General features: G+C 49.7%; 195 protein-coding genes, 2 pseudogenes and 3 riboswitches (2 of these 200 cut by a window edge). Of the genes and pseudogenes, 117 read left to right on the forward strand and 80 right to left on the reverse strand.

The annotated features are described in order from the left end of the window. A protein-coding gene (locus tag AC50Y5_RS21510) for an AraC family transcriptional regulator (protein ID WP_056032282.1) crosses the window boundary here: on the forward strand, nucleotides 1-450 show its 3' end. The gene continues 498 nt to the left of window position 1, outside the view; the window shows 450 of its 948 coding nt (coding positions 499-948); its start codon lies off the left edge, out of view; its stop codon occupies nucleotides 448-450. Nucleotides 451-635: 185 nt separating this feature from the next. On the opposite strand, the gene AC50Y5_RS21515 is transcribed toward AC50Y5_RS21510, so the two are convergent. Together AC50Y5_RS21515 and AC50Y5_RS21520 are read right to left on the reverse strand one after the other, a co-directional pair. Further along, the gene (locus tag AC50Y5_RS21515) at nucleotides 636-1,865 is read right to left on the reverse strand and encodes an MFS transporter (protein WP_056032280.1); all 1,230 of its coding nucleotides are present in this window, start codon (nucleotides 1,863-1,865) and stop codon (nucleotides 636-638) included. A 40-nt stretch (nucleotides 1,866-1,905) separates the two neighbouring features. After that, nucleotides 1,906-2,517, reverse strand: a complete 612-nt coding sequence (locus AC50Y5_RS21520; RefSeq protein ID WP_056032277.1) for a TetR/AcrR family transcriptional regulator — start codon at nucleotides 2,515-2,517, stop codon at nucleotides 1,906-1,908. A 208-nt stretch (nucleotides 2,518-2,725) separates the two neighbouring features. Here AC50Y5_RS21520 and AC50Y5_RS21525 point away from each other — a divergent pair, with 208 nt between their 5' ends. Beyond that, complete coding sequence (locus AC50Y5_RS21525; protein ID WP_056032274.1) at nucleotides 2,726-2,938, forward strand: TM2 domain-containing protein; 213 nt, start codon at nucleotides 2,726-2,728, stop codon at nucleotides 2,936-2,938. 97 nt (nucleotides 2,939-3,035) lie between these two features. Here AC50Y5_RS21525 and AC50Y5_RS21530 read toward each other — a convergent pair whose 3' ends face one another. From AC50Y5_RS21530 to AC50Y5_RS21550, 5 genes are all read right to left on the reverse strand, one after another. Beyond that, complete coding sequence (locus AC50Y5_RS21530; RefSeq protein WP_056032272.1) at nucleotides 3,036-3,908, reverse strand: hypothetical protein; 873 nt, start codon at nucleotides 3,906-3,908, stop codon at nucleotides 3,036-3,038. A 218-nt stretch (nucleotides 3,909-4,126) separates the two neighbouring features. After that, nucleotides 4,127-7,153: a DEAD/DEAH box helicase gene (locus tag AC50Y5_RS21535; protein ID WP_056032269.1), complete on the reverse strand. Its 3,027-nt coding sequence runs from the start codon at nucleotides 7,151-7,153 to the stop codon at nucleotides 4,127-4,129. Continuing rightward, nucleotides 7,150-8,382, reverse strand: coding sequence for a hypothetical protein (locus AC50Y5_RS21540; protein WP_056032266.1), 1,233 nt, complete (start codon nucleotides 8,380-8,382; stop codon nucleotides 7,150-7,152). Before AC50Y5_RS21540 ends, AC50Y5_RS21535 begins: the two co-directional genes overlap by 4 nt. A 477-nt stretch (nucleotides 8,383-8,859) precedes the next feature. Next, nucleotides 8,860-9,195: a type II toxin-antitoxin system PemK/MazF family toxin gene (locus AC50Y5_RS21545; RefSeq protein WP_056033054.1), complete on the reverse strand. Its 336-nt coding sequence runs from the start codon at nucleotides 9,193-9,195 to the stop codon at nucleotides 8,860-8,862. Between the two features lie 2 nt (nucleotides 9,196-9,197). Continuing rightward, nucleotides 9,198-9,500, reverse strand: a complete 303-nt coding sequence (locus AC50Y5_RS21550; protein WP_235533080.1) for an AbrB/MazE/SpoVT family DNA-binding domain-containing protein — start codon at nucleotides 9,498-9,500, stop codon at nucleotides 9,198-9,200. A gap of 230 nt (nucleotides 9,501-9,730) precedes the next feature. Here AC50Y5_RS21550 and AC50Y5_RS21555 point away from each other — a divergent pair, with 230 nt between their 5' ends. Together AC50Y5_RS21555 and AC50Y5_RS21560 are read left to right on the forward strand one after the other, a co-directional pair. Continuing rightward, on the forward strand, nucleotides 9,731-11,098 hold the full coding sequence (locus AC50Y5_RS21555; protein WP_494863642.1) for a sensor histidine kinase: 1,368 nt from the start codon (nucleotides 9,731-9,733) through the stop codon (nucleotides 11,096-11,098). A gap of 209 nt (nucleotides 11,099-11,307) precedes the next feature. Next, nucleotides 11,308-12,330, forward strand: coding sequence for an alpha/beta fold hydrolase (locus tag AC50Y5_RS21560; protein WP_494863646.1), 1,023 nt, complete (start codon nucleotides 11,308-11,310; stop codon nucleotides 12,328-12,330). A gap of 15 nt (nucleotides 12,331-12,345) precedes the next feature. On the opposite strand, the gene AC50Y5_RS21565 is transcribed toward AC50Y5_RS21560, so the two are convergent. Then, complete coding sequence (locus tag AC50Y5_RS21565; protein WP_494863882.1) at nucleotides 12,346-12,984, reverse strand: transmembrane-type terpene cyclase; 639 nt, start codon at nucleotides 12,982-12,984, stop codon at nucleotides 12,346-12,348. 153 nt (nucleotides 12,985-13,137) lie between these two features. Between AC50Y5_RS21565 and AC50Y5_RS21570 the strand changes: the two genes are divergently transcribed. The 7 genes from AC50Y5_RS21570 (at nucleotide 13,138) to AC50Y5_RS21600 (ending at nucleotide 23,206) form a co-directional block, all read left to right on the forward strand. Further along, on the forward strand, nucleotides 13,138-13,455 hold the full coding sequence (locus AC50Y5_RS21570; RefSeq protein ID WP_056032253.1) for a thioredoxin family protein: 318 nt from the start codon (nucleotides 13,138-13,140) through the stop codon (nucleotides 13,453-13,455). Between the two features lie 272 nt (nucleotides 13,456-13,727). Further along, nucleotides 13,728-15,233 carry a response regulator gene (locus tag AC50Y5_RS21575; RefSeq protein WP_494863648.1) on the forward strand — a complete coding sequence of 502 codons (1,506 nt, stop codon included), beginning with the start codon at nucleotides 13,728-13,730 and terminating at the stop codon, nucleotides 15,231-15,233. After that, on the forward strand, nucleotides 15,226-16,995 hold the full coding sequence (locus tag AC50Y5_RS21580; protein WP_494863652.1) for a cache domain-containing sensor histidine kinase: 1,770 nt from the start codon (nucleotides 15,226-15,228) through the stop codon (nucleotides 16,993-16,995). The genes AC50Y5_RS21575 and AC50Y5_RS21580 overlap by 8 nt, the downstream gene beginning before the upstream one ends. Nucleotides 16,996-17,087: 92 nt before the next feature. Beyond that, nucleotides 17,088-18,437, forward strand: a complete 1,350-nt coding sequence (locus tag AC50Y5_RS21585) for an ABC transporter substrate-binding protein (protein WP_056032245.1) — start codon at nucleotides 17,088-17,090, stop codon at nucleotides 18,435-18,437. Between the two features lie 103 nt (nucleotides 18,438-18,540). Next, complete coding sequence (locus AC50Y5_RS21590; protein ID WP_494863657.1) at nucleotides 18,541-19,407, forward strand: carbohydrate ABC transporter permease; 867 nt, start codon at nucleotides 18,541-18,543, stop codon at nucleotides 19,405-19,407. Further along, entirely contained in the window at nucleotides 19,404-20,231 is an 828-nt protein-coding gene (locus tag AC50Y5_RS21595) for a carbohydrate ABC transporter permease (protein ID WP_056032237.1), read from the forward strand. Before AC50Y5_RS21590 ends, AC50Y5_RS21595 begins: the two co-directional genes overlap by 4 nt. A gap of 38 nt (nucleotides 20,232-20,269) precedes the next feature. Continuing rightward, nucleotides 20,270-23,206 carry a family 78 glycoside hydrolase catalytic domain gene (locus AC50Y5_RS21600; RefSeq protein ID WP_494863660.1) on the forward strand — a complete coding sequence of 979 codons (2,937 nt, stop codon included), beginning with the start codon at nucleotides 20,270-20,272 and terminating at the stop codon, nucleotides 23,204-23,206. Between the two features lie 161 nt (nucleotides 23,207-23,367). On the opposite strand, the gene AC50Y5_RS21605 is transcribed toward AC50Y5_RS21600, so the two are convergent. Beyond that, nucleotides 23,368-24,405, reverse strand: a complete 1,038-nt coding sequence (locus AC50Y5_RS21605; protein ID WP_494863662.1) for an ROK family protein — start codon at nucleotides 24,403-24,405, stop codon at nucleotides 23,368-23,370. Nucleotides 24,406-24,432: 27 nt separating this feature from the next. After that, nucleotides 24,433-25,650, reverse strand: coding sequence for an MFS transporter (locus AC50Y5_RS21610; RefSeq protein ID WP_494863664.1), 1,218 nt, complete (start codon nucleotides 25,648-25,650; stop codon nucleotides 24,433-24,435). 359 nt (nucleotides 25,651-26,009) lie between these two features. Here AC50Y5_RS21610 and AC50Y5_RS21615 point away from each other — a divergent pair, with 359 nt between their 5' ends. Beyond that, the gene (locus AC50Y5_RS21615; RefSeq protein WP_494863883.1) at nucleotides 26,010-27,176 is read left to right on the forward strand and encodes a serine hydrolase domain-containing protein; all 1,167 of its coding nucleotides are present in this window, start codon (nucleotides 26,010-26,012) and stop codon (nucleotides 27,174-27,176) included. Nucleotides 27,177-27,511: 335 nt separating this feature from the next. Here the strand turns inward: AC50Y5_RS21615 and AC50Y5_RS21620 are convergent, their stop codons facing one another. Together AC50Y5_RS21620 and AC50Y5_RS21625 are read right to left on the reverse strand one after the other, a co-directional pair. Continuing rightward, on the reverse strand, nucleotides 27,512-27,682 hold the full coding sequence (locus AC50Y5_RS21620; RefSeq protein WP_155972888.1) for a hypothetical protein: 171 nt from the start codon (nucleotides 27,680-27,682) through the stop codon (nucleotides 27,512-27,514). Between the two features lie 192 nt (nucleotides 27,683-27,874). Beyond that, entirely contained in the window at nucleotides 27,875-28,327 is a 453-nt protein-coding gene (locus AC50Y5_RS21625) for an Lrp/AsnC family transcriptional regulator (RefSeq protein WP_056032219.1), read from the reverse strand. 208 nt (nucleotides 28,328-28,535) lie between these two features. On the opposite strand from AC50Y5_RS21625, the gene AC50Y5_RS21630 reads away from it, so the two are divergent. After that, a complete protein-coding gene (locus tag AC50Y5_RS21630; RefSeq protein ID WP_494863667.1) occupies nucleotides 28,536-30,068 on the forward strand; it encodes an MFS transporter in 1,533 nt (510 codons plus the stop codon). Between the two features lie 32 nt (nucleotides 30,069-30,100). Here AC50Y5_RS21630 and motB read toward each other — a convergent pair whose 3' ends face one another. Together motB and AC50Y5_RS21640 are read right to left on the reverse strand one after the other, a co-directional pair. Then, nucleotides 30,101-30,853, reverse strand: a complete 753-nt coding sequence (gene motB / locus AC50Y5_RS21635) for a flagellar motor protein MotB (RefSeq protein WP_056032213.1) — start codon at nucleotides 30,851-30,853, stop codon at nucleotides 30,101-30,103. Nucleotides 30,854-30,973: 120 nt separating this feature from the next. Next, the gene (locus tag AC50Y5_RS21640; protein WP_056032211.1) at nucleotides 30,974-31,615 is read right to left on the reverse strand and encodes a TetR/AcrR family transcriptional regulator; all 642 of its coding nucleotides are present in this window, start codon (nucleotides 31,613-31,615) and stop codon (nucleotides 30,974-30,976) included. Between the two features lie 173 nt (nucleotides 31,616-31,788). On the opposite strand from AC50Y5_RS21640, the gene AC50Y5_RS21645 reads away from it, so the two are divergent. Beyond that, on the forward strand, nucleotides 31,789-32,697 hold the full coding sequence (locus AC50Y5_RS21645; RefSeq protein ID WP_056032209.1) for an NAD-dependent epimerase/dehydratase family protein: 909 nt from the start codon (nucleotides 31,789-31,791) through the stop codon (nucleotides 32,695-32,697). A gap of 72 nt (nucleotides 32,698-32,769) precedes the next feature. On the opposite strand, the gene AC50Y5_RS21650 is transcribed toward AC50Y5_RS21645, so the two are convergent. Beyond that, nucleotides 32,770-33,408, reverse strand: a complete 639-nt coding sequence (locus AC50Y5_RS21650) for a class I SAM-dependent methyltransferase (RefSeq protein WP_056032206.1) — start codon at nucleotides 33,406-33,408, stop codon at nucleotides 32,770-32,772. A gap of 153 nt (nucleotides 33,409-33,561) precedes the next feature. On the opposite strand from AC50Y5_RS21650, the gene AC50Y5_RS21655 reads away from it, so the two are divergent. Beyond that, on the forward strand, nucleotides 33,562-34,020 hold the full coding sequence (locus tag AC50Y5_RS21655; protein WP_056032204.1) for a hypothetical protein: 459 nt from the start codon (nucleotides 33,562-33,564) through the stop codon (nucleotides 34,018-34,020). 162 nt (nucleotides 34,021-34,182) lie between these two features. Here AC50Y5_RS21655 and AC50Y5_RS21660 read toward each other — a convergent pair whose 3' ends face one another. From AC50Y5_RS21660 to AC50Y5_RS21680, 5 genes are read right to left on the reverse strand one after another with little or no spacing between them, the layout of a single operon-like run. Next, the gene (locus tag AC50Y5_RS21660; RefSeq protein WP_494863670.1) at nucleotides 34,183-35,418 is read right to left on the reverse strand and encodes a sialidase family protein; all 1,236 of its coding nucleotides are present in this window, start codon (nucleotides 35,416-35,418) and stop codon (nucleotides 34,183-34,185) included. A gap of 32 nt (nucleotides 35,419-35,450) precedes the next feature. Further along, nucleotides 35,451-36,809, reverse strand: coding sequence for a glycosyltransferase family 4 protein (locus AC50Y5_RS21665; protein ID WP_063892480.1), 1,359 nt, complete (start codon nucleotides 36,807-36,809; stop codon nucleotides 35,451-35,453). Further along, a complete protein-coding gene (locus AC50Y5_RS21670) occupies nucleotides 36,806-38,026 on the reverse strand; it encodes a glycosyltransferase family 4 protein (RefSeq protein WP_494863673.1) in 1,221 nt (406 codons plus the stop codon). The genes AC50Y5_RS21665 and AC50Y5_RS21670 overlap by 4 nt, the downstream gene beginning before the upstream one ends. A gap of 33 nt (nucleotides 38,027-38,059) precedes the next feature. Further along, nucleotides 38,060-39,022: an SDR family NAD(P)-dependent oxidoreductase gene (locus tag AC50Y5_RS21675; protein ID WP_494863675.1), complete on the reverse strand. Its 963-nt coding sequence runs from the start codon at nucleotides 39,020-39,022 to the stop codon at nucleotides 38,060-38,062. Nucleotides 39,023-39,034: 12 nt separating this feature from the next. Beyond that, the gene (locus AC50Y5_RS21680) at nucleotides 39,035-40,309 is read right to left on the reverse strand and encodes a nucleotide sugar dehydrogenase (RefSeq protein ID WP_056032196.1); all 1,275 of its coding nucleotides are present in this window, start codon (nucleotides 40,307-40,309) and stop codon (nucleotides 39,035-39,037) included. A 289-nt stretch (nucleotides 40,310-40,598) separates the two neighbouring features. On the opposite strand from AC50Y5_RS21680, the gene AC50Y5_RS21685 reads away from it, so the two are divergent. Next, the gene (locus AC50Y5_RS21685) at nucleotides 40,599-42,065 is read left to right on the forward strand and encodes a glycosyltransferase family 4 protein (protein ID WP_494863677.1); all 1,467 of its coding nucleotides are present in this window, start codon (nucleotides 40,599-40,601) and stop codon (nucleotides 42,063-42,065) included. A 387-nt stretch (nucleotides 42,066-42,452) separates the two neighbouring features. On the opposite strand, the gene AC50Y5_RS21690 is transcribed toward AC50Y5_RS21685, so the two are convergent. From AC50Y5_RS21690 to AC50Y5_RS21710, 5 genes and pseudogenes are all read right to left on the reverse strand, one after another. Then, the gene (locus tag AC50Y5_RS21690; RefSeq protein ID WP_494863679.1) at nucleotides 42,453-44,528 is read right to left on the reverse strand and encodes a serine hydrolase domain-containing protein; all 2,076 of its coding nucleotides are present in this window, start codon (nucleotides 44,526-44,528) and stop codon (nucleotides 42,453-42,455) included. A gap of 245 nt (nucleotides 44,529-44,773) precedes the next feature. Then, nucleotides 44,774-45,712, reverse strand: a complete 939-nt coding sequence (locus AC50Y5_RS21695) for an alpha/beta hydrolase (protein ID WP_494863681.1) — start codon at nucleotides 45,710-45,712, stop codon at nucleotides 44,774-44,776. A gap of 124 nt (nucleotides 45,713-45,836) precedes the next feature. Further along, nucleotides 45,837-46,376, reverse strand: a pseudogene (locus tag AC50Y5_RS21700) (AraC family ligand binding domain-containing protein). Between the two features lie 28 nt (nucleotides 46,377-46,404). Continuing rightward, nucleotides 46,405-46,755: pseudogene (locus AC50Y5_RS21705) on the reverse strand (LysE family translocator); the annotation flags it as partial. 115 nt (nucleotides 46,756-46,870) lie between these two features. Further along, nucleotides 46,871-47,419 (reverse strand): TetR/AcrR family transcriptional regulator, encoded by a 549-nt coding sequence (locus AC50Y5_RS21710; protein WP_056032184.1) that lies wholly within the window; start codon nucleotides 47,417-47,419, stop codon nucleotides 46,871-46,873. 237 nt (nucleotides 47,420-47,656) lie between these two features. Between AC50Y5_RS21710 and AC50Y5_RS21715 the strand changes: the two genes are divergently transcribed. Continuing rightward, the gene (locus tag AC50Y5_RS21715; protein ID WP_200931589.1) at nucleotides 47,657-48,694 is read left to right on the forward strand and encodes a ketopantoate reductase family protein; all 1,038 of its coding nucleotides are present in this window, start codon (nucleotides 47,657-47,659) and stop codon (nucleotides 48,692-48,694) included. A 272-nt stretch (nucleotides 48,695-48,966) separates the two neighbouring features. On the opposite strand, the gene AC50Y5_RS21720 is transcribed toward AC50Y5_RS21715, so the two are convergent. After that, on the reverse strand, nucleotides 48,967-50,058 hold the full coding sequence (locus AC50Y5_RS21720; RefSeq protein WP_056032181.1) for a GntR family transcriptional regulator: 1,092 nt from the start codon (nucleotides 50,056-50,058) through the stop codon (nucleotides 48,967-48,969). Nucleotides 50,059-50,493: 435 nt separating this feature from the next. Between AC50Y5_RS21720 and AC50Y5_RS21725 the strand changes: the two genes are divergently transcribed. The 3 genes from AC50Y5_RS21725 to araA are packed head-to-tail and all read left to right on the forward strand — an operon-like array spanning nucleotide 50,494 to nucleotide 54,275. Beyond that, nucleotides 50,494-52,110, forward strand: coding sequence for a xylulokinase (locus AC50Y5_RS21725; RefSeq protein ID WP_494863683.1), 1,617 nt, complete (start codon nucleotides 50,494-50,496; stop codon nucleotides 52,108-52,110). Nucleotides 52,111-52,112: 2 nt separating this feature from the next. Continuing rightward, nucleotides 52,113-52,808 (forward strand): L-ribulose-5-phosphate 4-epimerase, encoded by a 696-nt coding sequence (locus tag AC50Y5_RS21730; RefSeq protein WP_056032178.1) that lies wholly within the window; start codon nucleotides 52,113-52,115, stop codon nucleotides 52,806-52,808. A gap of 42 nt (nucleotides 52,809-52,850) precedes the next feature. Then, on the forward strand, nucleotides 52,851-54,275 hold the full coding sequence (gene araA / locus AC50Y5_RS21735) for an L-arabinose isomerase (protein ID WP_099517569.1): 1,425 nt from the start codon (nucleotides 52,851-52,853) through the stop codon (nucleotides 54,273-54,275). A 617-nt stretch (nucleotides 54,276-54,892) separates the two neighbouring features. Here araA and AC50Y5_RS21740 read toward each other — a convergent pair. The 3 genes from AC50Y5_RS21740 to AC50Y5_RS21750 all read right to left on the reverse strand — a co-directional run bounded on the left by AC50Y5_RS21740 (nucleotide 54,893) and on the right by AC50Y5_RS21750 (nucleotide 57,669). Further along, nucleotides 54,893-55,303: a hypothetical protein gene (locus AC50Y5_RS21740; RefSeq protein ID WP_494863685.1), complete on the reverse strand. Its 411-nt coding sequence runs from the start codon at nucleotides 55,301-55,303 to the stop codon at nucleotides 54,893-54,895. Nucleotides 55,304-55,676: 373 nt separating this feature from the next. Next, nucleotides 55,677-56,873, reverse strand: a complete 1,197-nt coding sequence (locus tag AC50Y5_RS21745; protein WP_056032169.1) for a spr1629 family repressor/antitoxin — start codon at nucleotides 56,871-56,873, stop codon at nucleotides 55,677-55,679. Between the two features lie 37 nt (nucleotides 56,874-56,910). Beyond that, nucleotides 56,911-57,669 carry a spr1630 family ClpXP-sensitive toxin gene (locus AC50Y5_RS21750; RefSeq protein ID WP_056032167.1) on the reverse strand — a complete coding sequence of 253 codons (759 nt, stop codon included), beginning with the start codon at nucleotides 57,667-57,669 and terminating at the stop codon, nucleotides 56,911-56,913. Between the two features lie 242 nt (nucleotides 57,670-57,911). Here AC50Y5_RS21750 and AC50Y5_RS21755 point away from each other — a divergent pair, with 242 nt between their 5' ends. Together AC50Y5_RS21755 and AC50Y5_RS21760 are read left to right on the forward strand one after the other, a co-directional pair. Beyond that, complete coding sequence (locus AC50Y5_RS21755; RefSeq protein WP_056032164.1) at nucleotides 57,912-58,847, forward strand: stalk domain-containing protein; 936 nt, start codon at nucleotides 57,912-57,914, stop codon at nucleotides 58,845-58,847. A gap of 86 nt (nucleotides 58,848-58,933) precedes the next feature. Beyond that, on the forward strand, nucleotides 58,934-59,494 hold the full coding sequence (locus tag AC50Y5_RS21760) for a maltose acetyltransferase domain-containing protein (RefSeq protein WP_056033042.1): 561 nt from the start codon (nucleotides 58,934-58,936) through the stop codon (nucleotides 59,492-59,494). A 78-nt stretch (nucleotides 59,495-59,572) separates the two neighbouring features. On the opposite strand, the gene AC50Y5_RS21765 is transcribed toward AC50Y5_RS21760, so the two are convergent. From AC50Y5_RS21765 to AC50Y5_RS21780, 4 genes are all read right to left on the reverse strand, one after another. Continuing rightward, complete coding sequence (locus AC50Y5_RS21765; protein ID WP_056032161.1) at nucleotides 59,573-60,142, reverse strand: manganese catalase family protein; 570 nt, start codon at nucleotides 60,140-60,142, stop codon at nucleotides 59,573-59,575. A 108-nt stretch (nucleotides 60,143-60,250) separates the two neighbouring features. Further along, a complete protein-coding gene (locus tag AC50Y5_RS21770; protein WP_056032158.1) occupies nucleotides 60,251-60,523 on the reverse strand; it encodes a spore coat protein CotJB in 273 nt (90 codons plus the stop codon). A 2-nt stretch (nucleotides 60,524-60,525) separates the two neighbouring features. Next, on the reverse strand, nucleotides 60,526-60,750 hold the full coding sequence (locus AC50Y5_RS21775) for a spore coat associated protein CotJA (protein WP_056032155.1): 225 nt from the start codon (nucleotides 60,748-60,750) through the stop codon (nucleotides 60,526-60,528). A 229-nt stretch (nucleotides 60,751-60,979) separates the two neighbouring features. After that, nucleotides 60,980-61,549 carry a TetR/AcrR family transcriptional regulator gene (locus tag AC50Y5_RS21780; protein ID WP_056032152.1) on the reverse strand — a complete coding sequence of 190 codons (570 nt, stop codon included), beginning with the start codon at nucleotides 61,547-61,549 and terminating at the stop codon, nucleotides 60,980-60,982. A gap of 165 nt (nucleotides 61,550-61,714) precedes the next feature. Here AC50Y5_RS21780 and AC50Y5_RS21785 point away from each other — a divergent pair, with 165 nt between their 5' ends. After that, nucleotides 61,715-62,662: a ketopantoate reductase family protein gene (locus AC50Y5_RS21785; RefSeq protein ID WP_056032149.1), complete on the forward strand. Its 948-nt coding sequence runs from the start codon at nucleotides 61,715-61,717 to the stop codon at nucleotides 62,660-62,662. A gap of 51 nt (nucleotides 62,663-62,713) precedes the next feature. Here the strand turns inward: AC50Y5_RS21785 and AC50Y5_RS21790 are convergent, their stop codons facing one another. After that, complete coding sequence (locus AC50Y5_RS21790; RefSeq protein WP_494863689.1) at nucleotides 62,714-63,832, reverse strand: AbrB family transcriptional regulator; 1,119 nt, start codon at nucleotides 63,830-63,832, stop codon at nucleotides 62,714-62,716. Then, complete coding sequence (locus tag AC50Y5_RS21795; protein WP_494863691.1) at nucleotides 63,829-64,545, reverse strand: MBL fold metallo-hydrolase; 717 nt, start codon at nucleotides 64,543-64,545, stop codon at nucleotides 63,829-63,831. Before AC50Y5_RS21795 ends, AC50Y5_RS21790 begins: the two co-directional genes overlap by 4 nt. 196 nt (nucleotides 64,546-64,741) lie before the next feature. On the opposite strand from AC50Y5_RS21795, the gene AC50Y5_RS21800 reads away from it, so the two are divergent. Next, a complete protein-coding gene (locus AC50Y5_RS21800; RefSeq protein ID WP_494863693.1) occupies nucleotides 64,742-65,626 on the forward strand; it encodes a TetR/AcrR family transcriptional regulator in 885 nt (294 codons plus the stop codon). Nucleotides 65,627-65,766: 140 nt separating this feature from the next. Further along, nucleotides 65,767-67,467, forward strand: coding sequence for a methyl-accepting chemotaxis protein (locus AC50Y5_RS21805; RefSeq protein ID WP_056032141.1), 1,701 nt, complete (start codon nucleotides 65,767-65,769; stop codon nucleotides 67,465-67,467). Nucleotides 67,468-67,571: 104 nt separating this feature from the next. Here AC50Y5_RS21805 and AC50Y5_RS21810 read toward each other — a convergent pair whose 3' ends face one another. Next, nucleotides 67,572-67,934 (reverse strand): nuclear transport factor 2 family protein, encoded by a 363-nt coding sequence (locus AC50Y5_RS21810; protein ID WP_494863695.1) that lies wholly within the window; start codon nucleotides 67,932-67,934, stop codon nucleotides 67,572-67,574. 29 nt (nucleotides 67,935-67,963) lie between these two features. After that, a complete protein-coding gene (locus tag AC50Y5_RS21815; RefSeq protein ID WP_056032136.1) occupies nucleotides 67,964-68,758 on the reverse strand; it encodes an SDR family oxidoreductase in 795 nt (264 codons plus the stop codon). A gap of 108 nt (nucleotides 68,759-68,866) precedes the next feature. On the opposite strand from AC50Y5_RS21815, the gene AC50Y5_RS21820 reads away from it, so the two are divergent. Then, nucleotides 68,867-69,742: a LysR family transcriptional regulator gene (locus AC50Y5_RS21820; RefSeq protein ID WP_056032133.1), complete on the forward strand. Its 876-nt coding sequence runs from the start codon at nucleotides 68,867-68,869 to the stop codon at nucleotides 69,740-69,742. Nucleotides 69,743-69,947: 205 nt separating this feature from the next. Beyond that, nucleotides 69,948-70,361, forward strand: a complete 414-nt coding sequence (locus AC50Y5_RS21825) for a hypothetical protein (RefSeq protein ID WP_494863697.1) — start codon at nucleotides 69,948-69,950, stop codon at nucleotides 70,359-70,361. On the opposite strand, the gene AC50Y5_RS21830 is transcribed toward AC50Y5_RS21825, so the two are convergent. Continuing rightward, a complete protein-coding gene (locus AC50Y5_RS21830; RefSeq protein WP_494863699.1) occupies nucleotides 70,321-71,169 on the reverse strand; it encodes an AraC family transcriptional regulator in 849 nt (282 codons plus the stop codon). The two genes, AC50Y5_RS21825 and AC50Y5_RS21830, sit on opposite strands and share 41 nt — an antisense overlap. A 247-nt stretch (nucleotides 71,170-71,416) precedes the next feature. Here AC50Y5_RS21830 and AC50Y5_RS21835 point away from each other — a divergent pair, with 247 nt between their 5' ends. The 7 genes from AC50Y5_RS21835 (at nucleotide 71,417) to AC50Y5_RS21865 (ending at nucleotide 78,186) form a co-directional block, all read left to right on the forward strand. Next, nucleotides 71,417-71,866 (forward strand): SRPBCC domain-containing protein, encoded by a 450-nt coding sequence (locus AC50Y5_RS21835; protein ID WP_494863701.1) that lies wholly within the window; start codon nucleotides 71,417-71,419, stop codon nucleotides 71,864-71,866. A 238-nt stretch (nucleotides 71,867-72,104) separates the two neighbouring features. Continuing rightward, nucleotides 72,105-73,577, forward strand: coding sequence for an amidase family protein (locus AC50Y5_RS21840; RefSeq protein ID WP_494863703.1), 1,473 nt, complete (start codon nucleotides 72,105-72,107; stop codon nucleotides 73,575-73,577). Nucleotides 73,578-73,655: 78 nt separating this feature from the next. Continuing rightward, on the forward strand, nucleotides 73,656-74,330 hold the full coding sequence (locus AC50Y5_RS21845) for a response regulator transcription factor (protein ID WP_056033039.1): 675 nt from the start codon (nucleotides 73,656-73,658) through the stop codon (nucleotides 74,328-74,330). After that, nucleotides 74,327-75,754, forward strand: a complete 1,428-nt coding sequence (locus AC50Y5_RS21850) for a sensor histidine kinase (protein ID WP_494863705.1) — start codon at nucleotides 74,327-74,329, stop codon at nucleotides 75,752-75,754. Before AC50Y5_RS21845 ends, AC50Y5_RS21850 begins: the two co-directional genes overlap by 4 nt. 59 nt (nucleotides 75,755-75,813) lie before the next feature. Next, nucleotides 75,814-76,728, forward strand: a complete 915-nt coding sequence (locus AC50Y5_RS21855; protein WP_494863707.1) for an ABC transporter ATP-binding protein — start codon at nucleotides 75,814-75,816, stop codon at nucleotides 76,726-76,728. Further along, nucleotides 76,728-77,447, forward strand: a complete 720-nt coding sequence (locus AC50Y5_RS21860; RefSeq protein ID WP_327204910.1) for an ABC transporter permease — start codon at nucleotides 76,728-76,730, stop codon at nucleotides 77,445-77,447. The genes AC50Y5_RS21855 and AC50Y5_RS21860 overlap by 1 nt, the downstream gene beginning before the upstream one ends. A gap of 1 nt (nucleotide 77,448) precedes the next feature. Further along, nucleotides 77,449-78,186 carry an ABC transporter permease gene (locus AC50Y5_RS21865; protein ID WP_494863709.1) on the forward strand — a complete coding sequence of 246 codons (738 nt, stop codon included), beginning with the start codon at nucleotides 77,449-77,451 and terminating at the stop codon, nucleotides 78,184-78,186. A 29-nt stretch (nucleotides 78,187-78,215) separates the two neighbouring features. On the opposite strand, the gene AC50Y5_RS21870 is transcribed toward AC50Y5_RS21865, so the two are convergent. Beyond that, nucleotides 78,216-79,574 carry an MFS transporter gene (locus AC50Y5_RS21870; protein ID WP_494863711.1) on the reverse strand — a complete coding sequence of 453 codons (1,359 nt, stop codon included), beginning with the start codon at nucleotides 79,572-79,574 and terminating at the stop codon, nucleotides 78,216-78,218. 173 nt (nucleotides 79,575-79,747) lie between these two features. Between AC50Y5_RS21870 and AC50Y5_RS21875 the strand changes: the two genes are divergently transcribed. The 6 genes from AC50Y5_RS21875 (at nucleotide 79,748) to nikE (ending at nucleotide 85,528) form a co-directional block, all read left to right on the forward strand. Then, entirely contained in the window at nucleotides 79,748-80,218 is a 471-nt protein-coding gene (locus AC50Y5_RS21875; protein WP_056032105.1) for a CcdC family protein, read from the forward strand. Nucleotides 80,219-80,397: 179 nt separating this feature from the next. Beyond that, entirely contained in the window at nucleotides 80,398-82,038 is a 1,641-nt protein-coding gene (gene nikA / locus AC50Y5_RS21880) for a nickel ABC transporter substrate-binding protein (protein ID WP_494863713.1), read from the forward strand. A gap of 38 nt (nucleotides 82,039-82,076) precedes the next feature. Further along, on the forward strand, nucleotides 82,077-83,021 hold the full coding sequence (gene nikB, locus AC50Y5_RS21885; RefSeq protein WP_056032094.1) for a nickel ABC transporter permease subunit NikB: 945 nt from the start codon (nucleotides 82,077-82,079) through the stop codon (nucleotides 83,019-83,021). Then, nucleotides 83,021-83,851, forward strand: coding sequence for a nickel ABC transporter permease subunit NikC (nikC, locus tag AC50Y5_RS21890; protein WP_494863884.1), 831 nt, complete (start codon nucleotides 83,021-83,023; stop codon nucleotides 83,849-83,851). The genes nikB and nikC overlap by 1 nt, the downstream gene beginning before the upstream one ends. A 15-nt stretch (nucleotides 83,852-83,866) precedes the next feature. Next, the gene (gene nikD, locus AC50Y5_RS21895; RefSeq protein ID WP_494863716.1) at nucleotides 83,867-84,700 is read left to right on the forward strand and encodes a nickel import ATP-binding protein NikD; all 834 of its coding nucleotides are present in this window, start codon (nucleotides 83,867-83,869) and stop codon (nucleotides 84,698-84,700) included. 3 nt (nucleotides 84,701-84,703) lie between these two features. Next, on the forward strand, nucleotides 84,704-85,528 hold the full coding sequence (gene nikE, locus AC50Y5_RS21900) for a nickel import ATP-binding protein NikE (protein ID WP_494863718.1): 825 nt from the start codon (nucleotides 84,704-84,706) through the stop codon (nucleotides 85,526-85,528). Nucleotides 85,529-85,599: 71 nt separating this feature from the next. Here the strand turns inward: nikE and AC50Y5_RS21905 are convergent, their stop codons facing one another. After that, on the reverse strand, nucleotides 85,600-86,256 hold the full coding sequence (locus AC50Y5_RS21905; protein WP_056032083.1) for a phosphatase PAP2 family protein: 657 nt from the start codon (nucleotides 86,254-86,256) through the stop codon (nucleotides 85,600-85,602). A gap of 887 nt (nucleotides 86,257-87,143) precedes the next feature. Continuing rightward, complete coding sequence (locus AC50Y5_RS21910) at nucleotides 87,144-87,821, reverse strand: cyclase family protein (protein WP_056032080.1); 678 nt, start codon at nucleotides 87,819-87,821, stop codon at nucleotides 87,144-87,146. Between the two features lie 336 nt (nucleotides 87,822-88,157). On the opposite strand from AC50Y5_RS21910, the gene AC50Y5_RS21915 reads away from it, so the two are divergent. From AC50Y5_RS21915 to AC50Y5_RS21930, 4 genes are all read left to right on the forward strand, one after another. Then, nucleotides 88,158-88,358, forward strand: coding sequence for a cold-shock protein (locus tag AC50Y5_RS21915; RefSeq protein WP_046231731.1), 201 nt, complete (start codon nucleotides 88,158-88,160; stop codon nucleotides 88,356-88,358). A gap of 229 nt (nucleotides 88,359-88,587) precedes the next feature. Continuing rightward, entirely contained in the window at nucleotides 88,588-89,754 is a 1,167-nt protein-coding gene (locus tag AC50Y5_RS21920; protein ID WP_056032077.1) for a Gfo/Idh/MocA family protein, read from the forward strand. A gap of 188 nt (nucleotides 89,755-89,942) precedes the next feature. Continuing rightward, complete coding sequence (locus AC50Y5_RS21925; protein ID WP_056032074.1) at nucleotides 89,943-90,776, forward strand: methyl-accepting chemotaxis protein; 834 nt, start codon at nucleotides 89,943-89,945, stop codon at nucleotides 90,774-90,776. 81 nt (nucleotides 90,777-90,857) lie between these two features. Further along, nucleotides 90,858-91,811, forward strand: a complete 954-nt coding sequence (locus tag AC50Y5_RS21930) for an aromatic acid exporter family protein (RefSeq protein WP_081418676.1) — start codon at nucleotides 90,858-90,860, stop codon at nucleotides 91,809-91,811. A 128-nt stretch (nucleotides 91,812-91,939) separates the two neighbouring features. Here the strand turns inward: AC50Y5_RS21930 and AC50Y5_RS21935 are convergent, their stop codons facing one another. Continuing rightward, nucleotides 91,940-92,551: a hypothetical protein gene (locus AC50Y5_RS21935; protein WP_056032071.1), complete on the reverse strand. Its 612-nt coding sequence runs from the start codon at nucleotides 92,549-92,551 to the stop codon at nucleotides 91,940-91,942. Nucleotides 92,552-92,864: 313 nt separating this feature from the next. Further along, nucleotides 92,865-93,791, reverse strand: coding sequence for a zinc ribbon domain-containing protein (locus tag AC50Y5_RS21940; protein ID WP_081418675.1), 927 nt, complete (start codon nucleotides 93,789-93,791; stop codon nucleotides 92,865-92,867). Nucleotides 93,792-94,064: 273 nt separating this feature from the next. On the opposite strand from AC50Y5_RS21940, the gene AC50Y5_RS21945 reads away from it, so the two are divergent. The 12 genes from AC50Y5_RS21945 to AC50Y5_RS22000 all read left to right on the forward strand — a co-directional run bounded on the left by AC50Y5_RS21945 (nucleotide 94,065) and on the right by AC50Y5_RS22000 (nucleotide 117,109). Further along, nucleotides 94,065-95,837 (forward strand): vWA domain-containing protein, encoded by a 1,773-nt coding sequence (locus tag AC50Y5_RS21945; protein ID WP_494863723.1) that lies wholly within the window; start codon nucleotides 94,065-94,067, stop codon nucleotides 95,835-95,837. A gap of 1,002 nt (nucleotides 95,838-96,839) precedes the next feature. Beyond that, the gene (locus AC50Y5_RS21950) at nucleotides 96,840-100,229 is read left to right on the forward strand and encodes a tubulin-like doman-containing protein (RefSeq protein WP_494863724.1); all 3,390 of its coding nucleotides are present in this window, start codon (nucleotides 96,840-96,842) and stop codon (nucleotides 100,227-100,229) included. A 4-nt stretch (nucleotides 100,230-100,233) separates the two neighbouring features. Beyond that, nucleotides 100,234-102,726, forward strand: coding sequence for a transcription initiation factor TFIID (locus AC50Y5_RS21955; protein WP_494863726.1), 2,493 nt, complete (start codon nucleotides 100,234-100,236; stop codon nucleotides 102,724-102,726). Nucleotides 102,727-102,777: 51 nt separating this feature from the next. Next, entirely contained in the window at nucleotides 102,778-104,064 is a 1,287-nt protein-coding gene (locus tag AC50Y5_RS21960; RefSeq protein ID WP_494863728.1) for a vWA domain-containing protein, read from the forward strand. Nucleotides 104,065-104,089: 25 nt separating this feature from the next. After that, complete coding sequence (locus tag AC50Y5_RS21965) at nucleotides 104,090-104,731, forward strand: beta-mannanase (protein WP_494863730.1); 642 nt, start codon at nucleotides 104,090-104,092, stop codon at nucleotides 104,729-104,731. Between the two features lie 22 nt (nucleotides 104,732-104,753). Beyond that, nucleotides 104,754-106,013 carry a TRAFAC clade GTPase domain-containing protein gene (locus AC50Y5_RS21970; protein WP_099517533.1) on the forward strand — a complete coding sequence of 420 codons (1,260 nt, stop codon included), beginning with the start codon at nucleotides 104,754-104,756 and terminating at the stop codon, nucleotides 106,011-106,013. Further along, a complete protein-coding gene (locus tag AC50Y5_RS21975) occupies nucleotides 106,013-109,216 on the forward strand; it encodes a GAP1-N2 domain-containing protein (RefSeq protein WP_494863732.1) in 3,204 nt (1,067 codons plus the stop codon). Before AC50Y5_RS21970 ends, AC50Y5_RS21975 begins: the two co-directional genes overlap by 1 nt. A 209-nt stretch (nucleotides 109,217-109,425) precedes the next feature. After that, nucleotides 109,426-110,232 (forward strand): hypothetical protein, encoded by an 807-nt coding sequence (locus tag AC50Y5_RS21980; protein ID WP_494863734.1) that lies wholly within the window; start codon nucleotides 109,426-109,428, stop codon nucleotides 110,230-110,232. Between the two features lie 388 nt (nucleotides 110,233-110,620). After that, nucleotides 110,621-112,378 carry a CHASE2 domain-containing protein gene (locus AC50Y5_RS21985; RefSeq protein WP_494863735.1) on the forward strand — a complete coding sequence of 586 codons (1,758 nt, stop codon included), beginning with the start codon at nucleotides 110,621-110,623 and terminating at the stop codon, nucleotides 112,376-112,378. Next, nucleotides 112,375-114,678, forward strand: a complete 2,304-nt coding sequence (locus AC50Y5_RS21990; RefSeq protein ID WP_494863736.1) for a FecR family protein — start codon at nucleotides 112,375-112,377, stop codon at nucleotides 114,676-114,678. Before AC50Y5_RS21985 ends, AC50Y5_RS21990 begins: the two co-directional genes overlap by 4 nt. Before the next feature lie 25 nt (nucleotides 114,679-114,703). Then, nucleotides 114,704-116,221, forward strand: coding sequence for an NHL domain-containing protein (locus tag AC50Y5_RS21995; RefSeq protein ID WP_494863738.1), 1,518 nt, complete (start codon nucleotides 114,704-114,706; stop codon nucleotides 116,219-116,221). A 108-nt stretch (nucleotides 116,222-116,329) separates the two neighbouring features. Next, nucleotides 116,330-117,109: a squalene/phytoene synthase family protein gene (locus tag AC50Y5_RS22000; RefSeq protein WP_056033021.1), complete on the forward strand. Its 780-nt coding sequence runs from the start codon at nucleotides 116,330-116,332 to the stop codon at nucleotides 117,107-117,109. An 88-nt stretch (nucleotides 117,110-117,197) separates the two neighbouring features. Here AC50Y5_RS22000 and AC50Y5_RS22005 read toward each other — a convergent pair whose 3' ends face one another. Further along, entirely contained in the window at nucleotides 117,198-118,370 is a 1,173-nt protein-coding gene (locus AC50Y5_RS22005; RefSeq protein ID WP_494863740.1) for an MFS transporter, read from the reverse strand. Nucleotides 118,371-118,587: 217 nt separating this feature from the next. Next, the gene (locus AC50Y5_RS22010) at nucleotides 118,588-118,980 is read right to left on the reverse strand and encodes a MerR family transcriptional regulator (RefSeq protein ID WP_056032036.1); all 393 of its coding nucleotides are present in this window, start codon (nucleotides 118,978-118,980) and stop codon (nucleotides 118,588-118,590) included. A gap of 215 nt (nucleotides 118,981-119,195) precedes the next feature. On the opposite strand from AC50Y5_RS22010, the gene AC50Y5_RS22015 reads away from it, so the two are divergent. From AC50Y5_RS22015 to AC50Y5_RS22035, 5 genes are all read left to right on the forward strand, one after another. Further along, on the forward strand, nucleotides 119,196-120,257 hold the full coding sequence (locus tag AC50Y5_RS22015) for an NAD(P)-dependent alcohol dehydrogenase (RefSeq protein ID WP_494863742.1): 1,062 nt from the start codon (nucleotides 119,196-119,198) through the stop codon (nucleotides 120,255-120,257). A gap of 106 nt (nucleotides 120,258-120,363) precedes the next feature. Continuing rightward, nucleotides 120,364-120,660 carry a helix-turn-helix domain-containing protein gene (locus AC50Y5_RS22020; RefSeq protein ID WP_364142089.1) on the forward strand — a complete coding sequence of 99 codons (297 nt, stop codon included), beginning with the start codon at nucleotides 120,364-120,366 and terminating at the stop codon, nucleotides 120,658-120,660. Continuing rightward, nucleotides 120,630-121,175: an IS3 family transposase gene (locus AC50Y5_RS22025; protein ID WP_494863748.1), complete on the forward strand. Its 546-nt coding sequence runs from the start codon at nucleotides 120,630-120,632 to the stop codon at nucleotides 121,173-121,175. Before AC50Y5_RS22020 ends, AC50Y5_RS22025 begins: the two co-directional genes overlap by 31 nt. Nucleotides 121,176-121,308: 133 nt before the next feature. Next, nucleotides 121,309-121,761: a GNAT family N-acetyltransferase gene (locus AC50Y5_RS22030; protein ID WP_494863752.1), complete on the forward strand. Its 453-nt coding sequence runs from the start codon at nucleotides 121,309-121,311 to the stop codon at nucleotides 121,759-121,761. A gap of 206 nt (nucleotides 121,762-121,967) precedes the next feature. Then, a complete protein-coding gene (locus AC50Y5_RS22035; protein WP_494863754.1) occupies nucleotides 121,968-122,726 on the forward strand; it encodes an MBL fold metallo-hydrolase in 759 nt (252 codons plus the stop codon). 131 nt (nucleotides 122,727-122,857) lie between these two features. On the opposite strand, the gene AC50Y5_RS22040 is transcribed toward AC50Y5_RS22035, so the two are convergent. Continuing rightward, nucleotides 122,858-123,214 carry a DUF1304 domain-containing protein gene (locus tag AC50Y5_RS22040; RefSeq protein ID WP_056032024.1) on the reverse strand — a complete coding sequence of 119 codons (357 nt, stop codon included), beginning with the start codon at nucleotides 123,212-123,214 and terminating at the stop codon, nucleotides 122,858-122,860. Between the two features lie 198 nt (nucleotides 123,215-123,412). Here AC50Y5_RS22040 and AC50Y5_RS22045 point away from each other — a divergent pair, with 198 nt between their 5' ends. The 7 genes from AC50Y5_RS22045 (at nucleotide 123,413) to AC50Y5_RS22075 (ending at nucleotide 133,930) form a co-directional block, all read left to right on the forward strand. Further along, complete coding sequence (locus AC50Y5_RS22045) at nucleotides 123,413-125,935, forward strand: GH39 family glycosyl hydrolase (protein WP_494863756.1); 2,523 nt, start codon at nucleotides 123,413-123,415, stop codon at nucleotides 125,933-125,935. Between the two features lie 306 nt (nucleotides 125,936-126,241). After that, complete coding sequence (locus tag AC50Y5_RS22050; protein ID WP_494863758.1) at nucleotides 126,242-128,518, forward strand: glycoside hydrolase family 3 C-terminal domain-containing protein; 2,277 nt, start codon at nucleotides 126,242-126,244, stop codon at nucleotides 128,516-128,518. A 38-nt stretch (nucleotides 128,519-128,556) separates the two neighbouring features. Then, a complete protein-coding gene (locus AC50Y5_RS22055; protein WP_494863760.1) occupies nucleotides 128,557-129,927 on the forward strand; it encodes an MFS transporter in 1,371 nt (456 codons plus the stop codon). A gap of 289 nt (nucleotides 129,928-130,216) precedes the next feature. After that, nucleotides 130,217-130,477 (forward strand): HPr family phosphocarrier protein, encoded by a 261-nt coding sequence (locus tag AC50Y5_RS22060; RefSeq protein ID WP_494863762.1) that lies wholly within the window; start codon nucleotides 130,217-130,219, stop codon nucleotides 130,475-130,477. 395 nt (nucleotides 130,478-130,872) lie between these two features. Next, nucleotides 130,873-131,694, forward strand: a complete 822-nt coding sequence (locus AC50Y5_RS22065) for an AraC family transcriptional regulator (protein WP_099517520.1) — start codon at nucleotides 130,873-130,875, stop codon at nucleotides 131,692-131,694. A gap of 208 nt (nucleotides 131,695-131,902) precedes the next feature. Next, nucleotides 131,903-132,892 (forward strand): aldo/keto reductase, encoded by a 990-nt coding sequence (locus AC50Y5_RS22070; protein WP_056032007.1) that lies wholly within the window; start codon nucleotides 131,903-131,905, stop codon nucleotides 132,890-132,892. A gap of 21 nt (nucleotides 132,893-132,913) precedes the next feature. Continuing rightward, nucleotides 132,914-133,930 (forward strand): hypothetical protein, encoded by a 1,017-nt coding sequence (locus tag AC50Y5_RS22075; RefSeq protein ID WP_494863765.1) that lies wholly within the window; start codon nucleotides 132,914-132,916, stop codon nucleotides 133,928-133,930. Nucleotides 133,931-134,063: 133 nt separating this feature from the next. Here the strand turns inward: AC50Y5_RS22075 and AC50Y5_RS22080 are convergent, their stop codons facing one another. Further along, a complete protein-coding gene (locus tag AC50Y5_RS22080; RefSeq protein WP_494863767.1) occupies nucleotides 134,064-134,891 on the reverse strand; it encodes a hypothetical protein in 828 nt (275 codons plus the stop codon). Nucleotides 134,892-135,166: 275 nt separating this feature from the next. Between AC50Y5_RS22080 and AC50Y5_RS22085 the strand changes: the two genes are divergently transcribed. Beyond that, nucleotides 135,167-135,298 carry a hypothetical protein gene (locus tag AC50Y5_RS22085; RefSeq protein WP_257790767.1) on the forward strand — a complete coding sequence of 44 codons (132 nt, stop codon included), beginning with the start codon at nucleotides 135,167-135,169 and terminating at the stop codon, nucleotides 135,296-135,298. 61 nt (nucleotides 135,299-135,359) lie between these two features. Here AC50Y5_RS22085 and AC50Y5_RS22090 read toward each other — a convergent pair whose 3' ends face one another. The 3 genes from AC50Y5_RS22090 to AC50Y5_RS22100 all read right to left on the reverse strand — a co-directional run bounded on the left by AC50Y5_RS22090 (nucleotide 135,360) and on the right by AC50Y5_RS22100 (nucleotide 137,260). Next, nucleotides 135,360-136,202 (reverse strand): 1,4-dihydroxy-6-naphtoate synthase, encoded by an 843-nt coding sequence (locus tag AC50Y5_RS22090; RefSeq protein WP_056031998.1) that lies wholly within the window; start codon nucleotides 136,200-136,202, stop codon nucleotides 135,360-135,362. Beyond that, nucleotides 136,199-136,849 carry a futalosine hydrolase gene (locus AC50Y5_RS22095; protein WP_494863770.1) on the reverse strand — a complete coding sequence of 217 codons (651 nt, stop codon included), beginning with the start codon at nucleotides 136,847-136,849 and terminating at the stop codon, nucleotides 136,199-136,201. Before AC50Y5_RS22095 ends, AC50Y5_RS22090 begins: the two co-directional genes overlap by 4 nt. A gap of 195 nt (nucleotides 136,850-137,044) precedes the next feature. Next, the gene (locus AC50Y5_RS22100; RefSeq protein ID WP_494863772.1) at nucleotides 137,045-137,260 is read right to left on the reverse strand and encodes a hypothetical protein; all 216 of its coding nucleotides are present in this window, start codon (nucleotides 137,258-137,260) and stop codon (nucleotides 137,045-137,047) included. A 291-nt stretch (nucleotides 137,261-137,551) separates the two neighbouring features. Here AC50Y5_RS22100 and AC50Y5_RS22105 point away from each other — a divergent pair, with 291 nt between their 5' ends. The 8 genes from AC50Y5_RS22105 (at nucleotide 137,552) to AC50Y5_RS22140 (ending at nucleotide 146,159) form a co-directional block, all read left to right on the forward strand. After that, entirely contained in the window at nucleotides 137,552-138,634 is a 1,083-nt protein-coding gene (locus AC50Y5_RS22105) for a lactonase family protein (RefSeq protein ID WP_494863774.1), read from the forward strand. Between the two features lie 73 nt (nucleotides 138,635-138,707). Further along, nucleotides 138,708-139,682, forward strand: a complete 975-nt coding sequence (locus AC50Y5_RS22110; protein ID WP_494863776.1) for an aminoglycoside phosphotransferase family protein — start codon at nucleotides 138,708-138,710, stop codon at nucleotides 139,680-139,682. Nucleotides 139,683-139,751: 69 nt separating this feature from the next. Next, nucleotides 139,752-140,408 (forward strand): SGNH/GDSL hydrolase family protein, encoded by a 657-nt coding sequence (locus AC50Y5_RS22115; RefSeq protein WP_056031984.1) that lies wholly within the window; start codon nucleotides 139,752-139,754, stop codon nucleotides 140,406-140,408. Between the two features lie 482 nt (nucleotides 140,409-140,890). Beyond that, nucleotides 140,891-141,607: an ABC transporter ATP-binding protein gene (locus AC50Y5_RS22120; RefSeq protein ID WP_494863885.1), complete on the forward strand. Its 717-nt coding sequence runs from the start codon at nucleotides 140,891-140,893 to the stop codon at nucleotides 141,605-141,607. Next, nucleotides 141,604-142,965 carry an ABC transporter permease gene (locus AC50Y5_RS22125; RefSeq protein WP_056031981.1) on the forward strand — a complete coding sequence of 454 codons (1,362 nt, stop codon included), beginning with the start codon at nucleotides 141,604-141,606 and terminating at the stop codon, nucleotides 142,963-142,965. Before AC50Y5_RS22120 ends, AC50Y5_RS22125 begins: the two co-directional genes overlap by 4 nt. 63 nt (nucleotides 142,966-143,028) lie before the next feature. Next, nucleotides 143,029-144,111: an efflux RND transporter periplasmic adaptor subunit gene (locus tag AC50Y5_RS22130; RefSeq protein ID WP_494863785.1), complete on the forward strand. Its 1,083-nt coding sequence runs from the start codon at nucleotides 143,029-143,031 to the stop codon at nucleotides 144,109-144,111. A gap of 255 nt (nucleotides 144,112-144,366) precedes the next feature. Then, on the forward strand, nucleotides 144,367-145,434 hold the full coding sequence (locus tag AC50Y5_RS22135; RefSeq protein ID WP_494863791.1) for a cation diffusion facilitator family transporter: 1,068 nt from the start codon (nucleotides 144,367-144,369) through the stop codon (nucleotides 145,432-145,434). Nucleotides 145,435-145,646: 212 nt separating this feature from the next. Continuing rightward, nucleotides 145,647-146,159 (forward strand): C40 family peptidase, encoded by a 513-nt coding sequence (locus tag AC50Y5_RS22140; protein WP_494863793.1) that lies wholly within the window; start codon nucleotides 145,647-145,649, stop codon nucleotides 146,157-146,159. 72 nt (nucleotides 146,160-146,231) lie between these two features. Here AC50Y5_RS22140 and AC50Y5_RS22145 read toward each other — a convergent pair whose 3' ends face one another. The 4 genes from AC50Y5_RS22145 to gcvT form a co-directional block, all read right to left on the reverse strand. Continuing rightward, nucleotides 146,232-147,455: an MFS transporter gene (locus tag AC50Y5_RS22145; protein ID WP_056031973.1), complete on the reverse strand. Its 1,224-nt coding sequence runs from the start codon at nucleotides 147,453-147,455 to the stop codon at nucleotides 146,232-146,234. Between the two features lie 100 nt (nucleotides 147,456-147,555). Further along, complete coding sequence (gene gcvPB, locus AC50Y5_RS22150) at nucleotides 147,556-149,013, reverse strand: aminomethyl-transferring glycine dehydrogenase subunit GcvPB (RefSeq protein ID WP_494863795.1); 1,458 nt, start codon at nucleotides 149,011-149,013, stop codon at nucleotides 147,556-147,558. Continuing rightward, the gene (gene gcvPA / locus AC50Y5_RS22155; RefSeq protein ID WP_494863797.1) at nucleotides 149,010-150,362 is read right to left on the reverse strand and encodes an aminomethyl-transferring glycine dehydrogenase subunit GcvPA; all 1,353 of its coding nucleotides are present in this window, start codon (nucleotides 150,360-150,362) and stop codon (nucleotides 149,010-149,012) included. Before gcvPA ends, gcvPB begins: the two co-directional genes overlap by 4 nt. A 65-nt stretch (nucleotides 150,363-150,427) precedes the next feature. Further along, a complete protein-coding gene (gcvT, locus tag AC50Y5_RS22160; protein ID WP_494863799.1) occupies nucleotides 150,428-151,549 on the reverse strand; it encodes a glycine cleavage system aminomethyltransferase GcvT in 1,122 nt (373 codons plus the stop codon). Nucleotides 151,550-151,714: 165 nt separating this feature from the next. Then, nucleotides 151,715-151,827, reverse strand: a riboswitch (glycine riboswitch). A 3-nt stretch (nucleotides 151,828-151,830) separates the two neighbouring features. Next, nucleotides 151,831-151,925, reverse strand: a riboswitch (glycine riboswitch). Nucleotides 151,926-152,097: 172 nt separating this feature from the next. Next, nucleotides 152,098-152,222, forward strand: a riboswitch (glycine riboswitch). Between the two features lie 296 nt (nucleotides 152,223-152,518). Between gcvT and gcvH the strand changes: the two genes are divergently transcribed. Beyond that, nucleotides 152,519-152,908, forward strand: coding sequence for a glycine cleavage system protein GcvH (gene gcvH / locus AC50Y5_RS22165; RefSeq protein ID WP_056031958.1), 390 nt, complete (start codon nucleotides 152,519-152,521; stop codon nucleotides 152,906-152,908). Nucleotides 152,909-153,477: 569 nt separating this feature from the next. Here the strand turns inward: gcvH and AC50Y5_RS22170 are convergent. Further along, entirely contained in the window at nucleotides 153,478-155,067 is a 1,590-nt protein-coding gene (locus AC50Y5_RS22170; protein WP_056031955.1) for a sensor domain-containing diguanylate cyclase, read from the reverse strand. Between the two features lie 182 nt (nucleotides 155,068-155,249). Here AC50Y5_RS22170 and AC50Y5_RS22175 point away from each other — a divergent pair, with 182 nt between their 5' ends. The 5 genes from AC50Y5_RS22175 to AC50Y5_RS22195 all read left to right on the forward strand — a co-directional run bounded on the left by AC50Y5_RS22175 (nucleotide 155,250) and on the right by AC50Y5_RS22195 (nucleotide 162,432). Beyond that, nucleotides 155,250-157,001, forward strand: coding sequence for a sensor histidine kinase (locus AC50Y5_RS22175; protein WP_494863802.1), 1,752 nt, complete (start codon nucleotides 155,250-155,252; stop codon nucleotides 156,999-157,001). A gap of 14 nt (nucleotides 157,002-157,015) precedes the next feature. Next, nucleotides 157,016-158,656, forward strand: a complete 1,641-nt coding sequence (locus AC50Y5_RS22180) for a response regulator (RefSeq protein WP_494863804.1) — start codon at nucleotides 157,016-157,018, stop codon at nucleotides 158,654-158,656. 125 nt (nucleotides 158,657-158,781) lie between these two features. After that, nucleotides 158,782-160,464, forward strand: a complete 1,683-nt coding sequence (locus tag AC50Y5_RS22185) for a type 2 periplasmic-binding domain-containing protein (protein ID WP_494863806.1) — start codon at nucleotides 158,782-158,784, stop codon at nucleotides 160,462-160,464. A gap of 177 nt (nucleotides 160,465-160,641) precedes the next feature. Then, entirely contained in the window at nucleotides 160,642-161,535 is an 894-nt protein-coding gene (locus AC50Y5_RS22190; protein WP_056031947.1) for an ABC transporter permease, read from the forward strand. An 18-nt stretch (nucleotides 161,536-161,553) separates the two neighbouring features. Continuing rightward, nucleotides 161,554-162,432: a carbohydrate ABC transporter permease gene (locus AC50Y5_RS22195; RefSeq protein WP_046231688.1), complete on the forward strand. Its 879-nt coding sequence runs from the start codon at nucleotides 161,554-161,556 to the stop codon at nucleotides 162,430-162,432. Between the two features lie 190 nt (nucleotides 162,433-162,622). Here AC50Y5_RS22195 and map read toward each other — a convergent pair whose 3' ends face one another. Together map and AC50Y5_RS22205 are read right to left on the reverse strand one after the other, a co-directional pair. Continuing rightward, nucleotides 162,623-163,369 carry a type I methionyl aminopeptidase gene (gene map / locus AC50Y5_RS22200; RefSeq protein WP_056031944.1) on the reverse strand — a complete coding sequence of 249 codons (747 nt, stop codon included), beginning with the start codon at nucleotides 163,367-163,369 and terminating at the stop codon, nucleotides 162,623-162,625. A 26-nt stretch (nucleotides 163,370-163,395) separates the two neighbouring features. Further along, a complete protein-coding gene (locus AC50Y5_RS22205; RefSeq protein ID WP_494863809.1) occupies nucleotides 163,396-164,154 on the reverse strand; it encodes a TetR/AcrR family transcriptional regulator in 759 nt (252 codons plus the stop codon). Nucleotides 164,155-164,499: 345 nt separating this feature from the next. Here AC50Y5_RS22205 and AC50Y5_RS22210 point away from each other — a divergent pair, with 345 nt between their 5' ends. Then, a complete protein-coding gene (locus AC50Y5_RS22210; RefSeq protein ID WP_494863811.1) occupies nucleotides 164,500-168,945 on the forward strand; it encodes a glycosyl hydrolase 53 family protein in 4,446 nt (1,481 codons plus the stop codon). A 335-nt stretch (nucleotides 168,946-169,280) separates the two neighbouring features. On the opposite strand, the gene ytxJ is transcribed toward AC50Y5_RS22210, so the two are convergent. Both ytxJ and AC50Y5_RS22220 read right to left on the reverse strand, forming a co-directional pair. Beyond that, entirely contained in the window at nucleotides 169,281-169,622 is a 342-nt protein-coding gene (gene ytxJ / locus AC50Y5_RS22215) for a bacillithiol system redox-active protein YtxJ (protein WP_056031932.1), read from the reverse strand. Nucleotides 169,623-169,890: 268 nt separating this feature from the next. Beyond that, nucleotides 169,891-170,577 (reverse strand): GntR family transcriptional regulator, encoded by a 687-nt coding sequence (locus AC50Y5_RS22220; RefSeq protein ID WP_494863813.1) that lies wholly within the window; start codon nucleotides 170,575-170,577, stop codon nucleotides 169,891-169,893. Between the two features lie 151 nt (nucleotides 170,578-170,728). Between AC50Y5_RS22220 and dapA the strand changes: the two genes are divergently transcribed. The 3 genes from dapA to AC50Y5_RS22235 all read left to right on the forward strand — a co-directional run bounded on the left by dapA (nucleotide 170,729) and on the right by AC50Y5_RS22235 (nucleotide 173,350). Continuing rightward, nucleotides 170,729-171,619 (forward strand): 4-hydroxy-tetrahydrodipicolinate synthase, encoded by an 891-nt coding sequence (gene dapA / locus AC50Y5_RS22225; RefSeq protein ID WP_494863815.1) that lies wholly within the window; start codon nucleotides 170,729-170,731, stop codon nucleotides 171,617-171,619. Between the two features lie 123 nt (nucleotides 171,620-171,742). Beyond that, on the forward strand, nucleotides 171,743-172,828 hold the full coding sequence (locus tag AC50Y5_RS22230) for a sialidase family protein (protein ID WP_494863817.1): 1,086 nt from the start codon (nucleotides 171,743-171,745) through the stop codon (nucleotides 172,826-172,828). A gap of 36 nt (nucleotides 172,829-172,864) precedes the next feature. Then, nucleotides 172,865-173,350 carry a NanQ anomerase/TabA/YiaL family protein gene (locus AC50Y5_RS22235; protein WP_056031920.1) on the forward strand — a complete coding sequence of 162 codons (486 nt, stop codon included), beginning with the start codon at nucleotides 172,865-172,867 and terminating at the stop codon, nucleotides 173,348-173,350. 202 nt (nucleotides 173,351-173,552) lie between these two features. Here AC50Y5_RS22235 and AC50Y5_RS22240 read toward each other — a convergent pair whose 3' ends face one another. Continuing rightward, entirely contained in the window at nucleotides 173,553-175,040 is a 1,488-nt protein-coding gene (locus AC50Y5_RS22240) for an MDR family MFS transporter (RefSeq protein ID WP_056031917.1), read from the reverse strand. A 205-nt stretch (nucleotides 175,041-175,245) separates the two neighbouring features. Here AC50Y5_RS22240 and AC50Y5_RS22245 point away from each other — a divergent pair, with 205 nt between their 5' ends. Next, on the forward strand, nucleotides 175,246-176,157 hold the full coding sequence (locus AC50Y5_RS22245) for a TetR/AcrR family transcriptional regulator (protein WP_056031914.1): 912 nt from the start codon (nucleotides 175,246-175,248) through the stop codon (nucleotides 176,155-176,157). On the opposite strand, the gene AC50Y5_RS22250 is transcribed toward AC50Y5_RS22245, so the two are convergent. Further along, entirely contained in the window at nucleotides 176,123-177,133 is a 1,011-nt protein-coding gene (locus AC50Y5_RS22250) for a zinc-binding dehydrogenase (protein ID WP_056031911.1), read from the reverse strand. The genes AC50Y5_RS22245 and AC50Y5_RS22250 overlap by 35 nt on opposite strands. 134 nt (nucleotides 177,134-177,267) lie before the next feature. Here AC50Y5_RS22250 and AC50Y5_RS22255 point away from each other — a divergent pair, with 134 nt between their 5' ends. The 7 genes from AC50Y5_RS22255 to AC50Y5_RS22285 all read left to right on the forward strand — a co-directional run bounded on the left by AC50Y5_RS22255 (nucleotide 177,268) and on the right by AC50Y5_RS22285 (nucleotide 186,042). Next, nucleotides 177,268-178,140 carry a LysR family transcriptional regulator gene (locus tag AC50Y5_RS22255; RefSeq protein WP_056031908.1) on the forward strand — a complete coding sequence of 291 codons (873 nt, stop codon included), beginning with the start codon at nucleotides 177,268-177,270 and terminating at the stop codon, nucleotides 178,138-178,140. After that, on the forward strand, nucleotides 178,131-178,601 hold the full coding sequence (locus tag AC50Y5_RS22260) for a GNAT family N-acetyltransferase (RefSeq protein WP_494863821.1): 471 nt from the start codon (nucleotides 178,131-178,133) through the stop codon (nucleotides 178,599-178,601). Before AC50Y5_RS22255 ends, AC50Y5_RS22260 begins: the two co-directional genes overlap by 10 nt. Nucleotides 178,602-179,347: 746 nt before the next feature. Then, nucleotides 179,348-180,928 (forward strand): extracellular solute-binding protein, encoded by a 1,581-nt coding sequence (locus AC50Y5_RS22265; RefSeq protein ID WP_056031903.1) that lies wholly within the window; start codon nucleotides 179,348-179,350, stop codon nucleotides 180,926-180,928. Nucleotides 180,929-181,006: 78 nt separating this feature from the next. After that, complete coding sequence (locus tag AC50Y5_RS22270; protein WP_056031900.1) at nucleotides 181,007-181,954, forward strand: ABC transporter permease; 948 nt, start codon at nucleotides 181,007-181,009, stop codon at nucleotides 181,952-181,954. Between the two features lie 11 nt (nucleotides 181,955-181,965). Next, the gene (locus AC50Y5_RS22275; RefSeq protein ID WP_056031898.1) at nucleotides 181,966-182,838 is read left to right on the forward strand and encodes a carbohydrate ABC transporter permease; all 873 of its coding nucleotides are present in this window, start codon (nucleotides 181,966-181,968) and stop codon (nucleotides 182,836-182,838) included. A gap of 21 nt (nucleotides 182,839-182,859) precedes the next feature. Beyond that, nucleotides 182,860-184,206 (forward strand): four-carbon acid sugar kinase family protein, encoded by a 1,347-nt coding sequence (locus tag AC50Y5_RS22280; protein WP_494863824.1) that lies wholly within the window; start codon nucleotides 182,860-182,862, stop codon nucleotides 184,204-184,206. 39 nt (nucleotides 184,207-184,245) lie between these two features. Then, nucleotides 184,246-186,042, forward strand: coding sequence for a PrpR N-terminal domain-containing protein (locus AC50Y5_RS22285; protein WP_494863826.1), 1,797 nt, complete (start codon nucleotides 184,246-184,248; stop codon nucleotides 186,040-186,042). Nucleotides 186,043-186,274: 232 nt separating this feature from the next. Here the strand turns inward: AC50Y5_RS22285 and AC50Y5_RS22290 are convergent, their stop codons facing one another. Next, nucleotides 186,275-187,105, reverse strand: coding sequence for a sugar phosphate isomerase/epimerase family protein (locus tag AC50Y5_RS22290; protein WP_494863828.1), 831 nt, complete (start codon nucleotides 187,103-187,105; stop codon nucleotides 186,275-186,277). Between the two features lie 407 nt (nucleotides 187,106-187,512). On the opposite strand from AC50Y5_RS22290, the gene AC50Y5_RS22295 reads away from it, so the two are divergent. The 5 genes from AC50Y5_RS22295 to AC50Y5_RS22315 all read left to right on the forward strand — a co-directional run bounded on the left by AC50Y5_RS22295 (nucleotide 187,513) and on the right by AC50Y5_RS22315 (nucleotide 191,886). After that, entirely contained in the window at nucleotides 187,513-188,553 is a 1,041-nt protein-coding gene (locus AC50Y5_RS22295) for a copper amine oxidase N-terminal domain-containing protein (RefSeq protein ID WP_494863830.1), read from the forward strand. A gap of 227 nt (nucleotides 188,554-188,780) precedes the next feature. Next, nucleotides 188,781-189,305, forward strand: a complete 525-nt coding sequence (locus AC50Y5_RS22300; RefSeq protein ID WP_056031882.1) for a VanZ family protein — start codon at nucleotides 188,781-188,783, stop codon at nucleotides 189,303-189,305. Between the two features lie 185 nt (nucleotides 189,306-189,490). Next, nucleotides 189,491-190,933, forward strand: a complete 1,443-nt coding sequence (locus AC50Y5_RS22305; RefSeq protein ID WP_494863832.1) for a nicotinate phosphoribosyltransferase — start codon at nucleotides 189,491-189,493, stop codon at nucleotides 190,931-190,933. Between the two features lie 58 nt (nucleotides 190,934-190,991). Continuing rightward, nucleotides 190,992-191,480: a translation initiation factor IF-3 gene (infC, locus tag AC50Y5_RS22310; protein WP_056031879.1), complete on the forward strand. Its 489-nt coding sequence runs from the start codon at nucleotides 190,992-190,994 to the stop codon at nucleotides 191,478-191,480. 103 nt (nucleotides 191,481-191,583) lie between these two features. Then, a complete protein-coding gene (locus tag AC50Y5_RS22315; RefSeq protein ID WP_494863834.1) occupies nucleotides 191,584-191,886 on the forward strand; it encodes a hypothetical protein in 303 nt (100 codons plus the stop codon). Between the two features lie 132 nt (nucleotides 191,887-192,018). Here AC50Y5_RS22315 and AC50Y5_RS22320 read toward each other — a convergent pair whose 3' ends face one another. From AC50Y5_RS22320 to AC50Y5_RS22330, 3 genes are all read right to left on the reverse strand, one after another. Then, complete coding sequence (locus tag AC50Y5_RS22320) at nucleotides 192,019-193,257, reverse strand: cation:proton antiporter (RefSeq protein WP_056031874.1); 1,239 nt, start codon at nucleotides 193,255-193,257, stop codon at nucleotides 192,019-192,021. Nucleotides 193,258-193,259: 2 nt separating this feature from the next. Next, nucleotides 193,260-193,751, reverse strand: a complete 492-nt coding sequence (locus AC50Y5_RS22325; protein ID WP_056031871.1) for a cation:proton antiporter regulatory subunit — start codon at nucleotides 193,749-193,751, stop codon at nucleotides 193,260-193,262. A 73-nt stretch (nucleotides 193,752-193,824) separates the two neighbouring features. Then, nucleotides 193,825-194,190, reverse strand: coding sequence for a hypothetical protein (locus tag AC50Y5_RS22330; protein ID WP_494863837.1), 366 nt, complete (start codon nucleotides 194,188-194,190; stop codon nucleotides 193,825-193,827). A gap of 151 nt (nucleotides 194,191-194,341) precedes the next feature. On the opposite strand from AC50Y5_RS22330, the gene AC50Y5_RS22335 reads away from it, so the two are divergent. Further along, a complete protein-coding gene (locus tag AC50Y5_RS22335; RefSeq protein ID WP_494863839.1) occupies nucleotides 194,342-194,806 on the forward strand; it encodes a cupin domain-containing protein in 465 nt (154 codons plus the stop codon). A 98-nt stretch (nucleotides 194,807-194,904) separates the two neighbouring features. Here AC50Y5_RS22335 and AC50Y5_RS22340 read toward each other — a convergent pair whose 3' ends face one another. Continuing rightward, nucleotides 194,905-196,464 (reverse strand): HD-GYP domain-containing protein, encoded by a 1,560-nt coding sequence (locus tag AC50Y5_RS22340; RefSeq protein ID WP_494863841.1) that lies wholly within the window; start codon nucleotides 196,462-196,464, stop codon nucleotides 194,905-194,907. Nucleotides 196,465-196,670: 206 nt separating this feature from the next. Between AC50Y5_RS22340 and AC50Y5_RS22345 the strand changes: the two genes are divergently transcribed. After that, a complete protein-coding gene (locus AC50Y5_RS22345; protein WP_494863843.1) occupies nucleotides 196,671-197,867 on the forward strand; it encodes an MFS transporter in 1,197 nt (398 codons plus the stop codon). A gap of 70 nt (nucleotides 197,868-197,937) precedes the next feature. On the opposite strand, the gene AC50Y5_RS22350 is transcribed toward AC50Y5_RS22345, so the two are convergent. After that, nucleotides 197,938-199,737 carry a 5'-nucleotidase C-terminal domain-containing protein gene (locus AC50Y5_RS22350; protein WP_494863886.1) on the reverse strand — a complete coding sequence of 600 codons (1,800 nt, stop codon included), beginning with the start codon at nucleotides 199,735-199,737 and terminating at the stop codon, nucleotides 197,938-197,940. A 209-nt stretch (nucleotides 199,738-199,946) separates the two neighbouring features. On the opposite strand from AC50Y5_RS22350, the gene deoR reads away from it, so the two are divergent. From deoR to AC50Y5_RS22365, 3 genes are read left to right on the forward strand one after another with little or no spacing between them, the layout of a single operon-like run. Continuing rightward, nucleotides 199,947-200,903, forward strand: coding sequence for a DNA-binding transcriptional repressor DeoR (gene deoR / locus AC50Y5_RS22355; protein ID WP_056031859.1), 957 nt, complete (start codon nucleotides 199,947-199,949; stop codon nucleotides 200,901-200,903). Nucleotides 200,904-200,944: 41 nt separating this feature from the next. Beyond that, on the forward strand, nucleotides 200,945-201,625 hold the full coding sequence (gene deoC / locus AC50Y5_RS22360) for a deoxyribose-phosphate aldolase (RefSeq protein ID WP_494863845.1): 681 nt from the start codon (nucleotides 200,945-200,947) through the stop codon (nucleotides 201,623-201,625). Nucleotides 201,626-201,636: 11 nt separating this feature from the next. Continuing rightward, a complete protein-coding gene (locus AC50Y5_RS22365) occupies nucleotides 201,637-203,043 on the forward strand; it encodes a SulP family inorganic anion transporter (RefSeq protein ID WP_494863847.1) in 1,407 nt (468 codons plus the stop codon). Between the two features lie 95 nt (nucleotides 203,044-203,138). Here AC50Y5_RS22365 and AC50Y5_RS22370 read toward each other — a convergent pair whose 3' ends face one another. Continuing rightward, a complete protein-coding gene (locus tag AC50Y5_RS22370) occupies nucleotides 203,139-204,260 on the reverse strand; it encodes a foldase protein PrsA (RefSeq protein WP_056031852.1) in 1,122 nt (373 codons plus the stop codon). 293 nt (nucleotides 204,261-204,553) lie between these two features. Between AC50Y5_RS22370 and mgrA the strand changes: the two genes are divergently transcribed. The 4 genes from mgrA (at nucleotide 204,554) to AC50Y5_RS22390 (ending at nucleotide 211,845) form a co-directional block, all read left to right on the forward strand. Next, a complete protein-coding gene (mgrA, locus tag AC50Y5_RS22375; RefSeq protein ID WP_056031849.1) occupies nucleotides 204,554-205,546 on the forward strand; it encodes an L-glyceraldehyde 3-phosphate reductase in 993 nt (330 codons plus the stop codon). Nucleotides 205,547-205,704: 158 nt separating this feature from the next. Beyond that, nucleotides 205,705-209,547, forward strand: coding sequence for a response regulator (locus AC50Y5_RS22380; protein WP_494863855.1), 3,843 nt, complete (start codon nucleotides 205,705-205,707; stop codon nucleotides 209,545-209,547). A 127-nt stretch (nucleotides 209,548-209,674) separates the two neighbouring features. Next, entirely contained in the window at nucleotides 209,675-210,397 is a 723-nt protein-coding gene (locus AC50Y5_RS22385) for a response regulator transcription factor (protein ID WP_081418667.1), read from the forward strand. Nucleotides 210,398-210,552: 155 nt separating this feature from the next. After that, on the forward strand, nucleotides 210,553-211,845 hold the full coding sequence (locus AC50Y5_RS22390) for a putative bifunctional diguanylate cyclase/phosphodiesterase (RefSeq protein ID WP_056031837.1): 1,293 nt from the start codon (nucleotides 210,553-210,555) through the stop codon (nucleotides 211,843-211,845). A 275-nt stretch (nucleotides 211,846-212,120) separates the two neighbouring features. On the opposite strand, the gene AC50Y5_RS22395 is transcribed toward AC50Y5_RS22390, so the two are convergent. From AC50Y5_RS22395 to mscL, 8 genes are all read right to left on the reverse strand, one after another. Then, nucleotides 212,121-212,339, reverse strand: coding sequence for a hypothetical protein (locus tag AC50Y5_RS22395; RefSeq protein ID WP_046229519.1), 219 nt, complete (start codon nucleotides 212,337-212,339; stop codon nucleotides 212,121-212,123). Between the two features lie 127 nt (nucleotides 212,340-212,466). Continuing rightward, nucleotides 212,467-213,105, reverse strand: a complete 639-nt coding sequence (locus AC50Y5_RS22400; protein ID WP_056031833.1) for a TraX family protein — start codon at nucleotides 213,103-213,105, stop codon at nucleotides 212,467-212,469. Between the two features lie 62 nt (nucleotides 213,106-213,167). Continuing rightward, nucleotides 213,168-213,476: a hypothetical protein gene (locus AC50Y5_RS22405; protein ID WP_056031828.1), complete on the reverse strand. Its 309-nt coding sequence runs from the start codon at nucleotides 213,474-213,476 to the stop codon at nucleotides 213,168-213,170. A 295-nt stretch (nucleotides 213,477-213,771) separates the two neighbouring features. Then, nucleotides 213,772-214,317 (reverse strand): superoxide dismutase family protein, encoded by a 546-nt coding sequence (locus AC50Y5_RS22410; protein ID WP_494863858.1) that lies wholly within the window; start codon nucleotides 214,315-214,317, stop codon nucleotides 213,772-213,774. A 345-nt stretch (nucleotides 214,318-214,662) separates the two neighbouring features. Then, nucleotides 214,663-214,938 carry a hypothetical protein gene (locus AC50Y5_RS22415; RefSeq protein WP_056031823.1) on the reverse strand — a complete coding sequence of 92 codons (276 nt, stop codon included), beginning with the start codon at nucleotides 214,936-214,938 and terminating at the stop codon, nucleotides 214,663-214,665. 170 nt (nucleotides 214,939-215,108) lie between these two features. Further along, nucleotides 215,109-215,528 (reverse strand): hypothetical protein, encoded by a 420-nt coding sequence (locus AC50Y5_RS22420; RefSeq protein ID WP_494863859.1) that lies wholly within the window; start codon nucleotides 215,526-215,528, stop codon nucleotides 215,109-215,111. Between the two features lie 175 nt (nucleotides 215,529-215,703). After that, a complete protein-coding gene (locus AC50Y5_RS22425; RefSeq protein WP_056031814.1) occupies nucleotides 215,704-216,336 on the reverse strand; it encodes an NUDIX hydrolase in 633 nt (210 codons plus the stop codon). Nucleotides 216,337-216,449: 113 nt separating this feature from the next. Then, nucleotides 216,450-216,959 (reverse strand): large conductance mechanosensitive channel protein MscL, encoded by a 510-nt coding sequence (mscL, locus tag AC50Y5_RS22430; protein ID WP_494863860.1) that lies wholly within the window; start codon nucleotides 216,957-216,959, stop codon nucleotides 216,450-216,452. 387 nt (nucleotides 216,960-217,346) lie between these two features. Between mscL and AC50Y5_RS22435 the strand changes: the two genes are divergently transcribed. From AC50Y5_RS22435 to AC50Y5_RS22450, 4 genes are all read left to right on the forward strand, one after another. After that, nucleotides 217,347-219,101, forward strand: coding sequence for an ATP-binding protein (locus tag AC50Y5_RS22435; protein ID WP_056031805.1), 1,755 nt, complete (start codon nucleotides 217,347-217,349; stop codon nucleotides 219,099-219,101). An 89-nt stretch (nucleotides 219,102-219,190) separates the two neighbouring features. Then, nucleotides 219,191-219,961 (forward strand): sporulation protein, encoded by a 771-nt coding sequence (locus AC50Y5_RS22440; protein WP_056031802.1) that lies wholly within the window; start codon nucleotides 219,191-219,193, stop codon nucleotides 219,959-219,961. A 630-nt stretch (nucleotides 219,962-220,591) separates the two neighbouring features. Beyond that, nucleotides 220,592-221,722 (forward strand): DNA alkylation repair protein, encoded by a 1,131-nt coding sequence (locus tag AC50Y5_RS22445; protein WP_494863861.1) that lies wholly within the window; start codon nucleotides 220,592-220,594, stop codon nucleotides 221,720-221,722. Then, nucleotides 221,719-222,804, forward strand: a complete 1,086-nt coding sequence (locus AC50Y5_RS22450; RefSeq protein ID WP_494863862.1) for an FUSC family protein — start codon at nucleotides 221,719-221,721, stop codon at nucleotides 222,802-222,804. Before AC50Y5_RS22445 ends, AC50Y5_RS22450 begins: the two co-directional genes overlap by 4 nt. A gap of 107 nt (nucleotides 222,805-222,911) precedes the next feature. Here AC50Y5_RS22450 and AC50Y5_RS22455 read toward each other — a convergent pair whose 3' ends face one another. The 3 genes from AC50Y5_RS22455 to AC50Y5_RS22465 form a co-directional block, all read right to left on the reverse strand. Next, on the reverse strand, nucleotides 222,912-223,244 hold the full coding sequence (locus AC50Y5_RS22455) for a transposase (RefSeq protein ID WP_442952506.1): 333 nt from the start codon (nucleotides 223,242-223,244) through the stop codon (nucleotides 222,912-222,914). Between the two features lie 70 nt (nucleotides 223,245-223,314). After that, nucleotides 223,315-223,917 (reverse strand): TVP38/TMEM64 family protein, encoded by a 603-nt coding sequence (locus AC50Y5_RS22460; protein WP_056031795.1) that lies wholly within the window; start codon nucleotides 223,915-223,917, stop codon nucleotides 223,315-223,317. Between the two features lie 143 nt (nucleotides 223,918-224,060). Continuing rightward, nucleotides 224,061-226,079: a Na+/H+ antiporter gene (locus AC50Y5_RS22465; protein ID WP_494863863.1), complete on the reverse strand. Its 2,019-nt coding sequence runs from the start codon at nucleotides 226,077-226,079 to the stop codon at nucleotides 224,061-224,063. Nucleotides 226,080-226,299: 220 nt separating this feature from the next. Here AC50Y5_RS22465 and AC50Y5_RS22470 point away from each other — a divergent pair, with 220 nt between their 5' ends. Then, nucleotides 226,300-227,277 (forward strand): aldo/keto reductase, encoded by a 978-nt coding sequence (locus tag AC50Y5_RS22470; RefSeq protein ID WP_494863864.1) that lies wholly within the window; start codon nucleotides 226,300-226,302, stop codon nucleotides 227,275-227,277. A gap of 22 nt (nucleotides 227,278-227,299) precedes the next feature. Here AC50Y5_RS22470 and ilvA read toward each other — a convergent pair whose 3' ends face one another. Continuing rightward, complete coding sequence (gene ilvA / locus AC50Y5_RS22475) at nucleotides 227,300-228,568, reverse strand: threonine ammonia-lyase IlvA (protein WP_081418665.1); 1,269 nt, start codon at nucleotides 228,566-228,568, stop codon at nucleotides 227,300-227,302. 361 nt (nucleotides 228,569-228,929) lie between these two features. Here ilvA and AC50Y5_RS22480 point away from each other — a divergent pair, with 361 nt between their 5' ends. The 3 genes from AC50Y5_RS22480 to AC50Y5_RS22490 form a co-directional block, all read left to right on the forward strand. Next, on the forward strand, nucleotides 228,930-229,769 hold the full coding sequence (locus AC50Y5_RS22480; RefSeq protein ID WP_235533076.1) for a hypothetical protein: 840 nt from the start codon (nucleotides 228,930-228,932) through the stop codon (nucleotides 229,767-229,769). Between the two features lie 120 nt (nucleotides 229,770-229,889). Then, on the forward strand, nucleotides 229,890-230,342 hold the full coding sequence (locus AC50Y5_RS22485; protein ID WP_056031783.1) for a flavodoxin: 453 nt from the start codon (nucleotides 229,890-229,892) through the stop codon (nucleotides 230,340-230,342). A gap of 61 nt (nucleotides 230,343-230,403) precedes the next feature. Beyond that, on the forward strand, nucleotides 230,404-230,686 hold the start of the coding sequence (locus AC50Y5_RS22490; protein ID WP_494863865.1) for a hypothetical protein. It continues 509 nt past the right edge of the window; only the first 283 of its 792 coding nucleotides appear in the window; it begins with the start codon at nucleotides 230,404-230,406; its stop codon lies off the right edge, out of view.

Genomic DNA, 230,686 nt, shown 5'->3' on the forward strand with positions numbered 1-230,686 from the left:
ACGGGCTGTCGGGACATTTTGTACCAGAGCATTTTGTACCGGCTAATTGGAGAGTTGATGGAATGTGCAGACCCTGCATTAGTGGATGCGCAGCCGCTCCGTGCGAACTCCAAGGAAACCTATATCAATGAGGCGATTACCTATATCGAAAATAACTACAGCCAGAAAACAACGGTTGAGCAAATCGCTCACGCTGTTGGCTTGGATCGTACCTATTTGTCCAGCTTGTTCAAGCAGCAGTTTGACCTATCGCTGCAAGCGTTTTTGCTGCAATTTCGAATGAATCGGGCAGTGGAGCTGCTGAGCAGCAAGCAGCTGTCGGTGAGCGATATTTCCCGCTCGGTGGGCTACACCGATCCCTTTCTTTTCTCCAAAATGTTCAAAAAGGTCATCGGCCAATCGCCGCGCCGAACGCGAGAGCTGCTGGAGGAGCAGCAGGGCAAGCTGTAAGAGAATGGGATTGGTCAAAGCGTATCTCTTAATAAAAAAAGGGTGGGCTTTGGCGATTAAGCCAAAACTCACCCATAGAATGCGAGATAGCAAGCGCCGTGCTTCACAGCATGCGGCAGCTTGCTTTGCTTTGATGACAGGCGATGCTAAACAGAATCGCTCCCGCCTGCAAACGATGCGCGGCTCTAACCGCGAGCGGGGACAGCTTTCTTTTTCCCAGCCCGCATGGACAGAAGGAAGCACAGCAGGAGCACGATGCCAGCGGAGGCATACGGGAAGTTGATATTCATATCAAACAGCACGCCCGCAGTGATCGGGCCAAGAATGTTTCCGAGGCTCGTAAAAGCGGAGTTCAAGCCAGCGAGGTAGCCTTGCTGGTCATTTGCCATTTTGGAAATTTGGGTGCCGATGGCTGGGCGCAAAATATCGACCGACAGGAACAGAAAGAAAGTGACCACGAACACCATCCAGTAGTTGTTGGTCAATAACATCAGCAGAACGAATAGGCCCGCAATAAACAACGACCACGTAATGACGTTCTGCTCGCCAAACCGATTCAAAATCCAGCCGAAAATCGTGACCTGCACAACCGCGCCCGCGATCGAGCCGAACGTAATAATAAAAGCGATGTCGGTTGCTGTAAAGCCGAAGCGATGGTCAACGTACAAGCCGAATACCGTCTCATAATTCGCAAGTCCGAACGAGGCGACAAGCACGATGATTAAGCTGAAAAAATACGGCTGCTTATAAGACGTCAGCAGCTGGGACATAAAGCTGGGTTCGCCAGCCGAAGCCGAGGCTGAGGCCTTAGCCTTAGAGGGGGCTAAAGCGGCAGCCGTTGGAGCGGCCTTCGCCTTGGATTCTGGCAAAACAAGCAGCGTAACGATGGCGGCCACCCCGCCGGCGATGCCCGCTACATAAAAAGGGACGCGAACGCCAAATTCGGCTAAATAACCTCCGATGCCGGGACCAATAATAAATCCGGTCGTAATCGCGGCATTGATATAGCCCATGCCTTTGGCGCGTTCTTCGTTGCTAGTAACGTCAGCGACGTAAGCCATAATCGAAGGCATGCTGAACGCGGCCCCGACTCCGCCAAGTATGCGTGAAACAAACAGCAGCCACGGCTCGCTGACCGCGCCAAACATCCATTCTGAGAGCGCGAACAGCGTAACGCCTGCGACGATCATTTTTTTTCGGCCGAAAGAATCGGAGAGCCTGCCTGCAAGCGGGGAAAATAATAATTGGGCCAAGGAAAAGGCCGCTACCATGAAGCCAAGTATGCTTCCGTTCAAATCCAGCTCTCGCATATAGGCAGGCATAACGGGAATGACGAGCCCAATGCCTGTAAATACGAGCAAAATATTGCCCATCAGAAGGAGTATAGCTCCTCTGTTCCGTAGTAATAATGACATGGTTAAAATCCTTTCACCCTGATCTAGGTTGTTTTAATGATTAGGTTTGGTGCTGCTTAGAGGTTGCGATGCCATAAAGAACAACCTTTATAGCGGTTCTGTAAATGGTCAAAACCTCATCCATCGCATAGGAGCGTCTGGACAATTGATTCAAGCCGAAAAACAAGCTTTCCAATATAATCGCCAAATGCTCAACCTGCATCGGCTCTAATTCGCCACGGTCAATGCCTTCCTGAATGAGGCGCTTGTTGAATTCCAAATGCCGGTCAATCATGACCGTCATCCGTTTCTCAACCTCAGTGGTTTTCTCCTCATGGTTGAAAAATTCATCGGCCGCTTTCGTAAGCGGATGGCTGAAATCATCCATTACACTTTGCTCGACAATGGCGTACAGCTTTTCGGTGGACGTCTCATAGAGCGCCTGCTGCTCATTCCATTTTTGCTCCCATTCCAAATCCCATTCCTCTAAAAGATAGAGAAACAAGCCTTCCTTGCTTTTAAAATGGTAATAAATATTGCCCTTACTGCTTTCGGTCGCCTCTACAATGTCTTCAATCGAAGTCCCTTTATAGCCCTTCTGGGCGAAAAGCGCCCGCGCGGCACTTGCGACTTTCTTCTTCGTTTGCTCGCTTTGCAGCTGTTTCTTGTTCATGAGGCGCTGCCCCTTTCTGTTAATTATACTGAACGTTCGTTCTATAATAATAGCAAAATAATCAGGGGAAATGCAAATGAGAGGTTAAGAGGGTTATATAGTTAAAGAAATACCAAATATTTTATTAACATTTTCATGTTATATGTAAAGAATTTCTGGCCATATGCCGATAATGGAAGAGTAGAATATATAATGGAGGGATTTACAAGTGGTAAAGAGTGATAAATCTTTTGTAGCAGCAATATTGTTATGTTTCTTTTTAGGATCTTTCGGCATTCATCGTTTTTATGCGGGAAAAGTGGGAACAGGCATTTTGATGCTGATTACATTGGGTTGCTTTGGTATCTGGACACTAATCGACTTAATTATGATCATTTGCGGCGCATTTAAAGATTCAGAAGGCCGTGAAATTAAAGCATAACGATCATTTTATAGGTAAAAAGGGAAAAAGAGCTCTCAAAGGAGCTCTTTTTTGCGTCCGCGTATTTAAGTAGGCTGTGCTGATGCTGCCCTTATATTCAAGCCTCTTCTTTTTTAATTTTCGCGGGGTTGTTGATTTTATAAGGAACGGGATGCTTGGTCAGCTTTTTGGCTACAATTTTAGCCTCGAAGGTGATAACATCGCCTACTTCCAGCTCCTGTTTTTTGAGCGTGGCGCTATGGCTGGACCAGGCTTCGCCCACGAGCGTCCCTTGTTCAGTGATGGACACGGCCTCATAAATGACAACCTCATCATCATTATCGGAAAAATGGTTCGGCACCGTCGTAAACTCCTTAACGGTCGCGATCATTTTAACCTTGTCCTCCGGCAGCTCCAGCTTCGGCGCTTTTTCTTTTTTGGCTTTGCTTTTCGGTTTTTCTTCCGCTTGCTCCGCCTTGTCCGCCGCTTCCTCTACTGCTTCTGGAATCGCTGCTGCACTTTCGACCGAGTCGAAAGCAAAGCCTGCTTCCGCAAGCATTTCCTCGACCGTCTTGGCCGAACCCGCATCGCTCTCGCCCACGGCTGCGAAATCGCTGTTAACGTCAGTGCCGTTTTCTACAGCTTGCGCTTCAACGGCTTCTGTTTCATTAATTGCAGCTTCCTCGCCAGTCTCGTCAGCCTCGACGCCGGCCGCATGCTTCGCGCCATAGCTTGCCGCTTGCATTTCCTTCAGGTACGAAGGATGGATGCAGTGCAGCTGATCGTTGCCGAGCTGTATGACGGCGGTCATTTTATCGACGAAACCGACGATGCTGCAAACGATATTCAGGCCGTGGCCTTTATAATAAAAGGTTTTTGTTTTGCTGGCTTTCCCTGAAAGCAGGCCCCACTCCTGGCATTTCTCCACCTGTTCCTCATCATTTTCAAAGAGCTGGTAATTTTGCGGTTCAATTACAAACGCATACTCCATCATATTCCCGCCTTTCCGTCATTCCGGCTAAATTGTTTTAGGTACAACCAGTTTAGCATAAAAATGGCCCATCCAGCATCTTGGCGACCGTGCGTGCACTTGTGGTGAGGCTGGGAGGGTCATTAGCATAAGGAAGGAGATCATCATTCCGCTGTCTAGCGCGAGTGAGGCGGCGCCTCCCATTCACCGTCCGTATGGCGCTGGCGGCGCGAAGCCGCCTAAGCTTCACCGGCCCAGTCCTGCTTCAGCGTGACGAGCTGCTGGAGCGCCGCGTTATCGAGCTCGGTAATCCACGTCTCGGAGCTGCTGGAAATGACATTTTCGCTCAGCTTCTGCTTGGATTCCAGCATTTCGTCGATCCGTTCCTCCAGCGTGCCGAGCGCAATGAACTTGTGCACCTGCACGTCGCGGGTTTGCCCCATGCGGTAGGCGCGGTCGGTCGCCTGATTTTCCACGGCGGGATTCCACCAGCGGTCGAAATGGAATACATGATTGGCTGCGGTCAAATTCAGGCCGACGCCGCCTGCTTTAATCGACAAAATAAAGACGTTCGGCTGCTCGGACGCCGGGAGCGTATTCGATTGGAACCGTTCAATCATCCGGTCGCGAGTGAGCTTCGTCGTGCTGCCGTTCAAATAAAGCACACGCTCCTGAAGCTCCCGCTCCAGAACCCCTTGTAGCAGTTGTCCCATACCGATATATTGCGTGAAAATAAGGCAGCGCTCGCCTTCGGCTCGCAGCTCCTTCACCATCGCCATCAGCCGCTCTAGCTTGGACGATCGGCTAATCAGCGACTCCATTGCGGCCTCAGCGCCGGTCGTGCCACTGGCAATTTCCGCCTCCATCACCTCAAGCGGCATCCCATCCTCCAGTAAAGCGGGATGGTTGCATATTTGCTTGAGCTGCGTCAGCACGGACAAAATCGCGCCTCGGCGCTTGTTGCCCTCCACCCGCTGCACCTTAGCCATCAGCTCATTGACGGTTTGCGTATAAAGCGCACCTTGCTCGGCGGTGAGATGAACGTACGTTTTCATCTCATTCTTATCCGGCAGGTCGAGCTGAATCGCCGGGTCTTTCTTTTTGCGGCGCAGCATGAAAGGCTTGACCAGCCGCTGCAAATCGATAACGCGCTCCGGGTCCTGCTCCTGCTCAATTGGCGTTGCGAAGCGCTTCTGAAAGCCCTGCGCACTGCCAAGAAAGCCGGGATTCATAAAATCATAGATCGACCACAGCTCGCTCAGCCGGTTTTCAATCGGCGTTCCGGTCAGCGCAATGCGATGCTTGGCGGGCAAGCTGCGGATGGCAGCGGCCTGCTTCGTTTGCGCATTTTTAATATTTTGCGCCTCGTCGAGGCAAATCGCTTCCCATGTGCGCCCTTGCAGCAGCTCCTGATCGAGCATGGAGGTCGCGAAAGAAGTGAGAATAACATCCGCTTTGCTGGCGGCTTCGTAGAAAGCGTCGCCCGTCAGCCGCTTGCTGCTGTAATGCAGCATGACGTTCAGTGATGGCGCGAAGCGGCTAATTTCCTTCTGCCAGTTGCCGAGCACCGAGGTCGGGCAAATGATGAGAGCGGCGGCGCGGCCCGTGCCGCTCGTCTCCTTCATCTGCATCAGGTAGGCGATGAGCTGCACCGTCTTGCCGAGGCCCATGTCGTCGGCAAGACATGCGCCAAGCCCGAGCTGGCGCATAAAAGCAAGCCATGAATAGCCTTCCTGCTGATAAGCGCGCAGCGTCGCCTGCAAGCCCGCAGGAACGGGAAGCGCTGGCGCCTCTTTTTGCTGCACGAGCCGGTCCATCATCTCCTGCATATAGCTGTTAAGCTCGACTTCCAGCCGCAGCTGCTCATTTTCATCCTCAGCCTCATCCGCCGAGTCTTCTGCTGCTTCTTCCTTGCGGGCGAAATAGTCTTTCCGCGAAAGCAGATGGAGCTGAAGCACATCCTGGAAGGAGAGCCCTTGGGCGCTGTTCATGCCCTTCATCATTTTGCTGATTTGCTCCAGCAAGCCGGGATCGAGCGTCACCCACTGCCCGCGGAATTGCAGCAGCCGCTCCTGACGGGCAAGCAGCTCCGAAAACTCCGCCTCCGTGAGCGTAAGATCGCCGACGGAAACGCGCCAATCGAATTCAATAATGGCGTCCAGCCCGAAGAAGGAGCGGCCTTTCGCCGGATTTTCCTCTTCCTTGACCTTGGCGCGCAGTTTAGGCTTTTTGCGGCGGGCGCTTTCCCACCAGGCGGGGAGCAGCACCTGCCAGCCTGCTTCGAGCAGGCGGTTGCTGCCCACCGTCAGGAAGCGCCAGACGGAGTCGCTGCTGAGCGGCACTCTCAGCACATCGTATTTCTCGCCTGCCAAATGCTCGTCAGGCAGACTGGCGCGCAGATGATCCAGCCATCCGGAGGATCGCTCGCGCACAGCATGAACCCAAGCCGCCGGAACTTCGCCGGCGACATCGCCATGCTGCGACAGCCTCACAGGCCGCAGCACCGATGGGTCCAGCTTGTCCTGCAGCACGAGCCGCAGCTGCCACGCCTCATCGGTTTCCTCGCCCGGCTCAAGCAGCTGCAGCATAGGGCGGAACGGCGCATGGTCTGCCTTCCAGCCGACGGCCATCAGCCAGCCGGACGCATCAAGGCCAGCGAAGATCGCCTTCTCCTTCACGAACAGCAGCGGATATTCCGCGCGCAAATCGGCGGATGCTGCTTCACTGTTGTAATAGCGCTGGAACACCGCCGCCGAGAAGGCGGCTTCCAGCATGCCGAGAAAGCCATTCGACAAGCGGCCGTCCTTCACTTTCTCCTCAGCAAGCGCAAGCTCGCTTGCCAGCTCCGCCGAAGCGGAGCTGTCCCACACCCATTGCAGCTGTCCGGCTCGCCATGCGGAGTGGCTCGGCAAGTAGCGCTTGGCCTCCGTGTGCTCGTGCAGCAAAGGCGCAAGCCGGATGAGCGCAGCCGACTGCTCGTCCCATTCCCAATGAATATGCGCCAGCAGGCGCTGCTCGGCAAAGAAGGGGAGCACATGCTCCGCGGGAAGCACAACCAACTCCACCTGCTCCATTTGCCGGATTTCAAGCTCGGTCCCATAGGTGGTGGCCGCATGCCAAGCGAATAGGCTTTGCTTGAGGCGTATGCCGGAAAGCAGATCCTGGCGGTCATCCACCGCATACAGCAGCGCATCGCCAAAATCGGTTAAAGCCAAATGTACCGTTATCGTCGTCCATGATGGGCTCTTCGTCAGCTCGGTGCTCATGACAGCAATTTCCCCTTTCGCAGCTCTTCCTGCAAAGCCCGCAAGCGGCTGTAGCGCCCAGCGAAGGCGGTGATGAACGTTTCCCAGCCCGCCTCGTCCTTGCGTTTTTTATACAGCTTCGCTAATCGTTTCAGCAGCTTGACTGCCGATTTGTAGCCGTCCCTGTTTTTCAGCAGCACATAACGCTCGGCGGCTTGGTGATAGAAGGGAAGCAGCAGCTCAGGCGCGTGCTTCTCGATCGGAGCGAACATGGCGACGCGATAATACAGGGGGTCGATGCCTTCGCTTAGCTGGTAATCGATCCACTCCTGCCATTTTTCATAATGATGAAGCTTGTCTGCATAGATGGAGCGCGAGGCGGGCAGCAGGAGCAGCAATTGCTCCCACATCGCTTCCTCCTCCTGAGGCATTTCCGCCAGCACCGCATCCCAATAGGCGAAAAAAGCGTTCAAATGCACGCCATGATGATCCGCCAGCAGGCTCGCGGTTTGCTTCAGCCAGTAGAGCAGCCGATTCCACTCCTTGCGCTGCTCCAGCTCATCCAGCAAGGCATAATAATCATGAATGCGCAGCTTGGATTTGCGGCCCAGCGCGGTCAGCAGCGCTTGCGCCTCCTCGTCGCGCCCTAGCAGAAAGCTCAGCCAGCATTTGGCGAACATCCATTGATAGCGCGTCTGGGCGATTTTCTGCTGGGGCTTTAGCGCCTCAAGGTGTTCAAGCTCCTCCGCAAGCAGCGGGCTGCCGGGCAGGCGGGGATAGAGCCATTTTCTCCAAAGCGCATAATACACAGGTGAAAAATAATCCGCATACCGCTCCTCCGCGAGCAGTCTTCCACGCAAATCCGCCAGCGTTTCCGCCAGGCGGTCCCAAAACGCCGGCTCGGCATCAGCGAGATCCGGCGACAGCTCGAACAGCTTGTTGATGCTGCCCTGCACATCCTCCATCGCGACTCGCGTGTGGTAGCCGACGAACGTGCCCGTATGCAGCTGCTCCATAATAAACAGGAAGCTGTGCAGCTCGAACAGGCATTTCATCGCAGGGGAAAAAGCGGGCCGCGATTGCTTAATAAGCTCAGCTGCGCGGCCAGCATAGTCGCTGTTTCTCGTTTGTGCGGCCAGCGGCTCCAAGCATTGCAGCAGCCATTTTCGCCACTGCGAAATCGGCTGCTCGGGTAGCTGCTGGAGTGCGGCATTTTTTTTTCGCTCGTTCTGTTTATCTATAGGCATCATTCGAATCAATCTCCTGAGACATTTTCTTCAAGGCTGGGCTTGTGGGCTAGCTTCATTCAGCTTCCATTCATCAAAAAGTGCGAGGTATAGGCAATTATGGTTATGTATTTGGATATATAGAGACTTTGGCGGACACAGCAGCCGTTATTCTCTGCAAAAATGGTTTTTGGCCGTGCTGGCGGACACAGAAGCCGCTAATCGCCCCTATTCCTCCTATTTGAAGCGATAGGGTGTGGCATAACGGCTTCCCTGTCCGCGCAGCAGTCGAAAACATGAAAATTGCTGAAATAGCGGAATGTCAGTCCTTTTAAATGGAGAATATTCGTGCTGAGCTGACCGAGCGCTTTAGTATGCTGCTCTTGTTCGCCCACCGTGGTTCTCACCCTAACTATACGCGAATAAAAATAGAGTTGGCAAATCGCTCATTCATACGAAATCGCCGCGCTCCTAATGGTTAAGGGCGCGGCGATTGCTTAATTAGGCCAGTATAGAGCGCGTGTTGCGCAGCACAGCTTTCATGAAAGGAGAATCTACAGGGACGCTGCCCATAATTTTAATTTTCCGTTTCTGCACGTCGAGACTTTTCATTTGATTGGTCAGGACAACTCCAGAGAAGGCAAGACCGCCAGGCAACGCGACTTCAAACGGATATTCTTTAATTTGGCTCGTAATGGGACACACAACTGCAAAGCCGGTTAGTTCGTTAAAATCAGCCTCGGACAACACAAGAGCTGGTATTCTCCCAGCCTGCTCATGACCAGCTTGGGGATCAAAATCCAGCCATATTAAATCGCCGCGCTGGGGGATAGGTATCGTCAAATGAGCTCGTCTCCTTCAATGCCAACATCGAATTCCTCATGCCGTGGGGAAGCGGGCTGGATTTTAGCAAGGAGTTGCTTTAAATGAGTGCGCAGCTCTTCATTCGTTTCTTGCTGTTGTTTCATAGGACGCAGCAGCAATTCATTTTCAGGAGTAATGACCAATTCGATTTCAGCGCCCTCCTCCAAATTCAGACGTTTAAGAAGCTGATTCGGAATCCGGACAGCACTGCTGTTTCCCCATTTACTAAGCGTTACAGTCGTCATTGGGCTCATATCCTCTCTCTTCTGGTCTTTCAAGTATACTTCACCCCTTTTATCATGTATATACTTAGGATATACATCTTCCGACAATCGGATACTCGATGACCGAAGGAAAGGCACCTAAATCCCATTATTATATCTCCTTGCTATAATAGTATAATGATTACTACTGAATAGGATACGAAACAGGGAAAGAGGGATTGGATGCTTATTATTTTTCAACTCGAAACGGTTCGTAGGCTTGGCTATCGACTTGAGGTGCAACAATGATCAAATCATTATATACACGCGTAGTCCTAATATTCCTAGTCTCCGTGATCGGGAGCACGATCATTGCTTTTTTAGCAGCCACTTGGCTATTTGAAGATCAATTGAACGAAAACTCGCAAATTCTTTTGCGTAATTTTGGACATGACATCGCCTCGATCTACGAGACCATTCCGTCGCGTGAAGCGGACGCGTTAGTTAGTAAAATGAAGCAGCTCAATTCCTATCATATTCGAATTTATGAAGCAACGGATCGATTCCAGTCTTTTGGAGCGCTGGGCGGACATAAGCCTGCTGCTATAATAACGGAGCAAGTAAAAAAGGTATTAGCTGGAGAAACGGTTCAAGGCAATAAGGAAGGTGTTACGGTTGCCTACATTGGATTTCCGTTGAACACAGATATGGGGACGAAAGCGATGTTTGTGGAGACGCTCTCCCCTCCGTCCACCTCATTTGTCATAAAATGGGGATTAACGATTGCAGCCTATTCGTTAATTACAGGAAGCTTGTTTGTTCTAATTGCCTCGATCTTCATCATAAGCCCGATTAACAAGCTGACAAAAGCGACCAGGCGGATAGCGGCTGGAGACTTCAACGTCAAGCTGAATATTAAGCAGACGGGTGAATTAGGCACTTTGGCTCGCAGCTTCGAAGAAATGATGCATGATCTGCAGCGGCTGGAGCAGATGCGCAGGGAATTCGTAACGAACGTATCGCATGAGGTACAATCGCCGCTCACCTCGATATCCGGTTATGCGATAGCGCTCAAGCAAGAAGGCATCGGAGCTAGCGAGCGCAGCCGTTATCTCGATATTATTATTAATGAAGCCAAGCGGATGTCCAAGATGAGCGATAGTTTGCTCAAGCTAAGCATGCTCGAATCACAGTCACAGCAGCTGCAACTCGTAACGCTCAGACTTGATGAACAGATTAGGCGAGTCATCGTCGGGATTCAGCCGCAATGGTCGGCGCGGAACATCCATTTTGAGCTTAATTTGAAGCCAGCTATGCTAACGGCTGATCACGATCAGCTAAATCAGGTATGGATCAATATCATTGGCAATAGCATCAAATTTTCCAACGATGGCGGCATGATTACAGTCAGCATCGAGCAAGACATCAAACATTTGACCGTCCGAATATCAGACGAGGGCATTGGTATTTCACTAGAGGACCAGAAGCGTATATTCGAGCGTTTCTTTAAGGCAGATCGCTCTCACAGCCGAAAATATGAAGGCAGCGGTATGGGTCTGGCCATCGTTAAGCAGATTATTTCGCTTCATCAAGGCGATATTCGAGTGGAAAGCGAACCGGGTCTGGGAACGACCTTCATCATCACCTTGCCCGTCACAATGCTGGCTGAATAAGAGGCTTATCCATCATTATCTCATAGCGGTCCCCTCGCTGCTCCCCATGCCTGCGTCATCAGGTACAAGCCTCCTGCCTATAATGACGCAGGTTTTTTTGCGTGTTCATATTCCGTTCATCCTGCCGGCATATAGAGTACATTTTCATCGTGTAAGCTTTCCCTATCGGCCCTTAAGGGCGCCCAGTAGAGAGATGACGATAGGAGAAGATGCAAGTGGAAATACGAGAGGTAAACAAGATGGAGCTGGATACAACAACAAATAAAAAGCCAGCCAGCAGGTTGAAAAAATGGCTTCGCAGGTTGCTTAAAGTAATAGCGGCCATAGGAATAGCAATCGTCGTTTTTATAGCCGTCGTTTTTTTCGTGAATTTGTTCAGCAGCAAATCAGAGCAAGCGAAATTATTGCCTTATGGCCAGTCGGTAGCTGTAGATGGGAAATATATGAATGTATCGACCCATGGACAAGGAGAAGAAACGATCGTGCTCCTGCCAGGTTATGGCACAGCAGCGCCGGCACTTGATTTTAAGCCGCTAATCGAACAACTGTCACCGTATTACAAAGTCGTCGTAGTTGAGCCATTTGGTTATGGATTAAGCGATCTGACCGACAAGGAACGAAGCACAGAAAATATAGTAAGTGAAATTCATGAAGCGCTGCAAAGTCTCCATATTGACCGTTACATTTTAATGGGCCATTCCATTTCAGGATTATACAGCTTAGATTATGTGAACAAATATCCAAGCGAAGTGAGCGCATTTGTCGGACTCGACAGCAGTGTCCCAACGCTCAAAGAGCAGAAGATAGGATCTTCCATATTAAAGACGCTTAGCCTGCTCAGAGAATCAGGTTTCGCCAGATTGCAATTGAAATTAGGCGATGACCCTTATGCTGAATTGCCATATGATGATCAAACCAAAGAGCAACTGAAAATCATGATTCGCAAAAACATTTATAATGCCAATCAATTAAATGAAGCCGGAAGTATGTATGCTAATTTTGAAGCAGCAGAACAATTAACCTTCCCAAAAGCTCTTCCCGTTATTTTCTTTATCCAAGCCAATCATCCAGTAACGGATAGATGGATACCCGAGCATGAGAAGCAAATCAAGGATTCTGTTCATGGAAAAATAGTATTATTTGAAGCAGACCACTATTTATATCGTACTCATTCGGCAGAAATCGTTGAAAACCTCAGGATGTTTATGGAACAAGTAAAAAAAGACAAGTAGTTGATTTCTATTGTGCTATGTAACAATCTGCTGCGTATTGCCCTGTTTTGCGCCGGGGCGCTGCACGATTTTCACCGAACGGCTTTGCACGAGTAAAATATAGCCAACATCAAAAAGGAAAATAAGGACATACATGAACATCAGCAGCAGGGAATCCGGGTAGAGCTTGTAGCTGAGCACGGAGGCGCATAAGGTGCCGAGCATTTTGGCCCAAGCAATAAAACGGGACTGCCCCAGCAAGTCCTTCTGGAACAGCATTTGAATAAACAGTATGGACATCATCAAATTGATGCCAAAGGCGGTATATTTGCCCTCCGGGTCATGGAATTCGACCGAGACGCCGTAATGCAGCAAGAAAGCGGTAGCGAGCAGAGAGCCGACGATAACGGCTATTTTTTTCGGTGAATAGTCATTGCGGGTGTAATACAAAAATTGCAGCAAAATGATAATGTCGAGCGCGAACCAGACGATTGTAATGATTTGCTGAAGCGGGTTGAAGGGCATGAAAAAGCCGAACAGCAGCTCCCACGTCAAGTTGGCGCAGAGCGCAGCCAAAGGCATGCCGCACGTCCTGTCCTTAAAGCCTTGATAAATAATAAGCAGATAGGTGATTGTCCAAAAAAACGCCATTCCGAGCAGCAGCAGCAGGTCCATCAAGCCTTATCGCATCCTTTCCAAAAACGGTTGTTATAAAAACGTATGTTGGCGGCTGCTCGTCTATGTCTTATGTTAAAATAGAAGACAACGAAGCTGGCCGGGTGCCGCTGGGCACATATACAGCCAGAGCAAGGAAAGAAGGAAGAGCGTATGGCAATTTATGAAATTGAAGAGGATGAGTGGCTGCGTCTGGCGCGAATCGGCAATGGGAAGGATGCGCTGCTGTTCTCCAGCCCTTTCTGCGGAACGTGCAAGGTAGCCGAGCGGATGCTGGACATCGTTCAGGCAGCGGAAGTGCCGACGACGATGTATAAAATTAACATCAATTACGCGCCCAAGCTGCGCGAGGCTTGGAAAATTACGAGCGTTCCCTGCCTAGTGCTGGTGAAGGACGGCGAGCCCCAGCGGTTCGAATACGCGATGCGCTCTGTCGATTATCTTTACAAGCTGCTGAAAGAGGATGAGTAGCTATATATACTTTATAAAAATGGCACATCGGAGCATGCTCCGATGTGCCGTTTTTTGAATATAGGAAAGGATATGATTTTCTCGTAATGATACGCGCTGCGCCGCCAAAGGACGGCGACAGCCGTTTCATCTTGTTTTTTACCTGAAAAAAGCAGACATCGACCTGAAATAAACAACGGTAGGAAAAAATCCAGCTCTCCATTACGATGAAGGAGAATAAGGCGGGTATACTAGAATTATTTAGAAGGTGCTTTGCAGGGAGGATGGGGAAAATGCTGAAAGCGGTTGTATTTGATGACGAATATATTGTCCGCCAAGGGCTGAGCCAAATGATCGACTGGCAGCGTTATGGCGTCGAGCTGGTAGGAACGGCGGGAGACGGCTTATCGGCACTAGAGATGTTTCGCGAACAGCGGCCGGACATTGTGCTGACGGATATTCGGATGCCGGGCATGGACGGACTGAGGCTCATTGAGACGGTGGCAGGCGAAGCAGGGGATACGATGTTTATTGTGTTCAGCGGCTTTAATGAATTTGAATATGTGATGCGGGCGATTGGGCTTGGCGTTGTTGATTATTTGGAGAAGCCGGTTACGGTAGAGAAAATAGATGAAGTGATGCGCAAAGCAATCGAGCGAATTGAGAAGCAGCAAGCATTCAGCTCCATGAAATCCAAATGGGAGGCGTCGAAGCAGGAGCTGCTGGAGAAAGCGACGCTGAACTTGCTGTTAGCGGGCGATAGTGCGCTAGGCAAATGGAAGGAAAGCTATGGCCCGGAGTGGGAAGCGATTGCGGGCATTACGGTGCTCGCTTTTTCCTCGGAATGTGTAGAGCTGCCAGAAAGTGCCGCTTATCAAATCGTTGAGGTGACGAATGGGGCAGACCGGCTGTCGGCGGTGCTTCATTTCAAGCTGCCCGCAGACGAGCTGTGGGAGCAGCTTATGCTGCAGGGCGGAGACTGTGAGCTGTTCGCAGCAGGAGGAACCTATGCAACGCTAGCAGAAGCGCCAAAAAGCTGCAAGGAAGCGCTGCGGGCGCTGCGCTACGGCCGGTTTTTGGAGGAAAGCGGCTTGATCCGCATTGAGGAAATGGAAGGCAGCGATGAGCTGGCAGACCATTTGACGAAGCATGAGGAGTCGGTCATTTTCTCCTTGCGCACGGGGGACAAGAAGGGGCTGCTGGCTGCGTTGGACGAATTCGAGGTGTCGGTTGGGGAGCAGAAGCTGGACCCGGAGCAGGCGGAGCGCGAAATTTTACAGCTCGTTTATGTGGGCCTTGAGGTGCTGAAGGAGACGGGGCGGGACATTCGCTCTCTCGGCAAGGTCGCGCATCAGGAGCTTGGCGTCATGCATACGCGCGAGGAAATGTTCCGCTGGCTCAGGGGCAAGGTGGAGGCGATGCTGACGGCCGTTACCGAAGCTAGGCGCTCCGCGAAGCATGCGGCGGTCGAGAAGGCGCTTGCCTATATGGAGGCTCGCTTTGGGCAGGACATTTCCTTGCAGGAGCTGGCGGAGCATGTTGGCCTGAATGCGACGTATTTCAGCCTGCTTTTCAAAGAAGAGATGGGCATCTCCTATATTAAGCATTTGACTCACGAACGGATGGAGCGTGCAAAGGTGATGCTGCGAGAAGGGATGCTCGTCGGGGAAGTCAGCGAGAAGGTCGGTTATCTCAACTACAGGCATTTTACGGAAACGTTCAAAAAGCTCATAGGCATGACGCCTAAGCATTACCGGGAAGCCTACTCGATCGAGCGTAAGGAAGATGGCCATGCCTAAAAAACGGCTAGTAGAATGGCTGCGGTTCAAAAAAATCCGAAGCCGGTTTTTGGCGGCAATGATTCTGCTCATCGTGCCTTCGATTATGCTGCTCGGCTACATTTCCTTCAATATTACGAAGGACACGCTGACGGATATGAATGAAAAAACGAATTTGGACCATTTGCGTACGTCCAGCGAGGTGGCCGACCTATTATTTCGAAATATTAACAATTTTCATCTATCTATTGTTGTCAACGATGCCATTCGGCAGAGCCTGCGCAGCAGCGGAGAAAATCCGGGCAGCCAGCCCGATACGGTGAACAGCACAACCTCCTCGCGGCTCAAAGGCTTAATCAGCAGCAGCTTTGCTGATACGCGTTATGTAACCTCGGTCTGTCTGCTTGATCTAAAGCTTCACACCTACTGCTTTGGCCGCTCCGATGATGCGGGCGTGTATGAAGGAAGCGATAAAATAGCCAAGATTACAAGCTCGGACTGGTACAAGGCGGCGTATGAGAGCAAGGGAAAGGTTGTGTATTATCCGTCAGATATTTTTGACGATACGAATAAGTCCTTTTCTACCGTGAAGCTGTTTCGCGATGCGGAGGACCCGGGCGGCCAGCCGATTGGCATTCTCGTCATCAATGTATCCAAGACGATTTTTGATAAAGTGTTCGGGGGCAGCAAGGAGAACGGCTCCTTCATGGTGCTCAGCGAGGGGACTGGCTCGACAAAAGCAGTATACAGCCATAATGATACTGTTCCGCTTGCTGGCGGGACCATCTCGGAAACGCTGGACCACTTGAAGGATGAAGGCTTTCTGGTCAATCCTTATTATAATCAGACGACAAGCTGGACGCTGGTCCATCTCGTCGAATCGAAGGAGCTGCTGAAGCATACCCAATACATTGGCCTGGCGACGACGCTTATTGCCGCGGCTTTCGCGGTGACAGCGCTGATCCTATCCTTTTTTATATCGGGAACCATCACAAGGCCGCTGCTGCGGCTGAAAAAAATGATGAACGACTGGACGCTTGGCAAGCGCGATTTTCCGGCGGAATTTGCCCAGGATGAGGTCGGTGTCATCGGTGAAACGTTCAAGCGCATTGCCCGCGAAAATGAGGAGCTGAATGCGCGGCTCATCAACTCGGAGCTGAAGGAGCGGGAGGCGGAGCTTAGGGCGCTGCAATCGCAAATTAAGCCGCATTTTTTGTATAACACGCTGGATTCGATCTATTGGATGGCGATTTTGCAAAATAATAAAGAGGTCGCCCAAATGGCGGTATCTCTCTCCGAAAGCTTCAAGCTCAGCTTGAACAAGGGCAAGGAGACGATTCTCGTATACAACGAATTGAAGCATATCGAGCATTATTTGAACATCCAAAACATTCGGTTCAACAACCGCTTCCACTATATCGAGGAGGTGGAGGAGTCGATCAAGGGGCTGGAGATCATGAAGCTGCTGCTGCAGCCGCTGGTCGAAAATGCCATTTACCATGGTTTGGAGCCGAAGGTCGGAATAGGAACGATCCGTTTGACGGGTGGAACTGACGGGCCGTATTTGATTTTCACGGTCGAGGATGACGGGGTGGGGATGGCGGATATGGCCCAGACAGAGCAGGGCTACGGCATGCGCAACGTTAAGGAACGGCTGTCGCTGTCTTATGGGGAAGGCAGCTCGCTGACCGTCTGGAGCCGAGAAGGAGAGGGCACCCGTGTGACCCTGCGCTTCAACCCATCGAATCTACCTAAAAAAAACCGACACTCACCTGAAAAATGAAGCGCTTTCATAAAGGTCGTTTCCTCTCTACAATAAGGGTATAGAAAGCTACTTATACAGCATCAGCGACAACGAACGAGGGGGAACGAAACATGAAGAACATGAAGCTTAAATCGCTCGCAATGACAGCAACCGCACTTGTGCTTACCGGAACGCTAGCGGCATGCGGCGGAAGCAATTCGGGCGGCAATACCGGTACGGATACGGCGGCGGGCGGCACAGGCGGCAATACAGAGAAGAAGGTAACGCTCTCGCTGCTGGTTGATAATACGCAGGATTCGGTCAATTTGGCGAATGCTTATGTCGACGCTTTCCAGAAGAAATATCCGAACATTACAGTTGAGATGGAAACAAGGCCGGGCGGCGGCGAAGGCGACAATATTGTAAAGACTCGTCTGGCGACAGGCGATATGACGGATGTATTCTTTTATAACTCGGGCTCCTTGATGCAGGCATTGTCTCCAGAGAAAAACATGCTGGACCTGACGAATGAAGCATTCCAGTCGGGCGTCGTGGACTCCTTCAAGCAGACGGTTTCCTTCAATGGAAAAGTGTATGGCGTGCCGACATCTTCCACGATTGCTGGAGGCTGGTTCTATAATAAGAAAATTTATGCTGACCTTGGACTGAAGGTGCCTATTACTTGGGATGAGCTGATTGCCAATAACGAGAAAATTAAAGCGGCAGGCATTTCCCCGGTTATAGGCTCCTACAAGGACTCGTGGACCTCGCAGCTCGTTGTGCTGGCCGATTATTACAATGTACAGGCACAGGTACCGTCATTTGCGGAAGATTTTACCGCTCATAAGGCAACTTTTGCAGGCACGCCTGCAGCGCTGAGAGGCTTCGAGAAGCTGCAGGAGCTGTATGATAAAGGCTTTATGAACAAGGATATGCTGGCGACAACCTATGATGCGGGCCTCAAAATGCTTGCCGATGGCAAGGGCGCACATTATCCAATGCTATCGTTCGCATCACCATCGCTTGTGCAGAACTTCCCGGATGAAATCGAAAATATCGGCTTTTTCGCCCAGCCTGGCGACGATGCCTCGAAAAACGGTTTGAGCATCTGGATGCCAGGGGCGAGTTACATTTATAAGGAAACTAAAAATGTAGAGGCAGCCAAGCAATTTGTGGCCTTCATCGCTTCTGTAGAAGGGACACAGGTTGCGGCAGCTGTCTCGAAGCCAACCGGCCCGTATCTGATCAAGGATGCGACGATTCCGGACGATGTGCCTACGCTGGTGAAAGACATGCTGCCGTATTTCGAATCGGGCAAAACGGCGCCAGCGCTGGAGTTCGTTTCCCCAGTTAAAGGACCAAGCCTGGAGCAAATTACCGTTGAGGTTGGCGCAGGCATTAAGAAGGCAGCGGAAGGCGCGGCTGCTTACGATAAAGATGTGGAGAAGCAAGCGAAACAGCTTGGACTGGCGGGCTGGTAATTTTCAACTTAAGTAGTAGTAAAAAATAGATAGATAAGCTCGGCCCTGCTTGCAGGGCCGCTTTACTTCAAAATATACGCTTGACTGTGTAGGAGTGATAACGATGAACAATATATTTAAACGAACCTACTCCTATTGGTTCCTGCTGCCAGCAGCCATTATTTATTTTATTATTTTCATCCTGCCGACGATTATGTCCTTCTTCTTCAGTATGACGAGATGGACGCTGTCGGATTGGGAGTTTATCGGGTTTGAAAATTTTATTACATTTTTTCAGGAGCAGTCCTTAAGCATTGGTTTTAAAAATACACTGATCTATGCGGTCGTTACCTGTACGCTCAAGGTTGCACTGGGACTGCTGCTAGGCGTATTGCTAACCTCGAAAATTCGGACCAAAAGCTACTTGCGGTCTGTCATATTTTTCCCTACCTTGGTGAGCACGATTGCTGTCGGTATTGCCTTCAGCATGATGATGCACCCGACGCAAGGCGTCATTAATACAGCGCTTGCCGCCATCGGCATTGAAGGTCCGGATTGGCTCGGTGATACGAGAATCGCGCTGCTGTCGGTCGCCATGGTCGATGTGTGGAAAGGCTTAGGCTTCGCGACTGTCATTTACATTGCCGGGATTTTGTCGATCCCCGCGGAATATTATGAAGCCTTGCAAATCGACGGCGGCAACAACTGGCATAAGTTCTGGAACATTATTGTGCCGCTGAGCCGTCCAGCTACGAACTCCGTTATTATTTTGGCCTTCATCGGCGGTCTGCGCTCCTTCGATCTGGTATGGGCGATGACCAAGGGCGGCCCGGGCTTCACGACCGACTTGATTGCGTCGATCATTTACAAGCAATATCAAGGCGGCTTCTATGGCCTCGCTACTGCGGGCAATGTGATTTTGTTCCTCGTTGTGACAGCGCTTGCCTTCCCGCTCTATACGTATTTGAACCGCAAGGAGGTAGACCTGTGAGAAAGATCAGACAATGGGGCTTTGAGATTGGTGCCGTCTTGTTTACGATTGTCGTGTTCTGGATTCCGTTCTACTTCATACTGGTCAATTCGGGCAAGGACGCGAAAGAGTCTTCGCTGCTCACGATGTCATGGGCCTCCAATAGCCAATATTGGGAAAATATTAAAACCGTCGTTGTGGCCCGCGATTTTATGCTGATTCGCGCCTTCATCAACAGTACGGTGCTGACGGTGGCCTCCATCGCTATTTTGATCGTACTGTGCGCGATGGCAGGCTATGTGCTGCAGCGCCGAACAGGAAAGCTGTCGCCACTGTTCAACTTCTTGATTCTTGCCGGGCTTATCATTCCGCCGGCCATCGTGCCGACGATCTGGGTCATGGACGGGATTGGCCTGTTCAAAACACTGATCGGTCTTATATTGATCGAAGTCGCGCTGGGCTTTCCATTCGCAGTTCTGCTTTATAAAGGCTTCATGAGCGGCATTCCGCGTGAAGTGGATGAGGCGGCCGTTATTGACGGCGCTGGCGGCCTTCGGCTGTTCTTTGGTATTATTTTGCCGCTGCTCCAGCCTGTAACGGCAACGGTAGTCGTATTGTCCTCGGTTACCATCTTCAATGATTTCACGAACCCGCTTTATTTTCTGCCGGGCTCGGACAATGTCACGGTGCAGCTGACGCTCTATAACTTCCAGAGCCAGTATGTGACGCAATACAATCTGCTGTTCACGAACATATTGCTGATTACGATTCCGCCGCTGCTGCTGTTTATTATTTTTAACAAGCGTATTGTAGCGGGCATGACAGCTGGTTCGGTTAAAGGTTAGTGTCTCATTCATAAATCCAGTAAAAAGGGGATAGCTGCATGTTAAATGTTCATTCCGCAAGCTGTGAATATAGAGGTGCTCTGCTTGGCACAGACCTCACAAAGCCGCGATTCAGCTGGATGCTGGAAGCAGCAGAACGCAGAGGAGTCCGCCAGGCCGCTTATCAGCTGCAAGTAGCCGAGGCATCAAGCGGCTTTGAGACAAGCCTTTGGGATACGGGGCGGATCGAACAGGAGCAATCGCTTCATATTGTATATGGCGGTCCTGCGCTTGCAGCCCGTACTGCTTATCGCTTCCGGGTTAGAGTATGGGATACGGCAGGAGAAGAGTCGCCTTGGAGCGAGGAGGGCACCTTCGAGCTGGCCCTTGCTGGCGGGGCGGACTGGCAGGCAAAATGGATTACGCCAGATACGTCAGCTATTGCGGCAGATGCGGCCCCAGCCTATTTGCTGCGCCAGACCTTTCAGGTGAAAGCGGGGGGCATTTCGTCCGCCCGAGTGTATGCGACCGCGCTTGGCGTGTATGAGCTGTACCTGAACGGCGGCAAGGTGTCGGATGATTTGCTCGCTCCAGGCTGGACCAGCTATCACAGCCGTGTGCAATATCAGACCTATGATGTGACGGCGGAGCTGAAAGAAGGCGCAAATGGCATTGGCTTTATGCTGGGCGACGGCTGGTACCGCGGCGGACTGGGCTTTGATGACAAAAATTATATGTACGGCGACAATCGTGCCGCGCTGCTGGAGCTGCATATCCGTTATGCGGATGGCACGGAAGAGGTCGTAGCGACGGACAGCTCATGGCAGGCGGCGCTTGGCGCGATTCAATACGCGAATATCTATCACGGTGAAACGTATGATGCGCGCTTGGAAATCGAGGGCTGGAGCGAAGCAGATGGTGGAGTGAACGGATCGGAAGCTCATAGCGATGATAAGCAGGCAGCTGGCGGATGGTCGGGTGTGCAAGTGCTGGATCTGCCATACAGTCAGCTAGTAGCACAAGAAAACTGGCCGACGAACGTCACCGAAATCATCAAGCCGATCTCCTCGTTTATTACACCGGCAGGCGATCATGTGCTGGATCTAGGGCAAAATATCGTTGGACGCATGAGATTTACCGTCGAGGCGCCGGAAGGAACGCAAATCGTTTTGCGCCATGCGGAGGTGCTGGACAAGGACGGCAATATTTATTTTGGCAACCTGCGTCCTGCGAAACAGACGCTGACCTATATCGCGAAAGGCGACGGCATAGAAAGCTATGCGCCCCATTTTACCTTTATGGGCTTCCGCTATGTGCTGGTGCAGGGCTTCCCCGGGCAGGAAGCAGGCGCTGCGTTGCCGGCAGATGCATTCCAAGGCGAGGTTATGCACTCCGATATGCCTTCAACTGGTGAATTCGAATGCTCAGACGAGCGAATCAACAAGCTCCAGCAAAATATACGCTGGGGACAGCGCGGCAACTTCCTCGACGTGCCGACGGATTGCCCGCAGCGCGATGAACGGCTCGGCTGGACGGGCGACGCGCAAGTATTTATCAGCACCGCTTTATTCAACTTCCAAGGCGCGCCGTTTTTTGCAAAATGGCTGCATGACCTGAAGGCGGAGCAGCATGAGGATGGCGGCATTCCTTTCGTTATTCCTGATATTGTAGGCGGAGCCAATTCGGCGGCATGGGGAGACGCTGCGGTTATTTGCCCATGGACGGTTTATCAATATTATGGCGATGAGCGGCTGCTCTCCGAGCAGTATGAAAGCATGAAGCAATGGGTGGAGTACATTCGGGCACAGGGCAGCGAAGAGTATTTGTGGAATAGCGGCTTTCATTTCGGGGATTGGCTTGCGCTCGATGCGAAGGAGAACAGCTATATTGGCGCGACGCCAACGGCATTGATTGCAACAGCCTATTATGCCTACTCCACGCGCATTGTTCGCGATGCAGCGAAGGTGCTCGGCCATGACGAGGACGCCGAGCGCTATGACGAGCTGCACACCCGCGTAATTTCCGCGTTCCGCGACGAGTTTATGACCAAGAGGGGACGGATCGCTTCGCCGACGCAAACCGCGCATATTTTGGCGCTTATGTTCGACCTGGTGGATGAAAGCGTGAAGGATCGGGTAGCGGAGGATCTAAACAACCTCATCGTCGAAAATGACTACCACCTGACGACCGGCTTTGTGGGCACGCCGTATTTATGTTTTGCCCTGTCGAACAGCGGCTATCATACGACGGCGGTTCGCCTGCTGCTGCAAGAGAGCTATCCGGGCTGGCTGTATTCGGTATCGAAAGGCGCAACGACGATTTGGGAGCATTGGGACAGCATTAAGCCGGACGGCTCGTTCTGGAGCGACGACATGAACTCGTTCAACCATTATTCCTATGGGGCGATCGGCGATTGGATGTACCGCAAGGTGGCTGGGCTAGACATGGACCCTTCGCAGCCTGCCTTCAAGCATATTCGAATCGAGCCGTTGTTCGGATCGACCATGCTGACTTATGCTAAAGCCTCCTACGACTCCGTATACGGACGGATCGAGTCGGGCTGGCGTGTAGAAGGCAGCCGTATTGAGCTTCAAGTTGTCATTCCAGCGAATACGACAGCAGATATTATTTTGCGGGGAGCGACGCTCGCTGGCACGACAGAAGGCGGGACTTCGCTTGAAAATAAAGCGGGCATCGCATCGGTGGAGGAAACCGCAGCTGGCTTGATCATCCGTGCCGGCTCGGGTACGTACCAGTTTGCCTATGAGAGTGAAGGCCTGTTCCGCTCGCAGTACAGTGCCAAGACGAAGATGAGTGAAATATGGATGGATGAGCGGGCGATTGCCATTGTGAGCCGGCATATGCCAAATCTGTTCAGCGGCGCACAGGCAAACATTGCTAAGCCGTTCTCTCTTCAGCAAATCTGCGACAATGGCATGTTCCGTATTTCCAAGGAGACGATTGACCAGGTGCTTGAGGAGCTTGCAGCGCTGTAGGTGTTGGAAGTAAGGGCATAGCCAGACAATGGGGCGTGTAAAAAGGGCATGTAAATAGGGCGTGAAAATAGAAGGAAACCGCACGGCTGCTGCCATGCGGTTTTTTCTATGCAGATAGCGATAGCGGCTACTGCAAGCCGCATATAACCCTGAAACGAACGTTATTCGACTCCCGTGCCCAGCATCGTACGGATTGTCATTTGCTTTAATCCATGAATGTAGTCCTGCTGCCAATCTCGAATGATAAGTGCGGGTAAATGAGCCTCTGGCACATAAATAGCGCTGCGGCTTCTTACCTCCTCCAGCTCCTGCTCAGACAGATTGATGCTGCAAAAAATAAAAATATCCGGGTTCAGCGTTGCCGTGAAAATCGCAACCAAGCGGCTCATGGCATCAATCAGCTTGGCATCATCGCGTTTTTCGTTGGAACGATCGGTAAGCTCTTGAATGACCTCGCCAAAGTTCTGCTGCCCAAGGGGCAAATAAAAAACCTCGCCAGCAAAAAAGGTGTTCCCTCTGACGAGCTTTCCATTGACCATAATGCCAGCACCGGGGCCATTCATGCCGAAATACAGATAAACAAGCGATAAACTTTTGTTGTTATCCAGTTGGTCATGATAGCCGAGTACCGTGGCGTTCATATCATTTTCAATCTGGACCTGAAGCGGATAGCGGCTCTCGTAAGCGGCCTTCAAATCATAGCCGTTAAATTTCTCGTAGCTGGGAATATGAAAAACCTGGCCGTTCGTCACGCTCGCAGGAACGCCGAAGGTTAATGCGCGAATGAGCGGATATCGCTCCAAATAAACCTTCATTTGACGGTCCAGCGCTTCCGGCCCTTCATCCAAAACACCGGGCAGCCTGTCTTGCAGAAGGATCTCTCCGACATAATTCAGCAAGGTATAAATGGTGCAGTCCTTTTCCAAATACACAGCTAAGCCCGACATATGCGCTGCATTCAGCATATAAATTTGCGGCCTTCGACCTCCGCTGGATTCCCGCAGCCCCGACAGCAAAACCTCGCCATCCGCCTTCATTTCCTCAATCGCTTTGCTCACGGTCGGGAAGGTCAGCCCTGTTATTTGAGCGATTTCGACCTTGGTCGACTCCTGCTCATAATAGAGCGCGCTGCGAATTTGCTGCCGGATCATTTCGCCCATTAATTTAGGATTCACAAATGGAAGCTTTATTTTTTCCACCCTCCTGACGGTTATAAAATGTGAGACCTACTTGGTCTTTGCCTGATCCTTCTCGCCAAGAGGTCTCGCGGCATGAGACGTCAGCCCTGCGAATACAATGCCGACAAGGACGACGATTAAGGCCATTCGCAAGCCAATTGAGTTGCCAATCATGCCAAGCAGCGGCGGCCCAACAAGGAAAGCCAAATATCCGGCTGTTGCTACAGCTCCGACCCGTGCAGCTACACCATGCGGATTGTCGCCAGCGGCGGACAAAGCGACAGGGAAGCCGAAGGCTGCGCCAAAGCCCCACAATACAACGCCGATAGAAGCGATGATGTAATTGTGACCCAAGATCACGATGAGCAGGCCGGCAATAGCGGATACAGCAGACGCTCGCAGCACAGCTACTCGGCCGAATTTATCGAGCAGCATGCCGCCAGTTGCCCGAACGATCGTCATTGCTGCTACAAATATGCCATAGACGAACGAACCTGTTGAAGCAGAAGTATCATAGCCATCGACCATAATTAAAGGAAGCCAGTCATTGGCTGAGCCTTCGGCGAAGGTCATACCCAAAATAATAATGCCGAGCAGTAGGGTGCGCGGCTCTTTCCAGATGGCAAGGCGCTCTTTAGTCGTTAGCGTAGGAGCATTCTTGTCTGTTTTACTTTCTTGTCCTGTTCCTTTAGGCACGAATCGGGACAAATAGACGATGAGCACAACTAATAAAATAAGAACAATACCCAAATGCATGATGACGGACACATGAGACTTCGTTGCTAACCAGCCCACGACAGCGCCGATAAAGGTTCCTAAGCTGAAGGCAGCATGAAAGCCGGTCAGCAAAGACTTTTTCATTGCGCGCTCCAGCATGGTGCCCTCAACATTCATTGCCACATCACAAATGCCAAAGCCAAATCCGAAGATTGCTAACCCCACGAACACAACAGGAGCATAGGTGAAAAAGGAGCTGCCAAGAGCAATGATTGCGAGGCCTCCTGCAGCAATGAGCATCCCGTTCATCATGACGAAACGTCCGCCCTTGCTGGCAATAAAATGCCCTGCCCCAAGCAGGCCGAGGATTGAGCCAACAGACAGCCCGAAAATAATCCAGCCCATCTGGCCAGTCGAAGCGCCGAGTGTATCGCGAATGGCGGGCGTACGGGAGATCCAGGATGCCGTGGCAAAGCCGCATAAAGTGAAAATCACATAGATGGCATTACGCCATAATTCAATCTGTCTTGCGCTTAATTGTTCATTCATTAGAAGCTCCCCTTACTCGCTATCATACTTTTTAAAGATGTTTAATAACTAAGCAAGCTTATCATAACGTATCGCAGCCGTATTAAAAAGCTGTCTTTTTGCGAAAATCATATGGGATTATGGGTTTTGCATAATAATGTCTTGTTTAGCTGTGGTTCTGACACTGAGCTAATATTTTATTGAAACCGGCTCTTTTAAATTTAAGGTTTTCCATGCAAACTGTCTTCATTTTGATTGCTGCAAGACCGATTTAACTTAATTGCCTTATATAAACGAAAATACTTATTTAATATAATTAACTAACAATAGTAAAGTCTAAAGGCTTTAACTATTCGAAAGGATGAAGACTGTTGAATAAGATGGATTCAAGCAAAGTTAGCCCAGAATTTCTACCCGGCCGAATGGATGAGGTAATTGATCAGACGATTGCTGACAAGCGTTTGGTCGGTGCTGTCATTAAAGTGGCGATAGATGGAAAAATGGTGTACAGCCGCGCTGCTGGCTTTGCCGACCGCGAGATGGACCGGCCCATGCAAGAAGATGCTTTGTTCCGCCTCGCTTCCGTTTCTAAACCTATCGTTTCAACGGCCGCCCTAGTGCTGGTGGGGCAAGGTCGCCTGCAGTTGGATGACCGCGTTGATCGTTGGCTTCCCGAGTTCCGGCCGCGATTACAAAGCGGAGAGATAGCTGCTTTGACGATTCGACATTTGATGACGCATACCGCAGGTCTGACTTACCGCTTCTTTCAAGAAGAAAATGGTCCCTATCAACAAGCCGGGATATCAGATGGCATGGATCAGTCGGGTATTACGTTGGAAGAAAATCTGCAGCGTATTGCCTCTGTTCCGCTACTCTATACGCCAGGTGCCGAGTGGAAATATTCCATCGCGACAGATGTGCTCGGAGCAGTCATTGCAAAGGTAACGGAAACAACGCTCAGCGAGGCCGTGCATTCCCTAGTGACAAAGCCGATTGGCATGAGCGACACCGATTTTATTGCAGTGGACCCAGACAGACTGGCTATTGCATATACCAATGATAGTCCAGAGCCGAGGCCAATACTGAATCCTGATAAAATCGGCTTTTTGGAAGGCACGGCAGGCTTCCGGCTTGCTCCAGGCCGTGCACTTGACGGTACGGCCTACCCTTCGGGAGGAGCCGGTATGGTCGGCAGCGCCGAGGACTTTATGCAGCTGCTGGAAGCTTTGCGTAAAGGAGGAGCGCCTCTGCTGCCGGAGGCTCTAGTTCATGAGCTGACTACCAACCAGATTGGAGATTTGCCGATGGCTTATTGGCCAGGGCGAGGATTCGGTTTAGGCATCACGGTGCTCAAGGATCCCATTGCGGCAAATACACCGGAATCACCGGGCACATGGCGTATGGGCGGAACCTACGGACATTCATGGTTTGTCGATCCAGAGCAGCGGCTCAGCGTCGTGGCGTTTACCAATACTGCACTGGAAGGCATGTCGGGCCAGTTTACGGTCGACCTTTGTGAAGCTGTGTATGACAGTATCAAAAAATAGCCATTCAAAGAAAGCTAGGTTAGGCGCGATTCTGGGAAATTAAAAGGAGTAAAGCAGCCCCATTGAGGCTGCTTTACTCCTTTTTGGCGGACTGGCGTTCCGCTATTCTGGCTTTTGCTTCGATTTCAGGCCGTAAGCGGACAGGAAGGCCGTTATGGCTCTCGTTATCCCGTCCCAATGGCCGTTTACCGCGCATTAGCGTCTCCTGAGTCCGCAGACTATGGCTTAACCCGTGATTCGGTGAAAATAGCGGCTGCTGAGTCCGCCAAGTCGAGGCGTTGTGCAGAAAGTAAAACCTTCGCCATGCAGCGACGTTAAAGCAGCTAGGCTGCTAGTTAAATTTCATTTTTGGAAATGCCATTCAAGCTTGGGGCAAAATCGGCAGCTTTGTTGCTAGTCAACGTCTGAGCTTCTTCCGTTAAGTGATCGTCGTTTTGTTGATTGTTTTTCTTATCTGCACGATTATTAGAGCGGTCCATTTTGGGATCGGCGCTATTTTTGGGCATGATATTCACCTCCATCTTTTCAAAGTGTAGTATGAGAAGTTGGATTGAATTTTATCCCAGCCCAAGCGGAACTTGAAGCATACACCGCTGCATTTTCCGCCATTTACTGAAGAAAGGCTTTAGCCAGCAATTGATACGCGTGGTGACTTGCATGTTTATCCGTAGAAGAAGCGCACTATTTTACTTTCCCCATTAGGAAACTCCATTTGCTTCTTCGAGAGAACGAATGAGAAGACTATGATCGATCGGTGAAGACATGACAATTAGTATGGTATAGGTTCCATATTTATCGCACTGATTGCCAAACTCTTCTAGCGTACGTGTGGAGTCCGTCACTACTTTTAATAAATAACTATGTTCTCCGCTTATGCGGTGGCACTCAGCAACATGGGGAGATGCATGGATAAAATCAAGAAACGCCAAGCAGTCCTTAGTCCGAAATAACATATAGGCTGCCGTATGCTTACCAATTTTTTCGGGAGAAATGACGGTGCGGTACTCTTCGATTATCCCCTTTTCTTCCATTCTCTTCACTCGTTCCGTTACAGCAGGCTGGGACAACCCCACGCTTTTACCCAGCTCAGTCATAGAAATCCTTGCCTGGTTTTGAAGATAGAAGAGGATTTGCTTGTCTGTATGATCCACTTAGAATACACTCCTTTAAATTTAAGGCGTTTTAAATAAAACAGCTTATATTCATTTGTGTATTCATCATATTTGATTTGATCTAGTATGTAAAATAAAGAATTTAAATTATATAATAAGTCACACGGGAGTAAGGTGATTCACATATGAGAAGTTGGAGAGGATGGCAAGCAATGAGTAAATACGATTTATTTGGAGGGTGCTTTCAATGACTCTTTCCCATTCCAGTAAAAATATTATCGCATTGTCCGCGATATGTTTGTCCGCGCTAATGTTCGGCCTCGAAATTTCCAGTGTGCCAGTGATACTGCCGACCCTCGAAAAGGTATTGCATGGCAATCTTAAGGATATGCAATGGATCATGAATGCCTATACTATTGCATGTGCGACGGTTCTGATGGCTGTGGGAACGCTGGCTGACCGTTATGGAAGGAAGCGCATTTTTATTATCAGCCTCGTCTTGTTCGGCATTACCTCCTTGGTTTGTGGCTTGGCCCAGAGCACATCGGTTCTAATCGTCAGTCGGTTTCTTCAAGGTGTGGGTGCTGGCGCGATGCAGATTTGCCAGATAGCCATTCTTTCGCATCGGTTTCAGGAAGGACGAGAACGCAGCAAAGCTTTTGGAGCATGGGGGATCGTGTTTGGGATCGGCCTCGGCTTTGGACCCATCATCGGAGGGATGATTGTGGTCGTATTGAACTGGCATTGGGTTTTCCTAGTCCACGTCCCGCTGACCATTCTCACTTTGATTCTTGTCTTTGGCGGTGTCGAGGAGTCGCGTGATCCGCAAGCGAAAAAGCTGGACATGATCGGCATCGTCACGCTTTCGCTCGCGGTTTTTGGCCTTGCCTATTTTATCACACAAGGATCTGAACTAGGCTTTACCAGTCTAACCTCCATCATCATCCTTGCTGCAGCGGCAACAAGCTTTATCGTTTTTCTTTTTGCGGAAAAGCTCAGCGCTCATCCGATGTTCGACTTTTCCGTATTTAAGATACGTAATTTTTCCGGTGCTCTCCTTGGATCCATCGGCATGAATTTTAGCTTCTGGCCGTTCATGATCTATCTGCCAATCTATTTTCAGAGCGGCCTTGGCTATGGCATTGTAGCCGCCGGGTTATCCCTCTTGGCGTATGCTCTTCCCACTCTGGTGATCCCGCCCTTGGCAGAGCGCCTTTCGCTTCGCTATCAGCCTCGTATAGTTATCCCATTGGGTCTGTTCATCATTGGGCTGGGCTTTATTTTGATGAAATATGGCAGTGGAGGCGATCACGCCAGCTGGCTGACCATGCTTCCAGGCTCTCTGTTGGCTGGGATTGGGCTGGGCTTGACCAATACGCCTGTGACCAACACGACGACTGGCTCCGTTCCGATTACCCGTGCAGGCATGGCTTCAGGTATAGACATGAGTGCGAGATTAATCAGTCTAGCCATCAATATCGCCGTGATGGGATTCATTTTACAGGAAGGGATACGGTCTTATTTGAAGGGAACCCTTCTTGGGAATCTCAATACAACGCAATTACGGGATTTAGCCGAGAAAATAGCCGCCGGAAACTTTGCATCTCTCAAGCAGGGTTTGCCAGAGCTAACTGCTCTGGACGCGTCCGGAGCAGTGGTCCATGCAGCACTTGTGCACGGCTTTGGCTTGGTGATGCTCTATGGTGGCCTTGGCGTGTGGGTTTTGGCCGCGATTAGTTTTATAATCTTCGGCTCCAAGAAAGCATCGGCGCAGCATTAAACGGTCATTGATTTGGTGACGCATCCTGAAGGTTAATTCATCTGAATCGTATTAGACTGCACTAAAATCTCAACACGTCTGTTGCGCTGCCGGCCCGCCTCTGTAGCATTGCTGTCAATGGGCTTATATTCGCCAAAGCCTTTGGAGCTGAAGTTCCGGGGATCGAGCTCCTTGTTTTGCAGCAATAAATTTAGAAAATTGAGTGCTCGCATGGCGCTAAGATGCCAATTGGAATCAAATTCAGTCATGCCAATCGGGACATTGTCGGTATGTCCGCTAATGATTACATTATGTATAGGGTCCATGACCAGAAGCTGTGATATATCTTTGACGATGCTGATATTGGAGCTTTGGACCTTGGCACTGCCGGAAGCAAATAAAACATCATCCTTGATCGTAATGAGCAGCCCTTCATCCGTCATTTGGGTTTCTAGCTTTGCGGTGAGCTGGTGCTCGGAAATATATTGGTTCACCTGCGATTGTATATGTTCTAATTCGTTTATTTCTTGTGCTTGCGCGGTATCCGGCGTTTCCTGCACGTTTCCCTTATCTGATTTTGCAATGACAGGATTCTCTAATGCAGGCTGCCCTTCGAGTACGCCAGTACCGCTATTAAAGGCCATTCGAAAAGCTTGCGACATCTGTTCAAACTTTGCAGCATCAGCGCTGCTCATGGCATAAAGCACGATAAATAAAGCGACTAGTAAAGTCATTAAGTCCGAATAGGGCAGCAGCCAGGACTCATCCACATGCTCTTCTTCATGTTCATGCTTGTTTCGTTTCATTTGTTCCACACCTTTCAAGTCTAATTTGAATGGAATTAATTCAACAATCGATGAATTATAATCATAAGAAGAGGAGCCATTTTTCCAGCAAAATGGTTTCCCTTTTTTATTATTCCCTTTTTAATCGACGGCTATTTGAAAAAAATTAGCCAAAACGGATTGCTTCATTTCGCCTTTAAGATCGCTGTTTGCCGTAACGTCTTCTTTGAACTCATTTACAAAATTAGGAATCGTTCCAAGAAGGGAAACGGAGTTCACAAGCATTAAATAATAGAGAGTAGGCTCCTGTTTCTTGATAACGCCAGCCTCCATACAATCCTTAATAAAAGGCACGAGATGCCGGTAAGTCGGCAGGAGCATTTTATCCATTAGATAGGTGGAGCGTTCACTCGGGTGGGACAACTCGTTCGTCACAAACATCATGTGGAAAGGAAATTCAAAGCAAAAATCTACAATGTTGTCGACAAGAGCAAGGCAAGCAGCCTCTAGCTTCATATGCCTATAATTATTTTTAAAGGGTACGGTTTGAAGCGTGATCCGTTCAGTTAAATAATCGACCACCGAAGTCCATAAACCAAGCTTTGACCCGAAATGGTAGGATAGCAGGGCGACATCCACATTCGATAAGTTTGCCATTTTTCTAAGACTTGCCCCCTCATAACCATGCTTAGCAAATTCAATAAGGGCATGAGTCAATATCTGCTCTTTCTGGAATGGTTCATCCTTGGATGGACGCCCCGGGCGGCGCTTCGTCTCTTTCATTTTGTCGGCCTACTTTCTTCAAAACAATAATTCATCACATGATGATTTTAGCATGTTGTAATCGTTAGTGTCTACAAACGAATAAATTGGCTATAGCTGATGAGATATATGCACATTTCCAATTCCATTGATATGCGTACTATGAAGTATATCGTTTAATGAGGAGTGGAGTTATGAAAGCGTTGGTTACCGGGGGTGCGGGGTTTATTGGTTCCCACCTAACGGATATGCTTATCCAAAGCGGTGCTGTGGTACATGTCATTGATAATCTATCAACGGGATCAAAGAATCACGTGCATCCTGCCGCTATCCTGCATGTTGAGGATATTAACAGTGATGCCTGTTCTAAAATTATTGAACATGTTCGGCCTGATGTTGTCTTTCACCTAGCTGCTCAAGTCGATGTCCAGCGTTCAATGGCTGACCCCGCTTTTGACTCTACTGTTAATATTGTCGGAACAATCCGGCTCTTAAAAGCTTGCGAACAAGCTAAAGTAAGTAAGATTATTTTCTCTTCTACTTCTGCCACATACGGAGACTCCAATAACGAACGCCATGAAGAAGAAGCTATTCCCGCCCCAATTTCCTATTATGGGCTTTCCAAACATGCTAGCGAAAGCTATATTCGATTGTTTCATAGAATGTACGGCATTAACTATACCATCTTGCGTTATAGCAACGTGTATGGCCCACGACAGAGCTATACAGGAGAAGGTGGTGTTGTCGCCATATTTCTAAATAAATTAAATAAAGGACTTCCTGTACTTGTTCACGGCAGCGGCGATCAGACTCGAGATTTTATTTATGTACAGGATGTTGTTAAGGCAAACATGGCGGCCATTCACCAAGGAGAGCAAGAGACGATTAATATAAGCACGGGTTTGCGGACTTCTATAAACAACCTCATACACATGATGAAAATGATTCATGGCCAGGACGCCCAGATTACGTATGGCACCGAACGGCCGGGTGATATTATGGATAGCTGTCTAGATAACTCAAAAGCTGAACGAGTGCTAGGATGGCGGCCAATGAGCAGCCTGTTTGAAGGATTAACGCAAAGCTATCAGCAATATCGTTGAAGGATAGGTATAAGCCAAAAGCCGATATATGTCATTCAAAAACATGACATATATCGGCTTTACTATTATGCATTATTTTATGGCTACAAGCACATTCGCAAACCCATCTTCCCGCCCATAAACTAGCTCATACGTCGCATTATCCTGTGTCAGCACCTGTTCGATTGTAAAACCGCAATCCGTTAGCAGCTTACGCAATTCATCTGGCCGGTAATGCCGATAATGGTGAGGATTCACCCCGTTAAGAAAATAAGGGTTTTTCAAATGGGGGATAATCTCTTCGTTAGGGGCCGAGATGAGAAGAATACCGTTTGTATGGAGCGATTCATAAAGCTTTTGAATAAAGGTCCGATCATCCTTTATATGCTCCACGGTTTCGAAACAGGTAATAACATCGAACGTTTGGATAGGAAGCTCATCACGAAACGATTCGGACAAGTCCGTTTTTACATAAACCGTATTGTCACCTGAAAAATGATCAATGGCCCAATTTAATGCATGCTCCGAGCGATCAACCCCTACGACTAATGCACTTGGGGAATGAATGGCTATATAATGAGTGCCATATCCCGAGCCGCATGCTGCATCTAGTATGAAATCTCCAGGGCGGATAAAGCGCGTTGCAAAATGATAGCGGTAATGATGATCCATCATGACATCATGAATGGAGGTAGCATACATCCGTTCCATCTTTGCGATTTCGTCATCCATCTAATTTCCCTCCATTACCAGTCTAGTCTCTTTTCTCACGGCTTTCTCTCTTTGAAAATATCAGCTATTTCTCCTGGTACATCTGTACATTGCATCAAACCCTATCTATGAATCTAATATATAGAACGCGTTACTAGAAAGGAGGTGATCGCTATGACCGTTACAATAGTAGATTATCAGTTTCAAGAGGTTGCTGTTGGAACAGGTTCGCTTCCGTTTATCATTTCTCCAGGATCGGAAGTGCTGCTGACGTCTCTCTTTCTCCAGATTAACAATATTAATAACCGTATTGAGTTAAAAGCTACAATCGGATGGGAGGCGCAATTACTGCTCTTGAATATTGTGCCGAAGCTGCTTTTTCGGATTCGTCGCGGAGGAACAAGCGCCCCGGCAACCGTTGTATTTCAAACAACGGATTCCGTTTTTTTGGGAACAGCATCTGAAGGTCCATGGGTTCCGCTTGATTTCACAACTTCGTTTCAGCATACTGAAGCTGCCACAGCTGGAATCGTCGGTACCTTTCAACAATACGCCCTGACTGTAGAGCATATTGGGCAAAACTCCGCCACGATAACCGGACCCGTTCATTTTGATGGTATTGTTTATTTATGATGTAGTTGAAATTTACCAAGTGGTCGGATTTTCGTGAAAATGAAAATCCGACCACTCTTTCTTAAAATATAAGCATGTATAAGTTTCCCCCGTATAGTGGGCTTATATTTCACCCTCGAAACGGAAGCTTTGCCGTTAGAGGACGGCGACAGCCGTTTACGCTTACACATCCTCAAAAATGTTTTGGGACCCTGTGCGAGTATCCATCCATACAATAATAGGAGTGCCCGTGGCTCTTACGACGAGGCCGTTATAATCCCCAATTGAAGGAGTAGGGACTCCAATCGACGGATCGGCGTTAGGATCGAAGGAGACGCTTGTTATGCGGCGGTTAGGTAAAAACGTGGAGCCTGCATCGTTGGACTCTGCCAAATACACATCGAGCAGCGTGGTGGTGAGACGGTTTGTATAATACATAACCCGCACCCCTCCATTATCACGAGAAACCGTTAAATTGGGCAAAAAGTTTTGTGATGCGGCAGGGCTATCGTCTACTTGACGGAGAGTCGACCAGGAAACGCCTCTGTCGGTTGATCGTGACATATAGATGTGTGCATTGCCTGATCGGTTATCCTGCCAGACGGCATAGACAATTCCTTCGCCATTGAACGGCGAAATGTCGACCGCTAAATAAGCAATAGTCAGGACGCGAAAGCTAAAGGTTGGTACAGGGAGAGGGGTCGGAACGAGCGAAACGGTCGATATCGTAATAATGGGTCCAAACGTTATCCCGCCATCAACAGATCGACGCATAAGAAATTGCGGTGTTCCTGGCCCATATTGCATCCACCCCACATAAATATCGCCTTGCGGTCCAATAGCAATGGTTGATCCGAAGCTAGTTACACCTTGTACTTGGTTCGTTAGCAATATAGGCACAGACCAGGTCACACCTTGATCGAGTGATCGTTGAAATAACGTTTCGGAGCTTTTGAAATTGTTGAAATAGCGTGTAAATGCAATATACGCCTGGCCAACATAAGGACTCCCATTCGCCGTATCAATGGCTATCGCTGGTTTATCATTATAGATCGCCGTGCTATACCCTTGATTGACAATGATGGGTGTGGAGAAAGAAGCGCCATTGTTTGTTGATCGGTAAACAATGATGGATGAATCTGCTACAGGGTTAACATTTAGGGCAGTCGCAGCAACAAGAAACAAATTGGGATAACCATACGCAGCAACCCCATCACCGGAGGCTGCGAATCCAACCGGGGGTGACATCAGCATCTGGGTATACGATGCCCCGCTATTAATTGAGCGGTAAACGGTCGTCATATTGTTTCCCGAACGCAAGTCATTCGTCGTCACGATAACGGTTGCTTGATCCAGTGAATTGAGCGCAATCGACGGCTCCTGTTGAGGGCCTGAGGGGGTTACTTGTATGTTGGCCATCTGCAGCTTCCTTTCTATACTTTTAGTTAATCTTATCTCGCTTGAAAAATAATCGAGCCGACAATGTGATCATCCACGATGGAGAAGGAAGCTGGAATATACATTCGTTGATTATTGCGGAGCAATTCACATATGCCAGATCCATAATGGCCAGCATATTTCGGAGGATGATTTGCTTTTCGTATATGCTGGTTACTTAGAAGTATTTCATAACAGTCAACTACCCGATCGACCATCTTCGGAAGCGACCATTGTCTGATCCCCCATTCGTAACCGTTATAAGCTAATCTTTGTGAAAGCGATTGGTTTTCGAGCAGTACTTGCAAGTAACGTGACAGTTCATTGCTATCACCTGCTTTTGCCATCAATCCGGTATGGTTATGCCGCACCATTTCCGGAATTCCACCGGCATTGGAGACGACGAGGGGCTTGCGCGAGATTTGCGCTTCCATCACAGCATAAGGCTGGTTATCATGCAGACTCGGGAGTACAACAATATCGGATTGCTGCAGCAGTGCGGGAACGTCGTTTCTGCTGCCAATAAAAAGCACATGTTGACTCAGTCCCAAATGAGCAGTCTGATTTTCCAACTCCGACCGAAGATAGCCGTCACCAATAAACAGACAAATCCAATCGCTCCTGGTCTGCTTTAACTTGTATAAAGCACTGAGCAAGCTGCTATGACCTTTCACTTTATCAAGCCTAGCTGGACAGGCAATAATGTTAAGATTGGACGGGAGCTTTAAGGTAGTATTCTCTTTCATCCGTTGCAAATGATGTTCAACGTTCATTCCATAGGGTACAACTTCCATATGATCGATGGGCACTAAATAGCTGGCTAGTGTTTGCTGCAGCCATTTTGTCGGCACGATGGACAAATCGCTCGAAGTAGCTCCGTAATATTCTCTTGCGCAAGCATATTTCCAAATGAATTCAGGTGGTGCTTTTCCTTCAAGCGAAATCCAGTATTCGGTCGCCAGGCATCCATGAATAGTGTTTATTAAAGGCAGGCCCTCCGGCTTAATCTGCCATAGCGCCCGGGAGGATATGACATCCTGTGCATGAATCAAATCATATTTTTTCAGTCCGAAATACGAGGCTGCTAGCGCATAGGTGCAAAACTCAATTTCTTGGTCGACGATCCATGGATCGATGGGAATTTGCTGTGCAGCATATACGGCCTTAATTTCTCTCTCGACGAGCTGTTTGAAATACCTTTTCTGTACTCGCTGCCCTGTACCCAGCATATAGTAGCTTTTTTCATCGGGATGTAACGCAAACACATCTACCTCATGGCCTAGACGCTCCAAACTAGTTTTTAAATCTTGGATATATGCCCATACACCGCCAACATGTGGAAGCTTCCAATACGTGGCAAGGAGAATCCTCATTTTCCACCACTCTGCTTGGCTTGAAGTGCCTCATCGTACAGTTGGAGCGTTCGTTCCGTCATTGTATCCAAAGACCATTGCCTAAGCCCGTGGTATCTGGCTTGATTGGCAAGTCTTTTCTGAAGCCTGTCATCGTCAAGCAGTTCATTGATGCGTTCACATAATAAATCTGCACGACCGGATGTGAATAATAACCCGCTTTCTCTATCAGCTATCATTTCTGGAATTCCTCCTGCATCCGACGCAATTATTGGCTTCCCGGCTACTTGTGCCTCCATGATGACAAAAGGGAAATTGTCATGAATACTTGGTGCCACAACCATATCAGCCTGACTTAGAAGTGCTGCCATATCGTTGCGATGTCCCAGAAACATAACATGCTGCTGAAGCTTTAAATCATTGGTCAGTTGGTCAAGCCTTGGGCGCAGCGGACCATCCCCAACTAGCCAACAAACCCAATCTGACCGTCTCTTTCGCAGAAGTTCAAGAGCGTGTAGTAAAACCTCGTGGCCTTTAACCGCGTCTAGGCGCGCCGGACAAACGATTAGCTTTAAATCGTTTTTTGGAATGGCCCCATTCAGACTTATGGCTTGGCGAAGAAAAGATAACGTATCGAAGCCATATGGTATGACGTCAAATGGATCTTTTTCTAAATCGCTAGTTGACTCATACTGCTGCTTGAGCCACTCTGAAGGGACGATGATTCGGTCTCCCACCCTGCTTCCATATTGATCAAGTGTATTGGCCCACGTTGCTGCCGGGGAGGGGTCAGAAATAACACCTTGAAGCTTCCATTCGGCTGCCAGCTTGCCGTGGAGGGTAACGACAAGCGGAGTGTTCTTTGGCTTAATTTCAGAAACAGCAGTCGCAGAAATGACATCTTGTGCATGAAGTACATCGTATTTTGTTAGTGTGAATGCTGTTAGAGCTTGACGAAAAGCAAGACGCTCACCTTCCATTGCCGCAAGCCAAGCATCGTAGTTTCTTGAATTCATATTGAAGCGAATCCCAATTTGTTTCATAATCGGAGTTAAAAAGGTTTGCTTATCCATGGATTTGCCTTTATCAACGATATGATAATGTAATCCGGATTGGTTATGGGAGAGGATGTCAACTTCATGTCCCCTCTCCTCAAGGCCTTTTCGCAGCGCCAAAACATAAGTGGATACTCCGCCTGTATAAGGAATACACCAATAGGAAACAAGTCCAATTTTCATCTGTCACTCCCCATTCGGCTGCAAGGATTCATATCATAACCGATTACGATACCATTCGATTGTCTTGTAAAGCCCCTCTTCTAAATTCACGGAAGGCTTGTAGCCGAGCAATGATTCGGATCGAGTCAAATCCGGCTCACGTCCAGGCATATCCTCATAGCCTGAGCCGTAAGCTTCGGCATACGATTTGAGCAAGATCGGAGAGGTCGACCCGCTAAGCCTAATAATCAACTGCGCCAACTCCCAGATTGTGATAGGGCAATTTGAGCCAATATTAAAGGCGAGTCCGTTTGCTTTCTCGTGAAGTGCTGCTAAGGTACCATTAACCGTATCGTCCACATAGGTGAAGCAACGCGTCTGTGCTCCGTCGCCATAAACCTCTAGCGGTTCCCCTTTCAAAGCTGCTTTTATAAATCTTGCGACTACCCCGCCATATTGCGAGTTCGTTTGTCTTGGTCCATATGCATTGAAATATCGAAGCACAGTGACAGGGAGTCCCTTTGCTGCATAGGCGAAGCACATATGCTCATCGAGCGATTTTGCTGTTGCATAACACCAACGATGGACAGAGGGGGCACCATAAAAACGATCGGACATTTCGTGGAAGGGCAGAACTTCATTTTTTCCATATATTTCTGACGTTGATGAAAAAATGACCTTTGTATGACGTGGATATGCCAATTCAAGGACATTGCGCGTGCCATCAATGTTGCCTTCAATAACCTTGAGGGGATCCTCTACTGTATTTTTGACACCCAATACAGCAGCAAGATGAAAGACAACATCCGCTCTATCCATCAATTTCTTGAGCGTCCTTCGGTCAGTTACTGAGCCTTGGATGAGCGTATGACGTTTATTAGCTTGAAGATGGGATAAAAACTCCGGCCGTCCGGTCGAGAAATCATCCAACGACCAAACCGTATGGCCCGCTTCCAGCAGACGCTCTACTAAATGAGAGCCGATAAAACCTGCACCACCCGTTACTACTACCTTCATTGGAATACCCTCCTAGAGTAAAATAACATTGTTTCGATCTGCCATTTTTCCAGTGGCGTTACGTGTATCGATGACAATGGGCGTGTGCGCCACAAGAAGCTCATATGGGATATTAGAATGATCCGTTAAAATTAAAGTGCAATCATAATTTTTCATTTTTCTGGCAGTAAGCGGTGTACTATGAAGGACAGTTTCACCTATTTTCAGAGTTTTCACATAGGGGTCAAAGTATCCCAGATTGACGCCCGCTTGCAGTAAATGCTCCATAATAGGCAGCGCAACGGACTCCCGCATATCGTTAACGTCTTTTTTATACGTAACTCCAATGACAAGCACACTGCATTCGTTAAGCGCTTTTGGCTGCAGGCTTTTTGCCACTCGTCCCACAATATACCCAGGCATATCCTCGTTTACTTGATGGCAAAGGTCAATGAACGGCAAATCCATATGATGTTCTCTCGCCTTCCAGAGCAAATATAGGGGGTCAACCGGAATACAATGCCCTCCAACGCCAGGGCCTGGATAATATTTTGTAAATCCAAACGGCTTAGTTCCCGCAGCCTCGATGGCTTCCCAGAGATTAATATCCAGCTCCTCGCTTAACTTCAACAGACTGTTCATAAATGAAATATTCAAGTATCGCTGGCAGTTTTCCAGAAGCTTCGTCATTTCAGCTACGCGTGGCGATGACACGAGGACCACTTCATTAAACACTGAGCCATATACTTGCTTCGCATAGGCTGTGCAGGATGGAGTTACGCCGCCAACCACTTTAGGGATTTGTTCCAGCTCCCATTTAGAACCGGGATCAATTCGCTCTGGTGAATAGGCGAGCGAAATGTCTTTACCTACAAGAAGTCCAGTTGACTCCAACATCGGTTTTAGCCGTTCCTCGCTTGTTCCTGGAAATGTAGAGCTTTCCAGTACAATAAGCTGCCCTCTATGCAAATAGGGGAGTGAGCTTTGTGCTGCGCCTATTACATAGCTCAAATCAGGTTGATGCTGCTCATCAAGCGGTGTCGGAACGCAAAGGATTATGACATCGACTTTCTCAATGACATCGAATGCAGTACCTACATGAAAACTATTTTTACTAAAAAGCTTTCGGATGTCTTTTCTATTAAAGTCAGACAGGTAGGATTGCTGCTTGTTCAACATATTGATTTTTCGTTCGTCTGCATCAATGCCATAAACCGTGTTTCCTCCTTCCAGAAACAATTTGGCGAGTGGCAATCCGACGTACCCCAGACCGATAATACCAATTTTATACTCAGGGGCCTGCTCCATAATTCTGTCAGCTCCTTTCATTCTTCTTCTAGCATGATACGCGAATGAATGAAAGCCGCTATAGTTGAGTGTCTAAATTTTATGGAAATAGTAGAGTATCACGAGGTCTAGCAGAAATAGAGAGAGGCGCTGGGTTTCGGAAACAATAGTTGGAATTAAAGGGGCTGGAAAGAAAGAACGATATGATAATTGCCTGTATCGATGCGAGGGATAAATAGGTTGGTGTACGTTAACAACGCACTTGAAATCTCATATTATATTTGGACGACAGACCAATCGGAGGGAACACATGCGAATATTAATCGCCTGCAGTTGGTCGCTGCCACATGCCGGCGGCGTAAACACATATGTAAATCAGCTGGAAAAAGGTCTAAAGTTCGCGGGGCATCATGTTGATATCTTCTCCCCGACACCTGATGGGCAGGGGTTTTATATTCCAGGCAAAGAAATGGCTATTGATAAAGCCAAGCTGCAACCACTGATTGCCCATCAATCGAACCACTACATGGAACACCATTTGTCCGGAATTGATCCCTGGATTACATTTTCTGAAGTTGAGCGTTACTGTTTTGAAGCAGCTGCTATGTATTTCGGCTTGGCCGAGTATGACTTAATACACGCACAGGACATTATGAGTGCTCATGCATTGTCACGTGTGAAGCCTCCTCATACGCCCTTAGTAACGACTATTCACGGATGCCTCACGAAGGAATGGTTCGTTAGATTAAAGACATTGGGGTTAACAGACCAAGATACAAACTCCCCTCTTTGGAAATATTCGGCATTACGTGAGCATCTGGGGGCAACAGTCAGTGATGTCACGATATCGCCTTCAGAGTGGTTAAAAAGAGTAATGGTTGAGGATTTTGCAGTTCCCGAACCCAATATTATCGTAAGCCACTATGGATTTGATAAAGAACAATTTCAACAAAATATGCTGCGTGATTCCATGATTGTCAAGCCTGAAGGAGTAAGTGTATTTTTATGCCCTGCCCGCTTTGATGTTGTGAAAGGACATATTTATCTCATTCATGCACTAGTAAAACTGAAAGCGGAGCGTTCGGACTGGGTTTGCTGGTTAGCTGGAGAAGGCTCACTCCGTGATGAAATCATGAATATAACGAAAGATTACGGTCTGGGCGACCACGTCATATTTTTAGGAAACCGTGAGGACGTTCCAGCTTTGATTCATCAGGCAGATTTTATCGTTTTGCCCAGCATGCAGGATAATCAGCCGTTTGCCGTTATTGAGGCTCAAATAGCGGGCAAGCCGGTCATCGCTTCTGACGCTGGCGGTATACCGGAAATGGTAACCCATTTCGTGAATGGGCTTGTATTTCATGCCGGAGATATTAATGAGCTGCATTTATGCTTAAGATCCGCTTTACAGGATACAAACTGGTTAAGCAGCATGGCGAGTCAGGCAAAAGAATGGGGAGAGCGGCATTGGGCATTGCCTGAGATGACTAACCGTGTGTTAGCACTGTATGAGTTGGCGAGGAGCAAGCATCCCGAACAAAATACGGGGATTGAGCCGCAGACGGAACAGCCTGCTCAACAGCAGGCTGAGCAACAGATCGAACCGCAAATCGAACCACAGCTCGCACAGCAGACTGAGCAGCAAAGCCCAATAACGCCACTACAGAGGGGAAGAAGAAAATGGCGCGCCAATCGAAGAAAAAAACAACCGGCAGCAATAAAGCGAAAAAGAAAAATAAGAAGAAAACAAAGAAGATTTACAAGAAAAAGATCGTAAGGCGGGTACGTAAACGTCACCCCAGACTGAAACGGGCAAGCCATGTATTACAAAATCAACAAGTAGTGCCCACAAATGACCATGATCCAGCCATACAGCCAGCGCAGCCTGTAGATAAAATCTCTAATCTTTTATCTTCTCTATTTGTATACCCGCGATATGACGAGCTTCCTCCAATAGAGGAGGACATCTGGGAGCGTGTTTTTCAAGCAGCTCCAAACGGGTATAAGATTCCGGATGTCAGCATTGTTCAGTCCCTTCTTTAGAATGCTGCTCATTCATAATATTTTGGGCAACGTCTCTAATACGAATTCAAGGAGTAAAGGGGCCACCTTAAATGAGGTGACCCCTAGTGTTGTTTAATATATGAAGACAAGTCTCTATTTTTTACTTTTTCAATGAAATGCCAAACGTAGAGCCAACCTCGCCCGCAAAGACAACGCTGCCGTTCTCTGGCAATACGACCTGATTGTTATCACTGATAACGGTATGGTTTATGCATATTCCGGCTTGATTATAGACGGCAAAGGAGCCGTGGGCAGGCATGTTAACCGTCAAAACTTTTCCTTTATCCTTCGCTGAAACGGTATACCATTTGGCTTCGCCGTCCGCTTGGATCGTTGCCCAGGATTGTTTACCCGAATAGAGCGGTTTTACAAGCTCCCCACTGGCGTATAGGTTGCCTGCTGCCTTCAAATACTCTACTCCATTTTTCTTGAAAAATTCGATTTCCATCGTGTCACGGCCATCCATGCCAGGGATTTGCAGCTGGTTAACGGCTTTGTTTGCTCCAATAATTTTATGATTCAACACATACCCTGGAACTGCTTTAATGGTCTGAAAAGGTATGATAGGTGTTGAATGGAGGTAGGACGTTGATGTGTATTTTCCATTCACCCAATAATATTTTTGACCGTCACGCTGTTCCCATGCGTCAGCTACGTCTTGAGCCAATGGGTTGTCTTCAAGCTTCTCGGCATTATACTCGGAGATTGCCGTTTGTCCTATCCCCGGTACAGCTATATAGGAGCGGGACCACAAGTAGGCATGCCCATTTTTCTCCTCAACGAATTTTAATTTCTCTGTGCCTTCATCGTTTACAAAAGAACCGTCAGCAGTGTACGTATACGTTTGGGCAGGATTGTTCGGAGCCGTAACCGTGGATACAGCCATTTCGCCCTCAGTATTCACTTCTATCTTCAATAACTTATTTGAACCACTACCATAAATACCCGCGTACTGTGTTATTTCTTGCGGCATGTCTGCCTTAATAGGCACGCCATACGACTCCTCCGGTTTCCGTTCTTTAATAACACCCTTCTCCTGAAGGACGCTAAGCAGCAGTTCATTGGCGATCATTTGGTCTAATGCGCTTGAACCACCTGAAGAGATAACAGCGGCAGACAGCTTGTATTCCGGGAGCACGACTAAGGATGAATGATACGAAATCGTGTCGCCACCTTTGGAAAGGGCCTTAATGCCGTATTCGTTAAAGGGGAACAAGTGGACGCTATCCCAGCCTAGCCCGTAGGAGAGGTAGGACGGATTGGCTTCCTCCGGCCACATGCCGCTTTTATACTCCTCTTGTGCCATCGCTTCTAGCGATTTTGCAGAGAGAATGCCTTCAGCCTGTCCTGTGAAAATTTGTGAAAAGGCAGCGAGATCTTCAGCTGTGGAGTAAAGCCCTCCCGTTGCAATAATATTATAATTCTCTTGTGGAAGCTGTCCCTCGTACAGCGGGGAATAGCTGCCGGCCAGCGCCGCTTGATCAATGAGATCCTGCGGTGTTTTCGTATGGCTCATGTCTAGAGGCTCAGTAATATATTTGTGTATAAATGCTGTAAAGCCGATGCCGCTAACTCTTTCTACCAGAATCTCAGCCAACGTAAAACCATCGTTGCAATAGACTGAAAAGGCTCCGGGATCTGCCTTTAAGCTTTGGGTCGCCAACTGCTCTAGAAAAGTATCATGTGCATAAGTATCATTATCCCCGTACAAGGTTGCATTATTGCCCGTCGTTCCGAGTAAGCCGGAGGAATGATTCAGCAGCATTCGTGGTGTAATCTGTTTGTAGCGGTTGTCTTTCATCTTAAAATCAGGGATATAGTTCACAACGGGCAAATCCAAATCTACCTTGCCCTCGTCTACAAGCTTCATAACAGCCGCCGTGAGAAACATTTTGCTTGTAGAACCGATGCCGTATATTGTTTTTGAGGAAAGTGGAATCGAATCCGTTAAATCATTTTTTCCTGCATGCCCCGAAATCGTAATTTCCCCGTCATCGATGAGCGCGTATTGGACGCTTGTGATGCTGTAGGTTTCTGTCAGCAGCTTGGTTTTCTCAGCCGCTATTTTTTTAGCCGCATCAAAAGCAAGTGGGTTGCTATTCGCAGCAGCCATTGCAGACATGGGAGCCAGCATACTCAGCGCGAGGGTGACAGCGACAATGGAAGTTCGTTTCATGTTTATCTACTCCTATCTTCAGCAGTGTATTCAGCTGCCTTAAGGGCCGCTAAATAAAGCTTATATGACGGGGATGTCCTCACCGTGACGTCATTATGAACGGAGTATGAATAAGTAAAAAAATGCCATGGCATCATATGCAAGTAAGCTTGCACATATGGCCATGGCATAGGGAATACTAAAAGCGTTTATCTGCTTGTCGGACTGAAACGCCGCGCGCCGCCAGGGGACGGCTTTCGGCCGTTTCACCTTGCTTCTTCCATAAACGCCTTAAGGTTTTCAGCGATTTCTTTGGATCTGGTATGGTGCAAATAATGTCCGCCTTCAAAGGTCATCACTTTTCCATGCACAGAATCTTTAATTTGCTCTTCATGCAGCGGTATCCAGGTTGGAATGTCTTCATTATTCGCTTGGATAAAGAAAATAATCGGAAGCTCTTTTGGAAAGGTTAAATGTTCAGCTGCTTTAAAGTTAGCAGAAATATTTTTCATTTCATTTAGCATCGTGGGACTATTGCTGTTCTTGAGCGAAAGCATGCTCAGCTGTTCTTTTGTTTCCTCATCATATGGAAGTCCTTCATAAGGGTCGCTGCCTGTTTTCACGATCAATCGTTGCAAACCGGATTGTTTGAGAAAACCAAACGTTTTTAATGGGAATTTCACATCCATGCCGGGTTGTGTCGGAACACTGCTGTCGATGCCCACAAATGCAGTAACTTCGCTTGTATATTTGTTTGCATAATCGATACCGTAAATGCCTGCAATCGAGTGGCCCATTAGAATATAGCGGTCAATGTTAAGGGCTTGCAGCGCTTCATGGAGTTCATTTACTATATTTTCTGTCGTTCTTTCCTTATCGGTTCCATCACTTAAGCCATAACCAAATGGTTCAACTGCAACTACTTTGTAAGAGGGTGACAGCTCATCGATTAGCGGTTTAAAATCGAGCGCCGGCGCTGCTGTTCCATAACCCGGCAGAAGCACGATGGTTTCTTTGCCTTCCCCTTGAATCAGCACATTCATCTTTTTCCCGTCTACGGGTACGAGCTGACCATAGGCATGTATTTTGCCTTGCTCAGATTTGCTGCTGACCTTGTTGACTATAAACACAATAGCCATAAAAACGACTATTGCTATCACAATTGCTGCCAATATTTTAAGTAAAACCCTAAGCCATTTTTTCATAATCGTATCTTCTCCTGTCGTTATCTTGATAGTAGACTGCCTTAAAGGCTGCTCATGTAAGCTTATACGACGAAGATGTCCTCGCGATGACGACAATGTGAACGGAAGATGAACGAGCAGTCTTTTATTTTGCACATCCATTTATTTGCGAAATATATTCAAATGCGGTTGTTCCATATACGCCTTTAAAATGTTTATTTAAATGAGTTAAATCAACAAAACCGCATTCAGCTACTGCTGAATAAACATCGCTATTTTTTTCAATTAATTGCTTGGCATATTCGATCTTGCAGTTATAATTGAAGCTCTTCACAGATCTCGTCAAGCTTAAGGACATGTTCAAAATGGGCATGAAGCATATCCTTTGCTTTTTATCCTTTTTCTCAATTACGTCTAGAAGCAATTGCGGTTCAATATACAGCATGACATAATCGAGGCCTGTCTTATCATGGGCCATACCGTCATGCGCCTGCTCTGGATTAAAAAGCATAATGCCGTTTTGGTAGGATAATTGCAAACCGCCATCCATGTTATAATGTTGAATCCCACGCAAGGTTACACCTATTGCATATTCCTGATGAGCGTGCTTTTTATATTTAAAATCAGTCATGCTTGCTGACAGCGCAGTAATATTTGCCGATTTTTTATAAATAAATTTGTCCACTCGATTCACCTCTATCTAAGTACACCTGAACTACCTTTGGATTTAAAAACTGCATAAGGAAGCCTGACTTAAAGGTAGCCGTATGGTTTGCAGCTGGGTTTGATGCATCCATTTTGTAGACTTGATAAGCGAGATAGATCATATAACAGCTTCCCACTATCTGCATCACCAATAGAATTTTCGGCAATATCGTTAAGAGCGCCGTATTCAACATAGCCGATATAACGAGTAATAGTCCAAAACCAACCGCTGCTCCATACGTATATTTCAAGGCTAGTTTGGCACCCGAATTTTGCACGGTAGATAATATGACGATATTAGTAGGACCTGGTGTAAAAGTAGCAATCACGCAATAAATTAAAAAAGATGTCATATCCATGAGAATACCCCTTTCAAGCTATTCTCATATGCTACATCTTAAAGGGATAAGCCTATAGTATATTATTGCAGATAAAAAGCTTCTTCCGCCATGGATCTAAGTGGAAAGGAGCCGTTCATTGTGGTTTGAAAGAAGAAATGATACGCGCAATCGCTTCCGGGCTTTCCTCGCCATCTGATTCCAGCCATTGATTAATGACTCCCATTGAGCCATGAACCATATAAGTAAAAGAGTAGTCCAATGCGGACGAGTCTTTTCGGTTTGGGTCATCTCCTTTTCTTTGCAAATAATCTTGATGAACCTCAACCAGCACCTCGGATAAAAAGCTGCTTTCTCCTCGATCCGAAATCATGATGCGAAAAATTGTTTTCTTCTCTTGGATAATGTTCAATAGCTTGATCAAGGAGCCATCTTCCGCGCATGGACTTTGATCCTTTTGCAGCGTCTCCCATAGTTCTTGATTAAATTCCTTCTGCATCACTTCAAATAATTCATAAGGATCTTTGTAATGCAAATAGAAGGTACCTCGGTTAATGTCAGCTTGCTTGCATATTTCGGTAACCGTTATTTGCGGCAATTTCCTCGTTTCCAATAGAGCAAGAAAACACTGCTTAATAAGCTCCGTCGTATATTTGGTTCTTCTATTGTTTTTTACTCCGACCATAAGATCCGTCCCTTTCCGTATCTAATCGAACAAACGCCAGGGAAAGTGTTGAATGAATAACATTATTCCGCATATTGATGATTGAGCTTGCGGCTATTTTGAGATTATACTATCACCATGATATTAAATCAACAGGTGTTCATTTTATAGGGGTGGACGAAACGGCAATCACATAGTCGTTCCTCTTATTCCTGCGGCATAAATTTATTTCAACGAATAATTGGAGAGTGAATAAAAATGACAACTAGCATGAACAAACCCAATATTCTCATTGTAGGAGCGGGGGCAGTAGGCTTCTCTGTCGGCTACCATCTCAGTTTGTCCGGCGCTAACATTACCTTCCTCGTGCGAGAAGGACGGAAAACGGCATTCCAATCTCCTCAACAGCTTTATTGCTATGACGATGCAACACTGAAAAATTTTACCGGCTTCAACGTCATTGAGAATGTCGCTGAACTGGCGGATACACCACTTCAGTTTATTTTCATTACACTTGACGGAAATGCCAGTCGAACGGCAGAAGGCATGGCTATGTTGAGCAAATTAGGCGACATCGTGCGCGCTTCTAAAGCTACTGTCATTATGAACGGTTTCGGGATTGGCCTTCGCGAGCACTATATCAAGGTCATGCAAATTTCGGAAGATCGCTTGCTAAGAGGAATTCTCGGCATGCTCAGCCACCAGGGAAGCGCGAACCTGCCTGTACATGCACCAACAGATCCAGCGAAAATAGCAAAGGCTGTTGTCTGTTACAAGCATCCCACGAACAAGGTCGGCTTCCAAGTCGAGACCAACAATAAAGCGGCAGCGAAGCAATTCATTGAGCTTTACAACCGCAGTAAGATTTCGCGCTGTGGTCAAGTAAGCCCATCGATGTTTAACATTTATTCCAGTATTGGCTTTCCTGTATATGCAGCGTGTGACATTGCGGGCTGGTCTGATTTTTCGACGGTTTCGGCGAACAAGGAGCTTTGGCGGCTTGCCATCCGTGCACAAGGCGAAATAGCGGCACTGCCGCAGCATGGATTGTTGGGCAAATTAATGGCCTTGGTTATGGGGCCGCGCATGACGGCAAACGTGCACATTAAAATGGAGCGGGACATGCTGCCGCTAGATTATCAGGCATTCAACCGCTTCCATCATGGCGGCAAGGTTCGTGCTCAGGACGTTGAATCGATGCGTAGCTCCCTTGCCGAAGGGCAGCGTCGCGGCCATCAGATGCCAGCTCTGCAGGAATTGCTGAAACGTCTCTCGAAGCACGAAGCGGCAAGTTAAGGGCATTTATAGATCAGGTAATGAACGCTGGATAGAAAAATGAGGAAATAGTTGAATGGTCGATATTCGGGGATGAAACGTGTGTAGGCCGTTCTAGATTTAGACATCAGCATTTATGAGCAGGACCAACGGATGTCTAAAAATGAACAACGTGATGCCTGAGGTGCTTCCGGCAGCAATATAAGCACAACGAAGGAGCTTGCCGCGGCGGCTCCTTTTTTCTTTTTCGCCGACAGATCCGAAACCTTTAAGTCGAACCTAATCACAAAAAATTACTCCACTTCAATCTCTTTTACGGTTTCACCTTCAACTAACACGGGTTGGTAGTAGGTGTTGGTAGGCAGGTCTTTTTTTCCTTGTAAATTTTTAATGACCCAGTCCGCTGCGTCCCGTCCCATTTGTTCTTGGGGGTGCGTCAGAGTCGTCAGTTTAATATTCGCATTTTTGGCGATATACGAATTGTCCTGGCCAATGATGGATAGTTCATCTGGAATGGATATCCCCAGTTTTCTGCAGGCATGCACAACTTCCAGCCCTACCTCGTCGTTGTAGCAAACAAGCGCAGTCAGAACATCCCTGTTGTCGTTTAGGAACTCCTCCAAGCTCGTGGAGAGGTTCGGCTTCGTCGCCGTGTCGAAGGAAAGCACCTGCTCGGGGTGAAACCGCAGTTTGGCTTCCCCAAGTGCCTTAATATATCCCTTCATGCGATATTTTCCTTGCAGATCATCCATTTTCGCGATAATGCCAATCTGGGAATGACCTTTAGCAATCAGTTCCCGGGTTGCGAGATAGCTGGACTGCACGTCATCCAAACAGAAGAAAGGGACCTCCAGCTCTTCATAGAAGGCGTTAATCATGGTGAACGGAACTTCCTGCTCCTTGAAAGACAGGTAATAAGCAATATTGGGGTTGTATAAATTGCTTTTGGTCGGCTCAATAATGAGACCGTCCACGCCATAGGACAGCATCATTTCCAGCGCCTTTTTTTCCTGCATAATATCATTATTTGTACTGGCTAACAGTAACGAATAGTTGTCTTCATTCAATCGGCCTTCAATACCACGGATAATAGAGGGGAAAATGTAATCCGAGATATAGGTCGTAATGACGCCTATCGTTTTTTTGGCGGCATTCCCGCCCGATCTGGAGCGGTATTGGCTGCTGACATACGTCCCAGATCCTTTTTCGCTTCTTAGGAACCCTTCATTGGACAGCTCTAAAATGGCCTTCCGAACCGTCTGGCGGCTAACATTATAACTGCTCTGCAAAGCAGATTCTGTAGAAATTTGCTCTCCTGCTTTGTACGTTCCTGACAGGATATTGCTTTTTATATCATCAATGATGATCTGATACTTTGGCTTCACGCAATCCACTTCTTTCATCGTTGTTCAGAAAGTTGTACGTACACATTCTAACATGATTTGCAGCGAATGAAAATGCAGTACCATTTTTCATGAAAAAAATGAGGTAATTCCATGCTTTTTACTGGGATTTTACATGGGGAAATGTCTGAAAAGAAGAAGCTAACTCCAAGGATTAAGAGGAGAGCGTGCCGTTGTAAGTATAACTATTTGTTTGTATTGACAAATGTACGTACAAAAAATATACTAAGGCTGTCACTAATGGAAAGCGCCTTCTTTTGATTAAATCGTTACGCCTCTCTTTAAGAGGTGAACCGTTTAATTAGGAGCAGCTATTATACGAAACAACATAGACCCGTTATTATGAGGTGTCACATTCACTTTATTTTCCATCCTTCAGGTTTAAAAACCGCGAACAGAGAGGGGACATGCGTGATCATGAATCATGTAGAGTTGAAAGAAGCGATAACTAAGGGAGAAACTTCGCTGGGGATCGAATTTGGATCTACGCGGATTAAAGCGGTATTGATCGATCATCGTTTTGAGACTATCGCATCAGGAAGCTATGAATGGGAAAACCAATTGAAAGACGGATTTTGGACATACAGCCAAGAGGATATCCTCACCGGCCTCCAAACGGCTTATCGCGAAATGAAGCAAGAAGTGGAACGCAAATACGAGGTCACCCTTAAGACCGTGGGCTCGATCGGATTTTCCGCAATGATGCACGGCTATATGGCGTTCGACAGCACGGGTGAATTGCTCGTACCGTTCCGGACTTGGCGCAATGCAACAACCAGCGAGGCAGCAAGGGAACTGACGAACAAGTTCCAATTCAATATTCCTGAGCGCTGGAGCATCGCCCATTTGTATCAAGCGATTTTAAACAAAGAGGAGCATGTGCCTCGTATTGATTTTGTGACGACTTTGGCCGGTTACATTCACTGGCTGCTAACTGGCAATAAAGCGATTGGTATCGGGGATGCCTCTGGTATTTTTCCTATTGACGAATCGACTCATAATTACCATCCATTGATGGTTAAGCAATTCGATGAACTGATCTCAGCGGGCGGTTATCCGTGGAAGCTTGAGGATCTTCTTCCGAAAGTCCTCCTTTCAGGCGAGCAAGCTGGGGAATTAACGGAGGCGGGAGCCCGCATTTTGGACCCGTCACTGGATCTGCAGCCAGGCATTTTGCTTTGTCCTCCGGAAGGTGATGCCGGGACAGGCATGGTTGCCACGAATAGCGTGAGAAAGCGTACGGGGAACATCTCTGTAGGCACCTCCGTTTTTGCGATGATTGTGCTTGAGAAGGAATTATCCAAGGTCTATCCGGAAATCGACATGGTCACGACGCCAGACGGGAGTCCGGTTGGCATGGTGCATGCCAACAACTGCTCCAGCGATATCAACGCATGGATGGGATTGTTCCGCGAATTTTCTGCAGCCATGGGCTACGAAGCGGATAATGCAAAATTGTTCAGCGTCATGTTTAATAAAGCTTTGGAGGCCGACCCGGATGGCGGTGGTTTGCTGAGCTACGGTTATTACTCCGGCGAAAACATTACCGGTATTGAAAAAGGCCGTCCGCTATTCGTGCGCTCGCCGGAGAGCAACTTCACTCTGGCTAATTTCATGCGCACCCATCTGTTCACGGCTTTCGGAGCACTCAAGCTTGGCATGGACATTTTGACTGAAAACGAGCAAGTCGCCATTGACAGCATTTTGGCTCACGGCGGTTTATTTAAAACCCCTGTCGTCGGACAAAAAATGGTAGCCGCGGCGATGAACGTTCCGATTTCCGTCATGTCTACAGCCGGCGAAGGCGGGGCGTGGGGAATGGCGCTTCTTGCTTCTTATTTGATCAACAAGGATCAGCAGGAAAGCCTGGACGACTTCCTTGAACAGAAGGTCTTTAAAGATGTGGAAGGGCAGGAAATTTCTCCAGACCCATCCGATGTGTTGGGTTTTGAATTATTTATGGAGCGCTACCGGAATGGGCTGGCCATTGAGCAGGCTGCTGTAGACCATCTGATAGAGAACGGGAGGGACTAGCGATGTTAGAACAGCTGAAGGAAGAGGTATATGAGGCGAATTTGGAATTGCCGAAGCATGGACTCGTAAAATTCACATGGGGCAATGTAAGCGCCATTGATCGGGAAAGCGGACTCTTCGTCATCAAACCAAGCGGTGTCAGTTATGACAAGATGAAGGCGAGCGATATGGTCGTTGTCGATCTAGATGGCAATGTGGTTGAGGGAGAGCTAAGACCTTCCTCTGATACCGCGACTCATGCCGTATTGTATAAACATTACTCAGAGATCGGCGGCATCGTGCATACCCACTCCACTTGGGCAACGATCTGGGCACAAGCAGGACTTGATGTGCCGGTCATGGGAACGACGCATGCGGATACCTTTTATGGAGCTGTGCCTTGTGCCCGTTTCCTGAATCAAGGGGAGATTGACCGGGGTTATGAGGCCGAAACGGGACGTGTCATCATTGAAACTTTCGAGCAGCGCGGGCTGGATGTCATGGCGATACCGGCTGTCCTTCTCCATGGTCACGCACCGTTTACGTGGGGCAAGGATGCAAAATCGGCAGTCGTGAACAGCGTCGTGCTGGAGGAAGTTTGCAAAATGAACTTGTATGCACGGCAATTGAATCATTTTGCCAAAGAACTGCCGCAAGGCATTTTGGACAAACATTATTTGCGCAAACATGGGAAAGACGCTTATTACGGGCAGAAATAATCATTTTATCCACGACTAAAATTAGAAAAGAGGATGATCGGTATGTCAGTAACATTAGCTAAAGAGTTTTGGTTTGTCGTAGGTTCTCAAAACCTGTATGGGGAAGAAGCATTGGCTGAAGTGAAAGCACATGCTCAGACGATGACGGATGCCTTGAATGCAAGCGGTGTGTTGCCTTACCCGGTTGTATTGCAGGATCTGGCTGTCAGCGCAGATAAAATCACAAGCATTATGAAAGAAGTCAACTATCGCGACGAAGTGGCGGGCGTCATTACGTGGATGCATACGTTCTCGCCTGCGAAAATGTGGATTCGCGGCACGAAATTGCTGCAGAAGCCGCTGCTTCACTTGGCAACTCAATACAACGAAAGCATTCCTTGGGCCACGATCGATATGGACTTCATGAACCTGAACCAGGCCGCTCATGGTGACCGCGAATACGGCTTCATCAATGCCCGTCTGAAGAAGCAAAATAAAATCGTCGTAGGCTACTGGGAGCGTCCGGAAGTGCATCAGCAAATTGCCGACTGGATGGACGTAGCAGTTGCCTATAACGAAAGCTTTAACATCAAGGTTGCTCGTTTTGGCGACAATATGCGCAACGTCGGCGTTACGGATGGAGATAAAGTTGAAGCTCAAATTCAATTCGGTTGGACGGTAGATTATTACGGCATCGGCGACCTCGTACAATACGTAAATGCCGTTACGGAGCAAGAAATCGACGATCTGATGGGGCTTTATGCAGAGCTATATACATTTGATTATGGCACGAGCAGCAAAGAGTCTTGGGAAGCTAGCGTAAGAGTACAAGCGAGCTATGAAATCGCGATGAAACGTTTCTTTGAAGAGAAGGGCTACAATGCCTTCACTACGAACTTCGAGGATTTGCATGGGATGAAGCAGCTTCCGGGTCTGGCTGTCCAACGCCTGATGGCACAAGGCTACGGCTTTGCCGGTGAAGGCGACTGGAAGACGGCTGCGCTTGATCGCTTGCTGAAAGTGATGAGTCATAACCAAAATACAGGCTTTATGGAGGATTACACATATGAGATGGCAGCTGGGCAAGAAGCCATTCTGCAATCTCATATGCTCGAAGTAGATCCGACCTTGGCCAGCAACAAACCAACAATCATCGTTTCCCCATTGGGTATTGGCGATCGCGAGGATCCAGCGCGTCTCATATTCGACGGCAAAGCTGGCGAAGGCGTCGTCGTCTCCATGGCGGATTTCGGCACCCATTACAAGCTGTTAATCAACGAGGTTTCCGCATTCGAGCCAACGGTTCCAGCTCCTAAGCTCCCTGTAGCTCGTGTGCTGTGGACGGTGAAGCCGAACTTCCAGGATGGCGTAAAAGCTTGGATTGAGAATGGCGGCGGCCATCATACGGTCGTTTCCTTGAACCTGACGACAGACCAAATCGTGACTTATGCTAAACTTGTGAACCTGGAGTACGTTGTAATCAAGTAACATTACTATTTATTCGAGCAGATAAGCTTTTTCCTTAAGGCCGGAGGTGAACCTCCGGCCTTTTTCTTTTGCTCTAGGGTGTGTATGCAAACGGGAGCCCTTCTGCTGCTCCTTGTTAAGTGATTATTCGAGGCAAATCTCTTCGGACCATTCAAGGCTTAAGGAACCACAGCATGCAATTGTTGCTGAGAGCACAGTTGCAGTGAGCACTGTGGCTGAGAACACGCAGTTTTGGAAGAGAATTTCTTTTTTGGCGGACTGAGTTTCCGTTATTCTGGCTTTTGATTCCCTTTCGGGCATTAAGCGGACAGGAGATCCGCTATTGCCTTAATAATCCTCTCAAAATGACGATGTGCAGCGCATTAGCGGCCCCTGAGTCCGCAGCCTCTGCCGTAGCCCATGATTCGATTAAAATAGCGGTTTCTGTGTCCGCCAAGTCTGTCTATATGTCTTTGTGCAGGGAGCAAACCCCAGAAACGAAGAGCATGAAGCAGACTTTTGGTACGTAGGTTCACATTTTTCATATTTAGAAGTTGTGCCATTACCGGCAGTAGAGGGAAGACGTTTGAACGCTGGCTTTTATCGGAAACCAGCTCGCTTGCGTTTGCATACACGCTCTAGTTCATTATATTTACTGCTTTGGCAATTGAAGTTGGGGGATGGGTATCCAGCTGTTCATTTTCGGCAACAAAACGAATTTTCGAACCGATTTTCATAGCGTCAAAATCAAATTCTTCTGCGGAAATGTTTCTTACATCCAACCAGTGTAAATCGAATTTATTAGCCCTTAGAATGTCCTCGGCATTTTGATCAACTATCGTTTCTAATTTGGACTGCAACTCAGTATTTTCTATATCTAATGCAAGCAGAATTTTCTTGCGTCCTTCCAAATCATGTTTTGCAACAACGAAAGCTTCAAGTGTAAGGAGTGAGTTTTTCGATTTTTTTGAATGGTTAGAGCCTCCGTCGTTACTACTGCAACCAGTGACTACAAAAAGGAAAATCAAGAAAGATAATATATATTTCAATGTGCTCACCACCTAACCCTCACTAATAATATCTATAAGACGCTTAAATTGTAGTGAGGGTTGCAAACCCATGAAAAGCCTAAAATGATTCGCCTTTTTAGTTTGTAAAGGTATAGGTTCATAAAGCTTGGTGGAACGTATCTTCCACCTTATTTCAGTAGAAAGCAAAAAAACACATTGTCTGCGACTTCGACAATGTGTTTTTTTGCTTTTTTACTTTTGTGTTCTGCGATTAAAATAATCACTTAAAGATTAGCTTTATAGAAAGCTCCCCATTTTACAACAGCTTGTTTAACCGGTTCTGGTCTGTCGTAGAGATCGTAGTAACTTGCACCTTCAACAATATACAAATCCTTTTGTATAATAATTTTACTTAAGAAGTATGCTTAGATATTTCAGAAATATCACGGAGTTCAAAATCCAAGCTTCGAGTCAAATATTTGTTGAAAAAACTTGAATCAATTCCTGTCAGCTGATGGAAGAAGGGAATTTCGGCTTTCCAATCATTCTCAATCATTTGACCAATGTCAATAACTCCTTTTTTTGAAACGAAATCAATGATGGTTTTGATTTTCATTGGTTTCTGAATTGGAATTACGTTATCAAGGGGTTCAAACTCCAAATAACCTTTCCGATGCATGGCTGCATAGAAGTTACGATGATCCTTTGGCTGAAGGATTCCAAGATTAGCTGCTCTATACCCCAACACCTGCAACGATGTTTTCCATTTCTTTTTTAAATCCAAATAATCATCTGGATTGGTAAGATGGGACACGTCCTGCATATCGGTGGTGAATTCGTCTTCAGGCAATAATAAAGCGCCAGCAAACATATTTGCTTCATTCTCAATAAGTTTGTGTTCTTTTCGTTCTAAGTTCGTAAACTCCATACGATAATGAAGTAATAAATGACCTAATTCATGAGCGATATCAAAGTTCCTACGAACGGCGGAACGCTTCATATTGCCAAGTATAATATATGGCCTATCCTCCAGAGTCCAAAGGCTATAGGCATCAATTTCTTCACCAATAGCCTTTTCAAACACGAAAACACCGCTTTTTTCAATTAAGAACATAAGATCATCATTATTCGTTTTTGATAGCTCAAGTCTTTGTCGTGCCAAGAGAGCAACATGGTTGATTTGAACAGATCTATCGTCCTCTGTATGATTTAAATACGCTATAACTTCATCGCGTAATTTAATCATTTTAAGGGTGGGATAACTAATTTTAGTTGTAAGATAGTTGACAAATACATTCAAAAATTCAACATGCTTAGCCTCTGCTTGTGTTTTTGAGATGACATTCAGCACTTTTGAGCGATAAGCAATATTCGTTAAGTCGATATTGGCTGAAGTGATATTCTTTTCAAGCATATCTTCTATATAGAAATATTTACTTTTCACTTGAAAAATCTGTTTTAACTCATTTACGATTTGCATTTTAGGAGATGTATAAGCATTCTCGTATTGCCAGACTGCTTGTTCGGTTACGCCTAACTTGTCGGAGAGCTCTTTACGCGAATATCCGTGCATGATTCGTAAATTGGTTAGGTTCTTACCAATAAACATGCCTGCTGCCTCCTAATTTATTTAACATAATGCCATTTTATATATCTTGTTTTTTATCTTTTTCAATAATACCAATATCAAATGCTGCTGGGTCCATACGATCATCATTTAATTCAGGTGCTACTACTTCTCGGTCCTCATCAGATAGTGTAGCTCCTGAGATGAAATCGGACAGATCCTCGACAAGGTATGCGATGTTATCATTTGGATTAGGAAGGTAGTGCAAAACCTCAGAAATTTGATACGCTTCATCAATAGAATAGGTGAGTATGTGGAATTCGTTGTAAGAAGATTTGAAATGATCCAGGTCGGCTTTGACTTTACTTTCTAAAATAAATAAGGAAAGTTGTTCGACTCGCTCTGTTCGTTTTCCTCTTTTTAGCGATTGTTCTGATGAGGAAAATGCTAAATCTTTATTTATTTTTGAGAGTTCGTGAAGATAGGTGCGAAGAGACCCATTGCTTTCGCTCTCATCTGGGAGCGTAGCTTGTGAAAAGCAATCTTCATTGAAATAAGCGGCATTTTTAATAAGAAAAAGAATTTTGGAATCTCCATTCATGAATTGGAGGTAGTCCCATGTTAATCCAGCCTTTGCTTTCTTGTATGTAAATCCATGAGCGATGCACTCTTCAGCGAGTTTGCTCTCAATAAAATTACCCTTAGTCCAAGAAAACGCAGAGCTGATTTTCATTTTTGATTTTCTGTCTTTCCGATGATCAACATAGTCACGATAACCTTCAACAATAGCATCAACAATCATATTATTATGTGCAGGACTAAACTTGTATTTATCCACATCAAACACCCCAGTTCAATAATATGAAGACAGTTCATATTGTAATCGAAGTTGGGGTGCATTGAAATGATTTTTTTTGTTTTTTTTAAAGTTTGAATCTATATCTTGCTTTTTCTTTATAGTAGTTAGTTCGAATTATTGACTGATACCCATTTATGGCAACAAAGAATGGAATTGGAACGTCTAGTTATTGTACTTCCTAGTAACGACTTGGGAATAAGCAAAGCAAAAGGAGCGCATCCATGAAGCTAAATGCCGGAAAAATCGTGGTGGTGGGAATCGTTGCTGCGATTCTCATCCCTATTCTGCTTTACGCGGAGTTTCAATACGGCTTTTACCAAAAGTTCCGATTCGAGCAGCGGGCGGAGCATTATTTGGCGGAGACCTATGCCGAAGACATGACGATTGTGAACGTTCGTTATTTATGGGATAACATAGAACCGCTAGTAGCGACTGTACAGCCAAAATCCGATCCATCGCTCCAGTTTTATATCTACCATAGTAAGGAACGGGAGCTCGGATTAACGGACGACTATGCGACCACTTTTTGGAAAACACAGGCGATGAATGAAGCGGAGGCACTACTGCGTCCCATACAGCCTGATTACGCTCGCCACGCGAGTATCGATTTTTCCTGCTGTAAGGTCAGTGAATATGATTTTGCGTCGATTCGCGGGGAAGTGCCGCATTACGGAACTACAAAACTGCCCTTCGATTTAGCAGTTACTCTGGAACGGGCGATGGAAGCAAACGATTTAGATCATATGTATCATTCGGTGGCGGCTCTTCGGGAATCCGCATCACTTGTGCTGGGGAGCCTCGTTTTCCGCTTTCCGCTTCCGGAGACAGGCGGCTTCGCTGTATTTGAGATTCCGGGTGATGCCTTAAATGCTGTCGCATCCGCAGCGGATGTGGAAGCCTACAATGCAACGAGGATACCTGCACAGGAAATGGCCGAGCGGATCGGAGCCTCTCTTGAGTGGAACGAGCAGAAGAGCGAGGCGATTTTCTCCCGGGATGATACGACTTTGGTCGTTCGCAGCTGGGGAAATGAGGCGGTTGTGAACGGAAAGCCCACTGCTGACCCAATAGGCGCTTATATTGGCGACTCCATGCAGCTCATGGTGCCAGTCTGGTTGGTCGAGCGCGCTTTTAAAGAGAAAATAGCACTGTGGTAGCCTTTTTAATGGACGGACCATACTATTTAATTCGTGCAGCTGTTAAGATAAGTTCATGCAATATGAAAGGGTGAACGAGCGTGACGATTAGAACCGAGAAAGAAAAAATGCTAGCTGGAGAACTATATCTGGCTTCGGACCCGCAATTAACGAAAGACCGGGAAAATGCCAGGAAATTGACCCGTTTATTGAATCAAACGATAGAGACGGATTATGGCAAACGGGTTGATTTGCTCAAACAGCTCTTTGGCTCAACAGGGGAACATCTCTATATCGAACCGACGTTTCGTTGCGACTATGGCTACAACATTCATGTAGGCAACCATTTTTATGTTAATTTTGACTGTGTAATTCTGGATGTATGCGAGGTTCGTATCGGGGAAAATTGTTTTATAGCACCAGGCGTACATATCTATACAGCTACTCATCCATTGAATCCGTTTGAACGAATCACCGGCGCCGAATTTGGCAAGCCGGTAACCATCGGCAACAATGTCTGGATAGGAGGAAGAGCGGTCATCAATCCGGGGGTTACGATTGGGGATAACGTCGTCATCGCTTCTGGAGCGGTAGTAACCAAGGATGTACCTGCCAATGCTGTCGTGGGAGGCAATCCTGCAAAAATTATTAAGAACATTGATGTTTAAGCGATTACCCACAGCAATAATCAGAGGAGTAAAGCATCCCACACAGGTGGCTGCTTTACTCCTTTTTTTGTCCCTTCCTCAATAAACCTTCTTCTGATCCCGATCCTCCTTAATAATTTCGACCGCTTCCTTGAAGCGCAGCGCATGGACAATTTCCCGCTCGCGCAAAAACTTCAGACTGTCCTGCAAATCGACGTCGTCGGTCATATCGATCAGCCACTGATAGGTCGCTCGCGCCTTCTCCTCAGCCGCAATATCCTCGTATAAATCCGCAAGCGGATCTCCCTTGGCCTGTATGTAGGCGGCTGTGAAAGGAACGCCCGAGGCATTGTTGTAAAACAGCGCGCTGTCATGGCTCGCATAATGCGGCCCCAGCCCAGCCTCTTCAAGCTGCTGAGGGGTAGCGTCCTTGGTCAGTTTATAGATCATTGTAGCAATCATCTCTAAATGCGCAAATTCCTCTGTGCCAATATCCGTTAGCAAGCCAATGACCTTGCTCGGAATCGTATAGCGTTGATTCAGATAACGAAGTGCCGCCGCCAGTTCTCCATCCGCGCCGCCGTATTGTTCGGCGAGATAACGCGCCATTCGAGGATCGCATTTGCTAACCCGAACGGGGTACTGGAGCTTTTTCTCATAAACCCACATGCCGTTGTCACCTCCAACATGCTAAGCTGCCGCTTTTTTAGACCGCTACCCAGATGACATCAGCAGCGGCAGCCCGCTGTACTTCATGTTGACTGTCTGTCAGGCCTGCTACACCTGCCACGGCCAAGGCGTATTCGGCCATTGGAAAGGGTAACCCGAGAAGCTGTGTCCATAGTTCATCAGCGGACCATACTTCATTTCGAACTGCTGGGCGCATTGCATGCGTTGCTGGGCCAAATAATTGAATTGCTGCAGGGCATGATGGTCATGCGGATGGGTGTCGAGATAGAGGTTCAGCTCAAGCAGGCCAAAACCCAACTGCTGCAGCTCCAAAAGCTTGGCATAATAGGCTTCATCGCACACCATTGGCTGCTCACTCATGGCTAATAGCTCCCCCCTCCACATTTGGATGCGTACGGGCTGTATAAGGCAGGCCATAGCGTTCCAAGCCGCAGCGCCTCTTCTAGCGAAAATTGCGGAAGGTTCATCGGCTGAAAAGGAATGTACTGGTTCGGCGGAACGACATACGTCCGCACAATCATCGGCTCGCACGGATCATGCGGCCCGACAAAGGGGTACCATTTTCGAATTTGCGGATTGCTGTTCATGCACGGCCTCCTTCATCCAGCTAGCCTAACACTTCTCTTTGCTTTCAATTTTGTCCAACAAATGGTTCTCTTGGCTGGAGTATTAAAACATTTGTATGTTCAAATTTCAGCTAACTTGCTTGTCTGTTGAAAATTTAAGCAGCTATTCGTCGGTTTGCTCGTTAATAAATCCGTTGCAGATCAGCAACGAAAATAAGGCAGTACCTCTACAAGGAGGAACTGCCCTGGCTTATTTCGATTCCACATCCTGCGGCACCATCTGATTGCGCTCAAGCAGCGCCCATAACTCTTCGGCCATCTCTTTGGCTGGATAGGGCATGGAACGGGTAATCCACCACTCCAGAACACCGACCGCAGCGGATACTAAAAACTGCTTCAGTACTTCTTGGTTCCTGTCTTTGTTCATATCACTCTTATCGATGTTTTCACCTAGCTGCTGAAACATCAACTCCATCATGCGGCTTCGAAAAGCGGGGATGCTCTTGTTTGTCAGCAGAGTCGAATATAGGAAAGCATGCTCCTCTAAAAATACAAGCGTTCGAAGCAGCAGCTCTTTAGACGTAAAGGAGGTTGCCTCCTCGTTAGGCAAGCATTTTTGCTGCAATTGGACTAAATGGACCTCTATGCATTGATCGAGAAGATCGAATTTGTCTACATAATGCAAATATACGGTGCCCCGGTTTACATTAGCCCGGTCTGCAATTTCATTAATCGTAATTTGCTCGAAATTTTTCTCTGCCATAAGGGCAATAAAAGCTTTCATAATCGCATCCCGCGTTTTGAGCACCCGTCTGTCCATAGAATCCTCCTGAAAAGTGGATATAAACAACTTCACCAAATCTGTTGATTAATCAACGAATCGGACTTTTTTAACGATTGAAGCGATCCCAAGTCGTTGGTACTATCATTGTATTGAACGAATGTCGATAAATCAACAAATGTTCAAATCGATAAGGGGTGGAATATGAAAATATTAGTTTATGGCGCGGGCGTTTTAGGCAGCTATCTGGCCCATGTGTTAGTGCAGGGAGGCAATGACGTCACGGTGCTTGCAAGAGGAAGCAGAGCGGAGGAGCTGAGCGAGGATGGGCTCGTCATTCGCCATTATTTTCAGCGTAAAACGACCGTAGATAAAGTGAAGGTCATTCAAGCACTCCCGGCGGATGACAGCTATGACCTGATTTTTGTTGTGATGAAATATAATGATTTCCCAGCGGTGCTGCCGATTTTGGCGAAAAATAAAAGCAGCCATATCGTGCTTGTCGGCAATAATCCGACGGCCAGTACGACGGAGAAAGAGCTGTTGGAGAATAGCTTGCCTGACAAAAAGGTTGCCTTCGGCTTCCAGCTAAGCGGCGGCCGCAGAGAAAAGGGGCGCATGATCTCCGTGCGTGGAGGCGGTCAAATGGTGCTTGGCAGCTTGAACGGGCCTGTTCCCTTTAAAGATTTAATCGACAAAGCATTTGCTGATGTCAAATATAAAATCGATTATCATGAGGATATAGATGCATGGCTTAAAAGCCACATTGTCCCTATTCTGGTGTTGAGCTCCGTTAGTTATGTCCAAGACAATCAATTTAAACAGATAGCGAAGGACAAAAAACTGCTCCTGCAAATGATTGCAGCCGTTGATGAAGGCTTTAAAGTAATGGAGGCTATCGGCTATACGATTACACCTGCAAGCCAGGTTGATTATTTTCGCCGGAAAAGGCAGCTCGTCTACTTTTTTCTGAACATTTATCATCGTCTTCCCGTTGCGAAAATGATAGATGGCTCATTCGTGGAAATCGCCCATTTGCATAAAGCGTTCGACGTTTGGAAGCAGCAAGCCCGTATAGCGACGCCAAACTGGAATGAGCTTGAGGAGGCGTTCCTTGCAAAAATGGAGGGGAAAGCTAACGAAAGACGATAAGTGGTGGATAAAAAAGGACAGCGCGGCTTCGCTTAAGCCCGCTGTCCTTGCTTACTTACTTTCCATCGGCTGCTGCCCATTTGAGCCGGCTGCCGATCCTGTTCCGCTGCCATTGCCGATACGCTTGAAAAGAAGCCTCAGCAGGGGAGGGATGGCGAAGTAGATGAACCATGTTCGAAACAGCTGGTAGACGCTGACGATGGCAACATCCGCATGAATCTCCTTGGCGATAATGCCCATCTGGTCCATGCCGCCAGGGGACATGCTAAGAAAAGCAGTGGCAGGCGACAGATTATGCAGCTTGGCAAGCAGCAGGCTCATGCCGAATGCTCCGGCAATGAGGACGATTCCGCTTAGGATGGCGAGCAGGGTGATGCGTGTTTTATTTTTCAAATTTTCCGGCCGCAGCAGCAGTCCGACATAGGTGCCGATCATGAGCTGTGCTGCACTCAACAAGGTCGATGGCAGCAGAGGAGCGTCTAAGCCAAAGTTATGAAGCAGTGCGGTTGCGATCATCGGGCCGAGCAAATAGGACGAAGGCATCTTGATCTTTTTTGCCAGCAGCGCCGCCGCCACACAAGCGAGGGCAAACGGCACAATGCCCGGGAATAAGGCGCCCCACTGCGTCCACTCGGAGCCTGCTGCTGCAACGACGATCTCATCGTGAACGCCCCCGAACAATGGGCTGAATACGAGCAGCGGCACACAAAAAATAATCATCATCAGCCGCGATACCTGCAAAAAGGTGACGACCGTAATATCAATGCCCTTCGTATCCTCCGCTAAAATAACCATTTGCGACAAGCCGCCCGGAATGCAGCCCATTAGGACGGTCGGCAGCGGCAATCCAGACAGCTTGGCAATCGTGATGCCAATTAACCCGCTAAATAGCAGCAGCAGTACCGTCATAAGCACCATAGTCGGCAGCTGATGGCCCATTTCCTTCATCGTGTCGACTGTAAGGGACAGTCCGATTGAATAGCCAATAATAAGCAGTGCTATATTGCGCATGGAGCTGGGCCATTGCGGTTTGAATGTCTTTCTCAGCAATCGTGAACCGAGAAAGGCGAATACCATCGGACCGAGCAGCCAAGGCAGCGGTACATGAAGCGATGCGAACAGATAGCCCCCGGCTAAAGCGAGCACGAGTGCCGTTACAAAACGGATCACAGCTGGTCAGCCAGCTCAGCAATTCGTTTGTTTGCGTCTCCTTGGAACAGCCCGCCATGGTAGCAAATCACCTGCTCGATATCAAACGCTTTAAGCTTGCTGAGGGAACGGATAGCCTCCGCCATATTTGGGGTGGCAGCAGGCACTGGCCCGGATAGCTGGCCATCGATCACCACCATGGCATCCCCCGCGAGAAGCGTCTTGCTCGGCTGATGATACAGAGAGAGATGTCCCGGCGTATGGCCGGGTGTATGAATAACGGTAAGCCCGCCGCCGAAGTCGAGCGTATCGCCATCTGCAATCGTCAAATTAACGTTCGGACGGGTTGGATGGATAAAAGTGTGCTCAAACGCTGTCCGCTGCTGTTCAGGCATCGTCTCAAGCAGCTGCGCCAGCCTTTCAGGAGACGCTTTGAGCAGAGGCTCTTTCCCGTCAATCGCAGCCTGATCCCCAAGATGGGCGTAAACGACGGGCAGCTTGCGACTCGAGGACAGAAAACCTGGCAAGCCCCCGATATGATCCAGATCCTGATGAGTAAGAATAATAGCGCTTGGCGGTACATCGGGAAATCCTGCCTCTACGACCATTCGCTGAATCGCTTCGGCAGAGCCTGGCAGGCCCGTATCAACCAGCACCCAGAAGTCCGGCCCTAATATCGCTGTGGGATGAAATACTCTATGATTGTCTCCCAAGCTTAAAGTCAATTCCAGCATTTCAATTCCTTCGGCTATGCGCATGTGCAGGCCACAGCTTTATTCCTATTTAAATAGAAACAAGCGGCAGCGCACCTCCTTTACCAGTAAAGTAAAACTTATGAGTTCAATATAAAACTAAATAGTTTCGGTGTCAACTCCAGACGTTGACCTCGCCCTTTCCTCATGTCAAGATAGGGGGGAGGAGGGCATCTAAATGGAGGAATTACGAAAAGGAAAAATTTTAGACGCTGCTTTGGCGCTTTTTCGGGAGAAGGGCTACAGCGCTGCATCCATGCAGGATATTGCTGAAGCTTGCGGCATGGCGAAAGCGAGCATATATAAGTTTTTTGCTTCCAAGGAAGATTTATTCACCGAGGTGTTTACCGTTTGCTACCGTTCTTTGCTGGAGCAGGAAGCGGAGCTTGACCGTGTGCAGTCGCAGCAGGGGCTTGCGCCAAAGGAGAAGTTTCGCCGGAAAATTGAATTCCAGCTGTATTATACGATGGAGAACCATTTGTTCATGCTCGACTTTAAAGAGCTGCCGATAACGGCGAATGATAAATTTTTGACAGCATGGCAAAATAAAAAAGCGGCTATGCTATCGTGGCATCGGGAGCTGCTGACAGAAGCGTACGGCGAGCAAATCGACGCTATCATATGGGATGTCGTTACCATTTTTCGAGGCATGCTGCTGCAATATTTGTCCTATGCCATTCAGAAGGTCATAGCCGTGCCGATGGCAGAGCTGGCCGCTTTTCTGGTGGACCGGATGGACGCCATCGTAAGCGATATGACGGACAAGCAGCCGAAGCCGATTATTGATGGCGCGAACGTCTATTTTAACCATTTGAACCCGAGCGATGAGCCGGTACGGCGGGAAACGGCTGTGCAGTTTCTTCAAGCACTGGCGGGGAAAATAGACGAGCTGCCTAAGCCAGAGGCTGTTCGCGCAGAACTGCGGGAAGTCGTTTCGCTCCTTGGGCAGGAGGCTCGGGCAGAGCAGCGAAATCCGACACTTGTACGCGTGCTTATAGCCTATTTGGACAACGTTTCCGAGCTGAGGGCTGATGTAAGACAGCTGAATCTTATGCTGTTCTAGCAGCTTGCCCTTGTGACTATTGGGCAATGGTATCTGACCTGTCTAAGAAAGGAATATTATCCCGAAAATTGTCGAACGCATATTCACTCCCATGATAAAAATGTCGATATATTTAAGACACACATCAGAGGAGTGAAGTTATGAGGTTCAGCATTCGCTTTAAATTGCTAACGGGTTTTATTTCGGTAGCGTTACTGCTTGTTGCAACAGGGTTAATCGCGATGTTTGCCATGAACGGAATGGGCGACAAAGCAAAGGAAATGAATGATAGGTGGATGCCAAGCGTATCCCTTCTTGGAATTATGAACGGGGAAGTGTCTGACATTGAGCGGCTTGCCCTGAACATCATTGTCGAGACGGATACAGATGAAGTCAACAAGTTGAACAGTGCTTTGAACGATCTTATCGACAAGATTAAAACCGAACGCGAGCAATATGCAACGATGGTTCAAACTGAAGAAGAGAAGGCGCTGTTCGATGAATTCGGCAAAAGCTTGGATCTTTATTTGACCAAAATGCCAGAGTTTATCGCATATGGCAAGGAAAATAACTTTGAAAGGGCGAGCGAGCTGCATACGACAGCTTACCCGCTCTGGTATACGGCTAATGACAATATTACCAAATTGATCAATCTGGGAATAGAAGGATCGAAAAACGCTGCAGACGAGTCAGTTGATCTGGCTGTGACTAGCACGAATACCATTATAGCCGTAGTCATCTTCGCTGTACTGCTAGCGATTGCTATTGCTATCTTGATTTCGCAGATGGTATCTAGGTCTGTACAGAAAGTAAGCAGAGCGGCGGAGCAAATTGCCCAAGGCGACCTGACCGGCGAGACGATCGTCATTAAAAACCGCGATGAAATCGGCGATTTGGCTAAATCCTTTAATGCAATGACCCACAGTTTGCGTGAGGTCATTAATTCGGTCTCCATGACCTCTTCGCTCGTTGCCGCTTCCTCCGAGGAGCTGATGGCAAGCGCTGAGCAGAACAGCAAGGCTTCGGAGCAAATTTCCGAGACGGTCGAGGAACTGGCTGTCGGAACAAGCGAGCAGGTTGATATGGTGAAGCGCTCCTCTCAAGCGATCGACGAAATGTCGATAGGTGTCGAGCAGATCGCGCTGCGTGCGCAAAGCGTATCTACATCGGCACTCGATGCGGCGGCTCAATCATCAGAAGGCAACCGGACGATTCAGCAGGCCGTCGTACAAATGGATTCCATTCAGCGTTCGATTTCTTCGCTTGCTGACTTGGTCACTGAACTTGGCGAGCGTTCGCATGAGATTGGCAAAATTACCGATGTGATTACCGCCATTGCAACGCAAACTAATCTGCTTGCTCTGAATGCGGCGATTGAAGCGGCAAGGGCAGGCGATCACGGTCGCGGTTTTGCGGTCGTAGCAGATGAGGTCCGCAAGCTGGCCGAGCAATCGTCCGCTTCGGCCATGCAAATTACCGGATTGGTCAGCGTTATTCAGAAGGACACGATTAATGCAGTCCAAGCTGTAACGATGAACAAACAAGAGGTATCGCAAGGTATCGCAGTTGTGACGAATGCTGGAGAAGCCTTCGAACAAATTTTGGATGCCGTTAACAAGGTAGCTGGCGAAATCCAAGAGGTTTCGGCTAGTGCCGAGCAAATGGCGGCAAGCACGGATGAGGTTGTCGGCTTCGTGAAGCAAATTTCGCATATTGCGGAGGAAGCTTCGGGCGGCGCGCATAATGTATCCGCAGCGACACAGGAGCAGCTTGCTTCGATGGAGGAAATTGCATCCTCGGCGGCATCATTGTCCAGCATGGCTGAGGAGCTTCAGGATAAAATCAGCAGATTCAAAGTATAAGCGAATGCCGGCTTTCAAGCTTCATTTGTAATAAAAGCAAAGAGACAGCTCCCGGTAGCACAGGGGCTGTCTCTTTGCTTTTAAACTTTGTGCGATTGATTTCTCTAATCTTTTTTGTGATCGTTTAGAAAAATGGATAAACTCGCAATTTTAACATCTGCAATACGGAAATGGTAATCGAGCAATAATGGGTCGGGTAACCCTGTTTTGTCGTAAGTTCCTTCCAACTTGCATGTTACAACAATCTCATCCTTATTCTCTTGTATTGATCTAGGCTCTAACGTTACATTTGCTCCAAAATGGTATTGATCGGCCCATTTTTTAATCTCCTTTTTGCCAATCCGCTTTTTTCCTTCATCCAAAACAACGGCATCTTCTGAAAAACAATTTATAAATGCTTCTGGATCGGGCTTATTCGATGCATCCATATATTCACGAATTACAGTTGGAATTTGAAGGATTTCCATAGTATCTCCCCCTTAGTTTGTTTGAGTAATTAAATGGTAGGAATGGTTCCGCCATCAATGACATATTCGCTTCCTGTAATGGATGCTGCACGATCAGAAACCAAAAATGCAACCAGCTCAGCAACTTCTTCAGGAAACCCAGGGCGGCCAATTGGAATGCCTCCAAGCGAATCCATAAGCTGCTGGAGCGCACTTTCTCTGCTTCCTGTTGCAGTTGCCATCCTCTCAATTAACGCATCTGCTGCCTCAGTCTGAATAAAACCAGGAGACAATGAATTAATACGAATACCACGGGGAGAAAATTCATTAGACAGCCCCTTGCTGTAATTAGCGAGAGCAGCTTTAGCTGCTGCATAAGCTAATGTAGTCTCGTAAAGAGGCAATTTTCTTTGGATGGAGGTGAAATGCAGAATAACGCCTGATTTGTTTTCCAACATGAGTGGAATTAAACCGCGATCAAGCCTTACTGCGGCCAGAAGATTCCAATTTAATGCCTGCAGCCAATCGTCATCGCTAAGGACAAGTGCGCCTCCTGGTGGAGTAGAGGATCCGCCTACACAATGGACAATAATATCAATACTACCAAGCTGTTCTTTCACTGCTGCAATCACTTGCTCTACTCCTTCAGGCGAAGCAATATCGGCTTGAACAAATTTGACCGAAGCGGGCATGTCAGCAGATACGGAACGGGCTGTTGTCAAGACAGTGGCTCCACTGCTTGCTAGCCTCTTCACAACAGCTTGCCCCATTCCTTTTGTACCGCCAGTTACAAGCACCTTCTTGCCTTTAAATTCTGTTGCCGAGTACTCAAATGTGCTATCCATATCTATTCCTCCTTATAATGAATAATAGTACACTTGACTCTTCCATAACGTCCAATCTATTATAATAATGAAATTGATGAATAATATTAATATAAAGAAGGTCACATAATGGAGCTTACACAATTAGAGTACTTTATGACGGTAGCACGCTTAGAACACATGACGATGGCTTCAAAGACACTCGGTATTACCCAGCCAGCGCTAAGTCATGCGATTGCAAAGCTTGAGAACGAAATCGGGGCTCCCTTGTTTGAGCGTAATGGGCGAAACGTGAAGCTGAACCGCAATGGCGCCATGTTCTCCAAATGGATCGGCAAAGCCTTGCAGAACATTGAAAGCGGCGTAAAAGAAATCGAAGAATGGTCTAGCCCGGAGACGGGCGTTATTACTTTATCCTATCTCAATATCCTTGGTGTTGACTTAATCCCCCATTTAGTCCGAAGCTATCAATTAGACTATCCCAAGGTTCGATTTGAATTGACACAAGGGAATCTTGGAGATATAGATGAGCATTTGGAACAAGGACATTCGGATCTTATGATTACATCGAAGGAATCTACTTTAGACAATCATAAATGGATGATGATCCAGAAGGTCCCATTGTATATTGTTGTAGCCTCTCAGCATCATTTAGCGAATCGTTCAGCTTTGAGTTTGGCAGAGCTTTCGGGCGAGCCATTCATCGGTTTGAAAAACAATTGCGGCTTAAAAGCGACGATAATGTCGCGTTTCCAACATACTGGTTTTGTACTTGATTCGGCGTATGAAGCCGAGGACTTAATCACAGTAGCCGGCTTTGTTAAGTCAAATCTCGGTGTATCTGTCTTGCCTAAGACGATGGGATTAATGTTAAACGAACTTGTTTGGATTCCGATTACGGATGATGGCTGGTATTGGGAAATAGGCTTAAAGTGGAGGGAGGATCGTCATATTTCTCCGGCTGCCAAGCGGTTTATTGCATTTGTTGAAAATGAGCAGCGGTAGGCTGATTTACGCGCTTGTATGAAAAATTCACTCTAGGATAAAGCGCCTTTAAGTTGGAAATACGGCTATTGTAAAATAATCGTACAACTTGGAGGTGTTTTATCCTTGTTTCATGAACGGGGGCAATTTCAGATGATGCATCACTTTCGGGGTGTTTTTATGACATAGCCAGTTGGAGAGGGGATTCCCTGAAGCATATCGGTCATTGAAGGCCTTTAACTCCGAAGCCAAATCCATTGTTTTCCAACTGGTTGATCAGGTAGGGTTCGACCCTGTCGATGCCGGCAGTTTGGATGAGTCTTGGCGTCTGCAGCCGGGCAAGCCGGCCTATTGCGTCGACCTTGGTGCGACTGGGATGCAACAGGCGCTCGCTGCAGCGAGCCCGGAACGCAGTCCGGAATTAACAGGGTCCCACCTTAGCAAGGATGTGATTCAAGCAGCACACGAGCAGCAAAGCGCGTTTTACGAGAAATATTTTAAAGCCTGCTTACTGCTCGCGGAAGCGAACGATTGGACGGAAGCAAAAGCGACCAAGGCGCTGCATGTGCGATTTGAGAAAGGCGATAAGTCTCCAGATGTTATTTTAAACCTCGTGCTGGAACAGCAACGACTTGATTGATGCCATGGTCGACACTGGCGTATTGTTCTGGAGTGACGCCGACAACAGCTTTAAAATCTTTAATAAAATGTGATTGATCGTGGTAACCAAGCTCTAGCGATAGCTGCGTCCAGTCATGGCTTGGGCTGCGTTCCAGCGTTTCAGCGGCATTTTGCAGCCGGTACAGCTGAATGACCCATTTTGGCGTAACGCCAACATATTGATCGAATAGACGCTGCAGCGTTCTTTTGTTAATATGAAAAGCCTCGCATAGCTGGTCGACCTTCGTAACGTCTCGCTGAGCTATAATCCAATCGACCATTTGATTAATGAGCGTGACCGATTCATCCTGGGCAGGCAGCTTCGGTTTAATGAAGCGCTCGGCGAGCTCGACCATAGCGGCTTCTTCTTCCTGTGCCAGCAGCAGCTTCTCGGCGGATGGCCCATCCATATCGAAAATATCATGGATGCCCAGCGGATGGTCAGCAAGAGAGGACACCGGCTGCTTCATAAACGGATAAAAGCCGCCAGGACGGAATTTTGCGCCGAAGACGCAGCCTTTGCCTTCTACAAGATAACTATACTTCTGCTTGGCCGCACCGAAAATCCCGCTTCTTTCCTGCTGAACAATGAGGTTCACGCATGGATTAGGCACAACCTCCTGCAAATATTGTTTTTGCTCAGTCAAGTCCCAGCTGACGATCCAGAAATGCTTGACGAAAAAAGCAATATCCTCGGAAGGCGCATAACGCGTAAGCTGAAAATTTTTCTCCCCCTCCTGCAAATGGAGAAGGCCCATGCTCGGTCGTTGCATGCTTGCGCTCATCATAAATTCCTCCGCAATTTATTGTTATAGTCGTTGTCGCGTTTTTACAATACATGCTGCTGCTTGCACCTTATAATAATTTTATCACAGCTAAGCTTACTAGCAAGATAAGGTGAAACGGCTTTCGCCGACCTCTCTCGGCGCGGCGCGTTTCATTCCGAGAAATATAGAGAGAGGATGGAAAAATCATATCCTTTCCTATATTTTAAGTATAAGGTCAGCCCATTCACGATTGCGGAGGAGTGTAGGTATGGATTTGAGATATGATTTTTATGTGAATGCCGAACCGGAGGAGGTCTGGAATGCGTTCATGAAGCCGGAAAACACGCGCAAAATCTTTTTTGGCAGCACACTGCATTCGACGTTTGAGCCAGGTGCCCATTATGAATACATTGGGCCAAATGAGAAGGGCGAAGAGGTTGTGCATGTTTACGGAACGGTACTGGAATATAAGCCAAATGAGCTATTCAGCTGTACGGAGCACCCGGGGCCCTCATATCGTGAAAATCATGCGGAGTTGGAAACGCGGCTTACGCTGTCACTTGAGAAGGTCGGCGGCTGCACCAAGCTGACGCTGGTGAATGATAAGTGGCCAGCTGACCACCCGTCATATGAAAATACGAAGACGAGCTGGTGGATGATTCTCAGCAATATTAAGACGTTGGCGGAGACGGGCAAGACGCTTGATTTCGGCTGGTAAGCGCACATATATAATGGGATAAAGAGTTAGAGCAATAGAGGCGTTTTTTGCAAAAAGCAAGGATGTATCCGCATGCAGCGGAAAAATAAAGAACCAGAGCCATAGGCGGCTTTGGTTCTTTGTTGCGATTTAAAGTAAGAATAACGAATCAGTTTAGTTTGGCTAAACTTCTTTACAATCCCTAAGAACAAGGTAATATGGAAGCCATATACATACAAACGATCAAGGGGTTGGATTTATGCGGATTAAGTTTGAGGAATGGGTTGTGGAAGCTGATATAGCCTCTATGCACAAAGCGATGGAGGAGGGCGTACTTAGCTCTGAAAAACTGACGCTAATATATTTAGAAAGAATCGAACGTTATAACCCGATCATCAATGCGGTACTTGAACTAAATCCAGAGGCCATAGCCATCGCGAAGCAGTTGGATAAGGAACGCGAGGAGCGTGGGAGCAGGGGACTGCTGCATGGAATCCCTATTTTGTTAAAGGATAATATAGATACGCATGACGCCATGCATACAAGCGCAGGCTCCATAGCATTAGCGGATTCCATTGCCGAAGCGGATTCGTTCGTAGCTGCCCGCTTGCGTGAAGCGGGTGCGGTACTGCTTGGTAAAACAAATATGACCGAATGGGCAGGGTGCATGTCGGGTCAAATATGGGCGGGATACAGCTCTAGAGGCGGTCTCACGCTCAATCCATATGGCCCAGGGGAATTGTTCATTGGTGGCTCCAGTTCTGGTTCAGCGGCAGCTACCGCAATTAATTTAGCAGCGGCAGCTATTGGAACGGAGACGACAGGCTCGATCATTAGCCCTGCCAGCCAAAATGGCCTTGTCGGACTGAAGCCAACTATTGGTCTCGTTAGCCGCGCTGGCATTATCCCCATCTCTCATTCACAAGATACAGCGGGTCCTTTGACGAGAACCGTTGCTGATGCAGCACTGCTGTTGGGGGCAATGACGGGTGCGGACGGACAGCAAGAGACGAGCTTTATAAATGACTATCTCCCTTTTCTGGACGCTTCCTATTTAAAAAAAGCGAGAATCGGCATTCCCAGATTTTATTACCAGGGCTTAGATACTGATCGGCTTGAGATAGTAGAGGCTGCAATTGTCATTCTAAGAGAGGCGGGAGTAACGATTGTTGATCCTGTAGAGCTGCCATGTGAACAGGAACAGTGGGATGGCAATGTCATCCGCTACGAATTGAAGCAGGGCTTGAATGATTATTTGGGCAAGCTTGCTGCGCATGTCCCTGTTCATTCCTTGCAGGAGGTCATTGCTTTTAATGCGGCAAACGCTGAGCAAGCGTTAAAATATGGCCAAGATACTCTCATTTCTTCGGAAGAGACGAGCGGGACCTTAACGGAGCCGGCTTATTTGGAAAGCCTAGCGAGGAATAAAGAAATGGCGGGTAAGCTAGGAATCGACCATGCACTTGCAGAGCATCAACTGGACGCGCTGCTGTTCCTTGGCAACGAGGGGGGTGACGATCTCGCTGCAAGAGCAGGTTATCCGGTTATTACCGTACCTGGCGGATACGCGGAGAAGGGGGTTGTCGCAAGCGGCGGATATGTAACCAATGGACCGCAAGGCATCACTTTTGTGGGGGCCGCCTTCAGCGAGCCAACCCTAATAAAGCTGGCTTATGGCTTTGAACAATTAACGAAGCATCGCTTTGCTCCTGTATTGAAGGAAGAAAAATAGAGTTTGAGGCTGCTGCGTATTATTTTCAAAGTATTTCAGCTTGATAACCTTTGCTGTAGCTGGGGAGGGGAAACCACGATGAGTGTAAAGCTTTTATATATTGAGGATGACAAGGAAATTGGGCAGTTCGTTTATGCGCATTTGCAGGAGCGGGGCTACGAGGTGCAGTGGCTGCTGAGCGGCGAACGGGCGCTGGAGGAGGCGGCGGGCTGCTCACTGGCGATTTTGGATGTGATGCTGCCGGGACTAGATGGTTTTACGATTGGGCAGCGGTTGAAAAAGGCAGAGCCGAGCATGCCGATTCTAATGCTATCGGCGCGGACGGCAATTGATGATAAGCTGCAAGGCCTGCAGTTTGCTGATGATTATTTGACGAAGCCGTTTCATCCTGATGAGCTGACGGCAAGGGTCGAGGTGCTGCTGCGCCGCTTTGCAAGCGTTGCGGCTGAGCCGCTGGCGGTTAAGCATTGGCTTGTTTTTGAACAGGAGAACCGCATTGAAAATCGGGAAACGGGCGAGGAAATTCTTTTGACAGGCAAGCAGTTTCAAATCTTCTCTTACCTGCTGCGCCATTTGGGGCAGATTATGACGAAGGAGCAAATTTATGAGGGTGTATGGGGCGAGGCTTATCTGGAAGGGGACAAGACGCTGATGGTACATATTCGCTATTTGCGCGAGAAGCTGGAGAAGGACCCGGCTCATCCCGAAATTATTGAGACGGTGCGGGGTATCGGCTACCGGGTGAAGCCGTGAAGCGGGATAAGAAGGAGCGGCGGACACACCAAGGTGGTCGTTTGTTTCAATCGCTGCAATCCAAATATATGCTCATTATTTTGTCAGCATTTCTGTTCGTGCCGATTGTGTTTCCAGTGGCAACGATTTTGTATTATTTTCTGGGAGTTGCGGTTCAGCAGCAGGACATGCAGGAGCTTAAGTACGGCAAGAGCAGCGAGATTGAGCTAATGTTTCATCAGCAGGCGGCCGTGCTGTCCGGCGCATCCAGCCAGCATATCAATGAAACGCTGCGAAAGCTGCGGGAGAGCTATCCCGATGCTTCCTTCTTTTGGGTTGATGGAGAAGGGAATACGAAGCTGGAGCTTGGCGGGCAGAATAGATTGCCAGTGTTGTGGTCGAATGAAGATGCCATCCAGTTTATGAAAGAATATACCGGATCGGATACGTTTACGGTTGTTGCCTTTATTGGCGATAAGCCGCTTGGCCAAGGCTTTATGGCGATGCAATTGCCGCGTTCGCTTGTGCAAAGCAATACGCCGCTCATATCTGGAGCCCCGTTTTATATTCTTTTTCTCATCCTGGTGTTCCTGTTCTTCGTGGCTTTATCGCTGTTGTTCTTCCGCCATATTCGTAGGCGTCTGCTGCGCTTGCAGGCTGCTATGACGAGGCGGGGAGCAGAGGGTCTTCCGCTGCCGGTGGAGGTGAATAAGCAGGATGAGATTGGACAGCTCGAAATCGCTTTTAACGAAATGATTTTGCAGCTTAGAGCGGGCAGGCAAAGGGAACGCGAAGAGGAGGAGCTGCGCAAGGAGCTGATTGCGAATTTATCGCATGATCTGCGTACGCCGATGACGGTGATGGGCGGTCAGCTGTATACGCTGCATAAGGAGCCGCTAAGTCAGGCGGGACGCGAAACCGTTAAGCAGTTGGAAAATAAAATCGATACGGTCAGCAGCCTGATCGAAAATCTGCTCTCGTATACGCTGATGACCAGCGGACGGTATCCGCTTGAGCTGGCACCGCAGGATGTGCTGCGGCTTGTCAGGGAAAGCGCAGCCTCTTGGTATCCGCTTTGGGAGCGCGAAGGGCTGGCGGCGGATATTGAACTGCCCGAGCAGGCGCTTGTCTGGCGTGTGGACAAGGACGGCTTCCGTCGCATTTTGGACAATCTGTTCCAAAATGTTATGCGTCATGCCGCTGACGGCGGCTACATTGGCGCTGCCATCGTGCAGCATAGCGAGCATTCGGCACTTGTCATTTCAGATCGGGGACCCGGCACCCAGTCGGCCTCGAAGGAGAAAGGGGCAGGCATCGGCCTTGCGATCGTTCATTATTTGGTCCGCGAGATGGGGCTGGCCTGGCATATTGACAGCACAGCTGAAGGCACACGCATTCTAATCTATCCGGAAGCGGCGGCGGGTTATTTTTTAAACAAAATTTAAACAAAGAGGCTCCTTGGTTTTAACCTTGATGCGTTATTCTAGCTTTCGAGGTGATAGACATGAACGAATGGGTCATAGAAACGAAAGGGCTCAGCAAAAAATATAAAGGGCGTTATGCTGTAGCCGGACTGAATTTGCGCATTGAAAAAGGGGATATTTACGGCTTTCTTGGGCCGAATGGGGCAGGGAAAACGACGACCATCCGCATGCTGCTCGGGCTGATTAAGCCATCGGGCGGCAGTGTGCATATTTTCGGCAAGGAGTTGCAAAAGGAACGGCTGAACATCCTTCGCAAAGTCGGCTCGCTGGTGGAATACCCGTCCTATTACGGAAATCTTACCGCAGTCGACAATTTGGAGGCCATTCGCCGAATTATCGACGTCCCACGGGCGAGAATTGCCGAGGTGCTGGACATCGTTGGCCTTGCGAAGGAGGCGCGGCGGTCCGTAAAGGGGTATTCGCTGGGCATGAAGCAGCGGCTTGGCATCGCCAGCGCATTGCTGGGCAATCCAGAGCTGCTGATTTTGGATGAGCCCACGAATGGCCTCGATCCTTCCGGCATTTTGGAAATTCGCGAGCTGATTAAGCGCATGCCGCGGCAGCATGGCATTACGGTGCTCATCTCCAGCCATTTGCTGAGCGAGGTCGAACAGATGGCGGGAACGGTAGGCATCGTTAGGCAAGGGGAGCTTGTTTTTCAAGATACGATTCAAAATTTGCAGCAGAAGGCGCAGAGCACAATCGAGCTGCGGGTATCCGATCCGCAAGCGGCGCTGCTCACCTTGTATGAGCAGGGTTTGGACGCTGTCAGAGAAGGCTCGCTTATTAGACTGGAAGGAATAAGCGATGCCACTGCGGCACAGATGGTGAACCAATTAGTAGCGCGCAAGCATGACGTATATCGTATCGAAGAAAAAAGAAAATCGCTAGAGGATCTTTTCCTGCAAATTGTTGGGGAAGGGGGACAGAAGTGATGGGCATGCTTTTCAAGGCACTATCTGCCGATTTTTTGAAAATACGCCGCAAAGGGCTGTGGGCGCTCGTTATATTTGCTCCTTTTGGCGTTGTATTGCTGCAAGCCGTCAATTTTGGGCTCCGTTATGACTATTTAGTGAAGCAGTATGCCGAAGATTTATGGGGCGGGCTGCTGCATAACATCTTCATGTTTGTGCCGATCTCGCTGTTTCTCGGCTGCGTGCTTGTCAGCTCGCTGCTGGCAAATGTGGAGCATGGCACAGGCTCATGGAAGCAGCTGCTGGCGCTGCCTATATCAAGGCTGACGGTGTTTTCTGCAAAATTTGCGCTGAGCGCGATTTTGCTGGCCTGCTCCTGCCTGCTGCTTGCCGTATTCTCTGTCGCTTTAGGTGTGCTGCTTGGCTTTGGCTGGCACTTTCCGCTGACGGAGGTGCTGCGGCTAAGCTTCTATCCTTATGCAGGTGCGCTGCCCATGCTTGCCTGCATGCTATGGCTCTGCATGACCTTTCGCAATCAGGGCTTCTCCATTAGCGCCGGGATCGTTACCGCGATGGCTTCCATGTATCTTCCGGCTAAATATACGTGGCTGCCGCTGAATTGGCCGCTGCTTGCCTTCAGAGGCGAACAGGGAGAGCTTTATATCGGCGCGGGAATATTGACCGGGCTAGTTATTTTTTTGCTGGGTTCTGTGCATTTTGGCCGAAGGGATGTGGTCTAGAATGGCTGCATTCATGAGGCTGCTGGCATCCGAGCGGCTTAAGCTGTCCCGCTCCTTCATTTGGCTGCTAGTCCCTATTAGTCCGCTGCTCTCGTTTTTATTAGGCATTGTCTCTAATCCAATAGAAGGCACGCCTGTCGAGCAATATGAAGGCTTGTATTCATCCATGGCGTTGTTTCATGCGGTGCTGCTTTTGCCGATTTTGACTGGCGTCTTTGCGGCTTTCGTTTGCCGCTATGAGCATGCTGGGGGAGGCTGGAAGCAGCTGCTGGCGATGCCAATATCGCGTAAATCGCTTTATTTCGCCAAATTCTGGCTCGTTTCCGAGCTGCTCATCGGTGTGCAGCTGCTTTTCTTGGCAGCGGTGCTCATTACAGGTGCTGCCCGCGGACTCCATGAAATTCCTTGGAATTTTATGCTGCTGGGCTTGCTGGGAGGCTGGCTCGCTTGCTTGCCTTTAGCAGCGCTTCAGCTCTGGGCATCCACCAGCTGGAGCAGCTTTGCAGCGCCGCTGACGATTAACGTCATGCTGACGCTGCCGAATATATTAGTCATCAACTCAGCAGAATATGGCCCCTTTTATCCTTGGGCGCAGCCGACGATTGCGATGCTGGCGCTGGGCTCCGAAAATTACGGTGCCTTCACTATGCCTGTGATGAACTTGTTTATGACGATTATAGGCAGCTTGCTTCTATTTATTATCGGCGGCCTAGTCTATTTCCGAGCTAAAGAAATATAATAACAGGAAACAGCCCATGCAGCTCAGCCTTACGGTTCGAGCTGCTGCTGCGTTTTCTGCTTGTTCTGTATGTTCTGCTTGTTCAACAGTGGCCTGACTACATACCAGAAATAAATGGCGCTGATGAGCATAACGATGGCCGTGATGAGAAAAGGGAGCTGGACATTATTGTACTCCAGCATCAGCCCGGTCGCATAGGCAGCCGCCGCGCCGCCTATGCTGCGAAACAGAGAGCGCAGCCCCGCAAAGCTGTTGCGGTCCTCGTCCGGCAGCGACGACATCGTGTTGCTGTCGATGAGCGTATTGAGGAAGGCGAACAGCCCGCCCCGCAGCAGCAGTGCGCTAGCGAATAAGCCTACCGAGCTGGTGACAGACAGTACGGCTGCGCATACAATCGTCAGTGCGAACAACAGCATATACGTTTTGACCTCGCCGAGCCGGGATAACACGGAAGGCACCAGCAAAGTGCCGATGAACAAGACGAAATAATTAGCTGCGAGCAGTGATGATACGGCTTCATTTTCCCAATTGAGCTGGTACTTAACGATGACGTTCAGGAAGGGCATGGTCAAAGCGCCAGCAATGCCGGATATGAAAATAAATCCTGCTAGCAGCCAGACCTGCTTCGTTGGCAGTAGACGAGTAAGCGAATGGGCAAATTTGCGCGAAGCGGATGCTTTCCCAACTGCTGCCCGATGCTCGCTGCCAGCTCCAGCTTTCCGATCCTTCGCTGTATCCTGTGGCCCAATCCCCCGCTGCTGTGCTTCCTGCGTTGTCTTCTTCACAGCAGCTTGGCGATCAGAAGGCAGCTTCCATCCGCGAATGATCGCGAGCAGCAGCATGAACATAGACGCCAGCCACAGCTGCGGCTCATAATGGTCTGCTGGCGTGCCGAGCCAGCGGGGCAAATACCCGCCAAGCAGCGTGCCTCCGATGTTGAAAAACATAAACACAGCGAGAAACAGGCTGTAAGCCTGCGTCTCGGCTTCCCGGGAACGATTATATTGAAACAACAGCTGGGTTTCCGTCGCAACAATAAATACGATGCCGCAGGACAGCATGGCCTGAGCGCCATAATATAGAAGCAAGTGGTCGCTCACTGCAAACAGCGCAAAGCTGCCGGACATCATGCAGATGCCGCTCACCATAATTCGCTTTCGTCCCAGACGTCCTGCCAGCATGCTGGCGGGAATGCCGACGGCTCCTCCAATTAAGGTGCTGACCGATGTCAGGTGGCCAATCGCCTCTTCATTCACACCTTTTGATAGAAAATATAAATTAAGCACAAGGCTCGACAGCCCCATGGTCATTCCGAAGCATATTTCGCTAAAAATCAGCCATTTTGCAGCGGGCGCAAGCTGCTTGATGGCCTTGCCGTATCCAAACATGACAATCTCCAATCTGATGTTGAACAGTGCTTTCGTTAACCGACTCTACTGCTTCCCATGTGAAATTTTAATATTCATGAAGTATAACATGAGCGTTTAGGAGCGTATAGAAGTCCAGCTGATGAACGATTATAATTAAAACTATCTATTCCTTCAAAGAAAGCGGTGTGAGCATGAACGGCTCTGTGTACGTATTCATTATTTTAATCGCGGGATTGATTTTATGGAGGAGGACGCGCAGCTTTTATCGTCCGATTCGCGGCAGCGGCATACGTTTGCTGCTTCCCCTTCTTTTCATGCTGCCGGGCTTCATGATTTTCCTCAATCCTCACATCCATGCGCCGCTGCTTGAATGGCTCCTCGCTATTGTGATCGGCTTAGCGCTGTCGATACCGCTCATCTGGACGACTAATTATGAGGTGCGCGAGGATCAGCAAATTTATGCGAAAAAGAATCGAGGCTTCATCGTCGCTTTTCTAGCGATTTTGGGCATTCGCCTGCTGCTGCGAAATTATGTGTCGATGCTCGATCCGGAAACGTTCGCCGCCTTGTTCATGGTGATCGCCTTTTCCTATATCATTCCTTGGCGCGTCATGTCTTATCTGAAGTTCAGAAAGCTTGCTAGAGAACGGCTCGCGGCGTAGCTTTTCCATGCACGCACAAAAACAAGCAGTAAATAACAAGTTAGGCAATTGGACCTTGTATGAGGCCCGATTGCCTTTTTTCACATGATTTAAGGACGAAGCTCATTGACAGCCTATAAGCTTTTCACTATTATTAATGAGAATCATTATTACTGAACCGAAACGGAGACAACGACAACATGATTAGAACGACCAAGAAAACGCTCCTATCTATCGCAGCTACGATTTTCCTCGTATCAACCGTGCTTATGGCATGTACGAAGCAGGAAGCGGCGCCAAGCGCTAGCAGTGGAACTACTGAAAACGCAGCAGTCGTATCGGAAAAGGCCATTACGTTATCTTGGCCGCGTGATATTGGAACGATGAACCCACACACATATAATCCTTCGCAGCTATTTGCCCAATCGATGATTTATGAGCCGTTGGTCAGCTATAAAGCAGGGGGCAAGCTTGAGCCGATGCTGGCTGAATCATGGACGATTTCGGAGGATGGCAAGGAATATACCTTCAAGCTTCGTCAAAATGTGAAGTTTTCCGACGGAACGGCTTTTAATGCCGCGATCGTGAAGAAAAATTTTGATGCGGTTATGAAAAACCCGAGCTTGCACAGCTGGCTTGGCGTTATCAACGTTCTCGACAAGACGGAGGTCGTTGACGAATACACCTTTAAAATGACGCTGAAGCAGGCCTATTATCCGGCTATTCAGGATCTTTCGCTCGTTCGCCCGGTTCGTTTCTTGGGTGAAGCCGGTTTCCCGGATGATGGAGACACTTCTAAAGGAATTAAAGAGCCGATTGGAACAGGCCCGTGGATGCTGGCTGAATACAAGAAGGACGAATATGCCGTATTTACGCGCAATCCGAATTATTGGGGCGAAAGTCCAAAAATCGATAAAATCACCGTCAAAATCATTCCTGACGCGGAAACCCGCGTATTGGCTTTTGAAAAAGGCGAGCTCGATTTGATTTATGGAGAAGGTGTCATCAGCATGGATGCCTTTAATAATTTGAAAGAATCCGGCAAGTATGCAACCCAATTGTCCGAGCCGGTCGGAACAAGAAGTCTTCTGCTGAATACAACGAATGACAAGCTTTCCGATTTGCGGGTGCGTCTGGCTCTTCAGGCTGGCTTTAACAAGCAGGCGATGGTTGAAGGCATTACGCTCGGCCTTGAGGAAAAGGCGGATACGATTTTGTCCAAAAACTTCCCGTATACGAATATCGACGTACAACCTGTCGAATACAATACGGATAAAGCGGCTGCTTACTTGGATGAAGCAGGCTGGAAGCTGCCTTCCGGCAAAGCCGTTCGCGAGAAGGATGGACAGGCATTAGAGCTGGAATTGATTTTCGATAAGACAGATCCGATTCAAAAAGCGATGGCTGAAACGATGCAAGCCGAATGGAGTGCGATCGGCGTGAAGCTGAACATAACGGGGCTTGAGCTCACGACGCAAATTCAGCGCCGGAAAGCGGGCGAATTTGACCTTGATTTCTGGTACAACTATGGCGCGCCGTATGATCCGCATTCCTTCATTAACGTTGTAGCTGAGAAAGGCTGGGGCGTAGCCGAGGCCAACTCCGGCTTGCCAATGAAGCAGGAGCTGGATCAGCAAATCCATGAAGCGCTTGCCTCGACGGATGAGACGAAGCGCCAGCAGCTGTACAGCTCCATCTTGCTGACGCTGCAGGAGCAATCGGCGATTGTGCCAATCTCCTATATTAAGAAAACGGTAGTGCTTCAAAACAAGGTGACGGACTTTGCGTTCCCTGCGAATCGGGACGAAAATCCATTTGAAGGAATAAACATTAGCCAGTAATAAGCAGCCAGTAGCAAGAGCCAGCAGGGAGGCAATCCATGATTAGCTATATCGGGAGGCGATTGCTCGCAATCGTCCCTATCATTCTTTTTGCCATTCTTATTACGTTCGTACTCATTCAGGTATCGCCTGTCGACCCGGCAGAAGCTTATTTAACGGCTGCCCACATTCATCCGACGGAGGAGCTGCTCGCTGAGAAGAGACATGAATTTGGCTTGGATCAGCCGCTGCTCGTCCAATATGGGCGCACGGTCGTCAAGATGGCACAGCTTGATTTTGGAAAATCGTATATGACGAATGAACCGGTATGGGAGGACGTCGTATCGAAAATGCCCGCGACGGTGCAGCTCGCCGTCAGCAGCATATTGTTTGCGATGCTCGTCAGCATCCCGCTCGGCTTTTTGTCGGCCATTTATAAGAACAGCCCGATTGATCATTTCAGCAGAGGGCTCTCGTATTTCGGGGCGTCCATTCCGCAGTTTTGGCTCGGTTATTTATTGATGTTCTTTTTCGCCGTCAAGCTGGATTTGCTTCCTGTAGAAGGCAAGGGCTCGTGGGAAAATCTTGTGCTTCCGACGCTGACCCTGTCACTCGCTCTTATCGCTATCTATACCCGGCTGCTGCGTGCGAGTGTGCTGGAGCAGCTGCAGGAGTCGTATGTGCTGTATGCGAAGACACGAGGAATCAAGCAGCGGATTATTATGGTCAAGCATGTGCTGAAAATCGCGATTTCACCCGTCATTACAGGCCTTGGCATGAACTTTGGCAAATTGCTGACCGGGACGATTATCGTGGAGCAGGTATTTTCGTGGCCGGGGTTCGGCCGATATTTTGTCGATGCGATATTCAATCGGGATATTCCGGTCATTCAGTGTTATGTGTTCCTCGCAGCTTGCTTGTTCATTATCTGCAACTTAATCGTTGATTTGGTACAGCTTTATATGGATCCCCGAATTTCCCTGAAAGGAAGAACCGACCAGTGATTGCGAGACTACGCACCGTCCTGAGGGGCCAGAAAGCGATTGCCATATGCACGGCCATTTTACTCGTTTTTGCTATTGTGACCCTTTTAGCTCCATGGATTTCGCCACATGACCCTATCAAAGTCAATTTGGCGCTTAAGCTGCAGACGCCTTCGGCGGAGCATTGGCTCGGTACCGACCATTTAGGGCGCGACACTTTATCGCGCTTGCTCTATGGCGCCCGTATTTCACTTGGTCTGGCTTTCTTGATTTTTATTGCCTCTCTGGGGATCGGCTTAGTTATTGGAACCATTGCAGGGTATAGAGGGGGCTGGCTGGATGCCTGCCTGATGCGTTTTTGCGAAGCGGTCATGACGATTCCGAATCTCGTGCTCGTTTTGGGCATGGTCGGCATTTTTGGACCGGGGCTGATGCAGGTTGTGCTGGCGCTCATGCTGGTGCAATGGGTGTATTACGCCCGCATGTTCCGCGGCATGGTTATCAGCCTGAAAGAACGCCAGTTTATTAGCGCCGCTCGAATCAGCGGCTCCTCCGAGTGGAAAATTATTAGACGGCATATTATTCCGAATGTGCTGCCGCCTATTTTGGTCATGGGAACGCTTGAGATGGGCTGGGCGATTATGGATATTTCGGCATTATCGTTTCTAGGCCTCGGCATTCAACCGCCGACTCCGGAGTGGGGGGCGATGATTCATGAAGGCAAAGCCTTTATTCGCAGCCATCCGGAATTGATGTTATATCCGGGCTTGATGATTTTGTTCGTGGTCATTACGTTCAACATATTAGGTGAAGCGTTGTCGGAGCGATTTGGGGTAAAACGACGGATGTGAATAGGAATGAGGCCCATGTTGGAAAAATCTCGCAAGGTGCTGCAAGTAAGCGGCCTGCATGTGAAAGTAAAGTCGGAGCAAGGGATGCTTTCCCTGATCGAGGATATTCATTTTGATATTGGGCACGGCCGTGTGCTTGGCCTCGTGGGCGAGAGCGGCAGCGGCAAGTCGGTTACCTGCAATTCCCTGCTGCAGCTTCTGGACCCGAAGCATACGACCGTTGAAGGCAGCATTCAATTGAATGGCCGCGAGCTGAATGGTCTGAAGGCGGAGGACATGCGGCAAATACGGGGCAAAGAAATTTCTTTCATTATGCAAAATCCAATGAATGCTTTTACGCCGGTATATTCGATTGGCGTTCCTTTCATTGAAACGATTCGTACACATACCGCCCTTACGAAAAAACAAGCTGTCGAGTTGGCCGTCACCGCGATGGAGGCGATGAACTTGCCCGATCCCGCCAAGCTGTTGAAATTGTATCCTTTCCAGCTCAGCGGCGGCATGCTGCAAAGGGTCATGATTGCGATATGCATGTGTCTGCGTCCCGCGGTCGTCATTGCCGATGAACCGACAACGGCGCTGGATGTCGTGAACCAATTGCAAGTGCTGAGAGAGCTGGATCGCCTTCGAGTGGAGCATGGCACGTCAATTTTGCTCATTTCCCATGACTTAGGGGTCATCTCTGAATTGGCCGATGAGGTTGCTGTGATGCAGCAGGGACGAATCGTAGAAAAGGCAGATGTGTTTCAATTGTTTGATCATCCGCAGCATCCGTATACGAAAAAGCTGCTGAATGCCAGACCGAAGCTGCCTGACCATCTGAGCGGATATTTTGAAAACAGGGGGTAGCGTATGCTGCTGCAGGTAAAGGAAGTCACCCACACCTATGGTGAGACGAGGCTGCTATGGCGTTCTGCTAAGCGTGCCCCCGTGCTCTCAGGCGTCTCTCTTGCTCTGGAGGAAGGCGAATGCCTCGGTCTGCTTGGGACGAGCGGTGCGGGAAAAAGCACATTAGGCAAAGTGATTCTCGGATTGGAAAAGCCGCAAGCCGGTCAGATTCTTTTTCAAGGGCATGATCTTTACCGGTCGGATGCAGCTACCCGCAGATCATTGCGTCGGGATTTGCAAGTGGTGTTTCAGGACTGTTATTCATCGGTCAACCCGCGTGCGACAGCGCAGCAGATCATTGGCGAGCCATTGGAGAACTATGAGCGGCTGTCCGTACAGGAGCAAAAACGAATGATTGGCGGGCTGCTCGAACGGGTCGGCCTGAAGCCAGATGATATGCAGAAATACCCGAATCAATTTAGCGGAGGACAGCTGCAGCGCATTAATATCGCGAGAGCGATTGCCTTGAAGCCAAAGCTGATTGTACTAGATGAATCGGTCAGCAGCCTCGATATGGTGAATCAAACGCATATTTTGAGTTTGCTAAGCGAGCTGAGGGCGGATTTTGGGCTTTCGTACGTGTTTATTACGCATGATATTAAAGCGGCCTATTCGATATCGGATAAGCTGGCGGTGATGGAGCATGGGCGGGTGATCGAGATGTGCGATGATAAGGATCAAGTTTTCGCATCCACTCACAGGGCCGTGAAACAACTGCTTGCTGCCATGCTCCCCGAGCATCCCCGATATCGCTTCCGATCGTCATTGGATAGCCGTGCAGAGGCTTAATCGTAAGAAAAGAAGACTCCAGCTCCACTTATACAGTGGTTTTGGAGTCTTCTTTGTTTACTTCTGCCCTATCACATCGCCTTGCTGCTGACATATTGCTTCTTGCGCACGTAGAAGCGGTTAACTGCCAGGCGAACGAGCTGATACGTAACCTCGGCGACGAGAATGCCGCCAACGACATCGAGCAGGGAATGCTGCTTAATGAATACGGTAGAGGCTATAATCAGCCACATGAGCACGCTCCAAGAGATCCGGGAAACGTTGCTTAGCTTAAGATCGCGGTTGATCGTAATGAACAGCAAATAACTGGTGAGGCAATGCACGCTTGGGAAGCAATTCAGCGGAGCATCATTGTTATATATAAATTGAACCAGCGTCAACGCCAAATTGCTTGGTTCAATGTCGGGACGCGGCACATACGTAGCGAACATGAGAAAAATCACATTGCAGCCCATAACGGCAATATTGTAGGCAGCTAGAACACGCCAATAGATTTTGCGGTCAACAATTGCAAAGTAGATAAACGCCAAATACATGACAGGCATCCAGCTCATATAAGGAAAGACAAACCAGGAGAGGAAAGGGATTTTCACGTCAATCCAATAATAATTGTAATGGACGGTTTCAATGGCACCTGCATTTCTCCCAATCCATAAGTAAATCAATCCTTGTATATAAATGGTTGAAACGCCCAATACATGCCACCATCGTAACAAAAACGACTTCATCACGGCCTCCTTAAGCAACGTACTTACAATTTTTAAAAATATAAGCTTTTATAAGAGTCACACTTATAATGGGCTCATATTTCACCGCGAAACGTTAGCTTTGCCGCCAGAGGACGGCGAAAGTCGTTCACGCTAATTTCTCTGCCTTAACTATAGACAATCCAGCGTCTTATTTCAAATTGTATGCGATTTCCCTGATTTCTCCTGAAACTCAATCGAGCTTTAGTAGGCAGGCCATTTAGGCCGCTTGAGCTGGGTTGGTACGTTATCGGGAGAATATGGCAGGATGTTTCTGGATGCCTTCCATGAGCCTATGAGAGAGTGGCTGAGCTCCAATTATCCGGACTGAGGCGGTCTGACCGGATTTTATACAGGGGGAAAAGTCCGCTATACTTAAAGAAACCCAATCGCCTGGGAGAACAAAATGGAGGTTACTCACTTGACTTACAAGAAGATGTTGGGACGCCGAAACGAAATTCTGAAACGACACCTGAACTCATTTATCCTTAAAAATAACCGGGAAGGCTTGAGCGGCCAAGAGCACAACTTTTATCAAAGCATGCTCAAGGAGCTGTATCAAGGCGAATCGCAGCTCAATTCGATGAAAAGCTAAGCTTAGTGAAAACAAACGTGTATGCATCAAAAGATATGCAGGCAAGTGGAATATGGTTCCTGAAGACTGCTGGGCAATGCCCAGCGGTCTTTTTTTGTCGTATTTTTAGACATGCCAAGAGCGAGTCTGCATATATAAACACGGCCTGGTCATTAAAGCCCAAGCCGTATATGATCGTTAAATGTATTTGTAAAATTAGAGAAAACGAACCATTTGCCCATAAGGGGCCAATAGGTGCTCGGCTATGGTTTTCTTTTTATGAGTTAAACTACGTTTAATAGCGTTTCTCTGCGAAAACCGTAGCAAGGCTGCTGTCGACTCCTTCAATAAACAAAGGCACCGCGTAAACGACGCCCACATTGGACAAATTATGATTTAAGTTCATATCCTCGATCAGCAGGATGAATCGTCCATCCACCCGGTCTTTTCCAAGCATGGTTTGGTGGAAAGCGATGCCTTCATCCATATGCAGCGGTGAGGCAGAAGAAATGAAATCCATGCCTACGGCTCGCAAGGAATCAAATACCATTAAGTAATTAGCAGCAGAAGCTGAAAAACCCGGATTATGATTGCCGTAGCGAACAGGGTCGGAAGTGCGGATTTTCCCGAACCCTGTACGTATGAGCAGCAAATCTGTGCCAGCGATCTGATGGGCAAAGGGCTCAAGATCTGCTTTAGTAATCAGCTCGTCATCGGTTTTTGGAATATCGAGGACAGTCACATGATGAAACACAAAATTGTCTATAGGAAGCTCGCTCAGCTTTTTGCCTTGTGGATTGAAGTGCCAGGGGCCGTCGATGTGGGTGCCGCTATGATTAATCGTTTTTATCATAAATTGATTAAACAGATCGCCTTTTTGGATGCTGAACTGCTGAACGATCTCAACAGGGGGATTATCCTTATACACAGGAGTATGCACACTTAGCGGGTAGGATAAGAGCAGTCGCTTCATTTTTACTAATCTCCTTTATTTTTATTATTGAAGCAATCAGTCCTCGTTTGACTGGTACAGCATGGAACTATCTTATTGATGAAGCGGCATATTCATGACCAGGAGAGCCGGGAAAAAGCCGAATAAAGCGGCGGTTTCCGCGCTTTATTTTAATCGCTTACATTTGCGCTGGTGTTTTCCAAACAGTTGTGGTATGATAAGGGTAATAAAAATTAGACCTGAATTCACATATGATAGAAGGTTATGGTTTTTGAGGTTATAGCCTGCTACCATATGTGATTTTTTTATTTTTAACGAAATAAAGGGGTCATGTTTTATAAAGAAGGAGGTGCTCTTATGCAAACAGGAACAGTTAAATGGTTTAACGCTGAAAAAGGCTTTGGTTTCATCGAAGTTGAAGGCGGAAACGATGTATTCGTACATTTCAGTGCAATCACTGGCGACGGATTCAAAACTTTGGACGAAGGTCAACAAGTTGAATTCAACGTGGTTCAAGGTAACCGTGGACCGCAAGCCGAGAACGTTGTAAAGCTGTAGGCTTTAAAACGGACTAAATGCCCGCAAGGGATTAAAGACAGCTGTTCGGGATTTTTCCCGGCAGCTGTTTTTTTATGTTGTTGGAATGAATCGGTACAGTTGCCCTGCTGGGTGCACGTTGACGAAAGGCGAGGCGAGCGCTACACTGAAAGGGAATCAGGATTAGGATAGCGAAAGCGCTTACCGGAAATTAAGCTTCTTCCATTAGACTAACGGGTTGGTGAAGAAAGTGGAAAAAATAAAAGTAGGCGTAATTGGAGCCGGTTTTATTGGCCCTGCGCATATTGAGGCCTGCCGAAGGCTTGGCTTTGTAGAGGTAGTAGCGGTTTCCGGCTCGGACCAGAGCTCATCAGAGAAAAAGGCACGGGAGCTGGGTGTGCCGCTCGCTTATGGCGATTACCGGGACATGCTGAGAAATCCCGATATTCAGGCGATTCATAACTGTACGCCGAACCATTTGCATTATCAGATTACGAAGGAAGCGATTGAAGCGGGCAAGCATGTGCTGTCGGAAAAACCGCTGGCCATTTCAAGCGAGGAATCGGTAGAGCTGCTGCGGCTCGCGAAGGAAAAAGGCATCGTCCACGGCATTAATTTCAATTATCGCCAGTTTCCAATCATTCAACAGCTTGCATCGATGGTAAGGGACGGCGATTTAGGCAAAGTCAATTTGGTTCACGGCAGCTACTTGCAGGACTGGCTGCTGTACGAAACGGATTATAACTGGCGGATGTCCTCGGAGATCGGCGGCAGATCGAGAGCGATAGCGGATATAGGCTCGCATTGGTGCGATTTAATTAAATATGTCACAGGGAAAAAGATAGACGCGGTATTCGCCGATTTCTCGACCGTGCATCCGGTACGGAAGAAGGCGAAGCAAGCCTCCGAAACGTACCAGAAGCAGGGAGATAACGCGGAATATGAAGATGTAGCGATTGATACGGAAGACTATGCGACCGTGCTGCTCCGTTTTACCGACGGCACGAAGGGGGCCTTCTCGGTTTCGCAAGTGAGCGCGGGACGCAAAAACCGCCTCAGCTTTGAGCTGAATGGCACGGAGAAATCGACCTTCTGGAATCAGGAGGAGGCAGAAAAGCTGTGGATTGGCTACCGGGACAAGGCGAATGAGGTACTGATGGCTGATCCGGCGCTTTTTGCGGCAGACGCCCGTTCCTCGATTCATCATCCGGGGGGCCATAATGAAGGCTGGCCGGATGCCATCAAGAACATGATGCAGCATTTCTATGCGTATATTCGCGACGGCAAGCATCTAAGCGGCGAAGAGCCGCCTTTCGCAACGTTTTTGGATGGGCATATTTCGATGAGCACGACGGATGCTATTTTGAAAAGCCATGCGACAGAGAAGTGGGTTAAGGTTGAGGTTTTGGAAGTGTAATGAATATAGAGACATAGGCTTCTTCAGTGAAGCGCTATGTCTTTTTTTTATTCGACCTTCCCTTATATCAAATCAGAAGTCCTTCATAAAATAGTACGCTAGAATTATTGTGAATTAACACTCCATAAAATTAACCTTGCTGTCGATATTATAGTATAACGTTTTTAATAAAGGGGAAATGGGAAACTATGACTACCGTTCAAGCTCTGATTGAAGCCATGCCTTACATTCGACAAATGATTCGTGAAAATGTTTCATTATCCATCATTGATGAGAAAACCTTTGTTTATTTTGATTCAGAGGACCCATTCAAGCTTGGATATAAATCCGGTGACCCTTTGCTGGAGATTAATCAGAACTATAAGGATTTGAACAATGGCAACGAGAAGACGGTAGCCCATATTCCGAAGGAAATAACGGGTGTACCGCTGGATTGCTTATTTTTGCCCATAAAAAATGAACAGGGCGAAATGCAGGCTTGCCTGTGCGTCACCTACAAAATGGATAATCAAGAGCTGCTTGCACAGCTCATGGATAAGACGGAGCATTTTAATGGCAAATTGCTCGATGGTGTTCAGCATCTGGCTGCCCATTCGGAGCAGCTGAACTCGACATCCGAGGAAATTTTAATTAATACGAAGGAAGCGGTCGAAAAGTCGCGCGATGTCAATAAAGTCGCAGGCTTTATCCGCGAAATCTCAGAGCAAACCAACTTGCTTGGGCTCAATGCGGCGATTGAAGCAGCGCGTGTAGGCGAAGCGGGAGCAGGCTTTGGCGTAGTGGCATCGGAAATTCGCAAGCTGTCCGTGGATACGAAAGGAGCGACTACTCAAATTGAGCAGTCGCTCAAGCTGGTGCAGGAGTCAATCAAGCTGATGGAGACGGAAATTGCCGAAATTACTTCATCTTCCCAAGAGCAAGCGAAGCTGGTCAGCAATCTCATGGAGATTATTGAGCAGATGAACGCAACGGGTTTGGAAATGCATGGATTTATTAAAAAAGTCATCTCGTATCAGCAATAAACCGATAGCAAAGGGCGATTTTACTACATTTGCGGATGTATGCTATGATTCGAGCATACACTACAACTGGAATGAAATCAGGTGAAAGTCATTAAAATCGGTTTTCGGACGATTAAGACGGCAGTTGGCGTCAGCCTGTCAATCTTAATCGCCCATTATTTGCAGCTGGAAAACTTTACGGCAGCGGGTATTTTGACGCTGCTGTGCATTCAGCGGTCCCGCCGCCAGTCGAATCAGGCGGCCATCAGCCGCTTTCTTGCCTGCATGACGGGCATGCTTTTCTCCATGCTCATGTTTCAATTGCTCGGCTACCATGCGTATGCTTTCTTGGTCGTTCTGCTGCTGTTTATTCCGTTTTGCGTGAAGCTGCGCATTCATGAAGGCATAGCCAGCAGTGCGGTTATTATGATGCATGTATTTGTCCATGGCAAGGTCGAGGTTTCTTTTTTGCTCAATGAGCTGTTCGTTGTCGTGATCGGCCTTGGCGTTGCGCTGCTGGTAAACAGCTACATGCCGAGTATTGATAAGGAAATGACCCGCTACAAGCAGGAGACAGAGCGTTATATTGCCGTTATTCTCAAGGAATATGCCTTGTATTTGAAGAAGGGGTATACGCTGTGGGACGGCAATGAGCTGCTTCAGCTGGAAACGGTGCTGCGGAAGGCCAGCCAGATTGCCCAGCTCGATGCGGAAAATTACAGGCCGCTCAAGAAGGGGCCGAGCTATCGTCAATATTTTGAGCAGAAGCGCAAGCAATATGATTTGCTCGAGCGTCTGCTGCCGCTTGTTTCGCAAATTACGTCGCAGCTGGAGCAAGGCGAACGGATTGGCGAATGTATGGAGCTGCTCAGCGCCTACGTTGGCGAGGCTGAGTCTTCGAGAGAAGACCGTTACGATTACTTTTATGAAATGCTGCGCGGTGTTCGCGAATATCATAAGCTGCTGCCTTTGCCGCAGACGAGGGATGAATTTGAAAATCGGGCCAGCCTGTTTGCGGTAGCCAATGAGCTGGAGCGATTCGTCAATACGCTGTAGTTCCTGAGCCAGACCACGCACAAAGCTGGACTATACAAAAATGAAAGCCAAGCTATTCTCTTCCTGCACAATGGGAGAGGGTGGCTTGGCTTTTTTGAAATTTAGGAGTTGGCGGACGGGCGCCGCTTTCAGAAGAAGGAGAAGGGCAGGCGGAAGAGTGCTCTTTTTTTATGCGGCTTGCGCTCCATGCCTCCTGCGGCAGGCTGCACGGATACGAGCGACGATAGCTGCTTATTACGCTCCTGCATGCTCGACAGGGAAGCCGCCAATTGATTGAGCGTCTGGCGGATTTCCTCCAGCTCCTCGCGGTGATGAAGCAGCTGCACGCCAATGACCTCGTCCGCTTTGCGCGCCAGCGTTCCTTCTATGCGCTCCAGGCGCTCTGCCAGCTCTTCCTGCGGATTTTTGAAATCCCAAGCGGATTCGATTTTGATCTTCGTCTCTTCCGGGCTGAAAGCGGGGAAGGGAATGGCGGCACCAGCAGCCCCGGCAGCCATTTGCTGCAGCCCCGTGACACCAACCGTTTGAGCTAGCTCAGGCAAGGTCATCTCATGAAGCAGCTCGCCCGCCTCCAGCTTCGTCTTTACGCTTTGCAGCTTCTCTAAAGCGGGTTCATCGAAAATATAGTGACCGAACATATCCTTGCTAAAGGAGGCAGGGAAAAGGGCAACCCAGCGTCTGATCGTCGTTTCGCTCACAGCTAGCTGTCTGGCAGCATCTTTCGTTTTTAACAGATTCATTAGCGAGCACCTCGTTTCATTCGTCTTTGCTGTAAAGTATTCGTTGTGGATAAGGTACTCCCTGCTAGGGTGACAAAGGTAGTGTCGAATCGCTAAAACTAGTGTGAAACTGCCGAAAAATGCCCCTCTCGCGCGAGCCAGCGCGCTTTCTCCCGTAATTGGGCAAGTCCTATGCCATTAGGGCGTCCAAACGTACGAAGAGAGCTGTTTTTCGACAGCAAAAGCTGGGTTTGCGCTATTCTTTTCACCTAAAAATAGGTAGTATAGAGAAAAGGAAGTTTTTCCAGCTTCAGTCCAGCTGCAACGAGCCGTTCTATTGAAACTGAGTGTCCCATTTGTACTTTTCATTATAAATTTCGAAAACTTCTGTGCCAAGCGCTCCCCAGTTATGCTGCGGGTTATTGCGAATGACATTGTAGAGCCGCAGAAAGCGGTCCTTCGGCAGCTTGCGCGCATAGCGCATAACCAGATGCGGGTATAAAATGACGTAGCGCTTCAAGCGCACGGCTGCTCCGGCAATGCCGACGAGAATTTGCTCGCCGTCCTTCATGCGCAAAATTTGCGCTTCATGAATAAGGGCGTAGCGGAACGCCTTCTCCTTCAGCAAATCCCGTTTCAGCTTGGTTAGCTCGCCCATATACAAGACAAGGTCCGGATTGAAATGGTCGAGCAGCAGCGGCTCCAACATCAGATCCATATCTTTGCGCAGTACGAACGATTGCAGCAGTAAAATTTGCTCTACCTTAATTTGGTCCGTACGGACGAGCGTGCCGATCTCGCGCAGCATTTCATACGCTTGCTGCTTCTCGTCGTTATGGAACACCTCGATCGCCGCTTCGCGGTCGAGCCGCAGCCCATCTACAAGCTTAAACGATTCGCGCTGCAGCAGCTTGCCTAACTGGTAGCTGCGCCGTTCCGCGCTGGTGTTGCGGCGAAGCATCCATAGAAGGATGAGCGCCGTTACGCCGCCAGCAGCGCAAAGACTCGTCTGCAAAGTCGACTCTGAAAAGAATATTCCAGCGGCAACAAGGGCAAGGATGAGAATAGTTTCCTTTACGAAACCTCTTCGTTGCAGCGACGACGCCTTTTTCTCCAGTTTAATGAGGGAAGATTTTCCGCAGGAGGGGCATATTTTATCGCCCAGTATCGTGAAGCGGCCGCAGCTGCGGCAAATTTTAAGCTTTTCATAAGCTTGTCGTGTTTTAATGTAGGGATTCAGCTGCACGGGTATCTTTTTCATCAAGAGTTCCCCCGATCGCTGTTCTTAAAGATAGCTAAGGCAAGCTGATCAAGCTGCTCTGGCGTAGGTGCTTTTTTACGCTGGTTGTAGTAGTGGATACCCCGGAGCAAGACGAAAAGAAACAATATTCCTAGACATACGTATGTAACCATAAGCGCGAGTCCTCTCTTATGCTTGAAGTGATTTAAGCGATTCTATCAGGTATACTGACAGTATATCATTATTAAGACAACAAGGACCAATATGCTTAATTTGTGGAGAAGGAGCCAAAAGATGATTCAAATATATCGTTACCTCACCATGTTATTTCTTATAACGCTGCTTCCATTAGCCGGGTTTGCTCCCGCTCCTGCACATGCAGCCGCGCAGAGCTCGCAAATCGACGCCGTTCTAGTACTGGATGTCAGCCAGTCGATGAGCACGAGCGATCCGGGCAGCATCGGCAACGAGGCGATGAAGATGTTCATCGACATGCTGTCCGAGAAGGGCGATCAGGTGGGCATCGTATCTTATACCGATCAAATTCAGCGGGAGAAGGCACTGCTCGAAATTAGCTCGGATGCCGATAAAACGAACCTCAAGCAATTCATTGACCAGCTCAAAAGAGGGGCCTATACCGACATCGCTGTCGGCGTGAAAGAGGCGGTCCAAATTTTGAATGACGGGGCCGACCCCGATCATGAGCCGCTGATCATCGTGCTGGCGGATGGAAACAATGATTTTAATTCGAAGTCGGGCCGTACGCAGGCCGATTCGGATTCAGATATGGATGCTGCGCTCAAGGAAGCGACCAGCAAAGGATATCCGGTCTATACGATTGGGCTGAATGCCGATGGCAAGCTGAATAAAGCGGCGCTTGAGAGCGTGTCGCAGCAAACGGGCGGCAAGTCGTTTTCCACGAATACAGCGGCTGACCTGCCGCAGATTCTGAGTGAAATTTTCGCCAGCCATTTGCAGCTTAATGTTGTGCCTGTCGATTCTTTTACAGCTGACGGCAACTATCAGGATGTCAAAATCACAGTGCCGAACAGCAACGTGCTCGAAGCGAATATATCCATTATGTCCTCCAAGCAGGTAGAGGCGAGGCTGATTGATCCATCCGGCAACAAAATAGCTATTCCGAGCGATCAGGTGCTGCTCTCGACGTCCAAAACGTACTCCCTCATGAAGCTGTTGAAGCCGGAGGAGGGTGATTGGACGCTTCAAGTGAAGGGCGCGGATCGCGACAAAATTGATATCAATCTTATTTTCAACTATGATCTGGCGCTGGAGATGGATAAGCTGCCAAGCTCGTCATACAGCAAAGGGGACAGCATCCCGATTAACGCTTATCTGGTAAGCGGCGGGAATAAGCTGAGCGATCAGGAGCAATACCGCAACATGAAGGCGGTTCTGTACGTCAATGATTTGGATACGGGTAATACAGAGGAAGTTCAGCTGAACAATGCGGGCGATCATTTTGAAGGCACTTATAAGGTGGCAGACAAACATGATTATGAGCTCAAGGTTCGCGCGGAAGAAGCAAGCTTCTATCGTGAAACAGCTGTCGTAAAAATTAGTGCTAAAGGCAGCGCTTCGGCGGGCACAGGCACTGGGACTGCGGCGGAAAGCGATAAGCCATTCCCGCTCATTCCGGTCATTATTGGAGCGCTTGTGCTGATTGCGCTGCTGGTCGCTGCCTTTTTCATCATGCGTTACCTGAAGCAGGCGCGGCGCGGCTTTGTCGGTCAGATGGTCATCGAGATTCGCGATGAAAATACGGGCGACAAAACGTTCCCGCAGTATAAGAAGCTGAATGCCTTCCGGGGCAAATTCTCGCTGCATCAGCTGCTGCAGCTGGCACCGGAGCTGAAGGAGACGGAGAAGCTCATATTCGTGCCGGGCAACAGCGATCGCCTAATACTTCGCAATGGCTCGCCGTGTACGGTGGAGAAATCCGGACGTGCGGTTGATGCCAGCGGCGGTCTGGAGGTCAAGAGCGGGGAGCGGTTGACGATTCCTTTGCAGCAGATCGATAAGACGATTTTTATCGAATATATTGTTTAGATGGTTTTGGTTTTTGTAAAACGGATGGGTGAAGGATGGAGCTGCGCGGCGTGAAAGGTTTGGCTTACGATCGCCATTGCCCTTGGAATTGTTCAATTAACCGCTCAGCGGTACAATTCCAAGGGCAGGGGATTATGCTTACGAAGCTGCTTTCCTACGGAAAGCTTTAAGCGAACGCTCCGCTTCTCCAGCTCAAACCTTTCACTTCGCTGCGCTCCCCTTTCACCGCAAGGGTTTTAAAGAACATTAAAACCATGGGGGGTTCCGGCGGGGAAGAACACTCCGCAAACCTAAAGATAAAAGATAAAAGATAAAAGATGAAAGATGAAAGATGAAAGATGAGGTGCAAGAACTAGGGAGTGTAAGCAATCTGGAGTCGGCCTGCTGAGATTATGGCCGAGATCGAGTCGCTCAGGATGCGTACTCCTTTTTTGAAGGACTGAGATTCCGCTATTTTGGTTTTTAATGCGATTTCAGGGGGCAAGCGGACTGGAAAGCCGTTATCCTACCCATTATTCCGTCAAAACAGCCATTTGCAGCGCATTAGCGGCTCCTGAGTCCGCTACTTATGGCAAAACCATAATTCAGTTGAAATAGCGTCTGCTGTGTCCGCCAAGTCTTTCTTTGTGCAAGGAGCAGGCCTCTGTCATAAGGAGCATGGAGCAAAAATATTAGGGGATTTGCGAGGGGGAAAGGGCCTTGCGGTCGTCTATTGTAGATAGACTTTTGTGGGAATATAGGGTTAGAGGTATGGTGAGAAAAGCGGAATGGAATGAAAAGATTGGACTGGAGAAGCGTTAGCGTTCGTTTAAAGCTTTCCGTAGGAAAGCAGCTTCGTAAGCATATGCTTTTACCCTTGAAATTCCCCGTATACGGGATTATTAATAGAATTTCAAGGGTAATGGCGATCAGTTGCCAATCTTTTCATGCAATGCAGCTTCTTTCTCACCATTCTTCTAACAAGTATAGAGCAATGATTCATACCATTTGGAGGTAGAACGAATGAAGCCGATTGTTAGAGAACATATCCAGCAGCTAGACGTTTCATTAGGCGGAGGTATCGTCAGTGAGAAAATTCGCGTCGATACAATCGATAATCCTATTCTCATTATTGGACTCGGCGGCACCGGCATCGATGCGCTGCTGCGCCTGAAATATCAAATTAACCGACGCTTTAAGCTGCCGGAAGATCCCTTGTCCAAACGCAAGCTGGAAAAGCCTAATAACGTCGAATTTCTAGCTTTTGAGACCAATGAACAGGACCGCAACAAAAAATATAAAGGCATCGGCCTCGACCCAATCAATGAGTTTGTGCTGCTTTCCAATGCCGAAGTCGGCGGGCTGCTGCAAAACCGCAGCATTTTGGAGCCGTACATCACCGATTGGCTGTCGCCAGAGCTGAGCATTACCGATGGCATGAACGGCGCGGCAGGCGTACGCCAAGCTGGGCGTCTGCTGCTTTTTACGAAAATCAATCAGGTTGTGCAAAGCATCGATAAAAAAATTAAGACGCTTTCCGTCGGCACAAGCAAAAAGCTGATGGTATTCCTGCTTACCGGTCTATCCGGTGGTACGGGCAGCGGCTGCTTCCTTGATATTTCGTATATCGTGCGCGGTATTATTGAGCGCGATCATGGCTCGGCGGGCGTTGACCGCGTCAACACGCTGGGGTACCTTTTTACGCCGGATATTAATCTCGCAAACAAAAGCTTAAGCGAGCATACTAGAGAATATATTAAGAAAAATGGCTACGCCGCGCTCAAAGAGCTCGACTACTGGATGAATGTTGATGCCCGCGGCGAGCGCTTCAAGCAGCAGTACGGCAGCATTCTCAGCGTCAATTCGCCGCTTCCACCGTTTAACCTTTGCCATCTGATTTCGGCGACGAACACGGAGGGCAAGCTGCTGGAGAACGCTTATGACTACTGCATGAACGTGACAGCGGAAAATATTACGAACTTTATGGCGAGCGAGGATAAGCAATCCGGCGAAGAGTTTGCTATTCACGACTATATCAGCAACATCCGCACGAATATTGCACAAATGAACAAGCAGTATCCGGCGAACTATGATTACAACATTATTGGCGCTTCGTCGGCGGTACTGCCGATTGAGGAAATGACGACCTTTTTGGCGTATCGCCTGTTTAGCAAAATGGATAAAATGTTCCACAAAGCGCCGACTCAGGACGATGTGGAGAAATTCGCCCGCAAGCTCGGCATTGATCTCGATACGATGATCAAGACGTTTGAGTCGCGCGTTCCTGAGCCGCTTCCGGGCTTTGAGAACAGTGAGCGCCTGAACTACAGCAATGTAGTGAAAATGCAGGTGGTCAACATGGATACCGAGCTGGAGCAGACGTTCCTGACGCGTGCCCGCGAGGAATATGTGAAAGCGAAGAAGCAGCTGCCAGGGGAAATCGTCGGCCAGTTCACCGACCAAATCCGCCGTACCTTCCTGCATCCAGAGCAGGGACCGTTTTACGTATCCCGCCTGCTGCACACCGAGAAGGGCTTCTGCCTGCTGAAAATGCTGCTTTCCTACATTGAAGTGCTGCGCGAAACGCTGCTGCGCCTGCCGCGCGACATTGAGTCGGCAAGCATTCAAGCGGAAGAGCGGATGGGCGATGCGAAGAGCGCCTTCGTGTCCAAGGACAAGAAGAAAAACAGCTACATTGAAGCTAAAATCAATGAATATTGGCTGCGCGCCGATGTAGAGCGTACCGAGCAAATGATCGAGTTCTACGAGGATCTGTATCAGCTGCTGAACAACGAGAACAATCGCTTCTACAGTGTATTTACTGAAGTGCTGAACGTGCTGAATGGCATTTTTGCGAAAAATGGCGATATTCTGATCAATGGCGACGAGCAAGCCGATCACAAGGGCAACAAAACCTACTATTGGAATTTAGTAGGCGTGCCGGACATTTCCGATGTGATCGCCCGCATTATGGAGAAGAAGGATGTCGATGATCTCATTCGCGACTTCTCGCAGGGGCTGCTTGACCATTCCGACCAGTGGGTGAAGGAGAAGGACATTGACATCGTCAATTCCATTTCCGACTTCCTGACCGATAAATTCGGCGATTTGATTACGAGATCGATGGAAGATTTCCTCGTGATGAAATACGGCAATGACGAATCGATTGAGAAGTTCGTCGAGCGCTTTATTGCGACGAAGCTGGATGAAGAGGCAGTTGCCGTGTTCAATCTGAGCAATAGCTCAGGCAATTTGCATTTCCCTTCATGGGGCTTCGTATCGGTGCCGCAGCATGCGCCGAGCATACTCAAGGGCATTCGCAATTACCAAAGCAATGCGGTAGGCAAATCGCATTTCACCATTAAAGAGAGTGAAGTGAAAAACCGGATTTTCTGGCTGAATACGAAAAATGGCGTGCCGCTGTTCGTCTATACGCCGCTCAAGGTATATGAGGAAAGCTATGAACGGACGATTCTCGATAAAGAAGGCGTCGGCCGCCATCTCGTCATGACGGAGAAGGTCAACTGGACGAATCTGCCTTCGCCAATTCCAGAGAAATCATGGGGCGATACGTACAGCAATGCTAGGGTGAAAGGCTATAATGCCCGCGTGCGTGCCGAATTCCAGCGTGCGCTTGGCTACCGGATTATTAGCGAGAAGGGTGTCGACAACAGCATGAGCAGCCGTTATGCGGTGCAGTTCACCCAGCCATTCCAGCTGCAAGCGCTGCTCAGCTCGTACAATATGGAGGCTAGCGCTGCGAAGCCGAATCTTGGCGAAGTGAAGCGCGCTGTCATTGAGCTTCGCCGCCTGCTGGCTGAAGGCTTGGCACCGGATGGAGTGAAGGATATTTTCGGCAGCCTGAATGAAGATTTGGCGCAGGAAAATCTCATTCGTTCCCCAGAGCTGCTGGCGCGTGTGCGCGAGGAGCTGGCGAAATACGATGCGATTAGCGACAAGGTCCTTGAGCTTGAGAAGCTGCTGAGCCTGCATCAGGATGAGGAGAAGTGGCTGGATCAATTTATTGAGGCGCTTTATACGGAAACGATTGTGAAGAAAGGCGCGCTTTATGTCTATGACCGCGACCCAGAAGAAGAGGCGTGGGCGCCATTCGCCAATCTGATGAAGAGCAGCAGCTTCGTGGAGCATGAAGTGTTCGAGAGCTTCCGGGGGCTGGATGAGAAAAACCGTGCCGCCCTGCTGCGCAAAGCATCGCGCCGGGTGACGGATTTGACGGCAACGGAGGATACGAAGCTGCTCGTTCATAAGCTGGATGAGCTGTTCAGCGCATTCCTCGACGCCCGTGACCGCCTGGAGTACGAGCGGATTGAGCTGGCGAACGGAGAAGATTTGTACCAGTTCTACAAGCAAATGACGAGCAAACTAAACGACATACGCAGAAAGTTGAAGTAGGCCTATGAGAGAGCTTCTGGAGCGGTATGCAGCTGATTATGCGGCTGCCGAGCAAATGCTCAGCGGTCATGGAGACGACCAGAGCATCATTCATTATCCGACCGTATTTTTGTATATTGGCGACGAGGCGGGGCAAGCCATTGAGCCGATGATTCAGATGAATGCGGCGAAATGGGAAAATAGCGCTGGCGTGATTTATTTCCACGCCGCGTCCACTTCAAGGAGCGGCGGCTCAGCCAGCGGAAGTGGCGGGCAGCCGCCAGCCGCCGGAGCAGCAGGCGCTTCTGCCGGAAGCTACGCAGGCGGCAATGCAGCATATGCCGGCGGAAACGGACGGCAGGCGGCGAGCGCCGCCAATGCCGCCAAGGTGACTGAGGTCGTGCTGGACGGCTTGTCGTCGTTTGGCAGCGACCATAAGGCGGGGCGCAAGGAGCTATGGGAAGCCTTCCGCGGCAATGCCGGCTATTTGGCTGACCTGAACCGCGCGCTTCGCGGCGTCAGCGATACAATTGCCGATTATGGCAGGCTGTATGCTTCCTTCGATCGGCTGCATTTGGCGGTTATCACGCGTGCCGATGACCCGATGAATGCGCTGGTGCCGGATATTTCCCTGCTGGCACAGGCGATTTTTCAGCAATCGTTCAAATCCGTGCAGATGGATCTTTATACGCTAATCAGCGAGCGTGAGCAAATGGATACCTTCGCTCACGCCAGCGCTATTGGCGTGAGCTTTCTGCGCGAGCTGGAAGGGATGCAGCGGCCGGACTATACGTTCTCGGCGCTGCTTGAGGTGACGGGCGACGGGCTGGCGATTCCGGTCGTTCACCCGCCGTCGCCGCTGTTCGATCTCGTCTACGTGCTGTCGGATCGCAATGAGAAGGGCATGACCGCCGTTAACGGCATTCGTGACAACTATGATATCATTTGCCACATTCAGCTGCTCAAAAACCGCAAGCGCAAGGATGCGCAGGCAGATGAAGCCTACGGCGGCTACAATAACTCGACGTTTAAGAACAGCCTGCGTACGGAGTCAGGCAGGCAGGGCTTCGTCTCAGCGGGACTATCCAAGGTGAAGCGCCCGAATTATTCGATTGCGCTGACGGTGCTGTATCATCTGCACATGCAGCTATCCGAGCTGCTGGCGAAGGAGCCTGAGCTCAGCATGCGGGAGAAGCTTGCCTGCTTTGGCCTCGATCCGGCCTCGGTCGATGCGATGCTGACGCAGCTGCTGCCAAGCGAGGAGCAGCTTGCCGACATGACGGGACTGCTAACCTCTGGCGTCCGATATGAGCAGTTGAAGCCATTATCGCTGAGAGACGCTGAGGAGGCGCTGTTCGGGGATGGGGCAGCTGTCTTTTTCCATAATCATTTTGCCCGCACGGCGCAGCAGCGGCTGTCCGAATTTGGAGCGGCGCCGGAAATGCGGCGTGCGGTTGCCAAGTTCGAGCGGGAGCGCGCGGACATTAGCTTCTACCAGCTATGTGCTTGGACGGAGCCAAGCGGCGACGATGGCAGTGTGCTCGCAGGCGTCCGCAGCCGCATTAAAGAGCTGGCGATTGCGGTGGAGCAGGCGCGCGAGGAGTTGGAGCGCACGCAGTCGGGACGCGCGGAAGATGTCCGCATTCAGCGGCTGCCTTTTATGGATAAGCAAAATTTGCGTTCGTTTATCCGTGCTTTTTTTGGGCTGGTGTATGGCCAGAAATGGGAGCTGCTCCGGCTGGAGCTGGAGCTTTCCCTGTATCGCCGCTTGGCGGATGAGCTGGAGCAGCTTCATGAACTGTATCGCCTGCGCGTCAAGCAAATGGCGGATATGGCGGATGTCATGAAGCTGACGGCGCTGCAAAGCATCAAGACCGCTGACGATTACATCGGGCAAAATATTTTTGAATATTACGCTCGGGTAACGGCAGATATTGTGCTGGATGTGCAGGATAAGCGGGGAGCGGGCATCTGGTTTGATGAGCGTTATCTCGGTTCGGCGGCGGAGCTGCTGGAGCAGGGCAATGAGGCCTACGTAAATAAGCTGGCCCAGTTATGCTTGAAGCATGTGCTGACGGCGGAGCCATTCGCCCAGACGTTCGAGGAGGAGCTGCTTCGCAGGGCGAATGTGACGATCGACTACACGAACCGCCAGGCGCTGGCGAAAGAGGATTTGTTCAAGCGCCTCTACCGGACGCTGGAGGAGAACGCGTCGATCAACGTTCGGCTGCTGGACTACACGCATGAGCATCGCTACGAGGAAAAATATATGTTCGGCGACGCGGACAGCGAGTTTGTGCAGTATGCGCTTGGCGTCGACGAAACGTCGCGGATCTACAAGCTTGGCTGCATTCACGAGAAGCGCAGCAGCGGTGTGGAGAAGCTGAACCTGATGGGCGGCTTCCATCTTGAAGACCTGCTGTATTATCGCAACGGCAAGGTGTATTACGAGACATATAGAGAGAACGGCTATGCGTTCCACGGCGTGGACCCGGCGGGCTTGCCGGAGCTGCGTTAGACCGGGGCGCAGGGAATAAGCCGAATGAATGTAAGAGAGGATGCTATACACATGCAGCGAAAAATAAACCTGCTACTATTGTTGTTTAGCTTAATAGGGGGATTCATCGGCTACGCCATCGGAGAACTGATGCTGGCGCAGTGGACGGGCGATATGCCGCGTTCGGTTCTCATGGGCTTGTATTTCGGCGTACTCGCATTATTTATCGGGCTCGGCTGCTTTGTTGCAGAGCTCGTCAATCCACATTTGAACGGCTCATCCTGGCGCCAGCGCTACACAGGGCTTTCGTGGAAGCTGTTCGTGCCAGCGACGCTTGTGCTGCTTTTTGCAGCGGGCTGGGGACTGCAGTTTTTTTACGGACTCAATATTGGTGGCTTAAAGCAGGTGAAGGATATTGTCCTTGTCATCGACAACTCCGGCAGCATGGCGGAGACGGACCCGGACAATCAGCGTTATGTGGCGGCGAAGCAGCTTATTGACCAGATGGACAATGACAAACGCGTCGCGATTGTGGGCTTCAGCGATTTGGCGGAGCAGGTGCTGCCGTTTACGAGCGTAGACTCGGCTGCCAATAAGGCAGCAATCAACGCGGCGATTGACTCGTTTGTGCCGACGGATGGCGGAACGAATTTCAGCGTCGCGCTGGAGGAATCGTTGAAGACGATTGAGGCGAAGGCGGACAGCAAGCGCGGAACGATGGTGATTTTGCTGTCGGATGGCTTCAGTGAATCCGATGTGGCTCCGCAGCTGGCGCTCTACAAGGAGCAGCAGATTGCGATTAATTCCGTCGGCCTCAGCCTCGTGGATTCGAGAGGGGCGGACCTGCTGCGCAACATTGCCGAGTCGACAGGCGGCGCTTATTACGATGTGCAGAAGGCGACAGAGGTATCTACAGCGTTCCAGACGATCTACGATACGATCGATGATCGCACGCTCGTCACCGAGCGCACGGGACCGATGGCCGATGCAACGTTTTACAAAATCGTTCGCGTCATCTCGATGCTGCTGATCGGCGGTGTGCTGGGCGTAGCGATCGGGCTGTTCTTCGACAATCGCTATTTGGCGCGCAGCTTCGGCATTGGCGGTGCAGTTGGCGGCTTGCTGGCGGGCCTCGTGCTGGAAGCGTGGCTGTCTGGCCATTTACTCAGTGATTCGTTCACCCGCTTCATGGCGATTGCGCTGCTTGCAATTATGATCTCCTTATTCACCTTGATCGTGCCGATTAGAGAAAACAGCCGGCCGGTGAACGACAGGCGCCGCGGGGCTCCAGTCCCGAGAGAGCGCGGAGCATCGAGCGGCGACGGAACCTCGAAGGATAGCCGGAATCATGGATTTTAGAAGTCAGCTAGGGGGCGATTGACAGATGCGATTTGTGGAGGCAGAGGGCGATTCGCCGCGCATCAACGGCTTATCCCATACGCTGAATGGCGACCGCTGCACGCTGCAATGGCTGTGGCCGAGCGGCGTCGAGGCGGTTTATATCGGCAAGGCGGAGGCCGAGCAGGCGGCATTCAGAGGAACGCCGGAGCTTGCATCATTAAAGCTATATACTAGGGCCGAATACAAGGCGAACAACGGCTATCATATGAGGCTGGAAGGCATCGGGCGTTACCGCTTCACCGTCTACATTTATGAAGAGGGAGCGGAGGATGGCAAAGTCATCTGGCTGCAAAGCGATGGCCGCAACGAGCTGGATGTGAGCGCCGGCAGAGCGAAAATCCGCTATTCCGTCAAGCAGAAGACCGGTTTTCTTCAGCGCTATAAGACGGTTTCCATTCAGGTGACGGCGGAGGTGCCGATTGCCAAGGATGTATTGTGTTATGTGAAAAAGGCGGGGGGCTATCCAGCGAGCAAGGACGATGGCATGATGTATCCATTTGCCGCCGCTTTCGCCTCCGGGCGGAATGTGCTTCCGCCAATCGAGGTCGGCAAGCAGGACTTCGTCCGTGTATTTTTCACCGATGGCCCGCGTTTCGCACAGCTGTACGAACTGGTGCCGGAATGACAGCAGGAAGGGGAGATAAGGCATGGGCTTTTTTGACTTTTTAAAAAGAAAACCGCAAGCAGAGCTGCTTCAAGGCTCTTATGATATTGTATGCCCATTTTGCTTCAGCAAGTTTGCACCGGAAGATGTCGTATTTCGTGCCACGCACAGCCGCGAGGACGATGAGGATTATGCGCTGGGCGAGGACGAGCAGCTGAACCGTTATAGAGAGCGCTTCGGGCTCGATTCTGTCCACGATATTGAGGCTGTTATTCATCCCGAGGATGTGCCGGAGGAGAAGCATCTCTATGCAGGCGAAGTGCTGATCGGCTTGAACGACCGCTACGGCGAGCTGACGCGCAGAAGGCTGTGTCCGAAATGCCATAATGAGCTGCCGGTGACGTCGGGCAAGGTGCCGAGCAATATTATTTCGATTATTGGCGCTTCACAGGTCGGCAAATCGGTGTATATGACAGCGCTCATACATACGCTGCAAAATACGACCGCCGATCATTTTAACGCGGCGTGCATGCCGCTTACGGCGGAGATCAGCCGCAAGTTCCGCACGAACTATGAGGAGCCGCTATTTGGTCGCGGCGATCTGCTGGCTTCTACGCAGAAGGAAAAAATGCAGGAGCCGTTTATTTTTCAATTCGTCTTCCGTGACGAGTCCAAGCCGCCGCTGACGCTGGTGTTTTTCGATGTGGCGGGCGAGGGCATGGTCGAGGAGGATTATTTGGGGCTGCATGGGCAGCACATTAAAAACTCCTCCGGCATTTTGTTCATGGTCGATCCGCTGCAAATCCGCTCTATCCGCGAGAAGCTGCGCATTAACCACGGCGACAAGCCGGGCGAGTGGGCTCCGCAATATGATGAGCCAAGGGACGTCGTGCTGACGATGTTCAAGGATTTTATCGCGTATCAGGACAATAGCAAGACGGATATTCCAACCGCCGTCGTCTTGACGAAGAGCGACATGCTGCACGCGCTCAAGGATGAGGAAGGCGAATATATTAAGTCGAACAGCAACATTTTTCACAATATGGTGCATCGCAATTATTTCAACTTAACCGAGTTTGAGAACATTGATGGCGAAATGCGGCGCTTTATCGAGAAGGTTGACCGCCCGTTTAAAGGGACGATGGACGTTTACTTTAAGGATACAGCCTATTATGCGGTATCGGCGCTCGGCAGCAATCCGGTCAATCAGAAGATGGAGACGGTTGTCAGCCCGATCCGCGTTGATGAGCCATTTATATGGCTGCTGTATAAGCTGGGTTATATAGAGGGGAGAAGAGAATAGTGAAGCATTCTACCTCTACTATTGGCCAGCAGTTGTATACGCGGGAACGCCGCGGCATTTTTCGGGCGACGGAAGGTTATGACACGGTAGCCAAGTCCGAAGGGCTGGATCAGCAGTTTGTGAAAAAGCAGCTGCATCCGCTTTGCGTCTATGACGCTCCAGCTGAGCTGGCCGCAAGCGGCGAGAAGGATGGCGCCGCTTATCCAGAAACAGCGTATGTGCTGCGGCTGGAGAGCGGCGAGGCGGTTGTCGGCCGCAGCATCTATCAAGCCGTTGACTTTACGGGGCTGCGCAGCGCCTTCTTCACGCACAACTACGTCATTCCTGCCGCGATTGCGGATGCTGATCCAGATAGCTATAAAGCTTTCCTCGGCGCTGCCTTCGTGGACAGCTACGATATTGAGCAGGGCATGGAGCTGCCCGATTTGGCGGCACTGCCGCAAGCAGCGGGCGGCGCTTGGGCGCCTCGCGAGGCTGGAGCCGCTAGCTCTGCTGCCGGCGGTGCTGGACTTGCGGGCGTTGCCAATCAGCGGGCGGCGCTCGCTGCGCTGAACATTAGCGAGCAGCGCTTCAAGCAGCTGCTGTTTGCCGTTATGGCAGCCGTTGGCGGACGCAAGAAGGTATATGTGGCGCTGAATGTGCCTGTCCAGCAGCTGTCGGAGCAAGCGAAGACGCTGCTGGCGGTGCTGTATGCGAGCTTGCCTTATGCATTCCGCAAGCAGTTGGGCTTCATGACGTTTTCCAAAGAACCGCAAAGCCGCAAAGGGATTCAGCTCACCTTCGTTGAGAAGGGGAGCCTGCGGGCGGGCGACCGCAATACGGATAAGGACTACACCTTTGATTTTGTTAATGATCGTTTCCTAAATGTCGATTTGGATAAGGGAGAGCACCCTTATTTGGATTTTGCTTGGAGCGTTATGGACGAGCCGGACCGTGCCGAGCGTTTCTATCAGTTCGCTGAGGAGATGCTTAGCGGCATGGGGCAGGAGCGGCTAATGGCACTCGGTTCTTACCATGAGCTAAGCGTTATGTTCCAAGTTGAGGAAGGCAGCGACGAGCTGTATGAAATGCACAAAAGCGCCGTGCTGCGCGGGATGCTGGAGTATTTACAGCCGACAGGAGCGCTTACGCAGCGCATGCGGATGAATGATTTATTTTTGTCCCGCTTCGATTATGAGTTTGATGCGGTGCGTGACGGCCGTGTGCCTGAGCCGTTCATTGCGGAGAGCTTTAAGGATTATTACCACATCGACAGCAAATATAATGGCGGCAAAATCGTCGATTTCTTCATCCGCTCCTTGCTCGCTGCACAGCAGCAGGGCCAAGCGGAAGCGATGGCTGCCTACTATGGAGCCTTGGAGGCCGAGCCGCTGCTGCTGAAGGACTTTGTCAGCAAAATGCTGGCGAACGGAGCACTGCTCGAACGGCTGCTGCTCCCGTTTCTGGACGGCAAGCTGCGGGATACAAGATCGGCGAAGGATATTATTATTTTCATGGGCAAATGGGGCAAAGAATTCCCAGCCATTCTCGATAATGATGTCGTTCACAAGCTCTTCAGGCAGCAGCTTAAGGATAAGCTGATAGATGAGGCGCAGCCTGTACAGGTGTTCCAGCAAGTGCATGAGCAGCTCGACAAGCTGAGCTCTTCCGCTTTCGACAGCGACGAGGGCCGTGTGAAGACGAACCATTTGACGGCGGGAATCGGCGTCCGGCTGTTTGAGCTGGAGCTTGTTGCATACCGGACGCTGCTGACGGAGCTTGATTTGGACCGGCTGTCGCAGCGTGAGCTGCTCAAAGGCAGCTTTCTGGAGAAGGCGGATCGGCTAGAGCAGTGGAACGCTCAATTGACTGATCCTAGGCAGAAGTCGACAGCGCTTATTATTAAAGCGGCTTACGATTGGTTCTTCAAACCGCTGCCGAAGGCAAGCCTGTTCGCAAAGCTGTCCCCGGTCGAAATCGACCGCGTCCAGCAGCTTGGACGGCGCTGGATGCTGACGGTCGATTCGGAAATGAAAGCCGAGCGGTTTGAGCAGCTCGTGCTGGCCTTCTATCGCAGCTCGGACATGGAGACGATTGATTATGCAGGGCTGCTGGATACGCTGCGCAAGAGCGCGGGGGAAAAAGAGCTCGTTTATCAATTTTTCGCTTGGTCGGAGCGCCATGAGGATTTTATGCGGCCGCGAGGCTTCGTGCCTGCGTATGCAACCGCCATTACGAATTATTTCAGGCAGCATGATCGCGATGCTTTCAAGAGCCGGGCGAATCGGAATCAGTATTTTTCCAAGGCGGGCCCAAGGCTGCAAGCTGTCTACAAGCAGGTGAGAGGGGATCTGTCTTCGCCTCTGGCGAAGCTGTTTCGGCAAAATCGCAAACCGTTCCTCTTCTCCATAATTATTGCCTTCGCCATTCTAATGGTAGGCATTGGCGGCTTGCTTGCGCTTGGTGGCGGGGATAAGCCTGAGGAAGGGGCCAATCTTCCAGGTGCGACGGATGGGCCAGGCTTGACCACTCCAGGAGTGGCGATTCCGGATACACTCGTGTATGCGGCAAAGCAGGAAGGTGTTGACGGCAAGCAAACGACGACACTCGTATTCCGCTTCACGGATGCTGCGATATGCAGCGCTTTTTCACCAGAGACGGTGGCTGTTGTGGCAGCAGATAGAGAAACCAAGGAATACAGCGGCCTCACGTTCATTCCTAGCTGCACGGCGGCTCCTGCGGCAACTCCGGAAGCAGGTACGGATGAAAGCGATGCTTCCGCGAGCCCAGGCGATAGCCCATCGCCCACTCCTACAGCAACCAGCGATGCAGCGTCAGGCAATACGGGCAATGTAGAAAATGCAGCCGCTGGGACGGTGGATGCGGATGCGGCATCTGCAAGTCCTGGCGACGCATCGCCATCGCCGGATGCAAGTGCTGGCGCCAGCGACAATGCAGCCGCCAGCGGTGGAAGCAGTGCAAGCCCCGATGGAGCAGCAACTAGCGAGCCAGGATCTGCTGGCAGCGTAGCGCAGCCAAACCCGAGCGATTATCCGAACCGCGTCGTTATTGATTTAGGCGAGGATGTGGAGCTGCTTGCAGCGAGCAAGGTAAAGGTTGGTGCTGCTGAATATACGTTGACTGAGCCTTTAGCGGATGAAGCTGCGGACACAGGCGCTAATGGCAGTCCTAGCTCTAGCGCTGTCCCAAGCTCGACCAACTAGCCTTCATAAGCAGCATCGTCAAGTCGTTGGCCTATTTGTAATAGGCGGTTAACCTAGGCGAAGCTTGCTAGAACACAAACAGGTATCTTTCCTGCCATACCGATGGCGAAAGATGCCTGTTTGCGTTACAGCAGTACAACGCTTGATTCAAGATTTTCGAGCTTCATCCGATATACTTCATAGGAATATGGAGAAAGGATGAAAAGATAGTGGGGAATTGGAAAAGAGGCCATATGATGGCTGTGCTCGTTGCCGTCCTAAGCCTGTTGATGCTGACAGCTTGTGAGGACAGGTATAAACAGCAGCAAATTGGAGAATTTATGCTAACGGCCGATGCGGCGTATGAGCGAAAGGATTTTGAATCTGCTGAATTGGTCTATGGGAGAATTCTGAAGCTTGACCCGGAGCATGAGGAGACCAAGCGAAAAGTAAAAGAGATTGCAAGCATTATAGACCAGGCTAATGATTTGATCAGGCAGGGGGACAAGGTGCTTAAGGAGGGCGACCTTTCCGAGGCGCAGCGGCTTTTTTCGGAGGCAGAAGACATGCATCCTTATAATGAGGACGACGCGATGGAAAGAAACAAGGCCCAGTTTGAGATTGCAGCCATTCGTGCTCACATAGAGCGGCTTGCCGCATTGCGGGTCCAATTTCGGCAAATAGCCGCGGAGGTTAAGCGTAAGGAAGACTTGTCCTCCAAAAAGCTGTCTGACGAGCTGCTTGCTTTGCTGCCGGAAGCGCAATTGCTATTAGCAACAGGCAGCGCGCCGAAAACCACAGAGGCACGCCAATATGTTGAGCCGCTGGCAGAGGAGAGAGATGCGATCATTGCCGAGCTGTCATTTTATGGCGTGCTGCCAGTTCTTGCAACGAATGAGGAAGAGTACGTGGAGAATATAAAGGAAATGCTGGCTTATTCGATCAAGAATGGAGTGTACTTAAAGGGAGAGGATCTTCCTCTTAGCGTCGATGCTATTTTGGATGGGATATTTCCCGAGCGCGCGAAAGAGAAATAGAAGCACGTATTTTATGAAAAAAGCAGCCTAAATGAGCGACTGATCGGCAGCTTTGCAGGGCCCCTGTGTAGACAGGGGTCTTTTTTGATATATAAGAATTTATAAGTTTGAGCTTATAAATTGATTTATATTTCACCGCGAAACGAGCTTTTTCCGCCAGAGGACGGCGTCAGCCGTTTATTCTTGTGTTTTGAGTGGGAAATGCTAATATTTTTTCCTAAAGTTTGCGCCAGATCATGCCCAAGCGGCGAATTCTGAATTATAATGAAAGACAGGATAATTTTACATAAAAGCAAGAGATTTAAAACGATAAATGAGACAGAGATAGAAGCGGCTGCCCTTGCTCGCATAGTCAGTCATCCGGCCAGCTTTGAGAGGGGAAACACAATTGAAAATCAAGCTTAAGCATGTTATGGCTGTCCTGACGGCGCTAGCTTTGCTGTGTCTATATCGGGGGACGTTTTCACAGGCGGAATTTTATTTCCAGGACCATGTGATGCAGCGGGAAAGCCCGATTGATACACAAATCGTCATCGTAGCTGTCGACGATCAAAGCTTGGAGGATTTGGGCACCTGGCCGTGGAGCCGCAGTGCGCATGCGCAGCTGGTGGATACGCTAAGCGAGGGCAAGCCGGCAGTCATTGCATTTGATGTAACCTTTGCGACGAGCTCGGATGAGGAGTCGGACAGCGAGTTTGTCGATGCGGTTGCGAGAGCAGGCAATGTCGTTCTGCCTGTCTACGGTACCTTCTCCGACTCTGCGCGCTTAGGCGCGATTGAAGCGGAGGCGCTTTCCGAGCCGTTCGAAGGCTTGAAGGAGGCTGCCGCAGCGACTGGTCATATTAACACGATTACCGATTCTGATCGGGTCGTTCGCAAGGCGCTGTATTCTTTTAATAAAGACGGCCAGCAAATAGACAGTTTTTCATGGGAAATTTACAAGCTGTACATGCAGCGTTTAGGTAAGGAGGCAGATGCGTCCAAGCTGCCGCTCGACGGCTTTCAGCGTTTCCCTATCGCCTATACGGGCGGTCCCGATCAGTATGAGACGATTTCTTATTCGGCCGTGCTGAGCGGCGACGTTCCGGCGGACTATTTTACGGATAAAATCGTCTTAATCGGCCCATACGCTGTCGGGTTTAACGATGATTATTTGACGCCAATGAACGATAAGCAGGCGATGAACGGCGTTGAAATTCATGCCAATATCCTCGAGCAGCTCATGGAGCAGAATTTTAAGCGGGAGCTGGATTGGAAATGGAATGCGCTCGTGCTGCTCGCTGCCGTAGTGCTGGCCTATTATTTGTTCCGGAAGCTCAATATGCTGCTGTCTTTCCTGTCGGTTGCGGTGCTTATCGCCGTATTTATCGCAGGCGGACGTTATTTATATGGGCAAGGCATTTTGCTGTCGCTTGGTTATGTGGTGCCGCTGCTGGCAGCCAGCTGTCTAGCGGTCGTTATTTTCAACTATGTAAGCGAGCTGGTGGAGCGGCGGCGGGTGACGGATATTTTTGGCCGGTATGTGGCGCCGCAGGTCGTCAGCCAGATTTTGAAAAATGGCGAAGACGGCTTGAAGCTCGGCGGAAGCAGGCGCGTCCTGACGGTGCTGTTCGTCGATATTCGCGGCTTTACGCCGCTGTCGGAGAAGGCGGAGCCGGAGGAGATCGTCGAAATTTTGAATGAGTATTTGGATTTGACCGCCAGCTGCATCTTTGAGCAAGAGGGGACGCTGGACAAGTTTATTGGCGATGCAACGATGGCGATCTTCAACGCGCCGCTGCTGCTGGACGATCATCCGATGAAAGCGGTCCGCGCCGCATGGGCGATGAAGCAGGGCTCAGTGGAGCTTGAGAAGAAGCTTACCGAGCGCTTCGGCTTTGGCGTGAAATTCGGAATCGGCATCCATACGGGGCCTGCGGTTTTTGGCAACATCGGCTCCAAAACGCGGATGGACTACACGGCAATTGGCGATACGATCAATACGGCTGCCAGGCTGGAGAGCCATGCAAAGCCAGGACAAATTGTGCTTAGCGAGTCGACGTATGAGGCGGTCAAGGATCGCATTTTGGCGGAATCGCTTGGAGAAATAAAGGTCAAGGGCAAGGAGCAGGGCATTCACATTTATGAATTGGAGGGATTAAAATGAGAAGCTTCAAATGGCTGCTTGTGTTATTAGTCGTGTGCTATGTAGCGCTGCCTACAGCTGCATGGGCGAAGGATACCGATAAAGTCGGCAAGCTGACGTCTGTTTCGGGTAAAGCCGAGGTGAAGAAGGGCGGCGGCACAAAAAGCTTCAGTGCGTTCAAGGGCATGGCGATTACGCAGGGGGATACGATTAAGACAGGAAGCAACGGCAAAGTCAGCATGGACCTCGACAGCGACAAGGAAGTGACGATTGGAGCGAACACGACGCTGCTGATCAGCCAGCTGGTCAAAAGCGCCAGCGCGCTTGGCGGCAAGACGAAGCTGACGCTCCAGAACGGTTCAGTCGTTATTCAGGTGAAAAAGAAGCTCACTGGCGATTCACGCTTCGAAATCGAGACGCCAACAGCGACAATGGGCGTTATGGGTACTAAATTCGCTGTTTCATATGAACAGGATAGCAGCTATGTCGGCGTTCTCGAAGGTGTCGTAAGCGTCACCGGAGAGGCTGGCGAGCGAATCGCGGCCCTTTTGGCAAATGAGCAAATCAAGCTGAATCAAGCAGGTGAAGGCTCGAAAGGAACGCTGGTGCTGGGCGATCTGCCGCTCGTCGCGCTGGAGAAGCTGCTGGAGGAGCTGGAGCAAGCGGCCGGCACCGAAGCGAATGCGGCGCTTAAGCAGCAAATAAGCGAGCTGGTGAAGCAAAAGCAAGCGGAGCAGGATAAGGCGGCAGAGGCGGAAGGGAAGCCTTTCAACAAGCCAACTATCGTATATGTTCAGCCCGCTTCTAGCGTACCAGCGAGCAGTGGAGGAAGCAGCGGTTCTGGTTCGGGCGGAAGCACGCCAACGCCGACACCTGCCGTGACGCCAACACCAGTACCAACAGAAACGCCGACAGAAACAGCGCCACCAACACCGACGCCAGTCGTGTATGAAGGGGCGCCTGCGGCGGATACGGCCGCTTTTTACGGCAATCCATATTCTTATTTCATAAATAGCACGACTATCGTCGTTCCGTTCACGACGCTGCTTGCCTTCAATGAGCAGGAGGAAGATCCGGATCGGACGCTTTTGGACGGCGTTATTTTTGCGATTAATAATCCGGAATTTTTCTGGGAAGTAGAGAGCGCAACGCTAGATGGCAAAAATTTGGTTATAAAATTAGCTAATGAGCTTCCGCTCAATTCCAGACTGTATATATCTGTACGCGGCGATTATTTGAAAAACGCTCAAACGGACGAAGTACAGGCGGACTTTACCGAGCTTGGCCGGGATGGCAATGATATTGATTTTAAACCAGCACTTAGCCAAACGGACCTTCGATATGTACAAAACTTGATTGTAACGCCTGTAATGGACGATATTCTCGTCTATCATCTTGGCTATAGCAATGCCAATTTGACGATGACTTTGGAGAACGAAGAAGGCCCGGTAGCTTTTGATTCCGAGGTGGCGTATTACACGCAAATGGGAGGGGAAAATCATTTCACCTTCACGTTTGAACCTGGGTGGCTAGAAACTTTGGATGCAGCAGCAGCGCCTTATACGTTGTCGGTTACGCTGGATTTGGACGGCACAGAGGTTGCTGATCTGACCATGAATATAACGGTGGAGGACTCGCGCGACCTGCCTTACTTTGACGAGGAGGCCTTCAATAGCGATCGAGACCTTTATATTAAAGATGACCATACGTTTGTTTTGCCCTTCACGACTACGATTATTTACAATGAGCAGGCTTTTCCCGATCAGGGACTCGCAGAGCAAGTAGAGTTCTGGATTTATGACGAGCAAGGAGAATTAAGCAGGAAGCTTCCGCTTGAATATGTCGAAATATCGGGCTGGGAGCTGTCGATCCATTTGGCTGAAGGTGTCCCGCGAGGCACAGGAATTTTAATAACGATTGCCGGAAACAGCTTGAAAAATCCAGAAAAGGATAAAGCTCAGCCGGATAGGCTTCAAACGCCTGAGGGCACTTTATTTGGCGTATCTTACAGCCCGGGATACGTGAAGCATGTCAGAGGCAGCAGTATGCCTCAGCCCCCAGTTATTCGAATTAATACGTTGGGTGATGACTTAGGGGAGGTCCGCTTATATAGCAGCTCGGAGATTGGATCGAAAATCGTGGATGCAGCGGATTATACGATAGCGCAGGAGCCGGGCAGAGGCCCTACGATTACGCTAACAGAAGCTTTCTATAACCGTTTGGATGCAGGAAGTTATTTCGTTGAAGTCTTAATTATGCAAAATGGGCAAGAAGTCAGCTCAGCCCTCATTGAAATTTTGATTTTGCCGAAACCATTATAATGGACTTATAGGGAGAGAAAATCCAATGAACAAAAAAGGAATGCTGCTAGCCTTCAGCGCGCTGCTGGTCACATCGCTGCTGCCGCAAGGAGGAGCAGCTGCGGCCGCTGAGGCAGCAGCGGGTAGGCAAACAGGAGCCGCTGCCGAAGTCAGCATTTCCGCAGCGGCTGCTGCGGACACGGCAGCCGCTGCGGCTGTAACCTATGAGCTGCAAGGCTTGAAGCAGCCATGGGGCGTGACGGCGGCAGCGAGCGGGGGCGAGCTGCTCGTAGTGAGTGCGGGCAGCAATAACATCAGCCGCTGGAACGGCGCTGCGGGCAAGCTCAGTGCTGCCGCCGGCGGCGGAGCAGCGGGGTATGTGGATGGGGACGCGGCAAACGCTGCGTTCCGCACGCCTTCTTTTGCTGCCACGGATGCAAAAGGAAATGTGTACATTAGCGATACAGACAATCATGTTATTCGCAAATTTGCGGGTGGCAAGCTGACGACGCTGGCGGGCAACGGCGAAGCTGGCTATGCAGATGGCGAGCAGGGCACGGCGCGTTTTAACTCGCCTACGGGTATTGTGGTTGATGCCGCGGGCAACGTTTATGTGTCCGATACGCTTAATCATGTTATTCGGCGGATTACGCCGGAGGGCACTGTATCGACATTTGCTGGACAAGCACCGTCAGGAGAGACGGGTGATTACGTAGACGGGGCAGCAGCGAAGGCGCGTTTTAACGAGCCTGCTGGACTTGCTTTTGACGAAGCCGGACGTCTTTTTATCGCGGATAGTGGAAATCATGTAATTAGGGTAATAGATAAAGGAGAGGTTGCGACGCTTGCAGGGCAAAAGACGGCAGTCGATCCTTTAACCGGCTATCGCACGGGAGGCTATCAAAATGGGGCTGCTGCTGATGCGCGCTTCAATCGGCCGCGAGGGCTTGCATATGAGGGTGGCGTTCTGTTCGTAGCGGACAGCCTCAATCACCGGATTCGTGCCGTGATGGAGAATGGCCGAGTTGCAACGCTGGCTGGGAAAAGTGATGCTGGTGATCTGATCGGTCCAGCGGATCAGGCCCAATTCAATCAGCCCACGGGGCTTTTTTATCGCTCAGGAAAGCTGTATATTTCCGATCCCCCCAATGGCAATGTGAAGGCGCTGGCGGTTAATCCGGCTCAATTGCAGCCTGTTCGTAATGCGGAGGATCTACTCTCTGGCGTTGATTTGAAGCCTGCGGGAGCAGCGGTACAGCTTTGGCTGGATGGCAAGCAGCTGACCAGCGGTCCTGCGCCTTACACGAGCGGGAAAAAAGTGTATATTCCGGTGCGAAGCGTCTTTTTAGCATGGGGTGCTGGGCTGGACTGGCATGCTGCATCGAAAACCACTGAGCTGTATAAAGGCGATTGGTCGCTGAGCCTTAAGCCAGATTCCGAGGGCAAAGTGGTTATAACGAAAGGCGTGCTTTATATCGAGGCCAGCCACTTGGAGAGCTTAACGCCATTCCTTGCCGTCTATGATACCGAATATCGTGCTGCTGTCATAGATAGCGGGCAATAATAGGACGGTTTTTATTTGGGAAGTTAAGCGTCGTATGATATGATTATAAGAAATGTGAAGCTACTTTTGGAGGGAACACTCATTACTAACGTCGTCCTTAATGATGCTATGACCATGCTGCAGCAAACAAGCCGGACTTTCTATATTCCTATCAGCCGTCTGGAGTCTGGCTTGAAGGAAGCTGTAGCAGCTGCATATCTGTGTATGCGGGCTATTGATGAAATAGAGGATCATAACGACATCTCAGACCAATTGAAAGTCAAGCTGCTCATCGGAATGGAAGAAGCTTTCCAGTCTCCTGATGTAACAGAAGCCACACAGAAGCTATTGTCTCCCTATGAGGATGTATTGCCGGCTGTATCTATGCGGGTAAATGAATGGGCGGAGCTATGTCCGTCGACTGTTGCCCGCACCATCTATCGTTATATTGCGATGATGTCGAAGCAAATGGCGGAATGGGTAGAGAAAGGCTGGCATATCCATACGGAGGAGGATCTCGACCGTTATACATACAGCGTAGCTGGGATGGTAGGCGAGATGCTGTCGGAAATCTGGTTATGGTTTGATGGAACGAAATCGGATACGGTGAAGGCAGTTGCTTTTGGCCGTGGGCTGCAAGCCGTCAATATTCTTCGCAACCGCGACGAGGATTTGGAGCGGGGCGTGGACTTTTATCCAGATGGCTGGGGGCCGAAGGAAATGCTGGCGTATACACGCCGCAATCTGAAGGTTGCGGATGCGTATATCGCAGAACTGAAGAAGGGTCCAGCCCTAAGCTTCTGCAAGATTCCGCTCACGCTGGCTCATGCAACCGTGAACCTCATTGCTGCTGGCGGCAACAAGCTGACGCGCGACGCGGTGCTCAAGCTGGTTAACCGATTGAACTAACTTTCGCTTGCCAGGAAAAAAACAGCCCGCAAGGAGAAGGACTTTTGTGAAAAGTCTTCTGCTTGCGGGCTGTTTTTATATTCATTGTTTATGAGGAAAGTTGTTTTGTTGTTGGACTATGCATGTAGGTTCTCATTAAAATAAATACAACACTCAATATCAAAAATAAGAATCCACCTAATACAACGTATTGTGTACCCATTCCCGAAATAAATAATCCTCCTATAGACGTCCCGGCTGTTACCCCTAAGTTGCCAGCGGTTAAAAACAATCCATTTGAGAATTCAGGAGCTTCTGGAGCGGCAGACGTGATCCAATATTGGCTAATATTATTGCCTAAAGCCACGACTATTCCAAACACAAAAAGAGTGAAAGCCATAGGTCCAGTGAATTGTCCCAATAACAGCAATAGGATATAAACGGCTGCTAATACGAATGGAAAAGAGGCTACAGATTTTAAGGCGTTTTTAGTAAGCAGCTTTCCTGCGACGATATTTCCTATTATACTTGCACCACCGAATATGAATAACATGAAACTGATTGTTTTCGCAGGTACATTCGTGATGGTCTCCAGATACACCGCAAGGTAGCTGCTAACTCCATACATCGCTGCATTCATAAAAATAACCCCAACGATGGATAGCCAAATAATTGCTCTTTTTAATATACGTATTTGAGAGCCATAAGAGAGTTTTTCCTTAACGGGCATTGATGGTACAAATAGAAATATCGCAATAAACGCTATCGCATTTACGATCGTAAAAAACAACATCGCCATTTCGAGTGAAGTTGTACTAGCAATAAGACTAGAAATTGGCGCACCGAGTATTAGCCCTCCCGTTACTCCCATAAATATTTTGGCAGTAGCTTTTGGAGCTTCCTCCTTGCTAACGGAGGCAGCTGCTGCTGTCAAAGCTATTGTGACATAGACGGGATGTAAAAAGGCTGGAATGACACGCGCAATGATTAGAATGGCAAAGTTTGAAGCGAATATGGAGACCAGGTTACCCAAAACGAAGACACCTAGTACAAGCAGCATGGCCTTCTTGCGATTGATGCCCGAAAATAATAACGGCATAGTGGGTCCCGATATGGCAACAGCAAGGGCGAACAGACTGACTAGCAGCCCTGCTTTGGATACACTGACATGAAAGTGATCAGCAATTAGAGGCAATATCCCGACGATACCTATTTCCGTATTTAAGATGCCAAAAACACCTAGGGTCAATATAAATATAAAGAAACGATTTCTTTTATCCATCAAAAATTTTTCTCCTGCCTTTGTTCTTTATTTGCTAAACAAGGTCATAATAACGTTTAAAGTTGACTTTAAGTCAAGCAACATTTTTAACTGACAGCTGCGATACCAGACTAGATTGCGAAGCAAATCCCAACTTTATACTGAAAAAAGCCGTTTGCCCAACATAATTGGGCAAACGGCTTTTTTACAACCAAAATCGTATTAAGGCAGTTCTTCATTAAGCTTCGAATGGCATGTTTTCTTCGTTGTATTTCTTTTCTATTTCATCGTAAAATCCTAGCTTCTCTTTTATTTTTATAAAAGCGTTATCCAAGTCTCGTTGTTTCTCCATCATTTTCTCTTTATGTTTTTCTAATATTTGTTTGCGCTCTGAGGCTGTGCTGTCTCCTGCTTTTGTTAATTCCACAATCGCACGCAATTCTGAAAGAGGAATATCCGTTTTTCGTAAACATACAATCAGATCCAACCATAATAAATCGTTGTCGTCAAAAATGCGATTTCCATGCTCGTCTCTTTTTATAAAAGGCAAAAGACCCTCTTGTTCATAATAGCGGAGTGTATGCGTAGGCAAGTTTACCTTTTCAGCTGCTTCTTTTATATAAAATGCCATTGTAACCTCCATCAATTTACGAATAGTGGTGATCGATTTCATTCATTTTATTATAGACCTTAAAGTGCACTTTAATGCAACCCGTTTAGTTAACGAAAAATAATTTTCGGGAAAAACCCTTGCTTTAAAGTCAACTTTAAGGGTTAAGCTGGTCTTATGAATTTTAAAGGCATGAAAAATAAGTGGATGTGTAGGAAAGGATTGTGTGATCGCTTATGTGCAATATTGATAATAATAGGACTACGACACATGTTCTAAGTGTCTCAAATGCAAGGGCACCGTTTGAAAAGACTACTATTGAGCGTAGAGAATTACGGCCCCATGATATCCTGATAGATATTAAGTTTAGCGGCATTTGCCACTCTGATATTCATAGTGCATTCGGAGAATGGGGCGGTGGAATCTTCCCGATGGTTCCTGGTCACGAAATTGCCGGAGTCGTAGAAGCAGTAGGAACAGAAGTGACCAAATATGTCGTTGGTGACCGCGTAGGCGTTGGCTGCTTTGTTGACTCCTGCGGACAATGCGAATACTGCCTCAGTGGCGAGGAGCAATATTGTACGAAAGGTGTTGTCAATACCTATAATGGGCTAGACTACGATGGCAATCCAACATACGGTGGATATAGCCAAAAAATCGTTGTAACGGAAGGGTTCGTTGTCCGTATACCAGACAGTCTGGATATGAATGTGGCAAGCCCGCTATTATGTGCAGGCATTACTACATTTTCTCCCTTGAAGCACTGGAAAGCTGGCCCAGGCAAGAAGGTTGCCATTGTGGGAATGGGAGGTCTTGGTCACGTAGCGATCCAATTTGCACATGCTATGGGTGCTGAAGTTACCGTATTGAGCCGCTCTAATCATAAGAAAGAGGAAGCATTGGCATTTGGCGCCGATCATTACTTTGCGACAAGTGACCCCGCTACATTTGCCCAATTAGCTGGCCGCTTTGATCTGATCTTAAACACCGTCTCGGCAAATCTGGATGTTGATGCGTATTTATCTCTGCTTCGCATTGATGGAACACTTGTAAATGTTGGTGCGCCGGCTGAACCAGATCAGTATCAAGTGTTTTCATTAATTATGGGCCGTCGCAGCATTGCCGGTTCCCTCGTTGGCGGAATTCGTGAAACTCAGGAAATGGTCGATTTCGCAGCGGAACATGGCGTTGCTCCAATGATTGAAGTAATCCGTGCAGACCAAGTTGACGAAGCGTATGAACGTGTTCTCAAAAGTGATGTGCGTTATCGATTCGTTATTGATATCTCTACTTTGTAGCTTGCAACTAATAAAAAGCCCTTATTTTGAACTGAAGTGCACCCCTTATAGTAGACATTGGAAAAACCCATATGGGAAACCGATGATACTTTAGGGGTGTATTTTTATGAGGAAAAGAGAGCAAACGAATAAATTGTATTCCAATGAAGTAAGGAAAGAAGCGGTACGATTACACGAGGAGGATAAATGGACGTACAAGCAGATTACAGAAAAGTATGGAATACAAGATAAAGATAGAGTTCGTAAATGGGTGTATAAATTCAGGAAACAAGGCGAATACGGATTATTGGATAATAGAGGTCGCCGAGAAGAGTATATAGATAAGGATCGTTACAACCAACAACTTCAACGGGAGAATACGGTACTAAAAAAGTGCTTAGAAATCTGGAAACGGGAGGTGTAAAAGGCAAGTATGCAATTATCGAGGAGTTATCTGATCTTTACCCAGTGACTCTGCTATGTGAATTACTTGATGTATGGAGGAGCGCATACTATCGATATCTTAAGCGTAAGCAAGCAGACCCTGATGGCGTAATCAAGCAGCGGATAAAGGCAATTTATCTACAGCGTGAGCGAATTTACGGCTATAGGAGAATCCAAGGCGAGTTAGAACGTCAGTACAATGAAACGGTGAATCATAAGAAAGTATTGCGTCTGATGCAAGAAATGGGTATTAGATCAATTATTCGTGCTAAACGTCCCTACTTTAGTAATTATCAAGCCGCGCAATCAGATGGCCGAGTATCTCCAAACCTCTTGGATCGTGAATTCACTGCTACAAAACCAAACGATATTAGTTCAATTAGCGAGGCTCAACAACGTATTGAGGAGTTCATTCGATTTTACAATAATGAACGAATCCAAATTAGATTAAAACAACAGACGCCAAATGAGTATCGACTACAATTTACAGCATGAGTGCAAATGTTAGACTGGACTTCATTAAACTAACGGCAGGATAACGCAATAGTATTGTGGAAATATTCAGCAACCAAACTATATTTGCTGAATCCTGTCTGATGAAATAAAAAATAAGTGTAAGGAGTGGATTATGGAATACCTAGTGAGGGAAATTCACATAACCGATTATCAAGACATTTACTTGTTGAATAGAGATTTTAACTCCTATCTTTCATGCTTTACTGAAGAGAAAGTCAAAGAAAAAATTGAAATCATTACACGAGAGACAAAAGATAAGATTTTTGTTTTCGAACTACATGGCGAGATTGTTGGATATATCCATGGAAGTCGCTATGAGTTGCTATTTGCCGATCCTTTGATCAATGTTTTAGGCTTTGTAGTAAAAGAAGGCTACAGAAATCAGGGTATTGGTAGCAAGTTAATGGATTATTTAGAGCAATGGGCGCGGGATGAGGGTTATTCCGGCATCAAGTTGTTGTCTCATCCAAGTCGCGAGCAAGCACATAGACTTTACCAGAAAAGGGGTTACCAATTTACGAAGGATCAGAAAAATTTTATTAAGTCTTTGGATAGCATCGAATGAAAATTGAAGCATATTTCTATCTGGGAACTATAGCTTAATAATCACCAGGATGAGGCTGACGGAAAAAATAGGCAGTCTCGTTGAGCATAAGCGACAACCTCTTTCAAAAATCAAGTATTTGGTGCGATTTAAGTGATTGCTTCTATGTTCATGCCATTCTTTAGATAGTAACCTATTAAAGAGCAAGATTAAAGGAGGAACAGCATATGCAAATGACCCAAATCCGCAATGCAACTTTGAAAATAAATTACGGCGGCCATACCTTTTTGATCGACCCTTTCTTGGCGCCAAAGGGGACCTATCCGCCTTTCCCCAATACAGCTAACCAAGAGCAGTTTAATCCGACGGTCGAGCTGCCATTCCCAGCGGAGCAGCTGCTCCCTGTTGATGCCGTTATTGTCACGCATTTGCATGTGGATCATTTTGATCGGGCTGCGGCGGAGCTTCTGCCGAAGGACATGGTGATTTTTGCCCAAAACGAGCATGATGCGGCAGCGATTCGCGAGAAAGGCTTTGAGCAGGTGCAGATTTTCACACCATCAGCACAGCTCGGGGAAGTCAGCCTCAGCCGAACCTATGGACGGCACGGCACAGGGGAAATCGGCGAGCGTATGGGCGAGGTGTCGGGAATCGTGTTTCAGAATACGCAGGAGCAGACGCTTTATGTGGCGGGTGATACGATTTGGTGCGAGGAGACGCAAGCGGCAATCAAGGAATACGAACCGTCAGTCATCGTCGTGAATGGCGGCGCGGCACAATTTTTGCAAGGGGATCCCATTCTGATGACGAAGGAAGATATATATGCTGCGCATCTCGCGGCGCCGCAGGCGGTTATCATCTCCTCCCATATGGGGGCGGTCAATCATTGCATGCTGTCCAGACCGGAACTGCGCGAATATGCAGCAGGCAAAGGGCTAAGCGGCGTAATCCTCGTGCCAGAGGACGGCGAAACGATTATTAGTTAATCATGCGGCTTATGAACATAAAAAAATCTACAGCCTGTCGCTGTTATAGCGAAGCTGGAGATTTTTTTCAGTTGCATGCGTTGGATTGCTTGAGCAAAAGCTGGAAGTTGTTGCTCTACAGCCCGCTCGATCTAGGTAAACAGCACAAGCAGCAGCGCAATTAGCGCAGGCAGCCCCTGCATAACCAAGATGGAGCGTTTAGTAGTAAGACCGCCGTACAAAGCAGCAACGAGTACGCAAATGAGGAAAAACAGCTGGATTTGATAGCCGAAATCGGCATTCGGATGCACAAGGCCCCAAATCAGGCCAGCGGCCAGAAATCCATTATATAATCCTTGATTGGCGGCAAGCGACTTGGTTTGCTCAGCAAACTCAGGTGTCAAATTGAATGTTTTGCGCGTCCGAGGTTTCGTCCACAAAAACATTTCCATAGCCAATATATACAAATGCTCGGCAGCCACCAGGGCAACGAATATAGCAGCTAACATAAGGATACCCTCCTGAAATAAACTCAAATATTGGAAAAAAATGATCCCTACCCATCTTACTCCTAACCGCTTCTACAATCAAGCGCAGATTATGCTTTTACGCTATCTTCGCATGACTGGATTTGACAGTCCTGTGAGCAGGTGATACGTTGAGTACACATAACAAAAGGTCAAATGAACGAGGCGGTTAGGACATAGATGGACCATACTTATGAAATCATTCAGACGGATCATGAGCTTCCGCTGCATATTTTTTTTCATAACGTCAGATACGTCCCGAATCATTGGCATGACAGCATGGAGCTGCTGTTCGTGCTTAAGGGCAAGGCAATCATTGCTGTACAAGGCAAGCCTTTCGTGCTTAATGAAGAGGATATTATCCTTATTAATAGCAATGACATTCATACGATACAATCGGATCAGGAAAATCTGCTGCTGGCGCTGCAAATTCCGGATTCTTTTCTGCGCGAGCAGGGGGTGGACACGGAGCAGACCGCCTTTGAGTGCAATTCCTGCTGGCATGCTCAAGGCGATCAGCAGAAGTTTATTGAAGTGCGTACGCTGCTGTCCACCATTATGTGGAATTATAATAAAGCCGGATATGGCTATGAAATTAAAGTCCGCTCCCTGCTGCTGGAGCTGATTTATTTGCTGCTGCGCAAATTCAGAAGCACGCAGGAGAAGCGGGAGTATCCGATTAACCGCCGTACGATGGCGCGGCTCCTCCATTTGAATGAGTACATTCAGGAGCACTTCAATCGCCCGCTGACGCTGAATGAGCTGGCCGAGCGTGAAAATTTCTCCGTCTCCTATTTATCGAGCTTCTTTCAGAAAAGCATGGGTGTGACGTTCCGCACTTATATTACGCGCATTCGGCTGGAGCATGCGGTCAAAGCGATGCTGACGACACAGGAGCCAATTATTAAAATCGCTTTGGACAGCGGCTTTCCTAATTTGAAAGCTTTCCATAAGGCTTTCAAAGCGGTCTACCAAATGACGCCGACGGAATATCGCGGCCATCGCGGGCAGCATTTGCCTGAGGCGGAATTGTCCGAGCCCTCCAGCGATAATTATTTGGCTTTTGACCGGGAAAATGCTTACATCAGCTTGTTTAAATATTTGCCAACGGAAGCTAGTGCTGGAACGATTGCGGCTGCTGATCAAGGCTCCATCTGCCGCTCCGTACAAATCCGTGCCTCTGGCAGCGGGCGGACACTGAAGCATACTTGGCGCAGCTTATGTACGATCGGCAAGGCGAAGGAAGCGTTGTTTGCTCCCGTCCAGCAGCATTTACGGATGGTGCAGCAATCCATTGGCTTTCAATATATTCGCTTCCACGGCATCTTCGATGATGAAATGATGGTGGCGCGGTTGGGGCCGGACGGCAAGCCCCTGTTCAGCTTCGGCTATGTCGATCAGGTGGTCGATTTTTTCCGAAGCATCGGGCTGCGTCCCTTCTTCGAGCTGGGCTTTATGCCGGGCGATTTTGCAGATCAGTCGAAGTTTTTCTTCCATAAAAAAAGCTACATGAGCATGCCTAATGAGATGGAGCATTGGACCGCGCTGATGGAAGCGTTCATTCAGCATCTTCTCCATCGTTATGGCAGTGTCGAGGTAAGCAGCTGGCGCTTTGAATTTTGGAACGAGCCGGATGGCGGGCTGTTCTGGCCAGATCCGTTTGAACGATACCTGGAACTATATGAAGCGAGCTTTAAGGCGATTAAGCGCGTGTACCCGCAGGCGCAGATTGGCGGCCCATGCATGCAGGGAGACACCATCGTGGATCGCAGCTATTGGATGGAAAAATATTTGGCTTACTGCACCGAGCATGAATGCTTGCCTGATTTTATCACCATTCATATGTACCCGATTGAATATGCGGTAACGGAGTCAGAGCATGATCAAGTGCCCCAAATCAGCGATTTCCGCTACGCGGGCGAGGACTATGTTCCCAAAATGCTGGGCAGGGTGAAGCGCAAGCTGCTGGAGCTTGGATGGACAGGCACTGAGCTGCATGTGACGGAATGGAATGCAACGCCCCATCATCGAGAGCTGACGAATGATACTTGCTTCAAAGCGGCATACATTGCCAAAAACATTGTGGAAACGCTGGATGAGGTGAGCAGTCTGGGTTACTGGACGGTAACGGATTTACTGGAGGAGCTGCCGCTGCCGCAGGAGGCATTCCACGGCGGACTTGGCCTGATTACGAATAATGGGCTCAAAAAAGCAGCCTTCTATGCCTACGAACTGCTTGCCAAGCTGGGCTGCAAGCTGCTTGACCGCGGCGATGGCTACTGCCTGACGATGTCGAAGGATGGCGCATATCAGCTGCTGCTGTTCCATTACGCCCATTTTGACCAGATGTATCTCCAAAATGATATTTCAGGCATTCAGCCGCATCATCGGTATGCCGTCTTTAATCATAACGACCAGCTGGAGCTGACCATACAGCTAGAAGGGCTGGAGCCAGGCGCTTACCGCATACACCGGCATGCGATTAACCGGGAATCGGGCAGCTCCTATGATGAATGGCTGCGGATGGGCGCGCCCGCTGAGCTGATGCCGCCGGATATTGACTATTTGAACCACTGCAGCGTGCCGAAGCAGCATATGAGCACCGAGACAGTAGGGGATGTATTGACGCTGAAGGGCCTGCTTGCGCCGCATGAGGTTCAGCTGCTGGAGATTAAACGGGAATGGCAGCACAATACCATATAAAAGGCAGAAAGACCTTCGTCCGATTATACAATCGGCGGAGGTCTTTTTTTTTGCAGAAGGCGGCGGCCATATGGCCTTTTTTATTTTCTTTTTGAAAGAGTAAGAAAGAGGAAAAAGGATAATCATAAAAAGTGACATTGTTTTCAGTGAAACGAGGGAAGGAAAGCGCTAAACAAACGCACTATACTTAAATTAGTTGATAAAGAAATGGGGATAGGAGCAAGTTATGCTTCGAAGTCATCCATTTTTTTCTGTGGGGTAGAACAGGAACTCATCATCACCTATATCGAATTGGAGGTTTTTACATTGACGAGAAACATTCAGGATATCGTAGCTCAAATGACGCTGGAGGAAAAAGCCGGACTATGCTCGGGGCTTGATTTTTGGCATTTGAAAGGTGTCGAACGTCTAGGCGTACCTTCCATTATGGTAACGGATGGACCACACGGCTTGCGCAAGCAGCAAACGGGTGCGGATCATCTGGGCATTTTCGACAGTGTGCCAGCAACCTGCTTCCCTTCTGCAGCTGGACTTGCCTGCTCATGGGATGAAGAGCTGATTGGCAAAGTCGGCGTTGCGCTTGGTGAAGAATGCCAGGCAGAAGATGTTGCCGTCTTGCTTGGGCCAGGCGTGAACATTAAACGCTCCCCGCTTTGCGGACGCAACTTCGAATATTTTTCCGAAGATCCTTATTTGTCCTCCGAGATGGCAGCAGGCCATATCAACGGTGTACAAAGCCAAGGCGTCGGAACATCGCTGAAGCATTTCGCCGTAAACAATCAGGAGCATCGCCGCATGTCGACGGATGCAGTTGTTGACGAGCGTACGCTTCGCGAAATTTATTTGGCAAGCTTCGAGGGCGCGGTGAAAAAAGCGCAGCCTTGGACGGTTATGTGCTCGTACAATCAAGTGAATGGCGTATTTGCTTCCGAGAATGTAAAGCTGCTTACCGATATTTTGAAGGATGAGTGGGGCCATGAAGGCTTTGTCGTCTCTGACTGGGGCGCAGTTAATGAGCGCGATCTGTCGCTTGCGGCAGGCATGGAGCTGGAAATGCCGGCAAGCAATGGCGTAGGCGAGAAGAAGGTTCTTGATGCGATCAGCAATGGCACATTGACGCAGGAAGCTTTGGATCGCGCGGTAACGCGCCTGCTTCGCATTATTTTCAAATCGGTAGATGAGAAAGTTAAGGATGCTACGTATGACAAAAACGCGCATCACCAATTGGCAAGAACCGTTGCCAGCGAGAGCATGGTATTGCTTAAGAATAAAGGCGGTTTGCTTCCACTTGCGAAAAACAGCCGCGTAGCAGTTATCGGCGCTTTTGCCGAGAAGCCAAGATTCCAAGGCGGCGGCAGCTCGCATATTGTACCGACAAAGCTGGATAACCCAGTTGAAGAAATTAAGGCGCTCGTTAGCGATGCATCGGCAGTTGTTTATGCGCAAGGCTATCACGCAGGTGATGATGCCATTGATGAAGCGTTGATCGAAGAAGCGAAGCGCGCTGCAAGCGAGGCGGAGGTTGCTGTCATTTTTGCAGGCTTGCCTGACCGTTATGAATCAGAAGGGTATGACCGCGAGCATCTCAATCTGCCTGAAAATCAAAACAAGCTGATCGAGGCTGTTGCCAGCGTTCAAGGCCGCGTCGTTGTTGTGCTGCTCAATGGATCAGCGGTGCTGCTGCCATGGCTGGATCAAGTCGATGCTGTGCTTGAAGGTTATTTGGGTGGACAGGCCGTTGGCGGAGCCGTTGCAGATTTATTGTTTGGAGAAGTGAATCCTTCCGGCAAGCTGGCAGAGACGTTCCCGCTGAAGCTTAGCGACAACCCTTCATTCCTGAACTTCCCGGGCGAAGGCGACCGCGTTGAATACAAAGAGGGCATCTTCGTAGGCTACCGTTATTATGACAAAAAGGAACTAGATGTTCTGTTCCCGTTTGGATATGGCCTGAGCTACACGACATTTGCTTACAGCGACTTAAAGCTAAGCGCAGCGAGCATCAAGGATACAGACGAGGTAGAAGTAACGGTCAATGTGACCAATACAGGCAGTGTAGCAGGCAAAGAAGTGGTGCAGCTTTATGTGAAGGATGTAGCAAGCACCGTAATTCGCCCAGAGAAAGAGCTGAAGGGCTTTAAAAAGGTTGCGCTCGCGCCGGGCGAGACAAAAACGGTGAGCTTCGTGCTCAATAAACGTTCTTTCGCCTACTACAATGTGGATATTAAGGATTGGCATGTGGAAAGCGGCGAATTCGCTATTTTGATTGGGCATTCCTCGCAGGAAATCGTTCTTGAAGCGACGCTTGCAGTTGAATCTACCGTTAAATTGAAAAAGCATTATACGCAAAATACGACACTGGGCGACTTGTATAACAATGAAGAAGCGACTGTCATTTTGCAGCCATATATGAAGAAATTCCAAGAGAACAGCCCGCTCGGCGGCGTTGATGAAGATGATGCCCATGCGGAAATGATGGTCAAAATGATGCAATACATGCCGCTTCGCAACCTGATGGCATTCGGCGGCGATGGCTTCACCAAAGACATGCTTGACCAATTAATTAGAGAGCTGAACAGCTTATAAATTAGCGTTTAAAGCTAGGTAAAAGAGGAGAATGTGCGATGAGTGCGAATCAGACAGCAAGCGGCGTTCAAGACGACGCGTACCATAAAGTAAGATGGTCGGAACGAATTGGTTATGGTTTTGGTGATGCAGCCAGCAACCTTATCTTTACAGGGGCGGCTACGTTTCTAACGTATTATTATACGGACGTAATGGGACTTGCCGCAGGCGCAATCGGAACGATGATGCTGATTGCCCGCATATTGGATGCCTTCCTTGACGTCGGAGTAGGGGCATTGGTAGACAAAACGAAAAATAAGCATGGCAAAGCTCGTCCATGGCTGCTGTGGATGATGATTCCATTCGCCGCTTCAGGCGTATTGCTCTTTACGTTCCCTGATGTCGGACCGGGCGGAGCGCTCGTGTATGCCTATGTTACTTATTTGCTCATGAATTTTATTTATTCGTTCATTAACATTCCATATGGGGTGTTGAACTCGCTTGTTACGCAGGACGGCTATCAGCGTTCGGTGCTCAATATCGTTCGTATGCTTGGTGCGCTTGCAGGGGCAATCGGCGTCAGCTTCGCGACGCAACCGCTTGTTAAAGTATTTGGCGGCGGCGAAAAAGGCTGGATATTGACCTTCACGATTTATGGCGTTCTATCTCTCATTATGTTCTTCATTACCTTTAAATCGACACGTGAGCGCGTAAAGCCTTCCGTGTCGCAAAAAGAAATCCCTTTCAAGCAAGGCTTGGGAGCGCTATTCCGCAATAAATATTGGGCGATTATGCTGCTATTCGCTGTCACTGTTTACACAAACTACGGCATGAATGGTTTGAATATTTATTACGCACAGTACATGTTGAATGATGCTGAGCTGCTGGGCCTTCTCAGCTTTGCCGGATTGATTCCTATTGCGGTCGGTTTGTTCTTGATTGCTCCACTTATCAAGAAGTATGGCAAACGGAATGTAGCGCTTGTCGGCAGCTTTATTATGATTTTAGGCTCGCTGGTTATATTGATTGATCCAACGAATGTTACATTTGTTATTGTTGGCTTGGTGGTTAAGGCGCTTGGCATGACGCCAATTCTTGGTACGATTTTCGCCATGCTGGCCGACACCGTAGAATACGGCGAATGGAAAACAGGTGTGCGTACAGAAGGACTCGTATACAGCGCAGGAAGCTTTGGTACGAAAGCGGGCAGCGGTCTGGGCGCAGCTATTATTGGCTGGGGTCTGGCGATTGGCGGATATATCGGAGGACAAGAGACAATCAGCTCTTCCGCAAGCAGCGCGATTCACTTCATGTTTATTTACTTGCCGATTATTTTAGGGGTATTGCAGATGGTCATTTTGTATTTCCACAAGCTGGATAAATTGTATCCGCAAATTGTAGCTGAATTGAAAGCTGTTAAAAAAGCTTAATACGAGGCTGCAAACAATTAATTTTATAAGCTGAACTAAAGAAAGCGATGGGGAGGGGAGAAACGGAGAGAAAGGTTGGAACTGGAGAGAGCCACAGCTTTCCGTAGGAAAGCCACTTCGTAAGCATCGGCTTGTCCGCCTTTGTTTTCGGATTTCATCCTCAACGAGGAATAAAAGCAAGAAATCAGAAAACAACAGCGGCCGGAAGTCCAACCTTTCTCGCAGTTGCGACCATCGTCCCATGCTAATCAATTGTTCAACTTATATAGAATGAAAGGTGCTGACAAAGATGAAATCACATGATACGTTAACGAAGCAAAATGGCTTTAATGTGTTGTTTGCGAAAGAATTCACGACGCTTGCTTCTTCCTTCGAATCCGAGATCCGCGTCATTTGGCAAGCGAAAAACATTATTTCCGATGGCAAAAGCATTTTGGGCTTAATGGCGCTCGATATTATGAAGGGTACGCCAATCAAGCTCACGGCTGAAGGTACAGACGAGGATCAGGCGATTGAGAAATTAGCCGCTCTATTCGAAAGTCACGAATAAGGAATGCTCTGGGTCAGAAAAGCAGAGTAAAATTGCACAGTAAGAAAATCATAAAAGCAGGGAGAGGAAAACCTCACCCTGCTTTTTTTAGTGAATTCAATTGAAATCGAATAAAAATTTTATTTTTTTAATCAAACATTGTTTAATACGGTGTAAATTCATTCAATCATGTGAAAAGCTAAGGCTGAAAAGGGCATTTATTATTAAAAAATTGCATCCGTTTAATTGTGTCAGATGTTTGAAAACTGTGCTATTATTATCGGAAAGCATCCAAAAAGCAGCGCCCCCAGTAGGGGCTGTTTTTATATAGAGAAATCATGAGTGGTATTGCCTTGTTGCAGCAGTCGTTCGCCACATCACGATGCAAGATAGCGTAGAGAGGGATGAAGGTCATCATGGCAGTGTTTCAGTATAATCCGGAGCGTCCCTTTCGTGATGGCCCGGATATGTATTTGCTTTATTGGGGCAAAGAGGCATGCAAGCCTTGTCATCTCATAGGGCCAATCGTAAGGGAAAACTTTAAACTGCATTTCATTCATAAAGGAAAAGGGACTGTGAAGGTAGCGGGCAAAACCTACACGCTTACAGCCGGACAAGCCTTCCTCATTTATCCGCAGGTGCTTATTTCTTATGAATCGGACGAGAAGGACCCGTGGACGTACTCCTGGATCGGTTTTTTTGGAGAGCAGGCTGCCCAAATCATCGCCCGGACATCGATTACGCCAGAAAACCCCGTATTTCCCATGGATATGAAGCTGATGCCGACGTTGTATGACCAGTTGACGGAAGCTGTATCCCACCAAGCCAGCAGTGATTTGCGCCTTCAAGCCATTTTATATGAGTTTTTATCGCTGCTTGTCGAGTTGGTTCCTTTAACGGAAAGCAATAGCAGCAATGCCGCGCGCAAGCAGGAAGCCTACATTCACCGAAGCATGGAATTTCTGCACGCCCATTACAGTGAACGAATTACGATGGAGCAGCTCGCTGACGTACTCGGCCTGGATCGCAAATATTTGTCTTTTCTGTTTAAAGAGGCTGTGGGCATGCCGCCGCAGCAGTATTTGCTTAACTATCGGATGAATAAAGCTTGTGAGCTGTTAGGGAAGGGCATCTACAGCATCAGTGAGGTGGCGCGTTCCGTAGGGTATCAAGATGCGCTGCTTTTTTCTAAAATGTTCAAAAAGGTAAAGGGAACACCTCCGCGCAATTTTGAATAGTTATTTTACAAGCGTAAACGGCTGAAGCCGCCCTCTGGTGGCAAAGCTGCTGTTTTGTGTAGAAATATAGAGAATGGATGGAAAAATCATATACTTCCTATGTTTTAAAAAAGGACATTATTCCATAAACATCATCCTTGCTGACATAGGATTCATAGTCGTTTCTCGGTACAATAGGTTTATATTAAACCTGAGGAGGAACAAATGAATGAGCTATTTGGCAAGTCATAATCGATATGACACTATGACATATAACCGCAGTGGGAGAAGCGGATTGAAGCTGCCTGCTATTTCGTTAGGGCTGTGGCATAATTTTGGCGGTATTGATTCCGTAGAGAAAGGCAGAGAAATGGTTAAACGGGCATTCGACCTTGGTATAACGCATTTCGACCTGGCGAATAACTACGGACCGCCTCCGGGCTCTGCTGAGCAAACGTTCGGCAGCATTTTGAAAGCCGACTTTGGGGCTTACCGCGACGAATTGATCATTTCGACAAAAGCCGGTTACGGCATGTGGGAAGGGCCTTACGGCGATTTTGGCTCCAAAAAATATTTGGTGTCGAGCCTTGACCAAAGCTTGAAGCGCATGGGACTCGATTATGTCGATATTTTCTATCATCACCGTCCAGATCCAAATACGCCGCTGGAAGAAACGATGGCTGCGCTTGATCTGATTGTGCGCCAAGGCAAAGCGCTGTATGTTGGCTTGTCCAACTATAAGCCGGAGCAGACGCGTGAGGCATCGCGCATTTTGAAGCAGCTGGGTACGCCTTGTCTGATTCACCAGCCGAGCTACTCGATGATTAATCGCCACGTTGAGGATGGCTTGCTGGACGTGCTGGAAGAAGAGGGGATTGGCTCCATCGTATTTTCCCCGCTTGCGAAAGGGATGTTGAGCGATCGCTATTTGAATGGCATTGCTCCAGATTCGCGTGCGGCTGGCCCAAGCGTGTTTCTGCGTCCAGAGGAAATTACCGATGAGCTTATCGTTAAGCTGCGCAAGTTGAACGAAATGGCAGCCGGCCGCGGCCAGAAGCTGTCGCAAATGGCGCTGGCATGGGTGCTGCGTGGCGGACGAGTGACTTCCGCGCTTATTGGTGCCAGCAAAGTCAGCCAGATTGAAGATGCCGTACAGGCGCTTGCTGTTGCTCATTTCACCGATGAAGAGCTGACGCTGATCGATCAGATCTTGCTATAGGCAAAGGAGGGGGATGAGGCAATGGCTATAAAGGCGCAACCATTCATCAATCGGGTGCTGCTGACGCTTGATGCTCACCTCGCCAAGGATGCGAATGGGATGTTCTACGAACGCTTCCTTCATGCGGACAAGCAGGCAGGCCGGAGCGATGTGTATGGGACGGCGGATGCCGCCAATCTGCTATACACGGTGAACGGGCTGCCGGAGGCAGAAGCGGAAAAATCCGCATGGCAGCAGGCGCTGCAAAGCTTTCAGGAGCAAGGCAGCGGCATGTTCCGCGGGCTTTACCATAATGAGCTGCATAGCGCGGCGTTCGCAATATCGGCTTTGGAGCTTTTTGATGGAAAGCCACTATATCCGCTTCAGCAATTTGCAGCCTATAGAAGCAAAGAAGGGCTTTACGAATTGCTGGAGCAGCTGGATTGGGTACAGCAGCCTTGGGGAGAATCGCAGAAGGGCTCCGGCGTCTTCGCAAGTCTGGTGCTCGCGCAGGAAGTAGACGCTGCGTGGGAAGCCTGGTACTTCGACTGGTTGAAGGAGCAGGCCGATCCGGCAACGGGCTTATGGCGCAAAGGCTGCATGGTTGATGGAGATGGCGAGCTGCGCGGTGCGCCGCTCTTCCACCATTTGGCTGGCAGCTTTCATTACCTGTTTAATATGGCTTATCGCGAGCAGCCTATTCCTTATGTGGAGGCATTGGTCGATACTTGCATCGCCTTGTTCCGCAGCGAGCGGTGGGAGCAGCCGAAGGAGCAGCTTTCCTTTTTCGAAATCGATTGGGTTTACGTGCTGGGCTGCTGCCTGAAGCAAACGTCCTATCGCCGCGAGGAAGTGCTCGCTGTTGTTCGGGAATCGGCAGCACCTTTCCTTGCCTATATCGAGAAGCTGGGCGAACAATCGCCAGCAGAGCCGTTCGAAGATTTGCATTCGCTCTGCGGCGCTGTAAGCGGCCTTGCAGTCATTCAACAGCTGGTTCCAGAGCTTGTCCTTACGGATCGGCCCCTGCAATTGGTATTGGACCGCAGACCATTTATTTAAGCGTCTCATTAAACAATAAATAGGATGAAATTCACCCCATTCACCCCCTAGAATAAACATGGGATAACCAGCTGGTTAGTTCGATGATATTCTAAGGGGTGTTTGCTATGGATAAAAATAGATGGACGGTGCCTTATGAAGCGAGCAGTGCATTCGCCTTTGTAATAATAGCGGCAATCTGTTCCTCGCTGCTGTAGATCGCCTGCTTTTTATCCAGAATGCTTTGCTGCAGCGTCAGCAGCTTAGCGAAGGAGCGCGAAGCGGCTGCGGCATCGCCTTTCTTCACAGCTTGGGTCAATAGCTTGCCTTCGGCCGTAATAAGCTTGCGGCTGCTGGATATGCTGCTTTTGGCGGAGCGGATTTTGATGCGCTGCGAGGAAGCAGTCTCCAATAAGGCGCGCGTCTGCTTCGCTTTCAACACAGTGGCGGCTTTAAGCTTGCTGTAGGCCTCGCTCTTATTTTTAATATCCAGCTTGGCGAGCTGGACGGCTTGCTTCGTTTGCTCCAGCTGCGCCTTCATCACGGCATTCAGCTCCTTGCTTTGCAGCAGCTTGGCGGCTTCCTGCTGCTTCCTCAGCGAAGCGTACAGCTCAAATAGCGGCTGATAATGCTCCTTCGTCTGCTTAACGTCAGCTGCCAGCTTGGCAAGCTTCTCCTCATTCAATTGCTTGATGCGCTGCCGAATGGCAACAAGCGCCTCTTCATTGCGATAATGGCTGGCGGTAATTTTGCCTTCCCAAGCGTCTTCCTGCTGCTGGGCAGACAGCAGGCTGTCATATTGCTTCTTGAGCTGGGAGGCTGATGAAGAGTCAGCACCCGTGGTCAGTTTGTCAAAGGCCGTCTGAACGGTGGGCGAAAAAGGCAAGAGCGACGTGGCAGCGGTGGAGAGTGATGGCAGCGTCAGAAATAAGGATAATGCGATTAGAGCAGTGAATACATGCAGCGGCTTGAAAATAAACATAGTGGAGCCCTCCTTTAAAATGGTGGAAATGAAAGACGTTGAAGGGCAGCGATAAAGGGCATAGTCCCGAATGCACGCAAAAAAGCACCCGCAAGAAGGACGCCTGAGGCGTCTTCTCTTACGGGTGCTTCCATCGTAAGCCGCTGCTATTCAAATAATTATTTCCAAATATACTAAAAGGAAGGCCATTCGTCAAGCTCTTTCGTAAGGACTGTTCCCCCCGCCGATTCTCCTGTATGATAGTAGGAAAAGAGACGAAAGGGAGGAAGCAGCGAATGAATGTGCCTATAGGCGTTTGGATTTTTTCAGGCTTAATCGTTATATTGCTGACATGGATGACACTTTGGGTGACAAAAAAAGCGTATTCGAAAAAATGGGACGATTCCGATCAGGATATCGGGACGTAATTCGACGAGCCTATATTTTCACAACGAGTAAGCATCACACGTAACAATAGCCCGTCCTAAGCTAAGGCTGAAATTTCAGCAGCTCAGGATCGATGGCTGGCACGAGCCCTTCCTGCGCAGCGCGATTCAGCAGCGTCGTTATCGCCTCATATCCGCTATCGCCGAGATTGGCGGTAAAGTCATTCACGTATAGATCAATGTGCGCCTTCGCTACGGCAGCGTCCATCTCTTGGGCATGCTGCATGACGTAATCGCGAGGCGCTTCTGGATTCGCCCATGCATAAGCGACTGAGGCCTGAATCCACTTCGTGATGGCTGGCAAATCGAGCGAGCGGCGGGCGATAATGGCGCCGAGCGGTATAGGCAGTCCCGTATCCGATTCCCACCAGCTGCCAAGATCCGTCATCATGGATAGGCCAAAGCTTGGATACGTGAAGCGCGCTTCATGAATGACAAGGCCAGCATCGATATGTCCGTCGCGAACGGCAGGCATAATTTCATGGAATGGCATGATGACGATATCGCCGACCCCGCCGGGAACGTGCTTCGCCGCCCAAAGCCTGAACAGCAAGTAAGCGGTGGAACGGTCGCTTGGCACTGCTACGCGTTTGCCTGATAATGCTGCCGCATCCGTGCGGGTTCCAGCTGTCAGGACGAGCGGGCCGCAGCCTCTGCCCAGCGCACCGCCGCATGGAAGCAGCGCATAATCTTCCAGCACCCAAGGGAGGGCGGCGTAGGAAACTTTCAGCACATCAAGCGGGCTGTCGCCGCTGGCTGCCAGACGATTGGTAATGTCGATATCGGCATACGTAATTTCCAGCTCTGGTGCATCCGGGATAAGCCCGTGCGCCCAAGCGTGGAAGACGAAAGTATCGTTCGGACATGGAGAAAAAGCGATTTTCATACAAGCACCTCCAATAGTGTGGAGCCCGCAGCTTCCAAAGCCTGCAAAGCTTCGCCAATTCGCCATGCGCTGCGGTCCCTTGGGCCGATCGCATTCGAAATGGCGCGAATTTCAAGAACGGGAATGCCAAAGCTTTGTGCAGCTGCTGCAACGCCAAAGCCCTCCATCGCTTCAGCGGCGGCGCGAGGAAAGCGCTCGCTCAGCGCTTGGGCGGTGGCGGCAGTTCCGGTGACGGTCGACAACGTTAAAATGGGGGCCAGCGCTGCAGCAAGGCCAGCCTGAGCGAGTGCTGCGGCTAAAGCGGAGGCTTGTGCGCCAGCCTCGATTGTAGAAGAACCGAAGCCAAGGGTGTCCAGGCTGCTGAAGCCATCCGGTGTCTCTGCCCCAAGATCGGCGGCAATGATGGCATCGGCTATGACGAGCGAGCCAACGGCTGCGCGGCCGGGAAAGCCTCCGGCGATTCCCATGCAAATGACGAGATCATAGCTGCCCCGTGTGAGAGCGAGTGTCGTGCGGACAGCGGCTTCCGCTGGGCCAACTCCGGCTTCTGTCACATGAAAGCGCAGGTTGTTTTGCAAGCCTCGACAAACTGCATCCTTCTCAGCTGTGACGGGGGTCATAATTAAAATGTTTGGGCCAGCGTCCATCAGGCGCAATCTCCTTTAACGGCAAAATTTCGCACCATCATGCGGGAGTAGATTGCATCTACGGCCGCATAATGCTGCGAAAAGCTAGGGTTGTTGCTTTTTCCAAGCTTATTACTTAATTATAGTACGGTTGCAGACGTAAGGAAAGGCGAGCGCTTTCCCGGCTGCAAGCGATGATCGAGCCGCAGACAACGGCTATTTGCGTTTCATTTCAAAAAACTCGCATTGCTCCCGGGAAAAATAAGTGATATCGCTGACGCTCGTCTGAATGACGACCTGCGTATCGTCGAAACGGACCATGTTTCCGCCGGAGCACACAATATAATCATTTTCAAAGACGCGCAGCCGAAGCTCCCGCTGGAGTGCCTCCTCGAAATCCGCATCCGTTATCAATTTACGGTTTATCGCCATCCTCAGACTCCTTTGCCCATTAAAATTAAACCTTATAAAGGCGGTACGCCCTAGCGCTATGATAGACCAGCCAGCAGCCTGTTGCAACATTGTGCAGCATAACAGCCGTTTGTTCAGGAGAGATAAAAACCGTAGCAACAGCACTTGGTTTGTGCGCAGACTGCTAGTACAATAGGAGGGAAAGCTTTAATGCGGGAAAGCTGGCAAGGCAAGCGGCAAGCTCCGCTGCCATAACGTCAGCCCTTACACGCAGCGGGACAGGTCCCGCTAATTTGAAGGAGGAATAAAATCGTGTCTGTACATAATGAACGAGTTGTCGTATTTGTCGGGTCCTATGCAGAGGCTGCGGCGAGCGGCGTATATGCGTATGCTTTTGATGAAAAGGAAGGCAAGCTGTCGCTGCTGGATGAAGTATCCGGCCTCAAAAATCCAACGTTTCTGAATGTCGATATTCCAAGCAAACGGCTGTATGCCATTGCAGAAGGGGTATCCGCAGCAGGCGCCAAAATTGGCGACGCTGTAGCTTTTGCCATCGACACGGACAAAACAGCATTGACCGAGCTTAACCGCAGCGAAGGGATTACGGCTCCGGCTTGCCATATTCAACGCGATCCATCCAATCGCTATTTGCTGCTGTCGAGCTACCATGGCGGCAGAATCAGCCTTGTTGCGCTGACGGACAATGGAGAGGTAGGAGAACTGCTCGATATCGCCCAGCATACGGGAGTAGGCCAGCACCCGGAGCGGCAAAATCAGCCGCATCCCCACAGCATACAATTCAGCCCGGACGGCCGCTACCTGTTCTCGCCGGATCTGGGCATTGACCGTATTATGGCTTATCGCATTGATGACCAAGCGCAAAAGCTGGTTTTCCACGGCGAGACCGTGCTTCATGGCGGCGCTGGCCCGAGGCATATGGCTTTTCACCCCAATGGTCAATTCGCGTATGTCATTAATGAAGTAGATTCGACGGTTACCGCGTTCCGTTACGATGCTGAGGCGGGTACGCTTGCGGCGCTGGCAACTGTTCCAACGCTTCCTGCTGATTTTGACGGTGAAAATACATGCGCCGAAATTGCCGTTTCCGAGGATGGCAAATATGTATACGGCTCGAATCGAGGGCACGACAGTTTCGTAGTGTACGCCATTAATGAAGCAGACGGCAAGCTTACCCTTGCTGGTCATGTGCCGATTGAGGGCGAGCACCCACGCCATTTTGCTTTTGTGCCGGGTGGCCAATATATTATCGCGGCTAACCGCGACACGAATAATTTGGCTGTATTCCGCGTAGATGCGGCAACAGGGCTGCCTGTGTATACCGGACATTCCGTTACGGTATCTGGGCCCGTGTATGTGCAGCCTGTATTAGTGTAGCAGCAGGAAATAGCTGAGGCGAGTGTGCCTTGAATGCGGCTAGAAGCGAAAAGAGAGGGAGAGGTCAGCAGAGATGAGATGGCCATCAGCATGGATGCAGACTGTCATTAGCGTACATGGAGAACGCGGCGAGCAGTGGCTTGCGGAGCTGGATGCGCTGCTGGCAAGCTGCGCGGAGCAGTGGGAGCTGCAGCTGGCGGATCGATCGCCGTACGAGCTGACCTTTAATCTGGTGCTTCCGGCGCTGCGGAAGGACGGAAGCGAGGCTGTGCTGAAGCTGGGCGTGCCGTGCAGAGAAAGCCGAACCGAGCTGGCCGCGCTTCAGCTGTACGAAGGGCGCGGAGCGGTTCGCCTGCTGGCATCGGATGCAGAGCGCGGTGTTATGCTGCTGGAGCGGCTGAGGCCGGGACAGCTGCTCTCGGAAGTGGCAGACGATGCGGCGGCCGTCCGCATCGCTGCGGAAGTGATGCGTAAGCTGGCTGTGCCAGCAGCGGACGCAGCGGCTGTGGGGGAAGCGGCCGAAGGCGTAAGCTTCCCTACGGCTCTACAGTGGGCGCGCGGGCTGGAGCGGCTGCGCCAGCGCCATGATGGCGGCACCGGGCCGCTGCCGGAGCCGCTCGTCCGGCAGGCTCAGCTGACGTTCGGCCAGCTATTCGCCACGGGCAAGAGCGAGCCGCAACTGCTGCTGCATGGCGATCTGCATCAGGGCAATATTTTGTCCGCCATGCGAGAGGGTGAAGCATCTGCCGGCTGGCTGGCGATTGATCCTAAGGGCGTCATCGGCGAAGCGGCTTATGGCGTCATTCCGCTGCTGATGAATCAGCTGCCTGAGACACGGGCGGAGCGAATCGAGTTGCTGCGTAATCGCGTCCATATTCTTAGCGAGGCCCTATGCCTCAAGCAGGAGCGTGTTCTCGCCTATGGCTTCAGCCATATGGTGCTATCCGCAGCATGGTGCGTCGAAGATGGGGTTGGCGATTTCCATGCCGCACTTGAGACGGCGGCTTGCTTTGCAGAGCTGCAGCGTGAGGAGCCGGGGCTTGAATAGGTAATAAAGCAGAGCCTTTCAATCGAACATGCATCATTATTTTATCCATTATTAAGGAGCTGGGATGAGATGAGCGAGCAGCAATTGACCGTTTTATTTCAAGGGGATTCCATTACAGATGGTGCGCGCGGGCGCAATGATGATTTAAATCATATTTTAGGCCACAGCTATCCGTATTTAATTGCCTCACGCCTTGGCTATGAATTGGCGGAGAAAGCGCCCCATTTCATTAATAAGGGCATTAGCGGCAATCGTGTCTCTGATTTGTACGCCAGATGGAACGAGGATGCGCTCAGCTTGAAGCCGGATGTGCTCAGTATTTTGATTGGCGTCAATGATGCGGGGCGCACGATGTCTGGCGAAGCGAGCGGCGCAACAGACCGTTTCGAGCGCGCTTACCGGCATTTGCTGGAGGAGACAGCCGAAGTGCTGCCGCAGACGAGGTTCGTCCTTGTCGAGCCTTTCATCCTGAAAACTGGCGTGACGTTGGAGCGTTGGGATGAATGGCAGCAAATCATTAAGGGATACCAAGAAAAAACAGCTGCTCTAGCAGCAGAGTATAATGCGGTTCTTGTACGTGTGCAGCATGTGTTCGACAAAGCGAGCGAAGTGACTGGTGCAGCCTACTGGCTATGGGATGGCGTTCATCCGACAGCGGCGGGGCATGAGCTGCTCGCCCGCGAGTGGCTGTCTACGGTGCAAAACAGCAGATTAGCGATTAAATAGCAATAATGATGTTTTTTGAACCCGTCCGCGTGTTACTGCGTATAGATTTGTAGAAATCGGAGCAGTGAGCAGCGAGGCGGCATCATACGCAGGCGCAGCTACAACAAAGCATCCCCATTTCGCTGGAAATTGGGGATGCTTTTCTTTTATTTTGCAGAAAAGAGTACGCATGCATGTCAAAAATAGAAATTTTAAGGTGTAAAGCTTCATTTAGCGAGTCTAAGTAACTAATTTGTAACTACTTTTTATGAAGAAAGGAATAAAATTCATGTAGCTTTTTTAAAGATTAGGAAGCAATGGCAGCAGTATTGTTCTTTTACAGAGGTTATAGTACGATTGAAATATCGAGGATAATTATGGAATATAAAACAGTTAAAGCTACAAGCGCTTTGGCTGTATTTTGTGTAGATAGAGTTGCCGCCAGAGGACGGCGACAGCCGTTGTGCTTGGGAAGATTTAGAGAGACAAGGGGAGTGAAGGATTTGCTTCGTGTAGAGGGCTTGTCCCATGCATTTAAGAACGGCAATGAGACGACGCTGGTTCTTCAACAGATCGATTTTCGCGTAAACAAAGGGGATATGGTCGCTTTGCTGGGCAGCTCAGGCTCAGGAAAGTCGACGCTGCTTAATCTGATGGCGGGACTGATGAAGCCGACGGAGGGCAGCATTTATATTGCGGGCCACAACATCGTAAATATGAATGAAAACAAGCTGGCGGAGTTCCGCCGTGAGCATATCGGGTTTATTTTTCAGGCCTATGAGCTCATTCCGAACTTGACGGTTCGTGAAAATATCGAGCTGCCGCTCGTGTTTCAATCGACGCGTCCTTCAATTCGCAAGCAGAAGGCGCTGAAGCTGCTGGAGCAGGTCGGCATACCGGATAAAGGGGAAATGTTCCCTTCCCAGCTGTCGGGCGGACAGCAGCAGCGTGTCAGTATTGCGCGCTCGCTTATTACAGAGCCATCGGTTATTTTCGCCGATGAGCCTACGGGAAATTTGGATACGAAGACGGAAGAGGAGATTTTGGCCATTCTCAAGCATTTGAACAAGACGATGAACACGACCTTTATTATCGTCACCCATGAGCGCGAGGTTGCGCAGCAGACCCAGCATATTATTACGCTTCGCGATGGGCTGCTGGAAAAATCGCAGCCTGCTGTTAAGCTGGACAAGCATCCGGTAGAGGAGGCTGTCCATTGAGAGTAAGCGATCTTACGAGGCTGTCATGGGATCAGGTCAGACGGCGTAAAGTAGTTACCATGCTGTGTGCAGCCGGCCTGTCGATTGGCTGTGCCGCTATTATTTTGGCGATGAGCATTGGGGAATCTACGCAGAAAATTGTCGAAACCCAGCTCACGAGCTATTTGAAAATGGATGAAATTACGGTTATGCCGGATAATGGCGCATCCGCCGGTCCCGGAAGCCAAAGTACGGCAAGCGATGAAGTGAAAAATCGAGGCAAGCTTTCTGATCAAAAGGTCGAAATCATGCGCAACATTAAGCACGTAAAGGCTGTAGCAGCCATGCAGCAGCTGAGCTACATGCAAATGACGACTACTGATGATAAGCAGGCCTATGCCGAAATTATTGGAACGGATTTGAGCAGTCTGGAAGCCTTCGGCAATACGTATTGGCAGGGCTCGGCGTCGGATGCTCCAAACTCTGTAGTAATAAGTTACGGTACGACGCTTGGACTAATGAATCAGGAGGAGCAGAATAAGCTGTTTGAGGCCATGAATTTAAATCCAGGCGATTCAACACTGCAAGACCAATATATGACGATGATGACTACACCTTCCGCCTTGTACCAGAAGCAGATTCAGCTGGTGAACTACGATCAGGACAACAAGAAAAGGATCAGTGAGGCCCTTCGAGTCGTAGGGGTATTGAAGAAGCCTAAAGGTGTTTCCGACATGCAGCTTTCCAATGACCGCAAAATTTATGTATCGATTGAAACGGCGAACAGTCTGCGTGAGCAGCTCATGCAAAGCAGCGGTGAAGAGACGGCTAACGGCACCTACAATCAAGTAACGGTCAAGGTGGATGCGGAGGAAAATGTGAAGCAGGTGGAGGAGCAAATCAAGAAGCTCACCTTGAACACCCAATCCAATCTTTTGCAAAAAGAGGCCCTTGAAGAGCAGTTCGCTGTGTTCAAAAGCATTGCGGTAGGCGCAGGCGTATTCATTCTTATTATCGCCTCGATTTCCATTATTGTGGCGATGACGATGTCCACATACCAACGGCGCCGCCAAATCGGCATTATGAAGGTGCTTGGTGCCAATCTAGCGCAAATTCGAAATATGTTCATTGTAGAAGCAGCCCTGCTTGGACTGCTGGGGGGACTGCTGGGCGTTTTATTTTCATACTGGATCGTATGGGGAATTAATGCCCTTATTTTATCGATGTCTACCGGCGAGGAAAATATGTCCATCTTCATTCCGTTGTCTGCTATTCCGGTCGGACTGGCGTTTGCCGTGATGACGGGCATTATATCGGGGATTTATCCGGCAGTCAGCGCTTCGCGTACCGATGCATTGACCGCAATCAAGAGAGACTAGAGGGGTCCTGCACTATGGTCAGGGCATGTCTGAGCCAGCGAGGAACCAGGGGGAGAAGAAGAGATGAAGAAAAAGATTAAATGGATCATCATCGGGATTGTATTAATCGGAATAAGCGTGGTGCTGTACTCCATGTCGAAGCCGCCGGAGATGGTCGATATGTCGGGCGATTCACAGGCCATTACATTTCAGGTGACCAAGGAGACGCTCGTCAATACGATTCAGGTTAAGGGCAAGTCGCTATATGAGCAGGAAACGTCGGTCTATGCGCCTTTCAGCTCCAAAGTGACGCAGTGGAAAGTGAAGGACGGTCAGCAGGTGAAGAAGGGCGAGGTATTGTTCACGCTTGACCAGACCGAGCTGCAAAATCAAATTACGCAGGAGGAAGCGGAGCTGCACAAGGCTGATCTGGAGGCAAAGCTGCAAGCTTTTGTTACGAATACGGAAGATGAGCTGGGCATGCTTGAGGCGACGGAGGTTGAGCGCAAGAAGGCGCTGGCCGCCAAGGAAATTGCCCGTTTGAACCAGGAGCTGAACGATGTGAAGGAATCGATTGGGCGCAAAGCGCTGACGCAAAAGCGGCTGAAGCTGAATGAATCCCAATATCGCTCACCAGGCGACGGTATTTTTCTGTTTGATCAAACGGCTAAGCAACTGCAAGCAGTTGGCGACAACCAGCTGATCGGCAAAATTGTTGATCTGAACAAGCTGCAATTCATCGCTCTTGTCGGGGAGCAGGATGTATTCCGCATTAAGCAGGATATGTTGGTCAAGGTCAAGATGACTGCGATGAAGGATGTTTTGCTTGAAGGCAAGGTGCTGCGCGTATCCAAGTTCGCGAAAACCGGCACGGATCAAAATAGCCTCAATCAAGCTGCGCAATTCGAGGTTGTTATTTCGCTTGAGCCAAGCGAATATTTGATTGCAGGATTGACGCTCACTGGCGACATTGAGATAAGCCGTAAGGAGAGTGCACTTGCTTTGCCTTCCATTGCTATTATGAGCGATCAGGCTTCGTCTTATGTCATGCTGGAAAAAGGCGCAGGCCAATATGAGCGTCAGGACATCAAGGTCGGGATGTCAGCGGGAGATAAGGTAGAAGTGCTTGAAGGCTTGAAGGAAGGCGACATCGTCTCCTTGCAATAAATAGAAAGCCCGAGTGTGCGCGTCTAAGCTTGAAAAAGCTGGGCTGCGCACACTCGGGCTTTTTTATTTGGAAGCAGGGTGGAGAAGGCGAAGGAATGAATGCTTTTTGGACGAGTGGAGAAAAATAAGGAAGCGCATTGGTTGACAAATGTGTCCAGCTGGTTCATTATATAATATATGAATACATGCTCATATGTTATATTTTTTTGAAAAAGCGAATTGTATCGCTTTTAATAGCAGCAGGAGGTAGAGAATATGGACACGAAGAATAAGCATCAACACAGTCATGGGCACAGCCATAGCGAAGGTGGTCACCATGATCACGACCACAATCACGACCACAATCACGACCACAATCACGATCATCATAACGACCATAATCATGACAACAGCCACGGTCATCATCATGGGCATGACCACTCCCATGGACCGGGCGGCCACCATCATTTTGATGTCAATGGCAATAAGGTCGGCTTGATTATTGCGTTGTCGATTACAGTCGGCATTATGTTTCTTGAATTTTTCGGCGGCTTGCTGACGAGCAGTCTCGCGCTGCTTGCCGATTCCGGCCATATGCTGAGCGATGTGAGCGCGCTTATTCTTAGCCTGGTTGCCGTCTGGTTTGCCAGCAAGCCCGCTTCCAAGACGAAAACCTACGGCTTTTACCGCTTCGAAATATTGGCCGCGCTGTTCAACGGCATTGCCTTGTTCGTCATAGCCGGGTTTATTGTATGGGAGGCTTACCATCGCTTGTTCGATCCTCCTGCTGTCGCCAGTGGTTCCATGATGCTCATTGCGCTTGTTGGCCTGCTGGCGAATTTGGCCAGTGCTTGGGCTTTAATGCGTAAAGGCGATGTGCATAACAACTTGAATGTCCGAAGCGCTTATCTGCATGTTTTGAGCGATGCGCTTGGCTCGGTCGGGGCTGTGCTCGCTGGGCTGCTCATCTACTTGTTTGATTGGAATATTGCCGATCCGATTATATCGGTGCTCGTGTCGGTGCTTATTTTGCGGAGTGCCTGGAACATTATTAAGCAAACTCTCCATATTCTCATGGAAGGCACGCCGCCGTCGATTGATCAGGAGAAGGTAAAGCGGGTGCTTGCGGAAATCGAAGGCGTTATAGATGTGCATGATTTGCATATATGGACGATTACATCGGGTCTTGATTCACTGAGCTGCCATTTGCTAGTGGAGGATAGTCATGACAGCCAGCATATTTTGCAGCAGGCGCTTGCGAAAATCGAGCAGCAGTTTGGCATTTCGCATACGACGATTCAAATAGAAACGTCGCTGATTCAGCATTCTGAGATGAAGGTTTAGCAGGCTGAGCATGAGCTTTTTGGCAAATTGCGCCTCGAAAATAAAAGTCAAGTAAAAGTGCTTTCATAATTAAAATGGATTTTTAATGAAAATGATCGGTTCAAGGCGTATGTAGGGGTTGTCCTCTCATTGGTAATTGGTGGGGTAAATAGCTGTGGTATGGTATTAGCAGGCATTATACCGCATCTGTTTTTACCAAAGGAGGATACATCATGAATAGCACAAAGAAAACCCTTATGGGCAAAACCTTGCTAGGCAAAACGTTACTTAGTGTCACGTTAAGCCTATCCGTTGCTTTGACCGGCGCTTTGGCTGTACCAGCAGCAAAGGTAGAGGCCGCAACTTCATCCACAGCCAGCAGCGTCATTGCAACGGGACAGAAATTTCTGGGCGTTGATTATAAATTTGGGGCAACGTCGGGCAGCACCAGCTCATTTGACTGCTCATCCTTCACACAGTATGTTTACAAAAAGAACGGCATTACGCTCCCGCGCTCATCGCTGAGCCAATCGAAGGCCGGCAAATATGTATCCAGAAGCAATTTGAAGGCTGGCGATCTGATTTTCTCCGATACGAATAGAGACGGCGTCATTAACCATGTCTCCATTTATATGGGGAACGGCAAGCTGCTGCATACGTATCGGAAGGGAATCGGCGTAACGATTTCTACTTTTTCCGGAAGCACATGGGACAAAACGTATGTAACCGCACGCCGGGTCATATAGATATTTAACGACAAAAGCCCCGCCCCTACTGATTAAAGGCTTAGCCTTATCAGAGGGAGCGGGGCTTTTTGGCTATGGACGGGCAGGCTGCTTGCCTGTGTCTGCTGCATTCTGTGCTAAGCCGCCGAGCGCGTGGGTTTTCAGGAACAGGGCAGCTGCGATCAGCATCAGCCCGTTGATGATGAATACCCAGCGAATCGGGATGATGCCTCCAAGCACGCCGCCAATGACGGGAGCCAGCATCGTTGCGAACATGGTCCCCGACTGATTGAGGCTGAAGGCTCGTCCTCTAAAGCTGCTGTCCGTCACCTTGACGATCAAGGCATTAATAGCCGGGTAGACGCTGGCGAAAAACAGCCCATAGATAAATCGCAGCGCGCCGAATTCTACGTAATCGCTGACGAAAAATTGCAAGCAATTGCCGATCCCGCCGCCGACAAGTCCTATGAACAACACCTTGGAAAAACCGATCCTTGAACCGATTTTGCCCCACTGCGGTGCTGCAATGAGCGTGGCGATCCCGACGGCCGAGAAGACGATGCCTGACTGCAGGGCAGCTTCGCTGCCGCTAACGCCAAGCTGCATGACATAGACGGTGAGCAGCGGCTCCAGAATCATTACGGAGAACGTTGCCAGAGCCGCCAAAATCAGCAGTGTGGTGAAGGAACGGTTGGATAGTGCAAGCTTCAAATCCTCTTTGATCGAGGAACGGGCGCCTGAACGGTTGAAGTTTTTTTCCTTCACGAAAAAGACGGCAATAAGCGCGGCAATCAGGACGATGCCTCCTGAGAACAGGAAAGCTTCGCGATTGCCGATGTAATGACTGACGACCCCGCCAATGACGGGGCCGAGAATACCGCCTGTCGCGCCTGCTGTCGCCATTATGCCAAGAGCATAGCCTGTTTTGTGCTCCGGCGTGTTGGTGGCGACTAGTGCGATCGAGGCTGGAACAAAGCCGGCAAGCAGGCCTTGGAAAATTCGAAGCACAACGAACAAATAAGGATCATAAATAAAGTAGGTCATCATGTAAAGAACGGCTAGGCTAAACCCCGAGCGAATGAGCATCGGCCTGCGGCCATATTTGTCGGCGAGCGACCCCCAATAAGGGGCAATAAGCGCGCTTGCCAGAAAGGTAATGCCGAAAGAAATGCCGGACCAAGCCTCCAGATGCTTCTCAACACCAAGCTCGGTTGAGAGAAACAGCGGAATAAATGGAATGGAGGTGGTGAAAGCCGTACTCGTAAAAAACACGCCAATCCACAATACATATAAGTTTCTTTTCCAAGAAAAATCCATGTGCAATCACATCCTGTAGGTTCCATCGTTATTTCCATTGTAAACCTATTTTCGATGGAACACTACTCTATTCCAGTTATTTCCTAAAATAGCGAAGCGGCTACCCGCAGGTGCAATTTAGAATGGGCTTGCGGGCCGCTGTCGTCTCATCCAGACGATTGACAACTGTCGTATAAGGGGCATTGAGGACAAGCTCAGGCGTCTGCTCTGCCTCTTGCGCAATTTGAATCATCGTGTCGATAAAGCCATCCAGCGTTTCCTTGCTTTCCGTTTCGGTTGGCTCGATCATGATGCATTCCTCTACATTTAGCGGAAAATAAATCGTTGGCGGGTGATAGCCGAAGTCCAGCAGCCGCTTGGCGACGTCCAGCGTGCGCACGCCGTACGCTTTAAGCCTTTTGCCAGACAGCACGAATTCGTGCTTGCACAGCCCGGGATAAGCGACCTCGTAATACGGTGCGAGGCGGTGCATCATGTAGTTGGCATTCAATACCGCAAGCTCCGATACACGGCGCAGCCCCTCTGGCCCGTAAGTGCGAATATACGTATAGGCTCTCACCAGAATGCCGAAGTTGCCGTAAAAGGCTTTGATGCGGCCAATCGATTCCGGCCGATCGGTATCCCAATAATAGGTGCCGTCGGTCCGCTTGCTGACGACGGGCTTTGGCAGAAACGGCACAAGCAGGCTTTTGACGCCGACTGGGCCAGCACCAGGACCGCCGCCCCCATGCGGAGTGCTCATCGTTTTGTGCAAATTCAAGTGGACGACATCGAAGCCCATGTCGCCCGGACGGGCAATGCCCATAATGGCGTTCGAATTGGCGCCATCATAATAGAGCAGTCCTCCTGCCGCATGGACGATGGCGGCAATTTCGACAATTTGCGCCTCGAACAAGCCAAGCGTGCTCGGGTTCGTCAGCATAAGCGCGGCTGTATCTGCGCCGACGGCAGCTCGAAGCGCGTCCAAATCAACCATGCCGCGCACATCCGATTTGATCGTCACCGTATCGAATCCGGCAACGGTCGCGCTCGCCGGGTTCGTGCCGTGCGAGGAATCCGGCACGATCACCTTGGTGCGGGCTTCGCCGCGGCTCTCATGATAGGCGCGGATGAGCATAAGGCCGGTCCATTCGCCATGCGCCCCCGCTGCCGGTTGAAGCGTTACTTGATCCATGCCGGTTAAAACGGCGAGGTCGTTTTGCAGCGTGTAAAGCAGCTCAAGAGCGCCTTGAATGCTTTGCTCCGGCTGGTAAGGGTGGATTTTGGCGAAGCCGGGGAAGCGGGCGGTATCCTCATTGATTTTTGGATTATATTTCATCGTGCAGGAGCCGAGCGGATAAAAACCGTTGTCGACGCCAAAGTTGCGGCGTGACAGCTCGGTGTAATGGCGAATGACATCAACCTCAAACACCTCAGGCAGCTCAGCAGGCTGCTGGCGCAGCAGCTCCGCAGGCAGCAGTTCACTGGCTGCAAGTGCAGGAACGTCGCACTCAGGCAGCGAATAGGCGATGCGCCCCGGCTTGCTGAGCTCAAAAATCAACGCTTTCTCGGCTTTCATACACAGGCCTCCAATTCATGAATGAATGCATGGATTTCTTCCTTTGTGCGGCGTTCAGTTACGGCGATGAGCATATGATTTTTCAGCTCTGGGTAGGCGGTTCCTAGATCGTAGCCGCCTATATAGCCCGCTTGCAGCAGCTTGGCGCTTACGCCAGCGAGGTCGGCTGAATCCGGCAGCTTGACGACAAACTCATTGAAATAGGGAGACGAGAAAGCTAGCTCCAGCGGCCCATTCGCCGCCACGCTAGCAGCATAGTGGGCTTTACGCACATTGAGCAGCCCTACCTCCTGCATGCCTGCTTTGCCGAGCACTGACATATAGATGGAGGCGCATAATGCGAGCAGCGCCTGATTGGAGCAAATATTTGACGTCGCCTTCTCGCGGCGAATATGCTGCTCACGGGCTTGGAGCGTCAGGACGAAGCCGCGTTTGCCGTCCTTGTCGACGGTTTGCCCGACGATGCGCCCGGGAATGCGGCGCATAAGCGGCTCCGACACCGCGAAGAAGCCGCAGGTCGGACCGCCAAGCGATGCGGGAATGCCCAGCGGCTGCGCATCGCCGACGACGATGTCGGCGCCAAGCGCGCCCGGCGATTCCAGCAAGCCGAGCGAGATGGGATTGGCGCTGACGACGAGCAGCGCTTTACTGGCATGAACGAGCGGCTCGATCATGCGAATGTTTTCGATGCAGCCGAAGAAATTAGGAGATTGAATGAGAACGGCAGCTGTATTTTCGGTAAGGGCTGCTTGCAGCGCATCCACATCGGTGACGCCATTTTGATAGCCGATTTCTACTACTTCCAAATTTAGTCCGTGTGCGGAAGTCAGCAAAATTTCCCGAGCCTCCGGATGGACGGTGCGGGACACAATAACTTGCTTGCGCTTCGTCGCTCCGCTGGCCAGCGCCGCAGCTTCGGCGAGCGCCGTAGCCCCGTCATACATGCTGGCATTGGCGACCTTCATGCCGGCCAACTCGCAAATATACGATTGGAATTCAAAAATCGCCTGCAGCTCCCCTTGGCTGATTTCCGGCTGATACGGGGTATAAGCGGTATAAAATTCCGAGCGGGACAGCATATGGTTGATGACGACAGGAATGTGATGGTCGTACAACCCTGCACCGAGAAAGCTCGTATAGCGGTCGAAGTCGGCGTTTTTGTCCGATAGCTCGCGCAAATGGCGCAGCAAGGCAGGCTCATCGAGCTGCCCGGACATGGGCAAAACCCCGTCATAGCGCACAGCGGCAGGAATATCGGAGAATAGCTCCTCAATGGAGCTGGCGTGAGCGGCGGTGAGCATTTCGGCCTGATCCTGCTCGGTCATCGGCAAATATCGGTGCTTATACATGGCGATCGCTCCTTTTCTTTGCAAGCCCTGATGGGTGCGTAGTGGTTAGCGTACATGCAGCATGTTCAGGATTGGGCGGGAATGACTTTGGGCTGTTTATAAAATGGAGCTTTGACGACGACAGCTTTCAGCCGCTTGCCGCGGATATCGAGCCATAGCTCCGTGCCGATGGCTGCATAGGCGCTTTGTACAAGGGCCAGACCCAAATTGCGCTTCAGAGTCGGCGATTGCGTTCCCGTCGTGACTTCCCCAATCTGTTCTCCTTCGGCATTGTGGACGGTATAATGGGGACGCGGAATGCCCCTCTCCAGCAATTCCAAGCCAATGAGCTTGCGGGGAATGCCTTCCGACTTCTGGCGCTGGAGCTCCTCGCGGCCGATAAACGGGCCCTTATCCAGTTTAACGAAGTAGCCAAGTCCAGCCTCCAGCGGCGAAATATCCGCCGACAGCTCTTGCCCGTAAAGCGGCAGCTTGGCTTCGAAACGCAGTGTATCGCGGGCGCCAAGCCCGGCGGGCACAAGTCCATAAGCTTCTCCAGCTGCAAGCAGTCCTCGCCAGATCGAGGCGGCTATGCTGCTGCTGCAATAAATTTCAAACCCATCCTCGCCCGTATAGCCGGTACGGGAAACTAAGGCTGCATGTCCGTATACGGAAACCTGATTTAAAAAATGAAACGCCGGAAGTGCCGCGACAGGCGCATTCGTCACCTTCGACAAAATAGCCAAAGCCTTCGGGCCTTGCAGCGCCAGCAGCGCTGTGTCATCGGATTGATTGCGAAGCGAAACGTCACCATCGGCCTGTGTCTCCAGCCACTGCCAATCCTTATCTATATTCGAAGCGTTAACGACGAGCATGTACTGCTGCTCTCCCAGTTTATAAATGAGCAGATCGTCGACTACGCCGCCATCCGGGTAGCACATCATCGTATATTGCGCCTGTCCGTCCTGTAGCTGCGACACATCATTTGTCGTCATTTGCTGGAGAAAGGCTTCAGAGCCCGCGCCGCTAACGATAAACTCCCCCATATGGGAGACATCGAACAATCCAGCTTGCTCGCGGACGGCCGCATGCTCCTGCTGAATACCTGAAAATTGGACGGGAAGCTCCCAGCCTCCAAAATCAATGCAGCGGGCACCCTTGAAATCGGCATACAACGGAAAAAGCGGCGTACGTTTAAGGCTGCTCAACAAAATCACCCCTTCAGCTTGAATGCAGTTCTAAGCTTGAATTTAATTCTAATTTGGCTCGAATGAAGCGCGGAATTTTTCAATAGGCATAAGAAAAAGGACAGGCGAAAAGAAAAAAGGGGGGGGCGCCGCGAAGCTTGCTTCGCCCATCCATCTTTCCTTTCGCTCTGTCCTTTGTACCTGAGAGTTGTCCCACGCCTTGAAAAACATGACAAAATACGTCATATATGCGTAAGTTTCCCCTTGGGTGATTCGCTCGTGGCGAATGCTCTCCAGAGGTGCGTCCGACAAAGGTCCTTTTGCCTGAGAGATTCACCTGAAAGGCTTACTCCTTCGGCGTTACCTGTCCATCAGTAATCTCTCCCGCTGCCATCATCCGCGTATTTAATTAGGTCGCTGCTTTTATGCCTTTGCCAACATTATACGCATCAGCTGGATATGGATGTCAATCTTTTTTTGCGGTTTTTTGACTTATTTGTTAGGAATGTTGACATGCTTTTGAGGAATAAGCTATGCTTGTGGGGAATCAAGGCAAATGAATATGCGGATGATGATGATCGGGAGAGACTGCCTGCGGCCAGATGGATAGCCGACCCGGCAGCACCGAAGGAGCAAGCCGTTATCCTTGCCGGATAACGAATAATCTCTCAGGTAAACGTACTGGCATTTGACGCAGCTCTGGAGAGTGCGAATAGCCGCCAAAGGGGTAAGGAGTGCCGTCTGGCTTTGCCTGCGGCTTGCTCTCAAGCTCTCAGGTACCGAGGACAGAGAATGGGCAATTACGCCTGTTCTCTGTCTTTTTTTAAAGATAAGAATATATAAATTTCACACTTATACATTCTTATATATCACCCTCGAAACGGCAGCTTTGCCGCCAGAGGACGGCGACAGCCGTTTACGCTTGACGCTGAATTAAAACGGTAAATAGAACTTGAATTTGAACTTGAGTGAGAAAGCGAGGCGCTGGCAATGAGCGAAATTAGGGAGCAGCTGCGGTATAGCGATGAGCATGAATGGGTGCTGCAGACGGAGGGAAGGAAGCTGCTGGTCGGCATTACCGATCATGCGCAAGGCCAATTGGGCGACATCGTATTCGTAGAGTATCCAGAGGTTGGTGCGGTGGTTTCGGCTGGCGACAGCATCGGCACCATTGAGTCGGTTAAGACGGTGTCGGAGCTGTATAGCCCGGTATCTGGCCGGATTACGAAGGTGAACAGCACGCTCATTGACCAGCCTGAGCTAATTAACAGCGAGCCTTATGATGGCGGCTGGATTGTGGAGGTTGAGCTCGAGGAAGGCTTGGAGGAGGCGCTCGGCAAGCTGCTGACCGCGGAAGCCTATGCCGAGCTAATTAAGTAATCCGCCATTCTCGCTCATCCCAAAACCTAGAGCATATTATGCGAACAGAAGCGAGCCTAATCATGCTCTTCGTTATAGGGGATTTCTCGCCGCACAAAGATAGACTTGATGGACACAGCAGCCGCTATTTCAACAAGATCACGGGTTATGGCACAGGATGCGGACTCAGGGGCAGCTAATTCGCTGTAAATGGCCATTTTGGCAGGATAATGAGAGCCATAACGGCTTTACAGTCCGCTTATAGTCTAAAATCAAAGAAAAAACCAGAATAGCGGAATCTGTGTCCTCCAAAAATGGAGAGAATATCTCGAACCGCTTAGTCTCAGCAACGGGCTTTCAGTAACAGCAGTCGCAGCAGCAATCGCGCGCTGCGGCTCCTTAAGCCCTGAATCATCTGATGAGATTGGCAGCCTCAACTAAGCGCATTGCAAGCAGCAGCAGGCGAGCTCCGGTGTGCGCACACACTCTAGACAGGAAAGAAAAACACCGCTGCCACGGCTGATAAAGCCAAGTGGCAGCGGTGCTGCATGCTGCAAACTGAAAATTTTGCTAATTTATTTTATCCACTGCTACTCCGAAATTTGACTATGCAAAATCGTTTGATTGCGGCCGCTATGCTTGGCGGCATACAGCGCATCATCCGCCTGCTTGAACAAATCTTCGGTATCTTTTAATCGAGCTGTATTGGAGGCGATGCCGAGCGACAGGGTGACCTGGCGGCCGATTGGCGTAATCGCCTGCTCCATCTGCATTCGCAGCTGCTCTGCTACGTCAAACGCCTCTTCCTCTGACGTGTGCGGCAGCACGATTGTAAACTCCTCGCCTCCGTAACGGAAGCAGTAATCGCCCTCGCGCTTGAGCTCCAGCATCTTGGCAGCAAGCAGGCGCAGCACCTCATCGCCCTTCGGATGGCCAAACTCGTCATTGACCGATTTGAAATGGTCCAAATCCAGCATAATGACAGAGAACGGAATTTGCCTTAGCTCCAAATCCTCGGTAATCAGCTTAAGCGTTCGGCGGTTTGGCAGTCCCGTCAAGGCGTCCGTCTGCGACTCATGGAACAGCTCTTCATTTTTCCGCTTCATCTCATGAAAAGCTAGCGCAACGGTGGTGTTTAGCTGGTTCGCTTCATAATTCCAGTAAACGCGCGAAGGCAGCGTGTCCGGGATTTGATCCATCTTGGTCAGCTGCGCCGCATAATTAGCCAGCTGGTAGAGCGGTGAGGACAGCGTGCGCGACAGCCACATGGTCAGAAAAAGCAGCAGCAGCACGAACGGCGCTGATACCTTCAGCATGTCTGTAATGAGATCCCAGCTTTTATTTTCCACGTAGCTGACTGGCGTTTGGGAAACAATTCCCCAGTTGGTTTCGGGTACGACGGAATAACCGGCAAGAAACTCGATACCTTGGCTGTTGACCACCTGCTGTTGCCCGCTTTTCCCCTGCATCAGCTGCTGCACAACAGGATTCATGCTTACATTAGCAGGATGATCCTCCATATGCGGGTGATAGATCATATTGCCTTCCCCATCGACGACGTAAAAATAAGAGCCGCTGTTGTTCTCGTTTTGCACGCCAAGAATTTCTCGGAAAATATTTTCATACTGCAAATAAATCGTTCCGGCCACATATCCCCGATAGGTGCCCTCCCGGCTGAAAACCGGCTGGCTGACCAGCACGATCATCCGATTCGTCGAAGAAATATAAGGCTTGGAAATGTGCGGCTTCTGGACTTTAAGCGCCAGCTTTGATTCATCAGTTGACAGCTTGTGGCCGATTATGCCCAAATTGTTAGGAGAGCTGGAGACGATAACGCCTTCAGCATCGACGACAGCAATCGAATTGAAGTAATGGTTGGTTCCCATAAAAAAATCAAGCTGCGCCAGCACAGCGCTGCTTTCAAGGTCGGCATCAGATAAATAATTCGCCGCGATTTCAAGGCTGCGCTTCATAGACACAAGCAATGATTGCGTCGTTTTGCTAAGATCACCGGCCGTAATGCGGTTTAATTCCAGTGTATTATGATAAAGGGATTCCCTCTGGGATTTGAAAGCGATAATGATATTGATGACGATGGTAATGAGGACGGACAAAAGCACGATGCAGGAGATGATGGATGCCAGGGTAAAGCCTTTTTTGCGTTTTATTGCGCTGTACATGCTAAACCTCTTCTCGTTGAAATTCTATTAAATAGTTTATCATTTTTATAAGAGATTTTCGACATATAATGACAGACCAGCCGAATATTTTCTTTGCTTCAGCCCGGTCAGGCATTGCTCCAATTCGAGAGGGACATTATACTGAATGCAGCATTTTGATTAGAAGAAAGCCAGGTGTACGGATGCCTAAAGTAAATTTGTTTTCCAAAATCGTAGGGTTGCTCATTATTATGCTGCTGCCGATCATAGGACTGTACTCCTATTCCAATCATATTAGTACAGAAGTTCTAGATTCCGAGCTCAACCGCTCGAATACGAATCAGCTCGTTTTTTTTCAAAATCAGGTCAATTCCTCGATTAATCTGCTGGGGTTATGGCCAAATTTGCTCATTCAAGATCCGGACATTGCGAATTTGCGCGATTATTACGTCGACCTTGACAATCTTGATCTGCCCGCGATTACGATGGTCAAGCGCATTCAGACCAAGCTGAGCATTCAGGAAAGCTCCTCTAATTGGAAAAGCAATTTGGCGATTTATTCGCCAACGCTAGCCCGCGTCATTACGGTGAACGATGCCGTTCCCTATAATAAGGAGACCTTAGCTGCCCGCCTGAAACGCGGCTGGCAGGTGAAGCCGCTTGGCGCGGATGGCTTTCGTTTCTCGCTGATGACGGCGCTGCCTTATAATAATTTGTCTCAGGCTACGGATACGGGACTGCTCATTGAGGTTAGCTTTGACAGCTCGAATATTCAGGGCATGCTCGATCAGTTCAAGCGTGATGGACGGCGCGACCCCTTCTACTACAACGAGGCATGGGGCACGATATACAATCGTACCGCCGACCAGCAGTTGGGCAATCAGCTCATTGCCCAATTGGACGAGAGCGGCTTGCTGGCCAGCGGCAGCCATACCGTCCAAGTGAACGGGGAGCGTTATTTGGTCAATATTGTCCGTTCAGAAACGATAGGCTGGGATTTGATTGATTATATCCCGTTATCGGATGTGCTCCAGCCGATCAACCAAACGAACCGTTTATTTTATTATTCGGTTGGTTTGCTGCTATTGATGAGCTGTTTAATCGCCTATATGCTTTATGCGCAGGTGCAGGTTCCCATTAAGCAGCTTGTAGTCAGCTTTCAGAAGCTGAAAAACGGCGATTACGGCGTCCGGCTTACACCGAAAGGGCGCGGCAACAATGAATTTAAGTTCGTATTTATCCGTTTCAACCGGATGGTTCAGCAAATTCAAGAGCTGTTTGAAAATGTTTATTTGGAAAAAATCCATGTGCGAGAAGCGAAGCTCAAGCAGCTGCAATCGCAAATCAACCCGCATTTTTTCTATAATTGTTTTTCCTTTATATCGAGCATGGCGAAGCTGGAAAACTATCAGTCGGTCATTGCGATGAGCCAGAACCTGTCAAACTACTACCGCTATACGACCCGGCAGGAGCGTTATTTGGTCGATGCGCGGGAGGAAATTGATTTTGTCCGCAACTACTTGGATATTCAGCAAATGCGGATGAATCGGCTGTCTTATGAGCTGGACATCCCGGAGCATCTGCTGCGTTTTCAAATTCCGCCGCTCGTCATTCAGCCGTTGGTGGAAAATGCGGTCATCCATGGTATTGAGCAATCACCAGATGCAGGACGCATTCGCATATCGGGTGAATTTGACGGCGAGTTTGCAGCGATTACGGTGGAGGATGATGGCGTTGGGCTCGATCCAGAGCGGCTTTTTTCCTTGCAATACCAATTGACGCGTCCTATGGAGCAGGAGATGGGCTGCGGTCTTTGGAACGTCCATCAGCGCTTGCATTTGCGTTTCGGGGCAAGCTCAGGCATTGTGCTGTCGCCTTCGCCGCTAGGCGGCTTAAAGGTGCAAATTCGCTGGAATGTGACCCGCGAGAAACAAACTGAACAGACATTGACTTAGGGAGGGGCATCATAATGATTGAACTGCTGCTTGTAGATGATGAGGCCTATGTGACGCTGAGCTTAGAGAAGACCATTCCATGGGAAGAGCTTGGCGTCAGCAAAATATACCGGGCCGATTCTGCTGCCGAGGCGCTTGCTATTATGGAGGCGGGTGACATTGATATTTTGGTCACGGATATTCGGATGCCGGGGATGGACGGCTTGCAGCTGATCGAACAGGCGAAGAAGCTCTGGCCGGATTTGCGCTGCATTTTAATGACTGGCTACTCCGATTTCCAATATGCGAAAAAAGCGCTGCAATTGCAGGCGTCCGATTATATTTTGAAGCCGGTGGACGATAAGGAATTTGTGCGCAGCCTGATGAATACGATCGAGGAGCTGAAGGTGGAGTGGGAGCAGGCGGAGCAATACCATCAGCTCGTTTACAATATGAAGTCGGAATACGGGCTGCTGCGGCGCAATCTGCTGCATGATCTGCTGCTCGGCCGCCAGCTGTCGGACACGACGATTGACGCCAAGCTGGCGCAATATGAAATTCCGCTGCGGCTTGATGCTCCTTCTGTCATTTTGCTGATTCAATACAGCAATCCTTATGATGAAAGCAACCGCAGCAGCATGGAGCTGATGGAATATGCGGTCGGCAATATTGGCGAGGAAGTGTTCTCCGAGCATATGAACGTATGGTATGGCAAAGCGCCGCATAATTGCCTCATATTCGTCGCGCAGCCAAATGAGGAGCAGCAGCGGCTGCTGGATTTTTCGCCGGATTACAAAGGACAGCGGCGGGTGATGCTGGAGCAGGCGGTGGACGTCTTTAGACGGCAAATCTCCCATTTTCTCCGTTCGGAGGTGTCGCTCATTATTTCCGACTGGTTCTCCTTCCCGAGCGGCATGGCGAATGCGTACCGGACGGGGATGAGCGTCTATTTATCGAGCGCGATTCATGAATCGGGCATTGCCGTCTATTTGGAAAGTCACCAGGCGGAGCCGGAGACGCGAGTGAATCTGATGGAGGCCTTGTATAAGCCGCCTACGCTTATTCATTTGCTGGAGTCCAAGCAGTGGGACACAGCGCTGCTCAAAATCGATGAGGTGTTCGGCAATTTGGAGCAGGTGAAGTTTTCGCGGGAGCATCTGTATGAAGTGTTTCTCTCGATTACGAATGCCTTTATGTATACGGCCCATAAACAGGGACAATTTATTTATGAAATTGATCATGCGGGCTTCGACATGCTGCTCGACCACACCGTTATTCATTCGCTGGACAAGCTGCGGAATTGGTCGACAGATATGCTGGAGCGCTTGCGCACAGAGCTGTCGAGCACGGAGGAATACGCCAAGAGCAGTCTGGTCAAGCAGGTGCAGGAGCTTGTGTCTGCAAGCCTTGGCCATGATACATCGGTGAAGACGATTGCGGACAAGGTGTTTTTGCATCCCGTCTATTTGTCCAAAATTTATAAAGCCCAGACCGGCGAGAGCATCAGTGACTATATTACCCGGATGCGAATGGAGCGGGCGCATTATTTGCTGAAGCAGACTAATAAGAAAATTTATGAAATTACTTCGGAGCTGGGCTATCAGAATCCGCAATATTTCAGCAAAATCTTCCGCAAGCATTATGGCATGACGCCGCAGGAGTTCCGCGACCAATAGCAAAAAGCGAACAGGTTGCCAAAGGTGCAGAAATGTTCGGTTATTGTCCTATGACTTCCCCAGCAATGCTCCTATAATAAAGTCATAAACAATTGCAACACACAGTTGGAGGGGGAAAAACAAAAATGATTAGCGCTTACAAAAAGCAGCTGCTGCTCGTACTAAGCCTCATTCTCGTTGTCGGCCTGCTCGCAGCATGCGGCAAGGACAACAAAGGAACGGGCGAGAGCACGAACACAGGAGCTTCAACAGGAAATGAATATAAAGAGAAATATGATCCGCCTGTTACATTGACGACCGTATGGGGGGTAGCTCCTGAGGTGAAATATAAAAATGGTGAAACGATTGAGAACAACGTAGCGACAAAATGGGCCAAGGAGCAGCTCGGCATCGAGATCAAATCGCTGTGGTCTGTAACGGATACGAACAATGCTTTAGCTACAAAGCTGCGCCTGGCCATGTCCTCGGGACAGGATATGCCTGACGTGCTGGTAGTGGGCAATAATGATCCGCAGCTGGTAGCTGATCTGGTCGATTCCGGCTATTTCCGCGAAGCTGGCGACCTGTTTGACCAATACGCAAATGATACTTGGAAAAAAGCGATGGAGCTTGATCCTAACGTATGGAATCCATATATTCGCGACGGCAAAAAAATGGGTATTCCCGTACTGGATTATGCTTATAACAACGACTACTTGCTGTGGATCCGCCAGGATTGGCTGGACAAGCTGAATATGAAGGCTCCGACAACGATTGCCGAGCTGGAAACTGTGATGGAAGCTTTCAAAAACAACAATCCGGACGGATTGGCTCCTGATAAAGTAACGCCGCTTAGCATTGGCTTCAAAACGAAGCTGAGCAGCTGGATGGGCGACCCATCATGGATTTTTGGCGCTTATGGCGCGATGCCAGAGCAATGGAATGTTGGAACTGACGGAAATCTGGAATATGGTTCCATTAACACAGGCATGAAGCAGGGCCTCTTGAAGCTTTCGGAATGGAGCAAAAAAGGCTTTATTCCTAAGGAAGCAGCTCTATGGGATGAGAACAAAACGGCTGAGCCAGCAGTTGCAGGAACAGCGGGCATTATTCCTGGACCGTACTGGATGAGCGGCTGGCCGCTTGTCGATACAGCGAAAAACGTGCCAACCGCAAAATGGACGCCGATCGCACTGCCAAAAGGTCCTGACGGCAAAGCGACAAGCCATGGCACGCCATTTTCCAGCGCTGTTATTTTGATCAACAAAGATATTAAGCATCCTGAGGCTTTGTTCACTTATGAGAACTGGATGTTTGACAACTTCGCAAACCCTGCGAAGGGCAGCCCGCTTGAGGTTGGCATGTTCAAAGGTTATGACTATGATGTTGATGCCAATGGCAACACGCTTTATCAAGATGATATCCCTGGAGGCTATATTAACATTGTTCGTTATTTCCTCGTTCGTGATGGCGCCCGTATTCCAGACGCGCAAATGACAGCTCTGCTGGCGCTTGCAGATGGCAAGGAGCCGGAGACGAAGCTGGAGAAAGACATTGCCAACAGCTTTGGCAAGCAAACGCCAGAAGCGGCGAAGGTGCTCATGTCCCAGAAGGATGTTGCGCTTATGAACATGTTTACGGGTCCTACAACGCCGACGATGAAGTCGAAAATGGATTACTTGAAAAAAATCGAGCTTCAAACGTTTAACGAAATTATTTACGGCACAAAGCCGATTGATGCCTTCGATACATTCGTTGCCAACTGGAATAAATCCGGCGGCGAGCAAATTACGAAGGAAGTAAATGAATGGTATGCATCTGTAAAATAGTGCAAGTCAGCAAAGCAGTCTGCCCTCGGCAGGCTGCTTTTGTTTTTTATGAGAGTTTCCTGTGAAAAGTAGTTGCAATAGTGCCATCAATGTTGGTTCCGTCATGTGTTCAGGCGGTTTGGGGCGTTGCTATAATTGAGGTAATTCATACAAATGCGTTCAGGAGGATACTACAATATGAGGCAGCTAAAGCGCCACTGGCCGTTCCATCTCATGATTTTGCCATCCCTTGTTTTTCTGATTTTGTTCAGCTATTTGCCAATGGCGGGCATTGTTATGGCCTTCCAAGACTTTAAGCCCCGGCTGGGCATTACAGGCTCGGAATGGATCGGTCTCGATAATTTTCGCTACATGTTTGAGCGGGAGGACAGCCTGGAGGTTATTTGGAACACGCTGGTCATTGCGGTTTTGAAAATTATTTTTAACCTCGCAGCTCCATTCATCTTTGCTCTTTTCTTAAATGAGGTGCGCAAGGAGCTTTTCAAGCGTTATGTGCAAACGATGGTCTATCTGCCCCACTTCCTGTCATGGGTCATTTTGGGCGGTATTTTGATCGACATATTGTCTAGCGATGGCGGTTTTGTAAACCGGATTCTGGGCATGGTCGGGATCGGACCGATCTTCTTCCTTGGAGAAGGCAATTGGTTCCGCTTTACGGTTATTATTTCCGAGGTGTGGAAGGAGTTTGGTTACGGAACGATTGTCTTTCTGGCAGCTCTCTCGAACATCAACCCCTCGCTGTACGAGGCGGCCGAAGTGGACGGCGCAAGCCGCTGGAAGCAGACGCTTCACATTACGATGCCTTCGATGGTGCCGATGGCGATTGTCGTAGGTACACTGGCACTCGGCAACATTTTGAATGCGGGCTTTGACCAAATTTTCAACCTGTATAACCCGCTAGTCTACGATAAAGGCGACATTATTGATACGTTCGTTTATCGTACAGCGATTATAAGCGGGGAAATGGGCTTTGGAACAGCGGTCGGATTATTCAAATCCATTATCAGCATGATCTTGATTTTCGTCTCATACCGCATGGCCTATAAATGGGCAAACTATCGAATTTTCTAAGAATGGAGCGAGCCTAGAATGTACCACAAAACACTGTCATACCGCATATTTTCTATACTCAATAATACAGGGCTGCTGTTTATCTCGCTCCTGTGCATTATCCCGCTTGTTCATGTATTGGCCATTTCATTCAGCGCGAAGTCGGCGGCCGATGCCAATATCGTTAATTTGTGGCCGGTAGATTTCACTTTGGAGGCTTATCGCAAAACGATCGACAACCCGATCTTTCTAAACTCGATCTGGATATCTATCATGCGGACGTCCATTGGCACGGCCCTTACGCTGCTGCTGGCGTTTATGGCAGCCTACCCGCTTTCCAGAGAAAGCACGAGCTTCAAGGCACGTTCTTACTACTCCTGGATTTTCGTTTTCGCGATGGTCTTTAACGGCGGGCTTGTTCCCTTCTATATGATGATCCAGAATTTGAACCTGATGGGCTCCTTCTGGGCACTGGTGCTTCCCGGAGCGGTTAATATTTATTTAACGATTCTGATGATGAACTTCTTCCGGGGCATTCCGAAGGAGCTGGAGGAAGCAGCTATGATTGATGGAGCAGGCCACTTCCGGGTGCTGTTCACGATCTTTCTGCCGGTATCCAAGCCAGCCATTGCAACGCTCAGCCTGTTCAGCATCGTGTTCCATTGGAATTCGTGGTTTGACGGCCTGCTGTACACAGAAGGCGTTCACCAATATCCGCTGGCAACCTTTCTGCAAACGGTCATTATTTCACGCGACATGAGCTCCATGAGCCTTGATCCCGTATCGCTTGCCTTGATCTCGCAGAAGACGGTTAGTGCAGCGCAAATTTTTATCGGCGCTCTTCCTGTCCTCATAATTTATCCGTTTCTGCAAAAGTTTTTCGTTAAAGGCCTCGTCGTAGGCTCGGTTAAAGAATAGTGTGACAAAGGTAATCGTGTGGGTTTTAGAGGATGTACAGGAGGCTGTTTTCCGGAAACGGAGAGCAGCCTTGTTTTTGCGGCAGCGCGGTTATTCGTCGTTTTGGATTACGAACTTTCGTCAGGGCAAGCAGGCTGGGTTAGCGACTTAGTTCCTTTAATGACGCATTCCCGTCCGTTTGCCTCTATTTTTAATGGGCCGTTAAAATCAGCGGTCCGTCGGACGTGACTGCAATCGTATGCTCATATTGCGCCGACAGCTTGCCGTCGGCTGTTCTCGCCGTCCACCGATCGTCGTCGATCTTGATACGGAACGTACCTTCGTTGATCATCGGTTCAATCGTAAACACCATGCCTTCCTTTAACCGAATGCCTTTGCCAGCTACGCCGATATGCTCGTAGCTTGGCTCCTCGTGCAGGCTCCGCCCGATCCCGTGCGCCAGCAGATCGCGTACGACCGAAAATCCATTCGCTTCCGCATGCTCTTGAATCGCCGACGTGATGTCGCCAAGCCGGCCTCCAGGGAGCGCTCGGGCTATCCCCAGGTCCAAGCATTCCTTTGCCACCTTCATTAATTTTTGCGCCTCCGGCCGGATATTGCCCACCGCATAGCACCAGCACGAATCGCCGAACCATCCGCCGTATTCCACGACAATGTCGAGCTTCAGCAAGTCGCCGTCCATAACCACCTGGTTCGACGGAATGCCGTGAGCCACCACATCGTTGACCGAAATGCAGGTTTCGGCGGGGTAACCGTTGTATCCTTTCGTAAACTGCTTGCCGCCCAGCTTGGTGATGTGTTTGGCAACAAAGTCATTGATTTCCTGGGTGGTGATCCCAGGCTCGATCAGTTTGGACACCTCGCGATAGCAGTCCACAACGATTTGGCTCGCTGGTTTCATCTCTTCGATTTCCCTAGGTGATTTTAGTATGATCATCTGTCATTATTCGCTCCTTATCCATTCTATAATTTTAAAAAACGGGCGATATCGCCGGCCTCCTCTTGCAGTTTTCCGCGGCGAAGCGAAATAGAGGCGCAGCCGACCAAGGCGGCCAGCAGCATTTCCGCGCGCTGTAGCTGATACGGCGGCTCCGCCGCGTTTTCGCCGGAAGCGGCAGCCCCGTCCGGCTCACGCCCGGTTTCCAGCAGCGCGGCAAGCGGCGCCAGCACCTCACGACGAAAGGCGGCCGAAAGCGTGGCCGAGCGCGCTTCTGGCAGCGAGGCAAAGTCCTCTCCGGCCATCTTAAACAATAGGTAAAGGGCGCGGTCCTCCGCCCATAGCTGCAGCAGCCGGAAGCCTGCGGCGGCGACGGGGCCAAGCTCTGCGGCAGCGGCCGTTTCGCTGCTTCCGCTTCGGGAATCCGCGGTAGCCGAGTTCCCGGTGTCCGCCTCAGCAGCCAAGCTGAAATGCCTGCCCGTCGGTGCCTTCCCTGAGGCCGAAGCGCGGGAGACCTCCAGCGGAGCCTCTAGCGTTGCCTCTAGCGGGGCTACCAGCCAATCGCCGGCCCGCTCGAACGCATCCCATAGCAAATCTTGAAGCAAATCGCCCTTATTGCTGTAATAATGGTATACCGTGCCATAACCGAGTCCCGCTTGCGAGGCCACATCGCGGATTTCCAGTAAAGGCCCTTTATTCAAAAACACATCGGCAGCGGCTTTCCGGATTTGCGCCAAACGCCGCAGCCGGATCTCATCGTTTTGTTCCTTCGTGCGTGGAGTCATCTCGTTCGTTCACCTCTTTAATTTTTGACCTACTGTTATGTCAATATAAAACATCGGCTTGAGTATAACAAGTGATTAGCCGAAATTTTCGTTAATCCCCGGGCTGGGGCTTAAGCGCGTTAATTCAGGATTTTTCTAATCGATAGTATTTGAAGTGTCTGTTTGCGCAGGTTTCGCTTATGAAAACCCTATGAATGATAGCGCTACCAAAATTCGGAATGTGCGGCGTCAAACAGGTTGCATAAAATGCTAGAATGTTGCTTTTGGTATGTATATCGCTTTTCATAAAATCGCTTACAATTAGATGAAGCATGGAGAAACAATATAATCAAGGGAGAGGTTTACATGAAAAAGGGGAAAGGGTACATCAGCCTCGTGCTGGTCGTAGCGCTATTTATGACACAGATGGCCTGGCCGCAAGCGGCGGTAAAGGCAGCTGCAGCAAATTTGGCGCTTGGCAAAATCGTTACAGCAAGCCAAGAATATATAGATCCGCAGTGGGGCCAGCCGAAGGAATACGCGGTCGATGGCAATCCGGATACGGCATGGAGCGCAGCAAGCGCTGTAAGTCCGACACACTGGCTTAAAGTGGATTTGGGCAGCGAATATGATCTTTCTGGTGTGGAAATCACCTGGAAGGAAGATGAAATCGTCAAGTATATCGTAGAGGTATCGCCGGACGATGTGAACTGGACGGTCGCTGCCGATAAATCGGCTAATGCGGCAAAGCAGCAGACGGCAAGCCTTGCATTCGAGGCGGACAGCATGCGTTATGTGCGTGTCACGATTTCTTTTTATGCGGGAAGCGGCTGGTGGCCGGGCATTAAAGAATTAAAGGTAGCAGAGAAGGAAATGGTGAAAAGTCCAGCGGACATTACCGGCTATGACGCGGTAAATATCGAAACCTACAGCGGTACGGCTCCGAGCCTTCCGGCACAGGTGAATGCCGCATATGCGGACGGCAGCTTTGGGCTTGTCAATGTCGCATGGGACGCTGTTGACCCGCAGAAATATACAGGTGGGGGCAGCTTTGAAGTAGCAGGAACGGTAACGGGAGCGAGCGTGCAGCCGAAAGCGTCGGTCACGGTGCTGGGCTATCGTGACGATTTTATTCGCGGGGTGGATATTTCGACGCTGACCGCAATTGAGGACAACGGCGGAAAATATTACGACAGCAATGGCGTGGAACGCGATTTGCTGGACATTTTGAAGGACCGGGGCGTAAACTACGTCCGGCTGCGGGTGTGGAATGATCCGCAAAACTCGGGCGGCTACAATGATAAGGAAGATGTGCTTAGACTCGCTAAGCGAGTGAAGGCGAAGGGGCTTAAGCTGCTCGTCGATTTCCACTATTCGGATGACTGGGCGCATCCGGGCCAGCAGGTTCGACCTGCGGCGTGGAAAAACCTGACGATGCCTGAGCTGGGCCAAGCGGTATACGATTACACGTACGAGGTTATTTCAGAATTGCAGGCAGTAAATGCAATGCCTGACATGGTGCAAATCGGCAATGAAATCAACAGCGGCGTGCTCACGGGCAAAGGCGGCTCGGTTAATTTTGACGATCAAGCGCTGCTGCTGAACAGCGGTTCGTCGGCTGTTCGCGCCCTGCCTGGCGGCGATGATGTTCAAATTATGATTCATCTTGCTGAAGGCGGCAAAAATGCGACCTTCCGTTATTTCTTCGACGGCATCAATGGCAGAGTCGATTACGACATTATCGGCTTATCCTATTATCCGTTCTGGCACGGTACGCTGGAAGCGGTGAAAATCAATATGGATGATATGGCGCTGCGTTACGGCAAGGAAGTGGTCATTGCTGAGACGTCGTATCCTTTTTCGTATAAAAATGGCGATGCCCATGAAAATATTATTAACTCCGACCAAAAGCTGAAAACGGGCGGAGCGAAATGGGACGCGACCGTTCAAGGCCAATATGACGCGATTCAAACGATTATGGATTTGATCTCCAATGTGGAAAATAACAAGGGAGCCGGATTTTTCTATTGGGAGCCGGCATGGATTCCATCGAATGTAGGCTGGATTGCGTCTGAGGGCGATGCATGGGAAAACCATGCGATGTTTGATTATGATGAATATCCAGCAAACGGCGGATACGCCTATAAGGGCTATGCGCTGGATTCCTTGAACGTTTATAAGCATGGCTTGACGGCAGTTCCGGCAGATCGCCAGCATTTGGCGGCCGCAATTGCTGAAGCGAAGTCGCTCGCCCGGGCAGATTTTACGCCGCAGAGCTGGCCGCAGCTTGCACCTGCTATCGCTCAGGCACAGCTCGTTCACGATCAGGTATATACGCCTCAAGGGGTAACGCAAGCTGAAGTGGATGCGGCACAGGGGCAGCTGGCTTCCGTTGTCGCTGGGCTTGAAGTGGTGCCTGCGGACAAGGCGGCGCTGACGGGGCTCATTGCCGATGCAGAAGCAAAGCAAGAGGCGGACTGGTCGGCCAAAAGCTGGCAGGCGCTGCAAAGTGCGCTTGCTGTTGCACGGACGGCTTCTGGTGATGCAAGAGCTACGCAAACGGTCGTCAATCATGCAGTTGCCGAATTGCAGGCAGCGCTGAATGGTTTGTCGAACGTGGACAAAGGCACGCTTGTGACCACTATCGTATCAGCAGAGCAGCTCGACGGTGCGGAATATTATGCGGCCGGATGGGCTGTACTGCAAGCTGCATTAGCGAATGCGAAGACGGTCAACAATGATGGCCAGGCTGTTCAAACGGCGGTTGTGGCTGCGACGGAAGCACTTGCCTCCGCGATTCAAGCGCTTAAGCCTTTGCAGGATATTGCAGCGTTTAAAGCAGCAACTTCTTCCAGCAACGCCGGCAGCGGCGGCGGCAAGACCAACGCTCCAGAAGGGGCAGTCGATCAAAATGAAGGCACTTCGTGGGGAACAGATAAAGGGGCTGGCAGCTGGTGGATGGTCGATCTGGGCCAAGCTTCGCTAGTGAAAAAAGTGGTGCTCAACAAATGGGCGGGAGTCGTCCATTACAAGGTGGAAATTTCCGATGATGGCGTAACGTTCCGTACAGCAGCGGATACGCAAACGCTGGCGATGCCTTCGGACAGCCATAAGCTGACGGACAATAATACGGGTCGTTATCTCAAGGTGACGATTACCGAAGGCCAAGGCTGGGTCGGCATGATGGACTTCAAGGCATTCGGGCTGGCTCTGGCTGATAAGGCCGAGCTGAATGCCGCAATTGCTGAAGCAGCTGGCTTGACGCAAAGCCAGTACACGGCAGCAAGCTGGTCCGTGCTTGCCGAAGCGTTGGCTGCAGCGCAGCGGGCAAGCGCTGATCAGGAAGCTGATCAGGCGCAGGTGGCTGCGAGCGCAGCAGCAGTGACAGCTGCGCTTGCAGGGCTGGAGGTGGCGACGGAGCCAGAGGGGCCGACGCCAACGCCAACACCAGAGGAGCCGACACCGACAGTACCTCCGGTAACACCATCGCCAGAGGTACCGACACCGACAGTATCTCCGGTGACGCCATCACCAGCGACGCCGGCGCCAACGGCATCTCCGGTGACGCCAGCGCCGGGCACGTCGTCGCCGGCTACTCCGACGGCGAGCTCGCAGCCAACAGCAGCGCCATCGGCTGCTGCTGTAATTACAATCGCGAACGGCGTGCCGGATGCTTCCGGCAAGCTGGTCGCGACAGTCGCTGCCAGCGAGCTGAGCAAGGCGGCGACGCAGGCGAACGGGAACGACGTCACGATTCGCGTCGTTCCAGCAGCTGCACCGCAGCAGGCAGTCGTACAGCTGCCCGCGGCTGCTATTAAAGAGCTCACCGATCACAACGTTCCGGTGCTGCATGTATGGCTGGACGGCGTACGAATTAGCGTCGCCGTCGAAGCCCTTGCCAGCGCAGCGGCGCAAAACACCGCCGCAATGCTGGCCTTCACAGCCGAGAAGGTAGACTCGGCTGCCCTTACAGCGGAGGAACGCGCGAAGGTTGGCGCGCATCAAGTTTACGATTTGTTGCTCGTCCATGATGGCAAGCAATTAACGTGGAACGAAGGGCAAGTGGAAGTTGCCTTGCCGTACACGCTGAAAGCAGGCGAGCAGCCGCATCAGGCAATCGTTTATTATTTGAATAGCAATGGCGGTTTGGAAGCTGTCCATAGCAGTGTTTATCGCGAAAAGGATCAAGTAATCGTATTCCAGGCGGCGCATTTCAGCCGTTATGCAGCGGCTTACGCAGACGTTTCGTTCGATGATATCGCACAGTATCCATGGGCAAAGATCGCAATTGAAGGCCTTGCTGCCAAAGGCATCGTTCAAGGCACGGCAGCAGGCAAATTCCAGCCAGCGGGCAGCGTTACCCGTGCACAGTTTGTGCATATGCTCGTTCAGGCGTTCGGTCTTGCGAGCAAAGACGGCGCTTCAACGAAGCTGAGCGACATCAAGGCTGGAAGCTGGTATGAACAGTCTGTCCTTGCCGCAGAGCAGAATGGCATTATTAAAGGCAGAGCGGACGGCTCCTTCGGCATCAACGCTTCCATTACAAGAGAAGAGATGGCGGTTATGCTGTACCGCGCTGCGAAGCAAAGCGGATTCGCAGCAGATGCAGGGGCGGCGCAACCTACGGGCGCAGCAGCCTCCTTCACGGATGCTGAGCAAATCTCGGATTATGCGCAGGAAGCAGTAGCTGCCATTAAGCATCTGGGGCTGATTTCCGGCATGGGCAATGGCGCTTTCGCGCCGCAAGCAACGGCAACTCGGGCTCAATCCGCAGTCGTTATTGCTAAAGTGCTTTCAGTATTATACGAATAACATCAATGCCTGCAAGGCAGCAAAAATGAAGACGGTGTTCCAAGTCGATAGCGACTGGAACACCGTCTTTTTGCATCCGAACGCAAAAGAAATCCGTTCGAACACTCTTTTTCCCTCCCAAGGACAAGCCGGCCTTTAAAAAAGGGACAGTTTTATTGCAAATGAACCCTATTCAGCGGGAAGCGGTTAGAAAGGCACTTAGAAAGGCATTTACTACCGCTGGGCATAGAAGCCCAGCCCTTTGCACATACCAAAAAGACCGGGCCGCTTGCGAAAACAAGCGGCCCGGTCTTTAAGCTTTTACAAAAGAAAGCTATTTTGCAGTTACCATTCGATTAGTCAAGAACCGCTGTAATATGCTCGGACGTGATCGCCCAGTGCGTAGCGCTCCAAACCTTCTCTTGATTTTGGATAAAAATAATTTGCGGCGACTCGTGCTTAACCGACGTATCTTCAGCGATTTTGTTCGAAACCGGACGGGATTCGATAACCTTAACAAGGACATAATCCGTATCCTGACGCGGGTTAGCGTCCAGGTAGGCTGTGAACTCGCGGTGCGCGTTCGCACTCACCGGGCAAGTCGTACTATGCTTGAAAACAACAAGGGCACGGTCTTTCGAGCCTTCCAAAGCGGCATCCCATTGCTCAGTTGAATCTATTTCACGATATTGTGTCATTTGTAACACTCCTTTTGTCTGTTAATCAATAATAGATATTAGCTTACTTCCCTTTATTGTACCCTTCTCCGAGCAAAAAGTCATCTTGCCATTTAATTGGGCAAGGCGCAAAGAGAAGGATTGACGAGGCTGAGGGGTTAAGCTATATTATAAGCATTAAATGATGTATACAACATTTATCATTAAAGGTTGTAAAGGCTATCAAGCGCTAAACGGCAAAACCAATAATCAGAAAAAGGAAAAAAGAATGACCGAATGCAAATTCGTGCTAAATGGAGCCGCCATTTGCAGTGATTTTAGCGATAAGGCGATTTTTAGAGTCCTCCAGATGCTCACGAATGACCGCGCGCATTTGTTCAGCATCGCCAAGCTTTAGAACGGCAATAATGTTTTGATGCTGCTTAATGGCGGCAGCTACCATTTCTTTGCTGATGAGCGAGCTGCTTGCAGCGATGAAACGATAGTTCATCAGGCTTTTATAGATGGCTGCATTATGGCTGTTCCCGCCAAGCTGCATGAATTCCAAATGGAACAGCAGATTATAGTCTTTCTGTAAATACTGATCGAGCGGAAGGGCTTCAAGCTCGCTTAGTGACAGCTCGACAATGTTTTCCAGCCTGCTAATTTCTTCATGAAGCTGTTGCTTTGTGCAGGAGCTGAGCTTGTCCACCACCCAAAATTCCAGCATCATCCGCGTATCGGTAGCATTCATTACGTCTTGTATTTCAATGGCATTGACGAAGGTGCCGACCTTGGATACCGTCTTCACAAGGCCGTCCATTTCCAGACGGTTCAAGGCGTCGCGAATCGGCGTTCGGCTAACGCCAAGCTGTGCAGCCAGCTCAGGAATGAGCAGCTTCTGATTGCCGAGAAATTCACGGCGGATGATTTTTTCCTTTAATAGATTGTAGGTTTTGTCCCACAGGTTAGAATTATCAATTTTCGGCAAATCCATTTTGGAGCACCACGCTTTCAACAGTTTCTTCTTAAATCTTATATACATTATATTTGAGGGGGTGTCCAGTTTGGCATCGTAGTGCAGGCGAGCAGGCGGCATATGGCGCGAAATAAAATGTAAGGGCTTACTTTAAAAAGGAGGACTAGCGATGGAATTGGCGAAAGGTATAATTCCGGCAATGGTAACACCGTTCGATGAGCAGGAGGAGCTGAACGAGCAGGCGCTTTGTCTAATGGTGGAGCGGTTCATCTCTGCTGGCGTCCATGGATTGTTTTGTCTGGGCACGAATGGCGAGTTTTTCTCGCTTTCCTTCGAGGAGAAGGTGCGGATAGCGGAAATCATTGTGCGGGAAGCGAAGGGCCGCGTGCCGGTTTATGCCGGAGCAGGCTGTGCGAGCACACTGGAAACGGTTCGGCTCGCTAAGCGGCTGCAAGAGGCAGGCGTCGATGCGCTCTCGGTCATTACTCCTTATTTCCTTGCGTTTACACAGCAGGAACTGATCTATCATTTTGAACAGGTAGCGGCAGCGGTTGCGATTCCCGTCGTGCTGTACAACATCCCCGCCCGCACAGGGAATGCGCTGCAGCCCAAAACGGTAGCCGAGCTTGCGAAAATCCCGAATATTGTCGGCATTAAGGACAGCAGCGGCAGCTTTGATACGATTTTGCAATATATCGACCAGACACCGGATTCCTTCTCGGTGATGGCGGGAACGGACTCGCTTATCTTGCCGACACTTATGGCGGGCGGCAGCGGTGCGATTGCGGCAACGGCTAATGTGTTCCCGGCGCAGGTGGCGGCAATCTATGAGCATTTTCAGGCAGAGCGTTATAGGGAGGCAGAGGAGGCGCAGCGGGTGCTGCGGGATTTGCGGAGTGCCTTTTCCTTGGGCACGCTGCCTTCGGTATTGAAGGCGGTGCTGAATGAGATCGGCGTGCCCGCCGGTCCATCGCGCCGTCCGGTAGCGCCGCTGACACCGGCAGCGTATGGCGAATTGAAGCAAATGGTTGAGAAGTACCGGCAGCAGGGACTTTTATGAAAAAATAAGTCTTGCTCGGTTGCACGCTTGCAGGCCGCTTTACTTATGCTTACCGCGAAACGGGCCTTTGCCTTCGCTTCACCGCAAATAGTGCGTTTACGCCAGCCCAAGGGGGATGACGAGATGAGTCGATACATGAAGCCAGTGAAACCACAGCAGCTGCAGCATATTGAAATTTACCGCAAAGACAATGAGTTTTGCTCTTGGCCTTTTAATGGTGGTTTGTGGAAAATAAGTGAAGGGAACATTTTGCTCGCGTTTATGAACATTGACTGTGACTATCAGATTCCTGGAAACCTGAATCATGACCGGGTAGAAACCTTCGGGCGCATCGCTGCTGTCCGTACGCTTGATGGCGGCCGCAGCTGGCAGGAGGCCGCGCAAATCGCCGACAATTACAAGCTGCTGGATCAGCTCCCGTATGGCAAGCCGCATACGTTCGAGGAGGGCTTCGACTTCTCCGACCCCAATACGCTGCTCGAATGCTGGTGTACGCCGAACTCTGCGGTTGATCACGCCCAGGCTTGGGTGAAAATGTCGCGTGACGCAGGCGCGACCTGGAGCGAGCCTGTGATGCTTCCGGACTGCGGTATTCCCCGCTATCAGGGCAGGCCGTCGTATATTGTACGGCCAGACGGCGTTGTGCTGCTGTTTCTGACGGCAAGGCCGCGGAATAATCCGCATGATCGCCCCGTCGTCTTCGCTTCGTTCGATAATGGCTGCAATTGGTCGCTTGTGTCATTAATGCCACATAGCGAGGAGTATCGGATGATTTGCCCATCCCCCGTTCTCATGAAGGATGGCGTCATTATGGTTGCAGTCAGATGCAAGCCAGCAATGGTGGCGGCATGGTGCGAGCTTTACGCCTCGGACGATGGCGGGCTGACGTGGCGCTTCGTCTCGCGGATCAACGACCATGGCGATACGGTGCATTTGACGCTGATGGAGGATGGCAGGTTGTTTGCCGTCTATGGCTTCAGAAGGCCGCCATTTGGCATTCGGGCAAGGGTAAGCGAGGATAATGGGCTAAGCTGGGGGCCAGAGTTGATTTTACGTGATGATGGCGGCAGCAATGATCTTGGCTATCCGCGTGCTGTCGAGACGACCGCCGGAGAAATTTTGGCGACTTATTATTTCAATGATGCGAAGGATTCCATTCAACAAAGAGGCGGCGTTCGCTATATTGGCGGCACGATACTCAGACCGTAACATGGGATGAATTCATTTATAAAGGAGCGGACTAGGATGATCATTAGCGATTTGCGCAGCTGGGAGCAGGAGCCGGGCTGGCTGCCGCCATTTCGGCAAGCACTGGCATGGCTGGAGCAGGAAGTGACGGAGAATACACCGGCTGGAAAATATGAAATCGATGGCGAGCGCTTATTTGTGCTCGTCCAGCATGTGGAGACCCGTCCGGCGGAAGAGCAGCTGGCGGAGTCTCACAAGCAATATATCGACATTCAGCTGCTGCTGAAAGGTCGGGAGCTCATTCGCGTCGCCCGCGATAATGGGGAAGCAGTCGTTACAGCAGACGAGCTGGACAGCCGCGACCGATTGTCGTATAAGGAAGTAAGCGATGAATCGGACATCGTGCTTACGCCCGGCATGTTTGCCGTCTTTTTCCCGCATGATATCCACCGTCCATGCTGCAGCGTTGAAGCGGAAATGACGATACGCAAGGCGGTCGTGAAGCTGCATGTTTCGCTGTTCGAGAATTCGGCGGTTTCTTAACTAAGAAGAGAGTATGAAATAAGCGGTATTATAAGTAGCATCATCAGCAAAGGCACCTATGATTTGAACGCTCAGATCGCAGGTGCCTTTTTGCATTTTGCATGTAAATAAATGAAGGCTGACTCCTGCAGCGTGCAGGAATCAGCCTTCATTTATTTATTCATTTGTTTATTCATTTACTAAACAACAATGTCTCTTAAAATTAATGGCCCATCATCATCGCAGGGTCCGGTGCATCTTCCTCTTGCTCATGATCATCCTTGAGCTTCGGCTTGCGCAAAATTGTGCTCAATAATACGCCTGCTATCGCGATGCCTGCTGCGAGTAAGAAAGTATCGCCAAATGCCAGAGAGGTGCTTTCCAGCATGTTGCCGCCTGCTCCCGCTTCCGTAATATGCGCAGTCGCTTGAGAGGAGAAATAGCCGGTCAGTCCAGCTATTGCAAAGGAAGTAACGACCTGCTGGCTAGCTGAAGTCAGAGGCGTTACGCGGCTGACGAGTCTGCGCGGCGCAGAATTCAGCACATGGGTGTTAAGCGGCATCATCGACAAGCCCATGCCCATACCCATCATGCCAAGTGGAATCATTACCATAACAATGGCTGTATCCACATGAATCCGGGACAACAAGAACAGGGCAATCGTAATCACCGACAAACCGGCCATAGCTAACGGGCGAGCTCCCCATTTATCGAACAGCCGTCCGCTGATTGGCATGAAAATCATCGAGCAGATCGCCATCGGCAGCGTCGTTAGACCACTCTCAAGCGGAGTGAAATCCCTCACGGTTTGCAAATACAGCGGAATCATCAGAATCGAACCGAACAAGGCAATTTGTGAAATCCATGATAAAATAATACTGCGAGTAAAATCGGACGAGCGGAAAACACGCAGCTCCAGCAGAGGCTGCTTCTGAAGCAGCTCAACGATAATAAATAGAATAAGTGCCGATCCGCCTACGATGAGTCCGGTCAACGTTCTGGCCGAGCTCCAGTCGGTACCACCTTCGCTAACGCCGAATGCCAGCATAGAAAAGGCGATAGGGGCCAAGATCATCCCGATAATATCGAGAGCAGGCGTTTTTTGACGTTCAAGCTTCGGCAAATATTTCATACCGACGAATAATGCGGCAATACCGATTGGCAGGTTGATTAGAAAAATCCAGTGCCATGAGGCAAAGCCGATCAGCCAGCCGGACAAAATCGGGCCAATCGCAGGAGCGAGCAGCATAGGAATGCCGAGCATGCCCATAACAGCTCCACGTTTGTTGGCAGGTGCCATTTTGAAAATCATCGCCATCCCGATCGGGGATACCATGCCGCCGCCAATGCCTTGAAGCACGCGGAACAAGATCAGCTGCTCTGGTGTTTGCGCAAGTGCGCAGAGAACAGAGCCTAGCGTAAACAGGGCAATGGTAATTAGAAAAATCCGCTTGGCGCCAAATTTATCGGTCATCCATCCGGCAAGCGGAATAACGGCGGATAAAGCAAGGGTATAGCCCGTGATCGTCCATTGGATCGTCTTGAGCGAGCTGTCGAAATAATGCTGCAAATTAGGAACGGCAACATTGACGACGGTACTGTCCAAAATAACCATCATCATCCCAATAATGACGGCAAGAAGCGGCGCCAATATCGATTTGATGGAAAATTCCGGCTCTGAGGCTAACTGTGAAGCATTTGGTGTAGACATGTGTAGGCTCCTCGCCCTCTCTTGGGTTTTGTATGCCGATCTTAGCTCAAAGAAATAGACAGGCTAGCGAGCCGCTCCTTGACGAAGAAGGAGCAGATTTCGTAAGATTGACTCATGGTTTCTTTGTAAAACTGATCGGTCACGCTAGGCTTTATTTTATCGATTTTTTGCTGAAAGTCAAATGATTTTGAGAGAAGGGATTTTATTGAGCCTGATTAGAGACAGAATTATTGAGTCGGCCGTTCGCCATTTTATGGAGAAGGGCTATGTGGCGACATCGATTCAGGATATTTCCGATGATTGCGGAATCGCCAAAGGCTCCTTATATAAATATTTTCCGTCGAAGGAAGAACTATTCAAGGAAGTTCATAAAAGTCGGCAGCAGCTGCTGGATGATCAGCTTTCAGGGATTCTTAAGGAAGAGGGGCTCACGCCTCGTGAAGTTTTTGTGCGGGAAACGGAAGTGACGCTGGAGTTTTTTATGATCAATAAGTTTATTATGCAGGAAATTAAGGAATTAATTAAAACGAAAAAGGAGCTGGCCCCCTTTTTCATCCAAATGAGATCGATGATGTACGACCTTCATAAAAACAGTCTGATCCGCTTGCTTGGTGAACAAATAAAGCCTCATATTTGGGATATGGTGACGGTATATGGCGGGATCATCAAAGAGTTTAACTTCCTGATGATTTTTGAAAATAGACCGATCCGCATCCGGGATATCACCCTCTTTGTTTTAGAGCGGATGGAGGAAATGGCTGCAAATATTTTGGCCAAGCAGGAGAAACCGATTTTAACGGACGTGTTGATGTTCGATATGATAAGCCAAGAAATGAAGAGCAAACAGATATCGATGGAAGAGAAGCGCAGCCAATTGCTGGACGCCTTGCTCGCTGTCATTAAGGAGCTGGCCATTACAGGCTCCAGACGGATCCAACTCGTCGATGCGACCGAGGCGCTTGCTGAGGAATTTGCACGTGACCATCCAAAAGCGGTCATTATTCAGGCACTGCTTGGATTGCTCCAGCAGGAGCATGAGCTTAGGAGCCTCACCTTCCAGCTGGAGAAGTATGTGATGAAGCTTAAGAAGGAACATGAGGACCCTCAGCCATGCTAATTCCGATGTTGCCATACTGCTCGCCGCGGTTCATACGTTCAAAGGCCTTTTTGATCTGAGGAAGCTTGTACATGCGGTCAATGACTGGGCGCAGTTGGTGCTGCTCGACAAATGCAAGCATAGCGGCAAATTCCTCGCGGCTGCCCATGGAAGTGCCGATTATACTGATTTGAGAGAAAAATAGCGCCCGGATCGGAATCGTGATTTCATCCCCGGAGCTTGCGCCGAAGGTGACGATGCGTCCGTTCGGCTTGATAACCTCGAAATATTGCCCGAAGGTTGCTGGCCCAATGCTGTCCAGAATCAGATCGACGGCCTGCTGCCCCAAGCTGCTGCGCCAGTCGCTATGGCTGTCCAAAGCGAAGCTCGCTCCTTGTTCGACAGCAGCTTGCTGCTTGGTTTTGCTGCGGGAGGTTACACTTACCGTTGCCCCTGCTGCTAGCGCCATCAGCATGGCGAAGGTAGCAACCCCGCCGCCAATGCCGGGGATCAAAACATGCTCGCCCCGCCGCAATTGCCCTTTGGTGAACAGCGCCCGGTAGGCGGTCAAGGCGGATAAGGGAAGCACACCAGCTTCCTCCCAGCTTAAATAGGCTGGCTTGGGGAACACATTTGCCGCTGGAACAATAACATATTGGGCCAATGTGCCGTTTGAGGGACCGCCTAATATAGCGGGTACTGGAGGAACTTCATCTGTTTTTTCCCAGCCTATGCAAGGATGAATAATCACTTCATCGCCAACAGCGGCACTGCTGACCAGACTGCCGACTGCCTCAACGATTCCTGTGCCGTCCGAGCCGAGAAAGAACGGAGCGTCTGATGCCGTTCGCCCCGCCATTAGAAATAAATCCCGATGGTTGATTCCAGCCGCCATCAGCCGTATTTTCACCTCGCCAGTCCCCGGATTGAGATCGGCACTTTCCTCGTATTGCAGTCCTTCAATCCCGCTTGCTTCTCTATGTGAAATTGCCTTCATCCAAATTCCTCCTGCCATTAATCGTTGATGTAGCCCTTAGCTAAACGAATTGTACACAGCGAAAATCATCAAGTAAAATGATTGAATTAGATAGTCGCTATCACAAATAATCATAGTAGAAAAGAGTGGACGAGATGGAAAGCGGGGATTTGCGAATATTCCGTGCAGTTGCCCGCGAGGGCAGTGCGACGAAGGCGGCAGAAGCGCTTAACTATGTGCAGTCTAACGTAACGACCCGAATTCAATATTTGGAGTCGGAGCTGGGGCTCCCGCTATTCGTTCGCTCCAATCGAGGGATGGCTTTAACGGAGGCGGGCGAAAATCTGCTGCAATACGCTGACCGTATATTGGCCTTGCTGGATGAAGCGGCTCGTACAACCAAATATGGCGAGCAGCCAGTCGGGCCGCTGCGAATTGGCTCTATTGAGACGGCCGCATTGACGCATTTGCTTCCGCTATTTAGCCGCTATCAGTCTGAGTTTCCTGCTGTCCAGCTATCTCTAGCTACAGGCGGAACCCATTCGCTCGTGCAAAAGGTTGTTAGAGGCGAGCTTGATGGCGCCTTTGTTTATGGTCCGATTGAGGAACGGAATATCAGCTGTGTACAGGCATTTTCTGAGGAGCTGGTACTCGTATCCGAAGCGGGCAAGGATAATATGGCCGAGCTGCTGGCTAAGCCGATGCTGTTTTTTGACGTGGGCTGTACACATCGGACGAGGGCCGAGCATTTTTTACACGAAAGCGGGCGGACTTCCTATGAAATTCGCGAGTTCGGCACATTGGATTTAATCGTCAAAGGAGTGTCGGCGGGCTTTGGTGTCTCCCTGCTGCCAAAATCCGCAATCGCCAAGGCGGCAAAGGAAGGTATAGTCTCCTTTCATCAACTGCCGGAAGCGTATAGGGACCTGCCTGTCGAATTTATTTTTCGCTCAGACATGAAAGGTTCAAGCGCCTTATTAAGCCTGGTCACGATGATTGGAGAAAGGGAGAGCGATCCATGCAGCTAAGAGAAATAGAGGAGCGAGACAATGCTCAGGTGGAGTCGTTGATCCGGACCTGCCTGATTGAGTTTGGAGCAGACAAGCCCGGTACAGCCTGGGCCGACCCTGCGCTAGGCGATTTTTATCGTTTGTATCAGCAGGACGGTGCGAAATATTGGGTGGTGGAGAAAAATAACAAGGTCATTGCCGGCTGCGGCATTGGCCCTGTTAAAGGTTTCCCAGCCATTTGCGAGCTGCAAAAAATGTATGCTCTGCCGGAGGCGCGAGGCACAGGTGCTGCTCTTCGGCTGCTGGACGTTTGCTTGGCCTTTGCCCAGCTTCATTATGAGCAATGTTATTTAGAGACGCTTGCGAGCATGGCCGCGGCCAATAAATTTTATAAAAAGCATGGCTTTGTGCAATTGGAGCAGCCTTTGGCGGGAACCGAGCATTTTGCCTGCGATGCCTGGTATATGAAAGCTCTATAATCCTGTGACAGCACTACAATGCGTTCACACGCGAAAAAAGCCCACCTTGAGGAGTGGGCTTCTTTACGCTATTACCATTCCATATGTCTACCATGCAAAAAAGGGCTCTATTCCATCGGGAAGTTGTCCCATGGCCATTTATTTTTGTGAGCGCCCCGTACCCAGTCCTCGGAGAAGCTGACATATTTAATATGCGTTCGGTTCCCGTATGCAAAGCAGGCATGGATCATTCCGTCCTTTGATTGAATGAGAGGCGGGTATTCATAACGCCGGTTGTATTGGGTGTTCAGTTCCCCGCAATAATGATCGCCCGTTTCGATATGCCGCATATAGATATTGGCATTACTGTTGCTAAATGAAACGAAAAAAATAGAGGGTCTATGCGAACTTGATAAGTAAGCGCTTTAATTTCATGCTACAGCCTTTATTTTTTAAAGTCAATGCTCTAATTTCATTATAAAATGAGGCATCTGAAGCGATGATGCTTCAACTAAAGGAAAGGAAATCACTACTAATTGTTGCAAATGCCAAAAGGTAAACTTCACCAGAAGCGGGAGTTTAGAAAAAATGATTGCAATTTGCTCTATTTTGCGATAATTTAGATACGAGAAAGCGATTACATTTCACAGGAGGTCAATCAATTTACCGGAATGTGTTGTAATAAGCAACATTCAATGAAGCGGAGATGTTCAAATTGTTAGTGCTTACTTATGCAAGCCAAATGACAATTGGGGGAGAATGCTCAAATGAACAACAAATGGAATTGGAAATCCGTTACAACGATGTCGATGGTACTGCTTCTTGCATTGACCGCTTGCTCCAATGGAGGAAATAAGGCGGCTCCGTCAGCTTCAACGGGTACAAATGAGGGATCGGCCGGAGGGACGACAACCTTTTCCTATATGATGGCGGGAAAATATACGAATTGGCTACAGGATTTGAATTGGTACCCTGTGCTTGAGGAAAAGACGAATACGAAGGTTGAACTGGTGAATGGCGGTGAAGATGATGATGCTTACAAGAAAAATTTGGAGCTCAAAATCGGCTCCGGCCAGTTCCCGGATTCCGGCATCGTCTCGCTGGCACAATCTGAGGTATATGGCGGACAAGGGCTGTTCATTGATCTAAAGCCTTATATTGATAAATTCGCGCCCAATATTAAAGCTTATCTGGATGCGAATCCGGATTATGCCAAGCTGATGACGACGAAGGATGGCGAAATTTTTGGCTTGGCGCAGGAATATCCGACGATATCGAATGTAACCTTTTACCGGGCGGATATGTTTGAGAAGGCGGGCATTACGGCGAACCCGACGACGGTTCAGGAGTTTACAGATGTACTGAAAAAGCTGAAGGAAGCGTACAAGGACACAGCCAATTTTTACCCATTCACAGGGCGAGACGGCTTTTTGAAGTTTCAGGAAGCTTTTGCGGCTAATGACAAAATCGTCGATGGCAAAGTGCAAGGCATTTATGAGAATGGCAAAGGATCGGATATTTATTCACCGGGCTTTAAATCGCTCATCGAGTGGTATGCGCAAATGTACCAAGATAAGCTCATTGATCCAGAATGGGTAGCAGGCACTGCGACCGAGGAATCGTGGCAGACGAAAATGCTGACGGGCCAAGGCGCAATCAGCAGCGACTTCTTCACACGTCCATCGTGGTTCATGAACAACGGCGGACCGGAAAATGATCCGAAATACAGCATTAAAGTAATGGAACCGTTCAAAGACGCTGACGGCAATCAGACGATGCTGCCTCCAACTGAGGAGAAATACAGAATGGACCGGGTTTTCGTCATTAATGAGAAGGCGGAGGACAAAGCGGAAGGCATTATCAAATTTATGGATTACATGTTCTCGGATGAGGGCAGAACGCTGATGGACTACGGTGTAGAAGGCAAGTCGTATAAGGAGGAAGGCGGCAAGAAGACATTTACCGTCAAATTCGAGGAGCAGGGCAATAAGCCGATTGGCACGCCGGTATGGAACTTCCTTCAGGATCGCCTGACGTTCCCGGTACCTGTCAACAATGAAGCGTATTACCAGTGGATGGATGATTTGACGAAGTCTTTTGCAACAACGTTTTTCGATAAATATACATCCAAGGAATTCAGCTCGCTGAAATATTCAACGGATCAATTGAAAGAAAGAACGGTGCTTCTCGCGAATGTGAAGCAGGCGCTTAATGCGGCGCTTGTGAAATTCATCAGCGGCCAGCGCAGCCTGACGGAGTGGGATGCTTTCCTCGGCGAAATGGAGCAGGCAGGCTACAACAAGCTGACCGAAATCGACCAGGCCGCATACGACGCTATGTCTAAATAAGCTTTAGGCGGCTCCTTTCGCTCCGGCGTAGGGGAAGAGAGGGGCTGCCCTTCAATTTGAATCCAGAGGTGGGCTGAGATGAGCTCAATCGTAAAACGGGCAACATCCAAAAACAGCGGACTGCTTAAGCGGATGTGGGACGCCAAAATTTTATATTTGATTTTGCTGCCGGGTCTGGTTCATTTAATTCTATTCAAGCTGCTGCCGCTGTTCGGGCTGGTCATAGCGTTTCAGGATTACAGCATTTTCAAAGGCATAATGGGCAGCAAATGGATTGGCCTCGAGCATTTCAGCAAGTTCATGAGCGACCCTTATTTCTGGAAGCTGGTCAGAAATACATTGCTGCTCGCTTTTTTCAATTTGCTGTTTGTGTTTCCGATTCCGATTATTTTCGCCTTGTTCGTTAACGAGGTGCGGCTGTCGGCGGTGAAGCGTTTCGTGCAAACGCTCAGCTTCTTCCCCTATTTTATTTCGTCAGCGGTTATCGTTTCGATTTTGTATAAAGTGCTGTCGCCGCAGGGCGGACTGGTGAACCAAATGCTGAATTTCGCTGGTTTTGAAAGCGTATTCTTCATGGCTGATCCCGGCTGGTTCCGCCCGCTGTATGTCATGCTTAACGTATGGCAGCTATTCGGCTACAGCGCCATTATTTATATGGCGGCGATGACGAGCATCGACCCGCATCTGTATGAAGCGGCGGACATTGATGGCGCGAACCGATTTAAGAAAATTATTCATGTGACGCTGCCTTCGATTTCCAGCACGATTGTCGTCATGTTCATTTTGGCTATCGGCCAAATTTTGACCGTCGATCTGGATAAAATTTTGCTTATGTACAATCCGAGCATTTACGATACGGCGGATGTCATTCAAAGCTACGTGTATCGCCAAGCGTTCGCAAGCGACGGCTTCCCGAATTACAGCTTTGGCGCGGCTGTTGGCCTGATGCAGTCTGTCATTGCTTTCGTGCTCGTGATGATGGCGAATAAAGTATCGAAAAAATATTCCGAGTCCCGGTTGTTCTAGGAGGCGGCAAGATGAAGAAGTTTAGCTGGTTTGATCTGATCAACAACACTTTGCTTGTCCTTGTCGCCTTGCTGTGCGTCTATCCGTTCGTGCTCATAATGGCCACATCCTTAAGCGACGGCAAAGCGGTCGTGGCAGGCTCGGTATATTTGCTGCCGAAGGGCATCAATCTCGAAGCTTACAAATATATACTCGGCAATGAACGGCTTGGGGTAACGGCAGGGCTGCTGAATTCTTTATTTTATACGGTCGTTGGCGGCTTTGTGGCGGTGCTGGTGACGTTCATGACGGCCTACCCGCTGTCGCGCAAAAGGCTGGTTGGGCGCTACACGATTATGCTCCTGTTTCTATTCACTTGGGTGTTCGAGGCGGGAATCATTCCGAACTATATCGTCTATAACGGGCTGGGGCTGGTCAATTCCTGGCTGGTCATGATTTTGCCGATGGCGGTCAACACCTTTCTGCTCATTATTACAAAATCCTTCCTCGACGAGCTGCCCTATGAGCTGGAGGAGGCGGCCGTTATCGATGGCGCGAACGATTGGCAAATCATGTGGCGGGTGTTTTTCCCGCTCAGCAAGCCGATTATTGCAACGATCAGTGTATTTAATGCCGTCTACATTTGGAATCAGTTCCTCATTCCGATGATTTATTTGCAGGACCGCAGCATGCAGCCGATTACGGTCATTCTCTACAATATGATTATTAATTCCAGCAAGGGCGGTACTTCGCTTGAAAATATTACGGTAAACGGCGTGCAGCTGCTGCCGCAAAACCTGCAAGCGGCCTCGATTTTTCTTGCGGTTGTGCCGATTTTGCTTATCTATCCGTTTACGCAAAGGTTTTTCACGAAAGGAATGCTGCTTGGTTCGGTCAAAGGCTGATCTTGGACGCGGGGTGATGACTTGAAAATTGCAATAATCGCAGATGATTTTACAGGCGCTAACGACTCGGGCGTTCAGTTCGCAAGAAGCGGTCTCAAAGCTTCGGTTCTGCTTAATTTTGATGAAAACACAGCCGCAGCCCTCGATGACGACGTTGTGATTATAGATACGGACAGCCGCTCGCTTGGCGCTCAAGAGGCTTATGATCGCGTGCGGACGGCGGCTGAATATGTGAAGACGAAGCCATTTGATGTGATTTTCAAAAAGGTGGACTCGACGCTCAGAGGCAACTTTGGCGCAGAATTCGATGCGCTGCAGGACGTGCTTCAGCCGGATTTTATCGTCTGTACGCCTGCCTATCCGGAATACAACCGTACGGTGAGGGACGGTTCTTTATATTTAAATGGACAATTGCTGCATGAGACGGAATTTGCGCTTGATCCGAAGACGCCGATTACCATCTCCGGCATTCCTGAGCTTATTCGCAGGCAATCCGAGCGTGCAGTGGCTCTGATTTCGAGCGCAGATATGGCGCTTGGTCACGAGCATTTGAAGCGAAGGCTTGCTGAACTGGCTGCTGAAGGATGCCGTTATCTCGTATTTGATGCGCAAAGCGAGCAGGAGCTGCGCGGGATCGTATCGCTGTTTGAGGGACTTGAATATCGCATCATATGGGCAGGTTCGGCTGGATTGGCAGGATGCCTGACAACAGCTGGCAGTACCGTTCATGAAGCGGTGCTTGAGCTGGCGACGAGCGATGTCCCAGTGCTTGCTGTTATCGGTAGCGTCAATTTTAAGACGCGCCAGCAGCTCGCCTTGCTGCTTGCTGAGCCGCAGGTTGCTGGTATTCGGCTGGCGGCGCATGTCATGGTTGCACCTGATGCGGCTTGCAACGCCGAGCTAAAGCGCGTATACGCTGCGGCGGCACTTGCCTTGCAGCAGGGGAGGCCAGTCGTGCTCTATTCCTCCGGCGAACAAGAAGAGATCAAGCTTGCAATGGAAGCTGGAAGCAAGCTGGGCATGGGACAGACGGAAGTCAGCGACAGGATTGCGGAAGCGCTTGGCCGTACGGCCGCACAGCTGGTTGAGGCGTATGGCTTGAATCGCCTCATCTTGACGGGAGGCGATACGGCGAAGCAGTTTTGCCGCTTCGCCGGTATGGAGAAGTTCCGCCTGCAGGGCGAAGTGGAGACGGGCGTGCCGATTGGGTTATTTTCAGGAGCAAAAGAAGTGTATGGGGTAACGAAGGCGGGCGGCTTCGGCTCGGGCGATGTATTCGTCCGCACGCTGCACCTGCTGCAAGGAGGAGGGGGTGGCAGCACGCCGCACCCTGCCGGGCACAATACTGTTCATTCGGATCGCGTTTAGCTATAATGAGTGTATTAAACTGCAACGGTGATGATGAGGATGAAAATAAAAATAGTAGTAGTTGCCCCTTACCCGGGGCTCGTGGAGCTGACAACAAGCTTGCGGGAAGAGCTGAAGGAATTCGAAATCAAGGTGCTGCAGGGCGATTTGTCCGAAGTGCTGCCGCTCATGAACCGCATCCATCTGGACGGTTACGATGTCATTATTAGCCGGGGCGGAACGGCTCGACTGCTGCGCAAGCATTCGTATTTGCCCGTCATTGACATTCAGGTGTCCGGCTTTGATATTATGCGGATTTTGATGGTTGTGAAGGGCTATCAGGCCAAGATCAAAATGATCGGCTTTCCTAATATTATAGAGGGCTTTATTTCGGTATCCGGTTTAATGGAGGTTGATATTCCTTATGCCTCGGTTCAACAGGAGAGCGAGGTGGACGAGGCGCTGCGGCTTGCGAAGGCTGAGGGCGTCAAAGTCATAGTAGGCGATAACATTACGGTGCGCAAAGCCAATGAGCATGGCATGCAGGGCGTGCTCATTACGTCTGGGCGCGAGTCGGTGCTTGAAGCGTTCGCTCAGGCGAAGCAAATTTATAAAGTATCGGAAAGCTACAAGCAGAAGAAGCTCGCTTTCGAGCGGCTGCTGGACACGATGGATACCGGCTATGCCATTGTGAATGACAAGGGCATTATCCAATTTTCTAATGAAGCTTTTAATGCGTGGTTCCACTTGCCTGAAAATCAAACCGGGCTTTACGCCGATTATCCCGTATTCAGCCGTTATATGGCTGATTTGGACAAGGGCGTTGCTTTGGAGCTGCTCGTGCAGCTGGATGGGCAGCGCCAGGTCGCCGTATCTGGCGGCAAAATGAATGATGATGCTGGCGACGGCATGTTTTATTTGAAGGTTCGCCCTGTAGATCAGCCGGGCTCTGGCATAACGATGATGTACACAAGCAAGCAGGATAATGCCTTCCCGCCGCTCGTAATGACCGATCATGAATTTGCTGGGCAGTCTCCTTCCGAGCGTGCTTATCCGCTTGCTGTGTTTGGCGAGACGGGAGCAGGCAAGCGGCTGTTTGCGATTAAGCGCTGGAGCTCCATGCCGCCGAGCGGCAGTGAAATGATTGAACTGTCCGTCACAAAGCGTTATGATGCAGCAGCGCTCGCTGCGTTAAGGAAGCTGCTGTCAACGGACAATGAGGAGCTTATTATTTATATCCGCGGTGTTGACCAGCTGTCGCTGGCTGATCAGCGCGAGCTGGCGCCAGTGCTTGCCGCAGCGCCGGGCAAAATCATTTTATCGTTTGACCGCAGTCCACTGGAACTGAAAAGCAGCAATGCGCTAGACGGCAAGCTCTGTGATACGTTTGCCGGGCGAATTGTCAGCATGCCTCCGCTGCGGGAGCGGCTGGATGATCTGGACGAATACATCCGCACGTTCCTTATTATGTACAACGAGCGTTATGGCAAGCAAATTGTCGGCCTGCGACCGGAAGTAATGGAGGCGCTGCGCACACATGAGTGGCGCGGCAATTTGTTTGAGCTGCGCAACGTCATTGATCAATTTGTCAGAAGCTCCGACGGCGAATATGTGGAAGCGGAGCGAGTGGAGCTGCTGAAGCAGGCGGGCTCCGGCTTAGGTGCCGGGGGCCATGAAAGCTCCGAGCATTCTTCTGAAGCAGGCGGGCTTGATTTGAGCAAGACGCTTGATGAGATTGAATATGATATTATTCGCACAGTGCTGGAGCAGGAGGATATGAACCAATCTGCTGCTGCCAAGCGTCTGGGCATTAACCGCTCGACGCTGTGGCGCAAAATGAAGCCCTCCGGCTCATAAACGATTGAAGTCTCCGGCTCACCATGGGTGTATTGGATATAACATGTAAGTTGCATGCAAGCAAGAAGAAGCCTTTCCCTCCCGTATGGATAACGGTAGAGAAAGGCTTCTTCCTTATGCGAGCAGCAACGCTATGTATGATACAAATACGTCATTGCTAATTTATTTAATGCGTCAGACCACTTAGTGGGTAGCCGTTAGCCTATTCGCTAGCTGTCTTTCTTATGAATAACTAAGCGATATAAGGCTGAACCACAGCCTTCACCCGCTCCAGCCCCTCCCACATATCTCCCGGCCCATCATAGACGAGCACGTATGCGCCATCAAAACCGGAAGCTTGTACCTGATCAAGGCAGCGGCGAAGCTCGTCCTGATCGGGATATCCATGCTCATTATTTATCGCTTTCACATGAATGGATACGCTGTGCACAGCTGTGCGGCCAATATCCTCATATTTGGCTGGTCCGCTGAAATTTCCGAAATCCGTAATGAGATCAAGCGAATCCCCTGCCTGTTCCAGCAGCTCCATACAGCTGTCGCCGACACTCGTAAGCCATTTAAAGTTTTCGGTTACGATCTTCACCCCGCGCGCGGCGCCGTAATCCACCAGCTTAATTAAAGCTTCGGCAGACTGGCGAATGGCCGCGTGATCGGTTGGCTCTGCTTCGCCGGCGATAATGCGGACCTGCTTGGCCCCACAAGCTGCCGCTACGTCGATCCATTGCTGCATGAGCTGATAGTCAGCTTCTCGGCGTGCCGCCTCGGGAGAAGTGAGATCGCCATAATCGACGAGCAGTGTGTCAAAGGATAGACATGCAGCCGAAAAAGAATCTCTTAGCTGCTGCAAATAAGCGGCTTCCGTAGATGGGAAATGGAAATGGCATACCTCGATGGCTTGATAGCCTTTGGCTGCTGCGACAGCTGGCAGCTCCAGCAATGTCAGCTCCAAGGGCTGCACATGATCAGTCGTTTGGTGGGTTTGCGTTTCGGCATCCCAGGACGTCCAATGAAGCGGGCCAAGCAGTCTATGCAGGCTCCAGCTGTTCAGCGATAAATATGACATACAACATCCCGCCTTATCTTTTCATGTGGATTAGGAGCTGCGAGGAAATTAGCGGTACTTTATTTCGTCGCAGTCTCTTACATTATAAGGTTATTGTACCATGCGCAAAATTTGCCGCAAGAGACTTTCCTTTTTTCGCAATGCCTTGCAGTGGGCTGAAAGGAGCTAGGACAATGGGGGCCAAATGCAATAGGTGGCGAGAATAATGTCGAATCCAATCGAATGAGGGCTGAATGCGGACTGAATGCGGACAAAACCCGATTTTGAATATAAGAGCCGAGTCCCTTGCTGCTGCTTCCCATTTAAGAGATGATTTTAGGAAAAGCACGGTTTCTATTTTGCTTGCTGCTGGCTAAGCCATCTGGGAGCAAGGGAGCCGGGCGAGGAATGGAGTGAACGACTACCCAATGAAAACATTTAAAATTAAATCTGTTATGCTTCTCGGCCTTATGCTTTGCATGCTGCTGCCTCATGCGGCCTCGGCGCAGGGCGATTCCAGTTCCAATAAAGCGATTGTTGCACAGCCGCTTCCCGTCAGCCTGGCCTTTGATGGACAGAAGCTGGAGTTGCCAAGCGGTCAATACGTATTTGAATATAAGAGCCGGACTTATGTTCCAGTTAGATTCGTCTCTTATGCGCTTCAAAAGACGGTGAAATGGAATAGCGAGACGGCGACGGTAACGGTAGCTGAACCAACGGCGGAAGAAGCGGCGGCATTGAAAAAGCAGCTTGCTGGCGCGATTGCGGATGATGAGGCTGCCGCTGCGGCGACTGCTTCACCAGTATCAATTAGACTGACAGAGGTGCAGGCTTCCTTCGTGTTTGAAGGAAAGGAGCAGGCTTTGCCTGCGAATCAGTCCGCTTTTTATTACAAAGGGTCGATTTATGTGCCGATCCGCTTTATGGCGGAAGCATCCGGCGCTGCAATTAAATGGGATAGCAAGACAGGCGCTGTAACTGGCGAAACGGCCGCTTATCAGCAGGAGCAGGCCGAAGCAGGCGGCAGTGGAGGGAGCGGCGAAGGCTCGGCGGGAGCCGGCAGCACGCAGCCAGGTACCGGGGAAGGCAGCCAGCCAGGCACCGGAGGAAGCAGCCAGCCTGGTACAGGCGGCGGCGGAGCAGTCGACAATACGCCGAAGGTGGCGTATGAGGTTATTACAAGCGAGGCAGAGGGCAAGCTTGATACGCTCAAAACCGAAGCGACCTCGACGCTGACGAATTTGTATATGTCGTTTGTGGCAGCGCGAGATGAAACAACGAAGGAGCAGCTGAAGCTGCAGGCCCAGACGGAGGTTGCCCGGATCAAAAGCGATTTCGAAGCGATATTAGCGGATACGGCAGCCAAGCTGACGGCTAACGGCCACAGCACAGCTGTTATTGCGGAGTACCGCGCCGCATTTGAGAAGGATTTGGCGACTGTGCTTTCCTATGCTGAATCGTTGGCGTAATGCCCTGAATGCCATAAGAAGCTCCTTCTAAAGCGGGCAGGTCGCTTCGAGCGATGTATAGCCAGTCGATGAAAGGTCCCCGATCCAAAGTCGGGGGCTTTTCGTTTATTTTTAACAGGTAATGCGTGCGCAAGTTGTAGGTCGGAAAGAAAATTTGATACAATTAGGATCAATCATGAAACGTTTTGTTTCGAAAGAGCGGAATGAAGGGATAGGAGCTGATCAAGGTGGAAACTAGGAGCAATCGTTATATAATAGGAATATGGCTTGTTGTTTTGGCAGCTTGGATTTTGTTTGTGTTTCATCTCTCCTCGCAGTCCTTCGACCAGCAGACGATTAGGCCAAAGCTGCAAGCGTGGATCGGGAAGGAGCAGCTGATCCGGCTGTTGCCTGATTTGTCGATCACGTATTTAGGCAAGACGATTGAGGCCAAAACGAATCCGTATCATTTTGTCGAATTTGTTTTTCGCAAGAGCGCCCATCTGTTCGTTTATGCTATGCTAGGAGCAATCTGGTTTATGCTGCTGCGCGTCGTCATGAAGGGACGTATGCTTGCGCCAGCGATGCTGTCGCTTTTAGCGGCGGTGACCTTGGCAGCGCTCGATGAGCGAAACCAATTAACCAGCCTGAACCGAACGGGCAATCGTATGGATGTGGTCGTTGATTTTACAGGAGCGTGCATCGGAATTGTGGTGTGCCTGCTTCTGCTGGCAATGGTAAAGCTGTTATACAGAAAAGGAAGGTCGCGTTAAATTAAAATATAGGATTGGATATGATCTTCACTTCCTTTCCCTATATTTCTCGGACTGTAACGCGCTGCTCCGCCAAAGGATGACGACAGCCGTTTCACCTTGAAAGCGCCGCCGTTCATCAGGCATGGACACTCCTTCTTCGCAGCCCCTGTCAGACATCATTTAGAACGGAGTGACTTGTGTCTGTGAATAGCGCAAATTTAACGCTGCATACGGATAAATACCAAATCAACATGATGTATGCGCATTGGAAAAATGGAACGGCAGATACGCCAGCGGTTTTCGAGGCGTATTTCCGCAAGCTGCCTTTTGGCAATGGATATGCTGTATTTGCGGGACTTGAACGCATTGTAAAATATATAGAAGAGCTATGCTTCGGGGAAGAGGAGCTTGCATATTTGGCTGAGCAGGAGGAGCAATACGAGCCCGCTTTTCTCGAACGGCTGCGGCAGTTCCGCTTTAAGGGCAGCATGTACGCGATGGAGGAAGGCACGGTCGTCTTTGCGGGTGTGCCGCTCATTCGCGTGGAGGGCACCATATTTGAATCGCAGCTTATTGAGACGGCGCTGCTGAACTTCATGAATTACCAGACGCTGATTGCGACGAAAGCGTCGCGTATTGTGCAGGTTGCGGACGGCGATACGCTGCTGGAGTTTGGGACAAGACGGGCGCAGGAGGCGGATGCTGCCGTGTGGGGCGCGCGTGCCGCTTATATTGCCGGCTTCCACGCTTCGTCCAATATGCGGGCGGGGATGCTGTTCGGCATCCCGGCTAAAGGAACGCATGCCCACTCCTGGGTGCAGGGACATGATACGGAGGAAGAGGCTTTCATGAAATATGCCGAGGCGCTGCCGGATCAAGTGACGCTGCTCGTCGATACGTACGACACGCTGGAAAGCGGCGTGCCGAATGCAATTAAGACGGCTCGCTGGCTGGAGAGCCAAGGCAAGCAGCTCAGCGCGATTCGCCTCGACAGCGGCGACCTCGCGCTACTATCCAAGGAGGCGCGCAAGCAGCTGGATGCTGCGGGGCTGCCGCATGTGAAGATCGTCGCATCGAATGATCTCGATGAGACGCTGATCTTTAACCTCAAGGCGCAAGGGGCGCGCATTGATATCTGGGGCGTGGGCACGCAGCTGATTACCGCTGCGGACCAGCCTTCGCTTGGCGGCGTGTACAAGCTGACCGCACGCTGGAAGGACGGGCGTTACGTGCCCGTCATCAAGCTGTCTGCGAATCCCGAGAAGGTGACGACGCCGGGCCGCAAGGATGTGTTCCGTATCCGCAACCTGAATACGGGACTGGCGCGGGCTGATTATATTGCGTTATGCGGCGAGGAAGAGAAGCCGGACGGCAGCAGGCTTAAGCTATTTGATCCGCTGCACCCGTATATATACAAATACGTGAGCAACTACGAAGCGGTCCCGCTGCTGAAATGTATTTTCGACAAGGGCAGTCTCGTTTATGAGCTGCCGTCCCTTTCGCAGGTTAGGCAGTTTCATCAGGAGCAGTTAAGCAGCTTCCTGCCGGAAGTGAAGCGCAAGCTGAATCCGGAATTTTATCCGATTCATCTAAGCGAGAAAACGTGGCAGATGAAGATGGACCTGATTCAGCAGCATCAAGAGTAGCTGTGCGATTAGCTGGGTAATGAGAATAGAACAGAGCAGCAGAAAGAAGGTTGTTACGATGCTGATGAATGAGAAAATTAAAGCTTCTGAGGTGGAGCTGACGGGCTTGAACGGCGAGCCGCTTGGTGTCGTTTCCCGCGCAGAAGCGCTCGCGCTGGCGAAGCAGCACAAGGCAGATCTCGTATGCCTGTCCATTATGAGCAGTCCGCCTCCCTGCAAGCTGATGGGGCGCGGTACAGCGAAGCAGGAGGCCAGCCAGGCCAAGCGGCAGGAGAAGGCACAAGGCCAGCCAGCGAAGGTAAAGGAGCTGCGTCTCGGCATTGATATTGAGCAGCATGATTACGACACTAAGCAGCGCCAGGCTGTGAAGCTGCTGGAGTCGGGCCATGCGGTGCAGCTCGTCGTGCGCGTTCAAGGAGGCAAGCAGGGGGCTGCTGGCAAGACGCTGCTGGAGCGCCTGCTCGCTGATCTTACAGAGCAAGGCAAGCCGCAGACAGGCATTCAAGTAAGCGGCAAGCAAGTAATGGTACAGGTCAATCCGTCGTGAATAGGCGCATCATTGCCGATTTAGCATATTTTGGGATGCCCGAAGCATAAAAATCGGTTATAGTAATTATACAGAGGTTAATACTAACGCTGAGGTGATTCTAATGCCATTAAAAACACGCATTCAAGAGCTTAAAGCTCAACTTCCGAAGGAACATCAGGAATTATCCCATTATGTAGAGCATGCCTTGCAGGCGTTGGAAAACTTTGAGTCAGAGCATCGCCGTTTCGCTGCTGCACAGGCAGTAGCCGGAGTGAGAATTTCGGGCGCGGAGGAAATTGTCTTTTACGACACGATTGCCAAGATCAAGGAAGAGCTTGTGAACACCTTGCATAAGACAGTGGAGGACTACGTTCACAAAGGCGATAAAAATTGGAACAAAAACTTTAAAGACGGCATCGACTAGGACGTCAAGCTAAAACGCCAAGCTAAATAACCCAACTTTAAAAAAGCAAGCCTGCCTTGACCCGCGAAAATAACACTTCGTCGGTTGGGGCAGGCTTGTTAAATTTTTAGGCTGCAAAGGCAGACCCGTCGTTTAATTGGAAACGTCCGGCTCTTTGATGGGTTCTTTGTCTTTAGCCTTCTTGCGGTCAAAGCGGAATACTTTGTTCATGCCGTTATAAATGAGCTTGGATTCCTTGGTGAGCAATGGCCCCAAAATCGCAAGCAGCAGGACATACAAGGCAGCAAATGGCTGAAGCAGTTCCATTAATCCTCCGGCTTTGCCGAGATTCGCCATAATAATCGAAAACTCGCCGCGCGAGACGATCGTCAGACCGATATTCGCGGACGCTTTAGGCGAAAGCCCTGCGCTTTTCCCTGCCAGCATGCCTGCAAGCACGTTGCCGAACAGCGTAATGGCAACAGCACCTAGCGATAGCCACACTGCGCCTCCAAGCGCCGTCGGATCAATCGTCAGACCGAAGCTGAAGAAGAAAATCGCACCGAAGAAATCGCGGAAAGGTAAAATCAGATGCTCGATCCGCTTCATATGAGCGGTTTCAGCTAGCACTAGTCCAACTAGAAGGGCGCCGATTGCCTCAGCGACGTGAATCGTTTCGGAGAAGCCTGCGACGAGGAATAAAGCCCCGAAGATCAGCAGAAGAAACAATTCGTTCGAGCGGATGTTTAATATTTTGTTCAACAGAGGAACAGCCTTGCGTCCAACTACGAGTACAAGGAGCATAAATCCAAGCGCATAGGATGCGGAGAGGAGTACGCCGCCAAGCGAGCTGGAGCCGCTGAGTACAAGACCGGAGAGGATGGAAATATACACAGCGAGGAAAACATCCTCGAACATAATAATGCCGAGTATCATCTCGGTTTCCCGATTCGCGGTTCGTTTCAAGTCCACGAGCACCTTCGCAACGATGGCGCTTGAAGAAATCGTTGTAATACCGGCCATAATGAGCGTTTCCTCAAGCGGGAAGCCTAGGGAGAAGCCATAGACAAGTCCAAGCGTGAAATTGATAATAATATAAATCGTACCGCCGACGGCGATGTTTTTTCCCGATTTCATCAGGCGTCCGACCGAAAATTCCAGACCGAGATAAAAGAGCAGGAACAGCACGCCTAAGCGGCCGAGAAATTCAATGAAGGGGGCGCTTTCGATAAAGCGGAAGTCGAAAACGCCGAATTTAGGAGCATGCGGCCCCACAGCCATCCCGATCAAAATATAAAACGGAATGACTGAAAATTTTACTTTATTTGCTATTAAGCCGACTAGGGCAATCAAAGTGACGGCGAGACCAATCTCCAGCACCAGATGATCCATAATTAACGGCTCCCATTCACGAGCAGCTGCTTAAGCGTCTTAAGATGCGGGCGTTCACCTGCAACTATCAGTGTAGAATCGGCTTTGAAAATATAATCCGGACCCGGATTAATATGCTTGCCGTCCTTGTCGATCGCGGCAATAATCGTCGTCCCCGTCCGCTTGCGGATATCAGAGTCTCCGATCGTTTTGCCTACGCAGCTTGCTCCGGCTTCGACTTTATACCACTCAATAGTCAAATCGTCGAGCGCGACTTCAATCGTCTCAAGCGCCTTCGGCGTATAGGTCATTCCTCCAATAATGGCAGCAACCTGACGGGCCTCCTCGTCATCCATGGAAACCATGGAAATGCTGTCATCTGGATCATCGTATTCAAAATGGTACATTTCTCTTCTTCCGTCATCATGGATGACGACAACGAGCTTGTCGCCGCCTCTCGTCTCCATTTGATACTTACGTCCAATGCCTGGTAAATCCGATTCTCTAATATTCATATTCGCCAGCTCCTATATCGTGAGTTTGTGTGGGTATCGTGATAGGACGGATACGTATAATGCTGGCAATAGATTATATAAAGCTTCCGGTGAATTTAACAGGCATCAAAAATAAATCCTTTATTTGCTGAGGTATAAAGGCACGGCGAATGGATAGTGGAATCAGCCGCTGCTTTCGGCATGCGAGTATTCCTAAAATAATGGTGATGCCTATAAGCGTCATCTGGAAAAGCTGCTTCAAAATGCCGGATTGATATCGGATCGCGACACCATGTTGGTCCCCTGCTGCAATCGTCAGTTGGTCGGAGGGAGATTTCAGCTCGGGCAAGTCCTCCGCCTGATAAGCAAATAGTATGGCTGTACACAGCAATGCTAGTATGATCAGGCCTTTCACTAACCGGCTTTGCCTTGCCAGCTGCTGCAAAACGTTGTTGTTCATCTATTCACCCCCTGTCTCTTATTACTATTATAAATGATTGTAGGCCGAATGTCACAAGGCTGCTGCGAAAGGTATTGACGTTGTCCCAAGTGTTGGATACACTGGGGGAATTAAATGAAATAAGCATTTTTTCCAGCTGGAAGGAGATTGAATGATGAGTGAAGCGAACAAGGCGATTTCGCCGTTAGTTGAAGCATTGGGCTTACAACCGCATGTAGAGGGCGGTTGGTATAAAGAATTGTGGAAGGCTTCCTTCCAAATTCCGCAGGAGCTGCTTGGTGAGGCTTATTCCGGACCACGTGCCGCAGCGTCCTCGATTTATTTTTTATTGCATCCGTATGAGATGTCGGATTGGCATAAAGTACTATCTGATGAGCTGTGGATTTGGCATTCAGGCGGCCCAATTACCCTTTCCCTGGGCGGCACTTCAGACGACCCAACGCTTAGAAAGGAAATTATTGTAGGCGGCGATGTGCTGAATGGCCAGCAGCCGCAAGCGGTAGTGCCAGCAGGCGAGTGGCAAATGTCGCAGCCGATTGGCGACGAGCCATCGCTGTTCTCCTGTATTGTTTCCCCGGGCTTCCATTATGATGATTTCCAATTAATTAAACGTTAATCCAAACATTCAAACGATTTTATAAAAAGATCCGCCTCATGCAGGCGGATTTTTTTGGTCTTTATGCTGCATGCCGTGCATCGAGAGTCAGAGCTCGCTTACGCCTCTGCACGCGTATCTTCTGAAGCTTGCTGCTCCTGCTCCCTATGACAGCGGATGAATAGCTCTGCAAGGCCAGGGTCCCACTGGGTTCCCTTGCCTTCTTCCAAAATGGTGAGCGCCTTGCATACAGTCATGCCCTTGCGGTAGGGGCGATCAGAGGTCATCGCATCGAAGGCATCAGCGATGGCAATGACTTTGCCGAGCAGCGGAATATTTTCGCCTGCGAGCCCGTCGGGATAGCCTTTGCCGTCAAAACGTTCATGATGGGAGCGCACGCCCGGCAGCAGATGCTCCATCGCATCAGCCGGCTCAATGCGCCGCAAAATATTTTCACCCAAAATCGGATGCTGCTTGATTTGATCGAACTCCTCGTCAGTCAGCTTGCCGTCCTTCAGCAGCACGGCGTCACGGACACCGATTTTGCCAATATCATGGAGCAGCGCCGACTTGCGAATCGTATCCAGAACGGAATCGTCCCAGCCAGCGAGCTTCCCGATGAGCACAGCGTATTCAGCTACGCGCTCGGAATGCCCGGCGGTGTAGAGGTCGCGAGCCTCAAGCGCCGCAGCTAGGGTAATGAAATAGCTTTGCAGCAGTTGGGCGTTGCGCTTCTCGCGCTCCTTCAGACCATCGACCATATGGTTGAATCCGGCCACAAGCTTGGAAAACTCATCCGAATAAATATCCTCGGCCTTATGGTCGAGATTGCCTTCCTGAACGCTGACCAACGCCTGCTGAAGCGTCTCGATCGGCGACTGAATATCCTTGGAGAGCAGCGATGCGCTAAGCCAGGAAAATAAAATGCCAATAATAAGAATGAGGACGGCCCATTGCCAGTAGGCGGCAGAAGCGGAGCTGGTACTGGCGTACCCCTCTATGCGAATTTGCGTCGCCAGGCTGAACATAAGCATCGGCAGCGTTCCGATAATAAAAGCGCTGAGCAGAAACTTGCGCCTGATTGTCACCAGAACTTGCCCCTCCAGCGTCAAATCAGCGTTAAACCGTTTAATATGCATCGCGCGTATATGCGTAATGAGCGGCGGTATCGCCCTGGTTGTCAGAAAAAACTCAAGCATGGCATGCATCGCCGCAATCAGCACCGCACATGCCGCGCCTATCGCAATATAGTAATAAGGAAATACGATCCATTGCAGCTTTATACTTATATAAGTGAGACTGCCAACGGGAATCGCCAAACCTAGAAAATGGGGACCGGCGATCCGTTTAACCGATAAAAGCGGAAAGTTATGTACTTGCAAATATGCCTCTCGGAGCTGGGCAGAAGTAGCTTCTATGTAAAAAATATCGCGTATAGGCTTAATATGCCGTTTGAAAGCCAGCCATTCGCAGCTGAACATGATGATCAGCGAAACGACGAGCAGCAGCGCCAGCCGAAAAATTTCAATGCTGGATAGCTGCAAGGTTGAAAAGATGAGGATGCTTCCTACCCCAAGGACAGCGACAGCCCCGCCAAACAGATAATTACGGATAAGCTGAACAATAAATTTTTTGAAAATAATCCCATCGAGCCGTTCATCGCTTATCATTTGTTTCATAGACAGGCTCCTCACTTCGCGTGGAAAATGAGATTTCTGAAGACAACCTCTCCTACAGGTTATCACACTTGCCGAAGACCGCAATAGAAAATTGAAGACAGTCGTTTTCATCGTAGACAGGGTATTCAAACTGCTATATGATGAACGAATCGTAAGGGGATCGGAACTTCTCATACTTAGATTGAAATCATAAAGGAGATAGAAAAATGCGCGAGGCGCTATGGTCAAAAAATTTCATTTTATTAATGGGCTCTAATCTGCTGCTGTTTATGGCGCTTGAGATGCTGCTGCCGACACTTCCCGTGTTTGCCGCGGAGCAGGGAGGCAGCCAAACACAAATTGGCCTAATTATGGGCTTATTTACGTTTACGGCCGTCATTTCCCGGCTTGGAACAGGCTATGGCATAAAGCGGCTGGGCCAGAAGAAGCTGCTGCTTCTTGGAGTAGCCATCAGTCTTATCGCGCTTACCGGCTATTATTTAGCTGCGACCCTTGCCGTACTGCTTGTGCTGCGCGTCGTGCACGGCGTCGGCTTCGGCATTGCAACGACGCTGTTCGGCACAGCGGCATCCGATTTAGTGCCAGTCTCTCGAAGAGGGGAAGGCATGGGCTTTTTTGCGACAGGGAATTCGATCTCATTCGCTTTAGGACCCTTTTTTGGCATTTGGATTATGACGGAATATGGCTTTAAGGCACTGTTTTTAATCGGGGCAGTTGTTATGCTGCTTAGCTTGATCAGTACCTGCTTTGTCCGTTTTCCGCGTGTGGAGAAGAAGGCGCCAGCCGCAGCCGCTCCTGTGGCGGAAACGGGAAGCTGGATGGACAGCGTCGTGGAGCGCAAGGCGTTTATGCCTTCGCTGCTTGGCCTGCTTATCGGCATCCCCTTCGGCACGGTGCTCAGCTTTATCGCTTTGTTTGGCAAAGAGCAGGGCCTGGGCAGTGTCGGCATTTTCTTCCTTGTCGTGGCCATCAGCGAGTTTCTGATCCGCTTTATTAGCGGCCCGTTGTTTGATCGCAAAGGGCGCATGTGGGTGCTGCTGCCTGCTGCTATTCTATGCATTATTGCTAGCGTCATGCTTTATTTTACGCATTCTACGGCGATGCTGCTGCTGTCGGGGCTGTTTTATGGCTTTGGCTTTGGGGCCCTGTTCCCAGCGCTGCAGGCTTGGGTTATCGATCTCGTAGAGCCAGAGCGCAGAGGCGTAGCGACGGCGACCTATTACAATGCTTTTGACATCGGCATCGGAAGCGGTTCAATATTGCTGGGAGCTGTAGCGGCTGTGACCAATTATTCGACGATGTATTTGCTGTCTGGCGGTTTTTTCATCTTGTACATTGTGCTGTATGTAGGCTTTGAACGCAGGCTGCGCCGCAATTCCAGCAGCAAGTCAATGCAAGCCTAGCCGGGACATGTCAGAGATATAATAGAAACAGCCCTTCACCATTTAAAAATGGCGGAGGGCTGTTTTGCTGCTATGCCGGAATTTTGAGCTGCTGTCCGATGTAAATGCGATCGGGATTTTTAATTTGGTTTACGTCGCGAATCGCCTGCCACGTCGTATTATAGCGCTTCGCAATCGACCAGAGCGTATCGCCTTTTTTCACCATGTAGTTGGCATAGTCGGCAGCCTTCGCAGGCTCCTCCTGAGTGGTGCCTGCCGGAGACGACGGGCCGGGCTGGATAACTTCCGGCTTAGGCTTCGTGCTGGTAGAAGGGGAAGCGGAGCTAGACGTTGTTCCCTCCGTGATACGTCCTTCAACAGCTGGATTTGCTGCTGTCCCAAGCTCCCGCAAATAGCTCGTGAGCGCTTCGTCCAGTGCGCCAAACATGCCGGCCTGCGGATAGCTGGCGAACATCGTATATTCATCGCCGCCGGCTGCTATAAAATCATTCGTCGCGAGCGAATATTGTTTTTTCGCATCGAGCGGAGCGCCGCCTACCGTAACGGAATGGACACGCGAGCCTTTTGCCTTGGCGGTATCGATCTTGAAGGCGATGCCGGATACTTGCGGAAAAGCGCCCTTCGGATTCGGATAATCCGAAACGCCATTTTCCAAAGCGGCTTTAATATCGGCGCCTGTGACGTTAAGCGTCACGATTTGATTGCCGAAAGGCAGCACCGTAATGATCTCGCCCTGCGTAATGATTCCTTCATCAATTGAAGCGCGGATACCGCCGCCATTCGTTAGGGCGATGTCGGCCTTCGTGATTGAGCGCAGGCTGTCGGCAATCAAATTGCCTAAATTCGTTTCTCCCGCGCGAACCTGCTCGCGCTCGCCATCAAGCTTCACAGCGGTTTCGCCAACCTCGGTTGAGAGGATTTTCTGCTGCTCAGCGACGATGGAATCGACCAGCTCAGCAATTTTTTGATCAGGGGCAATTGCTGCAGCAGCTTTGTAATCAATCAGCCTGGCTTCTTTGCTGATTACTTTGCCTTGATCGATCCATAAATCGACGACGCCAATGTATTTGGTATATTCACCGGCGCTTGCAATAAGGGTGCCATGGCCAGCTTCAAGCCCTTTTTCCAGCACCGTATGGCTGTGCCCATCAATAAAAACATCAATGCCGGCAACTTCCTTGGCAATGCCAATGCTCGTATCGACGCTCGACTCATCCTGTCCGATATGGCCGAGTGCCACGATGACGTCGACCTGGTCCTTCAGCTCGGCGACGATCGTTTTCGCCTCCTCGGCTGGGTCGGTGAACACAAGTCCATCGACATTTTTCGGATGCGTCTTGTAGGCGGTTTCGGGTGTGGTCAGGCCAAAGATACCGATTTTCACGCCGTCCACCTCTTTAATGACATAAGGATGAAACAGCGGCGAATCGTCTTTCTTTACTCTAATGTTGGCGCTCAGAAGCGGATATTCCATTTGGGGTTCTAGCTCGACGAGGCGGTTGTAGCCATAATTAAATTCATGATTTCCGGGGACTGCCGCATCGTAGCCCATTGCGTTCATGACGCGTACGACGCTTTCGCCTTCTACGAGCGTGGCAAAGGTAGTGCCGTGAATGGCATCGCCGCCATCAAGCAGGAGCGTGTTCGGATTGCTGGCCCTGTAGCTGTCGATAATTCCGGCCAGCCGTGCAAAGCCGAGCTCACCGTTGCTTTCGGATTCTACCGCCCGGGCATGCATATCGTTCGTATGCAGCAGCGTAATATGCTTGCCGGCCTTCTCTGGGGTGGATGCAGCCGCCGAGACGCTTGCAGCGCCTAGAAGCAGGGCTGCGGTCAAAAGAATGGATGTGAACCACTTAAACTTGTTCAACATAGCAGGTGATACCTCCCATCAGAATGTCGTTTATGGTCGCGCCTTATACGTATTCCACATGTTGACATGAAAATCCTGTCCAAAAGCTGTAGTTGTTGTTTTGCTTTTTTCCTTATATAATGAAACTGAAATATTGCTTACAATTCTTTGAACATATTCTCAAGATAGATAAATGTGGAAGAGCGACTCACCAAAGGAGATGCCCGATGGAGGAACTCAGCGACAAAAAGATGAAAATGATTGAAGCAGCGCGCATGTACTATGAGCTTGACTACAATCAGCAGGAAATAGCCAAGAAGCTCGGCGTGTCACGTCCAACGGTTTCGCGTTTTTTGCAGCAGGCGAAGGTTGACGGTATCGTACAGATCAAGATTATGGACCCGGCAGCAGACAATGCGGACCGCGAGCGGCAATTGCAGGAGCGCTTCGGCTTGAAGCGCGCAATTGTAGCCACGGTACCTAAGTATGAGGATGCGATGGCCAAGCGGGTAATTGGAGAAGCTGCCGCTGCGTTTCTGAATGAAACGGTGCAGGATGGCGATACGATAGCCGTTACCTGGGGCACGACGTTATATGAAGTAGCGACCCGTCTGCCGAACAAGCATGCGAAGAAGGTCAAGGTGGTGCAGCTCAACGGAGGTGTCAGCCATTCCGAGACCGATACGTATGCCCACGAGATCGCGCAGCTGTTCGCTAAAGCTTATCAAACGTCGCCTTATTTGATTCCGCTTCCAGCTATTGTTGACCATGCGGTTGTGAAGCATGCGATTGAAGCGGATCGTCATATACGCAAAATTCTTGATATGGGCAAAAAAGCGAATATCGCTGTTGTTACCGTAGGAGCGCCAACCGAGGATTCGGTGCTGATGCGGGCGAATTATTTTTCCGATGAGGATTTGGGCATTATTTTCTCGCGCGGCGTAGGGGATATTTGCTCAAGATTCATAGATATTAACGGGCAGTTGGTCAGCGAGGAGCTGGACTTGCGCACGATTGGCATTGATTTGGGCGAGCTGAAGCGCAAGGAATGGTCCGTGCTGGTAGCTGGCGGCCCAAGCAAGGTCGAAGCGGTGTATGGTGCGCTTGCTGGTCAATATGCGAATACGTTGATTACCGATCACATTACGGCGAAGCATCTGCTGGATTACAAGCCGGAGGCGTGAAAGGGACGGGCTAGAGAGACGATAGGTGGAGGGATTTATTAATGAGCAGTACGAATGCAGCGAATGTAGCTGGAGTTATTGATCACACAATGCTAAAGGCCGACGCGACAAAAGAGGAAATCATTCAGCTTTGTGCCGAAGCGAAAACGTATCATTTTGCCACCGTTTGCGTGAATGCAGGCTGGGTCGCGCTTGCGGCTGCTCAGCTGGCTGGTTCTGGCGTAGGCATTACGACGGTAGCGGGCTTCCCGCTTGGCGCAACGACTTCAAAGGCGAAGGCAGCGGAAGCGGAAGATGCGATTGCCTGCGGGGCTACCGAGGTGGACATGGTGCTGAACATTGGGCTGCTGAAGTCAGGTGACGAAGCAGGCGTGAAGCGCGATGTTGAGGCGGTTGTGGCTGCTTGCAAGGGCAGGGCGATCGTAAAGGTCATTTTGGAAACAGGCTTGCTGACGGATGCGGAAAAGGTGCGGGCTTGCGAAATTTGCAAGGAGGCTGGCGCCGATTTTGTCAAAACGTCGACCGGCTTCGGCAAAGGCGGCGCAACAGAGGAAGATATTGCGCTAATGCGCCGTACAGTTGGGCCAGACATGGGTGTTAAAGCTTCCGGAGGCGTGCGAGATTTGGAAACCGCGCTCAAAATGCTTGCTGCTGGCGCCACCCGCATTGGTGCAAGCGCAAGCGTCGCCATCGCGAACGGCGGCAAAGGCGAAGGATATTAGGTGAAAAGGGTATGAGCAGTTTATCTTGGAAACGACAGTGGATGACCGATGTGCGGGTGAATGTGCTGGCGGGCATGACGGCGACGCTCGCACTGGTGCCGGATTCGCTGGCTTTTTCGTTTATGGCGGGAGTACCGCCTGTTGTCGGAATTTATGCTTCAATCTGTATCCTGCTCGTTACGACGTTTCTTGGCGGTCGTCCCGGCATGATTTCCGCAGCCGCAGGCTCGATGGCGGTGCTGATGCTGACGCTTGTAAAGGAGCATGGCATCGAATATTTGTTTGCAGCTACGATTTTGACCGGAATTTTGCAATATTTAATGGGTGTATTTAAGCTGGGCAAGCTGATGAGATATGTGCCTCAGGGCGTGCTGACCGGATTTATTAATGCGCTGGCGATTCTCATCCTCCTGTCGCAGCTGCGTTATTTTCAGGGCGAGTCGTGGCTGATGTATGCGTTAGTCGCGGCGACGCTGGCGATTATTTATTTTCTCCCGCGTTATTTCAAGGCGATTCCATCGCCGTTAGTGGCGGTTGTCGTGCTCACGTTCGCCGTTTGGGTGTTTGGCATGGACGGTGTAACCCGGGTCGGTGCAATTGACGCTTCGCTGCCATCGTTTCTGCTGCCGAATATTCCGCTTAGCTGGGAGACGTTAGCTATCATTTTTCCTTATTCCTTGTCGCTGGCTGTCGTTGGATATACGGAGACGATGCTGACGCATAATTTGCTCGATGAAATGACCGGGGAGCGTACGGACAAAAATAAGGAAATGCGCGGACAAGGCGTTGCGAATGTTGTCGCGGGATTTTTCGGCGGTATGGCGGGCTGTGCGCTTGTAGCGGAATCGGTGCTCAATGTGAAAATGGGCGGGAAGCATAGGTTGTCTACACTCGTTTCCGCCTTGTTCCTCTTGCTGCTCGCCGTTCTGTTCGGCGATCTGCTGGCGCAGGTGCCGATGGCGGCGCTAGTCGGCATTATGATTATGGTCTGTATCGCCATCTTCGACTGGCGCTCGGTATTCAAGCCGCGCAGTGTGCCGCTTGCCGAAACGGTCGTCATGGTGGCGACAGTAACTGCGGTACTGTTTACGCATGATTTGGCTGCTGGCGTGCTGGTCGGCGTGCTTATCAGCTTCGTATGGTTCGTTGTGTCGGTGTCACGCAAGCTGCACATTCATAGCGAATGGGAAGGCAGCAAGCGGACTTATCGGGTGTATGGACAGCTGTTTTTCGCTTCGTCCTCTGGACTTGAAGAACTAATCGAGCTGGACTGCAAAGCTGACGAAATTCATATCGACCTTAGCCAGTCGCGCATTTGGGATCATACGGCGCAGCTGGCACTCAATAAAGTGGTAGAGCGGCTGAAGGCAAGCGGCAAGGAAGTGACCGTGAGCAAAGGGGCTGCCTTGCAAAGCTAAAAAATCGCTGTCCCAAAGGCATTAAGCCTGGCGGACAGCGATTTTTTTTGCTTCATAAGCACGTTCATAAGCATGTGAACCTTATTCGGTTGGGCTTATTGTGCCGCGCTTGCTTCTGGAGAAACAGCTGCGTCTGGATTTGCGCTTGCGTCTGTTTCTTCTTCTGTTTTCTCTTCGAGCGTATTCGTAATCGTTGCTTTGTCGCGAATCTCTTGAATCCAAGTAGCTGATTTCTCTTGAATTTGTTGATTCAGCAGCTGCTTGCGGATTTCTTCCTTCTTCTCTTCAAAAGTCGGGGAAGTTGCCGCTTTAAAGCCGGTTTTCTTAATAATATGGAAACCGAAGCTCGATTTAACGACGTCGCTGATTTGATCAACTTCCAGTGCGAAGGCTGCTTCCTCGAAAGCAGGGTCCATAACGCCTTTGCCGAAGAAGCCAAGATCGCCGCCGTTGTCTTTCGTGCCTGTATCGGTTGATTTTTCTTTCGCCAACGTTGCGAAGTCAGCGCCATCTTTCAATTGTTTCAAAATAGCGTCTGCTTCCTCTTGCGTAGCTACCAGAATGTGCGAAGCTTTAATTTCTTCGCCTGTGCCGTAGGAAGCTTTGTTTTGCTCATAAGCTTCTTTAATTTGATCATCGGTAATGGTAATGGATGGCTCAAGCAGCTTGCGGATTTTCACTTGCGTCTCAGCATCTTTACGCAGGCTCTCCAGCGTTACGCCGTATTGTGCCAGCGCGGCGTTGAACTGCTCGTCCGTGCCGAAGCTTGCTTTCAGCGTATTAATTTCTTCATCGATATCTGCTTCTGTAACCGTAACATTGGAAGCTTTAGCTTCTTGCGTAATCAACTGCTGTGTAATCAGATTGTCGAGCGTTGTTTTACCGCCTGATTTCAGCATTTCCTCATAAAGGTCTTCTTTCGTAATGTCGACTTTGTTAACCGTTGCAACGGCTGCATTGTTGCCACCGCCGAATACCGGTTTAATAGCGACGATTACTAGCAAAATAGCTAAAACTGCTGAAAGTGCAATCCATGCTCCGTTGCCGCTTTTACGGGGTGGCGGGGGAGTTGATCCGCCCAAAGGCGCCCCTCCTGCCGCATTCGGTGAAGCTATTGTTGATTCAGTCGTATGTTGATTGTCCTCGTGTGTGTTGGTTTCTTGCTCCGCAGCATTTTTTAACTCTTCTTCTTTACGCTGCGATTCTTGGTTATCCATTCTTCAAACTCCCTTCATCATCTTACACGCTTTTTATAATGGTTTCGCGAAACGTTGCGGTGATCAAGGCCAGCTCACCGTAACCGTTTACGCTTGTCTAACCTACTATAACAAAACTCAGGTTAAAAAACCTTAATCTTAAATAAAAATAAAGGGATTTCAGCAGGAGCTGCTTTTTTGCGCCATGCGTCTTAGCGGTGTACAATGAAGGAGGCAAGCGCTTTATATTTGGTTTGAAGTATAAAATGAAAGTTTCCAACTTTTAATTTTAATAGTAGAGAGGATGTTAATCGATGACGTATTTGCCTGCAAATTCCCGCTATGACGGGATGAAATACAATCGTACCGGCCGCAGCGGACTTCTGCTTCCGGCAGTATCACTGGGCCTCTGGCACAATTTTGGCGGTACGGATCGTCTGGAAAATGGACGGGCGATGGTTCGCCGCGCTTTCGATTTGGGCATTACCCATTTTGACCTTGCTAACAATTATGGGCCGCCTGCTGGCTCTGCTGAAGAGACATTCGGCCAACTGCTCAAGCAGGATTTGGCTGCTTACCGCGATGAGCTTATTATTTCCACAAAAGCCGGATATTATATGTGGAAAGGCCCTTACGGCGAGTGGGGCTCGCGCAAATATTTGGTGGCGAGCCTTGATCAGAGTCTTAAGCGTATGGGGCTGGAATACGTAGATATTTTTTATCATCATCGTCCAGATCCGAACACGCCGCTTGAAGAAACGATGGCTGCGCTTGACCATATCGTTCGCCAAGGCAAGGCGCTCTATGTTGGCTTGTCCAACTACAGTGCGGAGCAGACGGCTGAAGCTTCCCTTATTTTGCAGCGGCTTGGCACGCCTTGCCTCATTCACCAGCCTTCTTATTCGATGTTCAATCGCTGGATTGAAGATGGCTTGCAGGATGTTCTTGATACGGAAGGCATCGGCTCCATCGTGTTCTCGCCGCTCGCTGGCGGCCTCTTGACGAACCGTTATTTGAACGGCATCCCGCAGGATTCCCGCGCGGCAGGACCAAGCTTATTTCTGCAATCCGATCAAATTACGGAAGGCAAGCTTGAGAAAATCAAGCTGCTTAACGCTCATGCTGCCGAGCGCGGGCAGACGCTTGCACAGATGGCGCTCGCATGGGTATTGCGCGGCGGCCGGGTAACATCGGCATTGATCGGCGCAAGCCGTGTGGAGCAAATTGATGATAACGTTGCGGCACTCAGCTCGCTTGACTTCTCTAGCGATGAGCTGGCTCGTATTGAATCGATTTTAAAAGATTAAGGCAAGCGAATTTAGCAATGAGGCACCATCTAAAATAACCATTGTCTTTTTTGAACGCCAGGGCCCTCCGCCTTGGCGTTTTTGCTTCTCCCGCTTTCGTAAAGGCTGTATAATAAACGGGACAACTGACAAACTTTGTCGGATAGGAAGTGAGCCGCTTGAACAACACGTCTCTTAGGGTCAAGGGACTTCTGGTTATAGTATTAATTACCTTTATTCCGCTGCTGTTTGCCGGCATTATTAACTATATGGGCTTAAGACAGGGAATGATTGATTCCGCAACAGAGAAAACATTAAGCCAACTAAACAGCAGTGCGAATAACCTGTCTGCTTGGCTTGCAATCAGGCGGGCGGAAGTATTAGTCATTAGCCGAACCGATGTCGTACGTTATGGAAAAGACGAAGAGAAGCTCAGCTATTTTAACCGTGAGCTTGTGCGGGCAGGCTTTGCCTTCCGCTCCCTTGGCTTTGTGGGCAAGGACGGCATGGCCATACGTACGGATGGCACGCCGTTTGATTTGAGCAACCATTCCTTCTTCCAGACGTCGATTAAAGGGAAGGTGCTGATCAGCGATCCTTTCAAAACAAGCCTTTCGCCAAAAGAACAATTTGTCATAGCCGTTCCGGTCTACAATGAAGAAAATCAAATTGCCGGAATCGTCTATGCAGCTATTGATATGGATATGATTATCCCTTATTTGCAATTGGACAAGCCGGATGCAGCCACCTTCTGGCTGTATAACGAGGAAGGCGTAGTATTGTTCTGTTCGGATGATGGGGTATTGCCGCAGACTGCCATGATGAACGGGAATTTACAGGAAATTCAGGTGAATGAAAAGCTGCTGTCCAATAAGGATGGCATGGAGATCATTTCCTCAAATATGAATGAATACGCAGTATTTCACTCCAAGGTGGATGGTGTGGCTGCTTGGCATTTTATGCTTGAAATGCCGATGTCGGATTTGGAGATTGGGACGCTGCCCGTTCTGCTGAGCATTCTGCTGACGCTCGTTGGCTCAGAGCTTGTCATTGTGCTGCTGTGCTATCTCTTTTTTGCCAATATGGTAAATCGGTTGAAAAATATATTGATCGTCACCGAACAGGCAGCCGCTGGCCAGTTTGATGCCGAGCATCTGTCAGAAATGCCAGGGGACGAGGTAGGCAAGCTGTCGCGTTCGGTGAACGTCATGGTTGTGCGTCTAAGAAGAATGTTTGAACGGCTGGAAGCGATTATTAATCAAAATCAATATTCCTTTGTCGTCCTCGACGAGCATTACCGTATTTCCTATCTCAATAAGAAGGCTGAGGAAATGATCGGCTATAAGACAGAAGAAGTGTCGGGGCATGCGACGCCGCTGCTGTTCATGGACATGGAGGAAATCCGGATAACGGCCGAGGAGCTTAGGGAGAAATTGGGCCGCGAGGTGATACCGGGACTGGATGTGCTCAAGGAGCTGCGCAATGCCGAGTTTTCCTACGAGCGGGAATGGACCTTTATTGCGAAAAATGGCAAACGCATTCCCGTCCTGCTCAGCACGAATGGCCTGCGGGATGCAAATGGGAAATTTACAGGAGCCGTTGGTATGTTTCTGGATATAACCGACAAGCTGCAGGTGGAAAAATCGCGCAATCGGCTGCTTGATATCGTTGGCTCTGCCAAAGATTTGATCGCTTCGGTCGATTCCCAGGGCGAAATGATCTACATTAATCAGGCGGGCAAGGAGATGCTCGGCATCCATGAGGAGGAAATGGATCTTTCTTCGCTGAGTGGGCATCTAAGCAGTGAAATGTTCTTTTATCTCATGAATGGCTCAGAGCTGGCCAAGCAGTACGGGTATTGGGAAGGCAATGTCGAAATTTTGACGAAGAAAAAGCAATTGAAGCATGTATCGCTCGTGCTCGTATCCCATCATAATCGCAGAACAGGAGAGGATTATTTCTCCTGTATTGCACGGGACATATCGGAGCAAAAAATCATTCAGGAGGAGCTGCTTCAGGCGTCGCAGGATGCGGCGGAGGCAAATGCGGCCAAAGGCAGATTCCTTGCCCTCATGAGCCATGAAATTCGAACGCCGCTGAACGGCATCATCGGACTGACCCAACTGCTCAAGCGCACGGGATTATCCTATTCGCAGAAAGATTATGTGGACAAAATCAGTACGTCATCCGAGTCACTGCTGCGCATCATTAATGATATTCTCGATTTCTCCAAAGTAGAGGCGGAGAAAATCGAGGTTGAACTGCTAGCTTTCCATCCGGAGGAGCTGCTTGGCCGGGTAGCGGATCAGCTCAGCGTCTTTATGGGCGGCAAGGAGCAGTTCGAATTTTTGATCCATACGGCTTACAATCTGCCCAGCACGCTGCTTGGGGATTTGCTGCGGCTGGAGCAGGTGCTGTTGAATCTATGCATCAATGCGATTAAATTTACGAAAAAAGGCCATGTCAGCCTTCGATTAGAAGTGGTAGAGCTTCGTGAAGCGGAAGTGCAGCTGCGTTTTGTCGTTGAAGATACAGGCATCGGCATGAGCGAGGAGCAGCTGGATAGGCTGTTCCAGCCATTCAGCCAAGCGGATGGATCTACGACGAGGAAATATGGGGGCACAGGGCTTGGCCTTGTTATTTCCCAAAAGCTCGTCACGTTGATGGGCGGAAATCTCATCGCGGAGAGCAAGGCTGACCGCGGCAGTAAATTCAGCTTCGTCATTACATTCCCTATGCTTGAAGAAGCGCCGTCCTACAGCATGGAGCTAGGCGAGGAGATGATTGGACAGCCGGTGTGGATCGTGGAGGACAGCCAAATGATGCGCCACCATTGGTGCGAAAGGCTGGAATCGTTCGAAATGGCCCCGGTTCCCTTCGCTTCCTGGAAGACAGCGCGGGAGCGGCTGCGCCGAATCGGTGCCGGAGCGATGCCGAAGCTGATTTTGCTCGATATGGAAATGCCTGATATGTACGGGGCGGAAACTTGGCTTGAGTTCCATCAGGAGGCTGTGGCGGCAGGCGTGAAGACGGCTGTGCTGACGACTTCATTCGGGCGGGACGAAATGCTGCAAATGCCAGAAAAGGATCGTCCGCTTGCCCTGCTTACAAAGCCGGTTACCCGGTTAGCTATGCTTAACGGCCTGAGAGGAGTTTTGACGGAGCGTTCCTTTATTCCCCCTTGGAACCGGGCGATGAGCGAAGTGGCCGTTGAACAGCGGGAAGGGCGCAATGCGAAAATTTTGCTTGCCGAAGATAATAAAATCAATCAAATCGTCGCTCTGGAAATGTTAAAAGAACGGGGCTACGAAGTAGGTCTGGCCGAAAATGGTCATGAGGTGCTGGAAATGCTGGAGCGGGAGGAATGGCATCTCATTCTCATGGATATTCATATGCCGGAAATGGATGGCATGGAGGCGACGCGATTTATTCGGGCCAATCCCAAATATGATGGGCTGCCGATTATTGCGGTTACCGCCAATGTGCTGCGCGCCGATCATGAGCAGTACAGGCAGCTTGGCATGGATGATATTATAACGAAGCCGATCAGCGCCGGCTTTCTCCATTCCGTACTCTCGCACTGGTTGAATCAAACGGGTATATTGCCGGTATCGACGTTATGGGAGGATGAGCCCCATGTGCAGCCGCAATATGAACAGACGGCTTATTCCTCGCTGCCGGTCATTCCGGGAGTAGATTTGCCGGAGGCGCTCGCCAGAGTGAATGGCAAGCTTCCGATTTTGATGCATATGTTAGAACAATTTCAAGCCGATTACCCTTCATTTATCGACAGATTAATCGCTTCAATGACAGAGAGGGATCTCGTGACCGCCAAGCGTCTCGTGCATACCCTTAGGGGAGCGGCTAGCCATTTATCCGCTTATCAATTGGCGAATGCGGCGACAGAGCTGGAGCTGCTGTTCAATCAGGAGGAAATAGATGAGCGGGAATGGAGCCAGCGGCTGACAAAGCTGGAAGAAGAATTGACACATTTGCTCAAATGTTTGCAACAAGACAAGTGACAAAAGTTCGACAAAAAACCCTAACAATTCTCTAACAAATTATTGTAGTCTGTCACAGCTATATTGTATAGTAAGAAGACAGACTAAATTCGACAGAAATCTTCAATCCCAATAAGGGGTGACGCCAGTGTATAAAGTTATAGTTATAGAAGATGACGTCATGATGAGTGATATGCTGTCTATGTATTTGTCAGAGGAAGGCTATTCTGTCAAACAAGCGGGATTGGCAAATGACGGCTTGCGTATTATTTCGGAATTCGAACCTGATTTGGTTTTGCTGGATCTTATGCTCCCGGATATGGATGGGATGGAGATATGTGCATTGATTCGCGAGCGTTCGAATGTACCTATTATGATTTTATCCATGAAAAATGAAGTGTCAGAACGAGTGCTGGCGTTGAAGTCTGGTGCAGACGATTATATGTGCAAGCCATTCAGCATGCACGAGATGACGGCGAGAGTCGAGGCCTTGATTCGCAGAGCTAATATTAAGCCGGCCGGAGCAGAGGTTGAGCAAGAGCAAGGCGAAGAGGAGCGGGATCCGATCCAGCTTGATTTTGAACGGAGATTGCTGCTTGTCAGAGGCATGCTGGTAGAAACAACATTTTCGGAATATGAAATTATGAAGCTATTTTTGGCGTATCCAGGCAAGGTATTCAGCAGGGAAGAGTTAATCAATGCCATTCGCGGCTTTGATTCCTTTGTCACCGACCGTGCTATTGATGTACACATTGTGAATCTGCGGAAAAAAATCGAGCAAAATCCAAAGGAGCCTCGTCTGATTCGAACGGTTTGGGGCTTTGGCTACAAGTACACAGCCCAGAATTCCTCAGTCAGCCAGGAGAAATAATAGCATGCATTTTTTAGGGACCGTCTGGCTTATGCAGACGGTTTTTTGTATGGAAAATGACATTCTAACAACTATCTAAAGGTAATTGCTGAAATTTCCTAATTATTGTATGAGAACATAGATTTAACTTACTATTGGATCGAAGGATGGGAAATATGAAGGAACAAGTCATTGCATTATGGCCTGCAAAGCTGAATGCCTGCCGCGAGCTGGGCCACATGCTGCTGCGAGTGCAAAATGCAAGCCATAAGCTTGCCGCGGTGCTGGTGCAGCTTGACCATTTTTACCGCATCATCGGAGCTCGAGGATTGGACTATGGCAGCGAGGTGATACAGCAGATTGAAGAGCGGCTGGTGGCGGCTGGAGCGGACCGGGCTGCAATTTGGCAAATGAGCGACAGTACTTTTTTGGTTGCTGTGGTGCTGGATGCTAATCAAGCGGATGGATATAGCCTGCTAGAACGTTTCAAACGAATGGTGCAGCAGCCCGTAGGCTCTGGCTCCGATCGTTATCATTTAACTGCCAGCATTGGCGTGAGCCTGTTCCCGCAGGATGGTACGACAAGCGAGCAGCTCATTTGCCATGCGGAAACAGCACTGTATAGCGGTGTTTTAAAGGGAGAAGGCCAGATTTCCTATTATTCGCGGGCGGAAACAGAGCAAATTAATCGGCATTTTGAGCTGGAGGCTGCCATACGAACGGCGCTGTACAAAGGGCAGTTTCACTTGAACTACCAGCCCATCTATCAAGTGAAAACGGGTAAGCTGCGGGGCTTCGAAGTGCTGCTGCGCTGGAATCATCCAGAGCTTGGCAACATTCAACCAGCTGAATTTATACCCTTTGCAGAAAAAAACGGCATGATATTGCCAATTGGCGCCTGGGTGATCAAGCAGGCCTGCCGCATGCTGGCCAGCCTGCCGGACCAAGCTGCACTGGTCATGTCCGTCAATATTTCGCCGACAGAGCTGGCAGACTGCGCCTATGCTGACATGGTGCTAAATACGCTGGAGGAGACCGGAATACCGCCGCATCGTTTGCAGCTGGAAATCAAAGAGGGCTATAATTATGCGAAATGCGAGCGATCCATTAAAGCCTTGACTAGGTTGCATGCAAGCGGTGTGCTGATCGCGCTGGATGATTTCGGTTCCATGCACTCGTCGCTGGCCAATTTGCAGCTGCTGCCGATTCATGCTTTGAAGCTGGATCGCTCCTTTGTTAGAGAAATCGATAAGGAAGGCGCTGAGCATCATATCGTGGAGGCAATGATTGGGCTGTTGCATAAGCTGGGCATTAGCGTCATTGCTGAAGGAGTCGAATATGTGAAGCAGTATGAGCTGCTGCGAGACTGGGGCTGCGATTACATGCAGGGATATTTGCTGGGCCAGCCCGCACAGCCAGATATGCTGGATTTATCGATGATTCGCAAGCCTGAACGAACAGGCGCATAGTCTTCTGAGATAGAGCTTGCCCAAGCGAAAGCGATAGGGCAGGCTCTTTTTTTTATTAGAATAAAGATCATGGTTCTAAACGCAACAAAGCCTCCAAATCCACTATCGCAGCGGTAGGAGGCTTTTCTAAACGATTGGAATAAATGAGTGATGCGATCCGTATATGCTTCGGTTCCATCGCGTACCGGTTTCGTCGATAAAAAGCGAAAAAATCGTTTACGCTTGTTTAGGTTGGGGATGATGTTCCTTTTAGTCCAGTGGGGGCTAGAGGGTGTTTAGCTAACTTCCAGATAAAGTTTAGTACCATCGCTGTATTGAAAAATAGCAACCTCACGTACGACTTCAACTTTAGAGATCCGTTTCCATTTTTTTCGAAAGTCGAAATTGAGTTCCATTTCACGCAGTTTATGATGAAGCTGCTCAACTGACGCGGCTTGTTCGTTAGTATAATAAACAGGTACAGAACGACTTTTGAAGGTAATGATTTTCATCATGACCTTGTCCACCTCCGATCGTTTTTTCCTATTCTATCCTAAACGTTTTAGCCGCTTATGAAACAGCCGTAAGAATATTGTTTAATTTGCTTATATATTTCTAACACATTGTGTCAGCTGGAAAATGCTACTTTCCAGCTAGGATTACATACTGCAGTGCTGCAATAATGGCAAGATGCAACGGGTAAAAACTGCGCCATAGGCTGCGAGGAATTTTGATGGTATCGGCTGCTAGCAGCATGCTTGGCGAGTAGACAAGCAGCAAGGTTGCGACAACGCTGAACATCTGAATGCTCCAGCCCATGTAGAATAAATAAAAGAGGTTGAGCAGCAGGTGGGCCGGAGCCATACCGTGTTTCGGGACATAACGGTAGATGAGGACGAGCACTAGCAAATAAGCGCCGTAGCTGCATGGAATGACTTCGAGCAGCAGCAGCAGGAAGGCAGCCAGTGACACTTGAAGGGCAGGACTCGATCTCAACTGGTCCAGAAGCTTCAGGGACACGAGACAAACGAGCAGAGTGCCCACGGTGTTAATTTCCCAAGTGGCGAAGGCTAGAGAATATGGGATTTGCGACAAAGCCGCAATGGCCGTCATCCGCCATAAGTATTGGTTTATGTTTTTGGTGCGGAAATATCCAATGACAAGCGCATAAGCATAAAGCGGCATAGCAAGCCTGCCAATAATTCGCCATGTATCATCTTCGGGAAACCAGATCAATCCAATATGATCAAGCAGCATCGTAACCATTGCGATAATTTGCATATTCATCCCCCTAAGCTGTGACTATTATAGCATGGGGGTATGAACGGGAGAAGAACAGCGTTTTAGGTGTAAAGCAGGGTAATGACAAGCAGCTCGTAGAGAACGAGTGGTAGAATGGCGTTTTGTGGAGGAATGAAGGCGCGCGGGTCCTGCACGGTACAGTGCAAATACAGCAGGCAGCGGTCCACATGTGCAATATAGCCCTCGTATACATGGCCATCCATCGTATGCACGCGCACAGGCCTATGCATATGTCCGTGGCACAGACGATGAATCTGCTCTTGCACCTGTTGCACCATAGCTGTATGTGCAGGCTCTGCCTGGTACAACACAGCTGCCGCTTGCTCTGCTGCCTTTGATTGCTCTGACATATGAACATCGCTCCTTTGCCCCGCAGCATGCCAGCAGGGAGTCTCATCCTAAATTAAGCTATATGCGGGAGGGGCGGGGATGATGCTGGTTTTTAAGAAGGACGCGGGTCTGCCTTCCAATTATGAATGGAGAGAAGGACGTGATGGAACAGTTTATTCATCGTTATGGAAATGAAAAAAGCGCGGTGCTCTGAAAACCCAGAGCCCGCGCTTTTTTCATACGGTTGGAGTATCGTGTAATGATTTGTTTCATCGTAACGTATTAACCCGTTTTTCATCCAGCATCCTATTATCGCTATTTAATCACACCGCATGCGATGCGAGCGCCGGAATTGCCGGAAGGATCAGTGACGTAATCATCCGCTTTCTCGTGAATAACCAGAGCAGCGCCGCCTGATTTTATTAGCGAGTTAGGTTCGCCCTTGGCGAGCGTCACATTTTTCGAAATGATTTCGGCCTCTACTTTTCCAGACGCGTCAACTTGAATATTCGGCAAATCGCCAGAATGGAAGCCTTTGGGGTTGCTGAACCCGTGCTGCTTGCTTAGCGGATTGAAATGCGCCCCAGCGGTCGTAAATTCGGGAGCCTCGCATTTCCCCGTTTCGTGAAAATGAATGCCGTGCATGCCCGGTGCGAGCTGGTCCACCGCAAGGCGGATATGTACACCGTCAGCTTGCTCCTGCAGGCTTGCTTTGCCGATGACGGCTCCTTTGCTATTAATGAGGTCGAGCTTGATTTCCTCAGAGGGTACCGTTTTTCCAGTGGCTTGGGCTACGGGAAGGGAAGCGCCTCCTAGCGCTAAGCAGAGCGTTGTGATGCAGATTGTTTTTTGGATAAACACAAATTTTCCTCCATTTCCAGTGATGCCATTTAATATGTCCCGCTAATCGCCGGCCTATACGGAAATTAAGGAATAGCAGATATGTGTTTGTCGGGGAATACATGTCCATACCTCTTTACTCTATTTGAATATGATATAGCAGAAACCATGAGAGAGGTGGCATTTAATATGTCAGTAAAATCGAAGTTTCAAGTGAAAAACATTAAATCAGCATCGCGCCAATCGAAACGGGCTCGCACTTCTTCTTGTTCCTGTCAACGCCAAGAGTCAGCAAATGATAACAGAAGTAATGGTTGTCATCGCAGAGATCCAGCAGTTGAAGGAATTCAGGATGCAGGAAAAGAATTAAGCAAAATTTTCAAAAGACTGGAGCATGAAGAGGTTGCTGAGAGGCTGGTCAGAGCGATCCGCTGTCACGATGCTCGGGCGGTTCAGAACATTATCGGCTGCGATTGCCGAGTCGTTCACTTCTTCTGCACAGATCGTTCCGATTGCGTTAGAATCTGCTGTTCGTTTGGTAGAGACCACGCGGTTACAATCTCGTTTGACATTTGTATCAGAAGAGAAAACCGCAACCGTTTCTAGTCGCACGCAGAAGCCAAAATAAGCAAGAACCGCCAAGCCCCTCCGAGGGCTTGGCGGTTCTTGCTATGCTCTATGGCTCAAACGTGTTTCCATAGCTTGATAATCTGTCACCGCGCTTCGCGAATCAGCATACGATAGGACAGCAAGGTTAGGCCGACATAACGAGTATGGACAACAACTATAAATGGAGGGGACGAACGATGCCGCTAATCCCGAATTTCCCCGCGCCGCTGCTCCAGGAGCATGCCGTATGGCACCATACGCATCATGTAATACCCGGCACCATTCCGCCTCGCGGGTTCGGTGATCAATTTATGCGTTTTCACCGCGACTTCATTAACCGTGTGTACAGCTGGTATAACAGCCAAGGCTATGACACTAGGCTGATTGCGGCGTGGCCGGAAATCCCGGAAGCTATACGCCGCGCTCCTTGCTATAATCCAGCTGCGGAAAATCGCATTCGAAATAATCCGCGCTCCTTTGCTACGCTGGATGAGCTGGGCAGCTATATCGAATCCAGCGGCATTCATGGCTGTATGCATATGATTTCTGCCCAGCTGATGAACGAGCCGGAAATCAATGACTTTGACTTGGCGCCGCGCCATACGACGTTTTATCAAATTCACGGGTTAATTGACCAGTGGTATCGCAACTGGGAAAATGCTTGGGGCCAACGCGCTGACGCGAAAGGCCAAAGGCAAAGCCAGAGTCAGAGCCAAAGCCAGAACAGCCAGATTCAAAGTCAAAATCAAAGCCGCTCTGTGCGGCAGCAGCGTTCCACTGGCGTCGCTGCTTTAGCGGCTACGTGCAATCGCGCAAGGCGCGCATTACGCTTGCGTAATATTCCGCTTGGCGCGGCACGAACTGCTCCACCCGCACGCTCCTTACGGAAGGCGTCTGCCCGCCGTCCTGGCTTACAGCTACCCCTGATACCACGAGCTCCGACCGCTCGTGCTCGAACAGCTGGAGCAGCTCTTCCAGGTCGGCCTCGTACACGCCGGCCACCTCTTCGGCTTGCAGCTGTAATTCCATCAGCGGCAAGGAGCAGACGAAGCCGAACACATCGCTGACCTCACGGTCGATGAAACTGGCGCCGCCAGCCGTACCTACGGTATCCTCACGCAGCTGCCCAAGCGGGATCAGGTCGTCGAAGCTGGCGGTTACGCCAATCTCCTCCTGCAGCTCGCGTGCGGCGTCGCGCATCGTTTCGCCTGCCGAGAGATGTCCAGCGACGGTAATGTCATAGCAGTCCGGACAAGTATCCTTGCTGGACTGCCGCAGCTGAAACCGGACGTAGCGGCGATCTTCTTCCTTGCGTGTGAGCCAGCAGTGAAAGGAGCGGTGCCAGTAGCCCTTGGCATGCGTCTCCGAGCGTGTGGCTGTACCGATGTGATTCATCTGCTCATCATAAATATCGAAATATTCCTCTGTCATTGCACGAACTCCTTTGTATAAAAGATAGGGCAGTTTGCGCGTTTAGAGACTGCGACGAAATAAAGTACCGCTAATTTGTCGACAAAAGCGGGTACTCATTTCCTCGCAGCTCCTTAGTGAGAGCGTCCTGTATCGACAGCTTCAAGCTGGGACGTGCAGTGCTTGCAGCGAGTCGCTTTCAGCGGAATGTTGGACAAGCAGTAAGGGCAGTCTTTTTCCGTAGGAGCAGCTTCGGCGGGAGCCTCCTCGGTTTTGCTGCGGCGCAGCATATTAATGCCTTTAACGAGGAAGAAAATACAGACGGCTACAATAAAGAAATCCAGCATCACATTAATAAACTGACCATAGGCGATAACGGCAATGCCGTTTTTGGATGCATCGTCGAGCGATCGGATAACGGTACCGGCAGCCTCCAATTGCTCCGTATGCTTCGGATCGAGATTAATGAATAAGTCCTTGAAATTGACACCGCCCAAAACCCGTCCAATCGGCGGCATAATAATGTCGTTCACGAGCGAGGTGACAATTTTGCCGAAGGCTCCACCAATAATGACACCGACGGCCAGGTCAATAACGTTGCCCTTAATCGCAAATTCCTTAAATTCCTGTACAATTTTCATCATAAATCTCTCCTTTATAAAATAAGCTTGCCCGGAAAAATCGCATTAGCGAGCGCAGCAAAACGCAGCCATGCAAAAGCTCTGATTGCTCTTTATTGTATATAAAACAAGCCAGAAACACCATTCCTAAAGCAGCGGCATAAAAAGATAATACTAAAATTACATAAAATAACAATTTTCTTTGCCATTCCGAATACAGGTATTGACAGAGGCACGATGTGTTTTTTTGAAAAAAGGCCATGACTTCCCAGTCTGGGAGCGACTCTTGTTCGTCATTTTGCATCATTTTCTGCTTTTTTTGTGAAAAAAGATATGTAAAAAGAGAGGATTTTATTGGATATTGTCGAATTTCAGTATTGTGAGTAAATTACTGGATATTTGAGGAGTTTTATGAATCACCAATTCGTTATAGGGAATCCCTTTTTTACACTGTTTTCATTTATGATTGTTTGCTTTGCCTGTTTTACACTGTTCAGCATGATTGGCTACCCGCCGTCAGGCAAAAAAATAGTAGCGTTTAGCCGCAAGTTTGGCAGCTCTTTCGTATTTGGGCTAGGGGTTTGGGCGATGCATGTGCTAGCCATATTCGGTTCGACTTATCCATTAGTTCTGGATTGGACTATGCTTTACACTTTATTGTGCTGCATGGCTCTTACCTATGTTTCGATATCGGTATACGAATCTGTCTGGCCCGGGCCGGTTAGAAGGGCGTTAAGCAGCCTGCTGCTTGCTGTTGGCTCAACGATGCTGCATTATTTCAACCTGCTGGGGAGTCAGGTGAAAAGCTATGAGCTGGATCGCTATTTGTTCATGGTGTCGATCATGGTTGCTTTTTTCGGAGCGCTGGTCGCCTTTAATTTGTATGAAAGCAGGGGCAAGGATGGCAAGCTGATCAGCAGCCTCATTCTGGGGCTGTCGATGATTGTTATGCACACGATTGGCATGCAGGCGATGAAGGTGGAGTATTGGAACATCTACACGACCGATAGCATGAACGACTCGATGATGCTTATGTCGTTTTTGCTCGGCATTGCAACGATGCTCATATTGAGCTTCTGCTTGTCCACCTGGATGATCAGCCGCAAATACAGCATGGTCGATGCGAATTACAAGCTGCTGGTCGAAAACTCCCTGGATACGATTGCGATTATCAAAGCGGGGAAGTGGCAATATTTCAATCCTTCCGGACTGCGGATGTTTGAGGCAGACAGCGAGCATGAAATCATCGGCGAGTCGATCTACAATTTTCTTCATGAGAAGCATCATGAGGAAATTCGTCAATTGCTAGGCGAGGAGGAAAATGAGGATTTGCTGCGCCAAAAGCCAGTCGAGCTGGAGTGGAGAACGGTGCATGGCAAGCTGCTGCATACGGAATTGGTTCGAACGAGCACAAGCCACACGGGCAGCCTTGCTTATCAAGTCATTATCCGCGATATTTCGGAGCGCAAAAAGAATGAGGAGCTGCTGATTAATTCTGAGAAGCTGTATATTGCAGGCCAGCTGGCTGCGGGAATTGCCCATGAAATTCGCAATCCGCTCACCTCGCTGAAAGGTTTTCTGCAGCTCATTGCCTCTGGGCGCAGCAACAATAATTATTATGACATTATGAAATCCGAGCTGATACGGATCGAATCCATTGTGAGCGAGCTGCTGATGCTGTCCAAGCCTCAGGCTTATCAGCTGTGCTACCGGGATGTGCGCCAGATTATGGCGGAATCGGTGACGCTGCTGGAGACGCAGGCCATAATGCACAATATTGAAATCCGGGTGAATATGGCTGCGGAGCCGCTTTACGTCTTCGGCGTGGAAAATCAAATCAAGCAGGTATTTATCAATGTCATCAAAAATGCAATCGAGGCGATGGCGAGCGGCGGCCTCATTCGCATTACGCTTGAGCTTGCGCAGAAGGCGCGAATCATCATCCGCATTCAGGATGAGGGTCCTGGCATTGCGAAGGAGCAGCTGTCCAAGATTGGCCAGCCATTTTATACAACGAAGGATAGAGGGACGGGGCTTGGCCTAATGGTCACCTACAAAATCGTCGACAACCATCTCGGCAGCATCAAGGCGGACAGTATTATGGGGCAAGGTACGACCTTTATTATTCAGTTTCCCTACCGCAAGGACCCGGAAGAAAAGGCATGAATAATAAACAGCACAATTTTTGCAACGCGAGGATACGGCTCGACGTACAACCGAATAGCGAGAAAAAAATTATTCGGTGAGGTGTTCTTATGTTTAATCGGTTATTAGCAAGCATTGGCATTGGCTCGGCAAAAATTGATACTTTGCTGGAAAAGTCCCGTTATGCGCCAGGTGAAGAAGTGCGCGGCGTCGTGCAAATTCGCGGCGGCAGCGTGGAGCAGCGCATTGAGAAGATTGAGCTGTCCGTAATGACCGAATACATCCGCGAGAGCAATGACCAGAAGCACAGACATAACTGCGTCATTGGAAAATATCCGGTCAGCCAGCCGTTTGAGCTGAAAGCCGGTGAAAATCGCGAAGTGCCTTTTTCCTTTCAATTGCCTTTCCAAACTCCGCTCACATTAGGGAAAACGCCAATATGGGTGAAAACCGAGCTCGACATTCGCGGCGCCATCGATCCCGGCGATAACGATCGCATTGAGGTCGTGCCTAATGCAGCGATGGGCATGGTGCTGGGAGCGGTGGAGCAGCTAGGGTTCCGTCTGCGTGAAGCAGATTGCGAATACGCTTCGCGTTTGGGACGCTCGCTGCCTTTCGTACAAGAGCTGGAATTTGTACCGGCTGGAGGGCCGTTCCGCGGCAAGCTTGATGAGCTGGAGGTTATTTTCTATCCAGATGCCCATCAGGTGGAGCTGCTGCTGCAAATCGACCGCAAAGCGCGCGGTCTGGGCGGCTTCTTCGCTGAAGCGATGAATACAGACGAAACATTCGTCCGCGTCGCTTTTACGCAGGAGCATCTGCAAGCTGGTACGCAAGCGATTGCGAGCCAGCTCGAAAAAATAATCGCGCGCCACGCTTAACCGACAAGCGAAAAAGTCAGCTTCTTATTCATCGTTTCAGGGGGTTACTCCCAGCGCAAAGATAGACTTGGCGGACAGAGCAGCCGCTATTTCAACTGAATCACCAGGAAAGACACAGGTGGCGGACTCAGGAGCCGCTAATGCGCTGCCTTTAGCCAATTTCAAGGGATGATGAGCACGATAACGGATTTCCTGTCCGCTTATAGCCTGAAATCGGGTCAAAAGCTAGAATAACGGAACCTCAGTCCTCCAAAAAAGGAGCGAGCGTCCCGAATTGCGCGGTCGCAGCCAAAGCGGCTCCGTCACAGTGTTCTCAGTAACAATCGCACGCTTCGTTTCTCAAGCCTTGAAGCGTCAGATGAGCTTGGCCTCGATTAGGCTCTGGGCAAGGAGTAGCAGGGCTACTCCGGTTTGCATACACACCCTAATGGCGCCGAAGTAAAGGTGCCGAGCCCAGAAGCGCCATAGCAAAAGGCAGCAGCCTGCCCGCCGCGAGTTTATGACGCGGCGGGCAGGCTTTTTTTTCAATAGAAAGACAGGGCTAGGCGGTTTGATTAGTTGCTATTACTTCCGGTTGCGGGTTATGGCATAATAGATGGAGCATGAATGATTATACTGGAGGAGCTTACGATGGCAGAACCGCTAAAAGCCTTATACGATGGCTTATTTATAGAAAATTTCGGAGCGATGGTGCGCTCGGCTTTGCCGACTTTCGACTTGGCAGGCTTTGCGGCGGCAGTGCGGGCTGGAGAATGGGAGGAGCTGGCGCTCAAGGCGCGCTCGCGCCGAATTACCGAAGCACTGGGCGATTTCCTTCCAAGTGATTACGAGGCCGCGCTTGATGTGCTGATGCAGATCGACTCGCAGTGCCGCGGCCTGCCTTATATTTTCTTCCCGGATTTTGTGGAGGTGTACGGAATGGCACCGGAGCACTTTGACCGGTCGATGCAGGCGCTGGCACGGTTCACCCGTTATTCGACGGGGGAGTTTGCCGTGCGCCCCTTTCTGCTTGCTGAGCCAGAGCGCATGATGCAGCAAATGCTGATATGGGCGGACGATGAGGATGAGCATGTACGCCGGCTGGCGAGCGAAGGGACGCGCCCGCGTCTGCCTTGGGCGCAGGCGCTGCCGATGTTCAAGCGCGAACCACAGCCGATCCTTCCGCTGCTGGACAAGCTGAAGGCCGATCCTTCGCTGTACGTCCGCAAAAGCGTGGCGAACAATCTCAATGACATCGCCAAAGACCATCCCGATGTGGTCGTTGCGCTGGCCCAGCGGTGGTCGGGCGACAATCCGCTGACAGACTGGATTATTCGGCGTGGCTGCCGCACGCTAGTCAAGCAGGCTAATCCGGCGCTGATGGAGCTGTTCGGCTATGCAGCTGGAGAAGGCGAAGATGGCGAGGAGCGCGTACCATTGACGGTGCATGCCGAGCTTCGGGCAGTGCCTGCGGTCGTCCATATTGGCGAAGAGGCGAGGTTTAGCTGCGAGATGAAGCTGCGGGATGGAGACGCACTCAAGCTGCGGATCGAATACGGCATTGATTTTATTAAAGCTTCAGGCAAGCCTTCCCAGAAGCGTTTCCTGCTGTCTGACCGCGAGTATGGGGGAGGAGCGGAAGTCGCGCTGTCGCGTGTGCACCGCTTCGCCGATTTGACGACGCGCAAGCATTATCCAGGGCTTCACCGCATTACGCTATGGGTGAATGGCGTGCAGGCAGCGGAGACGGAGCTGCAGCTGGAGGAGGCGGACAGCAAATGAATATTGGAGCTCGCGTGCTGAAGACCGGCTTGTCCGTTACGCTGGCAATTTTTCTGAGCCAGTTTTTCGGCTTTCCGTCCAGCCTCATTACGGCAGTAGCTGCTATTTTAACCATTCAGCCTTCCATCTACCGTTCCTGGCAGCAAATTCTCGATCAGGTTCAGACCAACCTGCTTGGCGCAGGAATCGCGCTTGCTGCGATGAAAGTATTCGGCCATACGCCGATTGCGGTGGGGCTCGTCTGTATCGCTGTTATCCTTATTTGTATCCGGCTGAAGATGGAAGCGACCATCGGAGTAACTCTCGTCATGGTTATCGCTATTATGGAAGCGCATGGACAAGGATTAGATGTGGCGCTGCAACGATTTTTAATGGTGCTTACCGGCATGGGGGCCGCTTTTACGATTAATGTGCTCGTATTTCCCCCACGCCCGCGCAAGCAATTTACCGAGCAGGTGCATCTCGCTTATGGGCAAATGTCTTTGCTGCTGCGAACGGCGGTTTCGAACGAGATGAAGGAAAGCGTGTTCCGGCAGGAGAAGGAAACGCTGCATGTATCTGTGCGCAAGCTGGAGGATCGCTACACCTTGTTTGAGGAAGAGCGCAAGGTGCTCGCCCATGCCAAAAAAAGCCATGCCAGACAGCTGCTCGTCTCCAAGCAGACGATTAAGGCGCTGCAAAAGGGCGTTGATCTGCTTGAGGTTGTAGAGGAGCATTATTTTGCCGCCGCCGGTGCGGGGAAATGGGCGCAGCGCTTCGATAACCAGATCGAGGAGCTGACGAAATACCACGAATCGATATTGCTGAAAATCGAAGGCAAGATGAAGCCGAACCTGAGCTTCGAGCCGGAGGAGGAACGTGAAGCGCGCCTGATTACCGACCTGACGGATTATTTCCGCGAGGGGCGGGACGAGCATAAGCGGCTCGTGTTCGTCGCGTCGGCTATATTCGAATATGCCTACCATCTGCGGAGGCTGGAGAAGCTCGTGGATCAGGTTCAGCAGCGCGGCATGTCGACCGAGGAATGGAAAGCGGAAACGAACGCGAGCGGCAGAGAGGCTAAGGTCAGCGCCCAGAAGTAACAAAAAAACCGTCTCTTTTTCAAATGATTGATCATTTGACGAAGAGGCGGTTTCTTTTGCATGGCTATTTTTCACAGAGCTGCTGTAAGTCAATCTCAATCCATACGCTATTCGGTCTTATTGCTGCCTTTATGGCGTCTTGGATGCTGCATATGGGCTTCGGGATCATTGTCATCGTCTTTGGGAATGAGCCGCGGATCGGTCCGCCCTTCATGATGGTTGTCGAAGTCCAGCTCCACCAGCCGCCAAGTTGCCGTCCCCATCTGGGGATCGGCTGGAAACACCTCGCCGCGCTCCAGTTTCTCTTCACGATTCCACTCATTGCGGTATACACCCGCCACTTCTACAGGCTCGCCCGACATCGGCTCCATCTCATTGTGTTGATGCTGCTGCTCCTGGTCCAACTGCTGTTCGTTCATCGTATCTCCCTTTCCTGGCATGCATAGTCCGTCCAACATGACGGCGGGTCATTCTGCTATAGCATGCCTCGAAAGGGAATATATATGAGTGCTAATGAATATATCGTTTTTCCAGCCGCTTGCCACCGAACCACATCAGCACAATGACGATGCAGGCGACGACGATGCGCCAAGGCTCATGCGCGAAATTTCCAATATCAAAGCTGAGCAGCGACACGCATAAAATCATGACCGCCTTTCCGAGCAAGGTGGCGATGATGAACGTGCGGAATGGGACAGCGCTTAAGCCCGACACAATGTTAATGAGCGAGGACGGTGAAAAAGGAAAGCAGGCGAGCAGGAACAGCGGCGTAAAGCCGCGATGCTCAATCCATTCGAAGAAGCGGCCCGATTTCGGGAAGCGCCGCTCGACTTTGGCTTTGACATTTTTTCCAAGCTTGCGCACGACCCAGAAGACGCCGATGGCCCCAGCGGAAACGCCAATCCACGAAAAGAGAAAGCCGAACCATAGGCCGAAAATATTCGCATTCGCCGCCACAATCGCCAGCAGAGGCAGAAAAGGCAGAAAGGCTTCCAGCAGAGGCAAAAGGATGCCAAGCAGCGGGCCGAATTCCCGATAGCTTTCCAGCGTTCGCTGCAAATGCTCCAAATCCATATGCTTTATTTGTTCGATCCAATTTTGCAGCAACGCCATACGTTAACACCCTCACTCACTTGATCAAAATATCAGCCGTTCAAAGCGACATCGTATGGCTTAAACAATACCAGAAAATAGTGGTGGATGCCAAGCTCTCGCATGAGGAACAAGCCCGGACTCCTGACCGATCAGCCAGCTTGTTATCCTTCCTCCAAAATAGACGCCTCGCGGTTGCGGATAAACTGCCGCAGCTTATTGGCAATGTCCCGATTGATTTCCCCGCGCTCATACAAGCTTTGCACCTCGACTCGCTCCGCCTGAATCGCAACCCAATGCAAATCGCGCTGCACGTCGGCGTCGCCTCCATCCTTTTTCGGCGATCTCGGCTTTTGCAGCTTTTCCTTTATAAAATGGTAATGGCTGATCAGCTCGCTTCGTTCCTCCGAACCATGCTCGTCCAGCTGCTTGTCGAAAGAGTCGATGACCGCATCACAGGCTCGCAGCTTCAGCCTTCTCAGCGCCTCGCGATCGGATTGGCCCAGCTTGGCATGCGATTTGGTTTTTCTGAGGGATAACATCTCCAGCAGGGAATTCAACAGCTTCTTCATAATAATCGGCCAAAAGCTTCGGCGCCCTGCCAGCATTTGCTCAAGCTGCTCCAGGCTTTGCTCGAACAGCTCAAACTGCGGCTTGCTGATTTCATCCCGTGCCAGCATGCGGCGGGCAGCTTCCCGTTCGATACGGAACGCTTCAAATCGCATATCAATGATTCCCTCATCCGCTCGTTTCTTTGTCTGGGGCTTCTGAAGCTCCAGCATGCGGAACCAGCGCTCATATTCGGCAAGGACGGCAGAGGTTTCTGCTTCATTTTCCTTGCTCGCCGCCTGATGGATGGCTTCAATGGCCGCATTCATCATTTTGAGCTGCCCTTGGCGCTCTTTCTCCGTCCGTTTTGCTTCATTGCCCGTATCGCTGCTGCTTGCCAGAAGCGGGAGCACGGTGCTCGCCACGAGCAGCGATAACAATATAACCGCTGTCGCAATAAAAATGATGACATTCCGCTCAGGAAACGGATTTCCATCGATAAGAAACAGCGGAATAGAAAAGGCGCCGGCAAGCGTAATGGCGCCGCGTACGCCAGAAAGCGAGGTCATGGCCAAAATTTTAAACGACAGCTTCTCAGTCTGCTGCTCAGAGCCGAATAAACGGCCCCCTCTTGAGAAGGCGTACGTCCATAAAAACCGCAGTAGCAGCAGCATAACGAAAATCAAGCATGCATAACCCGTCACTCGAAGTGAGTTAATCGCGGGATTATCGAAAACGGTGCTGAAGACAACAGGGATTTGCAGTCCTAAAATAACAAAAACAAGCCCGTTCAATATGTACAAAATAACCGGCCATGTATGATCAGGCATCTCATCGTTCCGGGCCCGCGCCTTATCGTATTCATCGCGTTCGACGGCGTGGACGACGCCCCCGGCTACAGCTGCCAAAATGCCGGATACGCCAAGATGCTCGCCGGTCAAATAAAGGGCAAATGGCGTTAGCATATGAATAAGCATATGCAGCGTTGGATCTTCCAGACCTGACCTGCGCAAAACAGCGCGAAGTCCTGTAATCAGGAAGGCCAGCACGCAGCCGACCGCAAGGCCGCCAGTCGCAATAACGACAAAGCTGATGCTTGCTTTCGTTAAGGAAAAAGTGCCGTTTAGCGCAGCTGCCATCGCAAATTTAAAGGCGACGAGCCCGGAGGCGTCGTTCATCAGCGCTTCTCCCTCCAGCAAATGCCGCAGGCTCTTGGGCAGATTAACCCGCCCCGCTAAAGCATTGACTGCTACGGCATCGGTAGGGGAAAGCAGAGCAGCAAGCCCGAACGCTGCCGGCAGCGGAATGGACGGAATCATAAAGTGGATCGCATAGCCGATAAGAAACACGGTGACGAACACAAGGCCGACGGCGAGCAGAAAAATCGGAGCGCGAAGCCTCCATAATTCATTGCGCGGCGTATGCTTGCCATCGTTGTACAGCAGCGGTGCTACGAATAATATGAAAAATAGCTCGGGCTCCAGCGTCATATGGACGCCGGACGGAATAAGGGTAATCGCAATGCCAAGCGCAATTTGGATCAGCGGAACCGGCACAACCGGAAGATGGCGATTGATAATATTGGACAGCCCGATCAAAGCAAGCAAAATTATTATGGAAGAAAATATAGCCATGCCATCACCCTCTCTTGTAAACGACATTCAACTGCCGTTGTCGCTCATAACGGGCTTATTTTCGCCTGTGTATCAAAATTTTACCCATAATCCATCTAAATGCTTTCATTGGGGGATGAGCTGGTTTTGCATGCGCTTGCAGGTTGGTGGCGGAATTTTGATCATGTATAATAGGAAGGGTATGGCAATCATAAAAAAATTGAAGGAGTGACTTTCTTTTATGCAATACACTTATTTGGGTCAGTCGGGTTTGCGCGTTAGCCGCTTATGCCTTGGTACCATGAATTTTGGTGTGGATACAGATGAGAAGGAAGCGTTCCGGATTTTGGATGCTGCGCTAGATGCGGGCATTAATTTTATTGATACGGCAAACATTTATGGCTGGGGTGAAAACGCCGGACGTACTGAGGAAATTATCGGAAAATGGTTTAGTCAAGGCGGCGGGCGCCGTGAGCGCACCGTGCTGGCAACCAAAGTATATGGCGATATGAGTGATATTCATGATGGCCCGAACCGGGAAGCCGGCTTGTCCGCTTATAAAATTCGCCGCCATCTGGAAGGCTCGCTGCGACGTCTGCAGACGGATCATATTGAGCTTTATCAGATGCACCATGTGGATCGGAACGTACATTGGAATGAATTGTGGAGCGCTTTTGAAACGGCAGTTTCGCAGGGCAAAATCGGGTATGTCGGCTCCAGCAACTTTGCTGGCTGGGATATTGCGGTAGCACAGGGCGAGGCAAAGGCTAGAGGGATTTTGGGGCTCGTATCCGAGCAGCACAAATATAATTTGCTGTGCCGTCTGCCGGAGCTGGAAGTGCTTCCTGCATCGAAGGCGCTCGGTCTTGGCGTTATACCGTGGAGTCCACTGGATGGCGGGCTGCTTGCGGGCAATCACCGCCGGGATAATGGCGGACGCCGCAGTGGCGACACCAAACGTCTGGACAAGCATCGTGCGCAGCTGGATGAATATGCGAAGCTTTGTGATGAACTGGGTGAGCCTGAGGATCTCGTATCGCTCGCATGGCTGCTGGCGAATCCGGCGGTTACGGCTCCGATTATTGGGGTGCGTACGCTGGAGCAATTCGAGCGCTCGCTTCGTGCGGTTGAACTGGAGCTTGATAGCGCGACGCTCGCCCGCATTGATGAGATTTTCCCAGGGCCGGGCGGCGACGCACCTAAAGCTTACGCTTGGTAATCGGTGAATGAATAGCCGTTCATCAAATTAATAAATTGAACAGCACAGGGTCTTTGTTCAGCTCGATGAAGGAGTAGCCTTTCATATGCATGCGGCTGATCAAAGGCTCATAGTCCTCGCGGTGCTTCAGCTCAATGCCGACGAGTGACGGGCCATTGTCCTTATTGTGCTTTTTCGTATACTCGAAGCGGGTGATGTCATCGGTCGGACCGAGCACATCATCGAGAAATTCTCGCAGCGCACCCGCGCGCTGCGGGAAATTTAGCATGAAATAATGCTTGTATCCCTCATAAATGAGCGAACGCTCTTTAATTTCCTGCATGCGGTCAATATCGTTATTTCCTCCGCTAATGACGCATACGACTGTTTTTCCGGCGATTTGATCCCTGAACATATCAAGCGCGGCAATGGGCAGCGCGCCAGCTGGCTCCGCTACAATCGCATTTTCATTATAGAGATCGAGCATGGTCGTACAAATTTTGCCTTCGGGAACAGGCACGGTATCATCTAGCAATTCGCGGCAGATCGCGAACGTCAGCTTGCCGATCCGCTTCACGGCAGCGCCATCGACGAATTTGTCGATATGCTCAAGCGTAACGACTTCCCCGGCATCGAGCGATTCTCGCAGCGACTGTGCGCCTTCCGGCTCAACGCCAATGACTTTCGTTTCCGGCGAAATGGCTTTTACATACGAAGCTACGCCAGCTGCCAGGCCGCCGCCTCCAACGGTTACAAACACAAAATCCGGTACCGTATCCGACGCTTCCATCAGCTCTTGTCCAACGGTGCCATTGCCGGCAATGATTTTCAAATCATCAAAAGGATGAACAAAAGCCGTTCCGCTGCGTTCGCTCTCCTTAATGGCTTCTGCATAAGCATCATCAAACGTGTCGCCGGTCAAAATAACTTCAACACTATCCCCGCCGAAGAAGGACACTTGATTCACCTTCTGGCGCGGCGTTGTGCTAGGCATATAGATTTTGCCTGGGATGCCGAGCGCATGGCAGGAGTAGGCAACGCCCTGCGCATGATTGCCTGCACTTGCGCAGACGACGCCAGCGGCAAGCCGCTCTGGCGGCAGCGAGCGCATAAGATGGTAGGCTCCGCGAATTTTAAAGGAGCGCACAATTTGCAGGTCCTCGCGTTTCAGCAGGACGTTGCAGCCGTAGCGCTCGGAGAGCACGCGGTTATATTGCAACGGCGTGCGGAGAATGACGTCTTTCAAATGCATTTGAGCATGAACGATATCTTCAAGCCCAACTCTAGGCGAATGTGATGATAAATATTCCATGTGCAGCCACCTTCCGGGATTAACATTTTGCGAAAGCTTCCGAACGCGCTGCGCCGCCAGAGGACGGCGACAGCCGTTTCACCTTTCAGCTTGCTTGTTGTTGCTCATTATAGCATTATCGCAGGCAATGCATAACCATGGAATTAAAGGGGAAGGGCTAGGTAGTATGGCAAAAGAATGAACAAAGGGCGAATGCTGTCGACGGCCCGGGATATTTTCCAATTCCGATAGATAATGATTGACATTAGGTATGAGAATAGCTATCATAAACTACGAAAGTGATAATCATTATCAGTTTGTCTACCTATACAATGATGAAAAATAATATACGATAGTATATATTGATGGAGCTGGTTTAATCGTGGCAGAGTTTAATCGCAAGGAGCATCAAATGAATGATGCGCCAGCCGAAACGGGCAAGCCGTGGAATTGGCAGCTGTTCCCGTTCTCATCAGTGAAGGCGGGCGAGGATGCGCTGTATGTGGCATCTGTCGGTTATGGCGTCTATCAGATTAACAGTGAAGAGCAGTGGATGAAGCTTGGCGCAGGGATGCCGCAATCGGCAATGGTTAATCGACTGCAGCTGCAAAGCAGCGTGCTTCATGCCTGTACGAGCGAAGGGCTTTATCAATATACGAATGGCGAATGGGTAAATGATGGTCTCGCCATTCCTTGCTATCAATACCGGATGCTTGGCGGCACGGGCTATGCTGCAACGGATTATGGGCTGTGGTCAAATTCGGGAAGCCGCTGGGAAAAGACAGCCTGCGCCGACAAGCGGGTATATGATTTCATGAACCTGCCGCAATATCTCGTCGTTGGCCATGAAAGCGGAGTCGCGCTGTACGACCGTTTTATGGATGAATGGTCCGAGTTTGAGCTGGACCGTGCGGTTACAAGCCTTGCTGTATACCGGGGCCATCTCATTGGCGTCAGTGATCGCGGCGAGCTGATGATTGGCGACAAGAAGGGGCGGTTCGACCGCATCCGCTTTAGCAAGCAGTTTATTTTCTCCATTGTTGCGAAGGGGAAAGATATTTATGTATGTACGGATAAAGGCTTGTTCCAGCTCGCTTATATCCGCAATCAGGTGACGCTGCTGTCTGTGAAGCTGGGTATTCCGGTAACGGATGTGGATCTGCAGGGCGACAATTTGTATATGGCAACGTTGTTTCAAGGTATTCAAATGTTGGATGCCTAGTTCATATAAATTTAGCCATTGGCGCGCGGAGGATAGGTTGCTCTCCGCCAGCTGATGGGAAATGAAGCGGCCGATTGTCCAAAATGGCGACGGCTATTTACACTTGGGAGGAATGTAAAGGTGTCAAAGGTAATTGTGGTATACGCGAGCATGACGGGAAATACAGAGGAAATGGCTGAGGCGATTGTTGCTGGAGCACAGGAAGCGGGCGTTGAAGTGGTATCGAAGGAAGCTTTCGATGCAAATGCAGCTGATTTGCTGGAGTACGATGGCATCATTATCGGCGCGTATACTTGGGGAGACGGCGAGCTTCCAGACGAAATTCTTGATTTCTACGAAGAGCTTGAAGGACTTGACCTCAGCGGCCGCAAAGCAGCTGTATTCGGATCGGGCGATTCCTCCTATCCCGTATTCTGCGGAGCGGTCGATACCATCGAAGCGAAGCTGCGCGAGCTGGGGGCGGAAATTGTATCCGAGAGCTTGAAGGTGGAATACAACCCTTCCGATGATGAGAAAGAACAATGCAAAAACCTAGGCAAGCAAGTAGCTGGCCTTGTAACCGTAGCTGGATAATAAACAGGGCAGCTATTGCTGCTTCTTTTGTTAAGACCTGAAAGAGAGAAGGTGGCCGATTATGGAGCAATCCGCAGCAGTAAAGCTGATTGAGGATTACAAGTTGGAAGAGCTGCTGCGCTGCCCCTATCGGTTCATAAAAAGGCAGACGGCGAAGAAACGGGCAGGCGAAGTGAATGGTCGCCAGCTTATGCAATTCGCTGTCAGCCATATTGTGAATGATTTTTATGAGCTTCCGCCCCAAGCCCGTACAGCCGATGTAGTAAAGCAGCTGGCAGAGCGCTGGTGGACAGCGCGAGTAGCTAAATTCGATAATGCCGAGCATTATTGGGATTCGAAGCTGC

Source organism: Paenibacillus sp. JT22N7 (assembly GCF_059383875.1).

Bases quoted from the DNA above. Each gene is read 5' to 3' on its own strand.
- AC50Y5_RS21515 (WP_056032280.1), bottom strand. From the start codon at position 1,865: ATGTCATTATTACTACGGAACAGAGGAGCTATACTCCTTCTGATGGGC.
- AC50Y5_RS21520 (WP_056032277.1), bottom strand. From the start codon at position 2,517: ATGAACAAGAAACAGCTGCAAAGCGAGCAAACGAAGAAGAAAGTCGCA.
- AC50Y5_RS21530 (WP_056032272.1), bottom strand. From the start codon at position 3,908: ATGGAGTATGCGTTTGTAATTGAACCGCAAAATTACCAGCTCTTTGAA.
- AC50Y5_RS21535 (WP_056032269.1), bottom strand. From the start codon at position 7,153: ATGAGCACCGAGCTGACGAAGAGCCCATCATGGACGACGATAACGGTA.
- AC50Y5_RS21540 (WP_056032266.1), bottom strand. From the start codon at position 8,382: ATGATGCCTATAGATAAACAGAACGAGCGAAAAAAAAATGCCGCACTC.
- AC50Y5_RS21555 (WP_494863642.1), top strand. From the start codon at position 9,731: ATGATCAAATCATTATATACACGCGTAGTCCTAATATTCCTAGTCTCC.
- AC50Y5_RS21560 (WP_494863646.1), top strand. From the start codon at position 11,308: ATGCAAGTGGAAATACGAGAGGTAAACAAGATGGAGCTGGATACAACA.
- AC50Y5_RS21565 (WP_494863882.1), bottom strand. From the start codon at position 12,984: ATGGACCTGCTGCTGCTGCTCGGAATGGCGTTTTTTTGGACAATCACC.
- AC50Y5_RS21570 (WP_056032253.1), top strand. From the start codon at position 13,138: ATGGCAATTTATGAAATTGAAGAGGATGAGTGGCTGCGTCTGGCGCGA.
- AC50Y5_RS21575 (WP_494863648.1), top strand. From the start codon at position 13,728: ATGCTGAAAGCGGTTGTATTTGATGACGAATATATTGTCCGCCAAGGG.
- AC50Y5_RS21580 (WP_494863652.1), top strand. From the start codon at position 15,226: ATGCCTAAAAAACGGCTAGTAGAATGGCTGCGGTTCAAAAAAATCCGA.
- AC50Y5_RS21585 (WP_056032245.1), top strand. From the start codon at position 17,088: ATGAAGAACATGAAGCTTAAATCGCTCGCAATGACAGCAACCGCACTT.
- AC50Y5_RS21590 (WP_494863657.1), top strand. From the start codon at position 18,541: ATGAACAATATATTTAAACGAACCTACTCCTATTGGTTCCTGCTGCCA.
- AC50Y5_RS21600 (WP_494863660.1), top strand. From the start codon at position 20,270: ATGTTAAATGTTCATTCCGCAAGCTGTGAATATAGAGGTGCTCTGCTT.
- AC50Y5_RS21610 (WP_494863664.1), bottom strand. From the start codon at position 25,650: ATGAATGAACAATTAAGCGCAAGACAGATTGAATTATGGCGTAATGCC.
- AC50Y5_RS21615 (WP_494863883.1), top strand. From the start codon at position 26,010: ATGGATTCAAGCAAAGTTAGCCCAGAATTTCTACCCGGCCGAATGGAT.
- AC50Y5_RS21620 (WP_155972888.1), bottom strand. From the start codon at position 27,682: ATGCCCAAAAATAGCGCCGATCCCAAAATGGACCGCTCTAATAATCGT.
- AC50Y5_RS21630 (WP_494863667.1), top strand. From the start codon at position 28,536: ATGACTCTTTCCCATTCCAGTAAAAATATTATCGCATTGTCCGCGATA.
- motB (WP_056032213.1), bottom strand. From the start codon at position 30,853: ATGAAACGAAACAAGCATGAACATGAAGAAGAGCATGTGGATGAGTCC.
- AC50Y5_RS21640 (WP_056032211.1), bottom strand. From the start codon at position 31,615: ATGAAAGAGACGAAGCGCCGCCCGGGGCGTCCATCCAAGGATGAACCA.
- AC50Y5_RS21645 (WP_056032209.1), top strand. From the start codon at position 31,789: ATGAAAGCGTTGGTTACCGGGGGTGCGGGGTTTATTGGTTCCCACCTA.
- AC50Y5_RS21650 (WP_056032206.1), bottom strand. From the start codon at position 33,408: ATGGATGACGAAATCGCAAAGATGGAACGGATGTATGCTACCTCCATT.
- AC50Y5_RS21655 (WP_056032204.1), top strand. From the start codon at position 33,562: ATGACCGTTACAATAGTAGATTATCAGTTTCAAGAGGTTGCTGTTGGA.
- AC50Y5_RS21660 (WP_494863670.1), bottom strand. From the start codon at position 35,418: ATGGCCAACATACAAGTAACCCCCTCAGGCCCTCAACAGGAGCCGTCG.
- AC50Y5_RS21665 (WP_063892480.1), bottom strand. From the start codon at position 36,809: ATGAGGATTCTCCTTGCCACGTATTGGAAGCTTCCACATGTTGGCGGT.
- AC50Y5_RS21670 (WP_494863673.1), bottom strand. From the start codon at position 38,026: ATGAAAATTGGACTTGTTTCCTATTGGTGTATTCCTTATACAGGCGGA.
- AC50Y5_RS21675 (WP_494863675.1), bottom strand. From the start codon at position 39,022: ATGAAGGTAGTAGTAACGGGTGGTGCAGGTTTTATCGGCTCTCATTTA.
- AC50Y5_RS21680 (WP_056032196.1), bottom strand. From the start codon at position 40,309: ATGGAGCAGGCCCCTGAGTATAAAATTGGTATTATCGGTCTGGGGTAC.
- AC50Y5_RS21685 (WP_494863677.1), top strand. From the start codon at position 40,599: ATGCGAATATTAATCGCCTGCAGTTGGTCGCTGCCACATGCCGGCGGC.
- AC50Y5_RS21690 (WP_494863679.1), bottom strand. From the start codon at position 44,528: ATGAAACGAACTTCCATTGTCGCTGTCACCCTCGCGCTGAGTATGCTG.
- AC50Y5_RS21695 (WP_494863681.1), bottom strand. From the start codon at position 45,712: ATGAAAAAATGGCTTAGGGTTTTACTTAAAATATTGGCAGCAATTGTG.
- AC50Y5_RS21710 (WP_056032184.1), bottom strand. From the start codon at position 47,419: ATGGTCGGAGTAAAAAACAATAGAAGAACCAAATATACGACGGAGCTT.
- AC50Y5_RS21715 (WP_200931589.1), top strand. From the start codon at position 47,657: ATGACAACTAGCATGAACAAACCCAATATTCTCATTGTAGGAGCGGGG.
- AC50Y5_RS21725 (WP_494863683.1), top strand. From the start codon at position 50,494: ATGAATCATGTAGAGTTGAAAGAAGCGATAACTAAGGGAGAAACTTCG.
- AC50Y5_RS21730 (WP_056032178.1), top strand. From the start codon at position 52,113: ATGTTAGAACAGCTGAAGGAAGAGGTATATGAGGCGAATTTGGAATTG.
- araA (WP_099517569.1), top strand. From the start codon at position 52,851: ATGTCAGTAACATTAGCTAAAGAGTTTTGGTTTGTCGTAGGTTCTCAA.
- AC50Y5_RS21745 (WP_056032169.1), bottom strand. From the start codon at position 56,873: ATGTTTATTGGTAAGAACCTAACCAATTTACGAATCATGCACGGATAT.
- AC50Y5_RS21755 (WP_056032164.1), top strand. From the start codon at position 57,912: ATGAAGCTAAATGCCGGAAAAATCGTGGTGGTGGGAATCGTTGCTGCG.
- AC50Y5_RS21765 (WP_056032161.1), bottom strand. From the start codon at position 60,142: ATGTGGGTTTATGAGAAAAAGCTCCAGTACCCCGTTCGGGTTAGCAAA.
- AC50Y5_RS21770 (WP_056032158.1), bottom strand. From the start codon at position 60,523: ATGAGTGAGCAGCCAATGGTGTGCGATGAAGCCTATTATGCCAAGCTT.
- AC50Y5_RS21775 (WP_056032155.1), bottom strand. From the start codon at position 60,750: ATGAACAGCAATCCGCAAATTCGAAAATGGTACCCCTTTGTCGGGCCG.
- AC50Y5_RS21780 (WP_056032152.1), bottom strand. From the start codon at position 61,549: ATGGACAGACGGGTGCTCAAAACGCGGGATGCGATTATGAAAGCTTTT.
- AC50Y5_RS21785 (WP_056032149.1), top strand. From the start codon at position 61,715: ATGAAAATATTAGTTTATGGCGCGGGCGTTTTAGGCAGCTATCTGGCC.
- AC50Y5_RS21795 (WP_494863691.1), bottom strand. From the start codon at position 64,545: ATGCTGGAATTGACTTTAAGCTTGGGAGACAATCATAGAGTATTTCAT.
- AC50Y5_RS21800 (WP_494863693.1), top strand. From the start codon at position 64,742: ATGGAGGAATTACGAAAAGGAAAAATTTTAGACGCTGCTTTGGCGCTT.
- AC50Y5_RS21805 (WP_056032141.1), top strand. From the start codon at position 65,767: ATGAGGTTCAGCATTCGCTTTAAATTGCTAACGGGTTTTATTTCGGTA.
- AC50Y5_RS21810 (WP_494863695.1), bottom strand. From the start codon at position 67,934: ATGGAAATCCTTCAAATTCCAACTGTAATTCGTGAATATATGGATGCA.
- AC50Y5_RS21815 (WP_056032136.1), bottom strand. From the start codon at position 68,758: ATGGATAGCACATTTGAGTACTCGGCAACAGAATTTAAAGGCAAGAAG.
- AC50Y5_RS21820 (WP_056032133.1), top strand. From the start codon at position 68,867: ATGGAGCTTACACAATTAGAGTACTTTATGACGGTAGCACGCTTAGAA.
- AC50Y5_RS21830 (WP_494863699.1), bottom strand. From the start codon at position 71,169: ATGATGAGCGCAAGCATGCAACGACCGAGCATGGGCCTTCTCCATTTG.
- AC50Y5_RS21835 (WP_494863701.1), top strand. From the start codon at position 71,417: ATGGATTTGAGATATGATTTTTATGTGAATGCCGAACCGGAGGAGGTC.
- AC50Y5_RS21840 (WP_494863703.1), top strand. From the start codon at position 72,105: ATGCGGATTAAGTTTGAGGAATGGGTTGTGGAAGCTGATATAGCCTCT.
- AC50Y5_RS21845 (WP_056033039.1), top strand. From the start codon at position 73,656: ATGAGTGTAAAGCTTTTATATATTGAGGATGACAAGGAAATTGGGCAG.
- AC50Y5_RS21855 (WP_494863707.1), top strand. From the start codon at position 75,814: ATGAACGAATGGGTCATAGAAACGAAAGGGCTCAGCAAAAAATATAAA.
- AC50Y5_RS21860 (WP_327204910.1), top strand. From the start codon at position 76,728: ATGGGCATGCTTTTCAAGGCACTATCTGCCGATTTTTTGAAAATACGC.
- AC50Y5_RS21865 (WP_494863709.1), top strand. From the start codon at position 77,449: ATGGCTGCATTCATGAGGCTGCTGGCATCCGAGCGGCTTAAGCTGTCC.
- AC50Y5_RS21870 (WP_494863711.1), bottom strand. From the start codon at position 79,574: ATGTTTGGATACGGCAAGGCCATCAAGCAGCTTGCGCCCGCTGCAAAA.
- AC50Y5_RS21875 (WP_056032105.1), top strand. From the start codon at position 79,748: ATGAACGGCTCTGTGTACGTATTCATTATTTTAATCGCGGGATTGATT.
- nikA (WP_494863713.1), top strand. From the start codon at position 80,398: ATGATTAGAACGACCAAGAAAACGCTCCTATCTATCGCAGCTACGATT.
- nikB (WP_056032094.1), top strand. From the start codon at position 82,077: ATGATTAGCTATATCGGGAGGCGATTGCTCGCAATCGTCCCTATCATT.
- nikD (WP_494863716.1), top strand. From the start codon at position 83,867: ATGTTGGAAAAATCTCGCAAGGTGCTGCAAGTAAGCGGCCTGCATGTG.
- nikE (WP_494863718.1), top strand. From the start codon at position 84,704: ATGCTGCTGCAGGTAAAGGAAGTCACCCACACCTATGGTGAGACGAGG.
- AC50Y5_RS21905 (WP_056032083.1), bottom strand. From the start codon at position 86,256: ATGAAGTCGTTTTTGTTACGATGGTGGCATGTATTGGGCGTTTCAACC.
- AC50Y5_RS21910 (WP_056032080.1), bottom strand. From the start codon at position 87,821: ATGAAGCGACTGCTCTTATCCTACCCGCTAAGTGTGCATACTCCTGTG.
- AC50Y5_RS21915 (WP_046231731.1), top strand. From the start codon at position 88,158: ATGCAAACAGGAACAGTTAAATGGTTTAACGCTGAAAAAGGCTTTGGT.
- AC50Y5_RS21925 (WP_056032074.1), top strand. From the start codon at position 89,943: ATGACTACCGTTCAAGCTCTGATTGAAGCCATGCCTTACATTCGACAA.
- AC50Y5_RS21935 (WP_056032071.1), bottom strand. From the start codon at position 92,551: ATGAATCTGTTAAAAACGAAAGATGCTGCCAGACAGCTAGCTGTGAGC.
- AC50Y5_RS21940 (WP_081418675.1), bottom strand. From the start codon at position 93,791: ATGAAAAAGATACCCGTGCAGCTGAATCCCTACATTAAAACACGACAA.
- AC50Y5_RS21945 (WP_494863723.1), top strand. From the start codon at position 94,065: ATGATTCAAATATATCGTTACCTCACCATGTTATTTCTTATAACGCTG.
- AC50Y5_RS21950 (WP_494863724.1), top strand. From the start codon at position 96,840: ATGAAGCCGATTGTTAGAGAACATATCCAGCAGCTAGACGTTTCATTA.
- AC50Y5_RS21955 (WP_494863726.1), top strand. From the start codon at position 100,234: ATGAGAGAGCTTCTGGAGCGGTATGCAGCTGATTATGCGGCTGCCGAG.
- AC50Y5_RS21960 (WP_494863728.1), top strand. From the start codon at position 102,778: ATGCAGCGAAAAATAAACCTGCTACTATTGTTGTTTAGCTTAATAGGG.
- AC50Y5_RS21965 (WP_494863730.1), top strand. From the start codon at position 104,090: ATGCGATTTGTGGAGGCAGAGGGCGATTCGCCGCGCATCAACGGCTTA.
- AC50Y5_RS21970 (WP_099517533.1), top strand. From the start codon at position 104,754: ATGGGCTTTTTTGACTTTTTAAAAAGAAAACCGCAAGCAGAGCTGCTT.
- AC50Y5_RS21990 (WP_494863736.1), top strand. From the start codon at position 112,375: ATGAGAAGCTTCAAATGGCTGCTTGTGTTATTAGTCGTGTGCTATGTA.
- AC50Y5_RS21995 (WP_494863738.1), top strand. From the start codon at position 114,704: ATGAACAAAAAAGGAATGCTGCTAGCCTTCAGCGCGCTGCTGGTCACA.
- AC50Y5_RS22000 (WP_056033021.1), top strand. From the start codon at position 116,330: ATGACCATGCTGCAGCAAACAAGCCGGACTTTCTATATTCCTATCAGC.
- AC50Y5_RS22005 (WP_494863740.1), bottom strand. From the start codon at position 118,370: ATGGATAAAAGAAATCGTTTCTTTATATTTATATTGACCCTAGGTGTT.
- AC50Y5_RS22010 (WP_056032036.1), bottom strand. From the start codon at position 118,980: ATGGCATTTTATATAAAAGAAGCAGCTGAAAAGGTAAACTTGCCTACG.
- AC50Y5_RS22015 (WP_494863742.1), top strand. From the start codon at position 119,196: ATGTGCAATATTGATAATAATAGGACTACGACACATGTTCTAAGTGTC.
- AC50Y5_RS22020 (WP_364142089.1), top strand. From the start codon at position 120,364: ATGAGGAAAAGAGAGCAAACGAATAAATTGTATTCCAATGAAGTAAGG.
- AC50Y5_RS22030 (WP_494863752.1), top strand. From the start codon at position 121,309: ATGGAATACCTAGTGAGGGAAATTCACATAACCGATTATCAAGACATT.
- AC50Y5_RS22035 (WP_494863754.1), top strand. From the start codon at position 121,968: ATGCAAATGACCCAAATCCGCAATGCAACTTTGAAAATAAATTACGGC.
- AC50Y5_RS22040 (WP_056032024.1), bottom strand. From the start codon at position 123,214: ATGTTAGCTGCTATATTCGTTGCCCTGGTGGCTGCCGAGCATTTGTAT.
- AC50Y5_RS22045 (WP_494863756.1), top strand. From the start codon at position 123,413: ATGGACCATACTTATGAAATCATTCAGACGGATCATGAGCTTCCGCTG.
- AC50Y5_RS22055 (WP_494863760.1), top strand. From the start codon at position 128,557: ATGAGTGCGAATCAGACAGCAAGCGGCGTTCAAGACGACGCGTACCAT.
- AC50Y5_RS22060 (WP_494863762.1), top strand. From the start codon at position 130,217: ATGAAATCACATGATACGTTAACGAAGCAAAATGGCTTTAATGTGTTG.
- AC50Y5_RS22065 (WP_099517520.1), top strand. From the start codon at position 130,873: ATGGCAGTGTTTCAGTATAATCCGGAGCGTCCCTTTCGTGATGGCCCG.
- AC50Y5_RS22070 (WP_056032007.1), top strand. From the start codon at position 131,903: ATGAGCTATTTGGCAAGTCATAATCGATATGACACTATGACATATAAC.
- AC50Y5_RS22075 (WP_494863765.1), top strand. From the start codon at position 132,914: ATGGCTATAAAGGCGCAACCATTCATCAATCGGGTGCTGCTGACGCTT.
- AC50Y5_RS22080 (WP_494863767.1), bottom strand. From the start codon at position 134,891: ATGTTTATTTTCAAGCCGCTGCATGTATTCACTGCTCTAATCGCATTA.
- AC50Y5_RS22085 (WP_257790767.1), top strand. From the start codon at position 135,167: ATGAATGTGCCTATAGGCGTTTGGATTTTTTCAGGCTTAATCGTTATA.
- AC50Y5_RS22090 (WP_056031998.1), bottom strand. From the start codon at position 136,202: ATGAAAATCGCTTTTTCTCCATGTCCGAACGATACTTTCGTCTTCCAC.
- AC50Y5_RS22095 (WP_494863770.1), bottom strand. From the start codon at position 136,849: ATGGACGCTGGCCCAAACATTTTAATTATGACCCCCGTCACAGCTGAG.
- AC50Y5_RS22100 (WP_494863772.1), bottom strand. From the start codon at position 137,260: ATGGCGATAAACCGTAAATTGATAACGGATGCGGATTTCGAGGAGGCA.
- AC50Y5_RS22110 (WP_494863776.1), top strand. From the start codon at position 138,708: ATGAGATGGCCATCAGCATGGATGCAGACTGTCATTAGCGTACATGGA.
- AC50Y5_RS22115 (WP_056031984.1), top strand. From the start codon at position 139,752: ATGAGCGAGCAGCAATTGACCGTTTTATTTCAAGGGGATTCCATTACA.
- AC50Y5_RS22130 (WP_494863785.1), top strand. From the start codon at position 143,029: ATGAAGAAAAAGATTAAATGGATCATCATCGGGATTGTATTAATCGGA.
- AC50Y5_RS22135 (WP_494863791.1), top strand. From the start codon at position 144,367: ATGGACACGAAGAATAAGCATCAACACAGTCATGGGCACAGCCATAGC.
- AC50Y5_RS22140 (WP_494863793.1), top strand. From the start codon at position 145,647: ATGAATAGCACAAAGAAAACCCTTATGGGCAAAACCTTGCTAGGCAAA.
- AC50Y5_RS22145 (WP_056031973.1), bottom strand. From the start codon at position 147,455: ATGGATTTTTCTTGGAAAAGAAACTTATATGTATTGTGGATTGGCGTG.
- gcvPB (WP_494863795.1), bottom strand. From the start codon at position 149,013: ATGAAAGCCGAGAAAGCGTTGATTTTTGAGCTCAGCAAGCCGGGGCGC.
- gcvPA (WP_494863797.1), bottom strand. From the start codon at position 150,362: ATGTATAAGCACCGATATTTGCCGATGACCGAGCAGGATCAGGCCGAA.
- gcvH (WP_056031958.1), top strand. From the start codon at position 152,519: ATGAGCGAAATTAGGGAGCAGCTGCGGTATAGCGATGAGCATGAATGG.
- AC50Y5_RS22170 (WP_056031955.1), bottom strand. From the start codon at position 155,067: ATGTACAGCGCAATAAAACGCAAAAAAGGCTTTACCCTGGCATCCATC.
- AC50Y5_RS22175 (WP_494863802.1), top strand. From the start codon at position 155,250: ATGCCTAAAGTAAATTTGTTTTCCAAAATCGTAGGGTTGCTCATTATT.
- AC50Y5_RS22180 (WP_494863804.1), top strand. From the start codon at position 157,016: ATGATTGAACTGCTGCTTGTAGATGATGAGGCCTATGTGACGCTGAGC.
- AC50Y5_RS22185 (WP_494863806.1), top strand. From the start codon at position 158,782: ATGATTAGCGCTTACAAAAAGCAGCTGCTGCTCGTACTAAGCCTCATT.
- AC50Y5_RS22190 (WP_056031947.1), top strand. From the start codon at position 160,642: ATGAGGCAGCTAAAGCGCCACTGGCCGTTCCATCTCATGATTTTGCCA.
- AC50Y5_RS22195 (WP_046231688.1), top strand. From the start codon at position 161,554: ATGTACCACAAAACACTGTCATACCGCATATTTTCTATACTCAATAAT.
- map (WP_056031944.1), bottom strand. From the start codon at position 163,369: ATGATCATACTAAAATCACCTAGGGAAATCGAAGAGATGAAACCAGCG.
- AC50Y5_RS22205 (WP_494863809.1), bottom strand. From the start codon at position 164,154: ATGACTCCACGCACGAAGGAACAAAACGATGAGATCCGGCTGCGGCGT.
- AC50Y5_RS22210 (WP_494863811.1), top strand. From the start codon at position 164,500: ATGAAAAAGGGGAAAGGGTACATCAGCCTCGTGCTGGTCGTAGCGCTA.
- ytxJ (WP_056031932.1), bottom strand. From the start codon at position 169,622: ATGACACAATATCGTGAAATAGATTCAACTGAGCAATGGGATGCCGCT.
- AC50Y5_RS22220 (WP_494863813.1), bottom strand. From the start codon at position 170,577: ATGGATTTGCCGAAAATTGATAATTCTAACCTGTGGGACAAAACCTAC.
- dapA (WP_494863815.1), top strand. From the start codon at position 170,729: ATGGAATTGGCGAAAGGTATAATTCCGGCAATGGTAACACCGTTCGAT.
- AC50Y5_RS22230 (WP_494863817.1), top strand. From the start codon at position 171,743: ATGAGTCGATACATGAAGCCAGTGAAACCACAGCAGCTGCAGCATATT.
- AC50Y5_RS22235 (WP_056031920.1), top strand. From the start codon at position 172,865: ATGATCATTAGCGATTTGCGCAGCTGGGAGCAGGAGCCGGGCTGGCTG.
- AC50Y5_RS22240 (WP_056031917.1), bottom strand. From the start codon at position 175,040: ATGTCTACACCAAATGCTTCACAGTTAGCCTCAGAGCCGGAATTTTCC.
- AC50Y5_RS22250 (WP_056031911.1), bottom strand. From the start codon at position 177,133: ATGAAGGCAATTTCACATAGAGAAGCAAGCGGGATTGAAGGACTGCAA.
- AC50Y5_RS22255 (WP_056031908.1), top strand. From the start codon at position 177,268: ATGGAAAGCGGGGATTTGCGAATATTCCGTGCAGTTGCCCGCGAGGGC.
- AC50Y5_RS22260 (WP_494863821.1), top strand. From the start codon at position 178,131: ATGCAGCTAAGAGAAATAGAGGAGCGAGACAATGCTCAGGTGGAGTCG.
- AC50Y5_RS22265 (WP_056031903.1), top strand. From the start codon at position 179,348: ATGAACAACAAATGGAATTGGAAATCCGTTACAACGATGTCGATGGTA.
- AC50Y5_RS22270 (WP_056031900.1), top strand. From the start codon at position 181,007: ATGAGCTCAATCGTAAAACGGGCAACATCCAAAAACAGCGGACTGCTT.
- AC50Y5_RS22275 (WP_056031898.1), top strand. From the start codon at position 181,966: ATGAAGAAGTTTAGCTGGTTTGATCTGATCAACAACACTTTGCTTGTC.
- AC50Y5_RS22285 (WP_494863826.1), top strand. From the start codon at position 184,246: ATGAAAATAAAAATAGTAGTAGTTGCCCCTTACCCGGGGCTCGTGGAG.
- AC50Y5_RS22290 (WP_494863828.1), bottom strand. From the start codon at position 187,105: ATGTCATATTTATCGCTGAACAGCTGGAGCCTGCATAGACTGCTTGGC.
- AC50Y5_RS22295 (WP_494863830.1), top strand. From the start codon at position 187,513: ATGAAAACATTTAAAATTAAATCTGTTATGCTTCTCGGCCTTATGCTT.
- infC (WP_056031879.1), top strand. From the start codon at position 190,992: ATGCTGATGAATGAGAAAATTAAAGCTTCTGAGGTGGAGCTGACGGGC.
- AC50Y5_RS22315 (WP_494863834.1), top strand. From the start codon at position 191,584: ATGCCATTAAAAACACGCATTCAAGAGCTTAAAGCTCAACTTCCGAAG.
- AC50Y5_RS22320 (WP_056031874.1), bottom strand. From the start codon at position 193,257: ATGGATCATCTGGTGCTGGAGATTGGTCTCGCCGTCACTTTGATTGCC.
- AC50Y5_RS22325 (WP_056031871.1), bottom strand. From the start codon at position 193,751: ATGAATATTAGAGAATCGGATTTACCAGGCATTGGACGTAAGTATCAA.
- AC50Y5_RS22330 (WP_494863837.1), bottom strand. From the start codon at position 194,190: ATGAACAACAACGTTTTGCAGCAGCTGGCAAGGCAAAGCCGGTTAGTG.
- AC50Y5_RS22335 (WP_494863839.1), top strand. From the start codon at position 194,342: ATGATGAGTGAAGCGAACAAGGCGATTTCGCCGTTAGTTGAAGCATTG.
- AC50Y5_RS22340 (WP_494863841.1), bottom strand. From the start codon at position 196,464: ATGAAACAAATGATAAGCGATGAACGGCTCGATGGGATTATTTTCAAA.
- AC50Y5_RS22345 (WP_494863843.1), top strand. From the start codon at position 196,671: ATGCGCGAGGCGCTATGGTCAAAAAATTTCATTTTATTAATGGGCTCT.
- deoR (WP_056031859.1), top strand. From the start codon at position 199,947: ATGGAGGAACTCAGCGACAAAAAGATGAAAATGATTGAAGCAGCGCGC.
- deoC (WP_494863845.1), top strand. From the start codon at position 200,945: ATGAGCAGTACGAATGCAGCGAATGTAGCTGGAGTTATTGATCACACA.
- AC50Y5_RS22365 (WP_494863847.1), top strand. From the start codon at position 201,637: ATGAGCAGTTTATCTTGGAAACGACAGTGGATGACCGATGTGCGGGTG.
- AC50Y5_RS22370 (WP_056031852.1), bottom strand. From the start codon at position 204,260: ATGGATAACCAAGAATCGCAGCGTAAAGAAGAAGAGTTAAAAAATGCT.
- mgrA (WP_056031849.1), top strand. From the start codon at position 204,554: ATGACGTATTTGCCTGCAAATTCCCGCTATGACGGGATGAAATACAAT.
- AC50Y5_RS22390 (WP_056031837.1), top strand. From the start codon at position 210,553: ATGAAGGAACAAGTCATTGCATTATGGCCTGCAAAGCTGAATGCCTGC.
- AC50Y5_RS22395 (WP_046229519.1), bottom strand. From the start codon at position 212,339: ATGATGAAAATCATTACCTTCAAAAGTCGTTCTGTACCTGTTTATTAT.
- AC50Y5_RS22400 (WP_056031833.1), bottom strand. From the start codon at position 213,105: ATGCAAATTATCGCAATGGTTACGATGCTGCTTGATCATATTGGATTG.
- AC50Y5_RS22405 (WP_056031828.1), bottom strand. From the start codon at position 213,476: ATGTCAGAGCAATCAAAGGCAGCAGAGCAAGCGGCAGCTGTGTTGTAC.
- AC50Y5_RS22425 (WP_056031814.1), bottom strand. From the start codon at position 216,336: ATGACAGAGGAATATTTCGATATTTATGATGAGCAGATGAATCACATC.
- mscL (WP_494863860.1), bottom strand. From the start codon at position 216,959: ATGATGAAAATTGTACAGGAATTTAAGGAATTTGCGATTAAGGGCAAC.
- AC50Y5_RS22435 (WP_056031805.1), top strand. From the start codon at position 217,347: ATGAATCACCAATTCGTTATAGGGAATCCCTTTTTTACACTGTTTTCA.
- AC50Y5_RS22440 (WP_056031802.1), top strand. From the start codon at position 219,191: ATGTTTAATCGGTTATTAGCAAGCATTGGCATTGGCTCGGCAAAAATT.
- AC50Y5_RS22445 (WP_494863861.1), top strand. From the start codon at position 220,592: ATGGCAGAACCGCTAAAAGCCTTATACGATGGCTTATTTATAGAAAAT.
- AC50Y5_RS22450 (WP_494863862.1), top strand. From the start codon at position 221,719: ATGAATATTGGAGCTCGCGTGCTGAAGACCGGCTTGTCCGTTACGCTG.
- AC50Y5_RS22455 (WP_442952506.1), bottom strand. From the start codon at position 223,244: ATGCCAGGAAAGGGAGATACGATGAACGAACAGCAGTTGGACCAGGAG.
- AC50Y5_RS22460 (WP_056031795.1), bottom strand. From the start codon at position 223,917: ATGGCGTTGCTGCAAAATTGGATCGAACAAATAAAGCATATGGATTTG.
- AC50Y5_RS22465 (WP_494863863.1), bottom strand. From the start codon at position 226,079: ATGGCTATATTTTCTTCCATAATAATTTTGCTTGCTTTGATCGGGCTG.
- AC50Y5_RS22470 (WP_494863864.1), top strand. From the start codon at position 226,300: ATGCAATACACTTATTTGGGTCAGTCGGGTTTGCGCGTTAGCCGCTTA.
- ilvA (WP_081418665.1), bottom strand. From the start codon at position 228,568: ATGGAATATTTATCATCACATTCGCCTAGAGTTGGGCTTGAAGATATC.